The 226,980-nt window shown below is 59.4% G+C and carries 218 protein-coding genes and 2 tRNA genes (2 of these 220 running past the window's edge); 98 read left to right on the forward strand and 122 right to left on the reverse strand.

The features are described 5' to 3' along the window. A protein-coding gene (locus ACQZ6D_RS14070; RefSeq protein ID WP_003511773.1) for a bleomycin resistance protein crosses the window boundary here: on the forward strand, positions 1-106 show its 3' end. 332 nt of this gene lie to the left of the window's left edge; only the last 106 of its 438 coding nucleotides appear in the window; its start codon lies off the left edge, out of view; the stop codon is at positions 104-106. 6 nt (positions 107-112) lie between these two features. After that, positions 113-787, forward strand: coding sequence for an HAD family hydrolase (locus ACQZ6D_RS14075; protein ID WP_003511772.1), 675 nt, complete (start codon positions 113-115; stop codon positions 785-787). 267 nt (positions 788-1,054) lie between these two features. Here the strand turns inward: ACQZ6D_RS14075 and ACQZ6D_RS14080 are convergent, their stop codons facing one another. Beyond that, positions 1,055-1,360, reverse strand: a complete 306-nt coding sequence (locus tag ACQZ6D_RS14080; protein ID WP_174047389.1) for a pyrophosphohydrolase domain-containing protein — start codon at positions 1,358-1,360, stop codon at positions 1,055-1,057. Between the two features lie 150 nt (positions 1,361-1,510). On the opposite strand from ACQZ6D_RS14080, the gene ACQZ6D_RS14085 reads away from it, so the two are divergent. Continuing rightward, positions 1,511-2,290, forward strand: a complete 780-nt coding sequence (locus ACQZ6D_RS14085) for a sulfite exporter TauE/SafE family protein (RefSeq protein WP_174047387.1) — start codon at positions 1,511-1,513, stop codon at positions 2,288-2,290. A gap of 31 nt (positions 2,291-2,321) precedes the next feature. Here ACQZ6D_RS14085 and pdxH read toward each other — a convergent pair whose 3' ends face one another. After that, the gene (gene pdxH / locus ACQZ6D_RS14090) at positions 2,322-2,942 is read right to left on the reverse strand and encodes a pyridoxamine 5'-phosphate oxidase (RefSeq protein WP_003511768.1); all 621 of its coding nucleotides are present in this window, start codon (positions 2,940-2,942) and stop codon (positions 2,322-2,324) included. A gap of 56 nt (positions 2,943-2,998) precedes the next feature. Here pdxH and ACQZ6D_RS14095 point away from each other — a divergent pair, with 56 nt between their 5' ends. The 4 genes from ACQZ6D_RS14095 (at position 2,999) to ACQZ6D_RS14110 (ending at position 6,345) form a co-directional block, all read left to right on the forward strand. Then, positions 2,999-3,448 carry an RT0821/Lpp0805 family surface protein gene (locus ACQZ6D_RS14095; RefSeq protein WP_003511767.1) on the forward strand — a complete coding sequence of 150 codons (450 nt, stop codon included), beginning with the start codon at positions 2,999-3,001 and terminating at the stop codon, positions 3,446-3,448. Between the two features lie 212 nt (positions 3,449-3,660). Next, positions 3,661-4,770: a DnaJ C-terminal domain-containing protein gene (locus ACQZ6D_RS14100; RefSeq protein WP_065661298.1), complete on the forward strand. Its 1,110-nt coding sequence runs from the start codon at positions 3,661-3,663 to the stop codon at positions 4,768-4,770. A 131-nt stretch (positions 4,771-4,901) separates the two neighbouring features. After that, on the forward strand, positions 4,902-5,720 hold the full coding sequence (gene fabI, locus ACQZ6D_RS14105; protein WP_003511762.1) for an enoyl-ACP reductase FabI: 819 nt from the start codon (positions 4,902-4,904) through the stop codon (positions 5,718-5,720). 31 nt (positions 5,721-5,751) lie between these two features. Beyond that, positions 5,752-6,345, forward strand: a complete 594-nt coding sequence (locus tag ACQZ6D_RS14110) for a histidine phosphatase family protein (protein ID WP_121556427.1) — start codon at positions 5,752-5,754, stop codon at positions 6,343-6,345. Between the two features lie 200 nt (positions 6,346-6,545). On the opposite strand, the gene ACQZ6D_RS14115 is transcribed toward ACQZ6D_RS14110, so the two are convergent. After that, positions 6,546-6,806 carry a DUF1344 domain-containing protein gene (locus tag ACQZ6D_RS14115; protein WP_003511760.1) on the reverse strand — a complete coding sequence of 87 codons (261 nt, stop codon included), beginning with the start codon at positions 6,804-6,806 and terminating at the stop codon, positions 6,546-6,548. Positions 6,807-6,846: 40 nt separating this feature from the next. Here ACQZ6D_RS14115 and ACQZ6D_RS14120 point away from each other — a divergent pair, with 40 nt between their 5' ends. The 3 genes from ACQZ6D_RS14120 (at position 6,847) to ribB (ending at position 9,470) form a co-directional block, all read left to right on the forward strand. Beyond that, complete coding sequence (locus ACQZ6D_RS14120; protein WP_448729786.1) at positions 6,847-7,122, forward strand: hypothetical protein; 276 nt, start codon at positions 6,847-6,849, stop codon at positions 7,120-7,122. Positions 7,123-7,259: 137 nt separating this feature from the next. Continuing rightward, the gene (aroC, locus tag ACQZ6D_RS14125; protein WP_113157938.1) at positions 7,260-8,357 is read left to right on the forward strand and encodes a chorismate synthase; all 1,098 of its coding nucleotides are present in this window, start codon (positions 7,260-7,262) and stop codon (positions 8,355-8,357) included. Between the two features lie 12 nt (positions 8,358-8,369). Next, positions 8,370-9,470, forward strand: coding sequence for a 3,4-dihydroxy-2-butanone-4-phosphate synthase (gene ribB, locus ACQZ6D_RS14130; RefSeq protein WP_003511757.1), 1,101 nt, complete (start codon positions 8,370-8,372; stop codon positions 9,468-9,470). A 168-nt stretch (positions 9,471-9,638) separates the two neighbouring features. Here ribB and ACQZ6D_RS14135 read toward each other — a convergent pair whose 3' ends face one another. Next, positions 9,639-10,832: a winged helix-turn-helix domain-containing protein gene (locus tag ACQZ6D_RS14135; protein WP_111783279.1), complete on the reverse strand. Its 1,194-nt coding sequence runs from the start codon at positions 10,830-10,832 to the stop codon at positions 9,639-9,641. Between the two features lie 115 nt (positions 10,833-10,947). On the opposite strand from ACQZ6D_RS14135, the gene ACQZ6D_RS14140 reads away from it, so the two are divergent. The 7 genes from ACQZ6D_RS14140 (at position 10,948) to dxs (ending at position 17,088) form a co-directional block, all read left to right on the forward strand. Next, a complete protein-coding gene (locus ACQZ6D_RS14140; RefSeq protein WP_065661299.1) occupies positions 10,948-11,628 on the forward strand; it encodes an energy-coupling factor ABC transporter ATP-binding protein in 681 nt (226 codons plus the stop codon). Next, entirely contained in the window at positions 11,625-12,230 is a 606-nt protein-coding gene (locus ACQZ6D_RS14145) for a CbiQ family ECF transporter T component (RefSeq protein ID WP_448729787.1), read from the forward strand. Before ACQZ6D_RS14140 ends, ACQZ6D_RS14145 begins: the two co-directional genes overlap by 4 nt. A 31-nt stretch (positions 12,231-12,261) precedes the next feature. After that, positions 12,262-12,825: a biotin transporter BioY gene (locus ACQZ6D_RS14150; RefSeq protein ID WP_035197936.1), complete on the forward strand. Its 564-nt coding sequence runs from the start codon at positions 12,262-12,264 to the stop codon at positions 12,823-12,825. Positions 12,826-12,851: 26 nt separating this feature from the next. Further along, positions 12,852-13,787: a histone deacetylase family protein gene (locus ACQZ6D_RS14155; protein WP_003511750.1), complete on the forward strand. Its 936-nt coding sequence runs from the start codon at positions 12,852-12,854 to the stop codon at positions 13,785-13,787. Positions 13,788-13,789: 2 nt separating this feature from the next. After that, entirely contained in the window at positions 13,790-14,044 is a 255-nt protein-coding gene (locus ACQZ6D_RS14160; RefSeq protein ID WP_003503059.1) for an exodeoxyribonuclease VII small subunit, read from the forward strand. Positions 14,045-14,146: 102 nt separating this feature from the next. After that, complete coding sequence (locus ACQZ6D_RS14165; RefSeq protein WP_003511747.1) at positions 14,147-15,070, forward strand: pirin family protein; 924 nt, start codon at positions 14,147-14,149, stop codon at positions 15,068-15,070. 98 nt (positions 15,071-15,168) lie between these two features. Beyond that, entirely contained in the window at positions 15,169-17,088 is a 1,920-nt protein-coding gene (gene dxs, locus ACQZ6D_RS14170; RefSeq protein WP_065702759.1) for a 1-deoxy-D-xylulose-5-phosphate synthase, read from the forward strand. 41 nt (positions 17,089-17,129) lie between these two features. On the opposite strand, the gene ACQZ6D_RS14175 is transcribed toward dxs, so the two are convergent. After that, on the reverse strand, positions 17,130-17,492 hold the full coding sequence (locus ACQZ6D_RS14175; RefSeq protein ID WP_065702761.1) for a nuclear transport factor 2 family protein: 363 nt from the start codon (positions 17,490-17,492) through the stop codon (positions 17,130-17,132). A gap of 107 nt (positions 17,493-17,599) precedes the next feature. Here ACQZ6D_RS14175 and ACQZ6D_RS14180 point away from each other — a divergent pair, with 107 nt between their 5' ends. Further along, positions 17,600-18,394, forward strand: a complete 795-nt coding sequence (locus ACQZ6D_RS14180; protein WP_065702763.1) for a helix-turn-helix domain-containing protein — start codon at positions 17,600-17,602, stop codon at positions 18,392-18,394. 6 nt (positions 18,395-18,400) lie between these two features. Further along, complete coding sequence (locus tag ACQZ6D_RS14185; RefSeq protein ID WP_013635594.1) at positions 18,401-18,709, forward strand: putative quinol monooxygenase; 309 nt, start codon at positions 18,401-18,403, stop codon at positions 18,707-18,709. A 54-nt stretch (positions 18,710-18,763) separates the two neighbouring features. Here ACQZ6D_RS14185 and ACQZ6D_RS14190 read toward each other — a convergent pair whose 3' ends face one another. Together ACQZ6D_RS14190 and ACQZ6D_RS14195 are read right to left on the reverse strand one after the other, a co-directional pair. Continuing rightward, a complete protein-coding gene (locus tag ACQZ6D_RS14190) occupies positions 18,764-19,147 on the reverse strand; it encodes an ACT domain-containing protein (RefSeq protein ID WP_003511736.1) in 384 nt (127 codons plus the stop codon). 126 nt (positions 19,148-19,273) lie between these two features. Further along, complete coding sequence (locus ACQZ6D_RS14195) at positions 19,274-21,295, reverse strand: methyl-accepting chemotaxis protein (protein WP_065702765.1); 2,022 nt, start codon at positions 21,293-21,295, stop codon at positions 19,274-19,276. Positions 21,296-21,571: 276 nt separating this feature from the next. On the opposite strand from ACQZ6D_RS14195, the gene ACQZ6D_RS14200 reads away from it, so the two are divergent. Together ACQZ6D_RS14200 and ACQZ6D_RS14205 are read left to right on the forward strand one after the other, a co-directional pair. Next, on the forward strand, positions 21,572-22,324 hold the full coding sequence (locus ACQZ6D_RS14200; RefSeq protein WP_065702766.1) for a TlyA family RNA methyltransferase: 753 nt from the start codon (positions 21,572-21,574) through the stop codon (positions 22,322-22,324). After that, on the forward strand, positions 22,321-23,571 hold the full coding sequence (locus ACQZ6D_RS14205; RefSeq protein WP_065702768.1) for a class I SAM-dependent RNA methyltransferase: 1,251 nt from the start codon (positions 22,321-22,323) through the stop codon (positions 23,569-23,571). The genes ACQZ6D_RS14200 and ACQZ6D_RS14205 overlap by 4 nt, the downstream gene beginning before the upstream one ends. Here the strand turns inward: ACQZ6D_RS14205 and ACQZ6D_RS14210 are convergent, their stop codons facing one another. From ACQZ6D_RS14210 to ACQZ6D_RS14220, 3 genes are all read right to left on the reverse strand, one after another. After that, complete coding sequence (locus ACQZ6D_RS14210) at positions 23,572-23,886, reverse strand: hypothetical protein (RefSeq protein ID WP_065702770.1); 315 nt, start codon at positions 23,884-23,886, stop codon at positions 23,572-23,574. It abuts the gene before it with no gap. 90 nt (positions 23,887-23,976) lie between these two features. Further along, a complete protein-coding gene (locus ACQZ6D_RS14215) occupies positions 23,977-24,735 on the reverse strand; it encodes a crotonase/enoyl-CoA hydratase family protein (protein WP_065702772.1) in 759 nt (252 codons plus the stop codon). A 10-nt stretch (positions 24,736-24,745) separates the two neighbouring features. Beyond that, the gene (locus ACQZ6D_RS14220; RefSeq protein ID WP_065702774.1) at positions 24,746-26,530 is read right to left on the reverse strand and encodes an acyl-CoA dehydrogenase; all 1,785 of its coding nucleotides are present in this window, start codon (positions 26,528-26,530) and stop codon (positions 24,746-24,748) included. A gap of 223 nt (positions 26,531-26,753) precedes the next feature. On the opposite strand from ACQZ6D_RS14220, the gene ACQZ6D_RS14225 reads away from it, so the two are divergent. Further along, positions 26,754-27,749 carry a transporter gene (locus tag ACQZ6D_RS14225; RefSeq protein ID WP_065702776.1) on the forward strand — a complete coding sequence of 332 codons (996 nt, stop codon included), beginning with the start codon at positions 26,754-26,756 and terminating at the stop codon, positions 27,747-27,749. A gap of 103 nt (positions 27,750-27,852) precedes the next feature. On the opposite strand, the gene ACQZ6D_RS14230 is transcribed toward ACQZ6D_RS14225, so the two are convergent. The 4 genes from ACQZ6D_RS14230 to ACQZ6D_RS14245 all read right to left on the reverse strand — a co-directional run bounded on the left by ACQZ6D_RS14230 (position 27,853) and on the right by ACQZ6D_RS14245 (position 31,582). Continuing rightward, a complete protein-coding gene (locus tag ACQZ6D_RS14230; protein ID WP_003511720.1) occupies positions 27,853-28,377 on the reverse strand; it encodes a BA14K family protein in 525 nt (174 codons plus the stop codon). Positions 28,378-28,601: 224 nt separating this feature from the next. Then, entirely contained in the window at positions 28,602-29,066 is a 465-nt protein-coding gene (locus ACQZ6D_RS14235; RefSeq protein ID WP_003511718.1) for a BA14K family protein, read from the reverse strand. 181 nt (positions 29,067-29,247) lie between these two features. Continuing rightward, entirely contained in the window at positions 29,248-30,330 is a 1,083-nt protein-coding gene (locus ACQZ6D_RS14240; protein WP_013635587.1) for an FAD-binding oxidoreductase, read from the reverse strand. Between the two features lie 7 nt (positions 30,331-30,337). After that, positions 30,338-31,582, reverse strand: a complete 1,245-nt coding sequence (locus ACQZ6D_RS14245) for an aromatic ring-hydroxylating oxygenase subunit alpha (protein ID WP_013635586.1) — start codon at positions 31,580-31,582, stop codon at positions 30,338-30,340. 332 nt (positions 31,583-31,914) lie between these two features. Between ACQZ6D_RS14245 and ACQZ6D_RS14250 the strand changes: the two genes are divergently transcribed. The 3 genes from ACQZ6D_RS14250 to ACQZ6D_RS14260 all read left to right on the forward strand — a co-directional run bounded on the left by ACQZ6D_RS14250 (position 31,915) and on the right by ACQZ6D_RS14260 (position 35,047). Next, positions 31,915-32,523, forward strand: coding sequence for a DUF6656 family protein (locus ACQZ6D_RS14250; protein WP_013635584.1), 609 nt, complete (start codon positions 31,915-31,917; stop codon positions 32,521-32,523). Positions 32,524-32,587: 64 nt separating this feature from the next. After that, positions 32,588-33,565, forward strand: a complete 978-nt coding sequence (locus ACQZ6D_RS14255) for an L-threonylcarbamoyladenylate synthase (protein WP_065702778.1) — start codon at positions 32,588-32,590, stop codon at positions 33,563-33,565. A gap of 48 nt (positions 33,566-33,613) precedes the next feature. Further along, positions 33,614-35,047, forward strand: coding sequence for an FAD-binding oxidoreductase (locus tag ACQZ6D_RS14260; RefSeq protein ID WP_065702780.1), 1,434 nt, complete (start codon positions 33,614-33,616; stop codon positions 35,045-35,047). A gap of 27 nt (positions 35,048-35,074) precedes the next feature. Here ACQZ6D_RS14260 and ACQZ6D_RS14265 read toward each other — a convergent pair whose 3' ends face one another. Further along, the gene (locus ACQZ6D_RS14265) at positions 35,075-35,593 is read right to left on the reverse strand and encodes a hypothetical protein (RefSeq protein ID WP_003511706.1); all 519 of its coding nucleotides are present in this window, start codon (positions 35,591-35,593) and stop codon (positions 35,075-35,077) included. Positions 35,594-35,881: 288 nt separating this feature from the next. Here ACQZ6D_RS14265 and ACQZ6D_RS14270 point away from each other — a divergent pair, with 288 nt between their 5' ends. The 3 genes from ACQZ6D_RS14270 (at position 35,882) to ACQZ6D_RS14280 (ending at position 38,856) form a co-directional block, all read left to right on the forward strand. Next, positions 35,882-37,039, forward strand: a complete 1,158-nt coding sequence (locus ACQZ6D_RS14270) for a PA0069 family radical SAM protein (protein ID WP_065702782.1) — start codon at positions 35,882-35,884, stop codon at positions 37,037-37,039. A 336-nt stretch (positions 37,040-37,375) separates the two neighbouring features. Continuing rightward, on the forward strand, positions 37,376-38,029 hold the full coding sequence (locus ACQZ6D_RS14275; RefSeq protein WP_019564214.1) for a ribonuclease HII: 654 nt from the start codon (positions 37,376-37,378) through the stop codon (positions 38,027-38,029). A 137-nt stretch (positions 38,030-38,166) separates the two neighbouring features. Then, positions 38,167-38,856 carry a permease gene (locus tag ACQZ6D_RS14280; protein ID WP_065702783.1) on the forward strand — a complete coding sequence of 230 codons (690 nt, stop codon included), beginning with the start codon at positions 38,167-38,169 and terminating at the stop codon, positions 38,854-38,856. A 218-nt stretch (positions 38,857-39,074) separates the two neighbouring features. On the opposite strand, the gene ACQZ6D_RS14285 is transcribed toward ACQZ6D_RS14280, so the two are convergent. The 12 genes from ACQZ6D_RS14285 to ACQZ6D_RS14340 all read right to left on the reverse strand — a co-directional run bounded on the left by ACQZ6D_RS14285 (position 39,075) and on the right by ACQZ6D_RS14340 (position 50,980). Then, complete coding sequence (locus tag ACQZ6D_RS14285) at positions 39,075-39,560, reverse strand: F0F1 ATP synthase subunit B (RefSeq protein WP_003511699.1); 486 nt, start codon at positions 39,558-39,560, stop codon at positions 39,075-39,077. 1 nt (position 39,561) lies between these two features. Further along, positions 39,562-40,203, reverse strand: a complete 642-nt coding sequence (locus ACQZ6D_RS14290; RefSeq protein ID WP_003511698.1) for a F0F1 ATP synthase subunit B — start codon at positions 40,201-40,203, stop codon at positions 39,562-39,564. An 81-nt stretch (positions 40,204-40,284) separates the two neighbouring features. Further along, positions 40,285-40,512, reverse strand: a complete 228-nt coding sequence (locus ACQZ6D_RS14295) for a F0F1 ATP synthase subunit C (RefSeq protein ID WP_003494147.1) — start codon at positions 40,510-40,512, stop codon at positions 40,285-40,287. Positions 40,513-40,585: 73 nt separating this feature from the next. Continuing rightward, positions 40,586-41,335, reverse strand: a complete 750-nt coding sequence (locus tag ACQZ6D_RS14300) for a F0F1 ATP synthase subunit A (protein WP_003511697.1) — start codon at positions 41,333-41,335, stop codon at positions 40,586-40,588. A gap of 60 nt (positions 41,336-41,395) precedes the next feature. Further along, positions 41,396-41,761 (reverse strand): AtpZ/AtpI family protein, encoded by a 366-nt coding sequence (locus ACQZ6D_RS14305; RefSeq protein WP_003511695.1) that lies wholly within the window; start codon positions 41,759-41,761, stop codon positions 41,396-41,398. 270 nt (positions 41,762-42,031) lie between these two features. Further along, the gene (locus ACQZ6D_RS14310) at positions 42,032-43,183 is read right to left on the reverse strand and encodes a cell wall hydrolase (RefSeq protein WP_003511694.1); all 1,152 of its coding nucleotides are present in this window, start codon (positions 43,181-43,183) and stop codon (positions 42,032-42,034) included. Between the two features lie 146 nt (positions 43,184-43,329). Continuing rightward, positions 43,330-45,249, reverse strand: coding sequence for a potassium transporter Kup (locus tag ACQZ6D_RS14315; RefSeq protein WP_013635578.1), 1,920 nt, complete (start codon positions 45,247-45,249; stop codon positions 43,330-43,332). A 15-nt stretch (positions 45,250-45,264) separates the two neighbouring features. Further along, entirely contained in the window at positions 45,265-46,242 is a 978-nt protein-coding gene (corA, locus tag ACQZ6D_RS14320) for a magnesium/cobalt transporter CorA (protein ID WP_003511691.1), read from the reverse strand. A 338-nt stretch (positions 46,243-46,580) separates the two neighbouring features. After that, a complete protein-coding gene (locus ACQZ6D_RS14325; protein WP_065702785.1) occupies positions 46,581-47,732 on the reverse strand; it encodes an Mrp/NBP35 family ATP-binding protein in 1,152 nt (383 codons plus the stop codon). Positions 47,733-47,859: 127 nt separating this feature from the next. After that, a complete protein-coding gene (locus ACQZ6D_RS14330; protein WP_112751887.1) occupies positions 47,860-49,083 on the reverse strand; it encodes a CmpA/NrtA family ABC transporter substrate-binding protein in 1,224 nt (407 codons plus the stop codon). 78 nt (positions 49,084-49,161) lie between these two features. Then, on the reverse strand, positions 49,162-49,902 hold the full coding sequence (locus tag ACQZ6D_RS14335) for a helix-turn-helix transcriptional regulator (protein ID WP_019564223.1): 741 nt from the start codon (positions 49,900-49,902) through the stop codon (positions 49,162-49,164). A 208-nt stretch (positions 49,903-50,110) separates the two neighbouring features. Further along, the gene (locus ACQZ6D_RS14340) at positions 50,111-50,980 is read right to left on the reverse strand and encodes an IclR family transcriptional regulator (protein WP_065661318.1); all 870 of its coding nucleotides are present in this window, start codon (positions 50,978-50,980) and stop codon (positions 50,111-50,113) included. A gap of 84 nt (positions 50,981-51,064) precedes the next feature. Between ACQZ6D_RS14340 and ACQZ6D_RS14345 the strand changes: the two genes are divergently transcribed. The 4 genes from ACQZ6D_RS14345 to ACQZ6D_RS14360 all read left to right on the forward strand — a co-directional run bounded on the left by ACQZ6D_RS14345 (position 51,065) and on the right by ACQZ6D_RS14360 (position 54,348). Then, a complete protein-coding gene (locus tag ACQZ6D_RS14345) occupies positions 51,065-51,835 on the forward strand; it encodes an SDR family NAD(P)-dependent oxidoreductase (RefSeq protein ID WP_111798830.1) in 771 nt (256 codons plus the stop codon). Next, complete coding sequence (locus tag ACQZ6D_RS14350; RefSeq protein ID WP_025592614.1) at positions 51,835-52,749, forward strand: 2-dehydro-3-deoxygalactonokinase; 915 nt, start codon at positions 51,835-51,837, stop codon at positions 52,747-52,749. Before ACQZ6D_RS14345 ends, ACQZ6D_RS14350 begins: the two co-directional genes overlap by 1 nt. A gap of 77 nt (positions 52,750-52,826) precedes the next feature. Next, a complete protein-coding gene (locus tag ACQZ6D_RS14355) occupies positions 52,827-53,456 on the forward strand; it encodes a 2-dehydro-3-deoxy-6-phosphogalactonate aldolase (RefSeq protein WP_065702813.1) in 630 nt (209 codons plus the stop codon). 4 nt (positions 53,457-53,460) lie between these two features. Beyond that, the gene (locus ACQZ6D_RS14360; protein ID WP_065702794.1) at positions 53,461-54,348 is read left to right on the forward strand and encodes an SMP-30/gluconolactonase/LRE family protein; all 888 of its coding nucleotides are present in this window, start codon (positions 53,461-53,463) and stop codon (positions 54,346-54,348) included. 94 nt (positions 54,349-54,442) lie between these two features. On the opposite strand, the gene ACQZ6D_RS14365 is transcribed toward ACQZ6D_RS14360, so the two are convergent. Then, positions 54,443-55,795: a putative bifunctional diguanylate cyclase/phosphodiesterase gene (locus ACQZ6D_RS14365; protein ID WP_003519050.1), complete on the reverse strand. Its 1,353-nt coding sequence runs from the start codon at positions 55,793-55,795 to the stop codon at positions 54,443-54,445. 142 nt (positions 55,796-55,937) lie between these two features. Beyond that, positions 55,938-57,557: a response regulator gene (locus ACQZ6D_RS14370; protein ID WP_049790311.1), complete on the reverse strand. Its 1,620-nt coding sequence runs from the start codon at positions 57,555-57,557 to the stop codon at positions 55,938-55,940. Between the two features lie 407 nt (positions 57,558-57,964). Here ACQZ6D_RS14370 and mutL point away from each other — a divergent pair, with 407 nt between their 5' ends. From mutL to ACQZ6D_RS14385, 3 genes are all read left to right on the forward strand, one after another. Next, the gene (gene mutL / locus ACQZ6D_RS14375; protein WP_065702796.1) at positions 57,965-59,785 is read left to right on the forward strand and encodes a DNA mismatch repair endonuclease MutL; all 1,821 of its coding nucleotides are present in this window, start codon (positions 57,965-57,967) and stop codon (positions 59,783-59,785) included. A 150-nt stretch (positions 59,786-59,935) separates the two neighbouring features. Continuing rightward, entirely contained in the window at positions 59,936-60,157 is a 222-nt protein-coding gene (locus ACQZ6D_RS14380) for a DUF2093 domain-containing protein (RefSeq protein ID WP_003519053.1), read from the forward strand. A 122-nt stretch (positions 60,158-60,279) separates the two neighbouring features. Further along, entirely contained in the window at positions 60,280-60,567 is a 288-nt protein-coding gene (locus ACQZ6D_RS14385; RefSeq protein ID WP_025592606.1) for a DUF3892 domain-containing protein, read from the forward strand. A gap of 75 nt (positions 60,568-60,642) precedes the next feature. Here ACQZ6D_RS14385 and lpxK read toward each other — a convergent pair whose 3' ends face one another. The 6 genes from lpxK to ACQZ6D_RS14415 form a co-directional block, all read right to left on the reverse strand. Beyond that, the gene (gene lpxK / locus ACQZ6D_RS14390) at positions 60,643-61,689 is read right to left on the reverse strand and encodes a tetraacyldisaccharide 4'-kinase (RefSeq protein ID WP_065702798.1); all 1,047 of its coding nucleotides are present in this window, start codon (positions 61,687-61,689) and stop codon (positions 60,643-60,645) included. 165 nt (positions 61,690-61,854) lie between these two features. After that, positions 61,855-62,592 carry an HAD family hydrolase gene (locus tag ACQZ6D_RS14395; protein WP_065702799.1) on the reverse strand — a complete coding sequence of 246 codons (738 nt, stop codon included), beginning with the start codon at positions 62,590-62,592 and terminating at the stop codon, positions 61,855-61,857. Further along, positions 62,586-63,908: a lipid IV(A) 3-deoxy-D-manno-octulosonic acid transferase gene (gene waaA / locus ACQZ6D_RS14400; RefSeq protein ID WP_013635565.1), complete on the reverse strand. Its 1,323-nt coding sequence runs from the start codon at positions 63,906-63,908 to the stop codon at positions 62,586-62,588. Before waaA ends, ACQZ6D_RS14395 begins: the two co-directional genes overlap by 7 nt. Positions 63,909-64,123: 215 nt before the next feature. Beyond that, the gene (locus ACQZ6D_RS14405) at positions 64,124-64,363 is read right to left on the reverse strand and encodes a DUF4170 domain-containing protein (protein WP_019564234.1); all 240 of its coding nucleotides are present in this window, start codon (positions 64,361-64,363) and stop codon (positions 64,124-64,126) included. A gap of 58 nt (positions 64,364-64,421) precedes the next feature. Beyond that, the gene (locus ACQZ6D_RS14410) at positions 64,422-65,228 is read right to left on the reverse strand and encodes a 3'(2'),5'-bisphosphate nucleotidase CysQ (RefSeq protein ID WP_065702801.1); all 807 of its coding nucleotides are present in this window, start codon (positions 65,226-65,228) and stop codon (positions 64,422-64,424) included. 93 nt (positions 65,229-65,321) lie between these two features. Beyond that, a complete protein-coding gene (locus tag ACQZ6D_RS14415) occupies positions 65,322-66,668 on the reverse strand; it encodes a TldD/PmbA family protein (RefSeq protein ID WP_004432174.1) in 1,347 nt (448 codons plus the stop codon). 116 nt (positions 66,669-66,784) lie between these two features. Between ACQZ6D_RS14415 and ACQZ6D_RS14420 the strand changes: the two genes are divergently transcribed. Beyond that, positions 66,785-68,614, forward strand: a complete 1,830-nt coding sequence (locus ACQZ6D_RS14420) for a monovalent cation:proton antiporter-2 (CPA2) family protein (protein ID WP_004432178.1) — start codon at positions 66,785-66,787, stop codon at positions 68,612-68,614. A gap of 42 nt (positions 68,615-68,656) precedes the next feature. Here the strand turns inward: ACQZ6D_RS14420 and ACQZ6D_RS14425 are convergent, their stop codons facing one another. The 3 genes from ACQZ6D_RS14425 to ACQZ6D_RS14435 all read right to left on the reverse strand — a co-directional run bounded on the left by ACQZ6D_RS14425 (position 68,657) and on the right by ACQZ6D_RS14435 (position 72,286). After that, positions 68,657-69,583: a patatin-like phospholipase family protein gene (locus ACQZ6D_RS14425; RefSeq protein WP_065702803.1), complete on the reverse strand. Its 927-nt coding sequence runs from the start codon at positions 69,581-69,583 to the stop codon at positions 68,657-68,659. A 188-nt stretch (positions 69,584-69,771) separates the two neighbouring features. Continuing rightward, on the reverse strand, positions 69,772-70,329 hold the full coding sequence (rsmD, locus tag ACQZ6D_RS14430; RefSeq protein ID WP_004432183.1) for a 16S rRNA (guanine(966)-N(2))-methyltransferase RsmD: 558 nt from the start codon (positions 70,327-70,329) through the stop codon (positions 69,772-69,774). Beyond that, the gene (locus ACQZ6D_RS14435) at positions 70,310-72,286 is read right to left on the reverse strand and encodes a pseudouridine synthase (RefSeq protein WP_174005512.1); all 1,977 of its coding nucleotides are present in this window, start codon (positions 72,284-72,286) and stop codon (positions 70,310-70,312) included. The genes rsmD and ACQZ6D_RS14435 overlap by 20 nt, the downstream gene beginning before the upstream one ends. A 71-nt stretch (positions 72,287-72,357) precedes the next feature. Between ACQZ6D_RS14435 and ACQZ6D_RS14440 the strand changes: the two genes are divergently transcribed. Beyond that, complete coding sequence (locus tag ACQZ6D_RS14440; protein WP_013635558.1) at positions 72,358-72,816, forward strand: nucleoside deaminase; 459 nt, start codon at positions 72,358-72,360, stop codon at positions 72,814-72,816. Between the two features lie 52 nt (positions 72,817-72,868). Here ACQZ6D_RS14440 and ACQZ6D_RS14445 read toward each other — a convergent pair whose 3' ends face one another. The 4 genes from ACQZ6D_RS14445 to ACQZ6D_RS14460 all read right to left on the reverse strand — a co-directional run bounded on the left by ACQZ6D_RS14445 (position 72,869) and on the right by ACQZ6D_RS14460 (position 78,772). Next, positions 72,869-73,522: a hypothetical protein gene (locus tag ACQZ6D_RS14445; RefSeq protein WP_019564237.1), complete on the reverse strand. Its 654-nt coding sequence runs from the start codon at positions 73,520-73,522 to the stop codon at positions 72,869-72,871. A gap of 205 nt (positions 73,523-73,727) precedes the next feature. Further along, on the reverse strand, positions 73,728-76,631 hold the full coding sequence (gene ileS, locus ACQZ6D_RS14450; protein ID WP_065703885.1) for an isoleucine--tRNA ligase: 2,904 nt from the start codon (positions 76,629-76,631) through the stop codon (positions 73,728-73,730). Between the two features lie 268 nt (positions 76,632-76,899). After that, positions 76,900-77,880 (reverse strand): bifunctional riboflavin kinase/FAD synthetase, encoded by a 981-nt coding sequence (locus tag ACQZ6D_RS14455; RefSeq protein ID WP_065703883.1) that lies wholly within the window; start codon positions 77,878-77,880, stop codon positions 76,900-76,902. A gap of 43 nt (positions 77,881-77,923) precedes the next feature. After that, on the reverse strand, positions 77,924-78,772 hold the full coding sequence (locus ACQZ6D_RS14460; protein WP_004432196.1) for a TIGR01459 family HAD-type hydrolase: 849 nt from the start codon (positions 78,770-78,772) through the stop codon (positions 77,924-77,926). Between the two features lie 369 nt (positions 78,773-79,141). On the opposite strand from ACQZ6D_RS14460, the gene groES reads away from it, so the two are divergent. The 4 genes from groES to ACQZ6D_RS14480 all read left to right on the forward strand — a co-directional run bounded on the left by groES (position 79,142) and on the right by ACQZ6D_RS14480 (position 82,909). After that, complete coding sequence (gene groES / locus ACQZ6D_RS14465; RefSeq protein ID WP_003494080.1) at positions 79,142-79,438, forward strand: co-chaperone GroES; 297 nt, start codon at positions 79,142-79,144, stop codon at positions 79,436-79,438. 74 nt (positions 79,439-79,512) lie between these two features. Further along, positions 79,513-81,147, forward strand: a complete 1,635-nt coding sequence (gene groL / locus ACQZ6D_RS14470; protein WP_004432205.1) for a chaperonin GroEL — start codon at positions 79,513-79,515, stop codon at positions 81,145-81,147. A 620-nt stretch (positions 81,148-81,767) separates the two neighbouring features. Beyond that, a complete protein-coding gene (locus tag ACQZ6D_RS14475) occupies positions 81,768-82,202 on the forward strand; it encodes a hypothetical protein (protein WP_025592588.1) in 435 nt (144 codons plus the stop codon). 260 nt (positions 82,203-82,462) lie between these two features. Continuing rightward, complete coding sequence (locus ACQZ6D_RS14480; RefSeq protein ID WP_065703882.1) at positions 82,463-82,909, forward strand: DoxX family protein; 447 nt, start codon at positions 82,463-82,465, stop codon at positions 82,907-82,909. 63 nt (positions 82,910-82,972) lie between these two features. On the opposite strand, the gene hisG is transcribed toward ACQZ6D_RS14480, so the two are convergent. The 4 genes from hisG to hisS are packed head-to-tail and all read right to left on the reverse strand — an operon-like array spanning position 82,973 to position 86,804. Further along, positions 82,973-83,665, reverse strand: coding sequence for an ATP phosphoribosyltransferase (hisG, locus tag ACQZ6D_RS14485; RefSeq protein ID WP_004432208.1), 693 nt, complete (start codon positions 83,663-83,665; stop codon positions 82,973-82,975). Beyond that, on the reverse strand, positions 83,662-84,789 hold the full coding sequence (locus tag ACQZ6D_RS14490; protein ID WP_004432209.1) for an ATP phosphoribosyltransferase regulatory subunit: 1,128 nt from the start codon (positions 84,787-84,789) through the stop codon (positions 83,662-83,664). Before ACQZ6D_RS14490 ends, hisG begins: the two co-directional genes overlap by 4 nt. A gap of 16 nt (positions 84,790-84,805) precedes the next feature. Further along, positions 84,806-85,174 (reverse strand): VOC family protein, encoded by a 369-nt coding sequence (locus ACQZ6D_RS14495; RefSeq protein WP_026330619.1) that lies wholly within the window; start codon positions 85,172-85,174, stop codon positions 84,806-84,808. Positions 85,175-85,178: 4 nt separating this feature from the next. Continuing rightward, positions 85,179-86,804: a histidine--tRNA ligase gene (gene hisS / locus ACQZ6D_RS14500; protein WP_065703880.1), complete on the reverse strand. Its 1,626-nt coding sequence runs from the start codon at positions 86,802-86,804 to the stop codon at positions 85,179-85,181. A 156-nt stretch (positions 86,805-86,960) separates the two neighbouring features. On the opposite strand from hisS, the gene relB reads away from it, so the two are divergent. Genes relB through ACQZ6D_RS14515 form a run of 3 tightly spaced genes read left to right on the forward strand, consistent with a single transcriptional unit; the run spans position 86,961 to position 88,194 of the window. Continuing rightward, positions 86,961-87,188, forward strand: a complete 228-nt coding sequence (gene relB / locus ACQZ6D_RS14505; RefSeq protein ID WP_013635548.1) for a type II toxin-antitoxin system RelB family antitoxin — start codon at positions 86,961-86,963, stop codon at positions 87,186-87,188. Then, complete coding sequence (locus ACQZ6D_RS14510; RefSeq protein WP_065703878.1) at positions 87,172-87,423, forward strand: type II toxin-antitoxin system RelE family toxin; 252 nt, start codon at positions 87,172-87,174, stop codon at positions 87,421-87,423. The genes relB and ACQZ6D_RS14510 overlap by 17 nt, the downstream gene beginning before the upstream one ends. A gap of 6 nt (positions 87,424-87,429) precedes the next feature. Further along, positions 87,430-88,194, forward strand: coding sequence for a hypothetical protein (locus ACQZ6D_RS14515; RefSeq protein ID WP_065703876.1), 765 nt, complete (start codon positions 87,430-87,432; stop codon positions 88,192-88,194). Positions 88,195-88,245: 51 nt separating this feature from the next. Here the strand turns inward: ACQZ6D_RS14515 and ACQZ6D_RS14520 are convergent, their stop codons facing one another. Beyond that, on the reverse strand, positions 88,246-89,163 hold the full coding sequence (locus ACQZ6D_RS14520; RefSeq protein ID WP_004432220.1) for a LysR substrate-binding domain-containing protein: 918 nt from the start codon (positions 89,161-89,163) through the stop codon (positions 88,246-88,248). Positions 89,164-89,245: 82 nt separating this feature from the next. On the opposite strand from ACQZ6D_RS14520, the gene ACQZ6D_RS14525 reads away from it, so the two are divergent. Then, on the forward strand, positions 89,246-90,289 hold the full coding sequence (locus ACQZ6D_RS14525; RefSeq protein WP_065703874.1) for a YeiH family protein: 1,044 nt from the start codon (positions 89,246-89,248) through the stop codon (positions 90,287-90,289). Between the two features lie 15 nt (positions 90,290-90,304). Here the strand turns inward: ACQZ6D_RS14525 and ACQZ6D_RS14530 are convergent, their stop codons facing one another. Then, positions 90,305-90,748: a hypothetical protein gene (locus ACQZ6D_RS14530; RefSeq protein WP_013635544.1), complete on the reverse strand. Its 444-nt coding sequence runs from the start codon at positions 90,746-90,748 to the stop codon at positions 90,305-90,307. Then, positions 90,745-91,374: a DNA-3-methyladenine glycosylase I gene (locus ACQZ6D_RS14535; RefSeq protein WP_004432231.1), complete on the reverse strand. Its 630-nt coding sequence runs from the start codon at positions 91,372-91,374 to the stop codon at positions 90,745-90,747. Before ACQZ6D_RS14535 ends, ACQZ6D_RS14530 begins: the two co-directional genes overlap by 4 nt. 237 nt (positions 91,375-91,611) lie before the next feature. On the opposite strand from ACQZ6D_RS14535, the gene ACQZ6D_RS14540 reads away from it, so the two are divergent. Both ACQZ6D_RS14540 and ACQZ6D_RS14545 read left to right on the forward strand, forming a co-directional pair. After that, entirely contained in the window at positions 91,612-92,385 is a 774-nt protein-coding gene (locus tag ACQZ6D_RS14540; RefSeq protein ID WP_065658316.1) for a L,D-transpeptidase, read from the forward strand. A 263-nt stretch (positions 92,386-92,648) separates the two neighbouring features. Then, positions 92,649-93,308 (forward strand): outer membrane beta-barrel protein, encoded by a 660-nt coding sequence (locus ACQZ6D_RS14545; RefSeq protein ID WP_065703872.1) that lies wholly within the window; start codon positions 92,649-92,651, stop codon positions 93,306-93,308. A gap of 150 nt (positions 93,309-93,458) precedes the next feature. Here ACQZ6D_RS14545 and glcF read toward each other — a convergent pair whose 3' ends face one another. The 3 genes from glcF to ACQZ6D_RS14560 all read right to left on the reverse strand — a co-directional run bounded on the left by glcF (position 93,459) and on the right by ACQZ6D_RS14560 (position 97,506). Next, the gene (glcF, locus tag ACQZ6D_RS14550) at positions 93,459-94,760 is read right to left on the reverse strand and encodes a glycolate oxidase subunit GlcF (protein WP_004432239.1); all 1,302 of its coding nucleotides are present in this window, start codon (positions 94,758-94,760) and stop codon (positions 93,459-93,461) included. Positions 94,761-94,763: 3 nt separating this feature from the next. Beyond that, positions 94,764-95,966 (reverse strand): glycolate oxidase subunit GlcE, encoded by a 1,203-nt coding sequence (gene glcE, locus ACQZ6D_RS14555; protein WP_065703869.1) that lies wholly within the window; start codon positions 95,964-95,966, stop codon positions 94,764-94,766. 91 nt (positions 95,967-96,057) lie between these two features. Further along, entirely contained in the window at positions 96,058-97,506 is a 1,449-nt protein-coding gene (locus ACQZ6D_RS14560) for an FAD-linked oxidase C-terminal domain-containing protein (protein ID WP_236761467.1), read from the reverse strand. A gap of 98 nt (positions 97,507-97,604) precedes the next feature. Between ACQZ6D_RS14560 and ACQZ6D_RS14565 the strand changes: the two genes are divergently transcribed. Beyond that, on the forward strand, positions 97,605-98,504 hold the full coding sequence (locus tag ACQZ6D_RS14565) for a LysR family transcriptional regulator (protein WP_004432244.1): 900 nt from the start codon (positions 97,605-97,607) through the stop codon (positions 98,502-98,504). Between the two features lie 9 nt (positions 98,505-98,513). Here ACQZ6D_RS14565 and ACQZ6D_RS14570 read toward each other — a convergent pair whose 3' ends face one another. Further along, the gene (locus tag ACQZ6D_RS14570; RefSeq protein ID WP_019564253.1) at positions 98,514-99,788 is read right to left on the reverse strand and encodes a DUF3422 family protein; all 1,275 of its coding nucleotides are present in this window, start codon (positions 99,786-99,788) and stop codon (positions 98,514-98,516) included. Between the two features lie 289 nt (positions 99,789-100,077). Here ACQZ6D_RS14570 and ACQZ6D_RS14575 point away from each other — a divergent pair, with 289 nt between their 5' ends. The 7 genes from ACQZ6D_RS14575 to ACQZ6D_RS14605 all read left to right on the forward strand — a co-directional run bounded on the left by ACQZ6D_RS14575 (position 100,078) and on the right by ACQZ6D_RS14605 (position 107,754). Further along, on the forward strand, positions 100,078-100,851 hold the full coding sequence (locus ACQZ6D_RS14575; RefSeq protein ID WP_004432249.1) for a FadR/GntR family transcriptional regulator: 774 nt from the start codon (positions 100,078-100,080) through the stop codon (positions 100,849-100,851). A gap of 102 nt (positions 100,852-100,953) precedes the next feature. Then, positions 100,954-102,300: a glycosyltransferase family 4 protein gene (locus ACQZ6D_RS14580; protein WP_004432251.1), complete on the forward strand. Its 1,347-nt coding sequence runs from the start codon at positions 100,954-100,956 to the stop codon at positions 102,298-102,300. Next, a complete protein-coding gene (locus ACQZ6D_RS14585) occupies positions 102,297-103,067 on the forward strand; it encodes an HAD-IIB family hydrolase (RefSeq protein ID WP_065703866.1) in 771 nt (256 codons plus the stop codon). Before ACQZ6D_RS14580 ends, ACQZ6D_RS14585 begins: the two co-directional genes overlap by 4 nt. Before the next feature lie 274 nt (positions 103,068-103,341). Then, positions 103,342-103,782, forward strand: a complete 441-nt coding sequence (locus ACQZ6D_RS14590) for an NUDIX hydrolase (protein ID WP_013635535.1) — start codon at positions 103,342-103,344, stop codon at positions 103,780-103,782. Between the two features lie 161 nt (positions 103,783-103,943). Then, positions 103,944-105,449 (forward strand): inorganic phosphate transporter, encoded by a 1,506-nt coding sequence (locus tag ACQZ6D_RS14595; RefSeq protein ID WP_035252035.1) that lies wholly within the window; start codon positions 103,944-103,946, stop codon positions 105,447-105,449. A gap of 20 nt (positions 105,450-105,469) precedes the next feature. Further along, positions 105,470-106,207, forward strand: a complete 738-nt coding sequence (locus ACQZ6D_RS14600) for a 16S rRNA (uracil(1498)-N(3))-methyltransferase (RefSeq protein WP_038489928.1) — start codon at positions 105,470-105,472, stop codon at positions 106,205-106,207. A gap of 173 nt (positions 106,208-106,380) precedes the next feature. After that, on the forward strand, positions 106,381-107,754 hold the full coding sequence (locus ACQZ6D_RS14605; RefSeq protein ID WP_013635532.1) for a glutamate--cysteine ligase: 1,374 nt from the start codon (positions 106,381-106,383) through the stop codon (positions 107,752-107,754). Positions 107,755-107,961: 207 nt separating this feature from the next. Here the strand turns inward: ACQZ6D_RS14605 and ACQZ6D_RS14610 are convergent, their stop codons facing one another. Continuing rightward, positions 107,962-108,255 carry a DUF1127 domain-containing protein gene (locus ACQZ6D_RS14610; RefSeq protein WP_003515205.1) on the reverse strand — a complete coding sequence of 98 codons (294 nt, stop codon included), beginning with the start codon at positions 108,253-108,255 and terminating at the stop codon, positions 107,962-107,964. A gap of 204 nt (positions 108,256-108,459) precedes the next feature. Here ACQZ6D_RS14610 and ACQZ6D_RS14615 point away from each other — a divergent pair, with 204 nt between their 5' ends. Next, positions 108,460-109,410 (forward strand): LysR substrate-binding domain-containing protein, encoded by a 951-nt coding sequence (locus ACQZ6D_RS14615; RefSeq protein WP_003515204.1) that lies wholly within the window; start codon positions 108,460-108,462, stop codon positions 109,408-109,410. 80 nt (positions 109,411-109,490) lie between these two features. Here ACQZ6D_RS14615 and ACQZ6D_RS14620 read toward each other — a convergent pair whose 3' ends face one another. Beyond that, a complete protein-coding gene (locus ACQZ6D_RS14620) occupies positions 109,491-111,929 on the reverse strand; it encodes a DUF1217 domain-containing protein (protein ID WP_149909644.1) in 2,439 nt (812 codons plus the stop codon). Positions 111,930-112,295: 366 nt separating this feature from the next. Here ACQZ6D_RS14620 and ACQZ6D_RS14625 point away from each other — a divergent pair, with 366 nt between their 5' ends. Beyond that, positions 112,296-112,862, forward strand: coding sequence for a DUF6101 family protein (locus tag ACQZ6D_RS14625; RefSeq protein ID WP_003515202.1), 567 nt, complete (start codon positions 112,296-112,298; stop codon positions 112,860-112,862). 78 nt (positions 112,863-112,940) lie between these two features. Here the strand turns inward: ACQZ6D_RS14625 and ubiA are convergent, their stop codons facing one another. From ubiA to ACQZ6D_RS14645, 4 genes are all read right to left on the reverse strand, one after another. Next, positions 112,941-113,894, reverse strand: coding sequence for a 4-hydroxybenzoate octaprenyltransferase (gene ubiA / locus ACQZ6D_RS14630; RefSeq protein ID WP_003515201.1), 954 nt, complete (start codon positions 113,892-113,894; stop codon positions 112,941-112,943). A gap of 120 nt (positions 113,895-114,014) precedes the next feature. After that, positions 114,015-114,815: a MipA/OmpV family protein gene (locus ACQZ6D_RS14635; RefSeq protein ID WP_003515199.1), complete on the reverse strand. Its 801-nt coding sequence runs from the start codon at positions 114,813-114,815 to the stop codon at positions 114,015-114,017. A 234-nt stretch (positions 114,816-115,049) separates the two neighbouring features. Beyond that, positions 115,050-116,306 (reverse strand): SAM-dependent methyltransferase, encoded by a 1,257-nt coding sequence (locus ACQZ6D_RS14640; protein WP_019564261.1) that lies wholly within the window; start codon positions 116,304-116,306, stop codon positions 115,050-115,052. Between the two features lie 167 nt (positions 116,307-116,473). Beyond that, complete coding sequence (locus ACQZ6D_RS14645; RefSeq protein ID WP_041694305.1) at positions 116,474-118,798, reverse strand: Tex family protein; 2,325 nt, start codon at positions 118,796-118,798, stop codon at positions 116,474-116,476. 201 nt (positions 118,799-118,999) lie between these two features. On the opposite strand from ACQZ6D_RS14645, the gene purD reads away from it, so the two are divergent. The 3 genes from purD (at position 119,000) to ACQZ6D_RS14660 (ending at position 123,092) form a co-directional block, all read left to right on the forward strand. Then, on the forward strand, positions 119,000-120,271 hold the full coding sequence (gene purD, locus ACQZ6D_RS14650; RefSeq protein WP_065661341.1) for a phosphoribosylamine--glycine ligase: 1,272 nt from the start codon (positions 119,000-119,002) through the stop codon (positions 120,269-120,271). A gap of 157 nt (positions 120,272-120,428) precedes the next feature. Beyond that, on the forward strand, positions 120,429-120,941 hold the full coding sequence (locus tag ACQZ6D_RS14655) for a plant virulence effector HPE1-like domain-containing protein (protein WP_065703927.1): 513 nt from the start codon (positions 120,429-120,431) through the stop codon (positions 120,939-120,941). 327 nt (positions 120,942-121,268) lie between these two features. After that, positions 121,269-123,092 carry a methyl-accepting chemotaxis protein gene (locus ACQZ6D_RS14660; RefSeq protein ID WP_448729788.1) on the forward strand — a complete coding sequence of 608 codons (1,824 nt, stop codon included), beginning with the start codon at positions 121,269-121,271 and terminating at the stop codon, positions 123,090-123,092. Positions 123,093-123,150: 58 nt separating this feature from the next. Here the strand turns inward: ACQZ6D_RS14660 and ACQZ6D_RS14665 are convergent, their stop codons facing one another. The 12 genes from ACQZ6D_RS14665 to ACQZ6D_RS14720 all read right to left on the reverse strand — a co-directional run bounded on the left by ACQZ6D_RS14665 (position 123,151) and on the right by ACQZ6D_RS14720 (position 133,815). Continuing rightward, on the reverse strand, positions 123,151-123,636 hold the full coding sequence (locus ACQZ6D_RS14665) for a 2-thiouracil desulfurase family protein (protein ID WP_065703861.1): 486 nt from the start codon (positions 123,634-123,636) through the stop codon (positions 123,151-123,153). After that, a complete protein-coding gene (locus ACQZ6D_RS14670) occupies positions 123,636-123,950 on the reverse strand; it encodes a helix-turn-helix domain-containing transcriptional regulator (protein ID WP_003515190.1) in 315 nt (104 codons plus the stop codon). The genes ACQZ6D_RS14665 and ACQZ6D_RS14670 overlap by 1 nt, the downstream gene beginning before the upstream one ends. 1 nt (position 123,951) lies before the next feature. Beyond that, entirely contained in the window at positions 123,952-124,296 is a 345-nt protein-coding gene (locus ACQZ6D_RS14675) for a type II toxin-antitoxin system RelE/ParE family toxin (protein ID WP_025592539.1), read from the reverse strand. A 41-nt stretch (positions 124,297-124,337) separates the two neighbouring features. Continuing rightward, positions 124,338-126,491: a glycine--tRNA ligase subunit beta gene (gene glyS, locus ACQZ6D_RS14680; protein ID WP_065703859.1), complete on the reverse strand. Its 2,154-nt coding sequence runs from the start codon at positions 126,489-126,491 to the stop codon at positions 124,338-124,340. 98 nt (positions 126,492-126,589) lie between these two features. Then, positions 126,590-128,527: a DUF2207 domain-containing protein gene (locus tag ACQZ6D_RS14685; protein WP_065703857.1), complete on the reverse strand. Its 1,938-nt coding sequence runs from the start codon at positions 128,525-128,527 to the stop codon at positions 126,590-126,592. Between the two features lie 23 nt (positions 128,528-128,550). Continuing rightward, a complete protein-coding gene (locus ACQZ6D_RS14690; RefSeq protein WP_065703855.1) occupies positions 128,551-129,828 on the reverse strand; it encodes a 3-phosphoshikimate 1-carboxyvinyltransferase in 1,278 nt (425 codons plus the stop codon). Between the two features lie 84 nt (positions 129,829-129,912). Further along, the gene (locus ACQZ6D_RS14695; RefSeq protein WP_025592535.1) at positions 129,913-130,464 is read right to left on the reverse strand and encodes a LemA family protein; all 552 of its coding nucleotides are present in this window, start codon (positions 130,462-130,464) and stop codon (positions 129,913-129,915) included. 78 nt (positions 130,465-130,542) lie between these two features. Further along, complete coding sequence (locus ACQZ6D_RS14700) at positions 130,543-131,505, reverse strand: glycine--tRNA ligase subunit alpha (protein WP_013635520.1); 963 nt, start codon at positions 131,503-131,505, stop codon at positions 130,543-130,545. Between the two features lie 100 nt (positions 131,506-131,605). Continuing rightward, positions 131,606-131,800 carry an NfeD family protein gene (locus ACQZ6D_RS14705; RefSeq protein ID WP_448729789.1) on the reverse strand — a complete coding sequence of 65 codons (195 nt, stop codon included), beginning with the start codon at positions 131,798-131,800 and terminating at the stop codon, positions 131,606-131,608. 20 nt (positions 131,801-131,820) lie between these two features. Next, on the reverse strand, positions 131,821-132,690 hold the full coding sequence (locus ACQZ6D_RS14710; protein WP_173994954.1) for a S49 family peptidase: 870 nt from the start codon (positions 132,688-132,690) through the stop codon (positions 131,821-131,823). A gap of 87 nt (positions 132,691-132,777) precedes the next feature. Further along, positions 132,778-133,578 carry a tRNA1(Val) (adenine(37)-N6)-methyltransferase gene (locus ACQZ6D_RS14715; protein ID WP_019564271.1) on the reverse strand — a complete coding sequence of 267 codons (801 nt, stop codon included), beginning with the start codon at positions 133,576-133,578 and terminating at the stop codon, positions 132,778-132,780. Positions 133,579-133,584: 6 nt separating this feature from the next. Then, positions 133,585-133,815 carry a putative signal transducing protein gene (locus ACQZ6D_RS14720; RefSeq protein WP_003515173.1) on the reverse strand — a complete coding sequence of 77 codons (231 nt, stop codon included), beginning with the start codon at positions 133,813-133,815 and terminating at the stop codon, positions 133,585-133,587. Between the two features lie 111 nt (positions 133,816-133,926). Between ACQZ6D_RS14720 and ACQZ6D_RS14725 the strand changes: the two genes are divergently transcribed. The 4 genes from ACQZ6D_RS14725 (at position 133,927) to moaB (ending at position 138,442) form a co-directional block, all read left to right on the forward strand. Then, positions 133,927-134,943 (forward strand): polyprenyl synthetase family protein, encoded by a 1,017-nt coding sequence (locus tag ACQZ6D_RS14725; protein WP_003515172.1) that lies wholly within the window; start codon positions 133,927-133,929, stop codon positions 134,941-134,943. A gap of 191 nt (positions 134,944-135,134) precedes the next feature. Further along, a complete protein-coding gene (locus ACQZ6D_RS14730; RefSeq protein ID WP_065703924.1) occupies positions 135,135-136,979 on the forward strand; it encodes a tetratricopeptide repeat protein in 1,845 nt (614 codons plus the stop codon). A 6-nt stretch (positions 136,980-136,985) separates the two neighbouring features. Next, entirely contained in the window at positions 136,986-137,870 is an 885-nt protein-coding gene (locus ACQZ6D_RS14735; RefSeq protein ID WP_019564274.1) for a 4-(cytidine 5'-diphospho)-2-C-methyl-D-erythritol kinase, read from the forward strand. Positions 137,871-137,896: 26 nt separating this feature from the next. Continuing rightward, positions 137,897-138,442: a molybdenum cofactor biosynthesis protein B gene (moaB, locus tag ACQZ6D_RS14740; protein WP_003515169.1), complete on the forward strand. Its 546-nt coding sequence runs from the start codon at positions 137,897-137,899 to the stop codon at positions 138,440-138,442. Between the two features lie 44 nt (positions 138,443-138,486). Here the strand turns inward: moaB and ACQZ6D_RS14745 are convergent, their stop codons facing one another. From ACQZ6D_RS14745 to ACQZ6D_RS14765, 5 genes are all read right to left on the reverse strand, one after another. Then, the gene (locus ACQZ6D_RS14745; protein WP_065703851.1) at positions 138,487-139,365 is read right to left on the reverse strand and encodes a dienelactone hydrolase family protein; all 879 of its coding nucleotides are present in this window, start codon (positions 139,363-139,365) and stop codon (positions 138,487-138,489) included. Positions 139,366-139,475: 110 nt separating this feature from the next. Further along, positions 139,476-140,504, reverse strand: a complete 1,029-nt coding sequence (gene adhP / locus ACQZ6D_RS14750; protein ID WP_003515167.1) for an alcohol dehydrogenase AdhP — start codon at positions 140,502-140,504, stop codon at positions 139,476-139,478. Positions 140,505-140,653: 149 nt separating this feature from the next. Next, positions 140,654-141,055, reverse strand: a complete 402-nt coding sequence (locus ACQZ6D_RS14755; RefSeq protein ID WP_003515166.1) for an MAPEG family protein — start codon at positions 141,053-141,055, stop codon at positions 140,654-140,656. 114 nt (positions 141,056-141,169) lie between these two features. Then, positions 141,170-142,675, reverse strand: coding sequence for an IMP dehydrogenase (gene guaB / locus ACQZ6D_RS14760; protein ID WP_003515165.1), 1,506 nt, complete (start codon positions 142,673-142,675; stop codon positions 141,170-141,172). Positions 142,676-142,959: 284 nt separating this feature from the next. After that, positions 142,960-143,961, reverse strand: coding sequence for an MBL fold metallo-hydrolase (locus tag ACQZ6D_RS14765; protein WP_448729790.1), 1,002 nt, complete (start codon positions 143,959-143,961; stop codon positions 142,960-142,962). 193 nt (positions 143,962-144,154) lie between these two features. Here ACQZ6D_RS14765 and ACQZ6D_RS14770 point away from each other — a divergent pair, with 193 nt between their 5' ends. After that, positions 144,155-145,552, forward strand: coding sequence for an MDR family MFS transporter (locus ACQZ6D_RS14770; protein ID WP_003515163.1), 1,398 nt, complete (start codon positions 144,155-144,157; stop codon positions 145,550-145,552). Here the strand turns inward: ACQZ6D_RS14770 and ACQZ6D_RS14775 are convergent, their stop codons facing one another. The 3 genes from ACQZ6D_RS14775 to ACQZ6D_RS14785 form a co-directional block, all read right to left on the reverse strand. Next, positions 145,553-146,293: an RlmE family RNA methyltransferase gene (locus tag ACQZ6D_RS14775; RefSeq protein WP_003515161.1), complete on the reverse strand. Its 741-nt coding sequence runs from the start codon at positions 146,291-146,293 to the stop codon at positions 145,553-145,555. It abuts the gene before it with no gap. Next, entirely contained in the window at positions 146,290-147,921 is a 1,632-nt protein-coding gene (locus ACQZ6D_RS14780) for a Ppx/GppA phosphatase family protein (protein WP_003515160.1), read from the reverse strand. Before ACQZ6D_RS14780 ends, ACQZ6D_RS14775 begins: the two co-directional genes overlap by 4 nt. Before the next feature lie 166 nt (positions 147,922-148,087). Next, positions 148,088-148,164: transfer RNA gene (locus ACQZ6D_RS14785), tRNA-His, on the reverse strand. A 361-nt stretch (positions 148,165-148,525) separates the two neighbouring features. On the opposite strand from ACQZ6D_RS14785, the gene ACQZ6D_RS14790 reads away from it, so the two are divergent. Further along, a complete protein-coding gene (locus tag ACQZ6D_RS14790; RefSeq protein WP_065703847.1) occupies positions 148,526-152,272 on the forward strand; it encodes a PAS domain-containing sensor histidine kinase in 3,747 nt (1,248 codons plus the stop codon). Positions 152,273-152,357: 85 nt separating this feature from the next. Continuing rightward, positions 152,358-154,016 carry an ABC transporter permease gene (locus tag ACQZ6D_RS14795; protein WP_065703845.1) on the forward strand — a complete coding sequence of 553 codons (1,659 nt, stop codon included), beginning with the start codon at positions 152,358-152,360 and terminating at the stop codon, positions 154,014-154,016. A gap of 311 nt (positions 154,017-154,327) precedes the next feature. On the opposite strand, the gene ACQZ6D_RS14800 is transcribed toward ACQZ6D_RS14795, so the two are convergent. The 5 genes from ACQZ6D_RS14800 to ACQZ6D_RS14820 form a co-directional block, all read right to left on the reverse strand. After that, on the reverse strand, positions 154,328-155,140 hold the full coding sequence (locus ACQZ6D_RS14800) for an ABC transporter permease (RefSeq protein WP_003515157.1): 813 nt from the start codon (positions 155,138-155,140) through the stop codon (positions 154,328-154,330). Between the two features lie 4 nt (positions 155,141-155,144). After that, positions 155,145-156,053, reverse strand: a complete 909-nt coding sequence (locus ACQZ6D_RS14805; RefSeq protein ID WP_003515156.1) for an ABC transporter permease subunit — start codon at positions 156,051-156,053, stop codon at positions 155,145-155,147. Positions 156,054-156,064: 11 nt separating this feature from the next. Then, the gene (locus tag ACQZ6D_RS14810; RefSeq protein ID WP_112958865.1) at positions 156,065-157,222 is read right to left on the reverse strand and encodes an ABC transporter ATP-binding protein; all 1,158 of its coding nucleotides are present in this window, start codon (positions 157,220-157,222) and stop codon (positions 156,065-156,067) included. 179 nt (positions 157,223-157,401) lie between these two features. Next, positions 157,402-158,499, reverse strand: a complete 1,098-nt coding sequence (locus tag ACQZ6D_RS14815; RefSeq protein ID WP_003515154.1) for a polyamine ABC transporter substrate-binding protein — start codon at positions 158,497-158,499, stop codon at positions 157,402-157,404. Between the two features lie 151 nt (positions 158,500-158,650). Further along, a complete protein-coding gene (locus ACQZ6D_RS14820) occupies positions 158,651-160,066 on the reverse strand; it encodes a helix-turn-helix domain-containing protein (RefSeq protein ID WP_003515152.1) in 1,416 nt (471 codons plus the stop codon). 254 nt (positions 160,067-160,320) lie between these two features. On the opposite strand from ACQZ6D_RS14820, the gene aceA reads away from it, so the two are divergent. Further along, positions 160,321-161,610, forward strand: coding sequence for an isocitrate lyase (aceA, locus tag ACQZ6D_RS14825; protein ID WP_013635503.1), 1,290 nt, complete (start codon positions 160,321-160,323; stop codon positions 161,608-161,610). 83 nt (positions 161,611-161,693) lie between these two features. Then, the gene (locus tag ACQZ6D_RS14830) at positions 161,694-161,951 is read left to right on the forward strand and encodes an SMc00767 family acetate metabolism repressor (protein WP_003515151.1); all 258 of its coding nucleotides are present in this window, start codon (positions 161,694-161,696) and stop codon (positions 161,949-161,951) included. Between the two features lie 6 nt (positions 161,952-161,957). On the opposite strand, the gene ACQZ6D_RS14835 is transcribed toward ACQZ6D_RS14830, so the two are convergent. Beyond that, complete coding sequence (locus ACQZ6D_RS14835; protein ID WP_112752196.1) at positions 161,958-162,830, reverse strand: LysR family transcriptional regulator; 873 nt, start codon at positions 162,828-162,830, stop codon at positions 161,958-161,960. Between the two features lie 83 nt (positions 162,831-162,913). Between ACQZ6D_RS14835 and ACQZ6D_RS14840 the strand changes: the two genes are divergently transcribed. Further along, positions 162,914-163,261: a hypothetical protein gene (locus ACQZ6D_RS14840; protein ID WP_003515148.1), complete on the forward strand. Its 348-nt coding sequence runs from the start codon at positions 162,914-162,916 to the stop codon at positions 163,259-163,261. Between the two features lie 110 nt (positions 163,262-163,371). Here ACQZ6D_RS14840 and ACQZ6D_RS14845 read toward each other — a convergent pair whose 3' ends face one another. Then, positions 163,372-164,553, reverse strand: coding sequence for an NAD(P)/FAD-dependent oxidoreductase (locus tag ACQZ6D_RS14845; RefSeq protein WP_448729791.1), 1,182 nt, complete (start codon positions 164,551-164,553; stop codon positions 163,372-163,374). Between the two features lie 129 nt (positions 164,554-164,682). Between ACQZ6D_RS14845 and ACQZ6D_RS14850 the strand changes: the two genes are divergently transcribed. From ACQZ6D_RS14850 to ACQZ6D_RS14880, 7 genes are all read left to right on the forward strand, one after another. Continuing rightward, positions 164,683-166,119 (forward strand): glutamine synthetase family protein, encoded by a 1,437-nt coding sequence (locus tag ACQZ6D_RS14850; RefSeq protein ID WP_013635499.1) that lies wholly within the window; start codon positions 164,683-164,685, stop codon positions 166,117-166,119. A 10-nt stretch (positions 166,120-166,129) separates the two neighbouring features. Beyond that, a complete protein-coding gene (locus ACQZ6D_RS14855) occupies positions 166,130-167,416 on the forward strand; it encodes an NAD(P)/FAD-dependent oxidoreductase (protein WP_065703838.1) in 1,287 nt (428 codons plus the stop codon). A 26-nt stretch (positions 167,417-167,442) separates the two neighbouring features. Beyond that, positions 167,443-167,793 (forward strand): hypothetical protein, encoded by a 351-nt coding sequence (locus tag ACQZ6D_RS14860; RefSeq protein ID WP_013635497.1) that lies wholly within the window; start codon positions 167,443-167,445, stop codon positions 167,791-167,793. A 137-nt stretch (positions 167,794-167,930) separates the two neighbouring features. Next, a complete protein-coding gene (gene zwf, locus ACQZ6D_RS14865; RefSeq protein WP_003515142.1) occupies positions 167,931-169,406 on the forward strand; it encodes a glucose-6-phosphate dehydrogenase in 1,476 nt (491 codons plus the stop codon). A 10-nt stretch (positions 169,407-169,416) separates the two neighbouring features. Further along, complete coding sequence (gene pgl, locus ACQZ6D_RS14870) at positions 169,417-170,115, forward strand: 6-phosphogluconolactonase (RefSeq protein ID WP_003515141.1); 699 nt, start codon at positions 169,417-169,419, stop codon at positions 170,113-170,115. Between the two features lie 123 nt (positions 170,116-170,238). Further along, positions 170,239-172,059 (forward strand): phosphogluconate dehydratase, encoded by a 1,821-nt coding sequence (gene edd / locus ACQZ6D_RS14875; protein ID WP_003515140.1) that lies wholly within the window; start codon positions 170,239-170,241, stop codon positions 172,057-172,059. Between the two features lie 193 nt (positions 172,060-172,252). After that, positions 172,253-173,617, forward strand: a complete 1,365-nt coding sequence (locus ACQZ6D_RS14880; RefSeq protein ID WP_448729792.1) for a metallophosphoesterase — start codon at positions 172,253-172,255, stop codon at positions 173,615-173,617. 21 nt (positions 173,618-173,638) lie between these two features. Here the strand turns inward: ACQZ6D_RS14880 and ACQZ6D_RS14885 are convergent, their stop codons facing one another. The 6 genes from ACQZ6D_RS14885 to ACQZ6D_RS14910 form a co-directional block, all read right to left on the reverse strand. Beyond that, positions 173,639-173,995 carry a hypothetical protein gene (locus tag ACQZ6D_RS14885; protein ID WP_034501827.1) on the reverse strand — a complete coding sequence of 119 codons (357 nt, stop codon included), beginning with the start codon at positions 173,993-173,995 and terminating at the stop codon, positions 173,639-173,641. Positions 173,996-174,248: 253 nt separating this feature from the next. After that, positions 174,249-175,337 carry an ABC transporter ATP-binding protein gene (locus ACQZ6D_RS14890; RefSeq protein ID WP_065703834.1) on the reverse strand — a complete coding sequence of 363 codons (1,089 nt, stop codon included), beginning with the start codon at positions 175,335-175,337 and terminating at the stop codon, positions 174,249-174,251. 21 nt (positions 175,338-175,358) lie between these two features. After that, entirely contained in the window at positions 175,359-177,014 is a 1,656-nt protein-coding gene (bglA, locus tag ACQZ6D_RS14895) for a beta-galactosidase BglA (protein WP_065703832.1), read from the reverse strand. Between the two features lie 36 nt (positions 177,015-177,050). Further along, positions 177,051-178,211 (reverse strand): carbohydrate ABC transporter permease, encoded by a 1,161-nt coding sequence (locus tag ACQZ6D_RS14900; protein WP_065703830.1) that lies wholly within the window; start codon positions 178,209-178,211, stop codon positions 177,051-177,053. Between the two features lies 1 nt (position 178,212). Then, a complete protein-coding gene (locus ACQZ6D_RS14905) occupies positions 178,213-179,226 on the reverse strand; it encodes a carbohydrate ABC transporter permease (protein ID WP_003515131.1) in 1,014 nt (337 codons plus the stop codon). 105 nt (positions 179,227-179,331) lie between these two features. Next, positions 179,332-180,693 carry an ABC transporter substrate-binding protein gene (locus ACQZ6D_RS14910; protein WP_019564294.1) on the reverse strand — a complete coding sequence of 454 codons (1,362 nt, stop codon included), beginning with the start codon at positions 180,691-180,693 and terminating at the stop codon, positions 179,332-179,334. A gap of 275 nt (positions 180,694-180,968) precedes the next feature. On the opposite strand from ACQZ6D_RS14910, the gene ACQZ6D_RS14915 reads away from it, so the two are divergent. Beyond that, positions 180,969-181,994, forward strand: a complete 1,026-nt coding sequence (locus tag ACQZ6D_RS14915) for a LacI family DNA-binding transcriptional regulator (protein WP_013635488.1) — start codon at positions 180,969-180,971, stop codon at positions 181,992-181,994. A 9-nt stretch (positions 181,995-182,003) separates the two neighbouring features. Here the strand turns inward: ACQZ6D_RS14915 and folD are convergent, their stop codons facing one another. The 29 genes from folD to motA form a co-directional block, all read right to left on the reverse strand. Continuing rightward, entirely contained in the window at positions 182,004-182,903 is a 900-nt protein-coding gene (folD, locus tag ACQZ6D_RS14920) for a bifunctional methylenetetrahydrofolate dehydrogenase/methenyltetrahydrofolate cyclohydrolase FolD (RefSeq protein ID WP_038489842.1), read from the reverse strand. Positions 182,904-182,980: 77 nt separating this feature from the next. Next, entirely contained in the window at positions 182,981-184,756 is a 1,776-nt protein-coding gene (locus ACQZ6D_RS14925; protein WP_113555499.1) for a GumC domain-containing protein, read from the reverse strand. A gap of 113 nt (positions 184,757-184,869) precedes the next feature. After that, positions 184,870-185,544, reverse strand: coding sequence for a WecB/TagA/CpsF family glycosyltransferase (locus ACQZ6D_RS14930; protein WP_003515124.1), 675 nt, complete (start codon positions 185,542-185,544; stop codon positions 184,870-184,872). A gap of 177 nt (positions 185,545-185,721) precedes the next feature. Further along, positions 185,722-186,258, reverse strand: a complete 537-nt coding sequence (locus ACQZ6D_RS14935; protein ID WP_003515123.1) for a hypothetical protein — start codon at positions 186,256-186,258, stop codon at positions 185,722-185,724. Continuing rightward, a complete protein-coding gene (locus tag ACQZ6D_RS14940; RefSeq protein WP_003515122.1) occupies positions 186,258-186,626 on the reverse strand; it encodes a hypothetical protein in 369 nt (122 codons plus the stop codon). The genes ACQZ6D_RS14935 and ACQZ6D_RS14940 overlap by 1 nt, the downstream gene beginning before the upstream one ends. A 29-nt stretch (positions 186,627-186,655) precedes the next feature. Beyond that, positions 186,656-187,213, reverse strand: coding sequence for a rod-binding protein (locus ACQZ6D_RS14945; protein WP_003515121.1), 558 nt, complete (start codon positions 187,211-187,213; stop codon positions 186,656-186,658). Between the two features lie 115 nt (positions 187,214-187,328). Then, positions 187,329-187,748: a hypothetical protein gene (locus ACQZ6D_RS14950; RefSeq protein WP_448729793.1), complete on the reverse strand. Its 420-nt coding sequence runs from the start codon at positions 187,746-187,748 to the stop codon at positions 187,329-187,331. A gap of 15 nt (positions 187,749-187,763) precedes the next feature. Beyond that, complete coding sequence (fliR, locus tag ACQZ6D_RS14955) at positions 187,764-188,519, reverse strand: flagellar biosynthetic protein FliR (protein ID WP_003515118.1); 756 nt, start codon at positions 188,517-188,519, stop codon at positions 187,764-187,766. Continuing rightward, on the reverse strand, positions 188,516-190,603 hold the full coding sequence (flhA, locus tag ACQZ6D_RS14960) for a flagellar biosynthesis protein FlhA (protein ID WP_003515116.1): 2,088 nt from the start codon (positions 190,601-190,603) through the stop codon (positions 188,516-188,518). Before flhA ends, fliR begins: the two co-directional genes overlap by 4 nt. Before the next feature lie 159 nt (positions 190,604-190,762). After that, positions 190,763-191,029 (reverse strand): flagellar biosynthetic protein FliQ, encoded by a 267-nt coding sequence (locus tag ACQZ6D_RS14965; protein ID WP_003515115.1) that lies wholly within the window; start codon positions 191,027-191,029, stop codon positions 190,763-190,765. A gap of 49 nt (positions 191,030-191,078) precedes the next feature. Further along, positions 191,079-191,549 carry a flagellar hook assembly protein FlgD gene (gene flgD, locus ACQZ6D_RS14970; protein WP_003515114.1) on the reverse strand — a complete coding sequence of 157 codons (471 nt, stop codon included), beginning with the start codon at positions 191,547-191,549 and terminating at the stop codon, positions 191,079-191,081. Continuing rightward, on the reverse strand, positions 191,540-191,989 hold the full coding sequence (gene flbT, locus ACQZ6D_RS14975) for a flagellar biosynthesis repressor FlbT (protein WP_003515113.1): 450 nt from the start codon (positions 191,987-191,989) through the stop codon (positions 191,540-191,542). The genes flgD and flbT overlap by 10 nt, the downstream gene beginning before the upstream one ends. Further along, positions 191,986-192,330 carry a flagellar biosynthesis regulator FlaF gene (flaF, locus tag ACQZ6D_RS14980; protein ID WP_003515112.1) on the reverse strand — a complete coding sequence of 115 codons (345 nt, stop codon included), beginning with the start codon at positions 192,328-192,330 and terminating at the stop codon, positions 191,986-191,988. The genes flbT and flaF overlap by 4 nt, the downstream gene beginning before the upstream one ends. A 34-nt stretch (positions 192,331-192,364) precedes the next feature. After that, positions 192,365-193,468: a flagellar hook-associated family protein gene (locus ACQZ6D_RS14985; RefSeq protein ID WP_448729794.1), complete on the reverse strand. Its 1,104-nt coding sequence runs from the start codon at positions 193,466-193,468 to the stop codon at positions 192,365-192,367. A 3-nt stretch (positions 193,469-193,471) separates the two neighbouring features. After that, the gene (flgK, locus tag ACQZ6D_RS14990) at positions 193,472-194,950 is read right to left on the reverse strand and encodes a flagellar hook-associated protein FlgK (protein WP_003515109.1); all 1,479 of its coding nucleotides are present in this window, start codon (positions 194,948-194,950) and stop codon (positions 193,472-193,474) included. 22 nt (positions 194,951-194,972) lie between these two features. Further along, positions 194,973-196,253: a flagellar hook protein FlgE gene (locus tag ACQZ6D_RS14995; protein ID WP_065703824.1), complete on the reverse strand. Its 1,281-nt coding sequence runs from the start codon at positions 196,251-196,253 to the stop codon at positions 194,973-194,975. A 104-nt stretch (positions 196,254-196,357) separates the two neighbouring features. Continuing rightward, entirely contained in the window at positions 196,358-197,029 is a 672-nt protein-coding gene (gene rem, locus ACQZ6D_RS15000) for a transcriptional activator Rem (RefSeq protein ID WP_003515107.1), read from the reverse strand. A gap of 282 nt (positions 197,030-197,311) precedes the next feature. Then, positions 197,312-197,878: a lytic transglycosylase domain-containing protein gene (locus ACQZ6D_RS15005; RefSeq protein ID WP_019564301.1), complete on the reverse strand. Its 567-nt coding sequence runs from the start codon at positions 197,876-197,878 to the stop codon at positions 197,312-197,314. Further along, positions 197,826-199,181, reverse strand: coding sequence for a flagellar hook-length control protein FliK (fliK, locus tag ACQZ6D_RS15010; protein ID WP_065703822.1), 1,356 nt, complete (start codon positions 199,179-199,181; stop codon positions 197,826-197,828). Before fliK ends, ACQZ6D_RS15005 begins: the two co-directional genes overlap by 53 nt. After that, positions 199,178-200,455: a chemotaxis protein MotC gene (motC, locus tag ACQZ6D_RS15015; RefSeq protein WP_003515101.1), complete on the reverse strand. Its 1,278-nt coding sequence runs from the start codon at positions 200,453-200,455 to the stop codon at positions 199,178-199,180. Before motC ends, fliK begins: the two co-directional genes overlap by 4 nt. Continuing rightward, a complete protein-coding gene (locus ACQZ6D_RS15020) occupies positions 200,452-201,735 on the reverse strand; it encodes a MotB family protein (protein WP_019564303.1) in 1,284 nt (427 codons plus the stop codon). Before ACQZ6D_RS15020 ends, motC begins: the two co-directional genes overlap by 4 nt. Continuing rightward, positions 201,732-202,382, reverse strand: a complete 651-nt coding sequence (locus tag ACQZ6D_RS15025) for a hypothetical protein (protein ID WP_003515099.1) — start codon at positions 202,380-202,382, stop codon at positions 201,732-201,734. The genes ACQZ6D_RS15020 and ACQZ6D_RS15025 overlap by 4 nt, the downstream gene beginning before the upstream one ends. A 251-nt stretch (positions 202,383-202,633) precedes the next feature. Further along, positions 202,634-203,926 carry a flagellin N-terminal helical domain-containing protein gene (locus ACQZ6D_RS15030; protein WP_065703820.1) on the reverse strand — a complete coding sequence of 431 codons (1,293 nt, stop codon included), beginning with the start codon at positions 203,924-203,926 and terminating at the stop codon, positions 202,634-202,636. Between the two features lie 306 nt (positions 203,927-204,232). Continuing rightward, the gene (locus tag ACQZ6D_RS15035) at positions 204,233-204,670 is read right to left on the reverse strand and encodes a hypothetical protein (protein WP_003515097.1); all 438 of its coding nucleotides are present in this window, start codon (positions 204,668-204,670) and stop codon (positions 204,233-204,235) included. A 5-nt stretch (positions 204,671-204,675) separates the two neighbouring features. After that, positions 204,676-205,758, reverse strand: a complete 1,083-nt coding sequence (flhB, locus tag ACQZ6D_RS15040; RefSeq protein ID WP_003515096.1) for a flagellar biosynthesis protein FlhB — start codon at positions 205,756-205,758, stop codon at positions 204,676-204,678. A gap of 125 nt (positions 205,759-205,883) precedes the next feature. Next, a complete protein-coding gene (gene fliG / locus ACQZ6D_RS15045; protein ID WP_003515095.1) occupies positions 205,884-206,927 on the reverse strand; it encodes a flagellar motor switch protein FliG in 1,044 nt (347 codons plus the stop codon). 27 nt (positions 206,928-206,954) lie between these two features. Next, complete coding sequence (fliN, locus tag ACQZ6D_RS15050; protein WP_065703819.1) at positions 206,955-207,494, reverse strand: flagellar motor switch protein FliN; 540 nt, start codon at positions 207,492-207,494, stop codon at positions 206,955-206,957. Between the two features lie 64 nt (positions 207,495-207,558). Beyond that, the gene (locus tag ACQZ6D_RS15055; protein WP_003515092.1) at positions 207,559-208,518 is read right to left on the reverse strand and encodes a FliM/FliN family flagellar motor switch protein; all 960 of its coding nucleotides are present in this window, start codon (positions 208,516-208,518) and stop codon (positions 207,559-207,561) included. Further along, positions 208,515-209,387 (reverse strand): flagellar motor stator protein MotA, encoded by an 873-nt coding sequence (motA, locus tag ACQZ6D_RS15060; RefSeq protein ID WP_003515090.1) that lies wholly within the window; start codon positions 209,385-209,387, stop codon positions 208,515-208,517. Before motA ends, ACQZ6D_RS15055 begins: the two co-directional genes overlap by 4 nt. Positions 209,388-209,571: 184 nt before the next feature. On the opposite strand from motA, the gene ACQZ6D_RS15065 reads away from it, so the two are divergent. The 17 genes from ACQZ6D_RS15065 (at position 209,572) to ACQZ6D_RS15145 (ending at position 224,432) form a co-directional block, all read left to right on the forward strand. Then, positions 209,572-210,351 (forward strand): DUF1217 domain-containing protein, encoded by a 780-nt coding sequence (locus ACQZ6D_RS15065; RefSeq protein ID WP_003515087.1) that lies wholly within the window; start codon positions 209,572-209,574, stop codon positions 210,349-210,351. A 1-nt stretch (position 210,352) separates the two neighbouring features. Further along, a complete protein-coding gene (gene flgF / locus ACQZ6D_RS15070) occupies positions 210,353-211,087 on the forward strand; it encodes a flagellar basal-body rod protein FlgF (RefSeq protein ID WP_003515085.1) in 735 nt (244 codons plus the stop codon). Positions 211,088-211,098: 11 nt separating this feature from the next. Continuing rightward, positions 211,099-212,505 (forward strand): flagellar protein export ATPase FliI, encoded by a 1,407-nt coding sequence (gene fliI, locus ACQZ6D_RS15075; RefSeq protein ID WP_003515084.1) that lies wholly within the window; start codon positions 211,099-211,101, stop codon positions 212,503-212,505. A gap of 3 nt (positions 212,506-212,508) precedes the next feature. Continuing rightward, positions 212,509-213,081: a hypothetical protein gene (locus tag ACQZ6D_RS15080; protein WP_013635475.1), complete on the forward strand. Its 573-nt coding sequence runs from the start codon at positions 212,509-212,511 to the stop codon at positions 213,079-213,081. Positions 213,082-213,319: 238 nt separating this feature from the next. After that, positions 213,320-213,712, forward strand: a complete 393-nt coding sequence (gene flgB, locus ACQZ6D_RS15085) for a flagellar basal body rod protein FlgB (protein WP_003515082.1) — start codon at positions 213,320-213,322, stop codon at positions 213,710-213,712. A 3-nt stretch (positions 213,713-213,715) separates the two neighbouring features. Further along, positions 213,716-214,135 (forward strand): flagellar basal body rod protein FlgC, encoded by a 420-nt coding sequence (gene flgC, locus ACQZ6D_RS15090; RefSeq protein ID WP_003515081.1) that lies wholly within the window; start codon positions 213,716-213,718, stop codon positions 214,133-214,135. Then, a complete protein-coding gene (locus ACQZ6D_RS15095) occupies positions 214,132-214,467 on the forward strand; it encodes a flagellar hook-basal body complex protein FliE (protein ID WP_003515080.1) in 336 nt (111 codons plus the stop codon). The genes flgC and ACQZ6D_RS15095 overlap by 4 nt, the downstream gene beginning before the upstream one ends. 122 nt (positions 214,468-214,589) lie before the next feature. Continuing rightward, on the forward strand, positions 214,590-215,378 hold the full coding sequence (flgG, locus tag ACQZ6D_RS15100) for a flagellar basal-body rod protein FlgG (RefSeq protein WP_003515079.1): 789 nt from the start codon (positions 214,590-214,592) through the stop codon (positions 215,376-215,378). A 20-nt stretch (positions 215,379-215,398) separates the two neighbouring features. Continuing rightward, positions 215,399-215,887 (forward strand): flagellar basal body P-ring formation chaperone FlgA, encoded by a 489-nt coding sequence (gene flgA, locus ACQZ6D_RS15105; protein ID WP_013635474.1) that lies wholly within the window; start codon positions 215,399-215,401, stop codon positions 215,885-215,887. Beyond that, positions 215,884-217,005: a flagellar basal body P-ring protein FlgI gene (locus ACQZ6D_RS15110; RefSeq protein ID WP_003515077.1), complete on the forward strand. Its 1,122-nt coding sequence runs from the start codon at positions 215,884-215,886 to the stop codon at positions 217,003-217,005. The genes flgA and ACQZ6D_RS15110 overlap by 4 nt, the downstream gene beginning before the upstream one ends. After that, positions 217,002-217,538 carry a MotE family protein gene (locus tag ACQZ6D_RS15115; RefSeq protein ID WP_065703817.1) on the forward strand — a complete coding sequence of 179 codons (537 nt, stop codon included), beginning with the start codon at positions 217,002-217,004 and terminating at the stop codon, positions 217,536-217,538. The genes ACQZ6D_RS15110 and ACQZ6D_RS15115 overlap by 4 nt, the downstream gene beginning before the upstream one ends. After that, a complete protein-coding gene (gene flgH, locus ACQZ6D_RS15120; protein ID WP_003515062.1) occupies positions 217,535-218,251 on the forward strand; it encodes a flagellar basal body L-ring protein FlgH in 717 nt (238 codons plus the stop codon). Before ACQZ6D_RS15115 ends, flgH begins: the two co-directional genes overlap by 4 nt. A 28-nt stretch (positions 218,252-218,279) precedes the next feature. Then, positions 218,280-218,780 carry a flagellar basal body-associated FliL family protein gene (locus ACQZ6D_RS15125; RefSeq protein WP_013635471.1) on the forward strand — a complete coding sequence of 167 codons (501 nt, stop codon included), beginning with the start codon at positions 218,280-218,282 and terminating at the stop codon, positions 218,778-218,780. Beyond that, entirely contained in the window at positions 218,777-219,514 is a 738-nt protein-coding gene (fliP, locus tag ACQZ6D_RS15130; RefSeq protein WP_003515060.1) for a flagellar type III secretion system pore protein FliP, read from the forward strand. The genes ACQZ6D_RS15125 and fliP overlap by 4 nt, the downstream gene beginning before the upstream one ends. 372 nt (positions 219,515-219,886) lie before the next feature. Continuing rightward, entirely contained in the window at positions 219,887-220,897 is a 1,011-nt protein-coding gene (locus ACQZ6D_RS15135; protein WP_003515059.1) for a flagellin N-terminal helical domain-containing protein, read from the forward strand. A 591-nt stretch (positions 220,898-221,488) separates the two neighbouring features. Further along, positions 221,489-222,832, forward strand: a complete 1,344-nt coding sequence (locus ACQZ6D_RS15140; RefSeq protein WP_026330633.1) for a flagellin N-terminal helical domain-containing protein — start codon at positions 221,489-221,491, stop codon at positions 222,830-222,832. Between the two features lie 262 nt (positions 222,833-223,094). Then, the gene (locus ACQZ6D_RS15145; RefSeq protein ID WP_448729795.1) at positions 223,095-224,432 is read left to right on the forward strand and encodes a flagellin N-terminal helical domain-containing protein; all 1,338 of its coding nucleotides are present in this window, start codon (positions 223,095-223,097) and stop codon (positions 224,430-224,432) included. 195 nt (positions 224,433-224,627) lie between these two features. Here ACQZ6D_RS15145 and ACQZ6D_RS15150 read toward each other — a convergent pair. Further along, positions 224,628-224,702, reverse strand: a tRNA-Thr gene (locus tag ACQZ6D_RS15150). A gap of 155 nt (positions 224,703-224,857) precedes the next feature. On the opposite strand from ACQZ6D_RS15150, the gene ACQZ6D_RS15155 reads away from it, so the two are divergent. The 3 genes from ACQZ6D_RS15155 to ACQZ6D_RS15165 all read left to right on the forward strand — a co-directional run. After that, on the forward strand, positions 224,858-225,124 hold the full coding sequence (locus ACQZ6D_RS15155) for a hypothetical protein (RefSeq protein ID WP_013635467.1): 267 nt from the start codon (positions 224,858-224,860) through the stop codon (positions 225,122-225,124). 102 nt (positions 225,125-225,226) lie between these two features. Continuing rightward, complete coding sequence (murA, locus tag ACQZ6D_RS15160) at positions 225,227-226,519, forward strand: UDP-N-acetylglucosamine 1-carboxyvinyltransferase (protein ID WP_112752205.1); 1,293 nt, start codon at positions 225,227-225,229, stop codon at positions 226,517-226,519. A 115-nt stretch (positions 226,520-226,634) separates the two neighbouring features. After that, on the forward strand, positions 226,635-226,980 hold the 5' portion of the coding sequence (locus tag ACQZ6D_RS15165) for a DUF2948 family protein (protein ID WP_065703811.1). The gene runs 95 nt beyond the window's last position; 346 of the gene's 441 nt are visible here — the first part of the coding sequence; the start codon lies at positions 226,635-226,637; its stop codon lies off the right edge, out of view.

Here is a 226,980-nt window from a genome sequence, read left to right on the forward strand (position 1 = left end):
CGGCACAGTCGAGGTCGGTAACCGGCAATTCATCGTTGCCGATCCGGACGGTTACCTGCTCCGCCCGTTCGAAAGCCTCGGCGAACGCCCCTTCCGGTTCGGTTGAGCCGCCATGCTGCCTTTTCTCCCGCATGCTGTCGTTTTCGACATGGACGGATTGCTGATCGAAAGCGAGACGCTTTATCGCGATTCCTTTCTGGCCGCGTCAGATGAGGGCGGCCACGGAATGCGGGTCGAGACCTATCAGAAGGTCTGCGGCAGCCCGTGGGATGTCATTACCGGCACCATTTTCGCCGATTATGGCGCGGATTTTCCGATCGACAGCTTCCGTGACGCCTGGCTCCGGCATCTTGCCGTGATGATGGCGGAAGGCGTGGCGCTGAAACCCGGCGTCGTCGAAATCCTCGATCTTCTCGACAGGCTCGATATACGCCGAGCCATCGCCACCTCCTCGCGGCACGATTCCGTCACGCGTCATCTCGGCCCCTATGACCTGCTCAAACGTTTCGATACCATCGTCGCCCGCGGCGACTATTCGGAGCCGAAGCCGTCGCCCATGCCATATCTTACTGCCGCAAAACGTCTCGGCATCGATCCGGGCCGTTGCCTGGCGCTGGAGGATTCCTGGCACGGCGTGCGCTCCGCCTCATCGGCGGGCATGATGACGATCATGGTGCCGGATGTCGCGCCGCCGACCGAGGAAATGCGGGAAAAATGCATTGCCGTTTCAACCGACCTTCATGCGGTTGCCGGCCTCCTGCAACAGGCGCCGTTATCAGAGGCATGAAGGCGCGTCACATGCCCCTAGCCATTGGTCTTTATGGTGTCTCACATATAGGCTGACAGGCCGATCCTGCTCGAATTCATTTGTCGGCACATTCATAAACGGCGCGGCGCTGATATTGCTCGCTCTTTCCGCATTTCAGATTACCCTGCGGCAGGTCATGACACCGGTGGCCGCCATTCTCGCAGCTCTGCTCTCTATCGTTTCGCTCTCATAATTGCGGCAGCGGCAGAGCCGCAGCGCTAGGGTCGCGTCCCTCCCCGCAAACTGTCAAACCGACGGTGTAAAACGCCACTTGCGCTCTATCGATGCTTCGATGTCGAGACCGTTATAATGGGCGAGCAGCAGCAGATGTCCGAGGAGATCGGCGGTTTCGTCGGCCAGATCGAGTTTCATCGCATCTTCGCTTCTGTCTTTGCTGCGCCCACGCCCCGTCAGCCGGTTCCAGGCCTGCGTGACCTCACCAACCTCCTCCTGGAGCTTCAGCATATACCAGTCGGGATCGCGGACGATCCCATTTTCCTCAGCGTATTTCTGTGAGGCAGCTTCAAACTGGCGCATCAAGACAGCAAGCATTTGTTCATCCTTTGTTCGTGAAATACAACTCTGATCACGATTCTCCGGCGGCGTCGATTCGAAAGCGTATCGTGCGATAATCAGCTGAAATTTCCGCGACAGGTGCCTGCATGCGGGATAAAGAGGTATTCGAAATCCATGCAGTCACCCATGCCTCTCCTCGATTTTTTCTCGGCTCTTATCACCGCGCATAGTCCGACGCTGCTCGCCATGTTTGCGGGCGCCGCCTTTCTCGCCGGACTTGCCCGCGGCTTTTCCGGCTTTGGTGCGGCCCTCATCTTCATTCCGCTGGCAAGCGCCATTGTCGGCCCGCGCATCGCCTCGGTGGTTCTTCTTGTGGTGGACGGCGTTTTGACGCTCGGCATGATACCGCCGGCCTGGCGCATGGCCGACCGGCGTGAAGTCTTCACCATGGCAGCCGGTGCGCTTGTCGGTGTCCCGCTTGGAACGCTACTGCTTTCCGGCGGGGATCCGCTCACCCTGCGCTGGATCATTTCCATCGTGGTTGTCGTGCTGCTGTTATTTCTCGTTTCCGGCTGGCGTTACAGCGGCCGGCCGAAAACGCCGCTCACCCTGTTCACCGGACTTGTTGCCGGGCTGTTTTCAGGTTCGGCGCAACTGGGCGGTCCACCCATCGTCGCCTATTGGCTTGGCGGGGCCCTCAAGGGCGCTTTCGTGCGCGCGAATGTCATTCTCTATTTCGCGATTTCGACCGTGATCTCCGCCACCAGCTATTTTTTTGGTGGCCTGTTCACTGCCGACGTCTTTGTTTTTTTCCTGCTGGCCCTGCCGTTTTACGGGGCGGGTCTTTATGCCGGTGCGCGGCTGCACGGGCTTGCCGACGAGGCGGCGTTCAGGCGCATCTGCTACTGCCTGATCGCCATTTCCGCCGTCATCGGCCTGCCGCTATTTGATTCGCTGCTGAAATAGGCAGGCAAGGACGGCCTGCCCCCTGCAGCTTTCAAGGATACATGCGGACCTTGGACCACGGTTCATCCGGCGTCTCGCGGCGGAATTCGACACGGTCGTGCAGGCGGAACTTGCGGTCGTGCCAGAACTCGATGCTGACCGGGCGAATGCGGAAACCGGACCAGTAGGAGGGGCGCGGAATATCGCCGATCGCATATTTCGCGGTGTATTCGGCAACCGCCTTTTCCAGGGCAAACCGGCCTTCCAGCGGCCGCGACTGCTTCGACGCCCAGGCGCCGATGCGGCTTCCGCGCGGACGCGAGGCGTAATAGCTATCCGCTTCCGCGTCGGTAACGATCTCCACCTCGCCGCGCAGACGCACCTGCCGGCGCAGGCTTTTCCAGTGGAAACACATGGCCGCTTTTTTCTGGCCTAGGATCTCGCGCCCCTTCTGGCTTTCGAAATTCGTATAGAAAACGAAGCCGCGATCGTCGACGTCCTTCAGCAGCACCATGCGCACATTCGGCAGGCCGTTTTCATCGACGGTTGCGAGTGCTACCGCGTTCGGATCGTTGATTTCGGAGGCCGTCGCGTCCTTCAGCCATTCGGCAAAAAGCGTGAACGGTTCATTTTCTTCAGTGAAGTCACTGGATGTTAACCCCGTTTCCGACATATTGACTAAAATGCTCCCGAGCTGATTTGGACCCCAGAGATGATCTCTGGCGAAAGATGGTGACCGTCATAGCAAAGTCGAACAGTCGAACAAAGGGCCTCCTTTCATCGATAGCGGAAGTTTCCGCCATCGTGTCAATGCTTGTGGTGCTGAGCGGATGCGTTAGCCTTGACCTGTTCGGCGGCGACAAGGTCGATCGCTCGCTTTCCACCGCCTCTGTTCCCAACCAGCCCAATAATAACCCGCAGACCGACGACGCGACCATCCGCAATGCGGTCACATCGGCGGATCTCACCAAACTCGCGGAACAGCCCCTGCCCTGGGCCAATGCCGCAACCGGCAGCGCCGGTGTCGTCACAACCATTCACGAAGACAAGTCCAGCGGTTTCGTCTGCCGCGATTTCAAGACGACGCGCCACTCTTTCGAAGGTGTGGCGAGTTATGCCGGACAGGCCTGCCTGTCGGAAACCGGCGAATGGTTACTCACCCGCTTCGAACAGAAATAAACTGTTTACCCTGGCGCGCGGAATTAATCCGGCCGCATGGCAGCGCGCATTCCCCGTAAACAACTGCTTAGCAACTTATTGCCACAGTCGACGTTGTTTGAACCGAGGGCATGCATGCGAATGATCGCAGGCATCCCTTTTCGGAGGGGTTTGTTTCAGGATTGCGCCATGAGCGGCTGCACGTGCCTGAGCCAACGTAACTGGTGTTTCGCATGCGCGATCCGTATTCTATCCTCGGCTTAAAACGTGACGCCCGTCACGAAGACATCAAGGCTGCCTGGCGCACGAAGGCAAAAACCGTCCATCCGGACGCCAATCGCGATGACCCTGACGCGTCGGCGCGATTCGCCGAGGTCGGGCAGGCCTACGATCTTCTGAAAGACCCCAAAAAGCGCGATCTTTACGACCAGGCCCGCAAGGCGGCCGAGAAAAAGCAGCGCGGCGAAACAATCATGCAGCAGCGGGAGGCGGCGCGCGAGGCAGCCGAGCGCGCCAGGGCCGCTGAGAAGCTGATGGAGGAACTGGCCCGTGCGGATGCCCGCAACAGGGCGCAAACCGGCCAGAAAGCCGATGCAAAACCCGAAACGGCCGAAGATATCGTCGAGCGGATTTTCGGCGCCGACGCGCAGAACGACCCTAAGGTGCAGCAGGCAGCCGAAGCGGCGAAAGCCGCAGCCACTGGCGTTAAAGGCGATGCGCCCGGTGCTGGCGAAACCGCGCAAACGTCTGCAAGCGAAACCGCAGCCGCTTCGCTCGCTGCCAACCTCTTCAGCGCTCTCGTGCGCCGCTTCCGCCCCCCGCAGACGCCGCCGGAAAAGGCACCTGACATCACGGCGGAAGCCACCGTTACGGTCACCGAACTTCTGGAGCGCAAATGGATCACCGTATCCCTTGCCGACGAACGCGAGGTACGCTTCCAGCTTGAACCCGGCATGACGGACGGTCATGTGGTGCGGCTAAAGGGCCAGGGGCTGAAGCTGCCGAACATTGCGCGCGGCGATCTGGCCGTCACGTTGCTGGCGGCGCGCGACGACGCCTTTTCCCTTCGCGGCTTCGATATTCATACGACCCTGCCAATCTCTCTCAGTGACGCGGTTCTGGGTTGCGAGACGAGTATCCGGACGCCGCTTGGCGAGGAAACCGTCACCATTCCTGCCTGGTCCGGCTCCGACCGCGAGCTGCGGCTTGCCGAAAAGGGGCTTGCGGACGGCAAGGGTGGATATGGCGATCTTGTCATCGAATTGCGCATCATCCTGCTCGAAAAGCCGGACGAGAAGGTAACCGACCTCATGCGCCACATGCGCGAAGGCCTTTATTTGTAAAAGTTTTGCGAATAGGCGGGACAACGCACCCTTTGTTACGTTCCCTAACAGTAGATGATCCTCGGCAATCTTGAACAGGATTGCAGCCTATGCCATAGGCAGGATCAATCGAAAGTATCAGGGAGCATACAATGGCTCAGGCATCCGGCCTTATGGCTGGCAAACGCGGCATCATCTTGGGTGTCGCCAATAATCGTTCAATCGCTTGGGGCATTGCCAAGGCTTGCGCGGACGCGGGCGCGGAAATCGCGCTCACCTGGCAGGGCGACGCGCTGAAGAAGCGTGTTGAACCGCTGGCGCAGGAACTGGGCGCCTTCATGGCCGGCCACTGTGACGTGACCGACCTCGAGACGATCGATGCGGTTTTTGCCGGGCTGGAAAAGCATTGGGGCAAGATCGATTTCGTCGTGCACGCCATCGCCTTTTCCGACAAGGACGAGCTGACCGGCCGTTATCTCGACACCAGCCGCGACAACTTCAACCGCACCATGGACATTTCCGTCTTCTCGCTGGCCGCCGTTGCCAAGCGGGCAGAGCCGATCATGAATGATGGCGGTTCGATCATCACGCTCACCTATTACGGTGCCGAGAAGGTCATGCCGAACTACAACGTCATGGGCGTGGCCAAGGCTGCACTCGAGGCCAGCGTGCGTTATCTCGCGGTAGACCTCGGCAGTCGCGGCATCCGCGTCAACGCGGTTTCCGCTGGCCCGATCAAGACGCTTGCGGCTTCCGGTATCGGCGATTTCCGTTACATTCTGAAATGGAACGAATACAACGCGCCGCTGAAGCGCACCGTTTCCATCGAAGAAGTCGGCAAGTCGGCGCTTTACCTGCTGTCCGACCTTTCGACGGCTGTCACCGGCGAAATCCACCACGTGGATTCCGGTTATCACACCATCGGCATGAAGGCCGTTGACGCGCCGGATATCTCGGTGGTCAAGGACTGAGCCGACCGAACTTTGAAACAGGGGTATCGCCTTGCTCGTCTATGTGATCCGGCACGGACAAACGGACTGGAATGCGATACGCCGGCTTCAGGGCCAGAAAGACATTCCGCTCAATGATTTCGGCCGCGCGCAAGCGGTCGGCAACGGCAAGGTTCTGGCGCAAATTCTCGGCGACTCCGCGCGTGATTTCGATTACGTGGCAAGCCCGCTCGGGCGCACGCGCGAGACCATGGAGCTGATGCGCGGAGCGATGGGGCTCGACCCCTACGCATACCGTACCGATGACCGCCTCGTCGAAGTTTCCTTCGGCGACTGGGAAGGCCAGACCCTGCCGGAACTGAAAAAAGAATTTCCTGACCGGGTGAAGGCGCGCAAGGCCAACAAGTGGGACTTCATTCCCCCAGGTCAGCATGCCGAAAGCTATGAAATCCTGTCCTGGCGTATTGGCGCATGGCTTTCCTCAGTCGAGGTGCCGACGGTATGTGTCTGCCACGGCGGCGTAATCCGCTCGATCTTCCGCCTGGTTTCCGGCATGGACAAGGATGAAGCCTCTACGACGCAGATCCCGCAGGACCGGATTTTGAAGGTCGAGATCGACAGGAACAGTGCTGAGTGGATTTCGTGAGGGTACCGATCCTCCTCCGTCATTCCGGCCTCGAGCCGGAACCCGGCCAGCCCAGATCTTTAGGCTGAAAAAACCAATCCCGCCACGCAGACGCTCGTCGGCTGGATGTTGGATCAAGTCCGGCATAATGGAAATTCTGGAGCTTCCCGACCGGGACTAAAGAGGTCCGCCTCGACAAGAGGCAGAGCCGAAACCGCAGTTTACTGCACGACCTCGAGATCATCGACCACGCGTTTTCCGTCCACTTCCGTGTAGAAAACAACGACCTTCACGCCTGCCTTCAGGCCTTCGAAATTGAACTCTTCCGGCACACGGTAATTCTTGCCGTCGTTCAAGGTAATGGTCAGCGCATTCACGTCGATCTTGCTGATCGTTCCCTCGACATCGACGCTCTGGGCGTAGCTGTTGATAGGCATAAGCAAGTTGGCGGTGGCCAGAAGGGCGGCAATCATCATACGCATCGATCTAGCTTTCGTGAATTTGCGTGAAAACCTTACATGCATGAAGAATTGCCTTTCGAATGTGGCGGAAATTGCCCGCAACCATGACATTTTCGGCCCAATTGATGAACGGATTTTGGATCACGTTCAAGTCGTTAGTGATTTTTACACCGCATTTCCCGGCAATATTGGAAAACCGCGAAACAGCGTGGAAAACACCAGCACCTTTACACTTTTGTCATCTGGAAAACCCTGCGCCGTTTCCGCCGAATCATTCATCCGGCCAGTCGTCAGCCATGGCCACGCCTGTCGTTTTCCGGGCTGCTCGGCGTCGTGAACGGTGCGTCACCGTCTTATCGGACTTGCGATGAAAGAAAGGCTTTTGCCTTGGTCCGATTTTCTACTATGACAAATCCGCTTGTTTTAAACGGCCCCTGTCCGCAGGCGCGCCCTCGTTTTCCGGTCTAGAGAAATATGTCGCATAACAGCTTCGGTCATCTTTTTCGCGTTACCACCTGGGGCGAAAGCCATGGGCCCGCTTTGGGCTGCGTGGTGGACGGCTGCCCGCCCGGTATTCGCTTCACGCTTGCCGAGGTGCAGCACTGGATGGACAAGCGCAAGCCCGGCCAAAGCCGCTTCGTCACCCAGCGCCGTGAAGATGACATCGTCAAAGTCCTGTCCGGCGTGATGCTGGATGAGGACAGCGAGACGATGATAACCACCGGCACGCCGATCTCCATGCTGATCGAAAATACCGACCAGCGTTCCAAGGATTACGGCGAGATTGCCCGCAGCTTCCGCCCCGGCCATGCCGACTTCACCTATGATCTGAAATACGGCATTCGCGATTATCGCGGCGGCGGACGCTCTTCCGCCCGCGAGACGGCGGCGCGTGTTGCCGCAGGCGCAATCGCCCGCAAGGTGGTACCGAGCCTCAACGTGCGCGGTGCGCTGGTGCAGATCGGCAAACACAAGATCAACCGTGACAATTGGGATTGGGACCAGGTCGATCAGAACCCATTCTTCTGCCCCGATCCGGCGATGGTGCCGGTGTGGGAAGAATATCTTGACGGCATCCGCAAGGCGGGATCGTCGATCGGCGCGGTCGTCGAAGTCGTGGCGGAAGGTGTTCCGGCCGGCATCGGCGCGCCGATCTACGCCAAGCTCGATCAGGATATTGCCTCCAGCCTGATGTCGATCAACGCCGTCAAGGGCGTGGAGATTGGCGAGGGATTTGCCTCGGCTGAGCTTTCCGGCGAGGAGAATGCCGACGAGATGCGCATGGGCAATGACGGCAAACCGATTTTCCTGTCGAACCATGCCGGCGGCATTCTGGGCGGCATCGCGACTGGCGAGCCCGTCATCGCCCGCTTCGCCATCAAGCCCACCTCCTCCATTCTGACGGAGCGCCAGTCCATCGACACCGACGGCCGCAATGTGGATGTGCGCACCAAGGGCCGCCACGACCCCTGCGTCGGCATCCGCGCCGTGCCGATCGGCGAGGCGATGGTGGCCTGCACCGTTGCCGACCATTATTTGAGAGATCGTGGCCAGACCGGCCGGTTGAAGTGAGGTAAATCCGAAATGGCCTATGATCAGAAACGTGTCGTCGACGCTATCCGCGCTTTCGAAGCTGGCGAGATCGTTGTCGTGACCGACGACGACGACCGTGAAAACGAAGGCGATCTGATTATTTCGGCGGTTCATTGCACGCCGGAAAAAATGGCGCTGATCGTGCGCCACACATCCGGCATCGTTTGCGCGCCCATGCCGCGTGACGAGGCAAAGAGGCTGAACCTCAACGCCATGGTGGCGGAAAACGACAGCGCCCACACCACCGCCTTCACCGTCAGCGTCGACTTCAAGCATGGCACGACGACCGGTATTTCCGCGGATGACCGCACCTTGACGGTGCGCAATCTCGCCAACCCGAATGTCGGCGCGTCGGATTTCACCCGGCCAGGCCACATTTTCCCGCTGATTTCCCGCGAAGGCGGCGTGCTGATGCGTTCCGGCCATACCGAAGCGGCGGTCGATCTCTGCCGGCTCGCCGGCCTGCCGCCCATCGGCGTCATCAGCGAGCTGGTTAATGACGATGGCACCGTGATGCGTGGGCCGCAGGTCCTGGATTTCGCCGAAAAACACGGCATGAAGCATGTTTCGGTCGCCGATCTGATCGCCTATCGCCAGCGCAAGGAAACGCTGGTGGAGATGGAATCCTCCTTCACCATCCAAACCCCGTTCGGACCGGCCAAGGCGCATACCTATTCCCTGCCATGGGACCGGATGCAGCATATGGCGGTGATTTTCGGCGATATCCGCGATGGCGTCGATATTCCCGTCCGCCTGCACCCTGAAAACGTTGCTGACGACGTGTTCGGCGACCGCCAGCCGGTGCAGCACTATATGCAGAAGATCGCCGAAGAAGGCCGCGGCGTCATCGTCTATCTACGCGAAGGTTCTGTCGGCGTCGGCCAGGTGGACGGACGGCGCAAGGCGCGTGATCCCGACGAAGCGCACGCACAGGCCCGCTCCCGCGAAAATGAGTGGCTGGAAATCGGCCTCGGCGCGCAGATTCTCAAAGATCTCGGCATCAGCTCGATCAAGCTGATGACGACCCGCGAGCGCCACTATGTCGGGCTGGAAGGCTTCGGGATCAAGATTTCGGCAACGGATATCGGGTGATTTAGGGACGTCGCGAGGGCGCTTCGATTTGGCGTCCTCTCCGCCCGTCCGGCATCATCCTCGGTCTTGTGCCGAGGATCTGCAGACGCATCCTATACATTTTCCGTTGCAGATGCTCGGGACAGGCCCGAGCATGACGGAAGAGGCAGTCGCCGGCTCAAGGCGCAATTACACTTCCCGCCACCCCTCCAGATAATTCACACACTCCACCCCCGTAAACTTCGCAAGTCGCGACAATTCCGCGTCTAGTTTCTCGAGCCTTCCCGCTGAGGCGCGCACGTCCGGTTCCAGCCACAGGCGGCGCACATCCAGCGTGCTGCGCTTGCGGTCTGCCTTCATGTCGATACGGCCGATCAGCCGGTCGCCTTCCAGAAGCGGGAAGACGTAATAGCCATATTGCCGTTTCGGCTCGGGTACGAAGACCTCGATACGGTAATAGAAGCCAAACAGCCGCTCCGTGCGGTTGCGGTCGCGCAACAGCGGATCGAAGGGGCTCAGCACACGGACGCGGGACGACGGTTCCGGCAGGTTGGCGACATCGGCGCTGAAATCCGCAAAAGCATAGGACGGACGGGCAGCACCGCCATCGCTCGCGAGAAGCGAGACCTCGCACAGTTCGTCACGGTGGCTCTTGACCCAGTCCCTCGCCTCCTGCGGGGTAACGAGATCAAAAAAGGCGGCGATTTCGCCATGGGTGGCAAAACCCAGCCGGGTGAGCGCCTGCCGGCAGGCCCAGTCGACGAATTGCGTATGCTCCACTTCGCTTTCGTGGTGCTCGCCGGGAATGACCCGCTCCGCCAGATCATAGACCTTCTGGAAATTCACGCGGCCGGATATGGCAAGCTTACCGGTGTGCCACAGATATTCGAGTGCGGTCTTGGAAGGATGCCAGTTCCACCAGCCGCCGGACTGATGCCCCTCCTCCTTCAACTCACGCGCCAGAACAGGACCCGTGGCGGCGATGCGCTCCAGTGTCTCGGCGAAAGCCGCATCGAACCCCTCACCATGCCATTTGCGCCAGCGCTCCTGAATGATCGGCTCGCGGCGGCGGAAGCGGTGCTTCCAATAGGGGTAAAATTCGGTCGGCACGATGGAGGCATCATGCGTCCAGTGCTCGAACAGCGCGCGGTCCTTTTCCAGCAGTGCTGTCAGATGTTCGCGCCTGTAGGTCTGGTTTCGGGAGAATATTATCTGATGATGGGCGCGCTCCACCGTGCCGATACTGTCCACCTGCACGAAACCGATATCGGTAATGAGCTGCAGCAGGCCATCCTTGGAAAGCGCCTTTCCGGGCGGAGAGCAAAGCCCCTGCCGCGCCAGAAAAATCCGCTTTGCCGCTTCGTTTGAAACCTTGATCGTCATGAAGCAGAAGGTATGACGGCTTTTTCAGGATTGCAATGTTCTTTTTTTGTTCTTTGTTTCACTTCTGTTGATGACACGATATAGAACCGGAAAGCGATAGAGGGATGCATCAATCTTGGAAATCCGTTTCGACACCGCAGGCGTCGCCTTCGAGGGCAGGCAGGCTTTACAGCCCGTGTCCCTGACATTGACTGAACGGCGTATCGGCGTCATCGGCCTCAACGGCTCGGGCAAGACCACCTTTGCGCGGCTTATCAATGGTCTGACAAAGCCGACGGGCGGCAAGGTGTCGGTGAACGGTCTCGACACCGTCAAAGATGCGAGAGCGGTATTGCAGGCAGTCGGTTTCATCTTCCAGAATCCGCAGAACCAGATCATCCTGCCGATCATACGCGACGATGTCGCCTTCGGCCTCAAGCGACTCGGTATCGGCAAGACGGAGACAGAAACGCGGGTCAAGGCTGTGCTTGCCCGGCTCGGTATCGCTCATCTGGAAGAACGGCGCGCGCACGAGCTTTCCGGCGGCGAATTGCAGCTGGCGGCGCTGGCCGCCCTGCTGGTCACTGAACCGCAAATCCTCATTCTCGATGAACCGACCAATCAGCTCGACCTCAAAAACCGCGCGATCGTTGAGAAGACAATGGCTGCGCTGTCGCAGGCGCTTGTCGTCATCACCCATGATCTGCCGCTGCTTTCCGGCTTCGATCGCGTACTGGTTTTTCACGAAGGCGAGCTTGTTGCAGACGCCAACCCCGAAGAGGCGGTGGCACGTTATCTGGAGGTTGCGTCGCGATGAAGTCGCTTCATGTCGAAGGCACGGGCTGGCTCTACCGCGTCTCTCCGCGCCTCAAGCTCGTGACGCTGATGGTTTTCAGCATTGCGCTGTTTCTCACCCGCGATCTGCTTTTGCTGGGATGCGCCGTCGTTGTGGCCGCCGCCATTCTGCGCGAGACGCGGCTGCAATTCCGCGAGATCGGCCTGCGGCTACGCCCGGTGATGCTGACCATTCTCGTCGTTGCCGCCTTCAGCTATCTGCTGCTTCCGGTACACGATGCGAGTGTCAATCTTCTGCGGCTGACTGCACTGGCGCTTCTCGCCACCGCCGTCACCATCACCGTCAGCATTTCGCAATTCATGGACGAAATCTCGGTTGCCGCCGCCCCGCTGGAAAGGCTGGGGCTGGTCAAGGCGGCCGATATCGGGCTCGCGGTCGGGCTCGTCGTGCGGTTCGTGCCGGAGATCATCAACCGTTACCATGCCGTGCGCGATGCGCACCGCGCGCGCGGCCTCCCCGTTCGGCTGGCCACGATCATCGTGCCGCTCGTCATTATGACGTTGAAGGATGCGGATGCCATTGCCGACGCCATTGACGCGCGCGGTTTCAGAGGCCAAAGCTGACGGCAAAACAACCACCCGGAGTTCCCGAGCCATGACGACCCGCGACCTTGTGCTGATCTCGCTGTTTTCCGCCATCATCATCGCACTCGGACTTTTGCCGCCGATCACGCTTGGTTTCATTCCGGTGCCCATCACCGCGCAGTCACTTGGCGTCATGCTGGCCGGTGTCGTGCTGGGGGCGAAACGCGGCACGCTCGCGGTTCTTCTGACCATCCTCATCGCCGCCATCGGCCTGCCAGTCCTCTCAGGCGGACGCGGCGGCCTTTCCATCTTCACCACGCCGACCACGGGCTTCCTGATCGGCTGGATTGCTGCCGCTTTCGTCACCGGCACGCTCTCGGAAAAACTCGTCAATCGCGGCCAGTCGGCTCTGACGCAGGGTATCGGTTTCTTCATCGCAAGCCTCGCCGGCGGCGTGGTCGTGCTTTATGCCTTCGGCATCTCCTATCTGGCGCTGGTGGTCGGGCTCGGGTTTGAAAAGGCGTTCATGGGTTCGCTCGCTTTCATTCCCGGCGATGCGTTGAAGGCCGTGCTTGCCGCCCTTGCCGGCCGCGCTGTGATGGTCGGTTATCCGCTTTTGCCGCAGCGCGCTTGATCAGCTTATTTCGGGAGGATTAGAGAATGGCGACCCGTCTTTACGAACATCCGATCTTCCTTGAACACATCACGCCGGAAGGCCATCCCGAGCGGCCGGATCGGCTGCGATCTCTGAACATTGCGCTCGAACATCCGAATTTCGAGCGACTGGTCCGCAAGCAAGCACCGCAGGCCAACGAGGATGCCGTGCTTCTGGCGCATCCGGAGGAGCATCTGCTGTCCGTCATGCGCCAGATTCCCGAGGAAGATGGCGAGATCAACCGCGTCGAGGCCGACACCTATGTCTCGCCGAAAAGCCTGCAAGCGGCGCTGACCGGTATTGGCGCTGCGATGGTGGCGGTAGATGACGTGTTTACGGGTGCCGCCGACAACGTCTTCGTTGCGTCCCGCCCGCCCGGCCACCATGCGGAAACCGCAAAGGCCATGGGGTTCTGTCTCTTCAACAATGCAGCAATCGCCGCCCGTCACGCCCAGAAGGTGCACGGCGCAGAGCGCGTCGCCATCATCGACTGGGACGTGCATCACGGCAACGGTACGCAGGATATCTTCTGGAACGACACGTCAGTGCTGTTCTGTTCCACCCACCAGATGCCGCTTTACCCGTGGAGCGGCGATAAAAACGAAACTGGCGTGAAGAACAATGTCGTCAACGCGCCACTTTCCCCCAATACCGGCAGCGAGTATTTTCGCGAGGCGTTCAAATCCCGAGTCCTGCCGGCGATTGCCGATTTTTCGCCCGATCTCATTATCATCTCCGCCGGTTTCGACGCGCATCACCGCGATCCGCTTGCGCAGATCAATCTGGTGGGCGAGGATTTCGACTGGGCGACGGGGCGGCTGCTGGAAATGGCGGACAAATACGCCTCGAACCGGGTCGTCAGCCTGCTTGAAGGCGGTTATGATCTGGAAGGGCTGGCGGAATCGGCGGCCATGCATATTTTGAGAATGATGAAGGGTTGAAAATGACGGAAAATGCCAACACAGCCGATGTCAGCGGTTATTCCTTCGAAAAGGCCGTCGCCGAGCTGGAAAGCATTGTCGCACGCCTGGAGCGCGGAGACGTGGCGCTGGACGAGTCGATCGCCATCTACGAGCGCGGCGAAGCCCTGAAAAAACATTGCGAGACGCTGTTGAACGCCGCCGAAAAGCGTATCGAGAAGATCCGTCTCGACCGCGCCGGAAAACCGCAGGGCGTGGAGCCGCTGGACGGGGAATAAACACGTCCTGTTGAACGGGGGCGACACAGCGTTCAACATTACGGCGCTCCCACGTCGTATCGTTCGTGGTAAGCTTGCGTGTAACGATACGAGGAGCTTCGGATGTCCTTCTTTCCCGGCAACGATCCTGTCGCGGGTGATGCTTTCGCCTGCGACGCCATCGAAAACCTCATCATTCCGCGCACCAGCGATATTGGCGGCTTCGCCGTGCGGCGGGCGCTGCCGACGCGGCAGCGGCGGCTGGTCGGCCCATTCATCTTTTTCGACCGCATGGGTCCGGCCATCCTGAAGGCGGGCGAGGCGCTGGATGTCAAGCCGCATCCGCATATCGGGCTTTCCACCGTTACCTATCTGTTTGACGGCGAAATCAAGCATCGCGACAGCCTCGGCACCGAACTGGTCATCCGGCCCGGCGACATCAACCTGATGACGGCGGGGCGCGGAATCGTGCATTCGGAGCGCACGCCGGAAAACCTGCGCGGCCATCCGCTTTCCATGTCCGGCCTGCAGACCTGGCTTGCCCTCCCCGATCATATGGAGGAAATCGCTCCGGCTTTTTCCCATACCGCCCGGGAAGACATGCCTCTGATCGATATCAAGGGCGCATCCGGCCGGGTCGTTATCGGTGATTTCGAAGGCCTCACTTCCCCCGTTTCGGCTTTTACCGACACGCTTTACGTTGACCTGACGCTGGAACCGGGTGTGAAATTTCCGTTCTCTGCCGACCATGAGGAACGGGCGATCTACATTCTTTCCGGCTCTCTGGATGTCGCAGGTGACGTTTTTGCCGCCGACCAGTTGCTCGTCTTCCGGCCCGGCGACGACATCACATTGCAGAGCGGCAGCGGCGGCTGTCACATCATGATCTTCGGCGGTGCGGCACTCAACCAGCGCCGTTACATCTGGTGGAACTTCGTTTCGTCATCAAAAGAACGCATAGAGCAGGCCAAACAGGAGTGGAGAACCGGACGCTTCGATATCGTTCCCGGCGACGAAGAAGAGTTTGTCCCTTTGCCGGAGGGTTGAAATTCTATAGAAGTGAACGACATGCAGGGCTCAACTGCCGGCTTTCCATATGAAAGACGCACTGGTGCCCACCGCTGACACGAGAAAAGGCCGAACGATTGACCGGAATGCCACAGACCCCATTGCTTGACCGGGTGAATTTTCCATCCGATCTCAAGGAGATCGACGATCGCGACCTGCCGGAACTGGCAAGGGAGTTGCGCGACGAGATGATCGACGCGGTGTCGAGCACCGGCGGGCATCTGGGTGCCGGTCTGGGCGTGGTGGAGCTGACGATTGCCATCCACAAGGTGTTCAACACGCCTGAAGACCGGCTGATCTTCGATGTCGGCCACCAATGTTATCCGCACAAGATCCTGACCGGCCGTCGCGAGCGCATCCGCACGCTGCGCCAGGAAGGCGGGCTTTCCGGTTTCACGCGTCGGGCCGAGAGCGAATATGACGATTTCGGCGCCGGCCATTCCTCCACCTCCATTTCCGCCGGTCTCGGCATGGCGGTGGCGGCGGGGCTGGATCAGAGCGACCGCAAGGTTATCGCCGTCATCGGTGATGGCTCCATGTCTGCGGGCATGGCGTTTGAGGCGCTCAACAATGCCGGTGCGCTCGACGCGCGGCTGATCGTCATCCTCAACGACAACGACATGTCAATTGCGCCGCCGACGGGCGCGATGAGCGCTTATCTCGCGCGGCTTGCCTCCGGCCGCACCTATATGGGCTTTCGCGATTTCGGCAAGAAACTCACCGCCTATCTCGGCAAGACCATCGACCGCGCCATTACCCGCGCCGTGACCCATGCGCGCGGTTACGTGACCGGTGGCACGCTGTTCGAGGAGCTTGGCTTCTATCACATCGGCCCGATCGACGGTCATTCCTTCGATCACCTGCTGCCGGTGCTGCGCAATGTGCGCGACAACCAGAAAGGCCCTGTTCTCATCCATGTGGTGACGCAGAAGGGCAAGGGTTATGCGCCAGCAGAAGCGGCAGCGGACAAATATCACGGCGTCAACAAGTTCGATGTCATTACCGGCGCACAGGCGAAAGCCAAGCCGAATGCGCCGAGCTATACCAGCGTGTTTGCCGAAGCGCTTATCCAGGAAGCGACCCTCGACGACAAGATCATCGGCGTCACCGCCGCCATGCCTAATGGTACCGGGCTGGACAAGATGGCCGAGCTTTTCCCGGCCCGCACCTTCGATGTCGGCATTGCCGAGCAGCACGCCGTCACCTTCGCGGCGGGGCTTGCGGCGGATGGCTACAAGCCGTTCTGCGCGCTTTATTCCACCTTCCTGCAACGCGGTTACGACCAGCTGGTGCATGATGTGGCGATCCAGAGCTTGCCCGTGCGCTTCCCCATCGACCGCGCCGGTTTCGTCGGCGCAGACGGACCGACCCATGCCGGCTCTTTCGACACCACATTCCTTGCCACCCTGCCCGGCATGGTGGTTATGGCGGCGTCCGACGAGGCCGAGTTGAAACATATGGTTCGCACAGCCGCAGCCTATGATGAAGGCCCGATTTCCTTCCGTTATCCGCGCGGCGAAGGCGTGGGCGTCGAGATGCCCGCACGCGGCCAGATTCTTGAGATCGGCAAGGGCCGCATCATCAAGGAGGGTACCAAGGTCGCACTACTTTCCTTCGGCACACGCCTTGCCGAATGCCTGGCGGCTGCCGAAGACCTCGATGCCGCCGGACTTTCGACCACGGTTGCCGATGCGCGCTTCGCCAAGCCGCTCGACCTCGACCTCATCCGCCAGCTTGCCGCTCATCATGAGGTTCTGGTGACAATCGAGGAAGGCTCTGTCGGCGGTTTCGGTGCACATGTGCTGCATTTCATGGCAAGCGCAGGCTTGCTCGACCATGGCCCGAAGGTCCGGACCCTGACGCTGCCCGACCATTGGGTGGAGCAGGCCAAGCCCGAGACCATGTATGCCAATGCCGGCCTCGACCGCGCCGGCATCGTTTCCACCGTGTTCAATGCGCTCGGCCAGCGTCAGGCCGGCGTCGGTTTCGCCGGCTGACAGCATTACCGGGACTGAAGGCGGGACGACCCGCCTCTGCCTCAGGATGCGGCGCCATCGAGAAAACCGACGACATTTTCAATCTGCCCCTCGGCATTTAGGCTGACGACATCGGTTCCGCCGGCAACATCTTCTCCGTCAGGCGAAATGAGACGCCATGAAAAACGGGTGAAGTTGCCGTGGCCATCCGGGGTGCCTGTGAGCACAAAGCGATATCCCGGAAATTTCTGCCGCGCCGCCTCGATCATCGCGGCAATCCCCTGCTGCCCCTCACCCTGCATCAAAGGATCTGTATAGCACGCCATTTCAGCCCAGCCTTGGCTGACGAGGCGCTGGCGGCGTTCATCGCTCTCCTCGTTCCAGACAGCGAGGTAGGTTTCGGCGATTTTGAGATGTTGCGTCATGATTGCGCTCCTTTTGGTTGACGGCCTGAGCATGCCGGCGGCTGTGACGCAGAACAATTACCTGCGAGGTAATCGCATTGCCGATATCTTCTGCTAGGCTGCGGGGCATGACACATCATCAAGAACATGTCGGCCAGGTGCTTAAGGAATGGCGGGCGCGCCGCAGATTGAGCCAGCTCGATCTGGCGTCCGATGCCGAGATATCGGCGCGCCATCTGAGTTTTGTGGAAAGCGGGCGATCTTCGCCCAGCCGTGAAATGCTGGCGAGGCTGGCAGAGCAGCTTTCCATGCCAGCCCGCGCCGCCAACCGGCTGATGCTGGCGGCAGGCTATGCGCCGATCCATTCCGAACGATCACTGGATGCGCCTGATATGACGGCCGTTCGTAAGGCCGTCGAAACCGTGGTGCAGGGCCACATGCCCTTCCCGGCACTTGCCGTCGACCGCCACTGGAATCTGGTTCTTGCCAATGATGCGATCAAATCGCTTCTCGCCGGCATATCCGAAGACCTGCTTCACCCGCCCCTCAATGTATTGCGGCTGAGCCTGCATCCTGATGGCTTGAGTTCACGCATCGTCAATCTTGCCGAATGGCGGCATCACCTGCTGGATCGCCTACGCCGCCAAGTCGAAGATACCGGAGACGAGACGCTTTCCCGGCTGCATGCGGAACTTTCCGCCTATCCCGCGCCTGCAGCTCCACGGCATTCCGCCGGGGCCGATCCGCTGGCGATACCGCTCGAACTACGCGATCCGTTGTCCGGAGGCGTGCTGCGCTTCATTTCGACCACCACGGTTTTCGGAACCGCCACGGATGTGACGTTGTCCGAGCTGGTGCTGGAATGTTTCTACCCGGCCGACGCCGAGACCCGCGCCGCCCTGATGAACGGTACAAAGGAGTAACTATCCATGCACACCACCTATCTCATCGGCTTCAAGGTCCGTGCCGATCAGCGCGAACGTTTTCTAGGATTGCTGAATGATCTGCTCGACGCCATGCGACACGAGAACACCTTTGTGAACGCAACCCTGCATCGGGACGGCGAAAACGAAAACCACTTCCTGCTGCATGAGACCTGGAGCGACCATCAGGATGTCCTAGACGTTCAGGTTCATCGTCCCTATCGGCAGGCTTGGCACGATGCCTTGCCCGAGCTTCTGGATGCCCCGCGCGATATCTCCGTATGGCACCCCATGCGGGCTGATCATGCCGCGTGAGACTATCATCGTCCCACCAACGCATAGTGCATCAGTGTCGCTGCGAAATGGATATTAGATGAGCGAATGCCCTGCATTTTTCAGCAGAACGAAAGCTTTTTCCAGATCGTTCGATTTCACAAGCAGGTGGTCGCCATCGAAAGTCGAAACCACGAATATACCGATCTCATTGGTCGAGAGCGGCTCGATAACGGACAAGACGATGCCCGTTTCATCGAAGGCAAATGGCCCCTGTAGCTTTAGACAGGACCAACCCGTATCAGATCTGACATGCCCAGGTATACGATCTTCCCGGCAGACGATGGAAAGCTCATCATCGGTCCGGGTGATACTGACGAAGCCACCGCCATCGGCCCAGGCCGGAATGGCTTCAGATGCCTCAAGTCGGGCCACCCCATATGCACCATCCAGAACTTTCAACTTGATCCTAGGTGCCATCTCGAAATCACCTTTGTTGGGAAACTGCGACAGAACGCGTGGTTGAGTGCTCGCGCCGTAAATCTAGCAACAAAAAGGGGGCTTCACAGCCCCCTGATTCACGCTTGATGATCGTGACCGTCAGGCTCAGAACTCCGTCCAGTCCTGATCCTTGGCAGCCGGCGCTTCCGCTTTGCCGCCAAAGGCGCGGGCGAGGCTTTGGCCAAGGGCGCGGGCGGGTGAAGCGACCGGCCTTGCGGTTGTGGAGGCAGGCTTCACTGCGGCTTTTCTGACTGGTGCGGCGGGTGCGGACTGGTAGACAGGCTTCACCGAGGACTGGCGAGGAGCAGAATATCCGCCGGCGCCGGCAACGGCACCGCGAACGCCGCCCACCTTGAACTGGCCGAGCAGGCTATTGAGCGCTTCCGCTTCACGGGCGAGCGAATGGCTGGCGGCGGTCTGCTGCTCAACCATTGCGGCATTCTGCTGCGTGCCCTGATCCATGGTGTTCACGGCCGTGTTGATTTCCTGCAGACCAGTCGCCTGTTCGCGGGCAGCGACGACGATGGCGCTGACATGGGCGTTGATCTCCTCGACTTCTGCCACGATGAGTTCGAGCGCCTTGCCAGTCTCGTCGACGAGGTTGACGCCGTTTTCCACCTGCTGGCTGGAAGCGCCGATCAGCGTCTTGATTTCCTTTGCGGCATTGGCGGAACGCTGGGCGAGTTCACGCACTTCCTGCGCGACGACGGCAAAGCCCTTGCCCGCATCACCCGCACGGGCGGCTTCGACGCCTGCGTTCAGCGCAAGCAGGTTGGTCTGGAAAGCGATATCGTCGATGACGCCGATGATATTGCCGATTTCGCCTGATGATTTTTCGATCTCGCGCATGGCGGCAACCGCCTTGCGGACCACGATGCCGGATTTTTCCGCTCCGCTGCGGGCGCGCTGAACCAGATTGCCAGCGTCCTCAGCACCCCTTGCGCTGTCACGCACCGTGGTGGTGACTTCTTCCAGTGCTGCGGCGGTTTCCTCGATGGAAGCGGCCTGCTGTTCGGTGCGGCGCGACAGGTCGTCGGCAGCAGAGAGCATTTCCGAAGCCCCGGCATTGATTGCAGCGGCATTCTCGCCAACTGCGCGCATGGCCTGCTGCAGCTTTTCGACAGCGCTGTTGAAGTCGATACGGATGGGGTCGATGTAGGAGGCGAACGGCGTTTCGATACGGTAGGCGAGATCGCCTTCCGCCAGAGCCGCAAGACCCTTGCCAAGCTCGTCACGCGCAAGGGCGTTGGCGGCTTCGTCCTGGGCCTTCTCTTCTTCGTTGCGGCGGCGCTCGGTCTCGGTTGCGGAGCGCATGCGCTCGGTTTCGCCGGCAAGGCGGGATTTTTCCAACCCGGCTTCCTTGAAGACGAGAACGGCTTTCGCCATTTTGCCGACTTCATCCTTGCGGTCGAGAGCCGGAACTTCCGTGGTCATATCGCCGTCGGCAAGCCTGCTCATAGCCGCCGTCATACCGACGATCGGCGTGACGATGGAGCGCGACAGGGCCCAGATGAGGGCCACGGCCAGAAGACCGGCAACCGCGCCGCCACCCAGAAGTGCGAGCTTGAGGTTGAGTGCGGCAGCGTCCTGCTGTGCGGCGTAGCTTGCCGACAAGCCGTTCAGCTGGTCCTTGATCTTGGCGGCGGAGGCGCGGAAACCGTCGAGCTGACCCTTGGCCTGATTGCGACCGATCTCGATGATTTCGGAAATCGGTGCTTCGGTCGTCTTGCGGGCGGCAAGCTGCGGTTCCGCCAGTTCCTTGAAGAACACGGTGGCGGATGCCTGCATGTCATCGATGGATTTCAGAATGTCCGGCTGGCCGGCGGCAAGCGCACGGGCTTCACCAAGCTTCTTCAGCATCAGATCGCGCTGGGCGAAAACATCGTTGTAGGTGCTGTCGCTGCGAAACAGCAGAAAGCCGCGCTGGTTGACGGCCTGTTCCAGCATTGCGGCCGTCGCACCGTCAACCGCATGCAGGATGTTGTTGGCCTTGTTGTTCTGGACCGTGACGTGCTCGCTCCCCAGCGTCTGCCAGAAGACCACCGCCGAGGCGAGCAGGCAAACGCCCATCAAGACGCAGAAGGTGACAATGAGCTTAATGTTGATGGGGAAATTTTTTAGCGACATCGCAAACTCTCTCGGCGACCTGATGCCACGGAGCAAGCGTCTGCGCTGCAACGGTCGCAATTTTGGAAATGGGAGGAGATGCCGTCATGGCAGGTTCCGACTGGCCGCACGGGCCTTGCAGACAAAGTGCAATACAAGCCTTTATATTGGATTAATCGCATATGCTGTTAAAGACCACGAAACGACCCTGCGCTGCGGCAAATGGTGCCGTTGCGAAGCCTTGCGCGCGATAAATCGCTTGCATCTGCGGGGTTTGGCGGTCATTGACACGGGACCATGTCCAAAACACCTGAAAATGAACGGCTTGACCAGCTTCTTGTTTCGCTCGGCCACTTTGCCAGCCGCTCGCGTGCGCGCGATGCGATTGCGCGCGGCACCGTGAGCGTCAACGGGAAAACGGCCACAAAGCCCAGCCAAACCGTTGCCGGAAACGTCAAGATCGCCATTACCGATCCGGCGCAGGCCTATGTTTCCCGCGCCGCCCTCAAGCTCACCGCCGCGCTCGAACACTTCGGGCTCGATCCGAAGGGCCATGAATGCCTCGACGTCGGCGCCTCCACCGGCGGCTTCACCGAGGTATTGCTTCATCGCGGCGCAAAACACGTCACCTCCATCGATGTCGGCCACGGGCAAATGCATCCACGGATCGAGAACGATCCGCGCGTGACCAATCTGGAAGGGCTGAATGCGCGCTTCCTGACAACCGACGACATTGATGACCGGTCCGTGGACTTCATCGTCTCCGACGTGTCTTTCATCTCCATAAAGCTCGCCCTTGCCCCGGCACTCGCGCTTGCCGCCTCCGGCGCGCAAGCGGTTCTGCTGGTCAAGCCGCAATTCGAGGCAGGCCGTGATGCCATCAGCAAGGCCGGGCTGTTGAAAGAGCCGGAAACGGCGCCTGCCGTTGCTGCCGAACTGGAACGCTGGCTCGTTGAAGACATGGGCTGGAAGAGCCTCGGCCTCATCCCCTCGCCGATTTCCGGCGGCGATGGCAATATCGAATTTCTTCTCGGAGGCGAAAAGCCATGAGCACGCAGACCGTCAGCATCAAGAGCCTTGGCGCCCAGGGCGACGGCATTGCGCACTGTCCCGACGGCCCGGTCTATGTGCCCTTCGCCCTGCCCGGCGAAACGGTGGCGATCGCCAAGGTCAAGGATACCGGCACCATCATCTCGATTGCGGAAGCCTCCGCGGATCGCCGCGAACCCGTGTGCCGCCACTTCGGCCCCGAGGGCGTTAACGGCACCTGCGGCGGCTGTTCGCTGCAGCACTTTGCCGACCAGCCCTACCACGCCTTCAAGCGGGAGCTGGTGGTTTCGGCGCTGAGATCGAAAGGCCTGACGCCGCCAGTAGACGATCTCGTCATCTGTCGCCCCGGCGAGCGCCGCCGCGCGGTGTTTGCCGCCCGCAAGACGGAAAAGGGCCTGCTGCTCGGCTTCAACCAGGCAAACAGCCATCACATCGTCGCCATCGAGGAATGTCCCGTCACCTCGCCTGGTATCGTCGCGCGGCTGGACGCCGTGCGCGCAATCGGCCTTTCCCTTGCGTCGAATGCCGAACCGTTCCGCATGACCGTTCTTGAAACGCTTTCGGGCCTCGACATTTCCGTCGAAGGCATCAAATCCGTCGGCGACAAACAGCGGCGTACATTGACGGAAACGGTGCTGGCCATGCGTGGCATCGCCCGTGTCGCGCTATCAGGCGAAATCCTGATCGAACCGCAAAAGCCGATCATCGAATTCGGCGGCATTCCGGTTTCCCCACCGGCCGGCGGTTTCACGCAGGCAACCAAACAGGCCGAAGACGCCATGGCGGAACTGGTGCTTGCCCATGTTGGCAAATCCAAACGCATCGCCGATCTCTTCTGCGGTTCCGGCACGTTTGCGCTGCGGCTTGCGCGCGTCGGCCGCGTGCATGCGGTTGAGGCAGAGGACAAGCCGCTGAAAGCGCTCGATTTCGCCGCGCGCAACACGCAGGGCCTGAAACCCGTCAGCATCGAAAAGCGTGATCTTTTCCGCCGGCCGTTGATGACGAGCGAAATGAAGAATTACGATGCCGTGGTGTTCGATCCGCCGCGCGCCGGTGCGGAAGTCCAGTGCAAGGAACTTGCGCGCAGCGCGGTGAAGAAAATCGTCGCCGTCAGCTGCAATCCGCTGACGCTTGCGCGCGACCTCGCCATTCTGGTGGAGGGCGGCTATCGCGTCACGCGCGTCACGCCGGTCGACCAGTTCTTGTGGTCGCCGCATGTGGAAGCGGTGGCGACGCTGGAGAAATAATCACCAGGCGGTGTCGACCGTGCCGTTGCCGACCACGCCCGAGCAACGGCAGGCGCCGCCAACGCGGCCCTGCTCGATGGGGCAGACATAGGGCCGACGACGATTGGCGCTGTCCGGTGGAGTGATGACGCAAACGAAACGCGCGCGGCGCTGGCGATCGCGGGAATTGCCGGAGTAATAATTCGGGCTGTCCTCTTGCGTGGACTGCGCCAGAATGACGTTATTGCTCGAACCCGGCAAAGGCACGGTCGCCGCCGCCTCTGCGACAGTCGCAGCGGAGAGGAGGACGGTCAGGGCGAAAACAAAGTGACGCATGGCGGGTGGCCTTCGAAGGATGACGTTGCGTTATCTAACCCAAGCCATATTACCCGGTTCCTTAACCGCAAGGAATTCCTGCCGGAACGCTTAACGCCGCATGAATGCCTCGAAAGCGGCCCGCGCCTCGGCACTCTGCAATTGCGCGGTGAAATGGCGGGCTTCCTCATCGATGCGGGCCAGCACATCTGCCGGATTGCCGCGCACGAGATCGCGGGCAATCTTCAACGCCTGCTGCGGCTTGGCGGCAAGCCGCGTGGCAAGCGCCAGCGTTTCGCTTTCGACATGTTCCGGCGCCACGACTTTCCAGATCATTCCGGCCTGCAAGGCCTGTTCGGCGGTAAAACCTTCGCCCATGGCCAGCAGGGCAAAGGCGCGCTGATGGCCGATGAGCTTTGGCGCAAGCAGGCTGGACGCGGCTTCCGGCACCAGCGCCAGATCCACAAACGGCGTCTTGAACAGGCTGCGGTTGGAGGCAACGGTCAGATCGCAATGCAGGTTCAGCGTCGTGCCGATGCCGATGGCCAACCCATCGACGCCCGAAACCAGCGGCTTTTCGAAGGTTGCCAGCGCCTTCAGAAGATCGAGCACCGCGAGCTTGCCCTTTGCGCCAGACATGGCGAAGGCAAGAAAATCGGCCATATCATTGCCGGCGGAAAAGCAACCTTCCGTACCCAGAAACGCGACGACACGGATATCCGGGTCTGCATTGGCGGCCTTCAGAGCCTCTGCCATGCGCATATACATTGCATCGGTGATGGCATTTTTCTTTTCCGGCCGGTTGAAGCGAATGGTCAGAACCTCAGGCGCATGACTGACCCGCTCGACTAAAATATGGTCGTCCGACATGGTTTTCTCCTTAACCCAGCACGGCGCGGGCGGCGGCAAGGCTTGCTGCACCGGCAATGACGCGATCCCTCAGCGCTGCCGTTTCCGCCAGCAGGTTTTCCGCCGCAAACCGGCAGAGCGATGCGCGAGGCGCTCCCCTGCCGTCATCCACCTGGGCCAGGGCGCCCTTGGCAAGATAGGCTCCGGTGAGCGCCAGCCCGAAGAGGCGCTGATAGGGCGTGGCACCGGCGAGCGCGGTTTCGGTTTCCCCCGCTTTCAGGCGTTCCAGCAACCAGTCGGTCGCCGTTTCGAGATCGGTGAGACTCGTTTCGAGATAACGGGCAGTCTCGCCGAGATCGGTGCGGTTCGAGGCAGCAGTTCGGGCGACGATTTCGCGCAATTCTGCGATGAAACCGCGCACCTGTGCGCCATTGGAAAGCGGCAGCTTGCGCACCACCAGGTCGATCGCCTGAATGCCGTTGGTGCCTTCGTAGATCGGCGCGATGCGGGCATCGCGCAGGTAACGCGCCGCACCTGTTTCCTCGATGAAGCCCATGCCGCCATGCACCTGAATGCCCATGGAAGCGACATCGACACCGGCATCGGTGGAGAAGGACTTTGCGATTGGCGTTAAAAGAGCTGCGCGCTCCTGCCAGTGGGCGCGTTCAGCCCCGTCCTCGGCGGCATGCGCCATATCGATGGCGTGGGCGCAGTTGAAGGAGATGGCGCGCGCACCTTGTGTCAGCGCTTTCATCGTCAACAGCGTGCGGGCGATATCGGGATGCTCGATGATAGGGCTCATGCCCGAACCCTGCCAGCCGGGCGCCTTGCCCTGCGTGCGTTCCCTGGCGTATTCGATTGCCTTCTGTGTCGCCGCCTCGCAGATTGCCACGCCCTGCATGCCAACGGCAAGGCGGGCGTTGTTCATCATGGTGAACATGCAGGCGAGACCCTTGTTCTCCTCGCCGATCAGCCAGCCCAAGGCACCCTTCTCTTCGCCAAACTTTCCGTCCCCGAAGATCATCGTGCAGGTGGGCGAACCGTGAATGCCGAGCTTGTGCTCCAGCGAATGGCAGAAGACGTCGTTGCGACTGCCCGGCGTGCCATCGTCTTCGGGCAGGAATTTCGGCACGAGGAACAGCGAAATTCCGCGCGTGCCGGCCGGCGCATCCGGCAGGCGGGCAAGAACGAGGTGGATGATATTGTCCGCGGCGTCATGTTCGCCCCAGGTGATGAAAATCTTCTGCCCGAAAATGCGGTAGGTGCCGTCACCATTACGCTCGGCACGGGTTTTCAGCACGCCAAGGTCCGATCCCGCATGCGGTTCGGTGAGGTTCATCGTGCCGGTCCATTCGCCGGAGACGAGTTTGGGAAGATAGATGCGCTTCAGGTCCTTGCTACCGTGGGCAACGAGAGCTTCCACCGCGCCCATGGTGAGCGTCGGCGCAAGCGCGAAAGCCATGGAACCGGAATTCCACATTTCGAGTGCGGCGACATTCAGCATATGCGGCAGGTTCTGGCCGCCGAATTCTTCCGGTGCGGTGAGGCTGTTCCAGCCGGCCTCAGCCCAGCGCCGGTAAAGATCGGCCCAGCCGTCCGGCGTTGAGACCTTGCCGTCGCTCAGCCGCGCGCCCTGTCGGTCGCCTATATCGGCAAGCGGCGCGACCTGCTCGGTGGCGAAACGGCCGGCCTCCTGTAATATGGCATCGACCACATCTTCACCGAGGTCTCTCAGAGCACCCCTGGACAACGCGTCTTGCAGACCCGCCACATGTTTGAGTGTAAAGGCGATATCATCCACCGGCGCGGTATACATGCTGCCTCCTCCCGAAGCTCTTGCCTATCGTGCTGTTGCTTTCGGGCTAAATGATTTTTACGTAAACGTCAATTTGAAAATTCCCGCCTTTTCAGCGGGATTGTTATAAAACTGTCATATGAATTTGCTCAGCATGCGCTGACAGGTGCCGTGCCACCGCTGCCGTTTCCGTCTTGGGGCGACGGACGCCTCCCCTCCCATTCCGCCGGTCAGGACTGCCACGATGGATCTCATAACGCCCGCTATCCCCGGCCTTGTCTGGGCCTATCAATTCCACCCCGGAACGGCGCCATGCAGGCGGCTTGCGCCCGATGCGGGCTTTAGCGAGATGGCGCAATGCGAGGGCTTCTTCTGGCTGCACCTCAATCTCGCGGATCAGCGGGTGGCGGGCTTTCTCGAAACGATCGATGGTCTCGATCCGGCAGCGCTGGCAAGCCTCACCACCCATGAAACCCATCCGTCCATCACGGTGGATGAAAAGTCACTTTATGGAACGCTGGTCGATTTCCAGCGCGAGTTCGATCAGGAAACGCGTGATTTCGGTTGGCTGCATTTCGCGGTCAGCGACCGTTTCATCATTACCACCCGTCTGCAACCGTTGCGCTCAGTGGACCGGCTGAAAGCGGCAGTCGACAAGAATTCCAACCGCTACCTCACGCCGGCCCATGTCTTCGAAGGCCTCGTCGCGGAGTTCCAGCGTTCGCTGATCAGCCTGGTGATGGAAACGACCGAAGAGCTGAATGCCATCGAGGATCTGGTCTATGACAGCGAAAACCGCGACGAGCGGCGGCGGCTTGCGCCGCTCAGGCGCACGGTCGTTCGCCTCCACCGGCATCTGCGCACGGTGCTCACCCTGATGCGGCGGGCGTCTGCCGCCGATGAGGACGAGATGCCTGACGGTTTCGAGGATGTCGCCTCGCGGCTGATGGGCCGCCTCGAGGCCGTCGATCACGATGTCTACGCCCTTCAGGAACGCGCAAGGCTGCTGCACGAGGAAATCGATTCCAAGCTCTCGTCCGAAACCAACCGGCATCTTTATATCCTGTCGCTGATGACGGCATTCCTGCTGCCGCCATCGCTGGTCACTGGCTTCTTCGGCATGAACACGGATGAGTTGCCATTTACGGTCGGCACCGGCGGCACGATGGCGGCCAGCATCTTCATCGTGATTTCGGTTATGCTTGCCTGGTTCGTGCTGAAGCGGGCGCGCATTCTGTGAAAACAAAAAGCCGCCCGTATCCGGGCGGCTCGTAATAACTATCAGGCTGGTCAATCGCTACTCCGTCTTGCCGGATGAAGGCCGGAGTGACGGAGTAGTGCTATCAGCTGTAAGGCGAATAGCAGGGCTGGCGTGGGCCATTGTAGGGCTGGAACGTGTTGCTATAGGCATCGTAGGACCGATACCGGCCATAGCACCAGTTCACATGCGCCTGGCTCATGCCGGCACGACGGACCGGACGATATTCGCGGTAGACCGGACGCGGGCGATATTCCGGAACCGGACGGTAGACTTCGCGCGGCTGCGACAGTGCGCCGCCGATGATCGCGCCCGTCGCAAAGGCTGCGAGCGGGAACCAGTAACCGTCGTGGTGACGATAACCCGGGCGGTAGTCGCGATAACCGCGATGGCCGCCGTACCAGCCGCGGCGTTCGCCGCCCCAGCCGCCACGATTGTCACGATCGCGCCAGTATTGCACATTGACGACATTCTTGCCGGCATCGTTACCCAGGGTCTCGACACTCTTCGGCGCCATCAGCAATGGCATTGCCTCAGCGGGAACAATCGCTCCTGCAACCACGATTGCAGAAAGACCGACAGCCAGGATATTCTTCACATAGCTTCTCATCTGACTTCCTCCATTCACGACGGTCGACAGGCCGTTGCACGTGAATAATTACACCTTTTTCTTTTTATCCAGCCAGTTTGTCGGTGCTGGCTGGAACATCACAGGTTGCAGGCTAGGCGCTTTCGCCTGAACCCAGCATTAACGGCGTTGTCACGCTTCGGTTACCGAAACTCGCCACCCGAAAACAAAAGCCCGGATCCGATCCGGGCTTTCGAAAGGCGTGCTTAACGGCTGTATGGAGATACGCATACACGACGCGGACCGCTGTTCGGCTGGTAGCTGTTATCGTAGGCGCGGTAAGAGCGCCAACGATTCTGGCACCAGGCAACATGGCTGCCGCCATAAGCCGGTCTCGGCTGCGCCATGGCACCGCCAATGATTGCGCCAGTGGCGAATGCCGCCAGCGGGAACCACATTCCGTTGTGATAGCGGTAGCCCGGACGGCGGTCGCGATAGCCGCGATGGCCGTTATAATATCCGTCCCGCGACGGGCGCGGACGATACATGCGGTCGCCGTATCTACGGTCACCTCGGCGGTCCCATTCACGATACTGCACCGGCACTACATTCTCGGTTGAGATTGCCGGTTTCGCCATCGGAACAGGTGCCTGGAACGCCTGCGACGGCGTGAAGCTTGTCAGGAACAGGACAACCGCCGTAGCGACGCTCGTCGTGCGGAAATTCATCATGATCTTTCCTCCGTTTGCTGTAGCGCGTTGAACCGCGCTTTCTAACTACTCGGTCTTGTCGGAGGTAGGGGCAGCCCCATTGAAACACCCGAAAAGAATTCGATGACGTGCAAACGAGTTTTAAGACCTTTGGTTCCGGTTCAAAAATAGATTCCCGCATAAGACGCAGGATTTCGTGCGCTCAGGCTTCCACCTTCACGTCGGTCAACGGCCGCGAGCAGCAGGCGAGAATATAGCCTTCATCGATTTCGTCATCGAGAATGCCGCCATTGTGGTTCATCTCCACCTCGCCGGAGAGCTTCAGCACCCGGCAGGTGCCGCATATCCCCGATTCGCAGGCGGCACCGATGCGCACACCGGCGGCGCGCGCCGTCATCAGAACGGTCTGGCCGGGCTGGCACGGCACCTCCTTGCCGGAAAGCGTAAACCCCACCATCGAGAGTGCTTCGCCATCCGCCACGGTGTGAATACTCTCGCCCACAGCAACCGGGGCGGCTGGCGAAAAGCTTTCCTGGTGGTAACGGCTCATGTCGAAGCCGGAAGCATCCAGCATGGAGCGGATGGCGGCCATGAAAGGCTCCGGTCCACAACAGAACACCGTGCGATCCATGAAATCAGGCGACAGAAGCGCAATCTTGGCCTTGTCGACCATGCCCTTCAAGCCGGACCAGAGATCAGTGCGGCCGCAATTTTCCACGATGAAACCGAGCGACAGTTTCGGCATGAAGCGGGCAAGATATTCCAGCTCGTGACGGAACACGATATCGGATGGCGAGCGCGAGCAATTGATGAAGGCGATGTCACTCTGCGGCGCGCGGTCGCTCATGTCGCGCACCATCGACATCATCGGCGTCACGCCGGAGCCGGCCGAGATGAACAGGTATTTGTCGCCGGGATGCCGTACATAAGAGAAATCGCCGAGCGGGCCGAGCGCCCGGATTTTCATGCCGGGCTTCAGATTGTCGAACATCCAGCGCGTGCCGATGCTGGTGGCCTGCGCCTTGACCGTGACCGACAGCGCATAGGGCCGCGACGGGCTGGAGGACAATGTGTAGGTGCGGTAGAGCGGCTCCTTGCCTACCGGCAATTCCAGCGTCACGAACTGGCCCGGCAGATAACGGAACCAGTTCTGATCCTCCGACCGGAACAGGAATGTCATCACGTCAGGCGTCTCGGGCGTCACCGAAATGCATTCCAGCAGGTGGAGCTTGTCGCTCCACGGCTTCATCTCGTCTATGTGCTTGTAGGTCACAGCCATATTCATCTTCGCGTTACGCTACTGCCGAAAGGCGGGCCTTGTCGCCCGACAGCCGGTCAACCATGAAATCGGCATACCAGTTGACGAACTGCATCACGCCGCCCTCGTCTTCCATGGAATAGGGGCCGGGCTGGTAAGCGGGCGAACGGATGCCGAAGGCGTTTTCCTCGACGATGCGGCGGTCCTGATCGTTGGTTTCGTTCCAGACGTGCGTGAGATCCTCGAGATCGTAATCCACGCCTTCAACCGCATCCTTGTGCACCAGCCATTTGGTAGTGACCATGGTCTCATTGGCGTTGAGCGGCAGCACGCGGAAGGAAATGGTGTGGTCGCCGAGGAAGTGGTTCCAGGTCGTCGGATAATGGAACAGAAGCAGCGCGCCGATATGGCTGATGCTGACATCATCCGAAAGCGGCCGGCGCACGGCGCGTTTTCCCGACATGGTGTAGCTTTCCGCCTCGCCGATCAGCGGCATGCGGGCAACACGGAACTGGCCTTTCGGATCGATCTTGAAGCGGCTCGGCAGGCCGGCAGCCTCGCAGCGTGCCCAGTGGCCACCGATCTCGGGATCGCTTGCACCACCGTCCGTACCCGTAACGCTCGGGTTTTCAGGATAGGTGCGGCAGAGTTCCGGATGGTTGGCGGCGCAATGGTAGCACTCGCGGTTGTTTTCCCAGACGAGCTTCCAGTTACCCTTTTCGATGATCGTGCTTTCATGCGCGACCTTGGCTTCCCAGATGCGATGCGGCGCCATGTAGCTTTCGACCTCGGCGCGCATCGGCGCGAAATCGGCGGGCTGGTCTGCCAAGCAGATGAAGACGTAACCGGCAACGGTTTCGCAGTGGACCGGCTTCAGGCCGAATTCAGCCTTGTCGAAATCATCGCCCATATGGCGGGCAAACAGCAGCTTGCCGTCCAGATCGTAGGTCCACTGGTGATAGGGACAGACGAGGCGTGCGGACTGGCCCTTATGAGAAGAGCAGACGCGGGAACCGCGATGGCGACAGGAATTATGGAGGGCGCGAATCTGTCCGTCGCGACCGCGAATGATGACGACGGAATAGGCGCCGACCTGAACTGTGATGTAGTTGCCGGCCTTCGGCACTTCGCAATCATGGCCGACAAACAGCCAGTCGCGGTACCAGATGGTTTCCATGTCCAGATTGAAATAATCCGGGTCCGTGTAGAAAGACTGTTCCAGGCTGAAGCCTTCGCGGCGGTTCTTCAGCTGACGCAGTACGGTATCACGCAATTCCATGGCCAAATCCTCGATCAAACCGCCCTGCCCCACACCATTTATCGGACTGCGGAAGTGTGATCCCATCTAAACATCAGCGTTCATTTGCGGTAGCGCAGACAGCGACATCGGCTTCCGCATTGGCGACAAATTGCGACATGCGCCAATGGCCGTTGCACGCCATTCCGCTGCGAAATCCGGCAGCTATTCCCCGCCGGAAACCACGTCGCAATATGACGCATGATGTCGCGCAGCTCCCTCTCTACCCGTTAAAAAACGGGGGGTGTGGCGCAACGGAGTTTTAACATGCCCTAAACTATATTGCCTGATCGACAACAACGAGGGCGTTCCAGGTGGAGAAGGCGACACGCATACGTTATTTCGATGCCGGCAAACATTCGGTCACGCCGATACGTTCAAAGACCGCGCATTCGGATTTCCTGCGAACCGGGCGCATCAGCCGCTACGAAGAACGCTGGCTGCCGAGGGAACGCGTCTATTACAGCCATGAAGAAGTGGCGGCGATGACCGGACGCAAGCTCGAGGCTGCTGCCGACGCCACCCATAGCCGTCTCAATGGCTTTCACCAGTCCATCCGTTTTCCCAAGATGGTTTTCCACCATCTGCTGGATGAGCGGCCGCATCTCGGCTATTGCCATGTCACGGCAGCGAAAACCAGTTTCGACGCCGAGCGTCATGTGCTCTGGTCATTCTATTTCGCGAATTTCTTCGCCGAGTTGAGCGGGGCCGAGAACTTCTTCGAAAACATCGATGCGCGCTATTCGCGGATGTATTTCGCAGTCGCCATCAACGCGCTTCCAAACAAGAACGTCGCCATCGATACCTCCTTCCATCGCGGCGGCCTGCTGTTCCAGACCCACGACCCACGCGTTGCGCTCAAAAACGTGCTTATGCTCGGCGCCCGCTCGGACGAGATGCGCAAGATCATCAAGGCAATATAAAAGCCACGATAGCGCTTTCCATAAGGCCCTGAAATACGCTATTGACGCCCTGAAAGGCAGCATCATGGCGCGTCATATCGATATCGAAAACGAGCGGGAAACCGCCTTGCAGGCGGCCGTCGAGGAGCTTTCCCGCGGCCAGCCAATCGCCCTGCCCACGGAAACCGTCTACGGCCTTGCTGCGGACGCAACCGATCCGGCGGCCATTGCCCGCATTTACGAAACGAAAGGCAGGCCGCAGTTTAATCCGCTGATCTGCCATATGGCCGATATCGCCATGGCCGAACGTTATGCGGTTTTCGATCCCGTGTCGCGACGCCTCGCCGAAGCCTTCTGGCCCGGCCCGTTGACGCTGGTTCTGCCGCTGAAACCGGCAAGCGGCATTCACTCACTTGCAACGGCCGGGCTCGATACCGTCGGCATTCGCGTTCCGCAGGGTTTCGCCGGTGATCTGATCCGCCGGTTCGACAAACCTCTTGCTGCGCCCAGTGCCAATAGTTCAGGCAAGATCAGCCCCACCAGTGCCGCCCATGTCGAGGCTGATCTCGGTAACAGGATCAACCTCATTCTTGATGGCGGTGCTGCCTCCGTCGGTGTCGAATCCACCATCGTCAAAGTGGAAGACGACGGGCGGGTGCGGCTGCTTCGTCCCGGCGGCATCGTCACCGAGGAGATCGAGCGCATCACCGGCACCCAGCTCGAACGGCCGGAAAAGGCATCAGCTGCCATCGAGGCACCCGGAATGCTCGCCTCGCATTATGCGCCCGGTGCAGCTGTTCGCCTCGACGCGACGTCCGTTTCTTCCGACGAGGCACTGATCCGGTTCGGCGGCATCGCGGTTGAGGGACAAGAGACGGCCCGTACCGTTCTCGACCTCAGCCCTTCCGGCGACCTTGCCGAGGCGGCCGCCAATCTGTTCGATTATCTCAAAGCGGCCGATGCGAGCGGTGCCGCGACAATCGCGGTCACAACCATTCCCGCCCACGGTCTTGGAGAGGCGATCAATGACCGCCTTTCCCGCGCCGCCGCGCCGCGAGGCTGACGGCACTTCACCATTTCGCCCACCGTTTCAAATGACAGCGAGACGCCAATGACAATCGCAGCCCCCTCCTCCGACATCCTCGACCGCTTCACTGCCATTGTCGGCGAAAAAAACGCGGTGCGCGACGCTGTGGAAATGGCGCCGCGTCTTGTGGAAAATCGCGGGCTTTACCATGGTGCGTCACCGCTGCTGCTCAAGCCCGGCACTGTCGAGGAGGTTGCAGCCATCCTGAAGCTCGCCAGCGAGACCGGCACGCCCATCGTGCCGCAGACCGGCAATACTGGCCTTGTGGGTGGCCAGACGCCGCGTGCTGACGGAACCGACATCATCCTCTCGCTCGAGCGCATGAACCGTATCCGCGACATCGATCCGGTCGCCAACACCATCGTTGCGGATGCCGGTTGCATTCTCGACGACATTCACAAGGCCGCATCGACCGTGGAGCGGATGTTCCCGCTGTCGCTCGGTTCGCAGGGCTCGTGCCGCATCGGCGGTAATCTGGCCACCAATGCCGGCGGCACGGCAGTTCTCGCTTATGGCAATATGCGCCAGCTTTGCCTGGGGCTTGAAGTGGTGCTGCCAACAGGTGAAATCTGGGACGGGCTTCGCCGGCTGAAAAAGGACAATACGGGTTACGATCTGCGCGATCTCTTCATCGGTTCGGAAGGCACGCTCGGCGTTATCACCGGTGCGGTGCTGAAGCTTTTCCCCGTGCCGCTCGGCCATCAGGTGGGTTTTGCCGGTCTTCGATCCACTGAGGACGCGTTGAAGCTGTTCGAAATGGCCTCAAACCTCTGCGGCACGGCGCTGACCGGTTTTGAGCTGATGCCGCGCATCGGCGTGGAATTCACCGCCAAACATATTCCCGGCGTGCGCGATCCGCTACAAACGCCGCATGACTGGTACGCGCTCATCGATATCTCCACCTCCGATTCGGCTGAGACGGCTGAAACAATGATGCAATCGCTGTTGGACCGCGGTTTTTCCGCTGGGCTCGTCGAGGATGCGGTGATCGCTTCATCGGAAGCGCAGCGTCAGGCGCTCTGGCATATGCGCGAAAGCATGTCGGATGCGCAAAAGCCGGAAGGCGGCTCTATCAAACACGACGTTTCCGTTCCGGTGTCGAAGATACCGGAATTCATGGCAACGGCGGAAAAGGCCGTTCTTGCCGCCATTCCCGGCGCCCGCGTCTGCGCCTTCGGCCATCTGGGCGATGGCAACATCCACTACAATATTTCCCAGCCGGTTGGTGCGGACAAAGCTGAATTCATCGGTCGCTGGCGGGATATGAACGAGATCGTGCACGGCATCGTACTGTCGCTCGGCGGCTCGATTTCGGCCGAACATGGCATCGGCCAGTTGAAGCGCGACGAACTGGCCGCGATCAGGCCTGGCATTGAAATGGACCTGATGCGACGCATCAAACACGCCTTTGACCCCGCGGGCATCATGAACCCCGGCAAGGTGATCACCGCCCGCTAGGGACAGCAGCTTCATCATCGTTGCATGTTAGTTGGAAGTTCTCGCCGTCCAGGCGGGAACCAGTTCCGCATTCAGGCGGCGCGGCTTTTGCGCGTGCACGAGCTGTGTCAGGCCCATGCCGGATTTTGCGATCGCCACCGCATGTTTCTTCGGCATCAGGTAGCCGCATTCCAAGGGAGGACGGCGGCGCACTATCCGGCTGAAAAAGGGCCGCTTGTGATACCGGGACGGCGAGAAACGCGCGGGCTCGGCACAGACAGCCACATATTCGAGAATCTCTTCGATCCAGCCGCTCTGCGGACGCGCACCCGGTTCGACCAGCAGGATCCAATGCCCGCGCGCCGAGCGCATGACATCCTCAATATCCCACTGCGCATAAAAACGGCAGCCAGCGGCATCGGCGACGCGCGACGATCCATCGCGCGAACCGTGATCGAGGATCACAACGTCGCTTACCAGCCCTTCCACGGCCCCGGTTACAAGCGCAGACAGCGTATGCGCCAGTTCCGGTTCCTGATCCCGGCATTCCATTATGACTGTCAACATATGCATAGCTCTAACGCATCGCACAATAAATTGCCACTGCGCTGGATGTCAGAAAATCCGCGACCGTTCAGGCTTAACTCTAACCCACCTTCAGGTGGGATTGACACAAACAGGACCCCGGCCGCGGGTCGGCCAGCTATCGATTTTGCATTTTTTGTTCTTGTAATGTTCTCATTTTTGCGGTAGGAATTTAATCATTCGAAGAGGCAATGAAACGCCGGTTCGAGTGGAAACGGTTTAGGGCGTTGGCTTGCCTTGAGAGGCGTGCGGCACCCTGGGAGCATCCAGATGAGAGACCATACGCTTTCGGGGCAGGCTGCTTTCCAGCCGAGCCATACGCCTGACATTGCCAATGCGTTGGCCGATGCGTCGGGCCTGCGCATCGAGATCGACCGTCGTCGCGGGCGTGGTGCCGGACTTAACCCGGGTGGGCGCTTTGAGGCCCTGCAGCGGGAGGTTTTCGACGATGGCTGGCAGACCCTCGAGGAGCTGCCGGAGTTCCGCACCGAAGTGCAGGTGGAAAAGCCGCGCAGCATCATCAGCCGCAACGAATCGCCTGACATCCCTTTCGACCGTTCCATCAATCCCTATCGCGGCTGCGAACATGGCTGCATCTACTGTTTCGCCCGTCCGACGCACAGCTATATGGGGCTCTCTGCGGGGCTGGATTTCGAGGCGAAGCTTTTCGCCAAGCCGGATGCGGCAAAGCTGCTCGAAAGGGAGCTGGCGAAGCCCGGCTACAAGCCGCGCGTCATTGCCATCGGCACCAATACCGACCCCTACCAGCCGATCGAGCGCGAATGGCGGATCATGCGGCAGATACTGGAAGTGCTGGCAAAGGCCGACCATCCCGTCGCCATCGTCACCAAATCGGCCCTGATCAAGCGGGATATCGATATTCTCGCGCCCATGGCCAAGAAAGGTCTCGTCAAGGTTGGTATTTCCGTGACGACGCTGGACCGCAAGCTGGCACGCAGCATGGAACCGCGCGCCGCCACGCCCGAAAAGCGGCTGGAAGCGGTCAAGGCGCTGACGGATGCCGGCATTCCCGTGGCGGTGATGATGGCACCTGTCATTCCCGCACTCAACGATCATGAGATCGAACGCATTCTCGAAGCCGGCAAGGCCGCTGGCGCAACGGAGGCCTCCTATGTGCTGCTGCGCCTGCCGCTGGAGGTCAGCCCCCTCTTCCGCGACTGGCTGCTGCGCAACTATCCGGACCGCTACCGGCATGTCATGTCGCTGGTGCGCTCCATGCGCGACGGCAAGGATTACGATGCGGAATTCGGAAAACGCATGAAGGGTGCTGGTCCCTATGCATGGCAGATCGGCAGGCGTTTCGAAATGGCGACGAAACGGCTTGGCCTCATCCGCCGCGGCATTAACCTGCGCGACGATATCTTCGTGCCGCCGGGAGGTGCCGGCGTGCAATTGTCGCTGCTTTGAAAATATGAGGCCCGCTTGGCCGATCGAAGGCGCATTACGATGCGCGCAACGATACCCAGCGGTGCAGACACATAAGGAGTGGCAGCCCTTTCCTGTTGACGGGGCCATGCTCTTGACGAAATGCCCGGCGGGTTTCCCTGGCCCGTCGGACATCACCCCCGGAACCCGCCGCCTCGCGTGCGATCGTTTTTCCTCCGCCGCCCCGTTGGAGGATCAAAGGTCATGACGACCTAAGGGGCACGGTTGGCCACGCCCCTTGACCCGGCTGGCCGCGCCCGTCATCGCCCGCTTCCGGGGGCTTGCAGGAGATCGGGTGTGTGTGCAAGTTTCTGCCGCATGAAACGCCGCACCACACCCGATTCTCCTGCCCTCTTTGATCTCGCCGATACGGGCCCCGATTTCTCCTTCGAACTTGAAGCGAGGAAGAAGGGGCTTTGGCCCGTGGCCGGCACGGATGAGGCAGGCCGGGGGCCTCTCGCGGGACCAGTGGTTGCGGCAGCTGTCATTCTCGATCCCGACAATATTCCTGGTGGTCTTGACGATTCCAAGAAACTGACCAAGCTGAAACGGGAAAGCCTGTTTCTGCAAATCATGGAAACATCGATCGTTTCCGTCGCCTCCTCCGGCCCCGGCCTTATCGACACCATGAATATCCTGCGCGCCAGCCTCGACGCGATGCGTCGCGCCGTACTCGGCCTCGAAATTTCCCCAGCCCTCGTGCTGGCAGATGGCCGCGACAAGCCGCCGGGCATCACCTGCGAGTCGAAGGCCGTCATCAAGGGCGATTCCCGCTCCCTCTCAATCGCCGCCGCTTCGATCATCGCCAAGGTGACCCGTGACCGGATGATGGAACGGGCCGGTGTAGTGCACAGCTCCTATGGTTTCGAAGGCCATGCGGGTTACGGCACACCAGCCCACCTGCGCGCTATAGAAAGCCATGGGCCCTGCCCGCTGCACCGGATGAGTTTCAGGCCGCTGAAGCAGGACTGATCGAAAACCACGATCCTGAAGCGGAGAATGCGGTCTCGCCCGGGATTTCAGCGCCCTGCCATGAGGTGACGATCTCCGTCTCCACTGGTAGAATTCTATCTCAATGCGTGGACTTGACGGGCTTTGGGAGAAGAGATTTGGATTTCATGAAACTGTTGAAGTCGCTCGAAGAACTTCTCTACGAGCTGGTTTCATGGCTCCTCTTCTATCCGCTGACAATGTGGCGATCGGTCGTCGCACCGCTCAGCATGATGCGCTACGCCGATAGCGAACTCGCGGATCGGCTTGAGGACCAGTATGACGACACACTGAGTCCGCCCCTCTTCCTCCTGATCACTCTGCTATTTTCGCAGGGGCTCTCCGCTTCCCTTCCGACCATTTACGATCCCGCATTGGCCGCCCGGGAGCTTGGTTCGGGTTCGAACCTGCTCATAGCGCGTGGCGTTATATTCGGGATTTATCCGCTGTGTATGGCCGTCACGCTTCTGCGGTGGAAACGGGTGAGGATCACGCGAAACTCCCTGCGTCCGCCGTTCTTCAGCCAATGTTACGTGGCTGCGCCGTTTACATTTGTCCTGGTTCTGGGTTTCGATTTTGCATCCATGCCTCTGGAACATGGCCTTACGTTAGGGCTCGCCATTATCGCGCTCGCCACGATCTGGTATGCGCAGGCTCAGATAAGATGGCTGATGCAGGATCTCGGCTTGGGCATCGCGAAAGCAGGCCTGGCTTTCAGTGGCGCATTTCTGGTTGCCACCGCGGCAGCTTTTGTACTGGCGGTGCTGATAGCGCTCGAGGCCAAGACAATCTATCCCGCGATCACTTAACAAGCCTCGACAAATTGGCAGCCACGAATTGCCGGCCAGCATCCAGTCCACAAAGCCGATGCTTTTTCTCCAAAGGTCGACAGACATCGATAGACACGCTGCAAGCCGGCACCACAGTGTGCAACCGCGAGCTTGCCAACACCGCCCGTGGTTGAGGCATAAAACAAAAAACCCCTCGCGGCGGGTGCCGGAGGGGTTTTGAATAGCCCGAGATGAACTTAGTTCAGCTTCGACTTCACTTCGCCAATGGTGTTGGCGAAAAGTTTGGCCTTTGCGGCAGCGGTGGTCTTTTCGGCAATGAGCTTCTCGGAAGCTGCAATGGCGATGTCCACGGCGGCGGCACGAACGGCGCCGATGGCGTCTTCTTCGGCCTGCTTGATCTTCTGTTCCGACAGGGCCGTGCGGCGGACGACGAATTCTTCCGTCTTCTGCTTGGCTTCGGCGGTCAGGGCGGCCGCTTCGCGTTCGGCAGCGGCAACGATGCCGGCTGCTTCAGCTTCGGCTTCCTTGCGCTTGCGCTGGTATTCGGCCAGCAGGTGCTGTGCCTCTTCGCGCAGACGCTTGGCTTCGGCCAGTTCGTCCTGAATGTTCTGTGCGCGCTCGTCCAGGGACTTGGAGAGCATGCCCGGAACCTTGAGATAGGCGATCAGGACGAAGAAAAGGACAAGACCGACAAGAGCGAAAAATGATGCATCAAACGCCATATCAGGCTCCCTTCACAGTCGAAGCGGCTGCAATGGCGGCCTTGACGTCGGCATCCTTGACCTTGGCGCCAACCAGCTGGTCAACGATTGCGGTCGCGGTTTCCTCGGCAATGGCGCCGACATCCGCGAATGCCTGATCCCTGATACCCGCAATGCGCTTTTCGGCGGCGGCAAGCTTCTCGGCAAGTCCGGCTTCGATAGCGACGCGGTCGGCATCGGCTTTCGCCTTGGCGGCGTCACGTGCCGCGGAGCCTATCGAGCTTGCCTTGGCGCGGGCTGCCGCGAGTTCTTTTTCATAGGTTTCGACGGCTGCGTCGGCTTCGCTTTTCAGCCGTGCCGCTTCATCGAGATCCTGTGCAATGCGCCCATGACGGTTTTCAAGAATGCCGCCGACGCGAGGAACGATGACCTTCTGCATGAGCAGGTAGAAAAGGCCGAACGTGATCGCCAGCCACAGGACCTGCGATGCATAAGTAGACTGGTCGAACGGCGGGAAAACGCCGGAAGCACCGTGTTCGGCGCCGTGCGCTACACCGGTTTCCGTGTGCGTGGCTTCCGGTTGCGGCTGGCCGACAGCCGGAGTTTCCGTATGCGTTTCACCTACGGTCGGTGCTGACTGGGCATAAGCCTCGGTCACGAACATGCTCACCTCCAGGGGGACTGCAAATGCGAAGGATCACGGCACGCAATTTGCGCGAGCCGTGATCCAGACCTGATGCCGTTATTAGACAGCGAACAGGAGAAGGAGAGCTACGAGCAGCGAGAAGATGCCCAGAGCTTCCGTAACGGCGAAGCCGAATACCAGACGGCCGAACTGGCTGTCGGCAGCAGAGGGGTTGCGCAGTGCGCCGGAGAGGTAATCACCGAAGATACGGCCGAGTGCGAGGGACGTACCAGCCATGCCGAGGCATGCGAGACCTGCGCCGATGTACTTTGCTGCTTCCGCTTCCATGTGAGACTCCTTGAGATATTGGTTGTTGCGGCTATCTTTTGGCGCCCGTTGCCGGGGCCAGCGACTTTACTTCTCAGTGACCACCATGCACGGCGTCGTTCAGGTACATGCAAGTCAGTACCGCGAACACATAAGCCTGCAGGAAGGCAACGAGAAATTCGAGAGCGGTCATTGCGACCGTCATGATGAGAGGCAGGACTGCACCGCCGATACCGAGCGCGCCGAGCGCACCCATGGAGGCGACGAAGCCTGCGAAAACCTTGAGCGTGATGTGGCCAGCCAGCATGTTCGCGAAGAGACGAACGGAAAGGCTGATCGGACGCGACAGGAACGAAATCATTTCAATTGACGCGACAAGCGGCAAAAGCGCCTTCGGCACGCCAGAAGGTGCGAAGATGCCGAAGAAATGCAGACCGTGCTTGTAGAAACCGTAAACGACGACCGTGCCGATGACGAGGCAGGCAAGCGCGAAGGTGACGATGATCTGGCTGGTGACCGTGAAGAAATACGGGAACATGCCGAGAAGGTTCGCAGTCAGCACGAACATGAACAGCGAGAATACGAATGGGAAGAACACCATGCCCTTTTTGCCGGCGCCTTCGCGCAGCATGGAGGCGATGAATTCATAGGACATTTCAGCAACGGACTGCATGCGGGTCGGGATCAGACCGCGGCTCGACGTTGCGAAATAAAGGAAACCGGAAGCGGCGGCCACGGTCGCGACCATGAAAAGCGACGCATTGGTGAAGGAAAAATCGACGCCGCCAATTTCGATCGGAATGATCGGCTGCACCAAGAACTGATGGGTCGGATCGTTTGCCACCGGCTGCCCTCTTTACCTGTCGCCGCTCACGGCGGCATCTCAACTGCAAGAAAAAACAGCTTAAACGCCGTCTTTTCCACCCTCGTCTCGCTTGTCGGCTCTCTCAAGCAGCGGCGGCTTTGCCACCGCGCCCGTGGAGCGCAACACATTCAATACGCCTGCGCAGAAACCGAGAAGAAGAAGAACGATCATCCCCCACGGCGTCGTGCCGACAAAATAGTCCAGAAGATAACCCAGCATAGCGCCGACCACGATGGCCGAAATGAACTCCGATGAGAGCTTCACCGCCATCGCAAAGCCTTTCCGGCTTTCCGCGGCATTGGTCTCCGCCCTCACTTCCGCCTCATCCTCCGCCTTCACCTTTGCCAACTCTTCGGCAAGGCGCTTGCGACGCTCGTCCAGACTATCGTCACGGTTGCCAGTCATCTTAAAATCCCACCCATTTTCTCCGTTCCAGCCATGCCAGAACCCTTTGGAGTTGTAAACGGTGACGGATTAAGCCTGTTCCAGCCCGCTCTGAAGTCGCGCGCAACATAGTTTTAGGGGCTTCGCTAGTCAAGGCACTGGCGAAGCTTGTTTTTTGACAAATTAAATATTTAAAAACAAAGGCTTAACGCCAAATCGCCGTTTGTCGACGATGTTTCCCCCGGGAATCGGCATTTTTGACACGCAAATTGCGACAAATTGGCCGTGGTATCAGCTCCAGCCGCCACCATAGGTTCGATAAAAGACGTGCAAGCCAATCCTGCCGACCTTCTTCATGGATTTTCCCCAGGCGGGACGAACATAGACGGCATGATAGTGAGTCGCCGAGCCCACTTCCGTCAGCCAGATTTTGCCGGCGGTGGTTGCCATGGCCACTTCGCGCGCCATTTTCCAGTGACGTTCGGAATTCACCCGGTCCTTTATATTGTCGCAGGCGAAGGAGAACTGGCAGCGGTTGCGCCAGTCCTTGTTCTGATAAACCACACCGCAGATGGTTTTCGGATAAGCGGGGTTGCGTACGCGGTTAAGGATCACCTGTGCCACCGCCGCCTGTCCCTTGACCGATTCACCGCGCGCCTCGAAATAGATGCCGGATGCGAGGCATTGCTGTTCGGCTGCGGAAAACACGGCAGCGGGCAGCGGCGTTGCCGCCCATGCGTGATCGTCCGCGCCGATCAACGGCACGAAGCGGCCGGCCTCCGGCTTTTTCAGAATGGCGTCGAACGGCGATTCACGGGCGAAATCCGGTTCGGCCGGCGCGTAAGCCGTGGCGAGAATATCGGGAGTCCTGTTGGTGACGAGTTCCGCCAGCATCGGAGAGACGCTTTTGTCCGCCTTCTTTTCATCACGGCGGAAATAGAAGGAGGCAAGTTTGACGTCGCTGCCGCGTTTCGGTTTCACAAAAGCCGTGCGGTCCTTGCGCTTCAGCGGCTCTATATCCAGCATGCTGGTGCGTTCCAGCACGGAACCGGCGGTGAAGGCCTTTGGCGGCTGCATGATTTCGGTTGCGACGATGCGACCCTTCTTGGCGGCACGGTTGACGCGCTCGCTGTCGGGTGTCGTCTCGTCACCCTTCTTGTTGGTAACGAAAGCCACCTTGCGGCCATCGGGCAGGGTCATGCCGCTGCCATGCAACGCCGCCTCCCCTTCCGCATCGTTAAAGGTGAGCGAGGCATTATGGACAGAGCCTGCCGGAGACGCGGTCAGCACCATGCGCCATTGCTCGCCGCCATTGTCCAGCCCTGCCAGCAGGGAGGCCAAATCCGCGCGTGCGGCAATGGAAGGAAAGACGAGCCAGGCAGCTAGGCCGAAGACAACGGGTGAGGTCCATGCCTGAAGGGACGCAAAGGACCGACGACGCATTACTCTTTTCGAACGCAAAACCAGCACTCCGAACACCAGGAACCATATTTGTTACAGGTGTTCGAGAATCTCTTATTAACCTTGATGCTTGGTTAACGCCGCGCGCGGGCGCGGCTTCACGTTAATGTGTAACCACCTTCTAATAATCAGACGACGACGTGAGACCCGAGTTCCACCACGCGGTTGGCCGGAAGGCGGAAGTAGTCCGAGGGATCGGCGGCCGTTTCGGCAAGCGCGATGAACAGTCGGTTCTGCCAGCCGGGCATGCCCGATTTCGGATCCGGCACCAGCTTGCGGCGACCGAGATAAAACGAGGTGGACATGATGTCGAACTTGTAACCCGTGCGCCTGAGGTAACCGAGCGCCTGGGTGACGTTCTGCGTTTCCATGAAGCCGAAATGCAGTTCGACCACGGCAAAACGATCGCTCAGCTTCGTCAGTGTGTAACGATTTTCGGGGCGGACGCGCGGCTGGTCTTCCGTGCGGATCGTCAAAATCACGTTCTTGTCGTGCAGGACGTGGTTGTGCTTGAGATTGTGCAGCAATGCAGCGGGTGCGGCATCCGGATCGCCAGTCAGGAAAATCGCTGTGCCGGGCACGCGCACCGGCGCATGGGCGCTTTCCTTTTCCACCGAAGCCACGAAAGCCTTCAGCGGCACATCGCTGCGGCGGGTTTTGGCGAAAAGGATTTTCGAGCCGCGCTGCCAGGTGGTCATGATGATGGTGAAAGCGATTGCCAGCAACACCGGCACATAGCCGCCATCATGTATCTTGAGCAGGTTTGCACCGAGGAAAATCAGTTCCAGCAGCAGAAGCGGCGCCAGCACGCCAATCGCCAGCCAGATGGACCACTGCCAGCGCTTGCGAACGAATTCGAAGAACATCATGCTGGTGACGACCATCGCGCCGGTAACGGAAATGCCGTAGGCGGTGGCCAGTGCATCCGAACTTTTGAAGGTGAGCACCAGTGCGACGACGCCGAACAGCAGGATGGTGTTGACGGCAGGAAGATAGATCTGCCCGGTATTGGTTTCCGAAGTGAAGAGGATTTCCATGCGCGGCAGATAGCCGAGATGGATCGCCTGACGCACGAGCGAGAACGCGCCTGTTATAACCGCCTGGCTGGCGATGATGGTGGCGGCGGTCGCCAGAATGACGGCCGGCAGGATCGCCCATTGCGGGAACATCAGATAAAACGGATTGGACATCGCCGCCGGGTCCTTGAGAACCAGCGCGCCCTGACCGAGATAATTCAGCGTCAGTGCCGGGAAAACCAGACAGAACCATGCCCACTGGATGGGACGGCGGCCGAAATGGCCGAGATCGGCATAAAGCGCTTCAGCACCGGTGATCGTCAGGAAAACCGCGCCCAGCACGACGATGCCATAAAAGCCTTCATTGGCGAGAAACTCGACCGCATGCCAGGGGTTGAAGGCATAGAGAATGCCGAAATCATCGGCGATGTGAATGAGGCCGGCTACACCCATGACCAGGAACCAGACAGCGGTGATCGGTCCGAAGAATTTCGCCACCGTTCCCGTACCGTGCGATTGGATCGCGAATAGACCGATGAGAATGCAGACGGAGATCGGAATAATAAAGTCGTCCATGGCCGGAGTGACGAGCTTCAGACCCTCCACCGCCGAAAGCACTGATAGCGCCGGCGTGATCATGGCATCGCCCAGGAACAGGGCTGCGCCGATGAGGCCGAGCACGATGAGAACGCTGCGGTGAGTGCCCGCCGTCTTCATCAACAGCGCCAGAAGCGAGAGTGTGCCGCCCTCGCCGTCATTGTCGGCGCGCAGCAGAAGCGTGATATATTTGAACGTCACGATGATCGTCAGAGACCAGATCATCAGGGATGTCAGGCCGATGACTTCTTCTCTCGTCACGCCATCATAGGCGATCGGCTTTAGCGCTTCGCGGAAGGCATAGAGCGGGCTGGTGCCGATATCGCCGTAGACGACGCCGATAGAACCAAGGATCGCGGCATAAAGCCCCTTGTTCTGATGCTTGTCATCCGAATCCGGCTTCTCGGTAAAGTCCTTGTCTGCGATTTGAGACATGATGATCCTGGCTCCTTAGAGCCAGCCCTTCCAACGGAAAAAGAGAAACGGGATGATTGCCGACATCAGCATGACGACGAGCGCGAGTGGATAGCCAAACGTCCAGTTCAACTCCGGCATGAGCTGAAAGTTCATTCCGTAAACCGACGCCACCAGAGTGGGCGGCAGGAACACGACCGACGCGATCGAGAAGATCTTGATGATGCCGTTCTGCTCGATGTTGATGATGCCGAGAGAAGCGTCCAGCAGGAATGTCAGATTGCCGGAAACGAAGGAGGCATGTTCGCTCAACGACTGGATATCCCGACCGATCGATTTGCTCTGTTCCCTCGCTTCCTTGTCCTGCTGGACCTGCCCACTTGTGGACAGGAAAGTCTGCAGGCGTGCAAGGGAAGCAAGGCTGTCGCGAACCTTGGAGATCAGCCGGTGATAGGCGGCAATGTTCGTCAGTCGGTCTTCCAGATAACGCGGCGCCTTGCGCTTGCTGCGCGCCTGGCTGCCGAGAAGATCGGCGGCGAGATTGTCGATGCCTGCCACCGAGTTTTCGAGAATTTCCGCCGTGCGATCGACGATGGTTTCCAGCAGTTTCAGCAACAGCGCGGTGCCGCTGCGCATCTCGTGCGGCACGCGGGTGATGGCGGCGGTGAAGAGGTGGAATGATTTCGGCTCGGCATAACGGATCGTCACAAGGCGCTTGCCGGCAAGAATGAAGGCGACATCGGTCAGGCGTGGACCGTCGGAATCTGCCTTCCAAACCAGAGAGGCGGTCATGAAGACGTTGCCATCTTCCATGTAAAGGCGGCTGGAAGGTTCGATATCCTTCAAATCCTCGCGGGTGGGCAGCTCAAGCCCCAGCAGTTTTTCAACATACTGCTCTTCCGTTCTCGTCGGATTGATAAGGTCGATCCAGACGATATCGTCGGGAATCTGTTCACGGCCGTCGTCTGGCGACAGGCTGATCGCCTCGCAGTTGGCGCGATAGGCTTTTATCAATCCGTTTCTCCGGTCCGCATCGCTGGCTTCAGCCGCAATGCTGCTTAACATATCCTGTTCAAGGTCGGCAAACCTTTGGACGACACTTCAGGGAACACCGGAACGAGCGGGATTTTCACATCCCGCCGGACTGACGGACCAAGAACCAAACGGCGCAGGGCTATGCTCCCAAAGCGAGACCCAATCAAGCAATATTTTCTCGCGACAGCATTGCAGGCGATGCATCTCTGGCGTTCAAATGCATCGGCCTTTCCCGAAGCCACCAGTTAACATATTGTTTTTAAAATATATCCAGGCAGGGCGACCGCCCGGCCTTTTTTTCTTCCGCAACCGGTACGTTATTCGAAAACGATTTTCGGGGCGGCTTTTCTTTCGCCCGCACCGATGCGGGCCCAGACTTTTTCCGCAATATCGCGGTAGATGGCGGCCTGCGGACCATCCGGCTCGGCGGCAACCACCGGCGTTCCGGCATCAGACATTTCACGGATGGAAATGGTGAGCGGCACTTCGCCGAGGAACGGCACGCCAATCCGCTCAGCCTCTGCCTTGGCACCGCCATGGCCGAAAATATCATAACGCGCGCCGGTATCCGGTGCGATGAAGTAGCTCATATTCTCGACGACGCCGAGCAGCGGCACTTCCACCTTGCGGAACATGGTGATGCCCTTGCGCGCGTCGATCAGCGCCAGATCCTGCGGCGTGGAGACGATGACGGCGCCGGCGAGCGGCACCTGCTGGGCGATGGTGAGTTGCGCGTCGCCGGTGCCAGGCGGCATGTCGAGAACCAGCACATCGAGTTCACCCCAGGCGACTTCACGCAACATCTGCATCAATGCGGACTGAACCATCGGCCCGCGCCAGATCATCGCCGCTTCCTCATCCACCAGAAATCCCATGGACATGACCTTCAGTCCGTAATTTTCCATGGGAATGATGATGCGGTCTTCCTGCTGCTGCGGGCGTCCTGAAATCTTCAGCAGTCGTGGCAGCGAGGGGCCGTAAATGTCGGCGTCGAGCATGCCAACCTTGAGGCCCAGCGCCTGCAGGCCCAGCGCCAGGTTGACGGCGGTCGTGGACTTGCCGACCCCGCCCTTGCCCGAGGCAACGGCGATGATCGCGCCGACGCCGGGAACGCCGACCTTCGACGAGCCGGGCTGCGCGGGCGGGCGGCCGGTTGCAGCCGCAGGGCGCGCGGGTGCTGGCGCCGGGCGCGCCGGTGCGGGTTGTTGTGTGCCGGGTTTGCGATCCGCCGTCAGCGCGACGACGGCACCGGCGATACCCGGAACGCCCTTGGCGGCCTGTTCAGCCGAAAGCCTCAACGGCTCCATGTCGGCTGCCCTGTCGGCCGGGACGGTAATAGAGAAATAGGCTTTCGCGTCGGCGATGAAGATTTCCGAGACCATGCCAAGCGCCACAATGCTTTTGCCGCTGCCCGGATAGATGACTGCCTCCAAAGCCTTTTCGACCTGGTGCTTGCTGACCTCTGCCATATGTTTACTCCGCTACATCATCCCGCCGGATATGGGCTGCATTCCGCGCCATCCATAGACAAACGCGGCCCGTTCGCCAATGCCAAACCGCAAACAGCGGATCGTCGCGACGGTTTATTCGCAGACTTCAGATTTCGTCGTCCATATCAAGCGTTTCCGGATCGAAAACCCGACCATCGAAAAAACAGTCGGGGCCGAGGACAAGACCCGAGCGTGACGCCCCGACATGGACCGGCTCCCGCAACGTGCCTTCCAGCTTCAGGTTCGCGCCCGGCACCGGCACGAAAAGCGGCTTCATCGCCTTGCGGAAGATATCCGGCCGATAGGCATTGCGCGCGGCCTCCACCACGGCTGCATCGAACCGGCGATCGGGGGGAACCTCGCCCCAGCGCAACATCTGGCTGAAGAACCACAGCGCCTGGCTTTGCCAGGGGAAATTGGCGGCCTTGGCGCTTGTTACGAAAAACTCCTGAAAACGCTGCATGTCCCTTTGCGAAGTGGAAATATAGCCTGTCAGCGCCGGAAGCAGGAATTCGCCGTTCTCGTCAATATAATGGGGGGCGGCAAGAATGCCGGTAAGTTCCTCGATATTGGCGGAGTTGGCGCACCATTCGCCGGCGCGATAAAGCGAACGCAGCAAGCCTTCCAGCACAGTGGCGTTCTCTTCCGCCCAGGGCCGCTTCACGGCCAGTATCTTTTCAGGCGCATTGTGCCAGATCAGCGCTCCCGTGGTGACGATCCGCCCGCCGCCATCCAGCACCACAGCGCTGCCCGCCGGTTCGGCGGTACAGAGCGCATCGACCTTGCCGCTTTCCAAAAGCGCCGGCATAGCCTTCGGCAGGGCTTCAACGATTTCCATGTCGCGGCCGAGCAGCACCCCGCAGCTTCCGAGCAGATAACGCAACGCATAAAACGGCGTGGACACAATATCCTCGATCGCAAAGACCGGCGGTTTTTCACCCGCCGCCCGGCGCGCGGAACAGACACGGGCCATCGCCCGCCCGAACGCGGCCGGGTCCGGCAGCTTCATGCCCTCCCGATAAAGCTCGTCGAAAAATCCGTGCGAAACGGTCGTTGCCGATCCGCCAAGGGAAAGAGTGAAGACGCCGACAATATCGGCCGGCAGGTCATCGAGGCCAACCGCGGAACCGACGGGAACCGCGGCGGGCAAATGGGCGATCTGAACCTCGTCCTCGCCAAGTGCTGCAAGCACGGCGCGCGCGGATTGTTTTCGGATGAGTTCCAGTTCGACGCCTTCGTCGGCAGCAAAGCCTTTTTCGGCAGCGGCTATCAGTACGGCGCAATCGACAGTCGGAGAAAACCCCGCTTTTATCCTATGCCGTTCCGGCAAACGATTTCTCCTTCCCGGTGATTCGAAAGAAGGATCGCCCAGGAACCCATTTATCACAATGATAAATTTGCGGTTTCGCTATTTAATCAGACCGACCCGGAGCGCCTTTGCGACGGCTTGGGTGCGGTTGACAGTATCGAGTTTTTTCGTCGCACGGTTCAGGTAGTGATTGATGGTATGTTCCGAGAGCATCATGATTTCAGCGATCTCGGCGCTGGTCTTGCCGGCGGCCGTCCAGTTCAGACAATCTATCTCGCGCTCGTTCAATGTCTCGGGAACCCGCAGGTCAAGGCGGCGGATTTCAGATAGCCGGGCAAAGATGTGGCTGGAAATGTAAAAAAGTTCCGCCAGCTGGCTGGTGGGCAAACTCGTTTTGTTACCGGAAAAGGACACCGCTCCCCGCATCGTGGTGATGTCGTGAACGGGAAACCACACCGAATTGATCATATCGAACCGCTCAAAAAGTCCGATGACCGGTTTCTTCGGCGCGTTTTCGTCGCCGCTGACCAGAAAATCCAGGGAGACGGAAAAGGGTGTGGTCGATTTCTTCAACTGCGCCATAACCCGGCTTCTCTGCAGCATGCCCTCTTCATCATAACGCTGCAAAAGCTCGGCCGGCCAGCTGGTGATGATGGTGCATTGCGACAATTCGCTCGCCATTTCGGCCGACAGGTCAAGCACCATGAAGGCCTTGAATCCCCAGGCTTCCGTCAGCCGTTTCAAAAACCGGAATATATCAAATTGCGTGTTGAGACCGGCGATCTCGCGAACGCAATCAACACCAATCGACTGAACGGCGGCCGTCTCTGTTTTCTGCATGAAGCGGTTCTTCAAAAAAGAGAAAATACCGCCGCAAAGGCCTGCCTTCGTGCGGAAATTGCGCGGATGTTACTCGCCAAAATGATTCATGCAAACAAAAGTTGAAACTTAATTCCGAATAATCGAAAATAAGATTTCACTTACACGCATCGGCGCGCGATCTGCCGTTTTTGAAGCGGAAACCAACAGCTTCACGCATCCATTTTTCTCAACCATTCGCAACCGGAGATAATCTGCAGGCAAGTTCCGCCGAAATTTGATCGGCCGTTTCGCGCACCAGAGGACCCCATTTCCGCAGTTGCTCCACATCCACGCGATAGGCTGGGCCGGTGACGGAAATCGCCGCGAGAAAATTGCGCCCCGGCGCCCATACCGGCGCGGCAACGCAGTGAATGCCGATCTCATGCTCCTGAAGGTCGAAACCGTAGCCATTGTTGCGAATGGCGGCCACATCCTGCGCCAGCATTTGCGGGGTTACGATCGTATTTTGCGTGAAGCGGTGGAAGTCCAGCTCTGCGGCAAGTGCAGCGAGATCGTCAAGGGAAAGCATTGACAGCGCGGCCTTGCCCACCCCTGTGCAATAGGCGGGGGATGTCTTGCCCACCTGCGAATGCATGCGCAAAGTATGCTTGCCCTCCATCTTGTCCAGATAGGTGACTTGCCCGCCGTTCAGAACGGCAAGATGCACGGATTCCTGCGTCGCCTCCTGCAATGCCGCCAGATGCGGCGCGGCAATGCTGCGCAGATCATTGCTGCTCCAGGCCTTGGCAGCCAATTGCAGCAGCCTCAGACCCACGACATAGGTCTGGTCGGCGACATGATCGACCAGACCTTCGGCCACAAGATGGGCGAGCTGGCGGTGCACCGTGCCGCGCGGCTGGCCGCAAGCCTCGACAACGTCGGTGAAGCGCATCGGTTTTTCGGCAAGGGCGATAAGCTCCAGAAGCGAGACGGCCTTACCAAGCGTGCCGGTTACGCTTTCCTTTTTTCGCTCCAAGGCAGGAACCACCTCATGCTCGCTGTCATTTGGGTTTTTGTGATCGGGCATGGCAACATCCACCGTCATCTGTCTTGACATAAGCCTGCGGCCAAGAGAATAATTCCACTTAGTAAAATCTAGTTCCAAATAATGGAACAATCAAGCCCCTCACTGGACGAGACGATGCCGATGATGCAAGCCCATTTCCCTGACCTCAAGGACGCGGGCGTGCTCGTCACCGGCGGCGGCTCCGGCATCGGGGCATCGCTGGTGGAGGCCTTTGCGGCGCAGGGCGCAAGGGTCGCGTTCATCGACATCGCCGAAGAGCCGAGTGTGGCGCTCGTTGCGCGGCTTGCTCATGCCGCACGCCATCCGGTCCATTTCTTCAAGACCGACCTGCGCGATATTGCGGCGACCCGGCAGAGCGTGGAGGCGGCAGCAGCTGCAACCGGCGGCATCAAGGTGCTCGTCAACAATGCCGCATGGGACGACCGCCACGACATCGATACCGTCACAGAAGCCTATTGGGATGCCAATCAGGCCGTCAATCTCAAGCAGATGTTCTTCACGGTTCAGGCCGCCTTGCCACATCTACGGCAGGCGCGAGACGCAGCCATCATCAATTTCTCCTCGATTTCGTTTTTGCTGAACATGGGCGAGCTTCCTTCTTATGCGGCAGCCAAGGCCGGCATCATCGGCCTGACGAAAAGCCTGGCCGGACGGTTGGGGCCGGAAAATATCCGCGTCAACACGTTGCTGCCGGGCATGATCGTGACGGAACGGCAGAAAGAATTGTGGCTGACGGACGACGACGTCACCTCGACCACGGCACGGCAATGTCTCAAGCGCACGCTTGTCGCCGCCGATCTGGTGGGTCCGTGCCTGTTTCTCGCATCATCGGCATCGAGCGCGATCACCGCGCAATCCATAATCGTAGACGGAGGCCTGTTATAATGTCTGAACCCGCTTTTATCGCCGTCGACTGGGGCACGACCAGTTTCCGGCTCTGGCTGCTCAGCCGGTCCGGCGCGGTGCTGGCTGAGCGCAGAAGTGCTGAAGGCATGACGACAGCCATGCGGACCGGCTTTACAGAGGTGCTGCAATCGCATCTCGATGCCATCGGCGCACCGGAAAAACTGCCTGTTCTTATCTGCGGCATGGCGGGTGCGCGGCAGGGCTGGGTGGAGGCCGGTTATATCGACGTGCCTGCATCGCTTTCAGCGGTTCTCGATGGTGCGGTGCGCGTGCCGGGTCAGGAGCGGGATGTCCGCATTCTGCCGGGGTTGGCGCAGCGGGACAAAAACGCACCTGATGTGATGCGTGGCGAAGAAACGCAATTGCTCGGTGCACTCAGCTCCGCCGGTGACGGCAGGAAGCTGGTCTGCATGCCCGGCACCCATTCCAAATGGGTAACGGTGGATGGCAGCGACGTGACGGGCTTTGCCACCTTCATGACCGGTGAGTTGTTCGAGGTCATCTCGAAACAGACCATCCTTTCCCATGCGGTGGCGGAAGCCGAAGCCTTTACCGGCGAGCACGAGGTATTCAGGGCGGCGGTGCGCGACGTCTATGCCAATCCGCAGCTCGCCACCAACCGTCTGTTCACCCTGCGCTCTGGACAATTGTTGCACGGCCTCACCGCGACAGATGCCAAGGCCAAGCTTTCCGGCATCATGATCGGACTGGAAATCGCCGGTGCGCATTCCTCCGTACGGCGGGACACGCCGGTGGTGCTGATCGGCTCCGGCGCGCTCGGTGCGCTTTACGAGGGTGCATTCGCAGCCCTTGAGATTCAATATACTGTCATCGACGCAGACGAGGCCGTTCGGCGCGGGTTGTTAGCCGCCGCAAATGCCATCTGGTCATAGATTATTCAGTGGAGCGGAATTCCAGGCGAAAACCGCTCACGCTTTTCGCCATCCCGCTCAAGGACGAAAGACCCACCATGCGTATCCCCTTCCCCGCCATGAAATATCCGCTGATCGCCATCCTGCGCGGCCTTAAACCCGAGGAAACCGAAGGCGTCGTCGGCGCGCTGATCGAGACCGGCTTCCGCGCCATCGAAATCCCGCTCAATTCGCCCGATCCGTTCCGCTCGATCGAGATCGCCGCGAAGATGGCGCCCGCCGATTGCCTGATCGGCGCCGGCACCGTGCTCAGCACGGAAGACGTGGATGCGCTGGACGCCGCCGGTGGCAAGCTGATGGTCAGCCCCAACGCCGATGCCGACGTCATCACCGCCGCGCGCGTCAAGGGCATGGTGACGATGCCGGGCGTTCTGACTCCGACCGAGGCTTTGGTTGCCGCAAAAGCCGGAGCAACCGGGCTGAAGTTCTTTCCCGCCAGCATCATCGGCCCGTCCGGCATCAAAGCGATCCGGACGATCCTGCCGAAGGATCTGGTCATTGCCGCCGTTGGTGGCGTCTCGGACAAGAATTTCGCCGACTATACCAACGCCGGCATCCTCGCTTTCGGGCTTGGCACCAGTCTCTACAAGCCCGGCATGACGGCTGCGGAGGTGCGCGAGCGCGCCATCGTCACAGTTTCGGCCTATGATGCAGCAATTGGAGGATAAAAGCATGGCGACCGTTTTTCCCTTTGCCGGACGTGTTCTTGACGAAACGCCGATGACGCTTGGCGAAGGCCCGACTTTCGACCCGGTGACCGGCACGGCCTGGTGGTTCAATATCATCGGGCGCGAACTGCATGAATTGCATCTCGCTTCCGGCCGCAAAACGGTGCACGCCCTGCCCTTCATGGGCAGCGCACTGGCGAAAATCAGCGACCACAAGCAATTGATCGCCTCCGATGACGGCCTTTTCCTTCGCGATACGGCAACCGGCGTGTTGACGCTGCATGCGGAGCTTGAAAAGGACATGCCCGACAACCGCTCGAATGACGGGCGTATGCATCCCTCGGGCGCGCTGTGGATCGGCACCATGGGCCGCAAGGCGCAAATCGGCGCGGGCAGCATCTACCACGTTGCCAGGGGAACCGTGACCAAGCTGTTTGCCGATGTCAGCATTCCAAATTCGATCTGCTTTTCGCCCGATGGCGCGACCGGATATTACGTCGACACCAAGGTCAACGAGCTGATGAGGGTGCCGCTCAATGCCGAGACGGGACTTCCCACCGGCAAGGCAGAGGTGTTCATTGACACCGCCGGCATCGACGGTGGCGTCGACGGATCGGTCTGCGATGCGGAAGGGCATATCTGGAACGCCCGCTGGGGGATGGGTGCGGTCGATCGTTACGATGCCGACGGCAACCACATCGAACGCTATCTGGTGCCAGCGGGACAGACGACCTGCCCGGCCTTCATCGGCCCCGATGCGTCGCGCCTTCTCGTCACATCCGCCCGCGAAAATCTTGACGACGACGCCATTGCCGCCAATCCGCAGCACGGAAAGACATTCGAGCTCGGGATTGAGGTGAAGGGCAGGTTCGAGCCGCTCTACCGGTTGTGAAGCGCGGCGCGTGCCGCCTTCTCATTCCTGTGCTCGTCACAGGGATGAGGTTGGGGAGGTCCCTACAGCCTTATGTGCAAGGCCACTCCATTTCTCAGGGAATATCCGACAGGATCTCGCGATAGTTCTCGTGAAGGTAACGCTGCGTGGCGGCGGCATCGGCGGGGCGGCCGTAAAAATAGCCCTGCCCCATAGCGCAGCCGAGCGCGCGCAGTTTTTCCTCTTCCGCCTGCTCCTCGATACCCTCCGCGACGACCTCGAGATCAAGCCCTTCGCACATGGCGACGATGGCCTTGATGATATGTTCCGAAGGACGGTCGCTGCTGATGCGGGAGACAAAGGCGCGGTCGATCTTGACCTTGTCGAAGGTGAAGTCGCGCAGGCGGCCAAGGCTCGACTGGCCCGTGCCGAAATCGTCAAGAGAGATACGAACACCCGCACCCTGCAATTCGCTGATGATGCGCTGCGCGGTATCGGCGGAAGTCATGACAGCGGTTTCGGTTATTTCAAGCTCCAGCCGGTGCGGATCAAGGCCGACACGCGACAGGATGGACAGAATATTATCCGCTGTGCCTGGGTCCATCAATTGCGCGGACGACAGGTTGAAGGACAGGAAAAGCTCTCGCGGCCAGAACAGCGCCGCTTCCGCCGCCTTCCTCAGCAGCGCTTCCGACAGCGCGTCGATGAAACCGCGTTCTTCGGCCAGCGGCACGAAAACGGCGGGCGACACGAAACCGAGATCGGGGTCGTTCCAGCGGGCGAGTGCCTCGAAACCGATGACCTTCGCTTCTTCCAGCCTGACGATGGGCTGGAAATGCACGTCGATCGCATCGGTGATGATGGCGTTCCGCAACGCCTGTTCCAGCTGGGTGGCGCGCTTCATTTCCTGCGCAATCTCGCGCGAATAGACCGTTATCTGTCCACGGCCACGGCGCTTGGAGCGGTAAAGCGCGGTCTCGGCGCTTTTCAGCAAATCCTCGAAATCATCGCCGGCGAAGGGATAGATGGCAAAACCGAAGGATGAGGAAAGCCGGACGTTGCGGTCGCCGAGGTCGTAAGGCGCAGAAAGCACGTCCTTGATCATGTTGCCGATGCGCTCTGCGCCGGTGCGTTCGAATACCAGCGGCAGCACGAAGGCGAACTCGTCGCCATCATGGCGCGTCACGGCGGCGCCATCGGGAATGCAAGCCTTCAGCCGATGCGCGACCTGGCACAAAATCTCGTCGCCCGCCTGCACGCCGAAAAGATCGTTGATGGGTTTGAAGCCGTCAATATTCGCAATGCCGACGGTGAAGGGCGCGGGATCGCTGGAACGCTCGCTGGCGAGCATGCGGATCTTGTCCCGCAAACGGTAACGATTGCCAAGCCCCGTCAGCGGATCGCTGTAAGCCATCGCCTGCAGCTCGTTCTGGCTGACGTGCAACGCCTGCGGCTCTGCCCGTTTCATTCCTGCATCTCGTGAATCCCGTGTCGACCGCGATCACAATGCAGGGCAAGTATTAAAAAAGCCATAGAACCGCGCACCGAAAATGCGGCGGCGTCTCCGCAATGCCAGCGGCTCGAACACAAAAAGCTGAAATGGAGGAGCTTCAGGCTTGCAGCCGCAGGGCATCCTTGCCGAAAAGGCGCAGAAAAACGGCATCGACCATATCGGGACTGACGGGTTTCAGCAGCATGTCTTCCATGCCCGCCGCCAGGCATTTGTCGAGATCGCCCTCGAAAGCGTGGGTGATGACGCCGACGATGGGAATGCGCTCGTCGCCGGCCAGTGCACGCATACGGCGGGCGACCTCGAAACCGTCGATATCGCCAAGCGTGGTGTCGAGCAGGACGACGGACGGTGCCTGCTCCTCAAAAAGACGCAACGCCTCCTCACCCGACGTGGCAAGCCGCCAGGAAAGCCCCAATCCCTCGAGGATTTGTGAGAAGACGATCTGGTTGACCCTGTTGTCCTCGACGAGAAGTATCTCGCAGACGCCGCCGGTCTTGAGGATTTTGGGCAGGTCTTCGGTCATGATCTCCCAGTCCTCGTCGGAGGATTTTTGCTTCGGAGACGATTTGAGGCCGACGGCGAGATAATGCAGCAGCGAAGCATCGATCTCCTCTTCCTCGATGGTGACGACCGGCAGGTCATGCGCAGCCGCGATATCGAGGCATGTGACACTCATCTGGGCGTCGACGACGACGACATCGATGCCGACGCCTGCGGAAGCGGCGATATCGATGAAACTTCGCTGTTCTTCCTCGCTCCTCACCACGGCATGATCCATGCCGCTCGCGGCCAGCCGGTGGCAGGCGGCTTCGGCAAAGCGCCCGTTTCCGGAAACCACCAGCACTGCCTTGCTTTTCAGCAGACCGCCTGCGGAATCGCGATCTTCATCCTTGCCATAGGTGGAGGCGACGAAATCGACATGTTCGAGCGAGGGGATGACGGGCATGCCGTTCGCGTCGATGGTGGCGAGCGCGGTCACGTCCTCCATCGTCGTGACCAGAAAATGCCGGCCAGGCCGACCCACCCGCTGCTTGCGGGTAATCGTCAGCACCTCTTCACCATTCGCGCGCCTCACCCTTTCGGGAAGGATGCTCGGCGTGCCGCTGTCCAGCACCATGCGATCGGCAGCGTCGATCCGGCCTGCGACCTGGCGCGAATGCAGATCGAAAACCGTGCGGCCGAGAATGCTCTCTGCACTGGTCTCGACCATGGTGCAGGCGGCTTTATTTACGGCGACATAGGCGAGGTTCCGGTCCTTGACGAGGACCGGAAACGGCAGATTGTCGAGAATGTCTTCGATCAGCTGCACGCGTTCGAGGTCGATGCGCCACTGTTCTTCTCTTTTCTTCTGTTCGGAAATATCGGCAACGACGCTGATGCCCAGCCCGGAAGGCAGGCGGTTCATGACGAAGCGCAGGAAGCGCTCCCCCTTCAACCGCTCGGTTTTTTCAGACCTTTCCTTCCAGTGCAGCGCCAGCCGCTCGCCAATCCATTCCTCGCGTCCCAGCTGCCGGGCATTGGCGGACAGGCTTTCCGCTTCCAGAAGATAACAATCGTAAAGCGCGCTCAGATAGTCGCGCAGCCGCGCGCCCGGCCCGATAACGGCCTCTTGCAGTGGAAAAAAACTCAAAAGCTTCCGGCTTGCGAAAACGATGTGATCGTTCCGGTCGTAAACGACGATCGCCGCGCCAAGCGCGTCGCAAAGGGCATCAAGCATCACTGTATGAACGCCCGCGCCGGAGGACGCCAAATCACTCAACTGCAAACTCCCACCTGTTTTCAGGGTCAGGCTTATGTTTCTATTGGAATCGTCCGAGGCAAATGCCGGGATGAAACGGTAAATTCCGCAAAAGAGACATCAGGGTTCGCTACTTGAAGCAGTCTTGAGGGGAAGATGACGTTCACCCATATACGACGTCACACCACCCGGCGACGGGGGGCCTCGTTCCTGCAGTCATTTCAAGCCGCCTCACCATATGCAAGGCCGATTAAAGGCGGATTAACGCTTAACCTGACGTTGAACGGAAATGATCAAACGCCGGGCAGGCCGCAAAACATGTGCAAACTTTCACGACTTGAGTTTTTTGCTTTCGAAGCCGTGACGAATCCGCGAAAATGACGATCATGGCCATCAAGCAGCTTTCAGAAACCCTCATCAACCAGATCGCCGCCGGCGAGGTCATAGAAAGACCCTCCAGCGCCACGAAGGAGCTGGTGGAAAACGCCATCGACGCGGGCGCAACGCGCATCGAAATCGCCACGGCGGGCGGTGGCAAGGGACTGGTGCGCATCACCGATAACGGCTCCGGCATGTCGCCTGCCGATCTGGAGCTTGCGGTCCGACGCCATTGCACCTCGAAAATATCCACCACGCTTGACGATATCCGCACGCTTGGCTTTCGCGGCGAGGCCCTGCCCTCCATCGGCTCGGTTGCCAAGCTTTCCATCACCAGCCGGCAACACGGCGCAGAACAGGGTTCGGTGATCTCCGTCACCGGCGGCAAAGTCTCCGAGGTCCGGCCCGCCGCTGCCAATGCCGGCACCATCGTCGAGGTGCGCGACCTGTTTTTCGCGACGCCCGCACGGCTGAAATTCCTGAAAACGGAGCGAGCGGAGGCAGCCGCCATTACCGAAGTCGTCAAGCGGATGGCAATTGCCTTTCCGCATATCCGCTTCGTGCTGTCAGGCACCGACCGCTCCACACTTGAAATCCCCTCCACCGGCGACGATCATCTTGCCCGCATGGCGCAGATTCTCGGTGCCGAGTTCAAGGACAACGCCATCGAAATCGATGCCGGGCGCGAGGATGTAACGCTCTCCGGTTTTGCCGGCGTGCCGACCTTCAACCGCGGCAACTCGGCGCATCAATATGTCTTCGTCAACGGTCGCCCGGTGCAGGACAAATTGCTGTTGTCCGCCATTCGCGGTGCCTATGCCGAAACCGTACCGCACGGGCGATATCCGGTCGCAGTGCTGTCCCTGACGCTCGATCCCGCCTTTGTCGACGTGAACGTGCATCCGGCGAAATCAGATGTGCGCTTTCGCGATCCCGGCCTCGTTCGCGGACTGATCGTCGGTGCGATCCGCCAGGCGCTGACCCGCGACGGTGACAGGGCGGCGACGACTGGTGCCAGCCAGATGATGAACGCCTTTCGCCCCGGCTACAGCCCGTCCAATCTCCGACCGTCTGCCGCTGCGACATGGTCCGCCGCGGCCTCGCCTTCCCGACCGCTTGCCATTTCCGGGAACATGCAATTTGCCGAGGCCGTGCAATCGCGCTTTTCCGACATCACCATGCCGACCGCGCGGGCAGAACCCCGCGAGGTTTACGAGGCCTCGGCAAGCCCGTCGCTCGAACCGTCACAATATCCGCTCGGCGCTGCGCGGGCGCAGTTGCACCAGAATTACATCGTCGCGCAGACGGAAGACGGCCTCGTCATCGTCGATCAGCATGCGGCGCATGAACGGCTGGTGTTTGAGGAAATGCGCAATGCGCTGCATTCCAGACGCCCGCCTTCACAGGTGCTGCTCATTCCTGAGATCATCGACCTTCCCGAAGAGGATTGCGACCGGCTGATGGACCATGCGGCTGGTTTCGATGCACTGGGACTGGTCATCGAGCGTTTCGGGCCGGGGGCGGTCGCGGTTCGCGAAACGCCGGCGATGCTTGGCGAGGTCAACGTGCAGGGGCTGGTGCGGCAGCTTGCCGACGAGATCGCTGAATGGGACGCTGCCTCCACGCTTGCCAACAAGCTGGAATATGTCGCCGCCACCATGGCTTGCCACGGCTCGGTGCGTTCAGGGCGGCGCATGCGGCCGGAGGAGATGAACGCGCTTTTAAGGCAGATGGAAAACACGCCGGGTTCAGGACAGTGCAATCACGGTCGTCCGACCTATATTGAGCTAAAACTTTCCGATATAGAACGTCTCTTCGGCCGAAGCTGAGCCTTAACCCCGGGGGCAGCAGGCAGGGCTGGCCTTGGGCGTAGCTCAGCGATATAAATTCAAGGGACTGGAGCATCCGGATTGTTCAGGAGAACGCTACGCCGTTTCGGGCTGGATGCACTGACAGGACATAGCAGGAGACGAAAACGGATGAACAGATTTGAGGGAGGCGGAAACCGCATCGCCGTCATCGAATATCTCGACGGTGACTTCCGGATCGTGCAGACCGGCTCGCATGTCATATGCGCCATCACCGGCAAGACCATTCCGGTCGATGAGCTGCGCTACTGGAGCGTCGCCCGGCAGGAAGCCTATGTGGATGCCAGCGCCTCACTGGAGGCAGAGCGCAAGGCTGGTAATTTGCCAGCATAGTGTAGACGCGACGATGTAGTGAATATGCTTCGCGAGCACTGGTATTATAGAAAACACTAATTCACGCGAAAATTGAGGTATGCGATAGTTCTCTTGTTCAACGAGCAAAGGAACGATTCGTTATGATCACTGCCAGAATTAGATGCATCAATAAAACTGACAGAAGCAGCGCTTGGGAACGCATAAGAAGCGTCGGCGGCGTCAACCCGGACGGTAAGAACTGGAAACTTACGCTCAACGACGCAATCGTAGGCATCGAGAACAAAACTTACGCGTTCTATGTAGAACGTCCTGCAGGGGATAGGGTCAACGTAGTCGTGGCCAAAAGTGCTTATGGAAACAAGTATCTAAAAACTACATCAGACGGTGATCAACCAAATAACCTCCTAAGCTTGCCTGAATGCCCTTAAGACGAGTATGGCATAGCGCACTGAAATATAAATCTTTATTTTGGTGCGCCTACCACAAAATACTTGGTATATTTGTTAGAATGACGTCCGCGCATTTTCCCGCAGCAAACGGGCGCGGCAGTTCCGCACCGCCGTCTCGATGATCGTTGTGGCCGCATTGGGATCGTCGAACACCATGTCGACCTCGATCACCAGGCTGTTCCACAGCAATTCTTCCGCACGGCCATGGTGCCCGTTAAGACGCACGGCGTCCTTGGCCGTTGTCACCAGCTGCAAGTTTTCCTTATCCGCGTCCTGCAGAAGATCGGCGATCTCGTCATCGCTGAAATGGTGATGGTCAGGAAAGGAGCGCTGCAGCACGATTTCGCCACCAAGCCCCTCGACAGTTCGGAAAAACTTGGCGGGATCGGCGATACCAGCATAGGCCAGCACGCGCCTTCCCCTGAAATCCTGCGGTTCCTGCGGCTTTATCGCCGCGACGAAAACCGGTTTGGCGGCCTTTGCCGCGGTTCTGACCAGCGGATCGGCCGCATGGCCGTTACCGACCTTCAAGAGTCCGGTCATATGCCGCATCTGTTCGGCAAGCGGCGCCCGGACCGGGCCGCCCGGCACAAGATGGCCGTTGCCGATGCCACGCACCGTATCGATAACGACCAACGCATAATCCAATGTCAGGCGTGCGCTCTGGAAGCCATCATCCATGATGATGAGATCCACGCCCTCCTTCACCAGCCGATGTGCACCTTCCACCCGCTTGCGGGAGATGACCGTCACCGCCTCGCGGGCAAGCAGCAGAGGTTCATCGCCGACATCAGCGGAGCGGTGCTGCGCGGGATCTACGAGGGTCGTGACATCAAGTGTGCCGCCATAACCACGGCTCAGGAAGCCGGGTTTCAGGCCCTTTGCGGTGGCGGCTCGGGCGATTGCCATTGCGGTCGGCGTCTTTCCTGCACCACCTACGGTGAAGTTGCCGATGCAGATGACCGGAACGGGAACGCTCGCCCGTTTTGCCGTGCGCATCCGCCGGCCGGCAATATTGCCGTAGAGAAGGGAAAACGGTGATAACAGCCAGGCTTGCCAGCCTGCTTTCTGCCACCAGAAAGGCGGCGCTTCAGAAACCATATATGCCTGCTCCCGGCCGCATCACCCACGGCATTGCGCTTTAAATTCGATAAGTCACATGGGTATTTGCCAGAAAAAACCCTGAATTGCAAAACCCGGCTATACATGCGCAGCTTGTCTCTTCCCATCTTGTGCGACAAGTGGCGCGCACTGCGGGGACATGACCTAAACAACGCGTTCCGGAAGCAGGGTTTCCAGCGCGGTAATATCATCGAAACAATAATGGGCGTCGGCGCCAAGGCTTTCGCGCGAGCCGGTTCCGGTGAGAACGGCAATGCGCAATCCTGCGCCGGCATTTCTTGCCATGTGCAGATCGTGATTATTGTCGCCGACCACTGCCACGCGCGCAGGCGCAAGACCAATCGCGTCGCAGAAACCGAGAACCATGCCGGGTTGCGGCTTGGTGCCGTAACCGCTGTCATAACCCGCGACGAAATCGACATCGCTTTCGAAACCGAAACGGATCGCCGTCTGGCGGATGGAGTTTTCGTTGTCGCTGGAGGCGATGCCAAGCTTGTAGCCGCGTGCCTTGAGCCTTGCGAAAAATGCCTTGAGATCGGTGACCGGCACGGATTTATCCGCTGCTTCAGTGAATAGCCGGTCGAGCCGCGCAGTCAACTCCACGACATCGCAAGGCGAACCGGCGGCGACGAGACCGGCAGCTATCTCCGCCGTATTGCCGGCAGCCAAAAGACTGTCGGGCACCACATGCCCGGTAACCGGATCCATGCCGCAGGCGGCGAGAAGCTGGTCCGCAAGAACGGGATCGCCCTTGGCGGCAATCGCCGCAAGTTCGCGGTTCACCGGCCCCCAGCTTGCGTCATAACCCAACAGCGTACCGTCCTTGTCGAAAAGGACTGCGGCAATCGATCGGGTCGCATCAATCTCCATATCCGCTACCATGAACCGATGGCACTCCGCGGCTGCAGCTTGGCGGTGACTGTGAGCGGGTTGATGTAGGGCTCCAGCGCCTTGACGGTGGCGGAAAGCGCGCCGCGCATGTCCTGAATGACCCGGTTGCCGGCATCGATCATCTTGTAGCGTTCATTGTCGTTGACCAGGAGGTAATGCACCGCCTTGGCCAGCATCTCGACATCGCGGACGATGCGCCCGCCGCCGGCGCGGATCAGCTTCTGATAGGCCTCGCGGAAATTCTGTACATGCGCGCCTGACAGTACGGCGCAGCCCAGCATTGCCGGCTCCAGCGGGTTCTGCCCACCCTCGGCCGTCAGCGAACGGCCGACGAAAGCAAGTTCGGTGAGCCTCAGGTAAAGCCCCATTTCGCCAATGGAATCCCCGAGGAAGATATCGGTTTCCGGCGTGATCACATCGTTGCGGCTTCTGCGCGCCACGGTCAACCCCATGCCCTTCAGCATGGCTTCCACGTCGTCGCCGCGCTCGGGGTGGCGCGGCACGATGATGGTCAATTGACCGTTGCGCGACTTGATCGCCGCATGCACGGTGGCTGCTGCCTTCTCTTCACCGTCGAAGGTGGAGATCGCCGCCCATGTCTTGCGGGGGCCGATCTGCCTGCGATAGTGCTCGAGCAGAGCTTCGTCGCAAGGCGGCGGATCCGTATCTCCCTTGAGATTGCCGGATATCACCACCGGCCAGGAGCCGAGATCACGGAAGCGTTCGGCATCGACATCGGATTGCGCAACCACCAGCGCCAGCTTGGAGAACAGCGATTCCGCAATGTCGTGCCGGTTGTTCCAGCGGTCGAAGGAACGGTCTGAGAGCCGCGCATTGACCCGGATCTGCGGAATGTGCCGGCGCTCCAGCTCCATCATCGTCACCGGCCAGATTTCCGATTCAGCGGTGATGGCGGCATCCGGTGCCCAGTAGGCGAGGAAACGGTTGACCGCGATCTTGATGTCGAGCGGCACATATTGGTGGATCACATCATCGCCAAGCCGGGTACGGGTCAGCTCGGCCGAGGTGACGGTGCCTGTGGTCAAAAGCACGAAGATATCGCGCTTGCGTATTTCGCGGATCAGCGGAATGAGGGCGAGCGTTTCGCCGACACTTGCGGCATGGAACCAGACGAGCGGGCCACGGGGGCGCTCCGCGCTGGCGTAACCGAAACGTTCCAGACGGCGGCGCTTGTCTTCCTTGCCCTTTGCGGCCCGATAGGAAAGATAAGGCCGTGCAAACGGATAAGCGGCGATACCGGCAATCCTGTAACCGGAAAGAGCGAAACGTGCGATACGGCTGCTCATGACATTCTGCCCTTGATCATTCCGCGCAATGCCCTGCCCCTGTTCTTTGTTGTTATCGCCGCCTACTTCTTCTCAAATTGCGTCATTTTTTATCATCGGAAACAAAAGCGCGATCACGTTTTCTCGCAACCGAATTTCCTGCCTGCCATTCCGGGCAGGAATCACGGGAAAACTCGCCTTCACCCAATAGTATTACAACGCAAGGGCAAAAGGACTCAATTTTTATCGTCGGGATTGAGAAGACGGTGCATATGCACGATAAAATAACGCATATGGGCGTTATCAACAGTCATCTGCGCCTTGGATCTCCACGCGGTCAGCGCGGAAGCGTAGTCAGGATAGATGCCGACGATATCGAGCGCATTCAAATCCCGGAACTGAACATCCTGAAGATTTTCCAGTTCGCCGCCGAACACAAGGTGCAGCAGCTGTTTCTGTTTGCCAGATTCCGTCATGTCTTGTCTCTTTCTTAAGCTCTGAGAGCCCCTCATCTGCGGGATTTCCGGGCAAACGTCAACCATCGGACAGATGTGAAAACGCTTTCAAAAGCGCGGGAAGCGCATATTCTGCTGCAGCGCACAATGCGGGGTGGTTTACCTCGCGGCGATTGTACATCAGGGGTTTTCCGTCAAGTCCGACCAGACTGCCGCCTGCCCTTTCGAGGATCAGGTCTGCGGCGGCCAGATCCCACTCGTGCGAGTTCGCCTTGACCAGCGTTCCATCGATGCGGCCATCCGCCACCATCGCCAGCCGGTAGGCGAGCGAGGGCACATGCGGAATGCGCTTGACGGTGCTGCGCACCACTTCCGGCAGATGCGTAATCACGTCTTCCGGTGCGGCCAGATGGAAGACGCCGGTGTTTTCGCGGGCGGCTGAAATCGGCTTGCCGTTCTTCAGCGCTTCGCCGCCTTCAAGCGCGGTGAATTCCTCTGCGAGTGCAGGCGCAACAAGGGCGGCAACGACGGGTCGGCCCTCATGCACCACCGCGACGCTGACGCACCAGGTATCCCGCCCACCGATGAAGGCGCGCGTTCCGTCGATGGGATCGATGACGAAGACGGTGGAGCGGGCCAGCCTTGTCGTATCGTCATCCGTCTCTTCCGACAGCCAGCCATATTCCGGCCGGGCGGTACGCAGGATGGTTTCGAGAATTTCGTTTGCCGCGTAATCGGCCGCGCTGACCGGTGAAAGCCCGCCATTCTTCCACCAGACCTCGGGGTCCTTGCGGAAGAAACCGAGGGCCGTCTCGCCCGCCTTGCGTGCGGCTTCGAGGACCAGCCTCAGATCGGAAGCCCAGCGGGCCTCAGCCATATCGTTCATTTTGCCGTCTTTTCCGCGCGCCTCATACGGCGCGCCTGTTTTTCCCTTCGCACTTGCACACAAAGTGCTGGCGAAAACAACCCGCAGGTCGCCTCACTTGCCCGCGATCGTCATGCCTTCGATAGCAAGCGTCGGTGCTGCGACACCGTATTTACGGTCGATATCGTTAGCCGGCGTGACACGCATGAACATGTCCTTCAGGTTCGAAGCGATGGTGACCTCGGAAACCGCGAAGGATTTTTCACCATTCTCGATCCAGAAGCCGCTCGCACCGCAGCTATATTCACCGGTGAGCATATTGGCGCCATGGCCAATCAATTCGGTGACGTAAAAGCCGGTTCCGACGTCCCTCAGCAGATCTTCCGGCGAAATATCGCCTGGCTCCAGCGCAAGATTGGTTGAGGACGGCGATACCGAAGTGCCACCGCGCACGCCGCGACCGTTGGTTTCAAGGCCGAGTTCACGCGCTGCCGAGGTAGAGAGGAACCAATGCTTCAGCACCCCGTCCTCGATCATCGTCATCTTCTCGCCCCGGACACCCTCGCCATCGAAAGGACGCGACGAGGGGCCACGAACGATCTGCGGATCGTCCGTCAGATAAAGGCCCTTTTTCAGAACCTGCTGCCCCATCCTGTCGCGCAGGAAGCTGGTCTTGCGGGCAACGGAAGCGCCATTGATCGCGCCGGCAATGGCGCCGACGAAACCGCGCGCGATGCGGGGATCAAAAACCACGGTAATATTGCTGCCGGTATCGACCTGACGCGGGCCGACCCGCCGCACGACTTTTTCGCCGGCGCGGCGGCCGATCTCTTCGGCTGCATCCAGATCGGCGTAATAGAGGCGGCTGTCGAAATCGTAGTCGCGCTCCATCTTCGTGCCCTCGCCGGCGATGACACTGACGGAACGGCTGAAACGGCTGCCCATGTAGCTGCCGGAAAAACCGTGCGAGGTGGCAAGGACGAGGCCGCCCATGCCGCTCGATGCGCCAGCACCGGAGGAATTGCTGACGCCCTTGACGGCAAGCGCCGCCTCTTCCGAGGCGAGGGCTGCCTCACGCAATTGATCTGTAGAGACCTCGGTCGCATCGAAAAGCTCGAGATCGTCGTAGGAGGTTGCGAGCCGTTCCTTGTCTGCCAGGCAGGCGAAGGGGTCTTCCGGCGAAACCTTCGCCATGGCCACCGCCCGTTCCGCCAGGGTCTTCAGGTCGAAGCCGGGATTGGCCGAAACGCTCGCCACCCGCCGCCCGACGAAAACGCGAAGCGAAAAATCATCGCTTTCGGAGGATTCGGTACTTTCCACCTTGCCAAGCCGGACGCCGACCGATTGCGACCGAGAGCGGACGACGACGGCATCCGCCTCATCCGCGCCTGCAGCACGGGCAAGATCGACAAGCTCGCTGGCGCGATCGAGAAGTTTGGAAGAATCTATTTCTGAGGACATGAGTTGGCCTTTCATTCCTGTTCCATTTATTGTGCCATCAACCCCGCATCAAGGGCGAAACGCCGCTTTCTCCATCGACAAGGCTTTGTCGCCACCATATTCGAAAGTCAGCCAGCATGACCGAGCACGACGCTCTCTTTTCCGAACCCTTGCTGCTTCTGGCCGGCGCTGTCATCGCGGCGTCGATTTTCCGCAAACTCGGCCTTGGCACCGTGCTCGGTTATCTGGTGGCGGGCATCGTCATCGGGCCGTTCCTGCATCTGGTGACAGACGCGAAAGATATCTTCAACGTCTCGGAACTGGGCGTGGTTTTCCTGCTCTTCATCATCGGCCTCGAACTCAAGCCATCGCGCATATGGCAGATGCGGCGCGATATTTTAGGGCTGGGGCTGGCGCAGGTGCTGGTGACGGGCAGCGTGCTGGCATTGATTGCCTGGTGGGCCGGACTGATCGACGCGCGCGGCAGCCTCGTTGCGGGTTTCGGCCTTGCACTCTCCTCCACCGCCTTTGCGTTACAGATTCTTGAAGACGATGGCGACATGAATACGCGGCATGGCAACCGCTCCTTCTCGATCCTGCTGTTTCAGGATCTCGCTATCGTACCGCTTCTCGCCCTTGTGACCATTCTTTCCAACCGCCCGGACGTACCAACGGATTCGATGGCCTACGATCTCGTCGCCTCCGTTGTCGCGGTGGCGGGCATGGTGTTGGCCGGGCGTTATCTGCTGACGCCGATGTTCCAGATCATCGCCCGCACGGGTGCGCGGGAGGTGATGATCGCCGCCGCCCTCTTCGTCGTCATCGGTGCGGCCGCCATCATGGAGGCGGTTGGGCTTTCGATGGGCATGGGTGCGCTGCTGGCCGGGCTGATGCTGTCGGAATCTTCTTATCGGCACGAGCTGGAAGCCGATATCGAGCCGTTTCGCGGGCTGTTTCTGGCGCTGTTCTTCATGGCTGTCGGCATGTCGCTGCACATCAACATCGTCTACGAGCACATTCTTCTCATCCTGATCGCCGTGCCGGCGATGATGGCTGTGAAGGCGGCCGTAATCTATGGGCTATGCCGCATCGCCGGTTCATCCCGTTATGCATCGAGCCGTATCGCGCTGCTGCTGGCGCAGGGCGGCGAATTCGGTTTCGTGCTGTTTTCCACTGCCGCCGCCTCCCGCCTGTTTCCGCAGGCGACGGCTTCCATCCTTGTCGCCATCGTGACGCTTTCCATGGCGCTGACGCCGCTGCTGGCAGTGGTTTCTCGCCGGCTGACGGCGGAGGATGCCGATGAGGACACGCTGGACGAGGATTTTGACGGGGCTGGCGCCGATGTGCTGATGATCGGCTTTTCGCGCTTCGGCCAGATCGCCTCGCAAATCCTGCTTGCCGGTGGGCGCGACGTGACTGTCATCGACAGTTCGGCCGATCGTGTACGTCAGGCTTCCCGCTTCGGTTTCCGCATCTTTTTTGGCGATGGTACACGCAAGGACGTGTTGATCGCGGCTGGCATAGAGCGCGCCGATCTCGTGGCGGTCTGCACCCATAAAAAGGAAGTCACCGACCGCATCATCGACATGATCCAGTCGGAATTTCCAAGCGTGCGCATCTATGCCCGCTCCTATGACCGCATTCATTCCCTCGATCTCAGGAAAAAGGGCGTGGAATACGAAATCCGCGAGACGCTGGAATCCGGCCTGCTGTTTGGCCGCCGCATTCTGGAAGGGCTGGACATGGACGGCGAAAGGGCGCTTGCCATTTCCGACGACATACGCGAGCGCGACGAGGAGAGATTGCAGCTACAGGCCGTGGAAGGGCTCGCCGCCGGCAGGCAGATGCTGCACAACAAGCCGGTGCGCGAAGTGAAGCCCGAGCCACTGATGAAGCCGAAGAACAAGGTGGAAAAGCGCGAGGAAGAAGAGGACGAAGACGAGGGTGAAATAGCAGTCACCCACTAAGCGGCACGCGCTCGCCCATAGCGAATACTCAAGGAGTACCGCTCAAGCCTCCACGCCCTGCCCGCGATGGAACAGTTCCACCTGCATTTCGATCTGCCGTTTCAGATCATCCTTGATCCCGGCGGAAGCGTTCAGAACTTCTTCCGATTTGAGGAAATCCAGCACGCCGAAACGGTGCACCGGTGGGCGCAGGAAAATATGCGGCGGGCGCAATCTGAGTTTCAGGGCAATGGCCGCCTGCATCATCAGCTGACTGGCGCCGAACAGGCTGTCCAGCCGGTTCGGCATGGTGGTGCCATCACCTTCAGGGCCTCCAACCACATCGATGCCGACGATGATATCGGCCTGATCCATCAGATGCTCATAGGGCACAGGATTGAAGATGCCGCCATCGATCATGATGCGGCCGTTGACGCGCACCGGCATGAATAGAGCCGGAATAGCCGCAGAAGCCGCCAGCGCCTGAATGATCTCGCCGGTTTCCACCACCACTTCGGTCTGCGCATAATAATCCGTGGTCACCACTTTCAGGGGAATGGCAAGTTCGGAAAAATCCTTCGGCAGGGCCTGCGGCATCAAGGCGTGCAGAATGAGTTCGAGATTGAACTGGCCAAGACGAAAGCCATCGACCGCATGGCGCATGGATGCGGGGCCAAGGCTCCAGAGACGGTTGGCGACCGAACCCTTCCGCCCCATGAGTTCAAGCGTATATTCGCGGATTTCCTTGCCGCTCATGCCGGCCGCCATGCCTGCTGCGATGATGGAGCCGATGGAGGAGCCGGAAAGCGCGACCGGGCGAATGCCTAGTTCGTCGAATGCCTCGATGACGTTGATGTGGCAGATGCCGCGTGCGCCACCGCCGCCGAGCGCCAGGCCGAATGTCGGCTCATGACCGATCTCGCGGCTGGCATCGATTGCCTCTTGCCCGGCGTGAACCATTGTGACGCTGTCGTTTACACCCTGCTCCATGCCAAATACCCAAGACCCTTTCCACGGCAAAGCCTCTGCCTATTCGGCAAACAAGACAAGACCGTGACGTGACGGGAAGTGCTGCCGTCAGAGCGTTTTCGCTTTTCTTCAAATCGCGAAAACACTCTAACTCTTTGTTTTGCGGCATTTCCGCACGGAAACCGGGGCCGTTTTTTGCTGGAAATGCTCTAGGGCTCGTAGCGGTAGAAGTGCATTTTCGAGTCACCGAAGATGCGGCTTTCGAGCGGTTTGAACACCGGCTCGACATTGACCACAACATCGCCGCGCTCTTCCAGAATGGCGAGCGCACCGGGTGCCAGCCAGCCGCCAGCATGGGCAGCAGCAAATGCCTTCTCCCCGTGGCCCTGGCCATAGGGCGGATCGGCGAACAGTAGATCGAAGGGCTCGATATTGTTGACGCCGCCAAGCTTGGTCGCGTCACGCCGCAGGATGCGGGCACGCCCATGCAGCCCCAGCGCATCGATATTTTCCCACAACAGCCCCCTGCCCTCAACGCCGTTTTCGACGAAGAGCGCCACACGACAGCCACGCGAAAGCGCCTCCAGCCCGACCGCGCCCGTTCCGGCAAAAACGTCCAGAACGCGCGTACCGTCAAGACTTTCCGGATAGGCGTGGCTTAGAATATTGAAGAGGCTTTCCCGTGTCCTGTCGATTGTCGGACGAATGGAATTTGTTTTCGGCGCGGCCAGATTTCGGCCGCGGAACTCACCGCCTACGATCCGCATTACGTGTCATTCCCCTGCCACCAGAAGGTTTGCCACCCGGGCCTTTGCCGCCCGGTTTGCCGCCGCCGGGGCCGCTACCGCCACCGGGGCCTTTGCCCTTGCCTGAAAAACCCGAACGTTCGCCACGTTCACCCGGTTTTCCAAAAGAAGGCTTGCCCGATGAGGGCCTGCCGCCGGGTTTTCCACCCGGTTTTGCGCCTCTTGGCTTGTCACCGAAAGGCCGGTCGCCGCGTGGGCGATCACCGTCTTCGCGGGGCTTGTCGCGGAACGGACGCTCACCGAAAGGTTTCTCACCACGTGCTGTGCGATCTCCGAAGCTCTTCTCGCCGCGTGGGCGGTCGCTGCGCGGGCGATCACCCTCCTCACGTGGCTTGTCACGGAACGGACGGTCGCCAAACGGTTTTCCACCGCGTGCGGGGCGATCTCCGAAGCTCTTCTCGCCGCGAGGACCGTCGCCACGCGGGCGATCTCCCGCTTCACGTGGCTTGTCACGGAACGGGCGGTCACCGAAGGATTTCCCGCCGCGATCTCCAAAGCTCTTTCCACCGCGCGGGCCGTCGCCACGTCCACGACCGCCTTCCTCTTCGCGCGGGGAATCCGAACGGATCCACTCGCCCTCGGAATCGGCATGCCTGACGACGTTGCGGCGCGCTTCCGCCTGGGCGGATGGCTTCTTGAACAGGCTTTCCGCTTCCGCGCGGGCAGAAGACTTCCGCTCCTTGCCATCACGGGTGGGCTTTGCGCCGGGCGCCATCCAGACATTGGCCGTGCGACTGGTGCCGGCGGGCGGGCGGGCGGGGCGGCGTTCTTCGCCATCCTCTTCGCCACGGGTTTTCGCGCCGAATTTCCCGGCAGGTTTGCCACCGAACTTGCCGGCTGGCTTGTCACCGCGCTTGGTGTCGAGACGGCCGAGCGCCTTTTCGCGGCGATCTTCCGGTTTGCCGGCAGCCCTGTCGAAACGCGGCTTGCCTTCCGGCGCATCGCTCTTTGCCCATTCGGACCGGGGCGCGCGCTTGGGCGTATTTTCTTCTTCATCGTCGGCGACAGGCGCATCGTAGATCGGCGCGTCGAAATTGGCGCCGGATTGTTCGATGAGGCGCGGACCAAGCTGGTCACGCAGCATGCGGCCACGCACTTCAAGCACCTTGCCTTCAGGCAGATCGCCAAGCTGGAACGGGCCGTAGGAGATACGGATCAGGCGGTTGACCTCAAGGCCGAGCGCGCCGAGCACGTTCTTGATCTCGCGGTTCTTGCCTTCGCGCAGACCCATGGTGATCCAGACGTTGTGACCCTGGGTGCGGTCGAGCGTCGCGTCGATAGCGCCATAAAGCACGCCGTCGACGGCAATGCCTTCCTTCAGCTTGTCGAGCGCTGCCTGATCGACCTCGCCATGGGCGCGCACGCGGTAGCGGCGCAGCCAGCCGGTCGTCGGCAGTTCCAGCACGCGGGAGAGACCGCCATCATTGGTCAACAGCAGCAGGCCTTCGGTATTGATGTCGAGGCGGCCGATAGAGAGCACACGCGGCAATTCACCCGGCAGATTGTCGAAAACGGTCGGGCGGCCTTCCGGGTCGGAATTGGTCGTCACCAGGCCAGCGGGCTTGTGGTAAAGCCACAGGCGCGTGCGCTCAGCCCCGCGGATGGGCATGCCATCCACTTCGATCTTGTCGGAAAGAGTCGCGTTCATCACCGGGGTGTCCAGCTTGACGCCGTTCAGCGACACGCGGCCTTCCATGATCATGCGCTCGATATCGCGGCGCGAGGCAACGCCGGCGCGCGCCATGATCTTGGAAATGCGCTCTGGCTTGGTGCCCATAACGGCTTCCTGCACCGGAGCCGCCTTGGCTTCTACCGGTTTCTTTTCACGCTCTGCGGCGGGCTTGCCGGGGCCTTTCGGCTTCTTGTCGCGGCTAAAAGTCTTGCCACCGTCACGCTTCGGCTTGTCTTTAAAAGTCATTTGCTGTTTGCCTGTTGTTTGGGCTGTCCTATCAGGTCCAAGCACAAGGGTTAAGAGGAAATTGAAACGCAATGGCCGAAAGGACGCATTTCATGGAACTGGCGCTGGCGGAAGCCCGTGCCGCCGGTGAGCGGCAGGAGGTTCCGATCGGCGCAGTCCTGGTTATGGACGGTCGCGTCATCGCCCGTTCCGGCAATCGCACCCGTGAATTGAACGATGTGACGGCACATGCCGAAATCGCCGTAATCCGCATGGCCTGCGAGGCGCTGGAACAAGAACGCCTGCCCGGTGCCGATCTCTATGTAACGCTGGAACCCTGCACCATGTGCGCGGCGGCGATCTCGTTTGCCCGCATCCGTCGTCTCTATTACGGTGCGGAAGACCCGAAGGGCGGCGCGGTGCATAGTGGCGTGCGCTTCTTCAGCCAGCCGACATGCCACCACGCGCCTGATGTGTATTCGGGGCTGGCGGAAAGCGAAAGTGCTGAAATTCTGCGGAAATTCTTTCGCGAGAAACGTCTCGACGAATAAGCAGCCGGCGGGAGATGCAATCTTTCCCGCAGGCCATAAGCCCTTCATTTTATCAGAAGGGGTTCCACCAGGGTTTGCCGGTGTTTGCCATCGCCGCTTCTTTCTTACGGCGCTTTTCCTTCTTCTGCTCCGGCTCACCGAGGTCAGTCAGCTGATCCTGCGGAACGCTACGATATTCCTGCGGCGGATCAGTCAGGAACTTGCGCTGGGCGTTGACGACAGAGCCACCCTGGGCATCTGCCTTGGCCTTGCGGAAGGCTTCCCATTTCTGGCTTTCGGTCATCTGGCCGGCCGTGCCGTTGCCGGCAAGCAGCGGTGAGCGGTAATGCGGATTGTTCTTATTGGCATCCGCCTCGTCGCGCAGGCGTTCACGGGTCTCTTCCGGCGATTCGACCCATTGCGGGTTGTTTTCGCGGCTGGCCATGTTCTGCTGCGGCGTCGTCAATTGCTCGGCGCGGGACTGGGCGGGGACAACCAGACCCGGACGCGGGCTGTATTTCAGGTTGCGTTTTTCCTGATCGTTGCCGGTGATCGAAGTCGCGTTGCCGAGGTCGTCTACAAGCTGTTCTGCCGCAGTCTTGCCCGTACCATAGGTCGGGCTCGTGCAGGCGCTGAGCAGCACGCCTATCGCCGTGATACCTGCAACCGTGCGGAACATGCTCAAACCCTGCGCGTTATCCTGCCCAAAAGCCTTCATCGTCTTCATAAAAACCCTTCCAGCCGTCCGTCCCATTGCGCCAGACATCGTCTTTCGGCAGGCGGTAGCCCGCATTGCCGTGCAAATCCGGCCATTTTCAGGCAGGTGTACCGGATGAAGAGCTAAAGCGCAATTCATCCGGCCATTTTCCTCGCGCATCGGCCCGAAACTCGAAATCGATTTTTCGACAGGAACGATGCGCAGCAGCTTTAAATCATCCCAGCGCGGCAAGCTCGCGCAGTGCCGCCGCATCACGGGCCGAAACCTCCGGATAGTCCGGATCGGAACCGACATCGGTGGTGATACGCCAGGAGCGTGCGCATTTTGCGCCTTCCGCCAGCTTCTGCTCGACCACGACCTTTGCGACCTCCGGCAAGCGGAAGCCATCGGCAGGGCCTTCATCGCCGACCACCGAAATGGCCGAGGTGATGCAGATTTCGGCAAAATCCTGCCCGGAGAGAGCCGCCAGAAGATCGGCGTCGGCAATGTGCACGATGGGCGCTGCCTCAAGCGAGGAGCCGATACGCTTTTCACGACGTTCCACTTCGAGCGCACCGGTGACGACCGTGCGGACCTTGCGGATTTTCTCCCACTTCGCTTCCAGCGCGTCGTTGTTCCACTCCGCCGGAATTTCCGGGAACTGGGCGAGATGCACCGATTCCACATCCGGATAGCGCGAAAGCCATGCTTCTTCAGTGGTGAAGGGCAGCATGGGCGCAAGCCATGTGACGAGGCAATCGAACAGCTTGGCGATGACCGACAGCGATGCACGGCGCTTCAGCGACGACGGCGCGTCACAATAAAGCGTGTCCTTGCGGATGTCGAAGTAGAAAGCCGACAGCTCCACATTTGCGAAATCGATCAGGGCGCGGGCGATCTTCTTGAAGTCGAAGGCGTCGTACCCGTCGCGCACGACCTTATCCAGCTCGGACAGGCGGTGCAGCACCAGCTTTTCCAGTTCCGGCAGATCGGCATAGGCGATCTCCTCGCCCTTGTCGTGGGCAAGCGTGCCGAGCATCCAGCGCACGGTGTTGCGCAGCTTGCGATACGCGTCGATATTGGTCTGGATGATGGCCTTGCCCAGACGCTGGTCTTCCCAGTAATCGGTCGTCATGACCCACAGGCGCAGGATATCCGCGCCGGACTCTTTCATCACGTCCTGTGGTGCAACAACGTTGCCGAGAGACTTGGACTGCTTGCGGCCCTGCTCGTCCATGGTGAAGCCATGGGTGACGACGGCGTTATAAGGCGCGCGGCCACGCGTCGCGCAGCTTTCCAGCAGCGACGAATGGAACCAGCCGCGATGCTGGTCCGAGCCTTCGAGATAGACATCCGCCGGCCACTTCATGTCCGGGCGGTCTTCCAGCGTGAAGGTATGGGTGCAGCCGCTATCGAACCACACATCGAGGATGTCCATGACCTGCTGCCATCTGGCGTGGTCATGGTCATTGCCGAGGAAACGTTCCTTGGCGCCTTCGGCGAACCAGGCATCCGCACCTTCAGCCTCGAAGGCCTCGAGGATGCGGGCGTTGACAGCCTCGTCGACCAGAACCTCACCCTGCTCGTCGGCGAAGACCGCGATCGGCACGCCCCAGCTGCGCTGGCGCGACAGAACCCAGTCGGGCCGACCTTCGATCATGGCGCGCAGGCGGTTCTGGCCGGATGCCGGAACGAAACGGGTCTGGTCGATGGCATCAAGCGAACGCGAGCGCAGCGTCGTCCCGTCGCCCAGTTCCTTGTCCATATAGACAAACCACTGCGGCGTGTTGCGGAAGATCACCGGCTTCTTGGAGCGCCAGCTATGCGGATAGCTGTGCTTCAGACGGCCGCGCGCGAACAGGTTGTTGGCCGCGATCAGCGCCTTGATGACGCGCTCGTTGGCATCGCCCTTCTTGCCGTTATCATCCATGACGCGGGCCGCACCGCCTTCGGCAGACGGGCCGAAACCGGGTGCGTCCTCGGTATAGAAACCGTCATCGCCAACGGGGAACGGGATGGCCGGCGAAACGCCGCGCGCTTCCAGCTCACGCTGATGCGCGGTCCAGACGTCAAAGTCCTCGCGGCCATGGCTCGGCGCGGTGTGCACGAAGCCCGTGCCTGCATCGTCGGTGACATGGTCGCCATCGAGAAGCGGAACCGGGAAATCGTAGCCAAGCGACGCCAAAGGATGGGCGCAGGTGATGGCGGCCAGTTCTTCAGCTTTCACATCGCGCACGAACTTGAAGGTCACCTTCGCCTTGGCAGCAGCCTCATCGGCAAGCTTTCTGGCGAAGATCAGCTTTTCACCCGGCTGCGGACCGAAATCGTTCTGCGCGCTTTCGACTTCGAACAGGCCATATTCGACCCTCGAGGAGAAGGCGATGGCGCGGTTGCCGGGGATGGTCCACGGCGTGGTTGTCCAGATGACGACAGAGACGCCGGAAAGAGCTGGCGCAGCGTCCTTCACCGGGAACTTCACCCAGATCATGTCGCTTTCAACGTCGTGATACTCGACCTCGGCTTCCGCCAGCGCCGTGCGCTCGACAACCGACCACATGATCGGCTTGGAACCGCGATAGAGCTGGCCGCTCTTGGCGATCTTCAGCAGTTCGCCGGCGATGCGGGCTTCCGCGTGGAAGTTCATGGTTGTGTAGGGGTTTTCGAAGTCACCCTCGATGCCGAGGCGCTTGAACTCTTCCGACTGAACCTTGATCCAGCCAGCAGCGAACTCGCGGCACTCCTTGCGGAATTCGTTGACCGGAACCTCGTCCTTGTTCTTGCCCTTGGCGCGGTAGGCTTCCTCGATCTTCCATTCGATCGGCAGGCCGTGGCAATCCCAGCCAGGCACGTAATTGGCGTCGAAACCGCGCATCTGGAACGAGCGGGTGATGACGTCTTTCAGGATCTTGTTCAGCGCATGGCCGATGTGGATGTTGCCGTTGGCATAGGGCGGGCCATCATGCAGCACGAATTTCTCGCGACCGGCGGCGGATGCGCGGAGCTTTTTATACAGGCCCATTTCCTGCCAGCGCTTCACCGTTTCCGGTTCTTTCTGCGGCAGGCCGGCACGCATCGGGAAATCCGTCTGCGGCAAATAGAGGGTCGAGGAATAGTCGAATTTTTCTGCGGTGTCGCTCATAATTGTACCGTTGTTGCGCGCCGTGTCGGTCGCGCCGTCTCAATTTCAAAGAGGGCAAATACGGAAAGCGCCATGTCAAATGCCATGACGAGCGCCAAAATCCCGGACCTTCCGGCTCTTCAGAGCGGGCGGAAGGCCGGGCCAATAATTCGGCCTATCTGAACTTTAAACAGCAACCGGTATTGGGACATGGCCGGTTGTTTATGCGGTTTTCCGGCAAAAAGGAAGTGAAAAGCGACGACAATCCGGGACAGGATTATCTGCCCGCTCAAAATGCTATCTTCGCATCCAATTCACTGAGCGGCCGCACGCCTGACAGCATCGCCCGCGCCTCTTCCTCATCCCGCCTGATCTGCGCGACCAGCGGGTCCAAGCCGTCAAATTTCAGCTCGTTACGCAGGTGCCCGAAGAAGGATACCGAACACACCTCACCGTAGAGATCACCGGAAAAATCGAAGACGTAGGTTTCCAGAAGTGCCGCACCGTTATCGGTGACCGTCGGGCGGTAACCGAAGCTTGCAACGCCATCGTAAATCGCCCCGTCGGGGCGGCGGAACCGCACGGCATAGATGCCGGCTTTCAGCTCCGTTTCGGGTGAAAGCGCCATGTTGGCCGTTGGGTAACCCAGAGTTCGCCCCAGCTTCTGGCCGCCGATGACTTCACTTTCCACCGTGAAACGATACCCGAGTTGTCCGGCGGCACCTGCCACATCTCCTTCGCACAGAAGCGAGCGGATACGGCTCGAGGAGACGACATCCGCGCCCTCGTCGCGAAAGGCATCCACGAGCGTCACGTCGAAGCCGTTGCGCTTGCCGGCCGCCATCAGAAATGCCGGGCCACCTTCGCGGCCCTTGCCGAAATGAAAATCAAAGCCGGTGACGACTGCGCTGGCGCCCAGCCAGTCGACCAGAATGGAATTGACGAACTCTTCCGCCGAGCGCTGCGAAAACTCGCGGTCGAAGGGGTATTCGATGACCGAGCGGAAACCGATGGCCTCGAGAATACGTGCCTTCAACGGCGCAGGCGTCAGGCGGAAGACCGGCGTTTCGGGGCGGAAGACGGAACGGGGATGCGGTTCGAAGGTCAGCACCAGTGCCGGTACGCCACGCGCCTCGGCCAGTTCCAGCGCACGGTCCAGAACGGCACGGTGGCCGCGATGCACACCATCGAAATTGCCGATCGCGATGACGCCGCCGCGCAAGCCTTCAGGCAGCGGCTCCTTTTTTTCATTGCGATGAAAGACGGTCATTGCAGTCGATCCATTGTTTACGCCGGCTTACGCCAGACGTTTCCTAGGCAAGGCGGGGCATCCACCAGCCGGGAGCCGCGCCCTGCCCCTTCAGATAGGCGTTCAGAAGCGCCTCGTCCGTCTGGCCATTCAGCGTATATTCGGCGGCGTGAATGCCGCCGCTGATATAAAGAAGGTTGAGGCCGCTCGCAATTGCGCCCTTCACATCCGTCGGCATGCCATCGCCGATGGCGAGCACGCGATCCTTCGGGAAATCGCCGCGCACTTCTTTCGCCGCCGCGAGGCAGGCTTCATAGATCGGCGCGTGCGGTTTGCCGGCAATACGGACTTCGCCGCCAAGCTGTTCGTAATATGCGGCCATGGCGCCGGCGCAGGGAATGATGCGCTCGCCGCGCTCTACCACCAGATCGGGGTTGGCGCAGATCATCGGCGCCTTGCGGGCGATGAAGCCTTTCAACATTTCCGTATAGTCTTCCGGCGTTTCCGTCTCGTCATCGAAGAAACCGGTGCAGACGACGGATTCCGCTTCCGCCTCGCCGACCCGTTCGACATCGAGACCTTCCAGCAGCGGCATGTCACGCTCGGGGCCGAGCAGAAAGACTTTTCTTGGGCCTTCCGCGATCAGGCCCCGGGTGACGTCTCCCGATGTGATGATGCGGTCATAGGCCTCATCCGGCACGCCGAGAACGCGAAGCTGGGCGATGACACCGGGGGCCGGACGCGGCGAATTGGTGATGAGCACCACGGTCTTGCCGGCCTTGCGCGCGTCGTGCAGCGCAACCGCCGCATCCGGGAAAGCGCTAACGCCATTATGCAGCACGCCCCAGACATCCGAAAGAACAACGTCGAACCCATCAGTGATTTCGCCGAGGGTGAGAATGCGATGGGCCATGATATGCTTTCCGGGTGCGAAAAAAGGGTGTGCGTCACATGGCAAAGCAGGACGCCGATGGCAAGGAAAAAAGCGGTGCCAGACCTGCCTCCGGCCCACCGGCCACCATCCGAACATAAAACCCCTCTACGCCAAAAACGAAGGTTGCCTGAAAAAGAGCGATCTGTCCTCGCCCGTCAGAGCGTGGAAATTTTCTGTCATGGAACGCTGGTAACCATAGGCCGTGAAATTTTTCCGGCAGTGCGTTCTTGACTCCGGGGGGACGCCTCCTTATCTCGGCTTTGCTGGCACTCCAACAAGAGGAGTGCTAACACCCATCACGTGAACCTGCAAAAGGTTCCTGAAGTCATTTGATCGAGGGATTAGGCAATGACAAGCACCAATTTCCGCCCGCTTCATGATCGCGTCGTCGTTCGTCGCGTTGAGTCCGAAGCAAAGACCAAGGGCGGCATCATCATTCCCGATACCGCCAAGGAAAAGCCGCAGGAAGGCGAAATCGTCGCCGTCGGTTCCGGCGCTCGCGATGAGGCCGGCAAGGTCGTCGCTCTCGACGTCAAGGTTGGCGATCGCGTCCTGTTCGGCAAGTGGTCGGGCACCGAAGTCAAGCTCGACGGCGAAGACCTTCTGATCATGAAGGAAGCCGACATCATGGGTATCATCGGCTGATTTCGCCGCACCCATCGTTTCCTTAAATTTCAAGCCGGACCCCGTCCGGCCATTCGAAACCAGGAGTTTTGAAAATGGCAGCCAAAGAAGTCAAATTCGGCCGCACAGCGCGCGAAAAGATGCTCAAGGGCGTCGACATTCTCGCTGATGCAGTGAAGGTCACCCTCGGCCCGAAGGGTCGTAACGTCGTTATCGACAAGTCCTTCGGCGCACCGCGCATCACCAAGGACGGCGTTTCTGTCGCCAAGGAAATCGAACTCGAAGACAAGTTCGAGAACATGGGCGCACAGCTCGTTCGCGAAGTTGCCTCCAAGACCAACGACATCGCCGGTGACGGCACCACCACCGCAACGGTTCTGGCCCAGGCCATCGTTCGCGAAGGTGCAAAGGCAGTTGCTGCCGGCATGAACCCGATGGACCTCAAGCGCGGTATCGATCTGGCCGTTGCAGAAGTCGTCAAGGACCTTCAGGCCAAGGCCAAGAAGATCAACACTTCGGAAGAAGTTGCACAGGTCGGCACGATCTCTGCAAACGGCGAGCGTCAGATCGGTCTCGACATTGCTGAAGCAATGCAGCGCGTCGGCAACGAAGGCGTCATCACCGTTGAAGAAGCCAAGACCGCTGAAACCGAACTCGAAGTCGTCGAAGGCATGCAGTTCGACCGCGGCTACCTGTCGCCTTACTTCGTGACCAACCCGGAAAAGATGGTTGCGGACCTCGAAGACGCATACATCCTTCTGCACGAAAAGAAGCTCTCGAACCTCCAGGCCATGCTGCCTGTTCTCGAAGCTGTCGTTCAGACCGGCAAGCCGCTCGTCATCATCGCTGAAGACGTAGAAGGCGAAGCCCTTGCAACGCTCGTCGTCAACAAGCTGCGTGGCGGCCTCAAGATCGCTGCCGTCAAGGCTCCTGGCTTCGGCGACCGCCGCAAGGCCATGCTGGAAGACATCGCCATCCTGACCGGTGGTACCGTCATTTCCGAAGATCTCGGCATCAAGCTCGAAAGCGTTACCCTCGACATGCTCGGCAAGTCGAAGAAGGTTTCGATCTCCAAGGAAAACACCACGATCGTTGACGGTGCTGGCCAGAAGTCCGACATCGAAGGCCGTGTTGCCCAGATCAAGGCGCAGATCGAAGAAACCACTTCCGACTACGACCGCGAAAAGCTGCAGGAACGTCTTGCCAAGCTCGCTGGCGGCGTTGCCGTGATCCGCGTTGGCGGTTCGACGGAAGTTGAAGTGAAGGAAAAGAAGGACCGCATCGACGACGCTCTCAACGCGACGCGCGCTGCTGTTCAGGAAGGCATCGTACCGGGCGGCGGCGTTGCCCTGCTGCGTTCTTCCACGAAGATCACCGTCAAGGGTGAGAACGACGACCAGGAAGCCGGCATCAACATCGTCCGCAAGGCTCTGCAGTCTCTGGTTCGCCAGATTGCAGAAAACGCAGGTGACGAAGCTTCCATCGTTGTTGGCAAGATCCTCGACCGGAACGAAGACAACTACGGCTACAACGCACAGACCGGCGAATATGGCGACCTGATCCAGCTCGGCATCGTCGACCCGGTCAAGGTTGTTCGCACGGCTCTGCAGAACGCAGCTTCGGTTGCTTCGCTGCTGATCACCACCGAAGCCATGATCGCCGAACTTCCTAAGAAGGAATCGGCAATGCCCCAGATGCCTGGCGGCGGCATGGGCGGCATGGACTTCTAATCAGTCCTGTCACTGGAATACGAAAGGGCGGTCTTCGGATCGCCCTTTTTTCGTTGCCGCCCATGCCTTTTGGTGATCTAGCGTCGCAAGCGCGCCAGACGGGCGGCATTGACTTCTAATCAGTCCTGTCACTGGAATACGAAAGGGCGGTCTTCGGATCGCCCTTTTTTCGTTGGCGCCCATGCCCCTTGTGAGAGCTGGCGCGATATCTTCACTTGCCGGGATCGGGCTTAAAAAATATTGTCTCTTTTTGAAACAGCGATAACTTTAGTCAGCTTGTTTTTGGCAGCGCGTGCAATAATCGGGTGCCGATAGAGGCGAATCACAATTGCCGATGGGGCGGATTTTCGCCCTCTCCAGTTTATAAGCACGACATCTAGTTGTCTTTTTTTCATATATTTCGCGATTACGATGAAGGAATACATATTATTTTTGATTTTCTCTCTGACAGGTTGTTGTGGGTAGAAGAAAATAAACTATAAGTCAGCGCCGTTGAGGGTGCAGCGGCGGGATGCAAGCATTGAAGGGGTTCGATGCTTGGCAGGCACGCTCGAATGCGGATGGCGATGAAAAATCAACTTGGCAGCGACGCTTGAGATTGCAGCGCTGGTACGATGTTCATGCGGGGGCGCGATTTGTTCGAAATATCAAGACGCAACGATGCTCTGCCTGCGGCCGCGACAACCATGCCGGATACTCAGACCCTGTCGCATTTCTTTATTTCGGAGGAATGGAGCGGCGATCTTTCGAGCGGCGTCATCAAGCTTGGCGAACATGCATCTTTCATGCATGGGCTGCCGCAGGGTGAGTGCGGCCTGCTCAGCCTGATCCGCTGTTATGATCGGGGTCACCACGACCGCGTGCTCGAAATTTTCGAACAGGCTTCCGCCGCACCCTCACGCTTCTGCTTTTCCACCGGCCTGTTTACCCTGCCGGCAATGCGGCAGCCGCTTATTTGCATGGGCGAATCCTCGGGTTTCGAGATCGGCCAGCAAGGGCGCATTTCGGGGCTCTTCCTGTTTCCGCGTTTCGAGGATATGCGCTTCGCCGCCTAGAGCGTTTCCGGTAAAACTACGCAGCGGCTTTATGTCAGGAAAATTTGTTAAAACAATTAGATAGATCGAGTCGAATGGTCCCGTTCAAACGGGATGCGCGCTCTATGTCATTGAACGACATTGTTGGTCGTTCACAAAATGAAGACAATTTGTCTTCTATTGTTCATCTTTATAGATGCATGATTTTCGGTCATTGATATCTCCAGACATCACCTTGCAGTTTAACCGGCGACACGCCGATCACTTACCGGAGATACTCCATGTCCAGCAGCCAGAACGCTCTCGTTCTCATCGCCCGCATTCTGCTTTCCTTCATCTTCATCTATTCCGGCTTCGGCAAACTCACTGATCCGGCTGGCACTGCCGGCATGATCTCGGGCGCCGGCATGCCTGGCGCAACCGCGCTTGCCTATCTTGCCGGCCTGTTCGAACTCGTTGCCGGTCTTGCCATTCTCGCCGGTTTCCAGACGAAGATCGCCGCATGGGCGCTTGCAGCGTTCTGCGTGTTCACCGGCCTCGTATTCCACAGCGGCACCGTTGCCGTTCCCGGCTGGCCTGAGCCTGCTCTCGGCTGGATCAACACGCTGAACGGCATCATGCTGATGAAGAACATCACCCTTGCCGGCGCCTATATCCTGCTCGCAACCTTCGGTGCAGGCGCCTACTCCGTCGACGCAAAGCGCGGCTTCGTTGCCGCCCGCGCCTGAGCCCATAGGCTGACCAAGAAAAAAGCCGCCGGAGCGATCCGGCGGCTTTTTTCTTTTATGCTTTCAGACAGCCGCTTTTATTCGCGCCGCGATCTCCTGAACCGCCGGATCACCTTCGTGCTCCGGCTTGCGGGCGCGCACGAAACAGGCTTCCGAGCGGACGATGATGCCGTCGGAGAGGATTTTCAGGTGGTTAGCTTTCAGCGTCGAGCCGGTGGAGGTGATATCGACGATGATATCCGCCTGCCCTGCCGCCGGCGCACCTTCGGTGGCGCCAAGGCTTTCGACAATACGGTAAAGCTGAATGCCGTGCTGGCGCGAAAAGAACTGCTGCGTCAGCCGCCAGTATTTGGTTGCGATTGCCAAACGGCGACCATGACGGGCACGGAATTCCGAGGCCACATCGCCGAGATCGGCCATGCTGTCCACATCCAGCCAGATTTCCGGCACGGCGACAACGACATCGGCATGGCCGAAACCGAGGCGGGCGCAGAATTCCACCTGCGCATCGGCGTTGGTCAGCCCCTCTCGCACCAGGTCTTCACCCGTCACGCCGAAATCCACGCTGCCAGCACCAATTTCGCGGGCGATCTCGGAGGCTGAGAGATAGGCAATCTCGATATCGTCGCGCCCTTCGATGCGGCCGCGATAGGACCGGTCGTTACCGACAGCGGCGACCTTCAGCCCGGCGCGTTCGAGAACGGCGGAGGCGTCTTCCTTCATCCGGCCCTTGGAGGGCAAGGCAATGGTGATCATGGCTTATCGCTCCCGCGCACCGTTTCGATGCGATCCAGCCAGAGGGAAAAGCCCACGGCCGGTATTTTTTCCTGCGCGCCAAGCAGCGTCAGCAGCCGGTCAAAACGGCCACCACCGGCCAAAACGCTATCGCTACCTTCTTCCATCACCTCGAAAACGAGGCCAGTATAATAATCGAGCGGACGGCCGAAGGCCGCGCCGTAGCTGACTGTTTCGAGATCGACCCCGGCATTCGCAAGGGCCGCGACACGCTTATCGAAAGCGGAAAGCGCACCGTCCAGTTTCAGCTTAGCCTTTGCGGCAAAATCGGCCAGAACTTGCGAGGCCTGCGGCAAGGGCGCCTGCAAGGCCAGGAACTGCTTGAGCAGTTCGAAACTCTCATCCGGCAGACGCGTGGCGGCAAGCGCCAGCTTTTCCCGCAGACGGCGGGCGATTTCCTGCGGCGAGCGGCTGGCATTGGTGGAATAGCCGGTTTCCTGCATTACCGTGTCGAGATAATCGACCAGCACCGCCTCTTCGCCCGTTGCCAGAAGTCCAGCGACCCGCGCGTCAAGGCCGGTCATGGGCTTGGGGTGCACGAGGCTTTCCAGCAGCGCGTCGAGCTGCGCCATATCGCCGAAAGCCTGCACCAGCCGTTTCTGCCAACCGAGCGGCAGGCCGAGCGCTGCAACGACCGCCTCGAACACCTGCTGGTCGCCCAGCGTGACGGCGAGCGAACGGCCAGGCAGAAGGCGTTTCAGGATGGCGGTTGCATCAATCACGGCGCGGGCATCGGCGGCGGCGATATCGGTATCGCCAAGATCCTCGATGCCGGCCTGATAAAACTCGTTCGCACCCTCCCGGCGCTGGCGGAAGACCTCACCCAGATAGGAGTAACGCTTCGGCGTACCCGTCGCTGTCTCGATATGGCGCAGGCAGACGGGAATAGTGAATTCGGGGCGCAGGCACAGGCTTTCGCCTGTCTCGCTCTCCGTCATGAAAATACGCCGGCGCAAATCCTCGCCCGCCATATCCAGAAACGGTTCGGCAGGCTGGATGACAGGCGTGTTCACACGACTTGTGCGGCGCGCGGCGAATTCTTCCAGTAGCTCTCCGGAAAATTCCGGCATGTCGATCAGGGGCATGGAACGGTACTTTTCGTCACGGTTCGAGCGGCTGCATCATTTCGATGCGGTTTCCGAAGGGATCAAGGACATAAAACCGGTGATATCCTTCGAGCGGCTCATCCTCAACCACATGGTAGCCTGCAGTTTCAAGTGTTTTTCGCAAGATACTGAGATCGTCTACCAGAAAGGCAGGATGGGCTTTCCTGGCAGGTCTGAAATCCTGATCGATGCCGAGGTGGAGTTTTATCGGTCCAGATGAGAACCAACATCCGCCGCGCGCCGCCAGATTGGCGGGTTTTGCCTGCTCCGCAAAGCCGAGCAGGTCGCCATAAAATGCGCGCGCCTCGTCTTCCCGGCCGACGGGCATCGCCAGTTGAAGGTGATCGAGCGCGAGGATCGCCATCGCCTCAGTGCCCTTCAGCGGCGCGGCGAACGTCCTCTGCATGATGCTCCAGAATCTCGCGAACCTTCGCCACCAGTTCGGCTTCTGGCGCGGTGATCTGTGCCACCCGCGCTTCGCGCCAGCTGGCATTGTCCTCGATTTCACCTGACAGGCGCTTGCCTTCGATCAGGTCCTTGATCTGCACGACGCCTTCGGCGCGCTCGTCACCGCCCTGGATGATGGCGATGGGGGAGCCGAGACGGTCGGCATATTTCAGCTGATTGCCGAATTTCTTCCAGTTGCCCTGGTACATTTCGGCGCGGATGCCCTCGGCACGCAGCGCCTGTGTGAAGCGCTGGTAACGTCCCATGCTGTCCACATCGCCATCCATGACGGTGATGAGAACCGGGGCGAGCGGCTTGACCTGACCGAGTTTGCCGAGGTTCTTCAAGGCCGTCATCAGTCGCGACACGCCGATGGAGAAACCCGTGGCCGGAACCGGCTGCCCCATGAAGCGCGAGACGAGACCGTCATAACGCCCGCCGCCGCCAACCGAGCCAAAGCGCACGATCTCACCTTTTTCATTCGGAATGGCTTTAGTAAGTTCTGCCTCGAATACAGGACCTGTATAATATTCCAAGCCACGCACTACGGAAGGAGTGATGCGAATTTGTTGAGTGCCATAACCTGCCGCACGAACGAGAGAACTGATCTTACGTAGTTCATCAAGACCTTCTCTAAACAAATCAGCGTCTGGGAAATGTTGCTCAAATACATCGAGAAAACTTGGATTCGCTATAACCAAAGGCAGTGAGCTTTGTCCTCCTGTCAGCAATGCGTCAGAGGGCAAAACATCGGACGGTTGCATAGCAGCAAAATAGTCCGCGGACTGGTCGCCGTTGTGGGTAAAAAGCAACATGATTTTTTCACGCGCATAGTCATCAAGACCCGCACCCTTGGTGAAATCGCCGGATTCATCCTTGCGGCCGGGGCCGAGCAGTAGTCTCACGCCTTCCGGGCCGAACTTGTCGAGCTTGTCGATGGCGCGCAGAACGTTCAGGCGACGACCGGCATTTTCCTCGCCGCCAAGGCCGATGGCCTCCATGACGCCGTCCAGCACCTTGCGGTTGTTGACGCGGATGACATAGTCACCGCGCGCAATGCCAAGCGCTTCCAGCGTATCGGCCATCATCATGCACATTTCGGCATCGGCCTGCACACCGGCAGCACCGACCGTATCGGCATCGAACTGCATGAACTGGCGGAAGCGGCCGGGGCCGGGCTTTTCATTGCGAAACACATAACCGGCGCGATAGGTACGGTAGGGCAGCTGGATTTCGTTAAAATTTTCCGCGACATGGCGGGCAAGCGGTGCAGTGAGATCGTAACGCAGGCTCATCCACTGGTCGTCGTCATCCTGCAGCGAAAATACGCCCTCGTTCGGACGGTCGCTATCAGGCAGGAATTTGCCGAGCGCATCGGTATATTCAAACAGCGGTGTTTCCACCGGATCGAAGCCGTAAAGCTCGTAGACCTTGCGGATCTTGTCGATCATTTCATTGGTGGCATGGATATCGGCAGCAGAACGGTCCACGAAGCCACGCGGCAGGCGGGCTTTCAGTTTCTGAGGCTTTTTTGCTTTTTCGCTCATGATGCCGATCCGATATTTTCCTGAAATTATGCCGGTGTATTAGATGATGAAGCCCGGTGCGGCAAGCCGCAAAGCCTCTGGTTCTACTGGCCGCACGGGGCAAACAATGCTATATGGGATGCATGTATCCCATTTTAGTCGAAAAGGGCGCAAGCAATGAGCAAACAGACTGCCATCCGCCTGCCGGACGAGACCTATGAACGGCTGAAAGCGCTTTCCGAGCGCACGGGCCGTACGTCCGCATACTATATCCGCGAGGCGATTGAGAAACATATTGAGGATATGGAAGATCTCTATCTAGCCGAAGAGGCGACGCGGCGCATCCAGCGCGGTGAATCAAAGGTGGTAAGCGCCGAGGAGTTCTGGCGTGATCTGGACAATTGAATACGATGTTCTTGTCCAGAAAGAGATGCGGAAAATCGATCCGCAGACGCGTCAGCGTATCCGAGTAGCGGCGCTCGACAATCCCCGCCAGACAGGTGCCGCCCTGCAAGGCTCAGAACTCGGCAGCTTCTGGCGTTACCGGGTAGGCGATTACCGTATCATCTGCGATATACAGGACCACAAGCTTGTCGTGCTGGTGGTGGAAATTGGCCATCGCCGCGAAATTTACCGTTAGGCATCAATGATCCTCGAAGCCCTGCAATATGCCGCCACGCGTGCGGCCACGCCGAAACCATTCCGGCCGCATATCCGCTATTCCGTCAATCTATGGGCGCGCGCCAATCGCTGCGCAACAGCATGGGCGGAGCATGAAAACAACAGCCAGCAATTTGTGCTGCAATCGGTGAGAAAACTCAAACAGAGACGGACGGCGGTGGTGCTCGGGTCGGGTCTGCTGCGCGACGTGCCATACGATGCGCTGGTGGCGATGTTCGATACCGTGGTTCTGGTCGATCTGGTGCATCTTGCCAGCGTGCAGGCGAAGCTACGCTTCAATTCCAAAAAGAATGTGCGCATCGTCAACCGCGATCTTTCCGGTTTTGACGATATCGTTGCAGGTAAAGAACCGGAACCGCTCGAGTTCCTGCGGCGGGTGCCCTATCTGGATTTCGTCGTCTCGGCCAACCTCCTGTCACAGATCGGCACCGGCGCGCGGCATCGGCTGGAGCGGGAGAAGATTGCCGGCGCGCCTGATGACCTTTTGCCGAGGCTCATGCAGACGCATCTGGATGCGCTGGCCGCCCTTCCCTGCAAGGTGTGCCTGGTAACGGACACATCCTTTGACGTTATCGGCAAAGACGGCAGCCTGCACCAGCACGAGGACTTGCTGCATGGCGTTGATCTGTCCGCGCCGGCCGCCGCATGGGAATGGCCACTCGCTCCGTTGGGAGAGGAAAGCAGGGACTATCGAATCGTTCATCACGTCGTTGCGCATGAGCTGACGTGATAGGCTCTGCCCGCGCACCGCGATCCCGATAATGCCGCGCGGCCTTTCGACCTACAAACCGGCAAGACCGGCCTTGTAGTCCTCCGAGGCGGCACGGCTGAGGCGTTCCAGTTCCATGGCGGCACGGCTGGTGTGACGTTCCTTGTGGCGCAACAGAGCAAAATTGCGGGCGGGCAGATCGATGCCGGCGCGGACCAACAATCCCTGGCGTAAGAAGAGGGAGGCGACGGAGGCGGAAACCGCCGTCGCCGCGCCGCCGGAGCGTGCCGCCATCACCACGGCCTCGTTGGAGGGCAGTTCCAGCATCACGGAAAGATCTGCCGGGTCGACACCCATCTGCCGCACCGCCGCCTCGAAGGCGGAGCGGGTGCCGGAACCCTGTTCGCGCAACACCCAGGACGTTCCGTATAGAATATCGAGGGCGGTGAGATAACGGCCGTCGGCGAAGGGGTGGGCGGAGCCGGTGACGACCAGAAGCTTGTCGGATACCACGGGCTGCACCATCAGCGCCGGCTCGTCGATCTTGCCCTCGATGAAGCCGACCTCAGCCAGCCCATCGAGCACGGCCTGCGTTACCGTTTTCGTATTGCCGATATCGAGTTTCAGCGTAACACCCGGATAAAGCTTCTTGAATTGCATGAGGATCGGCGGCAGCCAGTAGCTGGCAATGGTCTGGCTGGCGCAGACAGTGATTTCGCCGCGCGTCAGACCGCCCATTTCGGAGAGAATCAGTTCGGCGCTGCGCACACGCGCCAGCGTCGCCCTGGCCTCACCCAGAAACACCCGTCCGCTTTCGGTCAATTCGATATTGCGGCCGACGCGATGGAACAGCTCGACATTGTAAAATGCCTCGAGGTTCTTGATAGCGGAACTGACGGCCGAGGCGGTCAGACCGATCGCCTGTGCGGCCCTTGTCAGGTGCTCGCGTTCGGCGACGGCGATGAAAATGCGGAGTTGTTCGAAGGTCATGGCTTTTTCATTCGATTTTATCGAATAATATATGCCATATTATTTGATAGAATAAAACAGGCCATTCCGGCATTGTCTGGCCATGGCACAGCATCGCACCCTCACTCATCCCTTCCAGTCTTCTTTTCGCTCGCTGAACCCGCTTCTGCCGGGCATTCTGCTTTGCGCGGCGGTCAGTTGCGCTGCCATTCTGGCGGAACGCTTTCAGGTGCGGCTTGCCGGACACGCATGGCTCGGCGATCTGGTGCTGGCTATTCTGATCGGTACGCTTTTGCGTTCGCTCGTGTCGCTGCCAGCGGTTGCTTCGGCCGGCATCAAGTTCAGTGCCAAGACCCTGCTCGAGATTGCGGTGGCGCTTCTTGGCGCATCCTTGAGCCTTGCCATTCTAAAAGGCGCCGGCGGTTTGCTGATCGGCGGCATCGCTGTCATCGTCGCCCTGTCGCTGATCTTCAGCTATGCCGCCGGGCGGATGCTGGGGCTGCCACCCAAACTCGCAACCCTTATCGCCTGCGGCAATTCCATCTGCGGCAATTCGGCCATTGCGGCGGCAGCGCCCGCCATTGGCGCCAAGCCAGAAGATGTCGCCGCATCGATTGCTTTTACAGCCGTTCTCGGTGTCGCCGCCGTTCTGCTGATGCCGTTTCTGCCGCAGCTTCTCGGTCTTGATGCCACCCAATATGGCATCTTCGCGGGCCTGACGGTCTATGCCGTACCGCAGGTGCTAGCTGCCACCGCCCCGCTCGGCGCCGTTGCGGTGCAGACCGGGACAATCGTCAAGCTCATACGCGTCCTGATGCTGGGGCCGGTCATTGCTGCCCTCTCCGTCATCCACGGCCAGTCCGGCAAGGGCCGGCTGAAGTTGCAGCAGATGGTTCCGTGGTTCATCATCTGCTTCGTGCTGATGATCATGGCCCGTTCCTTCGGCCTTATTCCCGAGGTTCTGCTCGGCCCCCTCGCCTCGCTCTCCAACATCCTCACCATCATGTCGATGGCGGCGCTTGGGCTGTCGGTCGACATTCGCAGCCTTCGCCATGCCGGGGGCAAGGTCATCGTCGCCGCCAGCCTCTCGCTCGTGCTGCTTGGAATCTTGAGCTTCGGCCTGATCGCGCTGACGCAAACGGCCTGAAGGTGCGGCGGGCCGTTATTTCTGAGTGCTGACCGTCAGGATATAATGCGCGCCGAGCCCGCGACGCGGTGATCCCAGGATAAGCGTCGGGCGGATCAGCCATTCGGTATCCGCCTTCGGCGTCAACGTGGCGATTTTACCTTCGGAGTCGCTGAAAAAGATCGCGTCCTGATCCGGCGTCGAAAAATCAAAGATCGCCATCAGGACAAATTCGCTGGAAGAGGTAAGCTCGACCTTCATCGTCTGCCCGGCCTTGACCTTCAGGCGGTAGACATCGCCACGGCCGCGCCGTGTCCAGCCATCTAGTTTCAACGGCCCGGTGGGCGGCAGGGCAACCTCCTTGAGCCTTTCGCCGTCGTCCAGCCAGATGCCGTCGACGTTGCGGCTTTCCGCAAGGGATGGATGCGGTACGGCCGCCACGGCCATGGCAAAAGCCAGAAGAAGGGACTTTGCTTTCATGGACGTACAAACTCCCGCCGCATGGCCTCGATCGGCTCACGGCAATGACAGCCTTCGATATGATCGTTGACCATACCCATGGCCTGCATGAATGCATAGACGGTCGTCGGGCCGACGAAGGTCCAGCCGCGCTTTTTCAAATCCCTGGAAAGACGAATGGACGCGTCGCTGGTGGGGTTGGCCCTTAACGTCGCATAGTCCAGCCTTTGCGGCCTTTCTGCGGCGGAAGGCTCGAACCCCCAGAAATAATGGGCAAGCGAACCGAATTCGTCCCGGAGCGCTATGGCGCGACGGGCATTGTTGATGGTCGACACGATCTTGCCTCGATGGCGGATGATGCCCTTGTCCGCAACACAGCGCTCAATGTCGGCTTCACCGAACTGCGCCACTTTTTCGAATTCGAAATTGGCAAAGGCAAGACGGAAAGCCTCGCGCTTGCGCAACACCGTCAGCCAAGAGAGCCCGGACTGGAAGCCCTCGAGACATATCTTCTCGAACAGGCGGCGATCGTCGGTGACGGGATAACCCCATTCTCCGTCATGGTAGCGGCTGTAATCCTCAAGTCCCTGCTGCCAGAAACACCGCACGCGGCCATCCGCGCCCGTTTCAAGTCCCGCCTCGTTCATCCCGCAACCACCCTTTTTCGCTCCCGCCCGTGACCGGCGTGATGCGCGCACTTACCACTCATTCACCACGTTTCAAAACGGGTCGCTAACCTTAAATCCAGCTTTTTCTAATCAAGCGCTTTTTAATGAACAGCCATTTACGATTCGCTGGCGTCAAGGTGCGAACGTAGCCGGCAAGGCGGGCGAATGATCCCGCAATTGCTATTGTTGCGACATACCGCAGAGAGAGTCCACCCGATGACGATGAAGTCCGTTTTTCTGGCGCTGAGCCTCGTTTCCACCTTCGCCGCCCCGGCCGCCGCAGCCGGTGAGCGTTACCGGGAGCGCCCGCCTGTCGTCGTCAGTCCAGACCTTTCCGCCCCCTGGGTAACGCAGCTTGGTGGCGGCAATGTGCGGCCCGTGGTTTACCCGCGCGCGCCAGCAGCCCGCCAGCCTTTCTTCCAACAGCGCCAGGCCACCATGCCACAGCGCCCAAGCTCCGGCGTCACCTCGCAGCGCCCGGCCCGGGTACAGAACGCCGCCGTTCGCCCGAATGCGCCGGTGCGCACGCAGATCGCCCCGCAATTCCTGCCCCAGATCGTGAGCTACCAGACCACCCAGAAGCCCGGCACCATCGTCATCGATACGCCGAACCGCTTCCTCTATCTCGTCATGGCGGATGGCAAGGCCCGCCGTTATGGCGTCGGCGTCGGCAAGCCCGGTTTCGAATGGGCCGGAACGCACAAGGTGACGCGCAAGGCGGAATGGCCGAGCTGGACGCCACCGAAAGAAATGATCAGCCGCGAAGCGACGAAGGGACACTACCTTCCGGCTTTCATGGAAGGCGGCCCTGCCAATCCGATGGGCGCGCGCGCCATGTATCTCGGCTCCACGCTTTACCGCATCCACGGTACCAACCAGCCCTGGACGATCGGCAGCAACAATTCCTCAGGCTGCATCCGCATGCGCAACGAGGATGTCACCGATCTTTACGAGCGTGTGAACGTCGGAACAACAGTCATTGTGATATGACGGCAACGGTGCCGCTAATACGCGGACTTGCAGCCGACACCACGGCAGATCGCGCTTGAATTGATGCCCCGCAGCGGTACAATCGCTACTAGATTGATTGAAGGAGACTTGGCGGGGGACGCCAGGCGCCGGACCTCTCTCAGGGGGATGATGGAACGGCCTTGAAACGGGTGGTCAACTGACCGCCCGTTTTTCGTTTCTGTCATTTAAATGTTACTAAAAAGCGGTTTGGTGTGTCCTCAACACCAAACTGGATTCTCCCCATGCTGCGCCGCGTTTCCATTCTTTGCGCCCTGCTGCTCAGCGGCGTTTCCTTCTCTTCCGCAATCGCGGGGGAATTTGAATTTTCCGGTTACGGCGGCTGGCAAAGCGCCCCGCACAGCGATGTCACGGTTTCGGACGGAACGGACTTCCGGGCGGGGTGGGAAGGCAAGTCATTTTCGAGCCCTGCCTATTGGGGGGTGCGCGGCACCTACTGGTTCGAGGAAGGCCAGCTCAACAATCTCGGCATCTCGCTCGATTACACCCATGACAAGGTCTATGCCGACGACCAGACGCTGGCGCGTTCCGGCTGGTCGCATTTCGAGTTCACCGACGGCCTGAACCTTTTGACGCTGAACGCGCTCTATCGTTTCCCGCTGGAGACCTGGCGCCTGACGCCTTACGTGGGCGCGGGCGTTGGCATCAACGTGCCGCATGTGGAGGTTACCCGGGCTTCCGGCAAAACCTTCGAATACCAGTTCGGTGGCGCAACCCTGCAGGCGCAGGCCGGCCTTAGCTACCGCATAACCGACAACTGGTCGACTTTCGTGGAATATAAAGGCACCTACTCCTTTATCGACGTGGATATCGACAATGGCGGCAAGCTGAAAACCGATATCATGACCAATGCGGTGAACTTCGGCGTGGCCTACAAGTTCTAAAGCTGGGATGGAAATAGAGGGCGCTTTCCGACAGGGTGCCAAGCTACCCTCAAACCCCACTCCTGTGCTTGTCACAGGATGAGCAGAGCGAACGACGCACCGGCCCGAACCTTGTGTCGGGTCCCATGGCCCTTACAAGCGAACGGCGCTCTAAGCCAAAAGCCTCGCGGGTTTCGGTCCGCCATAAGCCCAGTCCAGCAGCTCGACCGTGTGCAGGATCGGCATTTCCGTGCCAGTCGCGATCTGCGTGATGCAGCCGATATTGCCGGTGGCAATGACATCCGCGCGTGTGGCCTCGATGTTCCTCACCTTGCGCGCCTTCAGCTTTCCTGAGATCTCCGGCTGCATGATGTTGTAGGTTCCGGCCGACCCGCAGCAGAGGTGCCCTTCCGCCGGATCGCGGACGGTAAAACCAGCCGCTTTCAGCAATTGCTTCGGCGCCATGGTGATCTTCTGGCCATGCTGCATGGAGCAGGCCGAATGATAGGCAACCGTCAGGCCCTGGCTTTCCTTTTGTGGCAGGTCGAGCGTGGCAAGATATTCGGTGATGTCCTTCGCGAGTGCCGATACCCGTGCGGCTTTGTCCGCATAGGCCGGATCAAGCCGCAGCATATGGCCGTAGTCCTTGATGGTCGTGCCGCAGCCGGATGCGGTGATGATGACGGCATCGAGGCCGCCATTTTCCATTTCACGCATCCATACATCGACATTGCGGCGGGCGGCGGCGAGCGCCTCAGCCTCGCGCCCCATATGATGCACCAGCGATCCGCAGCAGCCTTCCCCCTTAGGCACGACAACCTCCACGCCAAGCCGCGCCAGAAGACGCAGCGTCGCCTCGTTGATACCAGGGTCAAGCACCGGCTGGGCGCAGCCGGTAAGAATGGCGACACGTCCACGCTTTTCACCTTCGGCTGACCGTTCACCCGGACGGGCAGAAGCTGAAACGGCGGGCACGGAAGCCGGGGCGAGAGCGAGCATGGATTGCAGCGGTTTCAGCGCGGGAAACTTCGCGAGCACACCGGCGAAGGGTCGCGTGATCCGTGCCAGATGCAAGGCCAGCCGGAAGCGACCGGGATAAGGCAGAACCGCAGCCAGAAGATTGCGGGTCAGGCGGTCCATGAAGGGACGTTTATAGGTTTGTTCGATATGGGCGCGGGCGTGATCGACCAGATGCATGTAGTCGACGCCGGACGGACAGGTGGTGGTGCAGGCAAGGCAGGACAGGCAGCGGTCGATATGGGTGACGACTTCGCGGTCCGCCGGGCGGCTATTTTCCAGCATGTCCTTGATGAGGTAGATGCGGCCGCGCGGACTGTCCAGCTCATTGCCAAGCGTGACATAGGTGGGACAGGTGGCGGTGCAGAAGCCGCAATGCACACATTTGCGCAGGATTTTTTCGGATTCCGCCACATGCGGATCAGCCAGTTGCTCGGGCGTGAAGGATGTTTGCATGGTTCAGACGGCCCTTCCCATCTTGCCAGGATTGAAGATGCCCGCCGGATCGAGCTTTTCCCTGATGCGCGCAGACAATATGGCCTCCGCCGTCGGGCGCGGTTCGAATGCCGGCACGGTGGCGCGCACCGCGTCGCTCGCCCGCATCAAGGTGGCGTGCCCGCCGCCGAGCGCGCGGATGGCACCGCGCAGCAATTCCGCTTCGGGGTCCGCCTCCATCTGCATCCAGATGAGACCACCCTGCCAGTCGTAAAAGGCATCGATACCCGCTTCCATGCGCAAGGCAGCAACCAGCCTGTGGCCTTCGCTCGGCGCGACCGAGACTTTCCAGAGCGGTTTGGCATCTTGCCCGGCATAGGGCGCGACATTCCGCACCTGCCGCCATAAAACAGCACTCTCCTCGCCTTCCAGCAGCGCCCATGGGCCAACCCGATCCATGACGGAAAGGAGTTTCGCCGCGCGCGCCTCGACGGAAGCCCCGAGCCCTTCCAACCGCAGGATTGTCGCCGGACCTTCCGGCAGCGCGCCTGCGATGAAATGGGAGCGAACGCTTTCCGGCAGATGGGCCGCACCGGAAACCTCGACGCTCATCGCCATCGCCGCCGCCATGATCCGCGTCGCGGCCTCGTCGTCCAGACCGCAGACAACCACGGTTTTTTCCGCTGGCGGTTTCGGCAACACGCGGAAGGTTACTTCCGTGAGAAAACCGAGCGTGCCGTGTGAACCCGCCAGAAGCTTCGAGAGATCTAGCCCGGTGACATTCTTCATCACCCGGCCACCCGCCTTGATGACTTCCGCCTTTCCATTGACGAAACGGATGCCGAGCAGGCTGTCACGCGCCGCACCAGCCACATAACGGCGCGGGCCGGAAACATTGGCAGCAAAGACGCCGCCGATGGTCGGCTCGCCTGTGGTTCCCATGATCGGGCGGTGGTCCATCGGCTCGAAGGCCATCATCTGCCGGTTTTCGGCAAGGGCGGCCTCGACGGTGGCGAGAGGTGTGCCTGCTTTGACCGTCATGACCATTTCGGCGGGGTTGTAGGCGATGATGCCAGACATTGCGCGGGAGGAAAGCGTTTCATCTGCCTCGACCGCATTGCCGAAACCGGAGCGGGTGTTGCCGCCGATGATTTTCAGCGGGGTTTTTCGGGTTGTGTGGTCGCGGATGATGTCGGCGACCTGGGTTTCTGCATAAGGGGTCAGCATGGGGTGCGCTCCGAGCAAGAGATACCCTCCTCTGCCCTGCCGGGCACGGAGGGGTGAGCCGCACCCACCAAGGCTACAAAGCTAAAGTGCATCATCCCCTCCCCTCCAGCGGAAACACCTTGGAAGGGTTCATCAACCAACCCTCGTCAAAAGCAGCGCGAACCGCCATCTGCTGGGCAAGATCAGCCTCGGCATATTGGTGCCGCATCAGGTCGCGTTTTTCGATGCCGACACCGTGTTCGCCGGTGAGGCAACCGCCCGCATCGACGCAGAGCTTCAGGATTTCATTGCCCGCCTCTTCGGCCCTGGCGGCGTCTTCCGGATCGTTGGCGTTGAACAGGATCAGCGGATGCATGTTGCCATCGCCCGCATGAAAGACATTGGCGACGCGAAGGCCGAGGCGGTCGGTGATTTCGCTTGTTTTTTTCAGCACATAGGAAAGCTGGGAAAGCGGCACCGTGCCATCCATGCAGATATAGTCCGCGATGCGGCCCGTTGCGCCGAAAGCGGATTTCCGGCCCTTCCAGATCGCCGCGGCCTCCATGGCCGACTGGCATTCCCTGACCGTCTTCACGCCGTGTTTTTTCGCAATGGCGACAATATCGGCCAGCATGGCGTCCATTTCCGCCTCCGAGCCTTCGACCTCGACGATCAGCAGCGCGCCGACATCCAGCGGATATCCGGCCTTGGCGAAGGCCTCGCAAATCTCGATTGCCGGCTTGTCCATGAATTCGATGGCGACAGGAATGATGCCCGCGCCGATGATATCGGCCACGCAGGAGCCAGCTTCTTCGGAAGTTTCGAAACCAAACAGCACCGGGCGCGCGCCCTCCGGCTTGGCAATCAGCCGCACCGTCGCCTCGGTGACGATGCCGAGCTGGCCTTCCGAACCACAAACGAGGGCGAGAAGATCGTAACCGGCAGCGTCAAGATGCTTGCCGCCCAGCTCCAGCACCGTGCCATCGACAAGCACCATTTTTACGCCGAGCAGATTATTGGTGGTGACACCGTATTTCAGGCAGTGCGCACCGCCGGAATTCATGCCGACATTGCCGCCGATGGTGCAGGCAAGCTGCGAGCTTGGGTCCGGCGCATAAAAGAAGCCTTCCGCACCGGCCGCATCGGAAATGGAGAGATTGGTGACGCCCGCCTGTACCCTTGCCGTGCGATTGTAAAAATCGAGTTCGAGGATCGCGGACATCTTCGAAAGGCCGATCACCACCGCATCTTCCTGCGGAATGGCGCCGCCGGAAAGCGAGGTACCCGCGCCGCGCGGCACGACAGGAATGCCGTAACGGTGACAATATTTCAGTACCGCTGCGACCTCTTCGGTGGTCTTCGGCAAGGCGACGGCCAGCGGCAGGCGGCGGTAGGAGACGAAAGCGTCGGTCTCGAAAGGCACGAGCTCACGCGGCTCGTGCACGAGACAGTCCTCGGCCAGGATATCCTTCAGATCGGATATGATGCGGTCACGGCCCGATAAAACCGCCGCACGCGGCTCCAGAAACTTGATCGGCTGCGTCACCGCCCCCTCCTCCATGCACGTCTTGCCAAGTGGTATTGTTTCTTTACCACTTTGAAGGAGCGCAATCAAATGCTAAGGATTTTTTCCGTTCTGGAAATAATCGGGAGGCAACTGTGACAAATCTGGGCGACCTGGAGGTCTTCGCAACCGTTGCCGCCTCCGGCAGCATGTCGCTTGCCGCCAAGGAGCTTGGTTATTCGCCCGCTGTTATTTCCAAGCGCATCAAGCGGCTGGAAGAAAAGCTCGGCGCACGGCTGTTCCAGCGCACGACAAGGCAGATCTCACTGACCGAAGCGGGCCAGGGCTTTTACGAACGGGTACTTGCGGTGCTGGAAGGGCTGGAGGATGCCGAGGATTTCGTGTCTGGGCGCGCCAACACCGTCAACGGCACGCTGAAAATCTCAGCTCCCACCTCCTTCGGTCGCATGCATATTGCGCCGCATCTGAAGACGTTCATGGAGCGCCACCCGGACCTGTCGGTCAATCTGGTGCTCAGCGACGAATTCATCGATATCATCGAAGGCGGTTACGATCTGGCGATCCGCATCGCCGATCTCAATTCCTCCAGCCTCGTCGCCCGCCGGCTGGCGCCGGTCCGCCGCGTGCTATGCGCCTCGGCGGAATATGTCACTGCCCACGGCATGCCGGCGACGATCGAGGACCTTAAGAAGCACCGCTGCCTGCCGGCCCACAACAACGATATCTGGCGACTGGAAGGACCGGGCGGGGCGCTCAGCATCCGCCCGGAAGGCATGCTGGTCACCAATTCCAGCGAAGTGATCCGCGAGGCGGTGATATCGGGGCTTGGAATTGCGTTGCGCTCCACCTGGGATATCGGCCACGAATTGCGCGCCGGCCGGCTGGTGCAGGTTCTACCCAGCTATGAGGGATCGCGAAACGTCACGCTGTCGGCGGTCTATCCAAGCCGCCAGTTCCTGCCCGCGAAGGTGCGGCTGTTCATCGACTATCTCGCCGGACTTTACGGCCCCTCACCCTATTGGGAGCATGATTGACGCCGGTATTCAGTGCCCGCCCTCGACATGGGAGCGGCGAATGCGGCGCACCACCCACCAGACGCCGAGCACGGCAAAGGGAACGGAAAGACCGGTGACCACGGCGGGATCAACCGGCAGCACGTCGTGGCTGATCGCCTTGGTGAGATAACCGATCAATCCGACGACGTAATAGGAGATGGCGGCGACCGACAGGCCTTCCACCGTTTGCTGCAGGCGAAGCTGCATGGCGGCGCGCTTGTTCATGGTGTTCAGGAGCACCGTGTTCTGCCGTTCCAGTTCCACGTCGATCCAGCTTCTGACGAGTGCCGTAGCGCGATAGAGCTTGCGCGACAGGTTGGCCTGCCGCTCCTCGACCGACTGGCAGGTGCGCATGGCGGGCGCCAGACGCCTTTCCAGAAAGCTGCCCATGGTCTCGTGCCCCTGAACCGGCGTTTCCGCAAGCGCGCGAATACGTTCACGCACGATGCCGTCATAGGCGCGGCTGGCGCCAAAACGATAGAGGCTGAGCGCGGCATTGGCTTCCAGTTCCGCCGCAAGCCGGGTCATCTCCGCCAGCAGCGCATCGGCCTCGTCGCGCGCGCCGTTTTTCATGCGCTGGGTGATTCCCGTCAGGCCATCTTCGATGCGACGGATTTCCGGCGACAGCGTCTGCGCCATCGGCAGTCCGAGCATGGCGAGCGTGCGATAGGTCTCGATATCCAGCAGCCGCTGCACCAGCGCACCGCGGCTGTAATCGCTCAAGCCACGGTCGATCACCAATATCTGCGTTAACCCGTCGCGATCCTGACGAAAATCGGTGAGGATCGCCGCCTGCCCGTCGCGCACGTCGCTGTAACAGAGGCTCGTCGGCTCGAACATGGTCTCCGCGTTGGGGGCCGTTGCGCCATCTGGACGGATTTCCAGCCGTATGCCTGATATCAGGGAGCCGGGTGGTGAAAAACCGTCGCCGAACGGGTCGCCGACAATATCGCCGCCGAATTTTTCCGGCGCGGGGCCATCCCAGAACCATGTCGAGAATTCGGTATGCCGCTCCCAGCGCAGCGTACCCTGCCCCCAGGGCATGGCATGGTGGCGGGCATCCCGTTCCGGCGGCGCGACACCCCGGCTACGCGACATTTCCGCAATGACCGAGTGATGCACGGCAGAACCGCCATCCATCATGAAGGCAAGCTGGACGATGATGCGCGACGGCGCGAGAAGCACGGTCGGCCGCGCATGAACCTCGCCGAGAGCCAGCGATCTTTCCGGCGCGCTTGCGAAAGCAAATCTACCCTTGGCCATTGCGATATCGTCCCCGCCTGTTTCGCCGGTTATCTAGAACATCCATCGCGATGACGACACCGCAATCGAAGCACATGTAATTGTTTTGATGCACCTGACGGAGAAAACCGCCATCACCACCCTGTGCGGGTGCTTTAACAAAAGCCAGTTTAAAAAGGCAGGTGCCGTGTTGCCGCAGGCATGGCGCAGAGCTTAGGGCGGAACTGGACAGAATATTTGACCAGTGCGATGCTTCGCTGATAATTTGCCTCATCGAATACGGGGCGGGACTTCGCCGGAGAATGTTGCGATGGACGAAACACTGTTCGCCCGAATAGAGCACAGCCGCACATCGCAGGAGGTGATCTTACGTTTCGAGGAGCTCATCCTCGACGGCATATTGCGGGATGGCGACCGGCTGCCCGGCGAGCGTGAACTGGCGCAGAAGCTCGATGTCTCGCGGCCAATCCTGCGGGAAGCGCTGAAGGAACTCGAAACGCGCGGCCTTCTCACCAGCCGGCACGGCGGTGGGACTTATGTGGCCGATATTGTCGGGCCGGTCTTTTCCGATCCCTTGAGCGCGCTGATCACACGCCACAGCCGCGCAACGCGGGATTTTCTGGAATATCGCCGATATATCGAAGGCATGACCGCCGAACTTGCGGCACAGCGGGCGACGGAGCCGGACAGGCGCAACCTTGCGGCTATCGTCGAAAAAATGCGGGAGGCCCATGAGGCTGGCCGCTTCGAAGAAGAACTTGCAAGCGATGTGGAATTTCACAACGCCATCGGCGAGGCGGCACATAATATCGTGCTGATGCACACATTGCGGTCCTGCTACCGGCTCCTGAGCGACGACATCTTCTATAACCGCCATCTCATATTCAGTGTGGCAGGTGCGCATGACGAGGTGCTGAGACAGCATATCGCCATCCACGAGGCCATTGCGGGCGGTAATGCGGCAGGGGCAAGGGCTGCGGCGGAAACCCATATCGATTTCATCGTGGACACCACATCAAAGGCGCATCAGGCAAGGGAATGGGACCGGATTTCACGCCTGCGACAACAGCAGCGCAACGCCTGAAAACAGCTTTAGACGAAATGCGGCATCGCTTTTCTTCAGATTTTATGGAACCTTTTGTCCTCTTTGGTCTTTTTCTGGGGTTAATTGGAAAAATTTACCAAGATGGGACCCATGACGACCACGAGCGAAACTGAACGCTATCCAAGGATAGCTCTCATATCGACGCATGGCTATGTCGCCGCGCACCCGCCACTCGGCGCAGCGGACACCGGGGGACAAGTGGTTTATGTGCTTGAGCTTGCACGCAAACTCGGCCAGCTCGGTTACACCGTTGATCTCTATACCCGCCGCTTCGAAGACCAGCCGGAATTCGACGAGGTTGACGAGCGCGTGCGTGTGGTGCGCATTCCCTGCGGCGGGCGCGATTTCATTCCCAAGGAATATCTGCACCGCCACCTGATGGAATGGTGCGAAAACGCGTTGCGCTTCATCAAGAAAAACAACCTCAACTACTCTTTCATCAACAGCCATTACTGGGATGCGGGTGTTGCCGGGCAGCGGCTTTCCGAGGCGCTGAAAGTCCCGCATTTGCACACGCCGCACTCGCTCGGCCTCTGGAAAAAACGCCAGATGGAAACCGATTACCCGGAAAAGGCCGATACCTTCGAACTTGAGTTCAATTTCAAGGAACGTATCCAGCACGAACTCATCATCTATCGCAGTTGCGACATGGTGATTGCGACGACGCCGGTGCAGCTCGACGTCCTGATCGAAGATTACGGTCTGAAGCGCAAGCACATCCACATGATCCCGCCGGGTTATGACGACAACCGATTCTTCCCCGTCTCGGATGCAACGCGGCAAATGATCCGGCAGCGTTTCGGTTTCGAGGGCAAGGTGGTGCTGGCGCTTGGACGCCTTGCCACCAACAAGGGTTACGACCTTTTGATCGACGGCTTCTCGGTTCTCGCGGCGCGCGAACCGGAAGCCCGCCTTCATCTGGCCGTCGGCGGCGAGAATATGGACGAGCAGGAGACCACCATTCTCAATCAGCTGAAAGAGCGGGTCAAATCGCTCGGGCTGGAGGACAAGGTGGCGTTTTCCGGCTATGTCGAGGACGAGGATTTGCCTGATATCTACCGGGCAGCCGATCTTTTCGTTCTGTCGAGCCGTTACGAGCCATTCGGCATGACCGCAATCGAGGCGATGGCGAGCGGAACTCCGACCGTGGTAACCATCCACGGCGGGCTGTTCCGCGCCGTCAGCTACGGCCGCCACGCGCTGTTTGCCGATCCTTTCGATAAGGAAGACCTCGGCATCACCATGATGAAGCCGTTCAAGCACGAGCGGCTGTATGGGCGGCTTTCCCGCATGGGGGCCCACAAGGCGCGTAGCCTTTTCACCTGGACGGGAATCGCGCAGCAATTGCTGGCGCTGGTGGAAGGCAGGCCGCTGATGCCGGTTCTGGAAGAATCCGATTGGGCAGAGCCATGGAACGACGGCGATTGAAACCGCTTCGCCTGTTTTCCACCGATCTCGACGGAACCGTCGTCGGCGATAACGCCGCTACGCGCCGGTTCCGCGATTTCTGGCATTCGCTGCCGGACGATCTTCGCCCGGTTCTGGTCTTCAATAGCGGCAGGCTGGTCGATGACCAGCTCGCCCTCTTGGAAGACGTTCCCTTGCCGAGGCCCGACTACATTATCGGCGGGGTCGGCACCATGCTGCACGCAAGAGAGCGGGGCGAGCTTGAAAGCGCCTATACGCATTCGCTCGGTACGGGTTTCGACCGGCAAAAGATCGCCGATGTCATGGCCGGCTTGCCGGGTGTGACCATGCAGGCGGAACGCTATCAGCATGGACTCAAATCCAGCTGGTTCCTGCATGGTGCGGATGAGAAGACGCTCAGTGATATCGAAGACACGCTCGTTGCGGCGGATATCGATGCGCGGATCGTCTATTCCAGCAACCGCGACCTCGACATATTACCCAAGGCCGCGGACAAGGGTGCGGCATTGGCGTGGTTATGTGGACAACTGCACATTGGTCTCGACGAATCAGTGGTTGCGGGCGATACTGGCAATGATCGGGCGATGTTCGAGTTGAATGGTATTCGCGGTGTGATCGTTGGCAATGCCTTGCCGGAGCTTCTTTCGCTGGCGAACCATGACAGCCGTTTTTTCCTCTCGCGCGCGACCGAAGCTGACGGTGTGATCGAAGGTCTCCAGAATTGGGGATTGCACGCTGGCCAACGCAGTTCCGGCAATAATTCATAGCGGTTTTGCGTTCTGAATAGCGTAAAACAGAAAAAATGCAGTATTTCCGCGATCGGTCGCTGACGGTTACGTACCGGGCAAAGCCTTCGTTCGCACCCCTGCCACATCCCCTGCTGCCTACGATCTTCAACGGCATGAAGACAATCGTGGGTTATGCGTGAGAGGGGATTGGCGGGACATAAAGGATATCTATATTAGCAGTTACGACTAACAGGCGAAGAAGGATCCACACGGATTGAAGATTTTGAATCGATTGGCGACAGATGTAGGCTTGATGTTGCGCAGACCGCCGCGACAGCAATATGCAGCGCTGTGCTATCGATCGTCCAAAAAACATCATGAGCCGGAAGTCCTTTTGCTGACAAGCAGGGATACGGGGCGCTGGGTCATTCCCAAAGGCTGGCCCATGGCCAACAAGAAGGCGCATGCCGTTGCCGAACAGGAAGCCTACGAGGAAGCCGGTGTCAAAGGCAGGGTGGATAAGGCCCCGTTCGGCTTTTATGAGTATGAGAAAAAGCTGAACAGCGGCATCAATGTGCTGTGCAAGGTTCAGGTACATCTGCTCGAAGTGGCGGAGCTGCAAGACAGCTTTCCCGAGAAGGATTCCAGACGGCTTGAATGGGTTACTCCCGAAGAGGCCGCCAAACGGGTTAACGAGCCGGAACTGAAAGCGCTCATGCTTACTTTCGACAAGCGGATGGCGCTTTCGAAATAGCGTCCTCGCCCGAATAGTGGCAATCTGCAGTTTGTTTTTCCAACATGGCTTTTACTGTCTTTCATTTTGGAAAGATGTGCGAGATGTAACAGTCTTTCTGTAAATTGCCTTCAGCCCGCGACATTGCCGGACGAATGGGAATGCTGGCGAACGAGGTCTGAATGGCAATGAAGCCGCCACCGAACATGAAGCCGACGCTCGACAAGGATCTCGAGAAGATCACCCGTGTCGAAGAGGCGACGCTGCACGTCACGCAGCAGCTTGCCGGCCTTGGTGCGGGGGTGATGTTTGTTGTTCTGGCGGCGATATTTGCCGGCGCCTTCGTCACGGGCACGGCGGGCGCCGTCATCATCATCGCAGCCGTTGCCATCGGCGCCTATATGGCAATTAACATCGGCGCGAACGATGTGACAAACAATGTCGGCCCGGCGGTCGGCGCCAAGGCGATGCCGCTTGCAGCGGCACTCATCATCGCCGCCATCTGCGAGATCGCGGGTGCCTTGATCACCGGCGGCAACGTCGTCGAGACCATTTCCAGCGGCATCATCAACATCCAGACCATTCCCGACCGCACCGTGTTTTCCTGGGCTATGTTGTCGGCCCTTCTCGCCGCCGGCCTTCTCGTCAATATCTCGACCTGGACGAAAGCGCCGATTTCCACCACCCACACGGTGGTTGGCGGCGTTGCGGGGGCTGGAATGGCGGCCTATGGCATCCGGGCAGTCGACTGGCTGTCGCTTGGCAGCATCGCCTTTGCCTGGGTTCTAGCGCCCTTTATAAGCGCGGCCATCGCCATCGCCCTCCTTGCCTTCATCAAGGAATTTATCATCTACCGGGAGGACAAGATCGACGCCGCGAAGCGTTGGGTTCCTGTTCTGATCGGCATCATGACCGGGGTCTTCACCGCTTATCTCATCTGGGTGGGGCTGAGGCAGATCGTGCATGTCTCGCTTGGCCATGCAAGCGGCATCGGGCTTTTGACCGGCCTCGTCGCCTGGCGGCTGTGCGTGCCGATCATCCGCAAACAATCCGTGGGATTGGAAAACCGCAACCAGTCGCTTCGAACCCTGTTCCAGTGGCCGCTCGTTCTTGCGGCTGGCCTCATGTCCTTTGCGCATGGGGCAAATGACGTTTCGAACGCCATCGGCCCGGTGGTGGCAATCGTGCGGGCACTGCACGACGAGGCAGTGGAGACGTCCGCCCGCGCGCCGCTCTGGGTGATGCTGGTCGGCGCATTCGGGCTTTCCTGCGGTATTCTTCTCTATGGCCCGCGCCTCATCCGCCTTGTCGGTGAACAGATCACCAAGCTCAACCCGATGCGCGCTTTCTGCGTTTCCGTGGCTACGGCTCTGACGGTTCTCGTCGCCTCACGCTTCGGCCTGCCGGTCAGCACCACCCATACGGCGATCGGCGCCGTGTTCGGCGTCGGCTTCTTCCGCGAATGGTACACGCAGGCGTCTCGACGGCGGCAGGAACTCGTCCAGGCCGGCACCAGTCAAATCCGCCGGGCCGATCGATATCTGGACAATCCTTCGGAGATACGCCGCCGTTATCTCGTCCGGCGATCCCACTTCATGACCATCATCGCCGCCTGGCTGGTAACCGTTCCCGCAAGTGCTACGCTTGCAGCACTGTTATATTGGCTTATGTCCTTCCTCTTTCTCTGACGCTGAAACAGAAAAGTCCCATGCGCGCAAATTTCCGGATGCAACGCCTGTTCGTCGAAACCCCGCTTGTTGCGGGCGCGGCGCAGGAAGCAACGACCGAACAGTTCAATTATCTCGCCAATGTGCTGCGCATGACCGATGGCGCGGAAATCCTGCTGTTCAACGGTCGCGACGGGGAATGGAAGGCGAGGCTCTCCTTTCCGAGCCGCAAGAAGATCACCCTCATCCCTCTGGAACAGACACGGCCCCAGCCGCCGGCATCAGATCTGCACTACCTGTTTGCGCCGCTGAAAGTCGGACGCATGGATTATCTGGTGCAGAAGGCGGTCGAAATGGGGGCCGGTCTTTTGCAGCCGGTGATGACCCAGCATGTGCAGGGCAAGATCCACAATACCGAAAAGCTGCGCGCCAATGCCATCGAGGCCGCCGAGCAATGCGGCATCCTGTCGTTGCCTGACGTGGCCGAGCCGGTGAAACTGAAAGACATGCTCGAGACCTGGCCCCAGGATCGACGGATCATCTATTGCGACGAGGGCGACGCGGGGCAAAATCCGCTGCCTGTCCTGCAATCCATCAAGGAACGCAAAATCGCTCTTCTGGTCGGCCCGGAAGGCGGGTTTTCCGAAGAGGAAAGAGAGTTGCTGCGCAGCCTTGCCTTCGTCACCCCCATTCCGCTCGGGCCGCGTATCCTCAGGGCCGATACGGCTGCGGTCGCAGCCCTTGCGGTCATTCAGGCATCGATCGGCGACTGGAATTGACCTATCTGGCACATGTCTTTATCGCAAAACCGCTGCACAGTTTTACGCGACATGCGCTGAACCATTGCGCTTCATGCATCTTTAAAAGAAATTCATTTGCCTCCGGATACGATCCGGCTCTATCTGCCACACATATGCCTCGCCGCAACAGAGACGTCATAACAAGGTAAGCCATGGCACGCGATACGACCGACCAGACACCCCTCTCCTCCGTCACGGAGCTTACAGATTATCTGGCCGGCGGTTGCAGAGCTGAAGCCGACTTCCGCATTGGCACCGAGCACGAGAAATTCGCCTTTTTCCGCGAGGGCAACCGGCCGGTTCCCTATTTCGGCGAGGCCAGCATTTCCGCTCTGCTGAAGGGCATGCAGGAAAAGCTCGGCTGGGAGCCGATCATGGATGGTGAAAACATCATCGGACTTGGCGAACAGCACGGCATGGGCGCCATATCGATCGAGCCGGGCGGCCAGTTCGAACTGTCAGGTGCCCCGCTCGAGAACCTGCATCAGACCTGCAAGGAATCCAACCAGCATCTGGCGACCCTGCGCGAAGTGGCGGAGCCGATGGGTATCCGTTTTCTCGGCATTGGCGGCAGCCCGCTGTGGAGCTATGACGAAACACCGCGCATGCCGAAATCGCGCTACGCGATCATGACGCGCTACATGCCGAAGGTCGGGACCAAGGGTCTCGACATGATGTACCGTACCTGCACCATTCAGGTTAACCTCGACTTCTCTTCCGAAGCGGATATGCGCCAGAAGATGCGCGTTTCCATGAAGCTCCAGTCGCTGGCAACCGCACTGTTTGCTTCCTCGCCCTTTACCGAAGGCAAGCCGAACGGCCTGCTTTCCTGGCGCGGCGATATCTGGCGCGATACCGACAATCGCCGCTCCGGCGTACTGCCCTTCACCTTCAATGACGATTTCGGCTTCAAGGATTATGTCGAATGGGCGCTGGATGTGCCGATGTATTTCATCGTGCGCGACGGCAAGTATCACGATTGCACCCATGTCACCTTCCGCCAGTTCATGAACGGGGCTCTGAAGGGTGAAATCGCCGAATGGGAACCGACCATGGGTGACTGGACGAACCATCTCTCCACGCTGTTCCCCGATGTGCGCCTGAAGCGCTTTCTGGAAATGCGTGGTGCCGATGGCGGCCCATGGAGACGCATCTGTGCCCTGCCCGCTTTCTGGGTCGGCCTTCTCTATAATCAGGAAGCGCTTGACGCAGCCGATGCGCTGACAGCCGACTGGAGTTTTGATGAGGTCATCGCCCTTCGCAATACCGTGCCGGCCAAGGGGCTGGCGGCGGAGATCGCCGGCAAGCCGCTTCTCGGTTTCGCCCGCGAGGTGCTCGACATTTCCCGCACCGGCCTCAAGAACCGCAACCGGCTGAACGGCGAAGGCCAAGACGAAACCGTGTTCCTGTCATCGCTGGACGAGGTGCTTGCCAAGAAGACCACGCTCGCCGAAGATCTGCTTGCGCTCTATAATGGCCGCTGGGGTGGATCGGTGCTGCCAGTATTCGATGAATATCAGTATTAAAGCATTTCGCTGAAACAGCGCAGCGGCTTTACGTCCGGACAGTGCGCAAGACAGGCAAGGCGTTGCCATAAAAAAACCCGGTGCGGCCGAGGGGCCTGACACCGGGCAAAGGCAGGGTTATTGGCAAATCACCCTGCGGGGAAAACCTTATCGGTTCGCGAGCAATCCCGGCGTCTGGAGGTACGCCGGAATTGCACGAACACAAGCCTAGAGCGTCTTGAACCGCGTGACTGAGCGCGTGCGTGCGGCGCGGGTCAGATGGGCGGTCGGATCTTCGAGCAAGCCGGTATTGAGCGCGTTGGTCACATCCGAGCGCGCCAGCCCGATATCGGCGAGCAGGCGATCGTCAAGCTCCGTGAGACCATTTGCGACGATACGATTGTAGATGCGCTGCACAAACGTTTTCACGGTGGAAGCAACACCGAAAGCGATGCGACGCAGGGTGTCGCTCTGCTGGCCGGTTGCGAATTCCAGTTCCATTTTCCGTTCTGCCGTGCGCATAACAATGATCCTTCCGTAACGGCACGATGCGGCACCGCTCCCGACGCACCGTGCGCGGGAAGCTGCCTTGGGTTGGGGGCCTGACAATGTGCCCGCCCCGGGGTTGAGATTGATTTGCTGGGTGTCAAAATGTCGCAAGACTATTGATCAGTCCAACGAATGTTTCTAATGTGAGGCATCAATCATTCTGATGGATGAGTATCAATGTCCGCACCTCTTGACATAGACCAGCTGCACACCTTCATCGCCATTGTCGATACCGGCAGCTTTACCAAGGCCGCTGAGCGCGTTTTCAAGACGCAATCCGCCGTATCCATGCAGATGCGGCGACTTGAGGAGCGGATCGGCAAACAGCTCTTTGCAAAGGACGGGCGCGGCAACCGCCTGACGGCCGAGGGCGAGAAACTGATGAATTATGCCCGCCGCATCATTCGCCTTAACAACGAGGCGATTGCGGCCTTCGATGACAACAGGCTCGAGGGCACGTTGCGCATCGGCACCCCGGACGACTATGCCGACCGCTACATGCCAGAGATCATCGGGCGTTTCGCCAAGACGCATCCGAATGTCGAGCTTTACATCGTCTGCGAACCTTCGGTGAGCCTTGCCGAAAAAATGGCGCGCGGCGAGCTGGATATAGCACTCGTCACCCACAATCCCCGCGCCCGCTCCTCAGATGTCGTGCGCACCGAGCCGCTCTGCTGGGTCACCTCCGCGAACCATCCGCTGAAGGATGATGCGCCAGTGCCGCTGGCTGTCGGCCGACGCGACTGTCACTGGCGCCAACTTGCCTGCTCGGCGCTCGATGCCGACGGGCGGGATTATCAGGTGCTGTTCACCAGCTGGTCTTCCACCGTGGTTGCCGCCGCCGTGCTGGCAGGCATGGCGGTTTCCGTGCTGCCGGAATCGGCGCTGCGTACCGGCATGAAGGTTTTGACCGCCTCGGACGGTTTCCCACCGCTGCCGCCGGTCCAGATCGGCCTGATGAAACGGCCCGGCCTGTCGCCCTCGCTGGTGAACGCCATTACAGACCACATCACCGCCTGCCTCGACAACATCTCTCCGATGAACGTCGCCGATGAGCTGGATAACGATGTGAAGACCTACCCGAAGATGCCGCGCCTGCGCGCCGGGCACATGCTGCCGGGCTGGTGAATGGGTCCGCAAATGCGGGCGTGTGAGACGCCTTAACCGGGTAAGCTCGGCCTTTCCATCGTCCGACTTCGCGTTGCAGCCTACCGTGCACGCAGCGATGCGACAGCCAGCAGCGTGTCGCCGCTGATGCCCACCGAGCCGCTGCCGTTGAACAGCATCATGATCGGGTTGGTGGTGTTCTGCTTGTCGTCGTACATGATGGTAAAACGGGCGATCAGCTTCTTGACCTTATCGGGGTCCTGAAAGTCCTCGATGTCGAAATATTTCTTCATCATCGCCACCTGCGTATCGACCCCGGCATTGCCGAGTTCATCGGGAATGCCAAAGGTGGTCGTGATGAAGTTCTGGATCGCGGTGTCGGCGAGAATGGAGTAATAGGACGTTGTTCCCGCCGCCATTCGCTTGAAATAGAGCGCCAGACGCACGCCCGCATTTTCTTCACCTGCCTGCGTCTCCAGCGTCTGCGTCAGATAATTGTCCAGCGTCTCGTAGAGGCCGCGACGAGTCTGGATGGAGCTTCGATCCTCGCGCAGGATATTACCGTCCGTGTCGAAATTGAACGCGGTGACGAGACGGCGAAAAGCCGGGTCCATCTCCTTGTTGAGATAGCTGTCCTTGTCATCCAGATTGGACGTGAACATTTTTTGCAGCTGGTCCTTGGTGACCTTCGTCGGGTCGATGCCAAGCGATTCCATCGCGAATTTCGTCAGGCGATCATTCCCCAGAAAATCCTTGAGCGTCTTGACCTTCTGTAGCTCCGAACGGAAAAATTCCGCCTCCTTCTTGGCGGCTTCCTTTTCCTGGTCTGTTCCGAAGGCTGATTTCTTCTTGATGTAGTCGACCGACATGCTCTGAATTTCAAGTTCGGACTGCGCAAGAACCGGAGAGCCTGGCGATCCGTCAGACTTGAAGTTGAAGAGTTCCGCGAGTTTGACGTAACGGTCGTCTTTCAGCGCATAAACGTAGCTCTTCTTGTCCAGCAGGTCGCTGGTCAAGGCTCTACGAACGTCCGCAATATTCACCTTCGTCGGATCGAGGCCGACCGCCTTGAGCGCATAGGTGTAGACCGCGCTGCTTTCCAGGAAGTCCGCAACGGATTTGACGTTGGCAATATCGCTCTTGAACAGCTTCAAAGCGTTTTCGTCAGCGGCTTCGTCCTTGTCGTTATAATGGTTCATGTACCCGTTGGTCGTGGTAACGGTCTGGGTCGTCGTCTGTGGTGCCGTACCGTCCGGCAGCGTTCCATCCGCCTTGAAATTGAACGCTTCACGCAATGCGATGTAACGTTTGTCGCCATTGCCGAACTTGGCGATATAGTTGTTGGGATCGCTGAGATCGCTGGTCAAAATGTTCTCGATCGTCGCATTGACTATGGTCAAGTCATTCAGGTCGAATGCGACCTTGATGTAATTCACCAGACGCGGGTCTGCCATTAACTCATCGACGGTCTTGATCGAACCGATCTTCGATTCGAAATAATCCCTGTTCAAGGTGGCAACGGTCGGGGTCACACGCGGGGCACTGCCGACATAGGCCTGGGTCAGGATCTTGACGTTGTCGGCGGTCTGCGCCTGGCCGGCCGCAACGGTACCGTCATTGGCAAATTCGAAAGCCTGGGCCATCTGCGCCATCGTATTATATTGCGAGACGGTATTCGAGAGCTGGGTCTGCTCCGCCGTGATGGAGGCAAGGGTCGCCGCCCACTGGTCCTTCGGCGGCAGCACGGCTTCAAGCTGGGTGAGCTGATCCTGCCGGGTGGTTTTCTCTGTTTCAAGGGCGGTTCGCTGTTCGGCGGTCAGCGTGGTATCAGCCAGCGCGGTATCGATGGCCGTTATCCGATCCGTCACATCCCCATGCAACTCGATATTGCCCTTGGTCGTAAGCTTTTCCACGGCAGCGGAATAGGCCGCGCCGAACTTCTGGTTCAGATAGCTGTTCGGGTCATCGATATCGCTCGTCATCAATCCCTTGATGTGGGAATAGCTGTAGGTCTTCTCATCAATGCTGAAGACCTCGAAGATGTAGGCGCGGGTTCTATCGTTCTGAAGCAGCTGGTCCACGTTCGTGACCGTTCCGATGATCGCCTTATAATAACGGGTTTCTTCGGACAGGCTGTCATCGAGGTTGGTGATCGAGGTGTCGTAAAGCCCGATCATCTTGTCGAGCTGCGCCTCCGTCTGCACCGTGGTCGTGGACTGCGTGAAGTTGAAGGATGCGGCAAATTCGCGATAACGTTCATCGGTCAGCTTGTTGGCAAAGCTGTTCTGGTCGTTCAGGTCGCTTTCCAGCACCTTCTTCATGAAGGCCTTGGCATAGGTCATCTCGCCGAGACCGAAGGCATCCATGGCATAGGAATAGAGCTGGTAGTTATTGAGGAACTCGTCGACGCTTTTTACATTGCCGATGTTTTCCTTGTAATATTTCGTCTGCCGCTCGACGATCCCCTGCTGCGACACGCGTGAAATGCTTGCCTTCATATCGCGGTTGATGAGGTCGTAGCTCAGAAATGTCGATACCATGCGAATGCCCCATGGAGCACCGCGCATCACGCTGGATACGGCCGGCTCCGGTTTTGAATTCGCCCACCACACCTCCATCCGGACGCACGGCAGGCCTTGGCGCGACTGTGCATGACGCGCCTTGCCCGGAGCTTGAAAGAGCACAGTTTCGGGACTGAGAAAAATCGCATTGTCTCAATCGGCTTTACCTCAGCGAAACCATGCCACGGTGGGTTTTGCTAACCATTTGGGAATGCAAAGTTTTCTTAACCGCGATTTTTAAGCAGTCTCGAACATGCGGCGGATATTCTCCTGACATCAGAGGACGAAAAGTCCCGATGAGAAGACCGGAAACCGGCTCTCAGGTAAAACAAGGGTAGAATAAACATGACCAAGACCGTTCTGAAGCCCGACTGGGCCGTCGCCACACTCAGACTCGACCCGGCACGTTTTCCGCAACAGGTCACCTATGGCAGGGGCAATGGCGCAACCGATGTTGCCGTCACGCTCGATGAACGGGGCGCCGTTCTGCGAAAGGTCCTGTCCTCTTCCGGCCTGCCTTTGTCCTTCGCCCTGCCAGCCCGCGCTTTCAAGGGCGTTGCCGCCCGCGCCATCGACCATGGTGATGGACAGGTGACGGTGACGCTGGAGCTTCACCACGACGATCCGGAACTTTGCGTTCCGCTTCTCGTCGCCCATGATCTTTGCGATATCGCCGCCGACTGGCGCAGCTGGTCCGAAGCCTACCGCATTCCGATGCTGATGGTGGAGGCCGATGGCGTCGCCCGTCCGCTGGAAGAACATCTCGGCAAGGTGCGCACCAAGAACAGCCGCCCCCGTCGCCGGCACTCCTATTTCGCGGATCGTCGCCCGCGCTTTCTCGTTCGCCGCTCCACCGGTTCTCTCGGCATGAGCATGAAGATCGAGGGCAAGGAAATCATCGCCCGCAGCTGATAATCTTCAGACAAAACAATAAAAAGCCCGGCGCGGATATCGCGGCCGGGCTTTTTTGCATCTTGCCTTTCAACAACCTCACGCCAACAGAAGCGGCAGAATGAGGCCGGCGAAAATCAGCACGCCGACGCGGTTGTTGGATTTAAACAGCACAAGGCATTGGGCCACGTCGTCGATATCGAGCACCCAGACCTGCCGGAAAAGCATGATGGCGGCGGCGGCAAGGCCGCTATAGGCGATCAGGTTAACGCCCGCTCCCCAGAAGGACAGGGCGATCATGACAAGGGCTGTGCCATAAAGAAAAACCAGCCAGCGATGTGTGTTGTCTCCAAACAGCAGCGCAGTTGAACCGATGCCCACAGCCGTGTCGTCTTCCTTGTCCTGATGAGCGTAGATTGTATCATAACCGATCGTCCAGGCGATGGAGCCGACATAAAGCAGGACAGCAGGCCAGGCGATGGACCCGAACTGCCCGGCCCAGCCCATCAGCGCACCCCAGGAAAAGGCAAGGCCGAGAAAAAATTGCGGCCAGTTGGTGAAGCGCTTGGCGAAGGGATAGATTGCCACGAAGACCAGCGAGAATATGCCGGTGGCAATCGCAAATCCGTTGAACTGCAACAGCACCACGAGTCCGGCGAGCGCCTGCAACACGATGAAGACCTTCGCCTGCGCCCTGCTCACGCGACCAGATGGCAGCGGCCGCGAGCGCGTGCGCGCCACGGCCATGTCGATCTTGTGGTCCGCAAGATCGTTATAGGTGCAGCCCGCGCCGCGCATCGCCACCGATCCGATGAAAAACAGCGCCAGATGCCAGATCAGCGTGCCCCAGGAAAAACCGCCGCTTGCTACCGCGGCATTGGCCGCGAGTGCTGCGGACCAGAAACACGGCCACATCAGCAATTGCCAGCCGATGGGGCGGTCCCATCTTGCCAGCTGCGCATAGGGCCAGAGGGGTCTCGGCAAAATCCGATAGACCCAATTGTTGGATGGTGCGTCGGAGACGCGGTCTGACAAATCGCTGTGGTGAACCATGGGGATGGTTCTACAGCATCGGCGGGCGAATCGGAATCGATTTCAGCACTTGGCCGTAGCCACAAAAAAGCCCCGCAACGCTTTCGCGGCGGGGCTTGGGGTGGGCATATTCGCCTCGCCTCAGGGCAGCGTGAAGCCGAATTTGTAGCTTGCCTGGACGCCGACGACGAACTGATTCTTGGAGCCGCGCTCACGCACCAGCGAGCTGTCGGCGGCATCGCCCGTCAGGCGGCGATATTCGGCGAAGGAACCAACTTCAGCGGCTTCCGTGACCTTCCAGGTGATGGCGGCGCCGACGCCGGCGGAATGCAGGCCGCCGCCGGGGCTGTAGGGCGATGGCGCGCCGGCCGCTGTTTGCGCGGCGCTTACGCCGTAATAGCGTTCATTGTATTTGCTGCTGACCCATGTGGCGCGCGGGCCGGCGGAAATCTGGATACCGGGGGCGATATCGGTGAAGACGTCGGCCGAGAGGTCGGCGACCACGCCGCTATGGCTGCGGATGCCCTGACGGGCTTCGCCGCGAATACGCAGCCAGTCGGTGGGATAAGCCTCGGCGAAACCGCCAAGCTCGCCGCCGCGCTTGATGCGGGTCATGCCTTTCAGATCGGCCGAATCCTTCTGATCACGCGGAGACACCAGCTTTCCCGCAAGACCCATGCTGATCGGGCCATTGTCCAGCAGCGAGATCGAGGCGCTGTCGTTGCGCGACGTGAAACGCGCGCCCTGACCCTGACGGCCGAGAGAAATGATGGGCGAAAAGCCGAATTCGTTCTTGTTGTCGCCCTGATATTTCGGCGCAGAAAAACCCGAACCGCCGAGCTTCAAATACCAGTCGCCGGAAAACCAGCCATCGGCATGGGCGTTACCGACGGCAAAAAGCGATAAAACACAAGCGGCGACGGCCGCTGATGGCTTGAACATGAAAATAACCCCAGGAAACGCAATACAAACAGGTAAGCGTAGAATTAGAGGGATTCCGTTTCCATTCCATTAACCAGCGCGAGAAGGCGGCGATTAGCTCTTCCGTCATTCCGGCCCTGAGCCGGAATTCAGACGTCGCGCGTCTGCGCGGTAGGAAGCCTTCTTTCAGCCCAAGGACTTGGGCTGGCTGGATGCCAGATCAGGTCCGGCTTGACGATGGCGAATGGACAAGCCTTAGAACATAACCTTCGCAAGCGGCGGCCGCGTCTTTTCGAACTCCAGCAGCTTTTCCTCGTTGCGGGCAATGTAATCGCGATTATGCGGAACGGCGTCGCGATCCTTGGCGAGCTGGATCTGGAAAATATGGAAATTTTCGTGGGTAAAGGCCATTTCGGACCCCGCCAGATAAAATTCCCACATGCGGAAGAAACGTTCGTCATAAAGTGCTACGGCCTCTGCCTTGCGCGCCACGAAACGTTCGCGCCAGTGCCGCAGCGTATGCGCATAATGCATGGGCAGGATTTCGATATCCTTCACCAGCAGCCCCGACTTCTGGATGGCCGGCAGCACCTCGGCAAGCGAGGGGATGTAACCACCGGGGAAAATATATTTTTCGATGAAGGGATTGGTCGCCAGTGCCGGACTGGGCTGGCCGATGGAATGCAGCACCATTACGCCCTTGTCGTCCAGAACCTCCGCCACCTTGTCGAAATAATCGCGGTAATGGGTCGGCCCGACATGTTCGAACATGCCGACCGAGACGATACGGTCGAATTTCTTCGAGGCAGGCAGGTAACGGTAGTCCTGCAATTCGAAACGAACATTGCCGGCAAGCCCACGTTTTGCTGCACGGTCACGGGAAACGCGCAGTTGCTCCTCGCTGAGCGTGATGCCGGTCACATCGGCACCTGCACTTTCGGCAATATACATCGCCATGCCGCCCCAGCCGGATCCGATCTCCAGTACGCTCTGGCCCGGCTCCGTCATCAGCTTGGCGGCGATGTGCCGCTTCTTGGCGACCTGCGCCTCATAAAGGCTGATGCCCGGCGGATTGAAATAGGCGCAGGAATATTGCCAGTCCTCATCAAGGAAGATGTCGAACAGCTTGGCGCTCAGATCATAGTGATGGGCGACGTTGCTCTTGTTGTGGTTTACCGGCAGATGCATCCTGATGCGGGCGGCGATGATGCGGGCCATACCACGCCACACCATGCCGAAGGACAGCGCCTCGCTTAGCGTGTTGCTTTTAACCAGCGCCAGAAAGTCGTAGATGTCGCCCTCGACGACCTGCATACGGCCTTCCATATAAATTTCGGCGAGTTTCAGCGCAGGATCGGCAGCGATCTCCTGCATGGCAGCTTCGTCGGTGAAATTCAGAACCACCCTTGTTCCGGTACCGTTACCAAATGTACGGCTACCACCCGGGCTATTGACGACAAGATTACCGTTCTTGATTATCTTTTCGAGAAGAACATGCAGAGACGACGCCATGGCACCCCCAATTGCTAAGTCTCACTTATCAATTTTTCTGACCGTATTCCTTTCAGCACAAGTTTCAAGATAGTCTTATTTCAAAAAAATTGAACGATTTCATCAAGCAAAAAGCCCCACCGGTGTTTCTGGCAGGGCTTTTCCATAGAAATCATTTCAACCGGAGGTCAGCGTCGCTTCATCGCTTCGGCCAGAGCCGCAGCAAGAGCACCACCGGATTGCGACCCTTCGTTGTGTCCCTGCGGTTTGGAATTCGCGTGGCGCATGGCGCCCGCATTGCCCTTTTCGCGCATTGGCTGGGGTGCCGCCTCGCCGCCGTCCTTGCGCATGGTGAGGGCAATACGCTTGCGCTTCACATCCACTTCCACGACACGGACCTTGACGACATCACCCGCTTTCACGACCTCATGCGGGTCTTTCACGAAACGGTCGGCCAGCTGCGAGACATGCACGAGCCCGTCCTGATGCACACCGATATCCACGAAAGCGCCGAAGGCGGCGACATTGGTGACGGTACCTTCCAGCAACATGCCCGGTTTCAGATCGGTGATCTCGTCCACGCCGTCAGCAAAGGTCGCCGTCTTGAAGCTTGGGCGCGGGTCTCGGCCGGGCTTTTCCAGTTCGGCGATGATGTCCTTGACGGTGGGCAGGCCGAATTGCTCGTCGATGAAGCGCTTCGGATCCAGCCCCTTCAGCGTGGCGCTGTCACCCATCAGCGTGCGCAGGTCGCGACCGCAGGCGGCAACGATCTTTTTCGCAACGCCATAGGCTTCGGGGTGCACGGAGGACGAATCCAGCGGTTCCTTGCCGTTGGGAATACGCAGAAAGCCGGCGCATTGCTCGAAGGTGCGCTGGCCAAGGCGCGGCACCTTCAACAGCTCCTTGCGGCTGGCAAAGGGGCCGGTCTGGTCGCGGTGTGCGACGATGGCATCGGCAATCGAAGCACCGAGGCCGGAAACCCGCGCCAGAAGCGGCGAGGAGGCGGTATTGAGATCGACACCGACGGCATTCACCGCATCTTCCACGACCGCGTCGAGTGAACGGCTGAGACGGCCCTGATCGACATCGTGCTGATACTGCCCGACGCCTATGGATTTCGGCTCGATCTTCACCAGTTCGGCCAGCGGGTCCTGAAGGCGGCGGGCGATGGACACCGCGCCACGCAGGGACACGTCGAGATTGGGGAATTCCGCCGCCGCCCGTTCCGACGCGGAATAGACAGATGCGCCCGCCTCCGAAACGATGACCTTGGTGGGCTTTGCGCCGGAAGCCGAAGCCGGCATCTGTGTCAGCAGATCGGCGACCAGCTTTTCCGTCTCCCGGCTGCCCGTGCCGTTGCCGATGGCGATCAGCTCGACATTGTGCTTGCGGATGAGCATGGCGAGTTCCGCCTGCGCGCCGCGCACGTCGTTCCTCGGCTGGAAGGGATAGACCGTCGTGGTGTCGAGCAGCTTGCCGGTGCCATCCACCACGGCCACCTTGACGCCGGTGCGGATGCCCGGATCGAGCCCCATGGTGGCGCGTGAGCCCGCCGGTGCGGCCAGCAGCAAATCCTTGAGATTGCGGGCGAAAACATTGATCGCCTCTTCTTCCGCACGTTCGCGCAATTCGCGCATGAGATCGAGCGAAAGCGACATGGAGAGCTTCACCCGCCAGGTCCAGCCTGCCACTTCCATCAACCATTGATCGGCGGGGCCGGCATTGCGGATATCGAAGGCGGCCGCGACGGTACGCTGCGCGGGTTTGACCGGAGAGGGATCATCCGCATCGACATCGATGGTCAGCGTCAGAATCTCCTCGTTCCAGCCGCGCAGCATGGCCAGCGCGCGGTGTCCCGGCACCGTCGCCCAGCGCTCGAAATGATCGAAATAATCGGAGAATTTTTCGCCTGCCGCCTGCTTGCCATCGACCACCTTGGCGCGGAAAATGGCGTTCTGGCGCATATAGTCGCGCAGGCGTCCAAGAAGATCGGCGTTTTCCGTCATGGTTTCCGCCACGATGTCGCGCGCGCCTTCAAGCGCTGCCTTCACATCCGCCACCTCGCCCTGCACATAGGCTTCGCCAAGCTTTGCCGGATCGGCTGCGCGGTTTGCCCAGATCGCTTCGGCCAGCGGACCGAGACCGCGCTCGCGGGCGATTTCGGCGCGGGTGCGGCGCTTCGGCTTGTAGGGCAGATAAAGGTCTTCCAGCTCCGCCTTGGTGCCCGCCTGCATGATCTTGACCATCAGGGCGTCCGTCATCTTGCCCTGACTGTTGATGGTATCAACAATGGAGGCGCGGCGCGCATTGAGTTCACGCAGATAGACGAGGCGTTCGGCAAGCGTTCGAAGCTGGGTATCATCCAGCCCTCCCGTCGCTTCCTTGCGGTAACGGGCGATGAAGGGCACGGTCGCTCCCTCGTCCAGCAACGCCACTGCCGCCTTCACCTGATCGGCGCGGGCGTTGATTTCGGAGGCGATGAGCGTGGCGAGGCGGGCATTATCTGCGGTCATGGGGTTCTCTGATGTCACATCTGGAGCGGCGAACATAATGTCTGATTGTGGCGTGACAACAAGAGGCGGCAACGATTCCACAGGAAAGGCTGAGTTCGAGGGAAAGACGGGCATTTGAGGCGCTTTCTCCTTGACCTTTCGCCCCCCTGCCCTTAACGCCCCTCAAACAAGGTTACAGGCGAATTTGCAGGGGTGTTGACCATGAAAGTTCTGTTGATCGGTTCCGGCGGACGCGAACATGCGCTGGCGTGGAAAATCGCCCAGTCTCCCCTGCTCGATGAACTTTATGCCGCTCCCGGCAATCCCGGCATCGCCGACCATGCGACACTCGTTTCGCTTGACGTGGAAGACCACGCCGCCGTTATCGCCTTTGCCAGGGAAAAGGCGATTGACTTCGTCGTCGTCGGACCGGAAGCGCCGCTGGTTGCCGGTCTGGCAGATGATCTGCGTGCGGCTGGTATTGCCACCTTCGGGCCTTCGAAAGCAGCCGCTCAGCTTGAGGGTTCCAAGGGGTTCACGAAGGATCTATGCGCCCGTTACGATATTCCAACCGGGGCTTATCAGCGTTTCAAGACCGCCGAACCCGCAAAGCAATATGTCCGTGAACAGGGCGCACCCATCGTCATCAAGGCCGACGGGCTTGCCGCCGGCAAGGGCGTAACGGTTGCCATGAGCGAGGCGGAAGCGCTTGCCGCCATCGACGACTGTTTCGACGGCGCTTTTGGCGCTGCCGGCGCCGAGGTTGTGGTGGAAGCTTTCCTCGACGGTGAGGAAGCCAGTTTCTTCTGCCTTTCCGATGGCAAAACCGCGCTGGCGTTGGCAACAGCCCAGGACCACAAGCGCGTGGGTGATGGCGACACCGGCCCCAACACCGGCGGCATGGGCGCCTATTCCCCCGCCCCGGTGATGACACCAGCCATGGTGGAGCGCACCATGAAAGAAATCATCGAACCGACGATTTCTGGCATGGCGAAAGACGGCAATCCCTTCTCCGGCGTATTTTTCGCCGGTCTGATGATCACCGCCAAAGGCCCCGAGCTGATCGAATACAATGTGCGTTTCGGCGATCCGGAATGTCAGGTGCTGATGATGCGCCTCAAGAGCGACCTGCTGCCGATCCTCTACGCCACTGCTACCGGCACGCTGGACAAGGTAAAAGCGGAATGGCGCGACGATGCGGCGCTGACGGTTGTTCTAGCTTCCAAGGGTTACCCCGGTGCCTACGACAAGAACACGCCCATCGCCCATATTCCCGATGCCAGCGAAGAGGCAAAGGTGTTCCATGCCGGGACGGCGCTGAAGGACGGCAGACTGGTGGCGACGGGCGGACGCGTGCTGAACGTCACCGCCTTTGGCAAGAACGTGACGGAAGCGCAGGCCCGCGCCTATGCGCTGGCGGCCAAGGTGGAATGGGAAAACGGCTTCTGCCGTCGCGATATCGGCTGGCAGGCCGTGGCGCGCGAAAAAGTCTGACCATTCAAGGCATACAGCGGCCGGGGCGCAGATTTCGCTCAATTTTTACCAAGTTTGCTGACCTGATGGAAACGAAAGACCGATAATATCTGCCGAACATTGAAAGGCGCATTCTGTCTCGATCGTGAGGCTGCGCCGTCATTTCGGGGGTTTTTCGATGCGTCGTCTTCTTTTGACAGCGGTTGTCGCGCTGACCGGCGGGTCTGCGATGGCGTCTTCCATCGAATATGTAAACGGCACCCACACCAGCAATGGCAGCTTCGTTCGCCTCGACTGCGCCCGCTGCCAGCCCGTGAAGGACAACCCTGCCCCCGAGGGCTTTGCCATCCCCTCCATCGAGCCGGGCACGCAGCACACGGAAATGCGTGAAATCGAGGGTAAGCGCACGCTGGTGCGCACCGAGGCCTGGCTTGGCGGCGCGCCCGTCACCTTCGTCAGCACCAATCCCGCTTGGATGCCGCAGGAAACCCCTGGCACCGCAATTGCCACGTATGATGAGGGTGAAGCTGGCACTCCCCCCGAGGAAACGGCAGCCACGCCAGCAGGCATAGACATGACCGCGACCACGGCAGCGACGAAGACAATTTCGGCGGCCAATGCCACGGCACCGTCAAGCGCATCAGTAATAGCGACACCCGATTTCCAGGATTTCAAATTGCGCGGCAATTGACCGACAGTGTCGGCGGCGTCTTTGATGACAAAAGTCAAATAATCGCGTCATCGCTGCATTTTTCGAAGTGCACGGCAACCATCCGGTGAATAATAAATTATGCATCCATTATTCTGCCAAGCACGCTCATAAAGCTTTTGCTAATTAAATATTTATTCAAATTTTTTGCCGCTAAGTGACCTCATAGTGCGATGCAGCACGACATGAGGACTTGGAGCGGACTTTCGCTTTCAGGCTGATCACAGCGCATCAGGCGCCTTCCCATTTTCGAAACTTCGGCAGCGCGCGGCTTTTTCCGGCTCGCGACGCAAAAGCTTGTGAGCGCCCATGAAGAATCTTTCCATTTCCCGTCAGCTGATCGTGCTCGTGGTGGCCCTTATGGCCGCCTTCGCAGCAGCAACGTTTTACCAGCTGAAATCTGCCACCGACGCGATCTATGAAGAACGCTACGGCATGCTGCGGACACAGGTGCAATCCGCCATTTCCATCCTGCAATCCTTCCACGACAAGGAAAAGGCCGGGGCGCTTTCACGCGAAGACGCCATGAGGCAGGCCTTCGCCACCGTCAGCGCCATGCGATTCACTCCGGATGGCTATCTGTTCGGTTACGACTACGACGTGACGATGAAATTCCATCCCGACGCGAAGCGTGTCGGCGAGAACTACAAGGGCAAGCCGGACAGCAAGGGCTTCCAGTATCGTGACGAGCTCGTACGGCTTGGCCGCAACGGCGGCGGCCAGACGGATTTCTACGGTCCGAAGCCCGGCATGGAAGGCAATGACTACGCCAAAAGCTCCTACGCCCTTGCTTTTGAGCCCTGGCAGGTGGTGGTCGTGACCGGCGTTTACATCGATGATCTGAATGCCCAGGTTCGTGGCGAGGTGATGAGGGCGCTGTCCATCGGTGCCGCCATCTTCGTGCTGGCACTTGCCGCCGCCTTCTACGTTATCCGGGGGATCTCGAAGCCGCTCGGCGACATTCACAGGGCGCTGGGTGAAGTCGCCAATGAGAACGTCTCGCTCACCATACCCCATACCGGGCTGACCAACGAGGTGGGCATGATGGCGAAGGCCACGGCCTCGCTTCAGGACAAGGTGCGGGAGCGCCACGCCATGCAGCGCCGGGAGGAAGAACAGCAGCAGCAGCTCAACGCCGAGCGCCAGAACAACCTCGACATGCAGCGCGACGAGGCCGCATTGCAGGCGCGTGTCGTCACCACCATTGGCGAGGCGCTGGAAAAACTCGCCGGCGGTGATCTGACCGTGCGTTGCGCCGATCTCGGCAACCGTTACGCCGCGCTGCGCGACAATTTCAACGAGGCATTGACCCATCTCGACGCCGCCATGGCCAAGGTGAATTCCAAGAGCATCGATATCGGCGGCTCGAAGGAAGAAATCCGCAAGGCCTCCAACGAGCTTTCGCAGCGCACCGAACGACAGGCGGCAAATCTAGAGGAAACCTCTGCCGCGCTCGACGAGTTGACGGTTGCGGTACGCCAGACGGCTGAAGGTGCAGCCGACGCCGCCAAGCGCGTCACGACAGTCAGTTCCGAAGCGATGCGCAGCGACCGGGTGGTGGAAGAAGCGATTGCGGCGATGAGCGGCATCGAACAATCTTCCGATCAGATTTCGAACATCATCGGCGTGATCGACGATATCGCTTTCCAGACCAATCTTCTGGCACTGAATGCGGGCGTGGAAGCGGCGCGTGCCGGGGACGCGGGCAAGGGCTTTGCCGTGGTGGCACAGGAAGTGCGCGAACTGGCGCAGAAATCTGCCGCCGCCGCCAAGGAGATCAAGGACCAGATCGCCCGCTCTTCCAACCAGGTGGAAAACGGCGTGCGTCTTGTCGGCGAAGCCGGTGACGCGCTGAAACGCATCTCGGACCAGATCAAATCCGCCAACGAGATCGTCGGCAAGATCGCCCATTCGGCGGCCGAACAGGACACGACGCTGCGCTCTATCTCCACATCGCTCAACCAGCTCGACGTCGCCACCCAGCACAATGCGGCGATGGCGGAAGAGACTACGGCTTCGGCGGAAGCGCTGGCCGTCGATACCGAAGAGCTGCTGAACCTCATCCGCGGCTTCCGCGTCTCCTCCGGCAACCAATTCCACGGCATGGCAGAGCAGATGCGCATGGCGGGGTGATAGACGCTGAGGTGATGGATAAACGAAAACGCCGGAGGAAACTCCGGCGTTTTTTGTTTCAACGTGTCAGAGTATCCAGCCGGTCGATATCGGCAGGCGAAAAGACCGTAATTCCCGCTCTTTCAAGCAGTGCCGCCGTCACGCCATTGCCCGCATGTTTGATGCCGGAGAACGAGCCGTCATAGATCGCGACCGATCCGCAGGACGGGCTGCCGTCGATCAACAGCGCGTGCGTGCAGCCATTGGCTTTAGCAAGGGCCAACGCCTTTTCCGCACCGGCAATAAATTCCGCCGTGACATCGCCGCCGGTTACTTCCAGCACCCGGGCGCGGCCTTCCAGCACATCGAGACCGGAAGCGCTATTCTCAATTTCCGCCGGCGGGCGCGGCACGGACATGCCGCCCGCCATTTCCGGACAGATCGCCACCAGCCTGCCTTCATCCCGCCAGCGGTCTATCGCCGGGTGTACGAGAGGTTTGCCCTTGCCGTCATATCTGACCGGGTGGCCGAGAAGGCAGGCGCTGATTAGGATTTTGGTGATCATCAGGCCGCTGCGACAGCGAGATGTATACCCGAGTTCTTCTGAAGCGCTTGAATGACACTAAACAGATTATCGGCCCGGGGATTTCCCTTCGGGCCGAACATGCGCATCAGGCTTTTCGCAGGCACATCCACGTGTTTGGATAAAGTCTCGAAACCGATCGTGGCGTTGATGAAATCTCGCAATACCGACTTGCCGGTTTCGACATCTCCCTCCAGCAACAGTTCCACAGCATCCGACAAGAGAGCCGCCCGGAAGGCTGGGTCTTTTTCCGCCCTCGCCTTGACTGTCTGTTTGAATTCCCGCGTTAGCGCCATGTCACTCACCCGTCCCGGCACCCTTTCGGGCGCCCTTTCTGGATTTATAATCCTGCCAGAAGGCCTTGGCCGCTTCGATGTCGTTCTGCTGCCGGGCCTTGGTTCCGCCAATCAGCAGGATCACCAGCTCATCGCCGTCACGACCGAAATAGACACGATATCCGGGACCATAATCGATCCGGTATTCGAGAACACCGGAGCCAACGGATTTTACGTTGGAGAGATTGCCCTGCCCCATCCGGGTCACGGCAATCGTTACCTTCGACGCGGCAAGCGCCTCGATCTTTACGAACCATCGCCCAAATGGGCTCGATCCGTTCGGGTCCAGATATTCAACGACCTTCATGGGCCAATGGTAACATAAACATTACCATTGGCAAGCCTGTCTCAGCCGGTAATCTTCGAGAAATCCGCAACCGTTCCGGTGGCTTCACGAATGGCCTTCAACAGCGCCAGACGGTTTGCGCGGATGGCCGCGTCCTCATCGTTGACGAGAACATCCTCGAAAAACTTGTCGACGGGCGCGCGAAGCGTCGAGAGCGCCTGCATGGCGGAGCGGAAATCTTCCGTCTCGACGGCCTTTGCGGCATCGGCGGAAGCGGTCTTGATCGCCGCGTAAAGCGCCTTTTCGGCGTCGAGCTTCAGCAGTTCTTCTGAAACGCTGTTCGCAACCACGGTGCCCTTCTTTTCCTCTGCGGCCAGAAGCTGGGTGGCGCGCTTTGCACCGGCCAGCAGGTTCCGGCCATCTTCGCCGGTGATGAAGGCGGTCAGCGCCTCGACACGGCGGGCGATCATCAGCAGGTCGTCGGATTCCGGCGTCAGGACGGCGTCGATCAGATCGTAACGGGCGCCGAGGTCGCGCAGATAGACTTTCAGGCGGTCGTGGAAGAAGGAGAGGAGGTCAGTATCCTTCGCGACGCTCAAGAGCGACAGGCGCACGTTCTTTTCAAGCAGAATGCGAACCACGCCCAGCGCCGCACGGCGAAGCGCGAAGGGGTCCTTCGAACCGGTAGGCTTTTCATCGATGGCCCAGAAGCCGACGAGCGTGTCGAGTTTGTCGGCGAGAGCAACCGTGATCGCCACCTTGTCGGCGGGCAGGCGGTCGGAGGGACCCTGCGGCTTGTAGTGATCCTCGATCGCCGCGGCGACACTTTCGTTTTCGCCCTGCAAGGTTGCGTATTTTCGGCCCATCAGGCCCTGAAGCTCGGGGAATTCGCCGACAGCTTCGGTGCGCAGGTCGGCTTTCGCCAGCACCACGGCGCGGTCCACCAGAGCAGCATCGGCACCGACGACGGGGGCCAGAGCCTTGGCCAGTTCGCGAATGCGGGCCACACGCTGCCCTTGAGTGCCGAGCTTGGCATGGAAGGTAACGTTCAGCGCATCGAGCTTGGCCATGCGCTGGTCGAGCGGCTTCTTGAGATCGAGGCCAAATTTCGCAGCCGAATCCTTGAGCGTCTCCAGATCGGGCAGATCGCCCTGGTCACGGTTCCAGAAATGGCGGGCATCCGACAGGCGGGCGCGGACGACCTTGCCGTTGCCATGGATGATTTCCTTGCCGCCGTCGCTTGCCTCGATGTTCGAGATCAGGATGAAGCGGTTGGAAAGACCCTCTTCCGCACCCTGATTGCGGGTGACGAAACACTTCTGGTTGGTCTTGATGGTCAGCCGGATGATTTCCGCCGGGATTTGCAGGTAATCCTCCTCGAAAGTGCCCATCAGCACCTGCGGCCATTCAACAAGGCCGGAGACTTCTTCCAGCAGGCCTTCGTCTTCCACCAGCTCAAGGCCGTTGGCAAATGCCAGATCCTTGGCATCGTGCAGGATGATATCCTTGCGGCGGTCGGCATCGAGAATGACCTTCGCCTTTTCAAGGCTGGAGACATAATCCTCGAAACGGCGCACGGTGATCGGACCCGGCGCATGGAAACGGTGGCCATAGGTGACGTTGCCAGCGACGATGCCGTCGATGACAAAGGGAATGACCTGGGTTTCGTCATGTTCGGGGCCGAACAGGCAGACGATGGATTGCAGCGGGCGCACCCAGCGCAGGCTCTCCGAGCCCTTGCCTTCGATGCCGGCATAGCTGGAACCCTTCGGCATGGAGGCCGGGCCGGAGCGCATGGATTTCGGCCAGGGGAAGGAGCGGATGATGCCGGGCATCACCTCGGCGATAATCTCTTCCGCCGGGCGGCCGGGCTTGTTGATGATGGCGATGTAGAAATCGCCTTTCTTCGGATCGGAAACGACCTGAGCCTCGGAGACATCATTAAGGCCAGCGCCGCGCAGAAAGCCCTCAATCGCCTTTTCGTTGGCATCGGTGCGCGGACCCTTCTTTTCCTCACGCACATCGGCGGAGCGGGCGTTGAGGCCCCGAATATCCAGCGTCAGGCGGCGCGGCGTCCAATATTCGCGCGCACCCTCATAGGTCAGCCCTCTCTCCACCAAGGCGTCAGTGACGAGTTTCTTCAGATCGCCCGCCGCCTTACGCTGCATGCGTGCGGGGATTTCCTCGGAGCGAAGTTCAAGCAGAAGATCGGGCATGGGATAAGGACTTTAATCTGTTGCAAAAGAGTGTCGCGGACTTAGCAAGACCAGCGGCAAAAGTCATCAGCTATCGGTTAAATTACCGCCGGCGGACGTTACCAGCCGCCACCACCACCGCCGCCGCCGCCCGAACCGGAAGAACCACCGCCACCGCCACCTGAAAAGCTGGAGGAAGATGAGCTGACAGGCTGGGGAATGGTGGAAGCGATTGTATTCGCCATGGAAGTGGAGAACCCACCAATCCGGTCTCCGAAGCTGCCGTAATTGCTGCCCAAATACCAGCCGGGCGCATAACTTGCCGTGGCGGCACCAGCGGCGGCTGTCGCGAGCCAGGTCTCGAAGGTGCGGCTCCAGGGTTTTTCCACGCCGAGCGCGACCGCATAGGGCAGCAATGTCTCAAAATGCTGCGGCGACATGGCGGGGGCGTCCGCCATATTCATCCGGTCCTTTTCCGCCAGCGTCAGATAGGTTCTGAGGCCCTCGATGCCGTCCATCAGCTTGCGGCCGAGCGGCGTCGGCGCACCCATCAGGAACAGGAACAGCGCGTTGGTAAGCACGATGCCGCCGATGGCGGCCAGCGCCAGCGACTTGGTGTCATGCGTCACATCCAGCAGGATCTGCGTGGCAATGCCGCCAATGACCGAGAAAGCCACAAAACCGGCAAAGGCCAGCATAACGATGCCGCCGATGCGCTTGCTCAACGACGCGCCACGCGAGAACTGTCGGCCGATGCCGATCGACAGGATGCTGAAGAAAAAGGCGAAAAAGCCGAAGACCAGCACGGCGGCAATGGCGCTTTCATCGAGATCACCGAACACCAGCGTCGCGACGATTATGGCGACGCTGAAGAAGATGCCGAAAACGATGTAACCGGCATTGCTGCGGTAATATTTGCCGCGGTGCTCTTTTTCTATCGCCGCGCGAAACTGCTTGCCGACCTTTTCGACTTCCGTTCCATGCGCCTTGTCGATGGTGAGCGTCTCGCCCGGACCACCGATGGAGGACAACAGCGTCTTCTGCCCGCTCGGCAACTCCGCCCCAGCCTGCTTTTGCGTGCGGCGGATGACTATGGAGTTCTTCAGATCCTCCAGAACGACATAACCCTTGACCGCCAGATCAAGCGCCGAGGCGGACAGCGCTGTCCAGCCTGCGCCGGAAAAACCCCTGTTATCAACGTAATTGACCAGAGCCGGCGAAAGCCCCTCCGGTGCATCCCAGCGCGGCACGACTACACCCCTGGCCGGATCACGGCCGACCGCGAACCATGCTCGCAGATAATAGAGCAGCACTGCGAAAAGCCCGCCGCCCGAAAGCAGGATGGCAAGATTGTCACGTAGCCACCAACCTGCCTCCTGGGAGGAGTCGGGGGCGGCAATGGCGCCCTTCGGTAACTTCACGGCAACTGTCATGCCCTCGCCCACTGAAAACGGGCGGGTAGAGGCAAAAAACACCTCGTTGCCTTCGCTCAAAATGCGCGCATCCTTGCCTTTGGCACCGAGTGGACCGGTGAAAACGGCAGTATCGGTGGCCTTCACGCCCTGTGGCAAAGTGATGGTGGCGGAAATCTCACCCATCGGAAACTGCCAGCCATTGCCGGTGACGTTCCAGGTGAGTTCGTCATAATCGCTGAAATAACGGATCTGCCGGGCGGTGGTGTAGGTGATCTGGAAGATATGCTCGCCGGTCGGAAGAAAACGGTCGGCGCTGCCGGTATAAATGCGGATGCCGCCATCGATATTCTCGGTGCGCCAGTTCTCCGGCGCGCCGTCTCGCTCCACGGAAACGACGTTAAAATCCACCTTGGTGCGTCGGTTATTCGCATCCAGCGCATAAAGCGGGAAATCGCGGAAGATGCCGCGCTTGATGTTCTGACCTTCAGCACGGGCGGTGATGGTTTCCGTCACCGTCAGTTCGCCACTCTTCGCAACCTCGACGACGGAATGATAGGAGCGGATGAATTCTTCCGCAAAGGCCGGGCAGGTCGCGCCCAGGAAGACAAGCAGCGCGAGAAGTCTTGCGGCGATGGTCTTCACGGGGCGGTCTCCTCCAGCCGGTTTCAGTGCTGCGGCTCGGCAGCACTTTCCTTTTCAGTATAGTCTACGCCGAGCGAGGCGAGCGCCTTCCAGTAGCCCGGATAGGTCTTGCCAACGCAGGCAGGGTTCTGGATGGCGATGCCGCCGATCTTCAGCGCCGCCAGCGCAAAGCTCATGGCGATGCGGTGATCGGCAAAAGTATCGATGGAGGCATCGACCGTCTGGCCCGCCAGCGCCGGGTCGGCATGCACGATCAGGTCGTCGCCTTCCTCATGCGCCAGACCGTTGCGGATTTCGTTGAGGCCGAGCGAGACGGCACGGATACGGTCGCATTCCTTCACACGCAGATTGGCAATGCCGACGAAACGTACCGGCGTTTCGTTGAACGCGGCGAGAACGGCGATGGTCGGAATGGCGTCCTGCATCTGCGAACCGTCGATTTCAGCGGGCAGATGCGGAAACTGCGCCATGACCTCGTAGGCCTTGGCATCCGGCTGGGTGAACTTGTCGGCGGGCGTGCCGATGTCGATCGCACCGGCGGTCAGAAGTTCCGCGCCCCAGAGATACGTGGCGGCGGATGCATCCGGTTCGATGTGGAAATCGGTCGCGGTGTAGCCGGTCGGATGCACGCGCCAGATGGCGTTGCTGACCCGCTCAATCTTCGCGCCGAAAGCTTCCATGGCTGATGTTGTGAGATCGATATAACCCTTCGCGCCGATTTCCTCGCCCTTGAGGATGATATCGACAGGCTTGTCGCCGCAGGCGGCCGCCATCAGAAGTGCCGACACATACTGGCTGGAGAGGTTGGCATCGATGGTGACGCTGCCCTTCGGGAAACCCATGCCCTTGCCCCGCACGGTAACTGGCGGGCAGCCGGTCGGCGCATCCGCTTCGACGCCGAGGACGCGCAGCGCTTCCACCAGCGGCATGATCGGGCGTTTGCGCATGTGCTCGTCGCCATCGATGATGACGGCGCCATCCACCAGTGCTGCAGCCGCAGTCAGGAACCGCGTGGCTGTGCCGGCATTGCCGAGAAAAAGCGGCTTTTCCGGCTGTTGAAGCACGCCTGTACCCTCCACCACGAAGGTCGTGGCGTCAGGTTCTGTCACCTTAACGCCCATGGCGCGCAGGGCTTCGGCCATATAGAGCGTATCATCGCTCTTCAACGCGCCGGTTAGGCGGCTTTTTCCCTTGGCGAGGCCAGCCAGCAGAAGCGCGCGGTTGGTGATGGATTTGGAGCCGGGCGGCTCTACCTTGCCGGAAAGCGGGTGGCCGGGCGGGGTGATGGTCAGTTCGATCATGATCGTCGTCTTGTCAAAGAATGCGGCAGAGAGCCGGGATACAGGAATGTCGGCGGGAGGATTTGGCCCCGGGGAACGGTCGCCTTAGAATTTCACGGTCGGCACGGCGCGGTCTGCCGGGTTGTCGATCTCGAAATAGGGTGCCTTGGCAAAACCGAACTGGCCGGCGATCAGATTGGATGGGAAGCTTTCCACCCTGACGTTCAGATCGCGCGCGGCGCCATTGTAATAACGGCGCGACATCTGCAGTTCGCCCTCGATGGTTTCCAGCGAGCGCTGCAATTCCAGAAAGTTCGTGTTGGCTTTCAGATCAGGATAGGCTTCAGCGAGCGCAAAGAGCTTGCCGAGCGCCTGCGACAGCATGCCTTCCGCCTGGGCGCGGCCCTCCACATCGCCAGCGGGCACGGCCTGGGCCCGGTTGCGCATGGCAATCACCTCTTCGAAGGTGCTTTTTTCATGCGCCGCGTAGCCCTTCACGGTCTCGATGAGATTGGGAATGAGATCGGCGCGGCGTTTCAACTGCACGTCGATGCCCGACCACGCCTCTTCCTTCATCTGCCTCGCCTTGACGAGCCCGTTATAGATGAAGACGACATAGAGCGCGATTGCCGCGATGATTGCCAGCGTGATGAACATTCCCGACCCCTCCTCAAGAGGCGCGAGCGCCGCAACGGCACCCGCACGTTAGACTGTTGCCCCGCCTTACATAAAGGTTCAGGCGGCCCTGTTCCAGTTCAACCCGCCCGCATCCGTGAGCAGGAAGGCTTCGCCGCAGGCTTTTGCCAGCGTGCGCACGCGCAGGATATAACTCTGGCGTTCCGTCACCGAGATCACGCCGCGCGCATCCAGCAGGTTAAAGACATGGCTTGCCTTGATGCACTGGTCATAGGCCGGGAACACGCATTTATGCAGGCGCTGATTGTCATCATCACCCGGCGCACCGGCGGCGAGAAGCGCCAGGCATTCCTTTTCCGCGTCGATGAAATGACGATGCAGCATGCCGGTGTCGGCAAATTCGAAATTATGGCGGGAGTATTCCTGCTCGGCCTGCAGGAAGACGTCACCATAGGAGATCTTCTCTTCACCCTCGCGGCCGTTGAAGTTGAGGTCGTAGACATTGTCGACGCCCTGAACATACATGGCCAGACGCTCCAGACCGTAGGTCAATTCGCCAGCGACCGGCGAGCATTCGATGCCGCAGACCTGCTGAAAGTAGGTGAATTGCGACACTTCCATACCGTCGCACCAGCACTCCCAGCCGAGACCCCAGGCGCCGAGCGTCGGGCTTTCCCAGTCGTCTTCGACGAAGCGCACATCATGCAGGAGCGGATCGAGACCGATGGCCTTCAGCGAACCGAGATAGAGTTCCTGAAGGTTGGAAGGGTTGGGCTTCAGAATGACCTGATACTGATAATAATGCTGCAAACGGTTGGGGTTTTCACCGTAGCGACCATCAGAAGGCCGGCGCGAGGGTTGCACATAGGCAGCCTTCCAAGGCTTCGGGCCCAGCGCGCGCAGCGTCGTTGCCGGATGAAACGTACCAGCGCCCACTTCCATATCATAGGGCTGCAATACCGCGCAGCCCTTGTCGGCCCAGTAATTGTGCAGCGTCAGGATCAGCGCCTGAAAGGAACGCTTGGGGTTCATATGGTCTGGAATATCGGTCATTGCAGTCATCGCGGCGTTGTGAGGATAAGTAAGCACTGACTTACTTCGGATGCGGACTGGTGCCACGGCATGGCGAAGGGGTCAAGGATTTATGCGTGGAGACACCGGCTTACGTCTCATCCTCACGCTTCACGCGGTATTCGCCGGTTTCGGGATCCTTGATCAGCGTGCCGATGGCGCCGGTTTCGCGTTCCTTTTCGCGCTGCTTCGATTTTGCCGAAAGCTTTTCCGCATCGCGAACGAAGCGGCGGTAGAGGATGACGGATCCCACCCCTAGAAGAACAATTGTAATAAGCTGCGCCATAAGGCCCTATTCCTGCGACATCATAGACCGAAACGCGACCACAATGCCTTTTCTTCGGCAACTTCCGCAAGTCCCGAGACGGCGCCTGCCGCAAGCCTTTCGGCATTGAGGCCGAGTGCCGCATTCACGCCCGGCACTTTTTTGCCGAACAGCGAGCGCCCGCCGGTGACGAGATGAAGCTTGACCTTCGTCCCGTAACGGCGACGAAGAACTTCCCTCATGTCGCCCAAGCCGTCGATCAGGCCGAGATCCAGGCCACGCATACCGGTCCAGAACAGGCCGGAGAAGACCGTCTCATCGCCCTTCAGTTTTGCACCGCGGCGCATCTTGACCATATCGATGAAAACATTGTGGATTTCGACCTGAAGCGACTTCAGATATTCGATGTCGCCCTCTTTTTCCGGCTGGAAGGGATCGAGGATGACCTTGTTCTCGCCGGCGGTATAGACGCGGCGCTCCACTCCGATCTTCTTCAACATTTCCGGGAAACCGAAACCACCGGAAACGACGCCGATCGATCCGACGATGGAGGTGGGGTCGGCGATGATCTCGTCGCCGGCAAGCGCGATCATGTAGCCACCGGAGGCCGCCACATCCTCAACGAAGATCAGGACCTTCTTGTCCTTTTCCTCGGCAAGCTGGCGGATGCGATTATAGATCATTCGCGCCTGCACCGGCGAGCCACCGGGAGAATTCACGGAAATGGCGACAGCTGGCGCGTCCTTGATGGCAAAGGCCTTTTCCAGCAGCGGTGCATAGGAAGCAAGATTGAGAGCGGGGCGGAACTGGTTGCCGCCAGCCATGATGGCGCCATGCATGCGCACAACCGGGATGACGAGTTCTTTTTTGCGAAAGCGTTTCGGCACCAGATACTTCAGAAAACCCACAATTCACTCCTCGCAGCATTTGCCTGTTCGTCACGGATGTATGTATTGCCCTGCGAAACACAATGGTTTGCGGCCGGAGGAACGGCGAATTTATAGGCCAGGCCCGATTGCCTTTACATTACGGCGATAGGCGGTGCGGCCATTATTCAGGTCATCCACGATGGGCGTGAAGGCATGGCTGCCGGTCTCGTGCATGACGAGCGGCGCCCTGAACGACAGCCGCGCCCGTGACCCCTTGATCGCCGTTACGAGCATGCGCACCGCGTCCTCGCCGGGGCGTGGGTGGATGAGTGTGATCTCGATGCCGCCGAAACGGCTGCCACACGCGGCAATGATCTCCGCCACCGATTGCGGCCGTGCAATAAGGGAAAGCTGCCCGCCTGGAACCGTGATCGCACCTGCGGTCCTGATCCAGTCCTCGAACAGGCCCTCCGTCATGGCGTGGGCCTCAGCCTTCAGCGCATCGGGCGTGCGGCGGTCGCCTGCATCATTATAGGGCGGGTTCATGATGACGTGGTGAAAATGCCCGTCCGGCAGTCCGGCCTCGACGCGCGCCTTGCCACGCAGTGTCACGTCGGCCTCACGCACGCTGACACGAGCGGAAAAAGCGGCATTTTCAGGCAATGCCAGGCTGCGGCGGGCAAACTCCACCATTTCCGGCGAACGTTCGAACAGGGTCACTTCGGCCTTTTCAAGCCGCGTGGCGACCGCGAAACCTGCCGCGCCCGCGCCCGCGCCGAGATCGGCTATGCGGCATGCGCGCTCGTCCGCTACCATCGAGGCAAGAAGCATGGCGTCCATGCCGGCGCGGTGTCCCCTGCCCTTGGGCTGGAGAATGTGAAAACGGCCCCGGTGAAACGCATCCAAAGTTTCCGAAATCTCGCCGCCCACGTTCGTTTACGCCTCTTCGTTGCGCAATTCGTCGCCCAGACCGGCATCCACGAGAATGCGGCGGGCCTCACCGGCGCGGTCTTCCTCCACCAGGAACCGGCGGGGCAAAAGACCGAGCGAACCTTCCAGAATGCTCATTGCCTGATCGGCGACAAGGCAATGGATGCCGGCGTCTTTCATCAGGCTTTCGGCGAAGGATAACAGCACGGCATCGTTGGTACGGATCAGTTCACGCATGGATAAGCCCCAAATTCCCATTTTTTTGAATGGCTAGCGGCAATTCGCCCCTTGCCGCGACAGGCGCCAGTTTTTATTGTCGAACTCAAATTCGAACAGGAGTCCTGTCCCTTGGGCGTCGTCATACCGCTTGAAGAAAGCAAAAACAAACTCGCATCCGTCAAGCCGCTTGTCGACCTGACCCGTGCCGACATGGAACGGGTGAACCAGCTTATCCTTTCCAGAGCCGGTTCCGATGTCCAGATGATACCTGAGGTGGCCAACCATCTGATCTCGTCCGGAGGCAAACGCCTGCGGCCGATGCTGACGCTGGCCTCTGCCTCGATGTTCGGTTACGAGGGCGACCACCATATCAAGCTCGCCACCAGCGTGGAATTCATGCACACGGCGACGCTGCTGCATGACGACGTGGTGGATGAAAGCGATCTGCGCCGTGGCAAGTCCACCGCCCGCACCATCTGGGGCAACCAGGCAAGCGTTCTCGTCGGCGACTTCCTGCTCGGCCAGGCCTTCCGCATGATGGTGGACGTCGGCTCGCTGGATGCGCTCGACGTGCTGTCCACCGCCGCTTCGGTCATCGCCGAGGGCGAAGTGCTGCAGCTTTCGGTCGCCAAGAACATGGAAACGACCGAGGATGATTATCTGCAGGTGATTCGCGCCAAGACGGCCGCCCTTTTTGCAGCGGCCGCGGAAGTTGGCCCCATCGTCGCCAAAACCGACAAGGCAAGCCGCAGCGCGCTGAAATCCTACGGCATGAATCTCGGCCTCGCCTTCCAGCTCGTTGACGACGTGCTGGATTACGGCGGCAAATCCGCCGATCTCGGCAAGAATACGGGTGACGATTTCCGTGAGGGCAAGATAACCCTGCCGGTCATCCTGTCCTATCGCCGCGGCACGCAGGATGAGCGCGCCTTCTGGCGCAACGCCATCGAAAACGGCGAAAGCAGCGACGAAAACCTCGAAAAGGCGCTCGGTCTCATCACCAAATACAACGGTCTTGGCGATACGATCGGCCGGGCCACGCATTACGGCACCATTGCCCGCGATGCGCTTGCACCGCTGCCGGAAAGCCCGTGGAAAAACGCGCTTCTGGAAGTCATCGACTTCTGCATCGAGCGTCTCAACTGACGCTGGAGGCCTCAGGCAAACGGCGGATGGACAAGACCGTCCGCCGCTGTTTCGGACTGGGTGTCCCGCAAGGGTAGATTGTGGCGCGGGCCATAATTTCTTGCGGGGTTGCTTCAAAAAAGCCATTCTATCGTGACCAAACAATGGAAACTGATTTTTCCGTGCTTCTGCACAAAGGCAAAGGTTCCCTCATGCGGCGTAAACCAGCACTTCGTCTTCTCTGCAGCGCGGCTCTTGCCGCCGCTCTCGCACTTGGCGCGGGTGCAAGCCCCGGCTTTGCGGAGACGAAAACGGACGCCAAGGCCGTTACTTTCGATCCTGCCAAGGTAAATACCTTCTCCGGCGCATTCCTTGCCGCGCGCAATGCCGATGTCGATCAGGATTACCCCACCGCGATTTCGCTCTACAAGAAGGCGCTGGAATTCGATCCGGCCAATTCGGAAATCCGCCAGCGCCTGATGATCGCCGAACTGTTGAGCGGCAATTTCGAGGCTGGCGCCAAGATTGCCGATTCGATGAAGGACGATACCTCCGTCGAACGCGTGACGACCATCGTGCGCGGCCTCGACGCCATCAAGGACAAGGAATTCGTCAAAGCCGAGAAAATCCTGAAATATACCGGCCCGAACGATCTCGACCGCATGGTCAACACGCTTCTGACGGCATGGGCGCGCGCCGGTTCAGGCAAGCCCAAGGAAGCGCTGGCCCTCGTCAACAACATGAAGGGTCCGGGCTGGATTTCGATTTTCCAGAAATACAATGCCGCGGCGATCGCCCTTGTCTCCGGCAACACAGATGCTGCCCGCAAGAGCCTCAATGAGGCCGTGACGGATCGTGAAGGCGGGGCAACCGCTTCCGACACCTATATGCGCGCGGTGATGGCGCTTGCACGGCTGGAGGCTTCAGCCGGCAACAAGCAGAAGGCGCTGGACGCAATTGCGGTCGGCGACACTTTTGCGCCGAACTATGCGCCGCTCAAAGCGCTTCGCCAATCCATCGAGAAGGGCGAGAAGCCGCCGCAGCAGATCACCAATGCCGTTGAAGGCGCGGCTTCCGTGATGTTTTCCATCGCGGGCGCGCTGAACCGCGAAGGTGCCGAAGAGATCGTCACGCTTTACCTTCAGACGTCGCGTGCGCTCGATCCGCAAAGCGCCGATACGCTGATCCTTCTCGGCGGACTTGCCGAGGCGATGAAACAGCCCGACCGCGCCATCGCCTTCTACCGCGACGTGCCGAAGGATTCGCCGATGCACCGCATCTCCGAGCTGCAGCTCGGGCTGACGCTGGCGCAGACGGGCAAGGTGGAGGAAGCGCGCAACCACCTGCAATCCCTGCTGCAATCCGATCCGAAGGATATCCGTTCTTACCTCGCCTATGGCAGCGTGCTTTCCGACGCCAAGGACTACAAGGCCATGGCCGAAAACTACGACAAGGCTGTCGAGGTGATCGGTGCCGTGCCGCAGAAGTCGGACTGGACCGTGTTCTTCCAGCGCGCCATCGCCCATGAGCGCCTGAAGGAATGGGACAAGGCCGAGCCGGACTTCAAGCGTGCGCTCGAACTCAACCCGGAACAGCCGCAGGTGCTGAACTATCTCGGCTATTCCTGGGTGGACAAAGGTATCAACCTCGACGAAGCGATGAAGATGATCAGCCGCGCGGTCGAGCTTCGGCCGAATGACGGCTATATCGTCGACTCGCTTGGCTGGGCGCATTTCCGGCTGGGCGCGTTTGACCAGGCCGTCACCGAACTGGAGCGGGCAATCGAGCTCAAGGCCGGCGATCAGACCATCAACGATCATCTGGGCGATGCCTACTGGCGTGTCGGTCGCAAGATCGAGGCCGTGTATCAGTGGAACCGCGCGCTGATTGGCGACAATGACGATCTGGACAAGGCCAAGGTGAAGGAAAAGATTGCCAACGGCCTGCCGCCGCTGGAAAAGGACGCCGAAAACACCGCCAAGAAGGAGGCCGCGCCGCAGCCGCCGGCTCCGCCAGCACCGGCCCCTGTTGCCCCTGCCCCGGACAAGAAATCCTGACGCGACATGCGCGCGGATGACATTACCGGGGCTGTCGAAACAACCGAGGCGGCCCCGGCCAAGATCAATCTGGCACTGCATGTAACCGGTCAGCGGGCAGATGGTTATCATCTGCTCGAGACGCTGGTGACCTTCACCGAAGCAGGCGACGCGATCCATGTTCGCGATGCCGATGCCGACACTTTCTCCATCTCCGGCCCGTTTGGCGATCTGCTGCGGGCAGGCGATGGCGGCAACAATCTCGTCGTCCGTGCCAGAGACCTTTTGCGTGATGCGCTTGTGGCGGCAGGTCAATCGGCACGCCCGGTTGCCATCCATCTCGAAAAGAACCTGCCAGTCGCCTCCGGCATTGGCGGCGGCTCAGCGGATGCGGCAGCGACACTGCGGGCGCTGTTGCGGCACTGGAATGCCAGGATTGTTCCTGAAAATCTCGCACCCATCGCGCTTGCGCTTGGCGCTGACGTGCCGATGTGCCTTGAAAGCCGCCCACTCATCGCACGAGGTATCGGCGAGGATATCGAGCCGGTCTCCGATCTGCCGGAATTCTTTCTGGTGCTGGCCAACCCTCTGAAAGCGGTCTCGACGCCGGAGATTTTTCGGCGATTGCTCGACAAGGCCAACCCGCCCCTGCCGGAGCGCAAAGAAGGCGGCTGGATGGATTTTCTGGCGCAAAGCCGAAACGATCTGGAAGTCCCCGCCAAGGCGCTCCTGCCGGAGATCGGCGCAATCGCCGGCATGCTGTCGCAGGAAGGTGCTTCCCTTGTGCGCATGTCCGGTTCGGGTGCCACCTGTTTTGGATTATTTCATTCCTTCGAGGCCGCCCGAAAAGCGGAAACATCGCTTCGAAACAAGCGCCCCGGCTGGTATTTTCAGGCGACGCGGACCATCTGAAGACAACACAATTCGAGGATAAGGCCATGGCAGGCGAAAGACCCTTCATTCCCCTCGGCATCGCGGTTCTGACCGTTTCGGACAGCCGCACGCTTGAGAATGACAAGTCCGGCGACACGCTAGTCGCACGCATAGAGGAAGCCGGACACAAGGTCGCCGCCCGCACCATCGTGGCAGACGACAAGGCTGCTATTTTCAACACCGTGCGCGACTGGACGCTCAACGGGAGCGTGGATGTGGTCATCACCACCGGCGGCACCGGCTTTACAGGCCGCGACGTGACACCCGAGGCGCTGGAACCCCTGTTCGAAAAGCGCATGGACGGCTTTTCTGCCATCTTCCATCGCATTTCCTATGAAAAGATCGGCACCGCCACCATCCAGTCACGGGCGACCGGCGGCGTGGCAAACGCCACCTTCATCTTCGTGCTGCCCGGCTCTCCCGGCGCCTGCAAGGATGCCTGGGACGGTATTCTCAAAGCCCAGCTCGATTACCGCCACCTGCCCTGCAATTTCGTTGAGATCATGCCCCGGCTTGATGAGCATTTGAAACGCGGGGCTGGCGGCGTCTAGAGCGGGATTTCAGGGGTTGTCCGTCACAGCGGACCGAAACCCCACTACGCCAGATATTTTTTGAAGAACTCCGTCGTCCGGCCCCAGGCGAGATCGGCCGCGGCCTTGTCGTATCGCGCCGAGGACGTATCGTTGTTGAAGGCGTGGTTGACGCCGTCATAAACGAAGATTTCGAAGGTTTTGCCGTTTTGCTCCAGTGCCTTTTTATAGGCGTCGATACCGGCATTGATGCGCTCGTCCAGACCGGCATACTGTAACAGCAGGGGCGCCTTGATAGCAGGCACATCGGCCGCCGGCGGCTGCTGGCCGTAATAGGCGACGCCGGCATTCAGGCCTGCCGATTTGGTGGCGAACCGGTTGACCAGCCCGCCGCCCCAGCAGAAACCGACCGCACCAACCTTGCCGTTCGCACCCTGCCTTGCGGCGAGCCACACCCGACCGGCTTCGGCATTGGCGACTGTTGCCTCCATATCGAGGCCACTGAACATCTCCCGTGCCTTATCTTCATCCGAAGGCGTGCCGCCCTGCGGCGACAGGAAATCAACCGCAAGCGCCCTGAACCCCGCAAGCGCCACGCGTCTTGCCACATCGCGGATATGGTCGTTCAGGCCCCGGTTTTCATGGATGACGATGACCGAGCCAATGGGCCCGGAAACCGATTTCGGCGTGACGAGATAGCCTTTCATCTCGCCCCCGGGGGCGGGATAGGTCACCTCTTCCGCAACGATACCCGCATCATCAGGCGCAACGATTGCCGCACGGGCGCTGTTGGCCGAAAGAAGCGGCGCGATTGCGGCAGCAGCTGCGCCGGACCCGGCAAGCAGGCTGAGCTTTTCCATGAATTTGCGGCGATCGAGGCTGAGATGGGTATATTCATCGTAAGCGTCGATCATGGCCTGTGTAATCTTCGGCTTGTCGTCCATCGCTCTCTTCTCCCTGAACGCGCAGATGCACAGGGAGGATAGCGCAGATCGCCGCCCGGTGAACAAGCGGCGGCACACTTTTGCGTGAGCGCCACCGCTGGTCATCTGTCTCAGGCGGCAAGGTCCACGACGATACGGCCGTCGATCTTGCCCTCTTCCATTCGACGGAAGATGTCGTTGATGTTTTCGAGTTTGTCCCAGGAGAAGTGGGCGGCTACCTTTCCTTCACCAGCGAAGGAAAGCGCCTCCTCCAGATCCTGCCTTGTGCCGACGATGGAGCCACGCACCGTGATGCGCTTCAGCACCGTTTCGAAAACCGGAATGGAGATGAAGCCCGGCGGCAGGCCAACAAGTGCCATCGTGCCCTTGGAGCGCAGGAAACCGTAGGCCTGCTCCATGGCTTTGGGCGAAACCGCCGTCACGAGCGCGCCGTGGACGCCGCCGGTCGCCTTCTGCACCTGTTCCACCGCATCCGGCGCCCGACCGTTGACGGTGAAATCCGCGCCCAGCTTTTTCGCAAGCTCCAGCTTGTCGTCATAAATATCGGCGGCAACGACATGCATGCCCATGGCCTTGGCATATTGCACGGCCATATGACCAAGCCCGCCAATGCCCGAAATGACCACCCATTCGCCGGGCCTCACTTCGGTTTCCTTGAGACCCTTGTAGACGGTGACACCGGCGCAGAGCACGGGTGCAGCGGGGCCGAATTCCAGATTGTCGGGAAGTCGGCCAACGAATTTCGGATCCGCAAGCCCGTATTCCGCAAAGCTGCCATTGACGGAATAACCCGAGTTCTTCTGACTTGGGCAAAGAGTTTCCCAGCCGGTACGGCACGGAATGCAGCATCCGCAGGCGGTATAAAGCCACGGCGTGCCGGCGCGGTCGCCTTCCTTGATGCCGGTCACGCCAGCGCCGATCTTGGCGACGTAGCCGACGCCTTCATGGCCGGGGATGAATGGTGGATTGGGTTTGACCGGCCAATCGCCCGTTGCGGCGTGCAGGTCCGTGTGGCAAATGCCGGTCGCCTTGTAATTGATGAGAATTTCACCCGGGCCAGGATCCGGTATCGCCACTTCCTCGATGGTCAGCGGTTTGCCAAATGCGCGGACAACCGCGGCCTTCATTGTTTTAGCCATGACATACTCCCTAATCTCTGCTCGCCTGAAATTCTCGACGGCGAGGCAGAGACTACCGGGGATGGGGCGTCACGGAATTGACCCATCGCAAATCGCAGCATTTTAGAGGCGCGATTGTCTCACTTATGAAGCAACCTTACGGTGCCATCTCACTCCAGCGCCAACCAGATGGCGAGCCAGCCCCAGAGGCAGACGAGAAGCGCGAAACCAATCGCGAACAATGGCGCACGATAACGCAGACGGTTGCTGGTGACGTGAACGAAGGAGTGCGCATAACGGGAAATCACGAACAGCCAGGCCAGAACGACGGTAACGATATTGTCCGCGTCGGTAATATAAAGCAGCAGGCAGACGGGGTGGAAGAGAACCGGAAGCTCGAACTGGTTGGCAATGTTTCGGTTGACCAGATAGCTTTCGCGCCCTTCCTGTCCCGTATCGCGATATCTAAGCGCGGTGTCGCGGTCCGTCAGCGTGTATTTTTTGCGGCGGTAAAGCAGTAGGGCGTAAAGAACGAACACGAGAAATGCATGGGCTATCATCGGCCAGAACATTGCGGTCGTTGGTGACATGCTTTCTCCTCCAATCACAACAACGCTCCCCGATCCGGCATGAATCGGGGAGCGCCAAATACTGAGACTATGTTGTTGCGGATTCGGCTCGAAAGATCAAACCGCGCCGGGGTAGTTCGGGCTTTCGCGGGTGATCGTCACGTCATGGGCGTGGCTTTCGCGCAAGCCCGCGCTGGAAATGCGCACGAAGGTGGCGCGCTCCTGGAATTCCTTGATCGTGCCGCCGCCGACATAACCCATGGCAGCCTTCAGGCCACCGGCCAGCTGGTGCAGGACGCCGGAGACCGGACCCTTATAGGGAACCTGACCTTCGATACCTTCCGGAACGAGCTTCAGCGTGTCGCGCACTTCCGCCTGGAAATAACGGTCGGCGGAGCCGCGCGCCATGGCGCCAACGGAACCCATGCCGCGATAGGCCTTGAAGGAACGGCCCTGATAGAGGAACACTTCGCCCGGGCTTTCATCCGTGCCGGCCAAAAGCGAGCCGATCATGACGGCGGAGGCGCCGGCGGCAATAGCCTTCGCCAGATCGCCCGAGAACTTGATGCCGCCATCGGCGATGACAGGAATATCTGCAGCATTGGCCACTTCGACCGAGGCCATGATCGCAGCAAGCTGCGGAACGCCAACGCCGGCGACGATACGGGTGGTGCAGATGGAACCGGGGCCGATACCGACTTTGACGCCATCGGCGCCGGCATCGATCAGTGCCTTGGTGCCGTCAGCGGTCGCAACATTGCCGGCGATGATGCGAACGGAGTTCGACATCTTCTTGACCACCGAAACGGCATCGAGCACGCGCTGCGAATGGCCATGCGCGGTATCAACGACCAGAAGGTCAACACCGGCATCGATGAGGCGTTCTGCGCGCTCGATGGCATCGGCACCGACGCTGATGGCGGCAGCGGCGCGAAGACGGCCCTGCGCATCCTTGGTGGCGTTGGGGTTGAGCTGCGACTTCTCCATATCCTTGACGGTGATGAGGCCGACGCAATTGCCCTTTCCATCCACCACCAGCAGCTTTTCAATGCGGTGCTTGTGCAACAGACGGCGCGCTTCCTGCTGATCGACGCTGCTTTCCTTGACCGTAACAAGGTTTTCGCGGGTCATCAGTTCATAGATCTTCTGCTGCGGATCGGATGCGAAACGCACGTCGCGGTTTGTCAGAATGCCGACGAGACGGCCATTCTTGTGGCCGCCGGCACCGCCGTTTTCAACCACCGGAATGCCGGAAATGCCGTGCGCCTTCATCAAAGCCTGTGCTTCTGCCAGCGTGGCATCCGGGCCGATGGTGACCGGGTTGACGACCATGCCGCTCTCGAACTTCTTTACCTGCCGGACTTCTTCGGCCTGTTCGATGGGGGTAAGGTTGCGGTGGATGACGCCGATGCCGCCGGCCTGCGCCATGGCGATGGCAAGACGGCCTTCCGTGACCGTGTCCATGGCGGAAGATAGGATCGGCAGGTTGAGATCGATATCACGGGCAATGCGGGTGGCGATATTTGTCTGTCCCGGCATAACCTCGGAATGTCCGGGCTGCAGCAACACATCGTCAAATGTGAGAGCGTCCAAACCAGTGGGTGTTTGAATGATGCGTGCCATGACCAAATTCCTTCATAATGAAAATGCGTGGCCGTCCCGGAACGAAAAGTTCACCCCGGCGCCCTGCAAGGATTGCTTGGAAGTTGGCGAGGGCTGGTAACACGTTCATGACAGGAAGGAAATAGAAAAAACCCGGAATGACCTTCCGGGCTTATTCTGTTGCTGCATTGCAGCAGGCGTTAAACAGCGTCCTGTGGATCCCTGTTCCGCACGACGCGCTTTAACTGCTTGTTTTTACGCATGTCGTTATCGCAAAACCGCTTAACGCTTTTGCGCGATATGCATCAGATGTCGAACTGGTAGGACTTCGGCACGAAACGGTACCCCGTATCCAGCTTTTCCGCGTAACCGACAGCCGGGAAAGGCATGTGATAGCCGAGGAACGGCAACCGGTCCGTGGCGATCATGTCGTAGACCTTCTTGCGGGTTGCAGCGGCCGCCGCCTTGTCCATGTCGAACTTCACTTCCCAATCCGGCTTTTGCAGCGACAGGACGAAATGGTTGGCCGTATCAGCCGTCAGGATCAGCTGCTTGCCTTCGGATTCGACACGGAAGATCATGTGGCCCGGCGAATGGCCAAACGCCGCAATGCCGGTGATGCCGGAAACCACGTCAGCGCCGTCGCCGATGAAGGTCGCCTTTTCCGCCAGCGGTTTGACGTTGGCGATGACGCCCTTCTGGCCGCCTTCGGCAGGCGTGCCAACCCGCTTCTCGTCCGTCCAGAAATCATATTCCGCCTGGCCGAAAACATAACGCGCCTTGGAGAAGGCTGGCGCGCCCTTTTCCATCAATCCGCCAATGTGGTCTCCGTGCATATGGGTCAGCACCACCACGGTCACGTCGTCAGGAGAGTAACCGGCAGCCGCCATGCCTTCGATAAGACGGCCATTACCAGCGCCACGGCCGGACTCGCCGAAACCCGTGTCGAACAGCACAAGGTCCGTGCCAGTATTTACGAGAACCGGCGAGAAGGAATTGACGAATTGCTCCTTCGGCAGAAAATTGTCTTCCAGCAGCTTGCCGAGGGTTTCCGCCGACTGATCGGTGCCGAAGGTCTCGCCCGGATTGGGCGCGGCGCGCGCGCCATCCTTCACGACAAGCACTTCGAAATTACCAAGCTTGAAGCGATTGGTTTCAGGCGGCATGGCGTGTTTGATCTCCATGGAAGTTTGCGGCTGGTTCGTCTGCGCCGTTGCGGTGCGCGCCATCAATAGCGGCGCGCCGAGAACGCTTGCTCCCGCCACACCGATAAGGCCGCGTCTGCTCATGCTCAAGGATTGAGTCATCATTTTTCTCCCGATTCTCGCCAATGTCACTTTGCCCAACGGACAATAGAGCGAGAAAGTTGCAAGAAAACCGGCCTCACGCAGGTTTGATCGGAACTTCAGAAATTGATAATTAACGTGTTGGCAAGTCGGCCCATCAGGCGTAGGAGGAACTGCGATACCATTGTCGCAGCGGAGAGCCGCAGGCAGCCTCATGAACCGCATCATTCCCCTGATCCTGGCAGTCGCTCTCTTCATGGAGCAGATGGACTCCACCGTAATCGCAACGTCGCTTCCGGCCATTGCGGCCGATCTTCATGTGGGTCCGATCACGCTCAAGCTCGCACTGACGGCCTATATGGTGTCGCTGGCGATTTTCATTCCCATCAGCGGCTGGATGGCCGACAAATACGGCGCCAAGAAAATCTTCCGTTTCGCCATCGGCGTCTTCGTCGTCGGTTCGATCTGCTGCGCGGTCTCGTCATCGGTATTCGAATTCGTCGTTTCGCGCTTCCTGCAAGGCATGGGCGGGGCGATGATGACGCCCGTTGGCCGCCTCGTCCTCCTGCGGACGACGCAACGCAGCGAGCTGGTTTCCGCCATGGCGCTTTTGACGATACCGGCGCTTGTCGGGCCTCTGACCGGCCCGCCGATCGGCGGCTTCATCACCACCTATTTTTCATGGCACTGGATTTTCCTCATCAACGTGCCCATCGGCGTTATCGGCATCTGGCTGTCGACGATCTTCCTGCCGGAAATCGAGACCACCAATCCGCCACCGATGGACGGCAAGGGTTTCGTATTATCCGGTCTTGCAGCATCGGGCGTGGTTTTCGGCGTGTCGGTCGTCAGCCTTCCTGCACTGCCGCCCGCCATCGGCATCGCTTCGACGGTCATCGGTTTCATCTGCGGCTTTCTTTATGTGCGCCACGCGGCAAACCATCCTGCTCCCATTCTGGATTTCCGCATTTTCCGCAACCCGACATTCCGGGCGGCCACCGTTGGCGGCACCGCCTTCCGCATTTCCACAGGCGCCATTCCCTTCCTGATGCCGTTGATGTTGCAGATCGGTTTCGGGCTCAACCCGTTTCAATCAGGCATGATCACCTTTGCCGGGGCAATCGGCGCGATCACCACGAAATTCATGGCCAAGCGGGTCTTTGCCGCAACGGGGTTCAGATCAACGCTGATCGGAGCCGGCATCGTCGGCGCCTTCACGACGCTCGCCAACAGCTTCTTCACGCCGGAAACGCCCTACCCGCTGATCATGATCTGCCTGGTCACGGCGGGCTTTGCCCGTTCCTTCTTCTTTACCGGATCCAACGCGCTCAGCTATTCCGATATAGACGACAGCCAGGCAAGTCAGGCGACTTCGATGGCATCCGTGCTGCAACAGATCAGCCTTGCGCTCGGCGTGGCTTTCGCAGCCGCCATCCTGGAAGTCAGCAGCATGTTATCCGGCTCGCATCTGCAGCTTGCCGATTTCCACGTTGCCTTCACCATCGTGGCGCTGGTCTCGCTGTTTGCAATCGTGCCGATCATCCGCATGGACGCGCAAGCGGGCGCGGCCGTTTCCGGCCACCGCGGCAAGGTCTCGCAACCGGCAGAGTGATTAGTCTTCGTCCGCCTCATCCACGTGCATAACGGACTGCGTTTCGGCTGTCCGGCCCTTGAAATGCTTGGCGAGCAGGAACATTTCGACCGATTCCGAGCGCGAGGACGCCGGCTTGATATGCAGGACCTGCTTGAAGTTCTTCTTCAGCATGTCGAGCAATGCCTTTTCCGTGCCGCCCTGGAAGGTCTTGGCGAGGAAATGGCCGCCTTCCGCCAGCACCTGAACCGCGAAATCGGCCGCGACTTCGCACAGATGCATGGTGCGGATGTGGTCCGTCTTCTGGTGGCCCGTGGTTGGTGCAGCCATGTCGGACAGTACCAGATCCGGCGTGCCGCCAACGGCCTCCATCAACTGGTCCGGTGCGGTCGGATCGAGGAAGTCGAGCTGCAGGATCTTCACGCCGGGGATGGGATCGATTTCGAGAAAATCGATAGCGGCGACGCGGATATCATCCTCGGTGGAATCCGTCACCTTAGAAGCGATCTGCGACCAGCTTCCGGGTGCCGCACCAAGGTCGATGATGCGGGTGGCACCCTTCAGGATCTGGTGCTTGTCGTTGATTTCCAGAAGCTTGAAGGCGGCGCGGGCGCGATAGCCTTCCAGCTTGGCGCGCTGCACATAGGGGTCGTTGATATGACGTTCCAGCCAGCGGCGCGATGAGGCCTTGAGCTTGGTCTTCTTGACCTTCTGACCGATCTTTCGGCCGGTGCGATTGGTGCTTGTGGGCGCCTTGCTCATGTCAAACCTTCCGTTCTGTCCTGCCGTGCCATCTGCATGCGCCTTATCCGGTTACGCCGCCATGCGCCGTCATCCGCCATCATATCCGTCAACAGGCCTTCGCGCAGCCCGCGATCGGCCACACGCATGCGCCGCGCCGGCCAGCGACGGCGAATGGCCTCGAGGATGGCGCAGCCGGCCAGAACCAGATCGGCCCTGTCAGGACCGATGCAGGCATTGGCGGCGCGGCCGGCAAAATCCCATGCCAGAAGCTTGTCCTGCATCGCCGTCACCTCGGTATCTGAAAGCCAGAGGCCATCCACCTTGCGGCGATCGTAGCGCGGCAGGTCGAGGTGAACGCCCGCAAGCGTCGTCACCGTACCCGAGGTTCCGATCAGGTGAAAATCCTCGTGATGCGCAAGCGGCGCCAGAGGCGGGCACTGGAAGGCATCCAGCAGCCCTTCGACTTCCCGCACCATGGCGGCAAACACATCCGGCGTCACATCGCGGCCGCCATGGCGTTCCGAGAGGGTAACAACGCCGACCGGCAACGATGTCCAGTGGGTGATGTGGTTGGCGAGCCGGTTGGAACGGTTTTCGCCGACCTTGATGACCGCGATTTCCGACGATCCGCCGCCTATATCGAACAGCACCACCGAACGGGCTTCACGCCCGACCAGGGAGGCGCAACCCGAAACGGCGAGACGCGCTTCCGTCTCGCGGCTGATGATCTCAAGCTTGAGCCCGGTTTCCCGGGTAACCCGCTCCAGAAACTCCTCGCCATTGGTTGCTGCCCGGCAAGCTTCGGTGGCGATGAGGCGCATACGCCTGATCGGGCGTCCAGCAAGTTTCGAGGAGCAGACCTTGAGAGCCTCCACCGCGCGATCCATGGCATCGTCTGAAAGACGGCCGGTCGATACCAGCCCCTCGCCCAGCCGGACGATGCGCGAAAAGGCATCGACGACCCGGAACTGGCCGGGCCGTGTCGGCTGCGCGATCAGCAGTCGGCAATTATTGGTTCCGAGATCGAGCGCCGCATACATGTCCGTTGCGAATTCGGAGCCATGCTCTTGATGGCGGGCGCCGTGACGGGCGGACATTTCGGATTGTTGCCGGTGCGGTTCCTGAGCCGTCCCATTGGCGCGACCGTTCTGCTTGCCAACATGTCGGGGCGCATGGGAGGGAACCAGCGGGCGACCCTGCGGATCGCGGCTGCGCGGATCACGGTGAGCCCGCTTGCGGTTACGCGACTTGCGACCACCGGCAGGCGGCACGGAGGATGGATTGGTGGCATCCGTTGCGACGACAGCCTCTGGCTGTTCACTGGCAGCAGGCGGCGTCTGATGGGAGGTGCCTTTGCCACGGGAACGCCGACGCCGCTTTCTTTTGCGCGGTTCGGCATCCGGCTCGAGAGCCGATACATAGGGGGAACCGGCCGGAACATCCGCGGCAACATCATGCGACAGCACAGCAACGTCACGGGGTTTACCGTCACGCCTGTTTTTCTTGCCACGACGGGATCGCTTCGCTTTCCCTTTGTTTGCCACCGACGCCCCTTGTTCCGACGGCTTTGGGCCGTTTCCGGGGTCGATCACTGTCTTGTCCATTTCGCCGCGCACAAGCGTAGACGCTATGCTGCTGGCTTTCATAAGGTTTCGTTGGGCGGACAATACCAGCGCAAGAGATTTTAGCCAAATGGTTTTTGGAAGGGAGGAAACCGCACAGTCGACGCGCAGCAAAGACATGCGTTTGCGATAACCCAAATCGGGTTTGAAATCGCTGCAATGATTTTCAGGAATTTTAGGAAATTGGAGATGGTACGGTTGGGGGGTCTCGAACCTCCGACCTCAGGTGCCACAAACCTGCGCTCTAACCAACTGAGCTACAACCGCACATCAAACGCCGAACCGGCGCCACGGGGGGTGACATAAAAGGTGTTTTTGCTATTTGCAAGTCCTTCAGCGAATTTTGCGAAAAAAGGCTTGGAAAGGCAAGCGGTTTTCATGGCGCCAGAGCTGGCAACAGTCGATAGCCGGGTATACCGCTTGCAATCTGGAACGGGGCCAGAACGGGTCTTGCCGGGCCTGTTCATGTTAACTCTATTTGGCGATTCATTCAGGCGGCGGTGGACCGCGCCGCCCTGTGAAGTTATTTAAAATTCTGTTAACGTGGTGCCTCAGCGGGTTTACGTTTCAGCTTCATGAGGAAGCCGAAAGCCTCGCAAGGTCCGGTAGTGCCAGAATAGGTTTCGACATGCCCGCCGTCCAGTATCCCTTTATCGATATCGCAGTGCATGAACGGGTGCGCGAAGGTTTCGGGCGCGGCGAGGCGATGGCTTTGTTCTCGCTCGATCTTCAGAGTGCGCTCTGGGCCAATGGGCGCGGTGCAGCGCTGTTCGGCACGCCGATGGTCTATGATTTTCTGGAACAGGGACCCAAACGGCAGGACGTGACCTTCCGGCAGCTGGCCGCGACGGCGGCGCGTCTTTCGAAGACGGGCGACAGCCTGCCGTTTACCATTCGTATCAATGCGGGCTTCCGCAGCCTTGCCGTTACCGCCAAGGTGGAAATCATCGAGGCCGAACCGGGCCAGCCTGCTATTCTGTTTTCCGCCCTCACCGATCAGGCCGCACCCGACACGGCGGAATGCGCAAGGCGCATGATTGAAGGCTTTGACGATCCCGATATCCATATCGCTGTCATCAATGGCGATAACGAGGTCGTTGCCGCTTCGGCCAAGTTTGCGTCGCTCGGCATCACGCCGCATACGGCAAGGACGCTGGTTAGGATGGCCGCAGGTCAGGCTGGCCACCTCGTCAAACGGCCCGTGCCGACCGGCAAGGGTTACATGCCCGCCGCCGCCGGCCAGATCACGATATCGCCAGAACTCAATCTGTTGTTCGTGGTCGAAACCGCGCTCGGGACACTCGATCCCGTTAACGGATTTGCCGAAGACAAGCCGCAGGAAACCCCGGCCGCCGCCCAACCGGCTTTGCCGGTTGCCGAGACCGCGCCTGTTGCCGCAACGGCTGCCTCGTTCGATTCCGTGCTCGACGCCGTCGCCGGGATAGAAGATGTGGAGGACGTGCCGGAACTGCCTTCCGACGTCGAAGACGAAGTGACGGTGGAACAGGATGAGGAAACCGTCCTGCCATTGCTTGCAGCAGAAGAAGAAACGGATGCTCCGGCGGATGTCCCGCTGGAGGATGCCGATACGGCTGCGAATGCGGCGACGACGGACGATATTGCCGATATCTTCGAACTGGATACGGATGAGGCAGAGGTTCCGGCAGCTGGCCAGGATTCCAGCGAAGACCATACCGAACAGGCCCCGGACGTGGAGCGCGCAGAGGCGGAAGATGAGGTAGCTGAAACAATGGCGGCGCAGGACGCTGCACCCGTTGAAGAGGATCTCCCGGCGGCCGTGGAACCGACCGACGAACCCCAGCCTTTTGTCTTCGACGCCGGTGCGCGTGCATCCCGTTTCGTCTGGAAAATCGATGCCGAGGGCCGCTTCAGCTCGATCTCGCACGAATTTGCGGAGGCTGTGGGCGCGAAGGCGGCAGCTGTCGAAGGCATGAGTTTTGCCGATGTGGCGGCACTGTTCAATCTCGATCCGGAAGGCAAGATTCGCGAGCTTCTCGGCCGCCGTGATACCTGGTCTGGCAAGACGATCTATTGGCCGGTTGAAGGCACGTCCCTGATGGTGCCGATCGATCTCGCCGCCCTTCCCACCTATACGCGCTCGCGCGAATTTGACGGTTTCCGTGGTTTCGGCATCGTGCGGCTGGCCGATGCCGCAGAGGATCCGCACGCCACCGGCCTCACCTTCCTGCACGGCGAAGACATCCTTCAAACCGAGGTTTTGCCGCAGCCGGCTGCCGAGGATGAAGACGAGGAATTGCTGGCTTTTCTCGATGAGCTCGATGAGGAAACCCCGGCCGCTGAAGATGCGCCAGCCGAGATTTCGGACGAAGAGCGGCCCCACGATTACAGCCCGCCGGAATTCGAAGTGCCGGCCTTGGCAATCGTACCGACCCCGGAACCAGAGCCGGAGCCAACCTACTCCGACAAGGTCGTCCATCTGGAAGAGCGCCGCTGGCGCTCCCGCGAGGGCCTGACCGCAGGCGAGCAGGCCGCCTTCCGCGAAATCGGCCGGACGCTGGCACCCGTAGATGCCGTTTCAGACGAGGGCCCGAAGGCGGAAGAAGACGCTCCTTCTACCGATCCGGCTGCACAGCACGTCCAAGACGATATCGACGCGGTAACACAGGTGGACCTGCTGCCCGTGCTGGAAGAAGACGTTAATGCCGCAGAACCGGCTGAGGAAGACGATCTCTTCGCGGACTATGTTCGCGGCGAACGCCCTGCGGCCACGAACAAGCCTGCCGATGAAATCCAGATCGAAGAAAAGACAGTCGCCTTCACCGAGGTGGTACCGGCGGCCGATATCGCCGCTGCGATGGTTAGCCCACCGCTGCGACCCGCCGATGCGCTGAGCGCCGAAACGCTGGACCAGATGCCCGTGGCACTGCTGGTGCATGCCGGTGACAGGCTGATCCATGCCAATCCGGATTTCCTGCGGCTGACGGGCTACGGCTCTCTTGATGAATTGGACGAGGTCGGTGGACTGGAAGCCCTGCTGCAACGGCAGGAGCTTGAGGATATGCCTGATAACGAAGGCGGCATGGTCGTCGTCAGCGCCGAAAATGACATCATTCCGGTCAAGGCACGGCTGCAATCCATCCGCTGGGAAGACACCAAGGCGCTGATGCTGTCGCTGGTTCCGCTGGAAGAAAAGCAGGCACCGGTTACGGCAGCCAACGAGAATACGTCAGCGGCGGAAACCGCGAGTGCCGACACAGGCAGCGTTTCCGTATTGCAAGGCGAAGTCGAAGAACTGCATTCCATTCTGGAAACGGCAACGGATGGCGTGGTGCTTTTGGGAGACGACGGCGAAATCCGTTCGCTCAATCGCTCCGCCAGTGCGCTATTCAACTACGACAATGGCGAAATCGCAGGAAAGCCCTTCGTCACCCTGTTTGCGCATGAGAGCCAGCGCGCGGTGCTGGACTATCTTTCCGGCCTTGCCAATAACGGTGTCGCCAGCGTGCTGAACGATGGCCGCGAGGTGATCGGCCGCGAGGCATCCGGCGGTTTTCTGCCGCTGTTCATGACGATCGGGCGGCTCAAATCCTCGCACGGCTATTGCGTGGTCATCCGTGACATCACCCAGTGGAAGCGCACGGAAGAAGAGTTACGCAACGCCAAGCGCGCGGCGGAAACCGCCAATGCGCACAAGACCGATTTTCTTGCGCGTGTCAGCCACGAAATCCGCACGCCTCTCAACGCCATCATCGGCTTCGCGGACATGATGGCGACCGAGCGTTTCGGGCCGATCGGTCATCCGCGTTATGTGGAATATTCCAATGATATCGGACGTTCGGGCCGGCATGTGCTCGATATCGTCAACGACCTCCTCGACATCTCCAAGATCGAAGCCGGTCAGATGGATGTCGATTTCATCGCGGTTCCGCTGAACGAGACGGTGGCCGAGGCGGTCTCGCTGGTGCAGCCGCAGGCCAACAATCAGCGTGTCATCATCCGCACGGCGCTTTCGCAATCCGTTCCACAGATCGTTGCCGACCTGCGCTCGATCAAGCAGATCGTGCTCAACATCCTGTCGAACGCCATCCGCTTCACGCCATCAGGCGGCCAGATCGTGGTTTCCACCGCCTATGAGGCCAATGGCAGCGTCGCGCTGCGTATCCGCGACACCGGCATCGGCATGACCCGAGCTGAGCTGGAACAGGCCATGAAGCCGTTCCGGCAGGTGGCGTCATCGGGCAAGCGCGTGCGCGGCGATGGCACCGGGCTCGGCCTTCCCTTGACCAAGGCGATGGTGGACGCCAACCGTGCGAACTTCTCCATCACCTCGACACCGAACGAGGGAACGCTGGTGGAAATTACCTTTCCATCGCAGCGGGTTCTTGCCAACTAAGGCCATGCGGGCGTAGCAATGCGGGAACCGCCGGCTAAACGGACAGCCGGTTGAGGCTTTCGCAGGACAGCAGGCTGGCATTTCCATGACGGTTTCCATTCCGGCAACAAGACGCGTTTCATTGTTGCCCATCACGGCGGTCATCGTCGCAGCCATCGCCGCCATGCCTGTTCTGGCGGTCTTCTGGCTGGCGCTGACCGGCAGCACGGAAGGATGGCAACACCTTCTAGCCAATGTTCTGCCGCGCGCCGGGTTTCGAACCTTCCTGCTGCTGGCGATGACGGCCGCAACGACGGCATTCTTCGGCATTGTCTGCGCCTGGCTCGTCACCACATTCGAATTCCCTTTGCGGCGGGTATTGTCGGCGGCACTTGTCCTGCCGCTCGCCATTCCCTCGTATCTGGCAGCCTATGCTTTCGGCGAGTTCCTGGATTTCACCGGCCCGGTACAAAGCGCCCTTCGCGCCGTCTTCGGCTATCACAGCATCCGCGACTACTGGTTTCCGGACGTACGCTCGCTTGGCGGCGCCGTGGTGGTTCTGAGTTCGGTGCTTTACCCTTATGTCTATCTCTCGGCCCGCGCCGCCTTTTCCATGCAGGGACGGTTTGCGGCCGAAGCTGCGCGCACGCTTGGTGCGAAACCGCTTGGCGTATTCTTTTCCGTGCAATTGCCAATGGCGCGGCCGGCGATCGCCATCGGTCTTTCGCTGGTTCTGATGGAAACGCTGAACGATATTGGCGCTGTCGAATATCTCGGTGTCCAGACGCTGACTTTCACGATTTACGAGACCTGGCTCAATCGCGGCAATCTTGCCAATGCCACACAGATCGCCGCCGTCATTCTGCTCATCGTTGGTGCGTTGATCTTCATCGAACGCAATGCCCGCGAAAAACAACGCTTTGCCGCTCCAAAAGCCACGACCATGGCGCAACGCCACCGGTTGAAAAGCCTTCGCGGCTGGCGGCGCTGGTCTGCAAGCCTCTTCTGCGTCGCTCCTGTGGCGAGTGGTTTCCTCATTCCCGTCATCGTTCTTGGCGGTTACGCCGCAAAAAGGCTGGATGCGCTGTTTGCGCCGAAGCTGCTGAAAGCGCTCGGTCACAGTCTCGAGGTCTCGCTTTCCGCCGCCTTCGTCACCCTGATTGCGGCTTTCGTATTTTCCTATGCCATCCGCACCGAGCGCTCGCGCACGTCAAAGGTGGCCGCGCGACTTGGCTCCATGGGATATGGCGTGCCGGGAACGGTGCTCGCCATCGGCGTGCTCATTCCCCTGGCCGGTCTCGACAATCACGTCGACGGGTTTGTCCGCTCCCATTTCGGATTTTCGAGCGGCCTGCTGCTGTCAGGCACTGCCTTTGCCATCATCTACGCCCATTCGGTGCGCTTCATGACCATGGCGGAGGGAACGCTTGATGCCGGGTTCCAGAAGCTCTCGCCGCATATCGACATGGCCTCGCGAACGCTTGGGCGCAACCGGTTGCAGACACTGTTCAAGGTGCTGTTGCCGAATATGCGGCCTGCGGCGCTGACAGCCTTTCTTCTGGTACTGATCGAATCCATGAAGGAGCTGCCGGCGACGATCCTGCTGCGGCCCTTCGGCTTCAACACGCTCGCCACGCTGGTCTATGAAGACGCGTCCCGCTCAAGGGTGCAGGATGCCGCCGTGCCGGCGATCATCATCATCATTGCCGGGCTTATCCCCGTGCTTCTCGTGTCGAAATCGATGGATCATCCGGAAAACCGCTGAAGGCAACCCGCATGGCGGCAAAAAGAAAGGCGGCCTCTCGGCCGCCTGTATTAGTTGTGCTTTTTTAACGAGAGAAAGGGGGACAACCTCGCCATATGGAAATTATCAATCCCGGCTATCTAAAGTTTGACAGCCCTGCGTTGGGATTTACTTTCCGCCAACTCCTATTAACAAGCGGTTAAAACCAAAATCGATCAATTACCGACGATAATTCCTATTTTGAGACCGTAAAAGTCAAAAACTAAATTACAGGTTTCTAATTTTATCGACGCCTCAACAGTAACGCGTAGAAATCGGAGAGGAATATTCGATCAGTTGCGCGCGGCTGCGTGTTCGTCCTTCATCCGCTGGAGTTCCGTGCGTTTGGAGGCGATGGAAGCGACAATCACGCCGATTGTGACAAGCCCGATAAGGATCGTGCAGATGGCGTTGATCTCAGGTGTGACGCCAAGACGAACCTGCGAATAAATCTTGATCGGCAGCGTCGTCGCACCTGGACCAGTGGCGAAACTTGCGATCACGAGATCATCGAGCGACAGCGTAAACGCCAACATCCAGCCGGCGATGACGGCCGGGAAGATCAGCGGCAGGGTAATTTTGAAGAAGGTCTTGACCGGCGGGCAACCGAGATCGAGCGCTGCTTCCTCGAGGCTGCGATCAAAGGTCAACAGACGCGACTGCACGACGATTGCCACATAACACATGGTGAAGGTGGTGTGGGCGATGACCACCGTCCAGAAGCCGCGATCCACCCCAACGGCCACGAACAGCAAAAGCAGCGACAGACCGGTAATAACCTCCGGCATGACGAGCGGCGCATAGATCATGCCCGAAAACAGCACGCGTCCCGGAAAGCGCGCAAAGCGCGTCAGAGACAGCGCCGCCAGCGTTCCGAGGATGGTGCCGATGGTGGCGCTCAAAATACCGACACGAAGCGTCACCCAGGCTGCATCCATCAGCCCCTGGTTCGACCACATGGACTTGTACCATTGCAGCGAAAATCCGCCCCAGACGGTGACCAGCTTCGAGGCATTGAAGGAATAAACGATCAGGATGATGATCGGGATATAGAGAAAGGCAAAACCGAGGGTCAGGACGGTGATGTCGAATTTTCCGCGTTTCATGGCCTCACCCGACTTTCTTCTGCTGGTTCTGGAAGATGGCGATGGGCACCACCAGCAACAGTAGAAGCAGCACCGCAACGGCGGATGCCAGGGGCCAGTCGCGGTTGCCGAAGAATTCCGTCCAGAGCGTCTTGCCGATCATCAGCGTCTGCGCACCGCCAAGCAGATCGGGAATGACGAATTCGCCGGTTATCGGGATGAAACAGATCATCGACCCGGCCACCACGCCCGGAAGCGACAGCGGGAAGGTAATCTTCCAGAAGGCTTTCCAGGGCGGGCAACCCAGATCGGCCGCCGCTTCCAGAAGCGTATTGTCGAATTTTTCCAGCGCCGAATAAAGCGGCAGCACCATGAACGGCAGATAGGAATAGACGATTCCGATGAAGATCGCCGTCTCGGTGCGGAAGATATTGACCTGCTGGTCCGGCCCCAGAAAACCGAGCCATTGGAACAGCACCGTCAGCAGACCTTCGGGCTTCAGAATACCGATCCAGGCGTAAACGCGGATCAGGAACGAGGTCCAGAACGGCAGGATGACCAGCATCACCAGCGTTGGGCGGATGGATGACGGCGAACGCGCCATGGCAAGAGCCATGGGATAACCGATCAGCAACAGCAGGAAGGTGGAGATGAATGCGATGCGCAGCGACGAGAGATAGGCGTCGATGTAAAGCGGGTCTTCCGTCAGAAACAGGTAGTTTTCGAAATCCAGCTGCGAGAAGAATGCGCCAAGCTTCGAAAACCCTTCGAAGACTGGCGTATAGGGCGGCATGGATATCGCCGTATCCGAAAGCGATATTTTGAAGATGATGAAAAAGGGCGCTGCAAAAAACAGCATCAGCCAGAAATAGGGAACCGCGACGACCAGCCATCGCCAGGGACTTTGCCGGTTTTCAGGAGTGGTGATCGCCATAAAAGCCTCTCTCAGCGCGTTAGCACAAGACCGGAATCCTGTTTCCAGTTCAACCACACCATATCGCCGAAGGTGATCGGGCGATCCACGAGACGCGAGACATTCGCCTGCGCTGCACGGATGACACGGCCATCGGCAAGCTTGACGATGAACACCGAGAAGTCACCGAGATAGCCGATATCCCAGACTTCGCCATAAGCGGAATTGACGGCGCTGTCGGTGGGTTGATCGAGCGAGATGCGGACCTTTTCCGGGCGGATGGCGAAAGCCACCCGGCTTCCGGTGACAGCGGCGCATTCCTGCTCCACTGCAACTGTCAGCCCGTCGCAATCGAGTGTCACCAGTCCCGGCTTGCCGATATCGGACGCGTTAGTGACGACATTGGCGTCGAAAATATTGATGTCGCCGATGAAATCCGCCACGTAACGGCTGTTCGGCGCCTCGTAGATTTCGGCAGGCGTTGCCACCTGCACCACAATGCCCTTGTCCATGACCGCGATCCGGTCCGACACCGTCATTGCCTCTTCCTGGTCATGGGTGACGATCAGGAAGGTGAGGCCGAGATTGGTCTGGATGTCCATCAGCTCGAATTGGGTTTCCTCGCGCAGCTTCTTGTCGAGCGCACCGAGCGGTTCATCCAGCAAAAGCACCTTCGGCCGCTTGGCAAGCGAGCGGGCAAGCGCCACGCGCTGCCGCTGGCCGCCCGAAAGCTGGCTCGGCTTGCGCTTGGCAAACTCGCTGAGCTTGACGAGCCGCAGCATTTCCTCGACCCGCGAGGATACTTCTGCCTTGGGCAGACCGTCCTGCTCCAGACCAAAGGCAATGTTCTTCTCCACCGACATATGCGGGAAAAGGGCGTAGGACTGAAACATCATATTGGTCGGGCGCTTGTAGGGCGGCACGCCGGAAATATCCTTGCCCTGGAGGAGAATACGCCCATTGGTCGGTTCCTCGAAACCGGCCAGCATGCGCATCAGCGTTGTCTTGCCGCAGCCGGAAGGACCGAGCAGCGAAAAGAACTCCCGTTCGTAAATATCGAGCGTCAGATTATCGACGGCGACGAAATCGCCAAACCGCTTGGTGACGTTTTCAAAACGGATGAAGGGAACCGCATCGGGATTGTCCCAAGGGCTAAATTTGCGTTTGACCGGCCCCAGAGTTTTCGCCATTCACCCTACCCTCAAATCCCGTTGATTTTGTAGATTTGAGCATCGGATTTCCCGAAAACCGCGTCACACTTTTCGGTCCGATGCCATGAGGCGGGCAGCGCCGGCAGGTTGCGTGACCTGCCGGCAAGGTATCAGAGAAACAGGCCCGCCGGCCGTTTCTCAACCAGCGCGCGGAGCTATCAGCTACCGGTCTTTATCTGCGTCCAGACACGGTTCAAGACACGCTGTTCCTTCGGTCCGTAGGGTGAGATGGTGAAGAGCTTCTTCATCGTCTCGGCATTGGGGTAGACCGCCGGGTTCTTGGCAACCGACGGATCCATCAGCGCCTGCGAGGCAAGGTTGCCGTTCGCATACTGAACATAGTTAGACGCCTTGGCGATGACTTCCGGCCGCATCAGGTAGTTTATGAAAGTGTGAGCTTCCTCGACATTCTTGGCATCCGCCGGGATGGCAAGGTTGTCGAACCACATATAGGTGCCTTCCTTCGGGATGACGTAGTTCACCTCGACGCCGTTCTTGGCTTCTTCGGCACGCTTTTTCGCCTGAAGAATGTCACCCGACCAGCCGATCGTGATGCAGCTGTCGCCATTTGCCAGCTCGTCGATATAGGCGGAGGAGTTGAAGGTCTTCACGAAGGGACGGATCTTCGAATAGACGGCACCGCCCGCTTCCAGATCGGCCGTTTCCTTGCTGTCCGGGTTCTTGCCGAGGTAATTCATCGCGATGGCGAAGGTCTCGTCCGATGCATCGAGAATATTGATGCCACAGGATTTCAGCTTTTCGGCATTTTCCGGCTTGAAGAGAATATCCCAGCTGTCGACCGGAACATCACCGAGAGCCGCCTTCACCTTGGCGACGTTATAGCCGATGCCTGTTGTGCCCCACATGTAGTTCACGGCATACTCGTTGCCGGGGTCGTATTTCGCCAGACGCTCGGAGACATCCGGCCACATGTTCTTCAGATTCGGCAACTTGGACTTGTCGAGTTTCTGGAAAACACCGGCATTGATCTGGCGGGCAAGGAAGGGGCCTGTCGGCACCACCACGTCGTAGCCGGAGCTGCCGGCCAGAAGCTTCGTTTCCACGAGTTCGTTGCTGTCGAATACATCGTAAACGACCTTGATGCCGGTTTCCTTGGTGAAATCGGTAAGGATCGATTCGTCGATATAATCCGACCAGTTAAAGACGTGAACGACCTTCTCCTGGGCCATTGCTGAGCCTGCAGCAACGAGCGCCGTCGTGAGAGCCAAAGTGAAACGGAGCGAACGGTTTTTCATGATTTCTCCTGTTAACGCATCCTCGTGACGGAAGCGTGATCCCCTTTTTTAGTGAGACTAGAAAGGAAAACAAAAGGGAGCAAGCGGGAAATGTGCAGCACAGCATTTTCAACCGAATGTGTTCCACCGGGAAAAAAGTGATGCGAAACCTCTACTGGAAGTCGAAAACACTAAGACCGGTCACCATTTCGTCCAGACCGAGCGGCCTCGTCAGCGGGGCCTCCGCCCGCGACAGACAGCCCTGCCTTTCACACAGCCGGCACGAGGGACCAATGGCAATGGTCGGCCCACCTGCGCCGGCAGCTCCATAAACCGTCTCCCCGGCCTGGGCGAGATCGCAGCCCAGAAGCACGGCCGTTCGCCGCACCCTTTCGCCGAAACCGGCCTGCGGGCCTTCAAGCGTGCGCGACACAGTCAGGAAGGCGTCACCGTCAGGCATCTCCACCGGCTCCACCAGCACCTGCCCCGGCTGGGCAAAAGCTGCGTGGATATTAAGACGCGGACAGAGGCCGCCAAACCGTGCCCTCGGGAAACCACCGGCGCCCGCAAGACGGAAACGGTTGCCGGCATTGTCAGTCTCCATCAGAAAGAACGGGATTGCCGCAGCCGTCGGCCTTTGCAGGCTGACGAGCCTGTTGGCGGCCTGCTCGAACGACACATTGAAGCGTGATCGCAGGACATCGAGATCGTATTTCGCGCGCTGGGCGGCACTCAAAAACGCACCATAGGGCATCATCAGGGCGTGGGCGGCATAACGCGCCAGCTCGAAGCGGGCGATGCGCCGTGCCTCCTCCCCCTTCAGGCCAAGCGTCTCCAGCTCAGCGCCAATCTCCTCTCGAAGCGCCAGAAGACAGGTTTCCATCGCCATTTCCCTGAGCTGATCCGGCTGCGACAGGCGCTCGGACAAAAACAGCCGCATGGAATGGCGGTCATAACGCCGCCGCAGATTGGGCATGGCATGGACCGGCAGAGTTCTGACCACGATACCGTGGTTTTTCTGAAGCCATGCGCGAAGGCCCGCGGCGAGATCTTCGCCCGCCGACAATTGCTTGTGGAGTTCTTCTGCCGCCGCATCGATGGAATGGACATAGGCCGGCCGGTTTTCAAAGACGTGCCGCACCTCGTCGATCGGCAGTCGGGTGGAGGAAAGCGCCGTCTCATGTCCTTCGCGCGCCAGAAGATCCGAGAGGTCGGAAAGGCGCTGCGCCTGTTCCCGATAGGCCCTATACAGCTTGACGACGCCACTTGCCGCATTGGGCGCGGCATCTGCCACCTCGATCAGCTCCTGCGGCGACGGCACCTCGCCCACCAAGAGCGGATCGGCGAAGACCTCGCGCAATTGCCCGGCGGAACCGGCACTCTCGCCTTGCAGGTCGTCCAGATCCACCTTGTAGACTGAAGCGAGCTTCAAGAGCAGCTGCACGGTCAGCGGCCGCTGATTGCGCTCGATGAGATTGAGGTAGGAAGGCGAGATCGCCAGCGCCTCGGCCATGGCCGTCTGCGTCAGCGCCAGACCGTTGCGAATACGACGTACGCGCGGGCCAGCAAAAATCTTGTTTTCCGACACAGCCTCAACCTCACATCGAAAGACTCATACAAGTCTGTTACAAAATCGCCGGGCATAATGCTTTTACAAAGTTTACAATTTTACAGCTCCACCCTGTAATGCATACTACAGCATAACCTCTTTCAAGTCACTGTTTTTATGTTTGTTCTGGCGCTCAAACTCATGAAAATGTAAATGTAGTCACATCGAACGGCACTTCACACAGCTGAAGACAGCACGTTTCTGAAACTGCATTTGTCATGGGAGAGAGAAGTATGACGGATTTTTACAAACTTGTTCCGGGCGCACCGCAGGGACGCTTCGACGGCATTGAGCGCACTTATACCGCCGCCGACGTGGAGCGGTTACGCGGCTCCGTTGAAATCCGCCATTCGCTGGCCGAGATGGGTGCCAATCGGCTGTGGAAGCTGATCAACGAAGAGAATTTCATCAATGCGCTCGGCGCGCTTTCCGGCAACCAGGCCATGCAGATGGTTCGCGCCGGGCTGAAGGCGATCTATCTTTCCGGCTGGCAGGTTGCGGCAGATGCCAACACGGCCTCCGCCATGTATCCGGACCAATCGCTCTACCCCGCCAATGCGGCGCCAGAGCTTGCAAAGCGCATCAACCGCACCTTGCAACGGGCAGACCAGATCGAGACGGCAGAGGGCAAGGGCCTTTCGGTCGACACGTGGTTCGCGCCTATCGTTGCCGATGCGGAAGCAGGTTTCGGGGGACCGCTCAACGCCTTCGAGATCATGAAGGCATTCATCGAGGCCGGTGCAGCCGGTGTACACTATGAAGACCAGCTGGCATCTGAAAAGAAGTGCGGCCATCTCGGCGGCAAGGTTCTGATCCCCACGGCGGCGCATATTCGCAACCTGACGGCGGCACGACTTGCAGCCGACGTCATGGGCGTGCCGACGCTGGTCATCGCCCGCACCGATGCGGAGGCAGCCAAGCTTTTGACCTCTGATATTGACGAGCGCGACCAGCCCTTCGTCGACTACGATGCCGGCCGCACCGTCGAGGGCTTCTATCAGGTGAAGAACGGTCTTGAACCCTGCATCGCCCGTGCGGTGGCCTATGCGCCCTATTGCGATCTGATCTGGTGCGAGACCTCCAAGCCAGATCTCGAGCAGGCGCGCAGGTTTGCCGAGGGCGTGCACAAGGTGCATCCCGGCAAGAAGCTCGCTTACAATTGCTCGCCGTCGTTCAACTGGAAAAAGCACCTCGACGACGCGACCATTGCCAAGTTCCAGCGCGAACTCGGGGCAATGGGCTACAAGTTCCAGTTCATCACGCTGGCCGGCTTCCACCAGCTGAATTACGGCATGTTCGAACTGGCGCGCGGCTACAAGGAGCGGCAGATGGCGGCCTATTCCGAGCTTCAGGAAGCGGAATTCGCGGCCGAGGTAAACGGCTACACCGCCACCAAGCACCAGCGCGAAGTCGGCACCGGCTACTTCGACGCCGTGTCGCTGGCAATCTCGGGCGGCACGTCTTCGACCACCGCCATGAAGGAATCCACCGAGCATGACCAGTTCCGCCCGGCGGCGGAATAAACTGGAAAACTGCCCTTCCCTTGAACGGGAAGGGCTTGCAAATCGCATCAAGAACCCCAACCAATAAAGAGAGGAGAAATGCCATGAATGCCCATAACCCCATCAAGACCCACGTCAAGGAACGCGCCGAGGAGCAGTCCTCCGCCATGACGCAGGATCAACAGGTCGCCATCCGCATGCTGGCCAACGATCTGCACCGCCTCAATCAGGCCGTCATGAAGGCAGTTGAGGCCGGTGTTTCTGTTGAACTCGTCCGCTCAGCCCGCCATCACGGCGGGGGCGGCAACTGGGGCGATCTTCTGATCCCGGTCATCGTTGCGCAGGGAAGTGCTGCTGCGTGACACCGCTCATGCCGGACGGCTTTTTCGTCCGGCGTACAAATCGGAATGTCGCTTGATGAGACGCGTCATCCGGTCCGCCACCGTCCGTATATCGCGACGGTGGCGATCGTCGTTGTTCATGACGATCCACTGGTTGTGACGAAGCGCTTCGATTTCGTCACCCTCACGCATCAGCCGCGCATCGGCATCGCCCACGAAACACGGCAGCACGGCAACCCCTGCTCCGGCCAGTGCCAGATCGAGCAGTGCCGTCGGCCTGCTAACCGTCACCACGATCTCATTACCACGGTTTTCATGCGGCCAGCGCAGGTAGGCGGAAATGGCGTTTTCTTCCGCCACCGCCAACCACCGGTCTGAAACGGAGCTGGCGGCGTTGCGCAACCTGTAGGGCGCATAGGCCACCTCCCCCGTCTTGATGGCAGCGAGGTTGCGTTCCTCGGGCTCGAAAGCGCGAATGCCGATGTCGTTTTCACGGTGCGCCAAAGACGCCCTTTGTTCGGCGATGAAAAGATCGATGCGGAAATCGTCGCGATCCGTGCAGATGGCGGAGAAATTTACTGCAAGCAGCCAGGCATTCCAGGTGCCGACGGCAATGCGCACGACGGAAGAGGCCGACGACGCCTTTTGCCATCCCTCGATATCCTTTGCCGCGTTTTCCATCGCCTGAAGGCGGTCAAACAGCGCGCGGCCATCCGGTGTCAGCGCGTATCCCGTCTGGCTGCGCTGGAACAGCGCCTTGCCGATACGTTCCTCCAGTTCGACCATGCGTCGCCCGATAGTCGCAGGGCTCAAACCCGTCAGCGCCGCAGCACCCGTCAGGCCGCCGCTGCGTGACACATCGAGGAAAAGTTGGTATGAATCCCAAGTGACGTTTTTCATTTATGAAAAACGTAGCGCATTTTCTTGCGCAGATAAATCAAAAAACGGCGTGCATCATGGCCCTCCGCAACATGGAGAGTGACATGCACGTATTTTATTCAGCATTGGCCATCATCGAAAACCAGACTCCGCGCACGCGGCGGGAAGCCATCCGGCAGGAAGAGAAATTCTATGCCGATATGGCCGAGGCATCCTGGCCGTGGCGGCTGTTTATCGCGGTTGCTGCAAGGGCGAAAGCGAAGAGCCTGACCTTAATAAAAAAGGGCGATCAGGGCAGCCACGGCACCGGCTGCGATTGCAGTCAGGCGAAAGGCCAACTGCCTGCTCTCGCTTTCGGCGCGGGCGATGGCAATGGCGCGAGGGCGGCGATGTGCGGATCTGTTCATGCGCGGGCTCCTGACGAAAAACTCAACCGACCCATGCCCTGTTAAGAGCCTCCAGCATGACATCATGTACAGCGGAACCACAACGCGATCCGGCTTTGCTGGCATTCTGTCAGGATGACTCCGTGCCCATTAACAAGGTGTTAATACGAGCGGTTTCAGGCGAATTCACCTGCTGCCTGACCGGAGGCCCAGGCCCACTGGAAATTATAACCGCCCAGCCAGCCGGTCACGTCAACACATTCGCCGATGAAATAGAGGCCGGCCACGGTTTTCGCTGCCATGCTGCGGGAATCGAGGCCGGTCGTATCCACGCCGCCAAGCGTGACTTCCGCCGTGCGATACCCCTCGGAACCGGCGGGTTTGATCTGCCAGTCCTGCACCTCATTCGCCAGGGTCGCCAGAGCCTTGTCTGACATATCGGCAAGGTTGCCGGTCAGCCCCGATTTTTCGACGACATGCTGCGCCAGCCGTTTCGGCAGGATTTCCGCAAGAGCTGTATGGGCCGACTGGCGGCCGTTCTTCTGTTTCGCTTCCTTTAGCAAGGCGACGATATCGCGCGCAGGCTCCAGTTTCAGGCGGATCGTATCGCCCTCCCGCCAATAGGAGGAGATTTGCAGGATTGAGGGGCCGCTCAGGCCCCGATGGGTAAACAGCAGTGCCTCGTTGAAAGCCGTTTTGCCATGGGAAATTTCGGCTGGCACGGCAACACCGGCAAGGGGGCTCAGCCTTTCCAGTGCCGCAGGATCAAGCGTCAGCGGCACGAGGCCAGGGCGCGTCTCGATGAGCGACAAGCCGAACTGCTCGGCGATCTGGTAGGCAAAACCCGTCGCACCCATTTTCGGGATCGACTTGCCGCCCGTTGCGACCACAAGGCTTTCCGCCTCGATGACGCCGCCCAAGGTCGTCACGCGAAACCGGCCGCCATCATGGGCGACATCAGAAACAGCGGTTTCCAGCCTCAATTTCACCTTTGCAGCCTGCATTTCGCCAAGCAGCATGCGGATGATGTCCTTGGCGCTATCGTCGCAGAACAGCTGCCCAAGCGTCTTTTCATGCCAGGCGATACGATGTTTTTCGACCAGAGCGATGAAATCGCGCGGCGTGTAACGGGCAAGTGCGGATTTGGCGAAATGCGGGTTGGCGGAGAGATAGTTCTTCGGCCCGGCATGGATGTTGGTGAAATTGCAGCGGCCGCCGCCGGAGATGCGGATTTTCTCGCCCGGCGCCTTGGCATGGTCGAGGATGATGACGGAGCGGCCGCGCTGGCCGGCGCGGATGGCGCACATCATGCCGGCAGCCCCCGCCCCCAAAATCAGCACGTCACATTTGTCTGCCATAGTTGTTTTCCGTTTGCTTCTCCCTTTCCTCTTTTCGAAGTGTCGCCCGTTGTCAATGGCGCTTTCCCCCTCGCCAATTGCCAAACTCCGGTTATGATGGCGCCAGTCGAAACACAGACCCGGTGATACATGCCCCCGAAGAAAACCATGCTCCGCCCGAAGAAACAGGCAACCATGGCAAAGAAACCTCCCCTCGACCTTTCCTCTACCCGTGGCGTTTCCTCCTGGCGCGAAGCCTCGCAATGGTTGAGGGCGCGCGGTATTGAGGATATTGAATGCATAACACCCGATCTTGCCGGGGTTGCGCGTGGCAAGATGATGCCGACGGCGAAATTTACGGGCGACACCTCGCTTGCCCTGCCCTCCGCCCTCTATCGCCACACGATCTCGGGCGAATATCCGGATGAGACGGCAAACTTCCGCTATGAGCCGCGCGACAGCGACCTGAAGCTTGTGCCTGATCTTTCCACGCTGTCCGTGGTGCCGTGGGAAAGCGACCCGACCGCGCAGGTGATCTGCGATGTCGTGGATGCCGAGGGTAATTTCGTTCCCTATACGCCGCGCAACGTGCTGAAAAACGTGCTTTCGCTTTACACGGAAAAAGGCTGGAAGCCGGTCGTCGCGCCGGAAATCGAATTCTACCTGGTCGCCATGAATGACGACCCTGACTATCCGCTGCATCCGCCTAAGGGCCGCTCCGGACGCTCCATCGTCGGTGGGCAGAGCTATTCCATCGCCGGCATAAACGAGTTCGACGAACTGATCGACGATATCTATCACTTCTCCGAAAAACAGGGCCTCGAGATTGATACCCTGATCCACGAGGAAGGCCCGGCACAGCTGGAAATCAACCTGCGCCATGGCGATCCGATCGAACTTGCCGACCAGGTGTTCCTGTTCAAGCGCACGATCCGTGAAGCAGCATTGAAGCATGGCATCTACGCCACCTTCATGGCCAAGCCCATGCAGGGCCAGCCGGGTTCGGCCATGCATATCCACCAGTCGGTGGTGGAGATCGACAGCGGCCGCAATATCTTCTCCAACAAGGACGGCGGCCCGTCCAAGGAGTTCTTCGCCTTCGTCGGCGGCATGCAGCGTTATGTTCCGAACGCGCTGGTGATGCTTGCTCCTTACGTGAATTCCTATCGCCGCCTGACACCTGACATGGCTTGCCCGGTCAACAATGCCTGGGGTTACGACAATCGCACGACGGCTTTCCGCGTGCCGATTTCCAGCCCGCAGGCAAGGCGTGTCGAAAACCGCCTGCCGAGTTCGGATGCCAATCCCTATCTCGCGCTCGCCGCTTCGCTTGCCTGCGGCTGGCTCGGCATCGTCAACAATATCGAGCCGACCGAACCGACCGCCGATACGGCCAATGAAGGCTCCATCGACCTGCCGCGCGGGCTGCTGGAAGCCGTGGCGCTGCTGGAAGGCGAAGAACAGTTCGAGCGGGTGTTCGGCCATGAATTCGTCGGCCTTTATGCGGGCCTGAAGCGCGGGGAATTCGAGACATTCATGCAGGTCATCAGCCCATGGGAGCGGGAATTCCTGCTTCTCAACGTGTGAGGTCTGAAGCATGACGTGGCAAAGCCCGATAGCGCCGGGGATTTCCTGGTATCAGGCAAGCGCCCAGGAGCGGCCGCAATATCCGGCGCTCGACGGGTCGAAAGCAGTGGACGTCGCGGTCGTCGGCGGTGGCTATACCGGGCTTCAGGCCGCCTTTAATCTTGCCGCCAACGGTGTCTCCGTCGCCTTGATCGAGGCGCATCGTTTCGGCGACGGCGCGTCCGGCCGCAACGGCGGGCAATTTGGCACCGGGCAGCGCTCGTTTCCCGACGAGATGGAAGACGAGATCGGCTTCGAGCAGTCCAAGGTACTGTTCGATATCGCCGAGGATGCCAAGCACTACGTCCTCAACTTCGCCCGCGATCAAGGCATCGACATGGAGTATCTGCCGGGGCAGCTCTATGTAGCGCACAAGGCTGCTTACGAAGACGATTACCGCAAAAGCGTCGATGCGATGAACAATCGCTACGGCTATCCGCATATTTCCTACATGGAGCGGGCGGACGCACGCAGACGTGTCGGCTCCAGCCATTATTTCGGCGGCACACGCGATACCGGCACCGGCCATATCCATCCGCTGAAGCTGCTGGTCGGGCTTGCGAAAGCCGCAAAAGAGGCGGGCGCCGGCATCCATGAAATGACGCCCGCCAAATCCATACGCCAGGCGGGCGGCAAGACCATCATCGAAACGCCCTCCGGCACGCTGACCGCAACGCGGGTGCTGATTGCGACCAATGCCTATATCGGCAATCTGGAACCGGTGACGGCGGCCCATATCATGCCCATCCGCTCCTTCATCGGCGCGACCGCACCGCTTGACGCTTATCCCGACATTATTCCCGGCAAGGAAGCCGTGGCCGATTCCCGTTTCGTGGTGCGCTATTTCCGCAAGACGGTCGACAACCGGCTGCTGTTCGGCGGGCGCGAGGCCTATACGGCCGATACGCCGCGCGACATTTCCAGCCATATTCGCCGGCAAATCGCGGAAATCTATCCCGAACTCGGAAATGTCGAGATCACCCATTCCTGGGGCGGCTCCGTCGGCATCACCCTGCCAAGGCGGGTGTTCGTGCGGGAAGTCATGCCAGGGGTCACCTCCATCGGCGGTTATTCCGGACACGGGGTGATGCTGTCGAACTATTGCGGCAAGCTCTATGCCGATCTCGTTCTCGGCAGACAGGATATGCTGGCGCCATTCGCGCGGTTGAAGGTTCCGTCCTTCCCCGGCGGTGCATCGCTGCGGGCACCGCTGCTTTTTCTGGCGCTCTCATGGTACGCGTTGCGAGACAGGTTTTAGGAAATCCGCCCACCTCTGGAGATCTGATGGAAAGACCTAGCGACAGGCTTGTAACGATTGCGACCGGTTACGGGATGGCGGAAACCGCCGTGACGTGTTCGTTTCTGCGCGCCTATGGCATCCACACCACCGTGCCCTCGGCCCATATCGTTTCCGTGAACTGGCATTTGACGGTCGCTTTCGGAGGCATGGAAATCCGGGTGCCGGAGTGGCAGCGGCATGAGGCAAGACTGCTGCTGGACAGTATAGATGCCTCGCACAAGGTCGATGAGCCATCACCGCGATCATGGATGGGGAAAATCGCAGCAATCGTCGTTTTTTTCTTTTTTTCCGTTCCGCCGCCGGCCAAAGGTTTGTTCAAGAACCCTGCTTTCTAGCCAGCATCACTCAATGACAATCGGTACGGGTTTTCGACCGGTGAAACCAAAATTCATAATTTCACATAACTGAGACTGGCATTTTTAAATCGATTAGATTATGGATGCCCCAACCCTTGAAGATCGAGAGTATCGATATGAGCAGTCAGATCATTCCTGTTGAAGCTTTTGATTGTGTCGTTTTCGGCGGCACAGGCGATTTGGCAGAGCGCAAGCTTTTGCCGGCCCTTTATCACCGTCAGGTCGAAGGCCAGTTTACGGAGCCGACCCGCATCATCGGCGCGTCGCGTTCGGTCATGAGCCATGAGGAATATCGCAAATTCGCGCAAGACGCGCTGAAGGAGCATCTGAAGGCGGGCGAATATGATGATGCGCAGGTTGCGCTGTTCCTCAACCGGCTTTTCTACGTTCCCGTCGACGCAAAATCCGGCAACGGATGGGACGTGTTGAAGAAGCTGCTCGATGAGGGCAAGGAGCGCATACGCGCCTTCTATCTCGCTGTTGCGCCCGGCATTTTCGGCGATATCGCCGACAAGATCCGCGAACACAAGCTTATCACCCGCTCGACCCGCATCGTCGTTGAAAAGCCGATCGGCCGCGACCTTGCCTCGGCGCAGGAACTCAACGACACCATCGGCCATGTCTTCAAGGAAGAACAGATCTTCCGCATCGACCACTATCTCGGCAAGGAGACGGTGCAGAACCTGATGGCACTGCGTTTTGCCAACGCGCTTTACGAGCCGCTTTGGAATTCCGCCCATATCGACCACGTGCAGATCACGGTCGCAGAAGCTGTCGGCCTTGAGGGTCGCGCCGGATATTACGATACGGCCGGTGCGTTGCGCGACATGGTGCAGAACCACATTTTGCAATTGCTTTGCCTCGTTGCCATGGAGCCGCCCGCTTCCATGAACGCGGAAGCCGTGCGTGACGAAAAGCTCAAGGTCCTGCGCTCGCTGAAGCCGATCAACACCAGCAATGTCGAAAAGCTGACGGTTCGCGGCCAGTACCGCGCCGGCGCTTCCGCAGGCGGCCCGGTAAAAGGTTATCTGGAGGAGCTGGAGGGCGGCGTTTCCAACACGGAAACCTTCGTCGCCATCAAGGCCGAAATCGCCAACTGGCGCTGGGCGGGCGTTCCTTTCTACATTCGCACGGGAAAACGCCTTGCGACCCGCGTTTCGGAAATCGTCGTCACGTTCAAGCAGATCCCGCATTCGATCTTCGACGATGCGGCCGGCAAGATCGAAGCCAACAAGCTGGTCATTCGCCTTCAACCGGACGAAGGCGTCAAGCAGTCGCTGCTCATCAAGGATCCCGGCCCGGGCGGCATGCGTCTGCGTCAGGTCTCGCTGGACATGAGCTTTGCCGAAGCCTTCAATGTGCGCAGCCCCGATGCCTATGAGCGGCTTTTGATGGATACCATACGCTCCAACCAGACACTGTTCATGCGCCGCGACGAAGTGGAAGCGGCATGGGACTGGGTCGATCCGATCCTCAAGAGCTGGGAAGAGCTGGGACAGGGCGTACAGGGTTATACTGCCGGAACCTGGGGTCCGAGCGGCTCGATCGCACTGATCGAGCGCGACGGCCGCACCTGGCACGACGCTGACTGAGGGCGCGGGTATGAGCGAAACAATCCATGTCTTCGACACAGCCGCTGAACTGGCGAAAACCCTGGCGGCGGATGTCGCCGCGCGTCTCGACGCGGCAACGAAAGAATACGGAACGGCAAGCATTGCCGTTTCGGGCGGTTCAACGCCCAAGCTGTTCTTCCAGGCGCTTTCCCATCATGATCTCGACTGGAGCAACATCAGCGTGACGCTGGTGGACGAACGGTTCGTGCCGCCGGAGAGCGAGCGCTCGAACCACCGGCTGGTCAGCGAGAACCTGTTGCAGGACAAGGCGAAGGCGGCCTATTTCGTGCCGCTGTTCCAGCCCGCGGCCTCGCCTGAGGATGCAGCGACGCTTGCGACCGTCAAGACCGAGGCGATCTGCGATCCTTTTGATGTCGTCGTGCTGGGCATGGGAACGGATGGGCATACGGCATCGTTCTTTCCCGGTGGCGACAATCTCTACGAAGCGCTCGACCTTGACGAACCGCGCGGCGTTTTGACCATGGCGGCGGAAACCGCGGGGGAAGAACGGTTGACGTTCAACTTCTCCAGCCTTCACGATGCAGGTTTTCTGGTGCTCCACATCGAAGGTGCAGCAAAAAAGGCGACGCTTGAAAAAGCACAGTCGGGCGAGGATGAGGACGAAATGCCGATCCGCGCCGTGCTGAACCGGGCAGAAACCGCCGTGGATATTTACTGGGCGCCATAACTGGATGCGGTTGCCGCGCAAGCGGCCCCGCGACAGCGCCCGACGACACAAGACGAAAACACGATAACCGGTCCTTCATCTCCCGGAACACCGGTTCTCGACCAACGAACAGGATGAACGCTCATGTCCGCCGATTCCCGCATTCAGGCCATTACCGCCCGCATCGTCGAACGCTCCAAGCCTTACCGCGAGACCTATCTCGAGCGGCTGCGGCTGCAGGTTTCTAAGGGGGTTCATCGCTCCACTCTCTCCTGCGGTAACCTCGCGCATGGATTTGCTGTCTGTTCCCCCGCCGACAAGGACCTCCTTGCCGGCGACCGGGTTGGTAATCTCGGCATCATCACCGCCTATAACGACATGCTGTCGGCGCACCAGCCCTACGAGACCTTTCCGGCAATCATCCGCGAGGCCGCAGCGCAAGCCGGCGGCGTGGCGCAGGTCGCGGGTGCCGTGCCTGCCATGTGCGACGGCGTAACCCAGGGGCAGCCGGGCATGGAGCTCTCGCTATTCTCCCGTGATGCCATCGCCATGGCTGCCGGCATCGGCCTGTCGCATAACATGTTCGACGCCGCCGTCTATCTCGGTGTCTGCGACAAGATCGTTCCCGGCCTCGTCATCGCAGCGCTTTCCTTCGGTCACCTGCCCTCCATCTTCATCCCCGCCGGGCCTATGACCACCGGCCTGCCGAACGACGAGAAATCCCGCATTCGCCAGCTTTATGCAGAGGGCAAGGTTGGGCGCGCCGAGCTGCTGGAGGCGGAGTCCAAATCCTATCACGGTCCCGGCACCTGCACTTTCTACGGCACGGCAAATTCCAACCAGATGCTGATGGAGATCATGGGTTTCCACATGCCCGGCTCTTCCTTCATCAATCCCGGCACGCCGCTGCGCGACGCGCTGACACGCGAGGCCGCCAAGCGGGCGCTCGCCATCACCGCGCAGGGCAACGAGTTCACGCCCGCCGGCGAAATGATCGATGAGCGCTCAATCGTCAACGGCGTCGTTGGCCTGCACGCGACGGGCGGCTCGACCAACCACACCATGCATCTGATCGCCATGGCGCGCGCAGCCGGCATCATCCTCACCTGGCAGGATATTTCCGATCTGTCGGATACCGTGCCGCTGCTTGCCCGCGTTTATCCCAACGGTCTTGCGGATGTGAACCATTTCCACGCCGCAGGCGGCATGGGCTTCCTCATCAAGCAGCTTTTGAAACAGGGCTTCGTGCATGACGATGTCCGCACCGTCTTCGGACAGGGGCTCGAAGCCTACACCGTGGATGCAAAGCTTGACGAAAACGGCGCAGTGACCCGCGAGCCCTCACCCGAGCAGAGCCACGACCCCAAGGTGCTCGCCAGCATTGAAACGCCGTTCCAGCCGACCGGCGGTCTGAAAATGCTGACCGGCAATCTCGGCAAATCGGTCATCAAGATCTCCGCCGTCAAGCCCGAACGCCATATCATCGAAGCGCCCGCGATCGTCTTTAACGACCAGCAGGAGCTTCAGGATGCCTTCAAGGACGGCAAGCTCAACCGCGATTTCATCGCTGTCGTCCGTTTCCAGGGTCCGAAGGCCAACGGCATGCCGGAACTGCACCGCCTGACACCGCCACTTGGCGTGCTGCAGGATCGCGGCTTCAAGGTGGCGCTGGTAACGGACGGACGCATGTCCGGCGCTTCCGGCAAGGTGCCGGCCGCCATCCATGTCACGCCGGAAGCTTCCGAATGCGGCCCGATCTCGCTCATCCGCGATGGCGACATCATCCGTCTCGACGCCATTTCCGGAACGCTTGAAGTGCTTGTTCCAGCCGCAGAGCTGGCAAAGCGCGAACCGGCGCGCGCCGACCTTTCCGCCAACGAATGGGGCATGGGCCGCGAACTTTTCGCCCCGTTCCGCCGTAATGTCGGCCCTGCAGACCAGGGCGCCAGCGTTCTGTTCCATTGATCGTCCGGAGGCGAAGGCCGGATTCGGCCTCGCCTCCGCACCCGCTTGGCATGACCCGCATAACCCGCGCTGAAACCGCTTTATTTCCCGTCTCTTAAAAGCCAAACTTGTCATGCGGCTGTTATGATCGCCCTATAGGGGCTTCTCAGCCAGCCGCGGGACGATCACGCATTTCAAGATGATGGGGCCAGACATGACGATTTTCTCAAGCAAACGCCGTGACGTGCTGAAGCTTATGGCTGGCACCGCCCTACTGCCGTTGATGGTGGTGGCAACGCCGGCGGAGGCGCAGGATGTGGCCCTGCGTGCAATCGTGATTTCCGACCTGCATTCGGCCTATGAGCGCATCGGGCAGCTCCTAGCAGCCATAGAAATGCGCATCGCGGCTGACAAGGCACCCCACATTATTCTTCTGAACGGCGACCTGTTCGAAACCGGCAATGCGGTGGCGACACGGTCGTCCGGCGAAATCGAGTGGACGTTCCTCTCGGCGCTCGCCAGGCTCGCGCCCACCGTCATCAATATCGGCAACCATGAACCGGATATCGATAACGACCTCGCCAATTTCGTCAGTCGTGCCCGCGCGCTCGGCATCACCGTGCTGTCCAACATCATCGACAAGCGCAGCGGCGCACCCTATGCACCGGCCAGTGCGGAGGTAAGTGTGGGCGGACGGCCGGTCGTCGTCGCGGGCCTTGCCACCAACGCGATCAATACCTATCCGAAGGCGACGCGTGAGATGCTGGATATTCCGCAGCCTGTGGAATGGGCCAAGGCGAATCTGCCGGCAATCGTCAAGCCGGAGGCGATCAACATCGTTCTCAGCCACGCCGGTGCTGTTGCCGACCGCGATATCCTGCCATTGCTGCCCGATGGCACCCTGCTGGTCGGCGGCCACGATCACCTGAACTTCGTGCATGAACAGGGTGCGACGCGCTATGTCCACACGGGCTCATGGTGCACATCCATGGCCATTGCGACGATCGAAGCTTCTGGCAAGGCGCCGACGATCGAGACCGTCGCCATTGACAGCGACGCCCCCTCCTCCCCGGCGCTCAAAGGCCTGATCGAACAGACACTCGACAAACATCTGACGGCAGAAGAGAAGGCGGTTGTCGGCAAAACGGAAAAGGCGATGACAGTTGACGAGGCCGGACGCCGTGTGGCGCAACTGATCGCCACAAAAACCGGCGCGGATGTCGGCTTCATAGGCCACACCTCCTTCGGCGCTGGTTTGCCAAAGGGTGATATCCGCCGCTACGATTTCAACGCCTCTCTGCGTTTCGACGGCAAGCTGATGGTAACGGAAGTGGATGGCGAAGCGCTTGCGCAAATCCTCAAGCGCTGCAACCAGGACGGCGACATTCCGCTTGCTGACCGCACCGGCGATTATCTCTACGCCATGCCGGAAAAACCGGTCGCGAGAGAGCGATACAAACTGGTCTGCAACGACTGGTCCGCCACCAACCAGAAATCCTATTTCGGCCGCAGCGATCTTGCCTTTGCGGAAGTGCCGGATGTGAAGCTGAAGCAGACGGTTCTGGGTGGGCTTTCCTGAAGCCGGAGATTCTCCAGCCCCTTAGAAAGACCGGATATCGAGCTTCCGGTCCTTGTGCGCCGGATGCGTGCTGAACACGAAAATGCGGTCGAGTTCCTTTTGCGTCAACATGCGCAGAAAACGGACGTGGATGGTGTTGTTGGCGTTGACGCGCAACATAACGCAACCGATCTTGGTGATGCGGGCGTCGGGAATATCCAGATAGAACTGGTTCGGAAGATTGTATTTCGTCAGCAGCGCCAGCACGGCCTCGGTCTGGGAAATGCGAATGACGTCGCAACGGCGAGCGGCCATATGCATGACGGCCTTCTCGGTATATTCGATGCGCGCCGCATTCATGGTGTCTTCCATGCGAAACCGGCCTTCGCGGTCGTACATGAAGGATTCTTCCTTGGTCAGGTAACTGTTCTTGATAACACCCGCACTGCTCTGCACGCCCTGACCTCCATGCTCTTTCAACGTCTCCAAGATTAAAACGTAGTCTTTAACAATTCATATCAGCGTCACCTTAAACAGACCGAAGACGGAACATTTTTGGCATTTTTCCACAGCGGCAAAATATCATGAAAAAACCCCGGAACGGGACGTTCCGGGGCATGTTTCCTGAAGCTCACGGCCATTGTTTCCGCAACTATCTGCGGTAGTTCTTGCCCTCGGCATCAAAGAGATGGAGCTTTGCCTGCGGTGCCGCAAAACGCAGGGTCTGACCCTTGGCGACGGATACGATGCCCGGCACCTTGACGATGATCGGCTCCTGCCCCTTGGGCGCTTCGAGATAAAGCAGGGTCACTTCACCGAGAGCCTCGACGATCGCGACTTTTCCCTCGAAAAGATAATCGTCGCCGGTGACGATGCTCAAATCCTCCGGCCGGACACCGAAGCTCGCGGCCTTGCCCTGCTCGGTTGCAGGCGTGGGAACGACGATGTTCAGCGTCTTGCCTCCGGCAAGTTCGATCGAAGTCTGCTCTCCGGTTACGGCAATTTTTGCCGCAATGATGTTCATGGCGGGCGAGCCGATGAACCGCGCCACGAAGAGGTTGGCGGGGTTTTCGTAAAGTTCCAGCGGCGGGCCGACCTGTTCCACACGACCCGCATTCAAAACGACGATACGGTCGGCCAACGTCATCGCCTCCACCTGATCGTGGGTGACGTAGATCATCGTCGTGTCTGCCATCTGCTCATTGAGCTTGGCGATCTCGATGCGGGTTGCGACGCGCAGCGCGGCATCGAGGTTCGACAGGGGTTCGTCGAACAGGAACACCTTGGGATTGCGGCAAATGGCACGGCCGATGGCGACGCGCTGGCGCTGGCCACCAGAAAGAGCCTTGGGCAAACGCTCCAGATATTGCGTCAGCTGCAGGATTTCGGCAGCGGCGCGGACGCGGCGGTCGATCTCCTGCTTGTTTTCCTTGGCGATCTTCATGCCGAAGGCCATGTTGTCGTAAACAGTCATATGCGGATAAAGCGCATAGGACTGGAACACCATGGCAATGCCGCGACGCGAGGGCGGGATTTCATTGACCAGCTGGCCGTCGATGAACATTTCGCCGCCGGTGATTTCCTCCAGACCCGCAATCATGCGCAGCAACGTCGATTTCCCGCAGCCGGACGGCCCGACGAAAACGATGAATTCGCCCTGTTCGATCTCCAGATCGATGCCGTGCAGGACTTTTACCTGCCCGTATGATTTGCGGATATCCTTGAGAACGAGACTTGTCATGGGTTGTTCCTCCCTGCTCTATCAGGCGTAACGGGCGAAGAAAGCGCCCCATGCCGGAAGTTCTACGCTTCTGCCGTCCACACCGCTTGCAAAGCCGTGGCCTTCGAGAACCTCCCAGTTCCCTTCCGGCAGCGTCGCCTTTGCTGACGTCGCGGACAGATTGAAGAGGCACAGAACGGTTTCGTTGCCGAGCGTGCGGGTGTAGCTCAGCACATCGCCCTCCACTGGCTGGAATTCGATGCCGCCCTTGGCAAAAGCGGGATGCTTTTTGCGGAAGGAAAGGAAGCGGCGGTAATGCTCCAGCACGGATGCCTCATTGCCCTGCTGGGCGCTGACGGCGCGCTGCTTGTGTTCGGCCGGAATGGGCAGCCAGGTTTTGTCCGAGGTCGAGAAGCCGGCCTGCGCATGGCCCGCATCCCACACCATCGGTGTGCGGCAACCGTCGCGGCCCTTGAATTCCGGCCAGAACTGAATGCCGTAGGGGTCCTGCAAATCCTCAAAAGCAATATCGGCTTCCGTAAGGCCCAGCTCTTCACCCTCATAGATGCAGACGGAGCCGCGCTGCGTCATCAACAACGCCGAGAGCACCTTGGCGAAAGCATCCTTATCCTCGACATGCTCGCCCCAGCGGCTGACATGGCGAACGACATCGTGGTTGGAGAAAGCCCAGCAGGCCCAGCCTTCCGGCGCCGCCCTGGCAAAATCCGCCTGCACATCGGCAACACGCTGCGGCGTGAGCGCATCCGGCGCCAGGAATTCGAAGGCGTAACACATCTGCATCTTGTCGTCGCCGGAGGTGTATTCACCGACGATTTCGAGTCCGCGCTGGCTGTCGCCCACTTCACCAACGGCGGCGATATCCGGAAACTCGTCCAGCACGGCGCGGAAGCGTTTCAGGAAGGCGATGTTTTCGGGGCGGTTCTTGTCGTAGAGATGTTCCTGGAAATTGTAGGGATTGACCGCAGGTGCCGTAGAGGCGTTGCGGCGCTCCGGCGCCAGCGCCGGGTTGTCGCGCAATTCCAGATCATGGAAATAGAAGTTGATGGTATCGAGGCGGAAACCATCGACGCCGCGCTTCAGCCAGAAGCGGGTGATATTGAGCAGTTCTTCCTGCACTTCCGGATTATGCAGGTTGAGATCCGGCTGCGAGGTCAGGAAGTTGTGCATATAATATTGCATGCGGGTGGGGTCCCACTGCCAGCCGGAGCCGCCGAAGATCGACAGCCAGTTGTTGGGCGGCGTGCCATCCGGCTTGCTGTCCGACCAGACATACCAGTCCGATTTCGGATTGTTGCGGCTGGCGCGGCTTTCCACGAACCACGGATGCTGGTCAGACGTGTGCGACATGACGAGGTCGATCATGACGCGGATGCCCAGACGATGCGCTTCTGCAATCAACCCGTCGAAATCGGCAAGCGTGCCGAACATCGGATCAACATCGACATAATTCGAGACGTCGTAACCGAAATCCTTCATTGGCGAGGTGAAGAAGGGCGAAATCCAGATTGCGTCGGCACCGAGACCGGCAATATGCGCCAACCGGTCGGTGATGCCCTTGAGATCGCCGATGCCGTCGCCATTGGAGTCCTGATAGGAGCGCGGGTAGATCTGATAGATCACGGCGCCGCGCCACCAATCCTTGTTGGGCGTCAAAGCGGAAGTCACCGGAGCGGTCATAGTCTCATCCTGTCTGGTATGGGCGTTCATGGATAATCAGCCTCCCTTGACGGAGCCTGAGAGCAGGCCACGCACGAGATAACGTTGAAGGGCAAAGAAGACGCCAAGCGGCACGACAATGGTAACGAAGGCCGAGGCGGTGAGGATTTCCCAGTTGCCGCCGCGCGAACCGAGCAGCGCGTTTAGCGCTCCGGTCAGCACCAGCTCATCCTTCTGCGTGCCGAGGAAGACCATGGCGACGAGCAGGTCGTTCCAGGTCCACAGGAACTGGAAGATGGCGAAGGAGGCGAGCGCCGGGAAGGACAGCGGCAGGATGATCTTGACGAAGATTTCGAAATCGCTCGCGCCGTCGACACGCGCACTTTCGATGATCTCTTTCGGCAGGCCGGAAATGTAGTTGCGCAACAGGTAGATGGCGAGCGGCAGACCGAAGGCGGTGTGCGCCAGCCAGATGCCGGCATAGGTCTTGGACGGAACGCCGAAGATATTGCCGATTTCGTTGTAGAGTTTCAGGAGCGGTATCAGCGACATCTGCAACGGTACGACGATCAGGCCCACCACCATCGCAATCAGAAAATTGCGGCCGGAAAAGCTCATCCATGACAGCGCATAGGCGGCAAAGGCGGCGATGAGGATCGGAATGACGGTTGCCGGCACGGCGACTGTCAGCGAGTTGACGAAGGACTGGCCGATGCCTTCCGAGGTCAGGACGGTTCGATAATTGTCGAGTGTGAAGACCGGCGGTGTCGCGACGGAAATATAGACGCGCTTGCCGCGAGAGCCCTCGAAGCTTGAGGCCTTGCTGTATTCGTAGGTGCCATCGGTGTTGACGAGCAGCGTTTCCCCGTCGCCGATATCTGCCGCTTCACCGGCTTTGAAGGCCGTCGGCTCCTGCACGCGAACGCCGAAGGCTGCAACCTTGCCCCCCTGTCCGGTTTCAAAAACATTACCTGATATGACGTAGCGGTTCCCGTCCTGCTTCTGCACGGCAGCGTCGGCAAGGCGAACCGCCGCGGTCTGCTCGGAACTGGAAAAGGCCGTCCACCAGCCCGACACGGTGATCTGGTCCTTGTCGCGCAGGGAACTTACGAGAATACCGAGTGTGGGCAGAAGCCAGAGAAGCACGACGACCAGCACGCTGGCATGGACGATGAGGCGCGGCAGGCCGACGCGGCGCAGACGTTTTACGATATCCATCTCAGCGGCCCTCCATCTCACGGTTCGCCTGGCGGATGTTCCAGACCATGATCGGGGTGACGGCCGCCATGATGACGAGCGCTATGACCGCACTTCGGCCACTGTCACCACCGCCGCGGAACATCCAGTCGAACATGAGGTTGGCGAGAACCATGGTGTTCCACTGACCGTTGGTCATGGTCAGCACGATGTCGAAAACCTTGAGAACGAGAATGGTGATCGTCGTCCAGACGACGGCGATGGTGCCCCAGATTTGCGGGACCATGATCTTCCAGAAGATCTGCCAGCCATTGGCGCCATCAATGACGGCCGCTTCGATTGTCTCTTCCGGAATGCCGCGCAGCGCTGCCGACAGGATGACCATGGCAAAGCCGGTCTGAATCCAGATGAGGATGACCATCAGGAAAAAGTTGTTCCAGAAGGGCATGGAAATCCACACCTCCGGGCTGCCGCCGAAAAACTCGACGACGGCGTTGAGGAGACCGATCTGCACCTGACCTTCGGCGCGATACTCGTAAATGAATTTCCAGATGACGGAGGCACCGACGAAGGAGATAGCCATCGGCATGAAGACGATGGATTTGGCGATGTTGCCCCACCAGATGCGGTCGGTCATGACGGCAATAACGAGGCCGAAGAAGGTGCAGGCGGCCGGCACCACGGCCAGCCAGAGGATGTTGTTGAAGATCGATTGCCTGAAGCCGGCATCGAAAAATGCCCAGCGATAATTGGCAAGACCTACGAATTCGGCGCCGGTCCGGTCATAGAACGAGAGGATGAGCGTCGCGATGACGGGATAGACCAGATAGACGAGAAGAAGGAGAAGAGCGGGGCCGATGAACAGCCAGGGCCTGACCGACGCGCGGCGGTTGAGGTTGCGGGATGCCTGCAACACGTCTCCCGAGCGGACGGGAAAGATTACCTGCAACAGTTTGTCGGATAGCCAATAATAGGCAGCGCAGGCAAAAACGCCGGCCACCATGACGCCGATGGCAGAAACGAGTTGTTGAGCCATGTTCCCTCCCTTGATCCTCTCCGCGCCGCGCTGATTTTATGCGATCGACGGCCGTTCGTTGGCAAAGGCCCGGCGGCATCACCGCCGGGCCAAGCTCTGTTGAGGTTACTTCAGGCCGTCCCAGGCCTTCTGGATATCGGCAGCGACCTGATCGGCCGACTTGCCGCCGACGAAATCGATCATGCCGGTCCAGAATGCACCCGCGCCGATCTTGCCCGGCATCAGGTCGGAACCGTCAAAGCCGAAGGTGGTTGCGGAGGTGAGGATTTCACCCTGGCGCTTCATCTGCTCATTGGCATAGGTATCGACATTCACACCCTTATACGGCGTCAGGAAGCTGGACTGTGCCATCCAGACTTCGTGGGCAATCGGGGTTTTCAGGAAGTCGACGAAAGCCTTGGCGGCGGGCGCTTCCTTGGTGATGGTGACGAGCGTGCCGGCGCCCAGAACCGGCTTGCCGAGTTCAGGTTTTGCGGCATAGGTCGGCATATAGAAGAAATCCACATCCGTTCCGACCTTGGTACCATCAGGGAAGAAGGACGGCACGAAGGAGGCTTGATGGTGGAGGTAGCACTTCGGCGGAATGTCGAAGAGACCCTTCGGGCTGTCGCGGAAGTCGGTGGAGGCCACAGCCGCAACGCCGCCGCTGACATATTTTTCGTTCTTGGCGAATTTGCCGAATTCATTGATTGCCGCAACTACGGCCGGATCGGTGAACTTCACCTCGTTCGTCGTCCATTTCTGATAGACGTCGAGCGGCTGCGTGCGCAGCATCAGGTCTTCCACCCAGTCCGTTGCCGGCCAGCCGGTCGCACCGCCGGAACCGAGGCCGATGCACCAGGGTGTGCCGCCATCGGCAACGATCTGGTCCGTCAGCTTGAACAGGTCTTCCATGCTCTCGGGCACTTTATAGCCCGCTTCCTCGAAGTTCTCAGGTACGTACCAGACGAGCGACTTCACGTCGGCCTTGAAGGGAAATGCAAAGTAAGCCTTGTTGCCGTCCTTGCCCTTGTAGCTGCCGAGATCAACCCAGGACTGGCCAGCGCCGTAATTGTCCTTGACCCAGTTTGCGGTCTCATCGCCGAGCGGAACCAGAAAACCCTTGGCGGCGAGATCAGCCAGAAGACCGGGCTGCGGCAGGATGGCGATGTTGGGCGGAGAACCCGCCTGCGTGTCGATGACGATCTGCTGTTCGTAGTTTTCCGAGGAGGAATAGCGGACGTTCACGCCGGTCGCGTCGGAGAAATAGGCCAGCACCGTCTGGAACAGCGCCTCGTCCTCACCGCGCCAGGGCCCGAAAATCGTCAGCGTCTGACCTTTCAGATCGGCATGGGCCGCCTTGAAGTCTTCGTAGCTTTTCCAGTTGAACTTGGCATCCTGACCGGGCGCGAATTTCAGATCGGCGGCAAAGGCCGAACCCGACAGCAGCACTATAGAAGCCGCCGTCGCCAAAAAGGTCTTCTGCATGTGATTTACCTCCCATCACATAAAAGGCTCAAAGCATCTCCCATAAATCAAAGCGCTTTGGCTGCCTATTCATCTCATTGTCATTGAGAAGGAGTCAAGAGGCTCTTTCGCTGGACATGCCGCATTGTCGTATGAATAGTCATACTTACTTAGAAAGGCGGCTATCGTTTTCGATTGAGAAAACCGGCAGGGACTGGTAAAAAACTAAAGCGCTTTGGGAGTTAGAGGAGAGGCTTTTGCCATTTCCGATGCGCGCGCATGGAGGAAAAACAAACATGAACCTGAAACAGTTGTCGCAACTGCTGGGGATTTCTCAGACAACCGTCAGCAGAGCGCTCAACGGATATCCCGAGGTGAGCGCAGAGACGCGCCGCCGCGTCATGGAAGCCGCCGAAAAGACCGGATATCGCCCGAATGCCGCGGCGCAACGGTTGGCGACCGGCAAGGTCGGCTCCATCGGACTGGTCATGCCGGTTGGCGAGCACCACCGCTCGGATGTGCATTTCGGCGAATTCCTGAGCGGTCTAGGCGAAGAAGCGGCTCGCAGCGGATTTCACCTCGTCATCACGCCCACTGAGCCGGAAAAGGAACGGGAAGCCCTGCGGGGGCTGGCGGCGAGCGGCAGCGTCGATGGCATCTACCTCGCCTATATGAAGAAGAACGACGCCCGCATCGCCATGATGCAATCGCTTTCCCTGCCCTTCCTCGTCCATGGCCGCTCCATCGGCGTGGAAGAGGATTATCCCTTTCTCGACGTGGACAATGAGGCCGCATTTCGCGATGCGACCCAGCTGCTGCTTCAGCTTGGCCACAAGCGGATCGGGCTTCTGAACGGGCCGGAGGGCTACGACTTCACCTTCCGCCGCTGTCTCGGGGTGGAAAAGGCGCTGACGGCAAATGGGCTGACATTGCGCCCCGAACACACAAGACACAGCAGCATGACCGACGAGGAGGGTTATCTCGGCATGGAAGCGCTGTTGTCACAGCCGGAAAGACCAACCGCCATTGTATGCGCCAGTACCGCATTGGCACTCGGCGTGATCCGCTCGCTCAACCAGCGCGGCTTGAAACCGGGCAAGGATATTTCGCTGATTGCCCATGACGATGTGTTGCCGCTGTTGAAGCCCGACAATTTCTCGGTGCCTCTCACCACCACCCGCTCATCCCTGCGGGCGGCGGGGGTGCGTGTCGGGCAGCGCCTGATCAACCGGATCAAGCTTAACCAGACCGAACCTCATCAGGAGCTCTGGAAGGCGGAACTTGTCGTCCGCGCCTCCACAGGACCGGCTCCGAAAGAGTAACTACCGATTTCAGAACTTCGGTGCGGTCTTTCCAAGCGCGCGATAGGCGGCGATGACGGTGTTGGCCATCAACATGGCAATCGTCATCGGGCCTACGCCGCCCGGAACGGGGGTGATGGCAGCAGCGACTGCGCTTGCCTCATCATAGGCGACGTCACCGACCAACTTCGATTTGCCTTCACCCTTTTCCGGAGCGGGAATGCGGTTGATGCCGACATCGATGACGGTGGCGCCGGGCTTTACCCAATCGCCCTTCACCATTGCCGCGCGACCCACCGCCGCCACGAGAATATCGGCCGTCTTGCAGACGGTGGCGAGATCCTTGGTGCGCGAATGCGCCATCGTCACCGTGGCATTGGCATTCAGGAGAAGCTGGCCCATCGGCTTGCCGAAGAGGTTGGAGCGGCCGATGACCACGGCGTTCAGGCCGGAAAGATCTTCGCCGTGAATGCTGCGCACCAGAAGCATGGCGCCGGCTGGCGTGCAGGAGATGAGGCCGGTTGCGAGATCGCCGGTCGCCAGCTTGCCGGCGTTCAGCACGCTCAGGCCATCCACATCCTTCTCGGGCAGGATCGACTGGATGATCTCATCGGAATTGAAGTGTTTCGGCAAAGGAAGCTGTACCAGAATGCCGTGGATGGAGGCATCGGCGTTCAGTTCGCCGACCAACTTCAGAAGCTGATCTTGAGTTGTTTCTTCCGGCAGCGTGTGCTGAACGGAATTGAAGCCGCATTGCTTGGCTGTCTTGCTTTTGGAATTCACGTAAGCGTGGCTGGCCGGATCGTTGCCGACGATGACAACCGCGAGACCGGGCTTCACACCCTGTTCCGCCTCAAGCGTTTCTGCCGATTTGCGGACCGCCTCCGTTACCGAAGCCGCCTTTGCCTTTCCGTCAATCACAACTGCCATGCGTCCTGCTCCTGCTGGATTACGTTGGCCCCGTATGGTGCCGACTTTGCAGGAATGCAAGCAAAAATGCAGCTTCGTCAGGCAGTTTTGCGGTAGTCGTCGCGATGCTCGGCGTAATCGGCGAGGCGCTCCCTCAAGAGCGCCAACTCGCGTCTCAATTCCGCCAATTCCTCGGCTTCGGCCTGCTCGTGATCGAAATGCCCGGCAAGGGCTTCACTGAGCAAGGGCGGCAGCTCCGGTGTCGTCTGGGGGGTATTCCTGACGGTGCGGTTGCCCATCAGAACCTGCCGCACACGCTCGTCCAGCGGAATGTCATCGGTATCGAATCCGCTATCGTTCGCCGCCCCGGCGTAATAGTCCGCGAACTCAGCCTCCGGCTCGAATTCGCTATCCGCGGCCAGTTCTTCAAGATCATCGAACACATCCGGCTCGATCGGCTCGAACTCGGGAAACTGCCCCGATTGCTCAGGCGCTTTTTCGGAGGGCAGAACGTGCGCATCATCAAGGACGAGTGCCTCCTCCTCGTCATGGCGACGGTAGCTCAGGAGATACAGGCTGCCCAACAGGCCGAGCAACGCGCCACCGCCTGCCAGCATAGCGGCTTGTGTGAGGTCGCGCGACAATTCGCCCGGTCCTGCCTTCCTGGTGAGGCGGGTCTCAACGGCGGTTGTGGTGGATGAGGACATGTCCCGACGCTCGCTCGCCTCAAGGTAGGCATTTCGCGCCGTTTCCAGTTCACCCTGCAATCTGGAGAATTCACCGGGCGTGACACCAAGGCTGCTCAGGCGGTCGAGATGTTTCGTTCGTTCGGCGTTCGCGGTTGCAACTTCCTGTGCGACGCGCTTCTCATCGGCGCGCAAGCCATCGACCAGCTGACGCAATGCGGGAGCGACAAGCGCCTGCACGGCGTCTACGGCATTCTGGGCGGCGATGCGGCGGGGATGTTTCGGGCCGTAATCGACCGAGACGCCTGAAAGCGCCATGCTGGCACTTGCATGTCTTTGCCTGATGTCCTCAAGCACAGAGAAAGCAGCGCCTGACGGCAGGGGCTTTGACAATACGTCATTCGGCTTGAGGCCGGTGGCCACCGCCAGATCCGTCTGAAGCGACTGCTGCTGCTGGGTCGTCCCCGCAAGGCTGTCATTGAGGTCGCGCAATTGCTGCTCGAGTTGCTGCACTTCCGCCAGGACGGCCTCGCCGTGGCGCATCTGGAAACCGTTCAAGGCGGCTTCCGCCTCGTCCAACCGGGTGCGCGCCCGCTCCGTCTCGCGCATGGCGGGCGTCATGGTGCCGGCCTTGCCATCCGCCATGACACGCATCGAAAGATAATCCGTAAGCCGCATCGCGGTTTCCGGCGTCGCTGCCTTCGAGGTTACGATCAGCGTGTTTTCATCTGGCGTCAGTTCCAGACGTATCGCCTCGCCCACAGCACCGTTCAATGCTTCACGCGGGGAAAGCGAACGGGTATCCGCCCCGGTCAAAAGGTCGAAAAGCAGGCCAAGTTCGCCCTGATTGCGAACGCCGACCATGTCGGCGGGCTTCAATTTGAGGTCGCCCGTTATACGGTCCAGACCGGACGGAGAAAGCAGGGTGCGGCGGGCCATGGCAAGAAAGCGTGCCGCATCGGGTGCATCGTAGCCGGCCTGGGTAACCTCGACATGCGCCTGCGAAACATATCCGCGAAAACCGGAATCGATGAGCAGCAGCGGAAGTGCAGCCCCCACAACGGTGGCGGCGGCTACGCAACCGGCTGTCAGAAGCCGCAGACAATGTTTGCGAAATTGCGACGCAGGCACGGCAACACCATCCTCATCAGGGCGCGTCGCCATCATATCGGGACTGTGATCAACCATCTGAAGCCGTCTGCCACGCTCGGCGCCGCCCGCAACAGGCGGCTTTCAAAACCTTACGGGAGGTTAAAGGATCATGGCAAACAAATGGTTAACGCGGGCCTTGCCGACCCGCCTCAGCCCTTGCCGAGCGCGATGTGCCAGGGCTCAGCGCAAAGGCTGTAAAGCCAGCTCATATGCAGCTTGCGAAAGATCTCGGGCATGCCAGCCACTTCGGACGCCAGCACCTTGAACAGGGGACCGACCGCGATGGCGAGACGCGCATCATCGCGATTGATGCTGCGATGCAGCCATTTCTCCTGGTTTTCCGCAAGCATGCCCGCCAGCACGACATCCACCTTCACGCCCAAAGTATCCCGGTTCAGCATCACGAAATCATGCCACGGCGCATGTGCGCGCAGCTTGGCGAGGACCTCTCCGACTTGTGCTGCGTCATCCCCCGCAACGCCGATACGTTTCGGCACCGCCATATAGGTCAGAAGTGCCATGACGAAGGCAACGCCATCGATGGTCTCGGGCAGAGGCTTGCCGTGTTCGGCGCGTGCGGCGGCATTCATACCCCTGCCCTGCGGCAGAAGCAGACAGCTTTCCAGAATCTGCCTGTAAGCAATGTCCTTGAGGGACAGTCTGGCATTCTGGATGGTAAGAAATGAGAGCATCGTGTGGCCATCACAAGCCGAAGCCTGGCCGCTGACCATTTCCAGCGCCCCGTTCCAGTCCAGATCACAGACGCGCAGTCCGTGAATATTCCGTTGCGATCCCGTCCGCGCAAAATCTGCCGCGAAATTCATGCCAGCCCCCGAATGCCAAATTCACCGCCGCCAATCCGGCGCATGGTTTGCGGGACGGCAGCTCATGGGTCTGTTTATACAGGTGCTGGTTGAATTTACCCTGAAGGCAACCGATCGAATATTCCGGAAAATAGAAAGGGGCGATTAACCAGACCGGTGGCCTGCACCGCGCCGCCGTTAGTGGCTTGGGGCCGCTTCTTTTCCGGTGTCGACTTTCTCGCCTTCGACAAGCTTGACCGAACGGGGCGAGCCGTTGCCCTTTTGCTCGCGAATATCGGCCTTCGACAGATAATCGAGCTGCTCGATCAGGACGTCCCCGACCACCTCGTCGCCGAGTTTCTTGTTCAGCCCCTCTCGGATGCGCTGCTTGAAGACATCAGGGTCAAAGGTGGAGATATTGGCGATGTTGACCATGGAAGAACCCGCCAGAAGCGTGAAGAGTTCGTCGGTCATCAATTGCGTTGCGGGCAGTTCGATCTTCGCCATCTTGTCCTTGTCGACACGCAAGGAAATGCGGCTGAGGAAATAACCGTTCACACCACCGTCATTGATGACGGGGATGGTGATGCTTTCGCCTTTGACCAGTTGCAGACTTGCCTTTTTCGCCCCCGCCTCATCTCCCGACGAGGGGGCCGTCGCCATCTGGACGGAGAAATACACCGCGCCGAGCGTGACGGCGCAAACCCAGACGCCGGTGAGAAGAAGCTTCAACATCAGGAGGCTGCGCCGTACATGAACTGTTCCTGGGAATAGGTGCCGTCCGTATCGGCTTCCTGGATCGCGGTCTTGAGAAGATCCGCAACAGCGCGAACCGCATTCAGATGCGCCTCGACGCGGCTGGCATTGGTCGCGAGCTTGGACTTGATGCCCTGCACCTGATCGAGATGTCCGGCGGCGATTTCCTCATGGGGCGTATCGCGGAACAACATCGTCAACTCATAGAGGCAACGGCTTTTATGGGCATTGGAGACTTTGAAATCGAACTGGGGGTCCTTACCGATATTGTCATTCTCATTGTCGATGATCATTTCAAGACGGCCGAGAACGGATTTGATGCGGTGGTCGTTCGACATAAGGTCCATGCTTGTCTCCTCGTTATGATTTATCATGCTCAAGCCTCGTCCGTTTTATCATTGGAAACGCCGAGGACCTGCCTTTCGAACTCCGCCACCATCCGAATTGCAGCATTATGGTCTTTGTCATTCATGGATACGTCGGTAATGCCTTTGCTCTCGGCTTTCCGCAACGCATCCTTGTAGGCCTGTTCTGCAATGCCAACGCCGCCATTTCTGGAGATCGTGTCGGCAAACTGTTCCGCCATCATGCTTTTCCAGATCTCGCCGGCGTTGCCCTTGCCGTAGACCTCCTCGCTGTCTTTCGGCAGCATGTTGGCAACGAAGGTCTGAAGCACGGAAGCCTCATACTTGCGATATGTTTCCGGAACTTCGGTACGGGCAGAGCGGATGTTGGTATTGCCGAGACCTGCCTTCGAGGTGGCGCTGTCAAGCATATCAATGGCAGCGCCAAAGCCCTTGCCCGAATCGGCAAGGCTCGTCGCAGCGAAAGCCGCCTTGTTCGCCTTCAATTTTTCCTGGGCGACCTGCACTTCCTGAGGGTCCGCAGCGCGAACCACATCCATCACCAGATCGCTTATAACCGATATCGCCACGTCCAGAACTCCCGAGCTGACGAACGGGCGGCATTAAAACCGGGGCGTTCGCTCAATCAAGAAACACCGCTGAATACGTCTCTCTGGACGCCCAACGATGCAACAACGGGACAGACTATGGATCGCCAACCTTGCTGGAGGCTGGTGTCCAGGATGCGTTCGTGATTTCTAACAGATCATAGATTGCATTGTCGTCGGCCTCCCGATCCTCGAGATCGCGCGCGAGATGCATCCTGTCCTCCAGCCGGTCGGCCTTGGTCTTTTCCTTGAGCACCTTGTTTTCCTGCAATTGCTGCACGCCGGAGAGCTGACGGTCCTTGACGACAAGGCGGCCGTAACGATCCGAATAGTGCCTGGAGAACGTCTGGTGGACCGGCTCCATGGAACTCATCGCTTCAAGCACGTTCTCCATGGATTGCGCCACTTCGGCACGCACGCGGGTGGTGTCGGCCAGTTCCACCTCGGCCATTTTCTCCATGTGGCGCTGGACCGTTACCAGGCGCTTGAGTTTGGCCGAACGCTTGTCCGAAGCCATGGCGTTTTCTCCAGATCAGAAGCCGATGAAGACCGGGCCGAAACCATCCACGAATTGCCGGATGAGGGCCGCGATCGACAGGTAAAGCATGAAAATACCGCCCGCGAGAACGAAAGGCGTCGATATGAAGTAGACCGGTATCTGCGGCGCCAGCTTGTTGATGAGGCCGACCGCAACGTTGAACATCAGACCGTAAATTACAAAGGGGCTGGCAAGCCGCAGCATGATGGAAAAGGAGGCGCGCAGCGTATCTGTCAGGGTTATCAGCATCTTCTGGCCGCTGATGAGCGCGCCGACCGGTGTCGTGGCGTAGGAATCGACCAGCGCCCGCAGGACGATATGGTGGAAATCCAGGATGAACAGCACCATGAGCCCACCGAAGGTGATGAAGTTCGATATCTGGTTTTCCTGCACGTCTTCAACGGCATCCGCTCCGCCGGGAGCGCTAAGCCCGATGGATGCGCCGATGAGCGCGCCCGTGAACTGGAAGCCGAGCGTGTAAAACCGCGCGATCAGCCCGTACATTGCGCCAATGACGATCTCGGTGAAGATGAGGCCGACAACGGCGCCCTGGCTTGCGCCGGAGACTTTCGGATAGATCGTATCCCACAGTACCGGCAGAAGCGCCATGGACACCGCAACGCACAGGAGAATGCGTATCTGCGGCGAGATGCGCGAACTGGAAAAGCCCGGCATGGTCATGAAGCAGGCGCCGATACGGCAAATTGCAAGGAACAATGCGATAATTGTCCCTTGCGGGTCGGTTATCATGAAATGGCGCCCAGAATCTTGATCTCCAGCCCCTTGGCCAGTTCCACATGCGAGAGAACCGGCAGGGTCGCAAAGAGTCGTTCGATGATCATGCGCACATAGGACCGTGTTTCCGGCGACGTGACAAGGACAAAGGGTAGTCCGCGATCCATGAATTCACGGATAACTTTCGATGCCTGCTCGGAAAATTCCTCGAGATGGCGGGGATCGATATCGAATTCGACGATTTCGCCCTTTTGATCGCGCTTGAGCGCCTGATGGAAGACCATGTCCCATTTGTTGCCGAGGCGAAGCACACGCAATACGCCATTGTCGGCAAGATCGCCGCAGAGCTGCTGCGACATGCGCACCCGTACATGTTCGACGATCTGCTCGGTCTTGCGCACATGCGGGGCAAGTTCGGCGACCGCTTCCAGAATGAGATGCAGGTTGCGGATCGACACACGCTCGGCGAGCAGCAGTTTCAGCACGGCCTGCAGGCCGGAATAGGACATGTGCGACGAGCAGATTTCGTCGGCAAGCTTCTTGTATTCCGGGTCCAGCCTGTCGATGAGGATCTTGACGTCCTTGTAGGACAGCAATTGCGGCAGATTGTTGCGAATGACTTCGCTCAGATGCGTCAGCACCACAGAGACATTGTCGATCGGGTGGAAACCTTCGCGCTTCAAATCCTCGGTGAATGTCTCGAGAATGGAAACGGCCGGCATGCCGAAGGCGGGTTCGCGGATTTCGTCGCCCGGAATGCTCGGCTTGCGCCCTGCCCCCGTCACGACAAGAACATCGCCAACGCGCAGATTGCTCGACGCGATCGTCGTGCCATGGACACGGATCTGGTAGGCCTTTTCCGGGATCATGATGTCGTCGGAGACCTTGATCTCCGGCACCACGAAGCCGTATTGGGTCGCGAATTTCTTGCGCATCTTGCCGACACGGAAAGCCAGTTCCTGATGCGCACCGAGGAGGCGGGTCGAAACCTGCTTGCCGAGGGCAAGTTCAATTTCGGACGTCTTGAGGACCTGCTTGACGGAGTCCTTTTCCGCTTCGTTGGTCTGGAGAACCTTGTCCTCCTCTTCCTGACGGCGCTGCGCGCTTTCCGCTTCGACCTGGCGCGGAATATACCAGCTGCCGAAGGCCATGATGCCGCCCAAAAGCGTGAAGGGCAGGAAGGGCAATCCAGGCATGACGGCAAGAAGCCCCATCAGCATGGCTGCGACCATCAAGGCACGCGGATATCCGCTCAGCTGATTGATGACGGCCTGATCCGTCGATCCCGAGGTGCCGCCGCGCGACACCAGAAGGCCAGCCGCCAGCGACACGATAAGGGCCGGGATCTGCGAAACGATACCGTCGCCGACCGAAAGCTTCACGAAAACATCGGCAGCCTCGCCGATCGGCATGCCGTGGCGGAAGTAACCGATGATGATGCCGCCGAAAATATTGATCGCGGTGATGATCAGGCCGGCGATCGCATCGCCGCGTACGAATTTGGAAGCACCGTCCATCGAACCGAAGAACGAGCTTTCCTCTTCCAGCTCGCGGCGGCGGCGTTGCGCTTCCTTTTCATCGATGATGCCGGCGGACAAATCGGCATCGATCGACATCTGCTTGCCGGGAATGGCATCCAGCGTGAAGCGCGCGCCGACTTCGGCGATACGGGTGGCACCCTTGGTGATAACGATGAAGTTGACGGTGATCAGGATCAGAAAGACGATCAGACCGATCACGAAGTCGCCGGACATGACGAGGCTGGAGAAGCCCGCAATCACGCCGCCCGCCGCCGTCGGCCCCTCGTTGCCGTGCGAAAGGATGACACGCGTCGTCGCGATGTTCAGCGACAGGCGAATCATGGTCGCGATCAGCAGCACGGTTGGAAAAGACGAGAAATCCAGCGGACGCTGGATCCAGAGCGCCACCATGAGGATGAGGACCGAAAGTGCTATGGAAAAGGCCAGACCGACATCCACCAGAACGACCGGAATGGGCAGGAACAGCACGCAGAGGATCGACACGATGCCCAATGCGAAACCGACATCCCGCATGCTCGGGCTTACCTTGGGCAAGGAAATGACTGGTGGTTGCGCCATAAAATCGTCCTGTCTCTTCATGAGAAGGGCGACGGAAAAGCCGCCGCACGGTTCCGCGGCACCGGTTTTCTAAAATCGCTGACGCAATTCAGCCCGATGCTTCAGCCTATCCCTAGTCGCTGAAGCTTGCGCGAGGATGGCATCCAGGCGGTACGGGCGTCAGAAGCCCGACTGAACCCGCGAAAAGACGAGATTGGAAAAAAGGGCGATCTGCGCGCCCACAAACGGGGCGGCAACGCCGAGAACGATCATGATCGTTACGATTTTAGGGACAAAGGTCAGCGTCATTTCCTGAACCTGGGTCAGGGCCTGGATGAAGGCGATGGCGACACCAACGATCATGGCCGCGAGAACGGCGGGACCGGCCGCGACGAGAACCGTCCAGACTGCCGCCTGCATGATATCAAGCGCATCGGCCTCGTTCATCGTCGCATCCTTTATTCCGGAAAGGCGGCATCATGCCGCCTCTTCAATGTCAGGAACCTGCAGGCACGTCCGAATCGGTGCCGCTATCAGGTGTAGTCGCGATCGGACCGTTCGAGAAGGTCACACCGGCCTGCAGCAGCACTTTGTCACCAGCTTCTGTGATGGCGACGACGCCGTCCGAATAGACTTCGACTTCCTTTACCACGCCGGTGACCTTGTCGTCGGCGCTCTTGACCGTTTTGCCAACCAGGTCGGAAGCGCGCGTCAGGGCTTCGGCCTGCAGCATGCTCTTCAGATGGGTGTTGGTCTTGATCGTCTGCTCAACCTGCGAGAAGCTCGCAAGCTGCGACATCTGCTGGCCGGCATCCATCGGGCTGGTCGGATCCTGGTTTTTCATCTGGGCGATGAGAAGCTTCAGGAAGCTGTCGTAGTTAAGCGAGGCCGCGCTTTTGTCGTTGCTGCTCGCCCCGGCATTTGCCCAGGGGTTAGAGGCTGCCGACGTGACTGCATCTACCGCCATGGTGCGATCTCCTTGCGAATCTGCTCGATCGTTGCGGGGGTCATTTCCTGATTGTTGAGGATCTTTTCCTCGGTCGGGTACAGGCCACGAATGGCCTTCAGCGCTTCGAAAGCCTTACCCGAGGCAACCAGACCGTCGATACGCTTGAGTTCGGCCAGAATCTCCTCATGCTGGAAGCAATTCAGCAGCATGCTCACGGATTTACGGAACAGGTTCGTCGACTGTTCGCGTCCTTCCGGGTTGATGAGGATCATCTGGGCGATGAAATAAAGCTGCCTGAGCGGCGTCGTCGCCTGCTCCGGCTGCAGGACGTGGTTTTCAAGCAGGAACGTGACGTCGTTCAGGAATTCGAGGGCCACCTTGCGATCCACACGCAAAACCGCGCCGTTGATGAAAATCTTTTCGCCCGATTTCAGCGAGATTCGAAGTGTACTTTTCATTTCAGTCCATCCCTGATGATGGTTGTCACGTCAATTATACCCTGGAAATTCGTCGACTGACGTTTCCGGATCAGTTCGCACTCTTTCAAAATCCAGATCGCGATCGAAATCAGATTTGCCCTGAGTTCCATGGCCAGCTGGTTTTCGGGCTGCTTGAGGTCCTCAATGAAGCGGATCCAGACCCGTCGAGTGTAAAAAAGCGCTTCGATCGTGTGGCGCTGGGAAGAGGAATCCTTTGCCTCCACCAGTAGATCGATCGATTTTGTCAACGCCTGCCGCTCGCGATCCTTCGCGTCTGCGACACCATCCTCCATGATTTCGGCGTAGGAAAACTGGTACATTCATGTATCCTTTATCTGCCGCCACCCCTGTTCATCAGAGGTAGTTTACCAGACTCATTTTTTGCAGACGCGACGTAAGGCTGTAGGCAATTTCAATCTGCTGCTGGAGCAGATCCAGGCGTGTCTTCACCTCGTAGGTATCGATCCCCTCGATATCCAGCAGATGAGTCTCGATGATCTTTTTCTGGGCGGCGAGCGAGTCGTTCGCTTTCGAAACACGGCTTTCGGAAAGGCCGAGCTGGCTCTGCTGCTGGTTCAAACCACTAATGACCGTACCTATATTGGTCACCAACCTGGTCGCCACCAATTCGCGAACATCGCTTGGGACCTTGTCATCAAGGAACGTCATCGCCGTCATTGCTGTCATCGCGAAATAACGCATGCCCTGCGAGTTGCTGTTGGTCGATGTCTCGACCACCTCGTTCTGGCTGATGCGGCTCGTCATGTTCGTGTCGCTCGCCTTCGACCCATAGGTCGTCCAAAAATCGTAATTCTGGCCGGCCGTCAGATCGCTGTGCGGTGGGTTCGTAACCGGCGTAGTACCGTTGAACACGCCTTCGATACGGGTCATGAACGCCGCGGCCTGATCCTTGGACAGGTCGGCAATGTTACCGACCCCAGGTGTCTGTGCCGCCATGAACGCGTTCAGCTCAACCTCATAGGCTGCCTTCAGCGTCGATCCTTCGGCAAAGTAGTCATCGATAGGCTTCACATCCGTATTGATGCCGGAAAACAGAAATTCGCCACTGACTGCCGTATTGGCAAAACCGGTGAAGGTGTTGAACGCATTCGAAATGGTTTTGGCGACCGTTGCCAGCGTTGGTGCTGCGCTGCTGGTATTCGGAACAAGAACCTTCTGAATTTCCTGGGCGGCCTTTGCCATGCCATCAAGTGCCGCCTGAGAGGACTTGAGGCGCTGCGTGGCGATGGAATTGACGCTGACGAGCGAAGAGAGACGATCGACATCGCGATTAAGGTCAAGACTGCGGGCCGTGTTGGCACCCAGCGTCACGCCCAGGTCCGCATGTTTACCCGTTGTCAGCTCGGTATTGAGGTTCGTCATCTCAAGCTGGGCCTTGAGGATGGTGCTGCGCATGCTGTTCTGCATCGCCAGCGATGAAATGAAGGACGTTTTCATCTATTACCTCACCATATCCATCAGCGACTTGAGCATGTCGTCGATGGTGGTCACCAGCTTCGTGGCGGCCTTGTAGGATTGCTCGATATCCATGAGCAGCGAAAGCTCCTCATCCAGGCTGACGGCAGTATTGTTCGAATAGGAGGTGGCGGAGCGCTCATAGAGCGCGCTTTTCGCTTCGTTTGCCGAAGTTGCGCCGGATCGTTCCTGTTCGAGCCACCCCACCGAGTTGGTGCCGTATTTCAGGATGCTTGTATTCGTATCGATACGTGTCGACGCGGCAAAATTCATGGGCGCGTCAAAAGCAGTGACATAGCTGTCGATCAGTGCGGAAAACCCGGTTCCGCCTGAAGTTGTGCTGTTGATTACATAAGCGGTACCGTTGATACCGCCGTCGCGCAACAATTCCGGGTTTCCACCTTTGGAAATAATTAACGCAGGGTTGACGGTAATGCTCGCAGCGAGCCCGGGAGAGACAACACCGCTTGCCGGAATGGTTGTGGCCGCAGGGGAGCCGTAGGTGAAGAGGCCTGGCATCTTCGGCAGCGTGCTGGTGGGGCTGGCCGGCTTTTCCGCAAACATGGTGATGAGGCCGCGCGCAATTTCGTCGAGCTGGCTCTGCATGGTTGGCGCCAGGTCGTCACGAACCTGCATCAGACCCTGAAGCGAACCTTCCGCTGTCGTGTTGCTGCCGCTGCTCGCCTTGATCGCGACGCCATCAACGTAGATCGCGTTCCCCGTGACCGTCGCGTCGTAGCCCGGCTGCGCCTTGAAAGTAACCTTGCGCGGCACGACTTCGAACAGGGTCGCGCCATCCGCCGTGTAGAGCGCCACGTCGTTGTTTTCACGATTGACGACATTGATCCCGATGATGGACGAAATGTCCTTCAGCAGCGTCTCGCGCTGGTCGAGAGCATCACTTGGATTGCCGCCGATCGCGGTCTGCGCCTTGACCTCGTTGTTGGCTTCCTCGAATTTCGCGAGCAGGCCGTTCAGCTTGTCGACCTGAAGGGACATTTCCTTGTCGGCACGCAGGCGCATCGCCTGCAACTCGGACGAAGCCTTGTTCAGGGAATTGGCGACGTCCACGGCTGATGTAACCGCAGTCGCAGCAAGCGCGGAATCGCTCGGCTTTGAGGCGTAACCGTCAAGGCTCTTCAGCAGTTCCTTCATATAGGTGGCAGGCGAACTCTCGTAATCGTTGCCGCCGAAAAGGCTTTTCATCTCCTCGAGCCCGGTCAGAACGGTTTTCTGGCCGGAAGCGAGGGATGCACTGGAGATCGTCTGCCTCAGGAGGCTCTCATTCTGGGCACGGCCGTTGGCGACAATACTTGCACCTGACATGGTCGTGCCGAGAATGGCGGTTCGCTTGACGTAGTTCGCATTACCCACATTGGCAATGTTTTTCGAAGTAACGTCCGTCTGCTTACCTGTATTGTTGAAGATCGACTGCGCAGTATTCATTGCTGACGTGAGCGACATTCATTTGTCCTCGTGAGAATTACTATCTCTTCAGATTGATCAGGACATCCATCAAATCCGACCCGGTCTGGAAGACTTTCGAATTCGCTGTATAGATACGCTGGGATTCAATCATATCGGTGAGTTCGCTGGCGATATCGACGTTCGAGCCCTCAAGCGCACCCTTCTGGATGTAACCGAAGCTGCCCGTCTGCGGGAAACCGATGGTGACGACGCCCGACTCGTTGCTCGGCAGATAAACGTTGCCGTTCTGAGGGGAGAGGTTGTCGACGCTCGGCACCGTGGCAACCGCCAGCTGGTAGATGTTGCGGCGGCCACCATCCTGATAGACTGCAGTCACTACGCCGTCCTTGCCGATTTCCACGTCCTTGATCTGGCTCGGGCCGTTACCGTTCAGGATCGCGGTGCCGGGCGTGAACTTCGTCGAGAACTGCGACATGTCGGACAGGTCGATACTTATTGCCTGCGGGACGCCGCTGACCGTGTCGTTGATGGTGATCGACTTTGGAGAGGTAGGTGTGAGCTTATTGGTCGCCGGGTCGAATGCCAGCGTGACTGATTCCTTGACAAGGTTCGCTGCTGGGGTCGCCGTGTAAGGGAAGCCGCCATTGGTCGACTGGTCCTGACGATAGACTGCCACTTCCCAGGTATTGGCGCCGGTCTTGGTGTAATAGAAATCGTAGAGAACCTTCGCGCCACCGCTGTCGTACGCCGTCAACGATGTCTTGTTACCGATCGTCGATGTTGCAAGGTTGTCGCTCGGACGCGAGCCCGCCGCAACAGCGGCTTCATCGCGATTGAGGTTGGCCGGGAAGCTGCCCTGCGTGGAGGGCGATGCTGTCAGGCCGAAATTATTGACGTTGACGGCCTCAAGGCCGGTAAAGCCGTTGACGACGGCAGCTGGCGCATTTGCCCCGTAGGGGTAACCCATCAGCTGGAAGCCCGCTGCGTTTTCCAGGTAGCCTTCCGCATTCTTCACGAACGAGCCGGCACGTGTGAGATAAGGCGTGCCGCCACCATCCTGAACCACGAAGAAACCGTTGCCCTGAATGGCAAGATCGGTGCTCGACGTGGTGTAGGACAGGTTGCCCTGCTCTGAAATGCTGTAGCGAACGTTGGACTGCACGCCGCCGGAGGCATAGCTGCCCGACGAGGAGGGCAGAACGAGCGAGGAGAACGACGTCGATGCGCGCTTGTAGCCGGTGGTGCTTGCGTTGGCGATGTTGTCGCCAACGGTTCCCAGCTTGTTAGCCTGTGCATTCATGCCGGACACACCGGTTCGCATAGTGCCGAAAATACTCATTCAAAAACCCTCGTGGTCATCTTCAGGGAGAAGGTAAAGCGTTTGGCTTGCGTGAAGCTGTCTGAAATACCGCGTTTGAAAAAGACCACGCGGATGAATGAATATTATTGCCAATCAATGCTGTAACCGAGGAAACGCTTGGAATCGACCGGATCGTAGCCGAGCTTCTTGCGAAGCTTCTTGCGCAGCTTGCTGATATGGCTTTCCACGACGTTCTCTTCGACGTCATCATCGAAGATGCCGTAGATGGCATTGAAAATCTGCGCCTTAGAAACGCGGCGTCCGCGATTGGCAATCAAATATTCAAGGATGCGGCGCTCGCGCCGCGGCAAGGCAAAGACCTCGCCACCAACTTCGGGATCACGACCGTCGGAGAAAACCCGGATCGGTCCCGCATCGGTGAAATTCGAGATAACCTGCAGGCGGCGACGGATCGCCGCCGCACGCGCAAGGATTTCACGGGGGTGAACCGGCTTGCGCACGACGTCATCGACGCCGCTGTCGAACAGCGCCAGAGTCGATTCCAGCGAGGGCTGGTCGCTGACCGCGATCACCGGTGCCGTCGTGCGATCCCTGATCGCCTTCGGCAAGGAGAAGCTCCGGTCGCCCTGACCGATCAGGAATGCCTCTACGGCCGCCAGATCGCTGTCCGCTGCCGTCGAGACCCACTCCCCGAATTCGACCGGATCGAAACCGGTCGAGGGGATGCCCTCACGCCCAAATAGAGAAGTATAGCCGTCTTTAACGAGCTCGCGCTCATCAACCACTACGATCATTCGTCCGCCTCCGAATCAGTGTGGTGTTTTCCAATGCGGCATTGGTACGAATCGGGGGATTCAGCGACAACTGTAGGAAATCATCGATAGTTATTAATAATTGATTAACCATTTTGTGCCGATTTGATCTATATATAGTGGTTGTTAACCATATACGGTACAAAATTTTTGTGTAAAAATTTCAAAAATCCGAAAAAATCGCTTGCGGCGCCTTTTTTAGGGCTTTCTCTCGCCACATTTCAAATTGCGAGTCCTTGATCGCATCAAAACAATCGATGGTTGTTATCCGTCGCAGAAATTTTTCGCGTTGGCGGTCCATTTTCCGTAGCCCGTCGCCACCAGATTGGCGATCACCCGGCAGACATATTTCTTTTGAGCCGGGTCGTTGTTGGGCCCGGCATGATAGCGGGCGACCGCCATGGTCCAGGTTTCGTGCCTGTTGTGGAGATTGCGCAGGAACATGGCGGCATATTCGACATTGCGGCGCGGATCGAACATTTCACGCGCGGATGTGAAGTTTTCGCCATGGAAATAGTGGTTTATCTGCATGCATCCCAGGTCGATCAGCTTGGCGCCGTTGCGCTTTGCCGTCTCGAAAGTGGTCAATGCCTCCTCGGTGGAGGAGGCAAATACCGGTTTTCCCTCAATATTCATGGCGTTGGGGTCAAGCCGACCCTTGCGACCGGTCTCGGTCAGGCCGACAGAATAGAGAATTCCCTCCGGCACGCCGTATTTGCGGGCGGCGGACTGAATTTCCCTTTCACAGACACCTGACGTTGCCGAAGCGGAGGCGTTTTCAGAGGTAAACGCCGTTGTCAGCAGAAGTGCGGGCAGAGCCAAGAGCGCCATCCATGCCTTCATTATGCACCCCCAAATTATCACCATTGCCCTGCCGTCCGCCGCGTGTGCCGGACTCGTCACGGTTGCGCCCTGCGGCGGCCTGTTGGCCTTGCTGCTGCGCCTGCTGATTTTGCTGATTGTTGGCTTGTGTGCCCGTTTGGTCACTCTTGTCAGAAGAAGCAATGCTGATGGTGATGTTATCGACCGTCAGACCCTGCGCCTTGAGGCCATCGAGGATGCTCTTGCTGTCCTGCTGAAGCTTTTTGTAGGCGGCCACGTTCTCCACCGTCATGTGAACGGCAAGCTCATCGCCGGCAAGACGCAACGACATCGTCACCGATCCCAGCTCGATCGGCGTCATGTGCAGCTTCAGCGTATGGACGACTTTGCCGGTACTGCTCTGGGCCGCCTCATTGGACAGCGACGAGCCGGGCTGCATGGCGCTAACCCATTCAGAATCATTGGCGATGAGGCCAGTCAGAGCCGAGGCGTTGGATGAAGGTGCCAGACCAATGAACCGCCGCGAATCGAGAACCGTAATCGTCTCGGTCGCCTTGCCGCTGCTTTCCCGGGCATCGAACTCGACGCGGCCATCCCGCTGAACCGTACTCATATCGAGAGCGCGGGCTGTGCCGGAACGAGGAGATGCGAAGCGGAATGCCGAGGCGTCGCCTTCAGTGCCCGATCCGGATCCGGCTTCGTTTCCGGCAAGCTCGGTCCGTGCGTGCATGTCCTTCGCCAGAGGCTCAGCCTTACCCCTGACAGTTTCAACCTTTTCGGATTTGACATCGGCCTTACCGGCAATCGCCTGCGCAATTTCCTCAAGGGGCGTCTTGGCTGTCACGATATCGCCGACATTGGCCGTGAGCGTCTGCAGCTCTGCCAGCTTCGGATCGATTGCATCCGCCGCCGTCTGGCTCTCCTTGTCGGCGTCCTTGACCTTCTTGCCAGGTTTGCCGTTTTCAGGCGATGTGTGCGCCGTCTTAATCGCATTCTGAAGCTCCGCCAGCGCCTCGTGACCATGGCCTTCTCCGGAATGGTCCTTGACGATCACGTTCAGGAAGCTCGGAGGCCGCTTGACCGGCACATCCGTCTTTTCAGCATCGTCATCCGGTTGCACATTCTGCTCCTCAGCCGATCCCGCTTCCTGCTGATGACGCGAATGCGTTGCCTGCGGCGGGCGCTCTTCCCTGACCGTCGCGAGGGTGTCGCCGAAACTTCCGCCTTTGGCGTCGTCCCTCACACTGGCGCTGCCAGCGCGCGGATCGTTATATGGCGCATTCACTATCGCGTTGATGGTTGCGTCGATCATGGTGCCCCCTCGCCTTTCTTCAAAAGGCTGTCGATTTCATCGAGCTTACTGCGGCCGCTCGTCACGAGTTGCCGGACGTTCTCGCCCTCATCCTCAGCCTTGTGGTTTTCAACTCTCCATATGCCCTTGGTCTCGGCACTGGCCGCCTCATTCGCGGGCGCGCCCGACCCGGCCCCCTGCCCTGCCGTGACACCGGGATCGGCGCCAGGCTGCGGGGAAGGCGGACGAACCACCTGGTCGGCGATTGCCCTTGCCGCGTCCCGCAGGGCCCTGTCGCGATCCGAAAGCTGGGCCTCGGGAATTTGCCCGATTGTTTCAATCGCGCTCACCACATCGGGCGTGCCGATATTGGAAAGGCTTTCATAGAGATTTGCCTGAACTTGCGGCTGGTCCGGCATATCCGGCGACAGCGCTTTCGCCTTCAACGCCGCCATGCGCGCCAGCGAATCCTTGCCGCTGATCGCCGCGAGACGGGACAGGCGCAGATAAGCTTCCTTCTGCCTCTCCGCGTCCATCATGGCGAATGTTTCCTCTATCGTGTCGTGCCCGATGGAATCGACACGTTTGACCACAAGTGAGACCAGAAGGTCCGCGAACTGGCTGGCATAGGGCGAATGCAGGAACCGCCGCGCGTAACGCTGTGCATATTCGACGCCACGCCCGGCATCGCCGTCTTCAACGGCGATAGCAAGCGAGCGGCGGAGTGCAGCCTCCTCCACGATGGTACCGGGCGCTTCGAGCCGGGCTATGTCATAGAAACCGAGGGCAGCCACCGGATCGCGGGGGATCGTCACATTGCCGCCGATCAGTGCAAGATAGGCGCCAATTCTCGTGCCGCGATACTCGGGCACCATGGCCGCGATGCTCTGGGCGACCAGCGTTCCCTTGCCGGACAGATATTTGCGCAGAATATCGGCGACGCGGCTGTCGAAATTGCCGTCCACGTCCCGCGCGACGAGCAATTCGAGCGTGGCCGGATTGCCGCCGCTCATCGCGTAGACAAGCGCCGCATCAACATTGCGCGGATCCTTGAAGATCGCCGAAGGTGCGCTCTTAAGCCGCTCGTCGATCGTCTGGAGCAGAAACCGCTGCATTTCGGTTGCCGAATGGTCTCCCATGGTGACGGAATCCTGCACGAACTGCAGGGAGCGCAACATGGCATAGGGCATGAGGTTGTCTTGCGATTGCGCAAAAACCTTCGCCGGTTCGGCACCGAGACCACACAGTGTCGCCGCAAGAAAAACCCAACGTTTCGAGGATTTCGTCACACTCACCCCCGATCGGCCTCAAGCAGGATTTCGATACGGCGGTTCGCATTCGCCAGCGGGTCTGCCGGCACCTGCAATCTGCGATCCGCAAAACCCGAAACCTGTTTCACCCGCTCTTCCGACAGGCCGCCGCGAACCAGCATGTAATAGGCGCTATGCGCGCGGTCCATGGAAAGCCGCCAATTGTCATTGGCCTCACCCTTGAACTGGCGTCCATCGGTATGGCCGCGGATCACCACGCTGCCGCCACGCTCCTGAAGCAACTTGCCGATCTTCTCCATGGCCAGGACCATTTCGCCGCGGGGCACAGCCGATCCAACATTGAACATCGGCGTTTCCGTCTGGTCGGAAATGGTCAACAGCAATCCGCCTTCGGCGGGCGTCACCACCAGACCTTCGGCGAGCTTGCCGCTGATGCCGGATATCTGCTTCTCGATCTCTTGGCGCAGCTCTTTGGCCTCTTCCTTCTGCGCAGCAGTACCTTGCTGCTGCTCCGGCTGAGGCTGCGTAAGTGCTGCCTGCTCTGCGGCACCCGGCCGCTGCTGCGGCACCACGGCGGCGACTTCCATGGCCTTGCCGTGATCTGCACCATCGGCTGGCTGCTGAGACGATTTAGCCGCAACCGCTTCATTATCCTTGGCAGCGTCCTGCTGCTTGTTCTCGGCAGATTGCTGCTGTTCGACCGGATTTTGCTGCTGGTCCGCACGTGTGATCTTCACCTGCTGGGTCCAGAAATCGGGATCGAAGGGATCGCGGTAAGCCTCACCGCCGCTCGCACCCGTCGCCGGGCCGGAATCGGCAGCACCACCTTCGCCCTTGGCGCTGACATTGGCCTGCTGCCCGACCTGCTGGGCAATTTCCGCCAGAACGGAATAGGGATTCTCGAAAAAGTCCGCTTCGGAGAAGTTCGACTGCTCCCCGGTCTGCGAGGTCAGGTCTTCACCTGTCGCGGCGGCTGAACCCTGGGTGACCTTTTCCGCCTTTATGTTGGACTGGTCTTTCTTCTCGACGCCCTCTTCCTTGTCCACGGGTTTTTCCAGCCCCTTGGACGAGGGTTTCTCATCGGACAGCTTTATCGGATTGAAATAGCTGGCGACCGAGGCCTTGGTTTCCTCGTTTGCGGCGTTGACCAGCCACATGACGAGGAAGAACGCCATCATGGCCGTCATGAAGTCGGCATAAGCGATCTTCCACGCGCCGCCATGGGCGCCATCGTGCCCGCCCTTGTGGCGTTTGACGATGATGATCTCGTTCTTGCCGTGGTGGTGATTTTCGCCTTCACTCATTTCATCACCTTGCGAAGACTGGACGCCCAGGCGGACATGCGCGTGACGAACACGCTTTCACCCAACTCAACGGAGAGGTCGATATCTGCCGTCTCGATAAATTTCATCGTCTCTTCTTCAAAGCCCGGCTGCGTCTTCAGCTGCTCAAACAAATCTTTCGGGCCTTTCACGACAAGGGTCACGGCCTCGCCATCCGGCATGGAAGCGCGAACGACATCCGCAAGCGCCGAAACCGCCTTCAGCGACAGCTCTTCGGTCAGAACCGGGGCAAGGATATTGGCGGTCTGTTCGCTGAGATTGGTCGCGATCGCATCGATGCCTTCACGCAGCCTTAGCGACAGGAAAACGGCAATTTCTTCCAGATAGACGGAACGTAAGCCTTCGAGTTCTGCGGCATGAGCAGCAAGAAGCTCCTCGCGCTCGGCCTGCATTTTCTCCGTGATCTCGCGGGTCGCATCCTCGTGACCACGGGCATAGGCGGCCTGTTTTTCGCTTTCGACGTCGAGCGGCTCGAATTCATCGAAACCGGATGCAATATCGCCAAAACCGGAAATGCCGTCGACATCCGCCAACGGTTCGCCGAACGTCAGTCCCGCGGGCTGCACGTCACCGAAATCCTTGAGATATCTTGCAATGGACGCGCTCATGCCCGCCCCCGGCAAAACAGGCCAAAGGGGCGAGACATGTTTCGTTGCCTGCGATCAAAGCCGTTTGGCGGCACCACCGTCATCCTTGCTACCCTGCCCGTCTCTTCAATTGTTTCCGGCCGGATCACGCCATGCGATCCACCCGATATTGCCCCGACGTTAGGTGTTCAAACTTGTGCGAGGATGAAGGCGGGCGCCGTTTTCAGAAACCTTGCAACCAACTCCCCCGAACCCGCCGGACCGACGCCGGTTTACTTGAAGAGCTGAAGGATGTTTTGCGCGTTGGCATTGGCGATCGAGAGCGCCTGGATGCCGAGCTGCTGCTGTGTCTGCAGAGCCTTCAGCCTGGTCGATTCCTCGTTCATATCCGCATCCACGAGACGGCCGATACCCTTGTCGATCACGTCCATCAGGCTCGAGACAAAGTTTTCCTGCATGTTGATGCGGCTCTGTAGTGAGCCGAGGCTGGAGGCCGTGCTGGTCATGGCTTCGAGCTGCTTGTCGACAAAACTCATCATCACATCGATGGCGTCGGAAGCGGTGTAGTTCGTGGTGCCACCGGAAAAACCGCTCATGGCTGCCGCCACGACATCGAGATTGTCGAGATCGAGCGTGGAGACGGAAAGACCGAGGGATCTGGCAACGGAGGTCGGCGCACCGGTCGTGTCATAAAACCAATCGTTGCTGCCTGTGTCCCGATAGGCCGCCGCGACGGTGGTGGTGCCGCTCGAAGGGTTGGTCGCCGTCACCTTGACCCAGGTATTCTCGGACAAACGAAGATAATTCACCGTTCCGTTGCTGTAGACGCTCGGGTCGGTATTCGTATCCGGCGTCGCCGCATTCAGCGTGCCGATTTCCGCGTCCGTCAATTTCTTGACGACGTAACCCGCATTGGTGGTCACGCCGGCTGTCGTCGATGTTTGGGTGATCTGTTGTTCCGTCTTCGCGACAAAAACGGCGCTCTTGTCGAGAATACCGAGTTTTCCGCCGCTGAGGTCGAAAAGCACGGCACTGCCGTCCAGCACATAGTCAACCGTGGTGACGCCGACATTGCCCGAACCGGTGCGTGTGAAGGACGCGACGACCTTTTTGGTGATGGGTTCTACAACCGGCGGCGTGCCACCATTGCTGATGCTGGCCTGCAGCCAGTTCTCGCCGGAGAAGGAGGCAGATTCCGACGTGCTCTTCAGCTGTTCCTGAAGCTGCTTGATTTCGTCCTGGATCTTGCCGCGGTCAGCCCCGACGCCATAGGCGGCGACAAGCTTTTCCTTGATTTTCTTGACGACCTCGATCGAGTTCGCAAGGGCGTCATAGGCCGTATCGACCTTGGCGGCGCCCAGTCCCAATGCATCCTGCACGGCCGAGAGCGCTGCATTGTCGGAGCGCATGGTTGTGGAGATAGACCAGTAGGCGGCATTGTCCGCCGCCGTTTCGACACGGTAGCCGGACGACACACGCGCCTGCGTCGTCTCGAGATTCTTGTCGATCATGCGCAAGGTTTGCAGCGCGGCCATCGCCGCCGCATTGGTCAAAATGCTGGTCATTGGGTCCACCCAATTGGTACTGTCAGGAAAAATCCGGCGCTGCGCCGAAAACGAGCAGAGGCATCATGCGCATCAGCGATGGTAAAAAGAGCCACCGCGACCTGCCGTTCGTTAACAAATCGTTAATTCGATAGGTACCAAACAACAACGCTGATTTGCAAGGCGTTCCTTGCCTTCACAGGCCGGTTTTGCATAAACCGACACGCTTCAGGCAAGGTCGGGTGAAAAAACGCCCGAATGAAGCCATCGCGCCCGCGAATTCGGAAGGCGCAATGAATAATATATGAGAATGTCCGCTAGACTGGTTCAGGCAGCTTCGCCTTGGCGGGCCGACACGAATCGGGCAGCCGTCAGGCTCTGACGGAGAAATTCGGTGTTCTCGTCCGGATTTTCCGAAGGGTTCTGAAACGAAACATGATTGATCTCGACCGCAGCATGCTCGTTGGCCAGAATCAATTGCGCATAAACCGTCGCGCCGTGCGGTTTCAGTTCGAGATCGAGGACGATCTCCGGCGCCCCTTCCCATTCGAGCCTGTATTCGCCACCGGCACCGAAATTGATCGTGCCCGGATGATAATAAAGCTCCGCGGCCGACGAGACGAGGTCGGCAATGCTGCCGTAGCACTCGAATCTGAGCAATGAAATCAGGTCGGCCGGATCGAGCAGGCGCAGTTCGGTGGCGATCGGGTTGATCGCCTCTGCGACGATCATTTCCCGCTTTTCAGAATAGGCGGATTTTTTCATTGGTTTTATTGAACCCGTATTTTCGATGACTTCATGGCGTAAACCCGATGAACGAGCTCAGCTACAGCCTTGTAAAAAGCTGGTGGAATCACACTATCGATCGAGACTTGCGCAAACATGGAGCGTGCGAGCGGCGGATCTTCAAAAACGGGGATATTATTTTTCTCCGCAATCTCGCGGATTTTCAATGCGATAAGGTCCTGACCCTTGGCAACGACGACAGGCGCGTCGCCTTCTTCGCGAACGTAACGCAACGCCACTGCAAAGTGTGTCGGGTTGGCAATCACCAGTGTCGCGCGCGGCACATTGTCGATCATGCGGCGGCGGGCGCGGTCACGGGCGACCGAACGCTGACGGGCTTTGACCACTGGGTCGCCCTGCGATTGCTTGTACTCTTCCTTCACCTCATGCTTCGTCATTTTCAGCTGGCTGAACCAGTGGTGGCGCGTCCACAAAAGGTCGACGGCGGCAAGCAGCGCGGTCGAAAAGAGAATCACGACCATCATCTTTTTGGTGAGCTCGACAACCCTGACGAAAATGACCTGCGGGTCGGAGAACATCAGGTCGATGAGACTGTAGAAATCGCCGCGAAGAGACAGGAACATGATGATCGAAACGATCAAGATCTTGAACAGCGATTTGCCGAATTCCACAAATCCCTGCTTGCTGTAGATGCGGCCGAACCCCTTTGCGGGCGAGATGCGCGACCATTGCGGACGCACCCTCTCAAGCACGGGCGACGGCAGGTTCTGGAAAAACGAGGAGGCAAGGCCGAAGACGATGAACATGATCATGGCCGGCATGAGCAGATAGGCCATGGACGTGCCGAGGAAATAAAGCAGCGACAGGGCATCCGGCCTGGTGCTGAGGTTCCATTGTTCGGGCTGGCCGAACAGGTCCTTCAGCGTTACGCCGAGGCGACCGGCGCCGTCGGGCAAAAAGAAAACCAGATAGCAGTAAAAGGCGAGTGACGAAGCAAAGATCGGGACCTCGCGAGAAAAGGGAAGATTGCCCTTTTCCGCCGCATCACGGAGTTTTTTCTCCGTTGGGTCTTCTGTTTTACTGTCCTTGTCCTGATCGTCTGCCAAGGCACGTTCCCGGGATAAAAAAAGCCCGCCGATCGCGGCAGGCCGTCATTCCGAAACTAGCGCCCGAGACCGGCCATCGCAATGGCCGGCATTACCTGTGAGGCGGGTTATCAACCGGCTTCCGCTCAGGCTGCTGCGGATTGTTCCTCTGTGGAGGCTTCCTTCAGCTGAATCTGACCGGAATTGGCCAGCCGGATCGCTTCCTGCGCCACGGCGCGGCGTGCAATCGCCACTTCGCGGGTGTTGATAGAAGCCTGCGGCACGGCGAGGTCCGATTCGATCATGCGGCGCTGGCGCGGGCTGATGCTGGACAGCACACACTCCTTGATTTCCATGGTTGCGCCACGCAGCGCCATGGTGAGAACGTCCGCCGAGACATCGTTGAGCAGCAGGACGCGGCTGCGCTGCGGCATGAACATGAGATCGTCGAAGAGGAAGATCTTCGGCTTGACCTTGTTGGCAGCTTCCTTGCTGAGCGTTTCGAGCGAGCTGAGCAGCGTATCGACCTGCGGCTTTTCCATTTCGTTCATCAGGTCGGCAACCTTCGTGGAGCCGCCCGCATTGCGCTCTGCTTCGATCTCGTTGATGAGGTTGACCACACGCTTCTCGATGATCTGGGCAGCCGTGGGGCTGACTTCCTTCATGTTCACCGTGCGGTTCATGATATCGGCGCGCTGCTCTTCGGGAATGGTCAGAAGGACCTTGGCACCGAAGGACGAGGGCAGCATGGAGAGGATATAGGCGATGGTCTGGGGATGCTCGCGCAGCAGGAACTTGCCGACGAATTCCGGCTCCGCTTCCTGCAGGCGATCCCAGATCGACGCTTCATAGGCCTGGAAGGCTGCACGACGGCCGAGAAGGCTGTCCACCTCCTCCGGTGTCAGGCCCTCTTCGAGAATGCTTTCGATCGCCTTGGCATTGTCCATCAGACCCGTTCCTTCCGTGAACAGGTCTTCGAACTCCGCCACGATCTGGGCGAGTTCGTCAGGGGGAATGACACGCAGCGTCTGGGCCGAGGAAATGATCATCTGCAATTCGTGCTGCGTGAAAAATTTCAGCAGCTTGCCGGCGACGCCCTTGCCCATGGCAAGAAGCACCGCGGCCGCCTTGTCGGCCTGAGACAACGGCTTCCCTGCCAGCGGGTTACCGAAATCCTCGAAGTCCATCATGGTCTTTCCTCTCCGTCCCCACAGGGATCAGGCTTTTCTCGTACTCATTACTTCAATCAATTTTACGCCGAAGCGCGTATCGTCGTCTTCAAGTACCGTTATTTCACCGCGCGCAATACGGCGGCCATTCACCATGATCTCGACCGGTTCACCGATCTTGCGGTCAAGCGCGATCGTTGCACCCTCTTCAAGGCTCATCAGACCCGAGACGAGCATGCGGCTGGTGCCGAGAACGATCTGGACATCGATCGGGATATCCATGATCAGGTCCATATTGTCGGACAGGCCACTGCCGAGCGGCGCCTTGATGCCCGCGACCTGTGGGGTGGCCGCGAAATCGTTCATAGCAAAATCGCCCGCTCCGCCACCGAAGGCGGAAAGGTCGCTGTCGGTGGAAGCGTCGTCAACGCTCCCGAAATCCCCGAAGTCGCCAAAGTCGGACAGCGAACCTTCCGCATCCGTCTTGAGGACGCCACGCAGATCGCCGATAGCCTGGTCGAGCTCACCGCCGTCTTCAAGCGACGGCAGCGCCATATCATCGGTAACAGGTGTTTTCTTCGTAGCCATGCGCTGATTATTCCCTTTGAAACTTGCGTCAGCCTGCCCAGAACCCAAAAAAGGTGGACAGGTTTTAACCCATCAGATGTCGCAAGATCTCGTCGTCCGTGCTGACATTGTTCTTTACCCGAACCATGTAGCGGTCGCCGGACTTGCCGAATTCACAATTATAGAGCTTGGAGCCGTTGGCGCTGACCTCGACGCCGATGTCGTCCTGCTTCAGATCCTGAAACGGAATGACGTCGCCGGCCACCAGCCTGGAGATCGTCCGCAGGGTCAAGGTTTCGAGCTTGATGCGCGCCTCGAGCGTTACCTGCGATCTCTTCACCTGCTCAGAGATCAAATCCACCCATTCCGCCTGCTTCTTCAGCGCCTGGGCTGAAGCCTTGGGAGCGGCGATGGAGGTCTTGAGCAGGGGCCGCTGCGGCACGATCAGCGCGAATTCCGAAGAAACCTTGCCGATGGCGATCTTCATGCGGACTGTCACACCGTAGAGGCCAGCGATCATCTCCTCGAAGGCGCTTTTTCCATTGGCCGTAAAGGGCGGGTCGATCGTCGCCTCGAAACCGCCCGGCGCGTTGACGCCCGACCGCAGGACACCCCCGATGCGCCCGAGAACCATGGCCGCCAGGTCGAGTTCGATGTGGGACAGGCTGCGCTCGTCCGGCTCGCCGATGGTGTCGGCGGCGGCGCCCAGCATGCGCTCCATGAGCGCGATGACGAAGCCGTTGCCGACCGCCATCATGAAATTGGGGCACCAGTTGCGCAGAGAACAATCCGCAACCGAGAAATTGCCGCCGATATTGGCGATGAGATCGGTCATCAGCCCCGATTCGGAGCCGATATATTCGACGTCTATCGCAATGCCGGTCTCGCTGTGAAAGATATCAGGCAGGAATTCGCTGTAGAGATGGCCGATATCGGAGCCGACCTTCGCGATTGTCTTGCGGTCGGAAAGCCCGCCGGTAAGTTTCGCGAGCAGCGACGTGTCGATGACGGGTGCTCTTTGCTGTGCAGCTTTAGCCATGGTCATGCCGCCTTGTTTTCGCCGCCGGGGTTCATCATCTCCTGTTCGACGGCGTCGATGGACGGCCGCTCGTAGTTGGAGATGGTCTTGCGCCCGTATTCAAGCGCGACCTGCGGCACCGAGCCGTTCATGTAGGCGATCAGCGTCTGCTTGACGATGATGTAGAGGCGGTGCTGCTTGGTGCGGACGATCTTGACCTGCGAAGCGAGCGGGTTGCAGATCGAATAGGACAGGATGATGCCGAGCATGGTGCCCACCAGTGCGGCGCCGATGAGGCCGCCCAGCACTTCCGGTGATTCGTTGATCTTGCCCATGGCCTTGATGACGCCGAGAACCGCCGCGACGATACCGATGGCGGGGAAGGAATCGCCCATGGTGGTGATCGCGTGGTAAGGTTTCAGCTTGTCGTGCAGGATGGTCTCGATTTCCTCGTCCATCAGTGCTTCGATTTCGTGGCTGCGCGCGTTGCCGATGATGATGAGGCGGACGTAGTCACAGATAAACGACGTCAGCTCCTTGTTCTTCAGCACCGAGGGTGCGCTCTGGAAGATCGAGGATTCTTCCGGATTGTCGATATGCGCCTCGATCTCGTTGCGCGATTTCGTGCGCAGGTCGCGCATCAGCGAATAAAGTACGCCGAGTACGTCGAGATAGTTGCGCTCCTTCGGGACCGAGTGCTTGAAGGCCTCGCCGAGCGCCTTGCCCGAATCCTTCACGACCTTCATCGGGTTCGCCATGATGAAGCCGCCGAGGCCGGCACCGCCGATAATCAACAATTCGAACGGCTGAACCAGCACGTCCAGATGGCCGCCCATCGCCATGTAGCCGCCGATGATGCAGCCGAAGGTGATTATAAGTCCAATTACAATATTCATTGATCGACCACGCCCGAACAGTGTTCCATGCCGCCATCTCTAGAAAATGTGGCTTGCGTGAACCTGTCCGCGGGGCCTCTTTCCCTCGTCGCCGCAGCCAGTTTCGCACAAGCAACATCCGGCATTATCCCGACAAAGGCGGACGTGCGCCTTGGTATCGGGATCAAACGAGAGCGGCGGTTCAGTGACTTCCACCTACACCAGCTACAGACTGATCAGTCAGGACATCGGCAAATCGCTTGAGCGTGTGTCGAAGCAACCCGACGTGGCGCGCGAAACCGAATATTACCGGTCGAAGATCGGCAGCGTGAAATCCGTCGACGACTTCATGGCCGATACCCGTCTTTACAATTATGCGCTGAAAGCCAACGGCCTCGAGGACATGGCGTATGCGAAAGCCTTCATCCGCAAGGTGCTGACCGAAGGCACGGCCGACAAGAACGCCTTCGCCAACAAGCTTTCCGACAGCCGCTATTCGGACCTTGCGAAATCGCTCGACTTTGCAAGTCTCGGTGCAGCTGCAACTGCGACCGAAGCGGCCCAGTCCGGCATCATCAGCAAATACACCCGCCAGACGCTGGAGCAGGAGGCGGGCGGCGACAATAACGGTGTCCGGCTTGCTCTTTACTTCGAGCGCAAGGCACCAACGATCAAATCGGGTCTCGATTTTCTAGCCGACGACGCGCTCGCGCAGGTGTTCCGCACCGCCTACAACCTGCCTGACGAAATTGCGGCAGGAAGCGTCGAAAAACAGGCCGCGCTCATCGAAAAATCCATCAATATCAAGGATCTGCAAAATCCTGAAAAGGTCGGCAAGCTGCTCGAGCGTTTCACCATCATGTGGGAGATGCAAAATCCCTCGACGACCTATGATCCTCTGGCCGTTTTCGGCTCCTCCAGCGGCTACGGCATTTCCCCGGACCTGCTGATCTCCATCAACTCCCTGAAACTCGGAGGCAAATGATATGCAATCCGGACTATACGTCGCCCTTTCCTCGCAGATCGCGCTGGAGCGTCGTCTCACCACCATTTCCGACAATATGGCGAATGCGAACACGGTGGGTTTCCGCGGTTCCGAAGTGAAATTCGACGAAATGGTCGCCAAGAACCACAATGACATGAATGCCAAGGTGGCGTTCGTGTCGCAGGGTAACGACTATCTCTCCACCCGTCAGGGCGCCTTCGAACAGACTGGCAATAGTTTCGATTTCGCCATCAAGGGCGATGCCTGGTTCGCGATGGACACACCCGACGGCCAGATCCTGAGCCGCGACGGGCGTTTCACCATGCGCCCGGACGGCGCGCTCATCTCCTCAAGCGGTTATCCGGTTCTCGACGCCGGCGGCGGTCCCATCCAGCTCAATGCGAATGGTGGCCCGATCACCGTCAGTCTCGATGGTGCGATCAGGCAGAACGACAACATCGTCGCCACGCTCGGCATCTTCCAGGCGGATTTCTCGAAAGGCTTCCTGCGTCATCCCAATAGCGGCGTGAAGCCCGTGGCCCCGCCGACGCCGGTCGTCAACAATCACGAGGTCGGCGTCGTTCAGGGTTATCTCGAGCAGTCGAACGTCAACGGCATTTCCCAGATGACGCAGCTCATCCAAGTCAACCGGGCCTTCGAGAGCATTTCGTCGCTGATGCGTGATACCGAATCCACTTTCGGCGATGCCATCAAGACGCTTGGCGGCGCACGTTAAGGAACTGAGCGATGACAATGCCGGAATCCACGCTCACGGTCGAGGCGATTTCACCCAAGCTCGCCCAGCTCGCCAGCCTTGCCGGACACTATGCCGATCCGGAGTTTTCGGTGGCGCCGGGCGGCCATGTCCGCACCATCGCCGCCGGACACTACACGGTTTCCGGCCTGTCGCGGCATGTGAGGCTGGGCGAGTTCGTCGCCCATCGCAGCGCGACCGGTATCCATCTCGGCGAAGTCGTGCGCGTGGAACCCGATATCTGCTACGTCTGCCCCATCGAACCGGGCGAGCCGATTGGCATTCACGACACCGTCATCCGCAAGGGTGCCTTCCGCGTTGCGCCTGACGACAGCTGGTGCGGCCGCACCATCAATGCGCTTGGCGAACCCATCGATGGCAAGGGTCCGCTTGCATCAGGCACGGAGCGCCGTCCGATTTCCAGCAATGCACCGCCGTCGATGACGCGCAAGCGGGTGGAGACGCCTTTCAAGACGGGTGTCCGGGCAATCGATATTTTCTCGCCTCTCTGCCTTGGCCAGCGTCTCGGCATTTTTGCGGGCTCAGGCGTGGGAAAATCCACGCTGCTATCGATGCTTGCCAAGGCCGATGCCTTCGACAAGGTCGTCATCGGACTTGTCGGCGAGCGCGGTCGCGAAGTGCGCGAGTTCATCGAAGATACGATGGGCGAGAATATGGGCAAGTCCGTTGCCGTTGTCGCGACCAGCGACGAAAGCCCGATGCTGCGCAAGATGGCGCCGCTTTCGGCCGTCACCATTGCCGAATATTTCCGTGACAGGGGCGACAACGTCCTTCTTATCATCGACAGCGTGACCCGTTTTGCCCATGCGATCCGCGAAGTGGCGGTCGCTTCGGGTGAACCGCCGGTGGCACGCGGCTATCCGGCCTCGGTCTTCACCGAATTGCCGCGCCTTCTGGAGCGGGCGGGACCCGGCGCCGAAGGCAGCGGTACCATCACCGCCATCGTCTCCATTCTGGTGGACGGCGACAACCACAACGATCCGATTGCCGATTCGACCCGCGGTATTCTCGACGGCCACATCGTGCTGGATCGCAGCCTTGCAGAAGAAGGCCGCTATCCTCCGATCAATCCTCTGGCCTCGATCTCGCGTCTCGCCAAGAAGGCATGGACACCGGATCAGGAAAAGCTGGTGTCGCGTCTGAAAGCGCTGGTGCACCGCTTTGAGGAAACGCGGGACCTGCGCCTCATCGGCGGTTATCGACCCGGCACCGATCCCGATCTCGACATGGCGGTGAAACAGGTTCCGATCATCTATGAAACGCTGAAACAGCTTCCGAATGAACCGGCGGCGCAGGACGCCTACGCCGATCTGGCGACCGCGTTGCGCGGTGGAGTGCAAAATAATCAGCCACAGGTAAACCCGAGAATGAGAGGCTGACCCGTGAAAAAGAAACAGATCGACAAGATCGACGATAGCGACCTCGAGAACGTACAGCCGCAGCCTCCCTTCTTCACGCCCGACCGTATTCTGGCGTGGACGGGAATAGGACTTGCCGCCGCCGCCGCATTTTTCCCCTGGTACGTGTTCTTCAACGAGGACAAGTTTGGAATGAGAGTGGCAGACGGCGACCGCACGCGCGACTTGCCCCATACCGGTCCGCGCGAAGTCTTCAGCGTTTCGCCCCTGGCCATGACCAATCGCAACAAGGAAGACGCGCCAGCGCCCGGCGAATTGCCGGACATGCTGACGACGGCGACGGTCAGCGAAAAGGGTAAGGAAAAGCAGAACAATCTCGCCGCAGGGCTTGAAGACCAGCCCTTCCCCGGCCAGACGTCCTTCCGCCTGCTGCATGTCTCCAACGGCCGCGCCCTCATCGAGGACGGATCGGGCATGTATATGGTGCGGGTGGGCTCCACATTGCCCGACAACGCGCGCCTGACCAAAATCGAGCAGCGCGACGGCGAGTGGATGATAGAGACTTCTTCCGGCAAAACCTATCATCCCGAGAAGTAGTCAGACCGGCACTCTGCTGAAGTCTGCTGCCGTCGCCGGATCCAATCCGGCAGGACGGAGACGTCTTCGCAATTCACTATTCGATCCCATGGCGTGCCGCATTTAACGGCGCGCCATTTTTGTTTTCGCAATCGCCTTCGGGATCAGATTCTCCAGTGCTTCCGCACCTACGCGCCTCACCGCAAGTCTGACGCAAGATTAGCACCGTAGGTTCGGGCCATACGAGATGGAGAAGTCTATGCAACCGATTCAACTGTTCGATCTGGCCTCCCGCCAAGCGGAATGGCTGAGCGTGCGGCAGGAAGTCGTGGCGACCAACATCGCCAACGCCAACACACCCAAGTTTCACGCCAAGGATGTCAGTCCTTTCGAAGCGGTCATGCAGGCCACCAGCCAGCAGGTCGGCATGGCGAAGACCCATCCCGCCCATTTCGGTGCTAGCGAGCTCAGCGAAAATATCGCGGTGCGCGACAACCCGATCAATAACGAGATCGGCATGCAGGAGTCCGGCAATTCGGTCGCGCTTGCCGAGGAAATGACCAAGACCGGCGAGATCAAGCGGCAATACGACCTGAACGCCAGTCTCGTCAAATCCTTCCATCGCATGATGCTGATGACGGTAAAGAGGTAAACCATGGATCCCTTGAGTGCGGCGAGCAAGATCGCGGGCAGCGGCCTGGAAGTGCAGTCCACCCGACTACGTATCGTTTCGGAAAACATTGCCAACGCAAGATCGACCGGCGACACGCCTGGCGCCGACCCCTATCGCCGCAAGACCGTGACATTCGGCTCCGAGCTTGACCGCGTAAGCGGCGTGCAGCGCGTGACGGTAAAGAAGCTTGGCGTCGACCGCGGCGATTTCGTCCATGAATACGACCCCGGCAATCCGGCCGCCGACACCAGCGGCATGGTCAAGATGCCGAACGTCAACGTCCTGATCGAAATGGCGGATATGCGCGAAGCCAACCGCAGCTACGACGCCAACCTTCAGGTCATCCGCCAGACACGCGACCTCGTCGCCTCCACCATCGACCTTCTGAAAGCATCGCAATGATCGACGGCATCAAACAACTCGGTTCCCTCTCGCTCACGCGTGGCACGAGCAACGTCTCTTCGCTGACCGACAGCATTTTCGGCAGCCAGCAGACGACGCCCGCCCAGCAGACGGGCGCAAGCTTCGCAAGCGTTCTCGGCAATATGTCGACGGATGCGATGAACAACCTGAAGAAGGCGGAAGTGGCCTCCTTCGAAGGTATTCAGGGCAAGGCAAACACACGCGAAGTGGTCGATGCCGTGCTTTCGGCCGAGCAGTCGCTGCAAACGGCCATCGCGTTCCGCGACAAGATCGTGTCGGCCTATCTCGACATTACCAAGATGCAGATCTAGAGCGCGTCCGGTTTGAAGCCAATCGTTGGCCGCGCTCTAGGCCTTTGTTTTTAAGCACTTTCCGGACGCAGAACCGCTCCGCGCCTTTACTGGAAATGCTCTAGCCCCGCAGGAAAAATGACATGAGAGCTCTTGCCATCGCTGCCACCGGTATGGACGCCCAGCAGACCAATCTGGAAGTCATTGCCAACAACATCGCCAACATCAACACCACCGGCTACAAGCGCGCGCGTGCAGAGTTTACCGATCTTCTGTACCAGACCGAACGCATGCAGGGTGTGCCGAACCGTGCCAACCAGGCGATCGTGCCTGAGGGAGCGAATATCGGCCTCGGCGTGCAGACTTCCGCGGTGCGCAACATCCACACCCAGGGCAACCTGATCGAAACCGGCAACAAGCTCGACGTGGCAATCATCGGCCAGGGCTGGTTTCAGATCGAGGCGGCCGACGGTTCGACGCTCTACAGCCGCGCCGGCGCCTTCAACAAGAATGCTGACGGCAACCTCGTGACGGTTGATGGCTACAATGTCATCCCGAACATCAATATCCCGACCGACGCGCAGGACATCACCATCACCCGCACGGGTCAGGTGACCGCCCGCATCGGTAACGCTGCGGATTTCACTGAACTCGGCCAGTTGACCATCGCCAACTTTGCCAACGAGGCGGGTCTGAAGCCGCTCGGCGACAACCTCTTTTCCCAGACGCCGGCCTCCGGCGCCGCCGTTATCGGCGTGCCTGACGATCCGAGCTACGGCTACATCAAGCAATCCTACCTCGAAGGCTCGAACGTCGATGCCGTCAAGGAAATCACCGACCTCATCACGGCGCAGCGCGCCTACGAGATGAATTCCAAGGTCATCACCACCGCTGACGAAATGGCTTCGATTGTCAGCAAGAACCTGAAGTAAGAACGGAAAGGCAGGCGGACATGAGGTTTGGCCGGAAACATAGCAGCTGCAGAACGGCACTCGTCCGTATGTGCCTTGCGTCTGCCTTTTCACTGGGTGCCATGGCACCCGCTTTTGCACAGGCACCGACGGCGCTGGTTCCTACTCGCACGATCTATCCGGGCGAGACGATCACGCCCGAACAAGTGAAGCCGGTGGAAGTGACCAACCCCAACATTTCCGCTGGTTACGCGAGCGATATCAGCGAAGTGGAAGGCATGATCTCCAAGCAGACATTGCTTCCCGGCCGCACAATCCCCATTGCAGCGCTTCGTGAACCGTCACTTGTGGTGCGCGGCACGAGCGTCAAACTCGTTTTCCACATCGGCAACATGACGCTGATGGCATCCGGAACGCCCATGAGCGACGGCTCGCTCGGCGAGGTCGTAAGGGTACGCAACATCGATTCCGGCGTGATGGTCAGCGGTACCGTCATGAAGGACGGAACCATTCAGGTTATGGCGAAATGAAAGTGCTTCGTATCCTCTGTGCGGCTCTGGTCATTTCGGCCCTGCCCTTCATCTCGACGCCGCCAGCCCAGGCAGACACGTCCCGTATCAAGGATATCGCATCCCTGCAGGCCGGACGCGACAACCAGCTGATCGGATATGGTCTCGTCGTGGGCCTACAGGGCACCGGCGACAGCCTGCGCTCTTCACCCTTCACCGAACAGTCCATGCGCGCCATGCTGCAGAACCTCGGCATCACCACGCAGGGCGGCCAGTCCAATGCCAAGAACATCGCCGCCGTGATGGTAACGGCCAACCTGCCGCCATTCGCCAGCCCCGGCAGCCGTGTAGACGTGACGGTCAGCTCGCTCGGCGACGCCTCCTCGCTTCGCGGCGGCAACCTCATCATGACATCGCTTTCCGGTGCAGACGGGCAGATCTATGCGGTCGCGCAGGGAGCACTGATCGTCAACGGCTTTTCGGCACAGGGCGATGCAGCGACATTGACGCAGGGCGTAACGACCTCGGCGCGTGTGCCGAACGGCGCGATCATCGAGCGGGAACTGCCGTCGAAATTCAAGGATTCGGTCAATCTGGTCCTTCAGCTGCGCAATCCCGATTTTTCGACCGCGGTGCGCGTCGCCGATGTCGTTAACGCCTTTGCCCGCGCCCGTTACGGTGATGGCATCGCCGAACCGCGCGATTCGCAGGAAATCTCGGTGCAGAAGCCTCGCACCGCCGACCTGACGCGGTTGATGGCGGAAATCGAAAACCTGACGGTCCAGACGGATACGCCGGCGAAAGTCGTGATCAACGAGCGCACGGGCACGATCGTCATAGGCGCGGATGTGCGTATTTCCCGCGTGGCGGTGAGCTATGGAACGCTGACCGTGCAGGTGACGGAATCGCCGCAGGTCATCCAGCCCGCGCCCTTCTCGCGCGGCGAGACGGCGGTGCAACCGCAGACGGATATCATGGCACTGCAGGAAGGCAGCAAGGTCGCCATCGTCGAAGGCCCTGACCTTCGCACGCTGGTTGCCGGTCTCAACAGCATCGGGCTCAAGGCGGACGGCATCATCGCCATTCTGCAAGGCATCAAATCCGCCGGCGCCCTTCAGGCGGAGCTCGTGCTGCAATGATGGAACTTCAGAAGAAAACTGCTTTCAGGAACGGCTTTACCCGGTTCGCGGCCGTTGCCTCGCTGCTTTTCCTGTTGCCCGCCGCCGGCGCCGAAAGCCAGCAGAACGTGGTGTCCGAACTCAGCACGCAGGATGAAATCCAGAAATTCTGCACCAATATTGCCGATGCGGCCCGCGACCAGCGCTATCTCATGCAGAAGCAGGAGCTGGAAAAGCTTCAGGCTGACGTCAACGAGCGCATTTCCGCGTTGCAGGACCGCAAGGCGGAATATGAGGACTGGCTGGCACGCCGCAATCATTTCCTCGAGCAGGCGAAAAGCAATCTGGTCAATATCTACAAGACGATGAAGGCGGATGCCGCAGCACCGCAGCTCGAGAAGATGCATGTGGAAATCGCGGCTGCCATCATCATGCAGCTTCCGCCGCGCCAATCGGGCCTCATCCTCAGTGAAATGGATGCTCAGAAAGCCGCAATCGTCGCCGGCATCATGTCGCAGGCAATCGACAAAAACACTTCGAAGGATCCTTCATGACCCCGCGTCTTCCGGCCCTCCTCCTGCCGCTTGCCCTGCTTGCCGGCTGCCAGAACAACCAGACCCTGAAGGAAATCGGCAACGCTCCCGCGATGAGCCCGATCGGCAGCGGCCTGCAATTCAGCCAGACGCCGCAGATGGGCATGTATCCGAAGCAGCCAAAGCACATGGCGAGCGGCTATTCGTTGTGGAGCGACAGCCAGGGTGCGCTGTTCAAGGATCTACGTGCGCTTAACATCGGCGACATCCTGACCGTCAACATCCAGATCAACGACAAGGCCGATTTCGACAACGAAACCGAGCGCAACCGCACCAATTCCAGCGGCCTGAACTGGAAGGCAAAGGCGGAAATCTTAGGTTGGACGCCGGAGGCAGATTCCAACATCAAATACGGCTCCGACACCGACACCCAGGCCAAGGGCAAGACCAAGCGTTCCGAAAAGCTGACGCTGATGGTGGCGGCCGTGGTGACCGGCATTCTCGAAAACGGCAACCTCATCATCAGCGGTTCGCAGGAGGTGCGCGTGAATCACGAAATCCGCATCCTCAACGTGGGCGGTATCGTCAGGCCGCAGGATGTCGATGCGCAGAACATGATCTCCTACGAGCGCATCGCCGAGGCGCGCATCTCCTACGGTGGCCGCGGCCGCCTGACGGAAGTGCAGCAACCCCCGGTCGGTCAGCAGGTCGTCGACCTGTTCTCGCCGCTCTGACGCCGACATGCGAAAGCGGGACTGACCCATGGAAAACGAACAGACTGAGGGCAAGAAAAAATCCTCGCCGATGGTCATGACCATCGCTGGCGTTGCAATCCTCACCCTGCTGGGTGCGGGCGGCGGCTGGTTCGTGGGCGGCATGGTCGCCCCGAAGATCGCCGGCGCCGAGGCGCATGCCCCGGCTGCCGCCGGCGAACATGGCGAGAAGAAGGGCGAGGGCATCGATAAAATCCCGGCAGAGGCGAACGGTATCGTCCAGCTCGATCCCATCACCACCAACCTTGCATACCCCTCCACGAACTGGGTGCGGCTTGAAGTGGCGCTGATGTTCAAGGGTCCGGTAGAGGTCAATCTCGCGGAGGATATCCATCAGGATATCATGGCCTACGTCCGCACCGTTTCCCTTCAGCAGCTGGAAGGCCCGCGCGGCTTTCAATATCTTAAGGATGACATTCAGGAACGAGTTGACCTGCGCTCTCAAGGGCGCGTATCCAAGGTCATGTTCCGGACCTTTGTCATCGAATGATTCGATTTCTTGTTACCATCGCTGTTCTTTTGGCTTTGCCGGGCCTTGCCAACGCCCAGCAATTTCCGACCGATCTGTTCAATACACAGATAGACGGATCCGTCGCCGCATGGATCATTCGCACCTTCGGCCTTTTGACTGTCTTGTCAGTCGCGCCGGGCATCCTGATCATGGTCACGAGCTTTCCGCGCTTCGTGATCGCCTTTTCGATCCTGCGCTCCGGCATGGGGCTTGCCTCGACCCCGTCGAACATGATCCTCTTGTCGATGGCGATGTTCATGACCTTCTACGTCATGTCGCCGACCTTCGATAAAGCCTGGACAGACGGCGTGCAGCCGTTGCTGCAGAACCAGATCAACGAACAGCAGGCGATTGGGCGCATCGCCGAACCCTTCCGTACCTTCATGAACGCCAATACGCGCGACAAGGATCTGAAGCTGTTCGTCGATATCGCCCGCGAGCGCGGACAGGTCGTGATGACCGACAATGTGGTCGACTACCGCGTGCTCGTTCCGGCCTTCATGCTTTCGGAAATCCGGCGCGGTTTCGAGATCGGTTTCCTGATCATCCTGCCGTTTCTGGTCATCGATCTCATCGTCGCCACCATCACCATGGCCATGGGCATGATGATGCTGCCACCCACCTCGATTTCCCTGCCGTTCAAGATCCTTTTTTTCGTGCTGATCGACGGCTGGAACCTGCTGGTCGGCAGCCTTGTGAGATCGTTCAACTGACGGCAATTGTGCCGAAATAATCTTCGTTAATCCTGTTTGTTAACCCCGCAGCCCCACGGCTGCGGGGTTTTCGCATTTTAACCCTTTGGTTACCGTTTTTGCTAGGGGTCAGATAACTATAATTTTAAATTAAAAACTTACCAATTAAATATACGTCGCAGTAACCATAAGTATTTTCTAGTATTTCTTAGTGCTCAAATTAACAATTGGGCAATTCTTTGCTGCCAAATTCTCCCTACACACAGCGGGTTTGGTTTCCAAAGGCAAGTAATTCGGAACCGAGTGGCATGAAGCCGAAACGTTGTGACCGGTAATACAAAGTCCGGAATGTCCCCAACTCCAGTATCTCGTAAAAACAAGGGACAAAATATTATGGCAAGCATTCTCACCAACGCCTCCTCTATGGCTGCTCTCCAGACGCTGCGTTCGATCGGCAACAACATGGAGACCACGCAGGGTCGTATCTCGACCGGCCTGAAGGTAGGCTCCGCCTCCGACAACGCCGCTTACTGGTCCATCGCGACCACGATGCGTTCGGACGCTTCGGCGCTCTCCACCGTTTCTGACGCACTCGGCATCGGCGCAGCCAAGGTCGACACCGCGTACTCCGGCATGGAAGCGACGATTAAGGTCGTTCAGGAAATCAAGGACAAGCTGATCCTTGCCCAGGACCCGACTGCCGACAAGAAGAAGATCCAGAAGGAAATCGGCCAGCTCCAGAAGCAGCTGACGTCGATCGCCGACTCCGCGACCTTCAACGGTGAAAACTGGCTGAAGACGAAAGCATCCAACGACGGCGCAGCATTCGCTGCCGGTACTGACGATGCGGCTATTGCCAACCTGAAGAAGCAGGTTGTTGCTTCCTTCACCCGTGACTCCGCTGGCGCCGTTAAGGTTCAGCGCGTCGATCTGCAGCTCAGCGGCTCGAACGTTCTGTTCGATACCGGCGCTGTAACAGACGGCAAGGGTACGGGCATCCTCGACAAGGCAGCTGTCGCAGACGGCGTTAAGCAGTCGGTTTCGAACCTCGATATTTCCGACCTGAGCATCTACAAGGGCGCTGGTGCCACCATGCTCGGCACTGCCGCTGCAACGGACAACGACATCCTCGACAAGCTCATCACCCACGTTGACAAGCAGCTTGAAACCCTCAACAGCGCTGCTGCCGATCTGGGCGCGGTCTCCAACCGCATCTCGATGCAGGGTGACTTCGTTTCCAAGCTGACGGCAACGATGGAAAAGGGTATCGGCCGTCTGGTTGACGCCGACATGAACGAAGAGTCGACCCGCCTCAAGGCTCTGCAGACGCAGCAGCAGCTGGCAATCCAGGCTCTGTCGATCGCCAACAGCGACTCGCAGAACATCCTGTCGCTCTTCCGTTAATCGGACCGAAAATTACAAAAGTCGAGCCGCGCCCGAAAGGGCGCGGTTTTCCATTTGTGGAGTGCTCCGCAAACGGGAAGATTTCGTTTACCATCCTTGCTTTGAAAGCATTTACCACGATTTGAGCGAAGCGCCGGGAGCGCCCTGAAATTAGGGAATTGGAAAGCACCGGCTGTCAGATTTTGGGCATGGACAAGCGGATAGCCGCTGGCCTGAATGACACTACACGCAGGATCGCAAGCGGAGGCTGACCGTCTTGCAATTGCGTGATACAGGCAAACGTGACGGAGGCTGACCCAAGCGTATTGCCCTTTTACCAAAGCCGCATCCGGAAACGGGTGCGGCTTTATTATTTTTTAAACATTTCAGGCTACGCGCGCATGCGCGCGAAGATTGCATAATAAAATCTCAGCGTGTGTATTTTTTTGCGACCCTTAGCTCTTCATTAACCATATGGAGGTTAGCTAGAGCCATCGAAACGGCGAGCTAACCATTAAAAATCAGCAGGTTAGCAGGCATGATGCTGTGCGCTGTTCCCGGTGAGACCGGAATGTCCCTTCTTTAATCAGCCATTCAAGGGGCAAATTTACTATGACGAGCATTCTCACTAACGTAGCAGCTATGTCTGCACTCCAGACCCTGCGCTCCATCGGCCAGAACATGGAAACGACGCAGGACCGCGTGTCTTCCGGCCAGCGCGTCGGCGAAGCTTCCGATAACGCCGCTTACTGGTCGATCGCGACCACCATGCGTTCCGACAACGGCGCTCTTTCCGCTGTTCAGGACGCCCTCGGCCTCGGCGCCGCAAAGGTCGACACTGCCTATTCGGGTATGGAATCTTCCATCGACGTCGTCAAGGAAATCAAGAACAAGCTGGTTGCCGCCCGCGAACCCGGTGTCGACAAGTCCAAGATCCAGGAAGAAATCACCCAGCTGCAGGATCAGCTGAAGTCGATCTCCAGCTCCTCGTCTTTCTCCGGTGAAAACTGGCTGCAGGCAACCGTCAGCAACGGTGCTGGCGAACTGAAGAACGTCACCAAGCAGATCGTTGGCTCCTTCATCCGCGACGCTGCCGGCAACGTGTCCGTAAAGACCGTCAACGTTGACCTGAGCCGCAACACGGTGCTGTTCGACACGTCTTCGGGCGCTGCAAAGGACAAGCAGGGCGTCCTCGACTCCTACGCCTATTTTTCTTCCACGGGCAGCTACAAGCTGTTCGAAATCACCAATGACTCGGACGGCGTAGGCGCTGCCCAGCCGGTGACCAAGGTTGCAGCAGCCAAGGTTTACACTGAAGCCCAGCTGAAGGGCCTGAAGGAAGCAACTGCCGGCACCCCCGTCACCTTCACCACCGCTGCTGCAACGGGTATCGTCACGATCGCTAACGCCGATGCGACAGCCCCCGACGTCAACGGCACCTACTTCAATCTTGGCAACGACCAGTATGTGAAAATCAACACGACTGCGCCGACCTCGCCGGCAACCAAGACCAACATTGCCGTTGGCCTCGACGGCACCACTAAGATCTACCTGGAAGAAGGCGCAACCGCCCAGCTCGCAACGCAGCTCACCTACTCCCTGACCTCTCTGGACATCACCAAGGACCTGACCGGCACGTTCAAGAACAGCGACGGCTCGGCAGTCTCGGAAAACCAGTACCTCGACGCCATGGTTTCCTTCGTTGACAAGCAGCTCCAGAGCATGACGTCCGCCGCTGCCGACCTCGGCTCGGTCAAGATGCGCATCGAACTGCAGGAAAACTTCGTCAACAAGCTGACCGACTCGCTCGACAAGGGCATCGGCCGTCTCGTCGACGCTGAAATGAACGAAGAATCCACGAAGCTGAAGGCTCTTCAGACCCAGCAGCAGCTGGCTGTTCAGGCCCTGTCGATCGCCAACAACGACTCGCAGAGCATCCTGTCGCTCTTCCGTTAATCGGAAAAGACATCGCCAAAAAATCGAGCCGCATCCGAAAGGGTGCGGCTTTTTCCGTCATGGTTAAGAGAAATTATTATTTCCTAATTTTTATTAACGACAGTTTAGGCTTTGTTAACCATTCGGGCCCTAAAACCTAGCCATCGAAACGATTGGTTAACCAAGACGAAAAAGAGGTTAACAGGCATCAAGCCGCGCGATCGTTACCGGCGGCAATCCGGAATGTCCCTTTTCATTTAAGCCAATCAAGGGGCAAATAATTATGACCAGCATTTTGACGAACGTCGCGGCAATGGCCGCCCTTCAGACCCTCCGCGCAATCGGCAGCGACATGGAAGAAACGCAGTCGCGCGTCTCCTCCGGCCTGCGCGTCAAAACCGCGTCCGACAACGCCGCCTACTGGTCTATCGCGACCACCATGCGTTCGGATAACGGTGCTCTTTCCGCTGTTCAGGACGCCCTCGGCCTCGGCGCCGCAAAGGTCGATACAGCCTATTCCGCCATGGAAACCACTGTCGATGTCGTCAAGGAAATCAGCAAGAAGCTGGTTGCCGCCCGCGAGGCCGGCGTCGACAAGGCAAAGATTCAGGAAGAAATCCGTCAGCTCCAGGACCAGCTGAAAAGCATCGGCGAATCCGCCTCCTTCTCCGGCGAAAACTGGCTTAAGGGCAAGATCAGCGACGCATCCGGCAACCTCACCCCCATAACGAAGCAGATCGTCGGCTCCTTCATCCGTGACGGCGCGGGCAATGTTGCAGTCAAGACGATCAACGTTCAGGTCGACAACAAGACTGCCCTTTTCGATACCTCGACCGGTGCGGCGAAAAACGGTATCCTCGATAGCGCCGCCTATTATTCCGATACAGGCTCCCTGCGCAATTTCGAGATTACCACGACCACACCCGCAGGTGTTGCCACAAACACGCCCTCTACCGCAAAGGTGTTCACGCAATCCCAGCTTCTGGGTTTCCCCTCGGGGACGACGACCACAGTTTCTGCTCCAGACGCAGTAACCGGCCTCGTAACCGTTGCTGCGGCGACAACCGCACGAAACAACGGCACCTACTTCAAGATCGGCGAAAACGCAGCGGGTGAAGCCCTCTACGTAAAAGCCAACAATACCGCGCCGATGCCTGCAGGCACCATTGTAACGGCAATCGGAACCGGCGGTTCGTCCAATAACAATATTTACCTCGAAACCGCCGCCGCCGATTCCCATATGGCACAGAAGCTCGGCTACTCGCTGATCGATCTCGACATCACCAAGGATCTCAGCGGTTTGCTGGACGCCAAGGGCCAGCCGTTGACGGACAATGACGGCCTCGACAACATGATCCAGTTCGTCAACACCAAGCTGGAATCGCTGATCAGCGCGAGCGCCGATCTCGGCTCCATCAAGATGCGCCTCGATCTTCAGGAAGATTTCGTCAACAAGCTCACAGACTCCATCGACAAGGGCGTCGGCCGCCTCGTCGACGCAGACATGAACGAAGAATCCACCAAGCTGAAGGCTCTGCAGACCCAGCAGCAGCTGGCAATCCAGTCGCTCTCCATCGCCAATACCAGCTCCGAGAATATCCTGTCGCTATTCCGCCAGTAAGCGGCGCCCGTTGGCTACGGGCGGTTTCGTCCCGCTCTGGCAGCAACAGAATATTCGGAAATGGAAACCGCGCTTCGCAAGAGGCGCGGTTTTCACATTTACCGAGACCAGTGCAGAATGCGCGAAAAAGCAAGCCGACATCGTGGACAAGACCCACCGGCACGTTGCGTAAATTTCTGATTTTATTGGGGAAAATGGTGCTGCTAGAGAGATTTGAACTCTCGGCCTCTCCCTTACCAAGGGAGTGCTCTACCCCTGAGCTATAGCAGCATCCGGTGCCGAAGCGTTTGCTTCAGCATCAAGCGTGGCGGCCTATTGCCATAGGTTTTTGACGAGCGCAAGTCGCAAAACGATATTCTTCAACAAGCGGGGCAAAAAAGCGTTCCCCCTGTTGAAAAACGTATTTTTCGGATATTGCTGAATTTATGAATGAACATCATGACAAACAGGCAAAGGCGGCGGTTTCCGTGAACGCTTCAGAAGACCCCGTTGCCCTTGCGGCAAGCGGAAACGCGCAGGCAGGTCCCGGCGAGAAGGCGCGGCAACGCGAGGCGGAGCGCAAGGCGCGGGCAGCGAAGAAGCTGCGTGAAAACCTGCAGAAGCGCAAACAGCAGGTTCGCGCGCGCCGCGCCGGCGATGCGGATGAGACGATTGGCCTGCCTGCCGCAAAAACGGACGAATCATCCTCATAGAGAATTCACCAGCATCATTTGAAACGCCGCGGAAACTCGTCTAAGGACGCGCATTTCCGCAAGGCATGATTAAGAAAGGCGGGCACAGGCCCGTAGGGACGCATGGATCGCATCAGAATTACGGGTGGTAACAGGCTCAACGGCATCATCCCCATCTCCGGCGCGAAAAACGCCGCCTTGCCGTTGATGATCGCTTCGCTTCTGACCAGCGATACGCTAACGCTCGAAAACGTGCCGCATCTGGCGGACGTCGAGCAGCTCATCCGTATTCTCGGCAATCATGGCGTCGATATTTCGGTCAATGGCCGTCGTGAAAGCCAGGGCGAAGCCTATTCCCGCACGGTCCACTTCACCTGCCGCACCATTGTCGACACCACCGCACCTTACGAGCTGGTTTCCAAGATGCGCGCCAGCTTCTGGGTCATCGGCCCGCTTCTGGCCCGTGAAGGCCGTGCGCGCGTTTCACTGCCCGGCGGCTGTGCCATCGGCACACGTCCGGTGGACCTGTTCATCGAGGGTCTGCAGGCGCTTGGCGCAACGATGGAGATCGATGGCGGCTATATCAACGCCAGCGCTCCAAAGGGCGGCCTTATCGGCGCTGTTTATACCTTCCCGAAAGTCTCCGTCGGCGCGACGCATGTGATGCTGATGGCAGCGAGCCTTGCAAGAGGCACCACCGTCATTCACAACGCCGCCCGCGAACCGGAAGTCGTCGATCTAGCGCACTGCCTGATTGCGATGGGCGCGAAGATCGAGGGCGCTGGCACCTCCACCATCACCATCGAGGGCGTCACCTCGCTTTCCGGCGCACGCCACCGGGTGCTGCCTGACCGTATCGAGACCGGCACCTATGCCATGGCCGTTGCCATGGCTGGCGGTGATGTGGTGCTGGAAGGCACGCGTGCATCGCTGCTCGACAATGCGCTGGACACGCTCCGGCTTGCCGGAGTGTCGATCAGCGACACGGAGACCGGTCTGCGCGTCGTGCGCAACGGCAACGGCATTCAGCCGGTCGATATCGTCACCGAACCCTTCCCCGGCTTCCCGACCGACCTCCAGGCGCAGTTCATGGCGCTGATGACCCGGTCGCAGGGTGTATCCCACATTACCGAAACCATCTTCGAAAACCGCTTCATGCATGTGCAGGAACTGGCCCGTCTCGGCGCGAAGATTTCGCTCTCCGGGCAGATGGCCCGTATCGAAGGCGTTACCCGCCTGAAGGGTGCGCCTGTCATGGCAACCGATCTGCGCGCCTCGGTGTCGTTGGTCATTGCGGGCCTGGTGGCGGAAGGCGAGACCATGGTTTCGCGCGTCTACCACCTCGATCGTGGTTTCGAACGGCTTGAAGAAAAGCTCACCCGCTGCGGTGCGCTGGTCGAACGCGTCAGCGATTGATCCTTTCATCGCCGCTCATTCGTTTTCTCCCCGTTGCAGAGCGGGCCGCGACTGCCTATTTCCTGTACAAGGAATAGACATTGCGGGCGCGGCCCCGCGGAAAAGGAAGAAAACGATGAGCGGCCTGAAATTGCTCGCGCTGGATACTGAAGATCTCTCCGTCATTTCGACGCACATGCAGGACAGCGTCTTCAAACTGAAGGACGTTGCATTCGAGGCAAAGCAGGGCCAATTTACACTTTCCGCCAATCGTTTCGTCTGGGAAAGCGCGAATAAGAAGAACCTGCCGCCGGAGCGATGCCGCAGCGTGGTTTTCCTGAAGCGGGTCTCCGCCGTCCGCTCGCACGGCATCAATCGCAATGATAAGGAACAGGTGCTTTCGCTCCTTGCAATCCGCTTCGTGCAGAACGGCGAAGGTCCTGATGGCGCCGTCGAACTGACGCTTTCGGGCGGCGGGGCTA

This window comes from Agrobacterium sp. 22-3639C2, assembly GCF_053522105.1.

Bases quoted from the DNA above. Each gene is read 5' to 3' on its own strand.
- ACQZ6D_RS14075 (WP_003511772.1), top strand. From the start codon at position 113: ATGCTGCCTTTTCTCCCGCATGCTGTCGTTTTCGACATGGACGGATTG.
- ACQZ6D_RS14080 (WP_174047389.1), bottom strand. From the start codon at position 1,360: ATGCTTGCTGTCTTGATGCGCCAGTTTGAAGCTGCCTCACAGAAATAC.
- ACQZ6D_RS14085 (WP_174047387.1), top strand. From the start codon at position 1,511: ATGCCTCTCCTCGATTTTTTCTCGGCTCTTATCACCGCGCATAGTCCG.
- pdxH (WP_003511768.1), bottom strand. From the start codon at position 2,942: ATGTCGGAAACGGGGTTAACATCCAGTGACTTCACTGAAGAAAATGAA.
- ACQZ6D_RS14095 (WP_003511767.1), top strand. From the start codon at position 2,999: ATGGTGACCGTCATAGCAAAGTCGAACAGTCGAACAAAGGGCCTCCTT.
- ACQZ6D_RS14100 (WP_065661298.1), top strand. From the start codon at position 3,661: ATGCGCGATCCGTATTCTATCCTCGGCTTAAAACGTGACGCCCGTCAC.
- fabI (WP_003511762.1), top strand. From the start codon at position 4,902: ATGGCTCAGGCATCCGGCCTTATGGCTGGCAAACGCGGCATCATCTTG.
- ACQZ6D_RS14115 (WP_003511760.1), bottom strand. From the start codon at position 6,806: ATGCGTATGATGATTGCCGCCCTTCTGGCCACCGCCAACTTGCTTATG.
- ACQZ6D_RS14120 (WP_448729786.1), top strand. From the start codon at position 6,847: ATGAAGAATTGCCTTTCGAATGTGGCGGAAATTGCCCGCAACCATGAC.
- aroC (WP_113157938.1), top strand. From the start codon at position 7,260: ATGTCGCATAACAGCTTCGGTCATCTTTTTCGCGTTACCACCTGGGGC.
- ribB (WP_003511757.1), top strand. From the start codon at position 8,370: ATGGCCTATGATCAGAAACGTGTCGTCGACGCTATCCGCGCTTTCGAA.
- ACQZ6D_RS14135 (WP_111783279.1), bottom strand. From the start codon at position 10,832: ATGACGATCAAGGTTTCAAACGAAGCGGCAAAGCGGATTTTTCTGGCG.
- ACQZ6D_RS14145 (WP_448729787.1), top strand. From the start codon at position 11,625: ATGAAGTCGCTTCATGTCGAAGGCACGGGCTGGCTCTACCGCGTCTCT.
- ACQZ6D_RS14150 (WP_035197936.1), top strand. From the start codon at position 12,262: ATGACGACCCGCGACCTTGTGCTGATCTCGCTGTTTTCCGCCATCATC.
- ACQZ6D_RS14155 (WP_003511750.1), top strand. From the start codon at position 12,852: ATGGCGACCCGTCTTTACGAACATCCGATCTTCCTTGAACACATCACG.
- ACQZ6D_RS14160 (WP_003503059.1), top strand. From the start codon at position 13,790: ATGACGGAAAATGCCAACACAGCCGATGTCAGCGGTTATTCCTTCGAA.
- ACQZ6D_RS14165 (WP_003511747.1), top strand. From the start codon at position 14,147: ATGTCCTTCTTTCCCGGCAACGATCCTGTCGCGGGTGATGCTTTCGCC.
- ACQZ6D_RS14175 (WP_065702761.1), bottom strand. From the start codon at position 17,492: ATGACGCAACATCTCAAAATCGCCGAAACCTACCTCGCTGTCTGGAAC.
- ACQZ6D_RS14180 (WP_065702763.1), top strand. From the start codon at position 17,600: ATGACACATCATCAAGAACATGTCGGCCAGGTGCTTAAGGAATGGCGG.
- ACQZ6D_RS14185 (WP_013635594.1), top strand. From the start codon at position 18,401: ATGCACACCACCTATCTCATCGGCTTCAAGGTCCGTGCCGATCAGCGC.
- ACQZ6D_RS14190 (WP_003511736.1), bottom strand. From the start codon at position 19,147: ATGGCACCTAGGATCAAGTTGAAAGTTCTGGATGGTGCATATGGGGTG.
- ACQZ6D_RS14195 (WP_065702765.1), bottom strand. From the start codon at position 21,295: ATGTCGCTAAAAAATTTCCCCATCAACATTAAGCTCATTGTCACCTTC.
- ACQZ6D_RS14200 (WP_065702766.1), top strand. From the start codon at position 21,572: ATGTCCAAAACACCTGAAAATGAACGGCTTGACCAGCTTCTTGTTTCG.
- ACQZ6D_RS14205 (WP_065702768.1), top strand. From the start codon at position 22,321: ATGAGCACGCAGACCGTCAGCATCAAGAGCCTTGGCGCCCAGGGCGAC.
- ACQZ6D_RS14210 (WP_065702770.1), bottom strand. From the start codon at position 23,886: ATGCGTCACTTTGTTTTCGCCCTGACCGTCCTCCTCTCCGCTGCGACT.
- ACQZ6D_RS14215 (WP_065702772.1), bottom strand. From the start codon at position 24,735: ATGTCGGACGACCATATTTTAGTCGAGCGGGTCAGTCATGCGCCTGAG.
- ACQZ6D_RS14220 (WP_065702774.1), bottom strand. From the start codon at position 26,530: ATGTATACCGCGCCGGTGGATGATATCGCCTTTACACTCAAACATGTG.
- ACQZ6D_RS14225 (WP_065702776.1), top strand. From the start codon at position 26,754: ATGGATCTCATAACGCCCGCTATCCCCGGCCTTGTCTGGGCCTATCAA.
- ACQZ6D_RS14230 (WP_003511720.1), bottom strand. From the start codon at position 28,377: ATGAGAAGCTATGTGAAGAATATCCTGGCTGTCGGTCTTTCTGCAATC.
- ACQZ6D_RS14235 (WP_003511718.1), bottom strand. From the start codon at position 29,066: ATGATGAATTTCCGCACGACGAGCGTCGCTACGGCGGTTGTCCTGTTC.
- ACQZ6D_RS14240 (WP_013635587.1), bottom strand. From the start codon at position 30,330: ATGAATATGGCTGTGACCTACAAGCACATAGACGAGATGAAGCCGTGG.
- ACQZ6D_RS14245 (WP_013635586.1), bottom strand. From the start codon at position 31,582: ATGGAATTGCGTGATACCGTACTGCGTCAGCTGAAGAACCGCCGCGAA.
- ACQZ6D_RS14255 (WP_065702778.1), top strand. From the start codon at position 32,588: ATGGCGCGTCATATCGATATCGAAAACGAGCGGGAAACCGCCTTGCAG.
- ACQZ6D_RS14260 (WP_065702780.1), top strand. From the start codon at position 33,614: ATGACAATCGCAGCCCCCTCCTCCGACATCCTCGACCGCTTCACTGCC.
- ACQZ6D_RS14265 (WP_003511706.1), bottom strand. From the start codon at position 35,593: ATGTTGACAGTCATAATGGAATGCCGGGATCAGGAACCGGAACTGGCG.
- ACQZ6D_RS14270 (WP_065702782.1), top strand. From the start codon at position 35,882: ATGAGAGACCATACGCTTTCGGGGCAGGCTGCTTTCCAGCCGAGCCAT.
- ACQZ6D_RS14275 (WP_019564214.1), top strand. From the start codon at position 37,376: ATGAAACGCCGCACCACACCCGATTCTCCTGCCCTCTTTGATCTCGCC.
- ACQZ6D_RS14285 (WP_003511699.1), bottom strand. From the start codon at position 39,560: ATGGCGTTTGATGCATCATTTTTCGCTCTTGTCGGTCTTGTCCTTTTC.
- ACQZ6D_RS14290 (WP_003511698.1), bottom strand. From the start codon at position 40,203: ATGTTCGTGACCGAGGCTTATGCCCAGTCAGCACCGACCGTAGGTGAA.
- ACQZ6D_RS14295 (WP_003494147.1), bottom strand. From the start codon at position 40,512: ATGGAAGCGGAAGCAGCAAAGTACATCGGCGCAGGTCTCGCATGCCTC.
- ACQZ6D_RS14305 (WP_003511695.1), bottom strand. From the start codon at position 41,761: ATGACTGGCAACCGTGACGATAGTCTGGACGAGCGTCGCAAGCGCCTT.
- ACQZ6D_RS14310 (WP_003511694.1), bottom strand. From the start codon at position 43,183: ATGCGTCGTCGGTCCTTTGCGTCCCTTCAGGCATGGACCTCACCCGTT.
- ACQZ6D_RS14315 (WP_013635578.1), bottom strand. From the start codon at position 45,249: ATGTCTCAAATCGCAGACAAGGACTTTACCGAGAAGCCGGATTCGGAT.
- ACQZ6D_RS14325 (WP_065702785.1), bottom strand. From the start codon at position 47,732: ATGGCAGAGGTCAGCAAGCACCAGGTCGAAAAGGCTTTGGAGGCAGTC.
- ACQZ6D_RS14335 (WP_019564223.1), bottom strand. From the start codon at position 49,902: ATGCAGAAAACAGAGACGGCCGCCGTTCAGTCGATTGGTGTTGATTGC.
- ACQZ6D_RS14340 (WP_065661318.1), bottom strand. From the start codon at position 50,980: ATGTCAAGACAGATGACGGTGGATGTTGCCATGCCCGATCACAAAAAC.
- ACQZ6D_RS14345 (WP_111798830.1), top strand. From the start codon at position 51,065: ATGCCGATGATGCAAGCCCATTTCCCTGACCTCAAGGACGCGGGCGTG.
- ACQZ6D_RS14350 (WP_025592614.1), top strand. From the start codon at position 51,835: ATGTCTGAACCCGCTTTTATCGCCGTCGACTGGGGCACGACCAGTTTC.
- ACQZ6D_RS14355 (WP_065702813.1), top strand. From the start codon at position 52,827: ATGCGTATCCCCTTCCCCGCCATGAAATATCCGCTGATCGCCATCCTG.
- ACQZ6D_RS14360 (WP_065702794.1), top strand. From the start codon at position 53,461: ATGGCGACCGTTTTTCCCTTTGCCGGACGTGTTCTTGACGAAACGCCG.
- ACQZ6D_RS14365 (WP_003519050.1), bottom strand. From the start codon at position 55,795: ATGAAACGGGCAGAGCCGCAGGCGTTGCACGTCAGCCAGAACGAGCTG.
- ACQZ6D_RS14370 (WP_049790311.1), bottom strand. From the start codon at position 57,557: ATGCTTGATGCCCTTTGCGACGCGCTTGGCGCGGCGATCGTCGTTTAC.
- mutL (WP_065702796.1), top strand. From the start codon at position 57,965: ATGGCCATCAAGCAGCTTTCAGAAACCCTCATCAACCAGATCGCCGCC.
- ACQZ6D_RS14380 (WP_003519053.1), top strand. From the start codon at position 59,936: ATGAACAGATTTGAGGGAGGCGGAAACCGCATCGCCGTCATCGAATAT.
- ACQZ6D_RS14385 (WP_025592606.1), top strand. From the start codon at position 60,280: ATGATCACTGCCAGAATTAGATGCATCAATAAAACTGACAGAAGCAGC.
- lpxK (WP_065702798.1), bottom strand. From the start codon at position 61,689: ATGGTTTCTGAAGCGCCGCCTTTCTGGTGGCAGAAAGCAGGCTGGCAA.
- ACQZ6D_RS14395 (WP_065702799.1), bottom strand. From the start codon at position 62,592: ATGGTAGCGGATATGGAGATTGATGCGACCCGATCGATTGCCGCAGTC.
- waaA (WP_013635565.1), bottom strand. From the start codon at position 63,908: ATGAGCAGCCGTATCGCACGTTTCGCTCTTTCCGGTTACAGGATTGCC.
- ACQZ6D_RS14405 (WP_019564234.1), bottom strand. From the start codon at position 64,363: ATGACGGAATCTGGCAAACAGAAACAGCTGCTGCACCTTGTGTTCGGC.
- ACQZ6D_RS14410 (WP_065702801.1), bottom strand. From the start codon at position 65,228: ATGAACGATATGGCTGAGGCCCGCTGGGCTTCCGATCTGAGGCTGGTC.
- ACQZ6D_RS14415 (WP_004432174.1), bottom strand. From the start codon at position 66,668: ATGTCCTCAGAAATAGATTCTTCCAAACTTCTCGATCGCGCCAGCGAG.
- ACQZ6D_RS14420 (WP_004432178.1), top strand. From the start codon at position 66,785: ATGACCGAGCACGACGCTCTCTTTTCCGAACCCTTGCTGCTTCTGGCC.
- ACQZ6D_RS14425 (WP_065702803.1), bottom strand. From the start codon at position 69,583: ATGGAGCAGGGTGTAAACGACAGCGTCACAATGGTTCACGCCGGGCAA.
- rsmD (WP_004432183.1), bottom strand. From the start codon at position 70,329: ATGCGGATCGTAGGCGGTGAGTTCCGCGGCCGAAATCTGGCCGCGCCG.
- ACQZ6D_RS14435 (WP_174005512.1), bottom strand. From the start codon at position 72,286: ATGACTTTTAAAGACAAGCCGAAGCGTGACGGTGGCAAGACTTTTAGC.
- ACQZ6D_RS14440 (WP_013635558.1), top strand. From the start codon at position 72,358: ATGGCCGAAAGGACGCATTTCATGGAACTGGCGCTGGCGGAAGCCCGT.
- ACQZ6D_RS14445 (WP_019564237.1), bottom strand. From the start codon at position 73,522: ATGAAGACGATGAAGGCTTTTGGGCAGGATAACGCGCAGGGTTTGAGC.
- ileS (WP_065703885.1), bottom strand. From the start codon at position 76,631: ATGAGCGACACCGCAGAAAAATTCGACTATTCCTCGACCCTCTATTTG.
- ACQZ6D_RS14455 (WP_065703883.1), bottom strand. From the start codon at position 77,880: ATGACCGTCTTTCATCGCAATGAAAAAAAGGAGCCGCTGCCTGAAGGC.
- ACQZ6D_RS14460 (WP_004432196.1), bottom strand. From the start codon at position 78,772: ATGGCCCATCGCATTCTCACCCTCGGCGAAATCACTGATGGGTTCGAC.
- groES (WP_003494080.1), top strand. From the start codon at position 79,142: ATGACAAGCACCAATTTCCGCCCGCTTCATGATCGCGTCGTCGTTCGT.
- groL (WP_004432205.1), top strand. From the start codon at position 79,513: ATGGCAGCCAAAGAAGTCAAATTCGGCCGCACAGCGCGCGAAAAGATG.
- ACQZ6D_RS14475 (WP_025592588.1), top strand. From the start codon at position 81,768: ATGCGGGGGCGCGATTTGTTCGAAATATCAAGACGCAACGATGCTCTG.
- ACQZ6D_RS14480 (WP_065703882.1), top strand. From the start codon at position 82,463: ATGTCCAGCAGCCAGAACGCTCTCGTTCTCATCGCCCGCATTCTGCTT.
- hisG (WP_004432208.1), bottom strand. From the start codon at position 83,665: ATGATCACCATTGCCTTGCCCTCCAAGGGCCGGATGAAGGAAGACGCC.
- ACQZ6D_RS14490 (WP_004432209.1), bottom strand. From the start codon at position 84,789: ATGCCCCTGATCGACATGCCGGAATTTTCCGGAGAGCTACTGGAAGAA.
- ACQZ6D_RS14495 (WP_026330619.1), bottom strand. From the start codon at position 85,174: ATGGCGATCCTCGCGCTCGATCACCTTCAACTGGCGATGCCCGTCGGC.
- hisS (WP_065703880.1), bottom strand. From the start codon at position 86,804: ATGAGCGAAAAAGCAAAAAAGCCTCAGAAACTGAAAGCCCGCCTGCCG.
- relB (WP_013635548.1), top strand. From the start codon at position 86,961: ATGAGCAAACAGACTGCCATCCGCCTGCCGGACGAGACCTATGAACGG.
- ACQZ6D_RS14515 (WP_065703876.1), top strand. From the start codon at position 87,430: ATGATCCTCGAAGCCCTGCAATATGCCGCCACGCGTGCGGCCACGCCG.
- ACQZ6D_RS14520 (WP_004432220.1), bottom strand. From the start codon at position 89,163: ATGACCTTCGAACAACTCCGCATTTTCATCGCCGTCGCCGAACGCGAG.
- ACQZ6D_RS14525 (WP_065703874.1), top strand. From the start codon at position 89,246: ATGGCACAGCATCGCACCCTCACTCATCCCTTCCAGTCTTCTTTTCGC.
- ACQZ6D_RS14530 (WP_013635544.1), bottom strand. From the start codon at position 90,748: ATGAAAGCAAAGTCCCTTCTTCTGGCTTTTGCCATGGCCGTGGCGGCC.
- ACQZ6D_RS14535 (WP_004432231.1), bottom strand. From the start codon at position 91,374: ATGAACGAGGCGGGACTTGAAACGGGCGCGGATGGCCGCGTGCGGTGT.
- ACQZ6D_RS14540 (WP_065658316.1), top strand. From the start codon at position 91,612: ATGACGATGAAGTCCGTTTTTCTGGCGCTGAGCCTCGTTTCCACCTTC.
- ACQZ6D_RS14545 (WP_065703872.1), top strand. From the start codon at position 92,649: ATGCTGCGCCGCGTTTCCATTCTTTGCGCCCTGCTGCTCAGCGGCGTT.
- glcF (WP_004432239.1), bottom strand. From the start codon at position 94,760: ATGCAAACATCCTTCACGCCCGAGCAACTGGCTGATCCGCATGTGGCG.
- glcE (WP_065703869.1), bottom strand. From the start codon at position 95,966: ATGCTGACCCCTTATGCAGAAACCCAGGTCGCCGACATCATCCGCGAC.
- ACQZ6D_RS14560 (WP_236761467.1), bottom strand. From the start codon at position 97,506: ATGGAGGAGGGGGCGGTGACGCAGCCGATCAAGTTTCTGGAGCCGCGT.
- ACQZ6D_RS14570 (WP_019564253.1), bottom strand. From the start codon at position 99,788: ATGGCCAAGGGTAGATTTGCTTTCGCAAGCGCGCCGGAAAGATCGCTG.
- ACQZ6D_RS14575 (WP_004432249.1), top strand. From the start codon at position 100,078: ATGGACGAAACACTGTTCGCCCGAATAGAGCACAGCCGCACATCGCAG.
- ACQZ6D_RS14580 (WP_004432251.1), top strand. From the start codon at position 100,954: ATGGGACCCATGACGACCACGAGCGAAACTGAACGCTATCCAAGGATA.
- ACQZ6D_RS14590 (WP_013635535.1), top strand. From the start codon at position 103,342: ATGTTGCGCAGACCGCCGCGACAGCAATATGCAGCGCTGTGCTATCGA.
- ACQZ6D_RS14595 (WP_035252035.1), top strand. From the start codon at position 103,944: ATGGCAATGAAGCCGCCACCGAACATGAAGCCGACGCTCGACAAGGAT.
- ACQZ6D_RS14600 (WP_038489928.1), top strand. From the start codon at position 105,470: ATGCGCGCAAATTTCCGGATGCAACGCCTGTTCGTCGAAACCCCGCTT.
- ACQZ6D_RS14605 (WP_013635532.1), top strand. From the start codon at position 106,381: ATGGCACGCGATACGACCGACCAGACACCCCTCTCCTCCGTCACGGAG.
- ACQZ6D_RS14610 (WP_003515205.1), bottom strand. From the start codon at position 108,255: ATGCGCACGGCAGAACGGAAAATGGAACTGGAATTCGCAACCGGCCAG.
- ACQZ6D_RS14615 (WP_003515204.1), top strand. From the start codon at position 108,460: ATGTCCGCACCTCTTGACATAGACCAGCTGCACACCTTCATCGCCATT.
- ACQZ6D_RS14620 (WP_149909644.1), bottom strand. From the start codon at position 111,929: ATGGTATCGACATTTCTGAGCTACGACCTCATCAACCGCGATATGAAG.
- ACQZ6D_RS14625 (WP_003515202.1), top strand. From the start codon at position 112,296: ATGACCAAGACCGTTCTGAAGCCCGACTGGGCCGTCGCCACACTCAGA.
- ubiA (WP_003515201.1), bottom strand. From the start codon at position 113,894: ATGGTTCACCACAGCGATTTGTCAGACCGCGTCTCCGACGCACCATCC.
- ACQZ6D_RS14635 (WP_003515199.1), bottom strand. From the start codon at position 114,815: ATGTTCAAGCCATCAGCGGCCGTCGCCGCTTGTGTTTTATCGCTTTTT.
- ACQZ6D_RS14640 (WP_019564261.1), bottom strand. From the start codon at position 116,306: ATGGCGTCGTCTCTGCATGTTCTTCTCGAAAAGATAATCAAGAACGGT.
- ACQZ6D_RS14645 (WP_041694305.1), bottom strand. From the start codon at position 118,798: ATGACCGCAGATAATGCCCGCCTCGCCACGCTCATCGCCTCCGAAATC.
- purD (WP_065661341.1), top strand. From the start codon at position 119,000: ATGAAAGTTCTGTTGATCGGTTCCGGCGGACGCGAACATGCGCTGGCG.
- ACQZ6D_RS14655 (WP_065703927.1), top strand. From the start codon at position 120,429: ATGCGTCGTCTTCTTTTGACAGCGGTTGTCGCGCTGACCGGCGGGTCT.
- ACQZ6D_RS14660 (WP_448729788.1), top strand. From the start codon at position 121,269: ATGAAGAATCTTTCCATTTCCCGTCAGCTGATCGTGCTCGTGGTGGCC.
- ACQZ6D_RS14665 (WP_065703861.1), bottom strand. From the start codon at position 123,636: ATGATCACCAAAATCCTAATCAGCGCCTGCCTTCTCGGCCACCCGGTC.
- ACQZ6D_RS14670 (WP_003515190.1), bottom strand. From the start codon at position 123,950: ATGGCGCTAACGCGGGAATTCAAACAGACAGTCAAGGCGAGGGCGGAA.
- ACQZ6D_RS14675 (WP_025592539.1), bottom strand. From the start codon at position 124,296: ATGAAGGTCGTTGAATATCTGGACCCGAACGGATCGAGCCCATTTGGG.
- glyS (WP_065703859.1), bottom strand. From the start codon at position 126,491: ATGCCCGATCTTCTGCTTGAACTTCGCTCCGAGGAAATCCCCGCACGC.
- ACQZ6D_RS14690 (WP_065703855.1), bottom strand. From the start codon at position 129,828: ATGATCGAACTGACCATCACCCCGCCCGGCCACCCGCTTTCCGGCAAG.
- ACQZ6D_RS14695 (WP_025592535.1), bottom strand. From the start codon at position 130,464: ATGTTCATCACGCTGGCAATCATCGCGGCAATCGCGCTCTATGTCGTC.
- ACQZ6D_RS14700 (WP_013635520.1), bottom strand. From the start codon at position 131,505: ATGACTGCAATGACCGATATTCCAGACCATATGAACCCCAAGCGTTCC.
- ACQZ6D_RS14705 (WP_448729789.1), bottom strand. From the start codon at position 131,800: ATGGCGCAGCTTATTACAATTGTTCTTCTAGGGGTGGGATCCGTCATC.
- ACQZ6D_RS14720 (WP_003515173.1), bottom strand. From the start codon at position 133,815: ATGCGTGAACTGATCCGTACCAACGATGCCGTGCTGTTATCCTTCGCC.
- ACQZ6D_RS14730 (WP_065703924.1), top strand. From the start codon at position 135,135: ATGCGGCGTAAACCAGCACTTCGTCTTCTCTGCAGCGCGGCTCTTGCC.
- ACQZ6D_RS14735 (WP_019564274.1), top strand. From the start codon at position 136,986: ATGCGCGCGGATGACATTACCGGGGCTGTCGAAACAACCGAGGCGGCC.
- moaB (WP_003515169.1), top strand. From the start codon at position 137,897: ATGGCAGGCGAAAGACCCTTCATTCCCCTCGGCATCGCGGTTCTGACC.
- ACQZ6D_RS14745 (WP_065703851.1), bottom strand. From the start codon at position 139,365: ATGGACGACAAGCCGAAGATTACACAGGCCATGATCGACGCTTACGAT.
- adhP (WP_003515167.1), bottom strand. From the start codon at position 140,504: ATGGCTAAAACAATGAAGGCCGCGGTTGTCCGCGCATTTGGCAAACCG.
- ACQZ6D_RS14755 (WP_003515166.1), bottom strand. From the start codon at position 141,055: ATGTTCTGGCCGATGATAGCCCATGCATTTCTCGTGTTCGTTCTTTAC.
- guaB (WP_003515165.1), bottom strand. From the start codon at position 142,675: ATGGCACGCATCATTCAAACACCCACTGGTTTGGACGCTCTCACATTT.
- ACQZ6D_RS14765 (WP_448729790.1), bottom strand. From the start codon at position 143,961: ATGACTCAATCCTTGAGCATGAGCAGACGCGGCCTTATCGGTGTGGCG.
- ACQZ6D_RS14770 (WP_003515163.1), top strand. From the start codon at position 144,155: ATGAACCGCATCATTCCCCTGATCCTGGCAGTCGCTCTCTTCATGGAG.
- ACQZ6D_RS14775 (WP_003515161.1), bottom strand. From the start codon at position 146,293: ATGAGCAAGGCGCCCACAAGCACCAATCGCACCGGCCGAAAGATCGGT.
- ACQZ6D_RS14780 (WP_003515160.1), bottom strand. From the start codon at position 147,921: ATGAAAGCCAGCAGCATAGCGTCTACGCTTGTGCGCGGCGAAATGGAC.
- ACQZ6D_RS14790 (WP_065703847.1), top strand. From the start codon at position 148,526: ATGCCCGCCGTCCAGTATCCCTTTATCGATATCGCAGTGCATGAACGG.
- ACQZ6D_RS14795 (WP_065703845.1), top strand. From the start codon at position 152,358: ATGACGGTTTCCATTCCGGCAACAAGACGCGTTTCATTGTTGCCCATC.
- ACQZ6D_RS14800 (WP_003515157.1), bottom strand. From the start codon at position 155,140: ATGAAACGCGGAAAATTCGACATCACCGTCCTGACCCTCGGTTTTGCC.
- ACQZ6D_RS14805 (WP_003515156.1), bottom strand. From the start codon at position 156,053: ATGGCGATCACCACTCCTGAAAACCGGCAAAGTCCCTGGCGATGGCTG.
- ACQZ6D_RS14810 (WP_112958865.1), bottom strand. From the start codon at position 157,222: ATGGCGAAAACTCTGGGGCCGGTCAAACGCAAATTTAGCCCTTGGGAC.
- ACQZ6D_RS14815 (WP_003515154.1), bottom strand. From the start codon at position 158,499: ATGAAAAACCGTTCGCTCCGTTTCACTTTGGCTCTCACGACGGCGCTC.
- aceA (WP_013635503.1), top strand. From the start codon at position 160,321: ATGACGGATTTTTACAAACTTGTTCCGGGCGCACCGCAGGGACGCTTC.
- ACQZ6D_RS14830 (WP_003515151.1), top strand. From the start codon at position 161,694: ATGAATGCCCATAACCCCATCAAGACCCACGTCAAGGAACGCGCCGAG.
- ACQZ6D_RS14835 (WP_112752196.1), bottom strand. From the start codon at position 162,830: ATGAAAAACGTCACTTGGGATTCATACCAACTTTTCCTCGATGTGTCA.
- ACQZ6D_RS14840 (WP_003515148.1), top strand. From the start codon at position 162,914: ATGCACGTATTTTATTCAGCATTGGCCATCATCGAAAACCAGACTCCG.
- ACQZ6D_RS14845 (WP_448729791.1), bottom strand. From the start codon at position 164,553: ATGGCAGACAAATGTGACGTGCTGATTTTGGGGGCGGGGGCTGCCGGC.
- ACQZ6D_RS14850 (WP_013635499.1), top strand. From the start codon at position 164,683: ATGCCCCCGAAGAAAACCATGCTCCGCCCGAAGAAACAGGCAACCATG.
- ACQZ6D_RS14855 (WP_065703838.1), top strand. From the start codon at position 166,130: ATGACGTGGCAAAGCCCGATAGCGCCGGGGATTTCCTGGTATCAGGCA.
- ACQZ6D_RS14860 (WP_013635497.1), top strand. From the start codon at position 167,443: ATGGAAAGACCTAGCGACAGGCTTGTAACGATTGCGACCGGTTACGGG.
- zwf (WP_003515142.1), top strand. From the start codon at position 167,931: ATGAGCAGTCAGATCATTCCTGTTGAAGCTTTTGATTGTGTCGTTTTC.
- pgl (WP_003515141.1), top strand. From the start codon at position 169,417: ATGAGCGAAACAATCCATGTCTTCGACACAGCCGCTGAACTGGCGAAA.
- edd (WP_003515140.1), top strand. From the start codon at position 170,239: ATGTCCGCCGATTCCCGCATTCAGGCCATTACCGCCCGCATCGTCGAA.
- ACQZ6D_RS14880 (WP_448729792.1), top strand. From the start codon at position 172,253: ATGACGATTTTCTCAAGCAAACGCCGTGACGTGCTGAAGCTTATGGCT.
- ACQZ6D_RS14885 (WP_034501827.1), bottom strand. From the start codon at position 173,995: ATGTACGACCGCGAAGGCCGGTTTCGCATGGAAGACACCATGAATGCG.
- ACQZ6D_RS14890 (WP_065703834.1), bottom strand. From the start codon at position 175,337: ATGACAAGTCTCGTTCTCAAGGATATCCGCAAATCATACGGGCAGGTA.
- bglA (WP_065703832.1), bottom strand. From the start codon at position 177,014: ATGACCGCTCCGGTGACTTCCGCTTTGACGCCCAACAAGGATTGGTGG.
- ACQZ6D_RS14900 (WP_065703830.1), bottom strand. From the start codon at position 178,211: ATGGATATCGTAAAACGTCTGCGCCGCGTCGGCCTGCCGCGCCTCATC.
- ACQZ6D_RS14905 (WP_003515131.1), bottom strand. From the start codon at position 179,226: ATGGCTCAACAACTCGTTTCTGCCATCGGCGTCATGGTGGCCGGCGTT.
- ACQZ6D_RS14910 (WP_019564294.1), bottom strand. From the start codon at position 180,693: ATGCAGAAGACCTTTTTGGCGACGGCGGCTTCTATAGTGCTGCTGTCG.
- ACQZ6D_RS14915 (WP_013635488.1), top strand. From the start codon at position 180,969: ATGAACCTGAAACAGTTGTCGCAACTGCTGGGGATTTCTCAGACAACC.
- folD (WP_038489842.1), bottom strand. From the start codon at position 182,903: ATGGCAGTTGTGATTGACGGAAAGGCAAAGGCGGCTTCGGTAACGGAG.
- ACQZ6D_RS14925 (WP_113555499.1), bottom strand. From the start codon at position 184,756: ATGGTTGATCACAGTCCCGATATGATGGCGACGCGCCCTGATGAGGAT.
- ACQZ6D_RS14930 (WP_003515124.1), bottom strand. From the start codon at position 185,544: ATGAATTTCGCGGCAGATTTTGCGCGGACGGGATCGCAACGGAATATT.
- ACQZ6D_RS14935 (WP_003515123.1), bottom strand. From the start codon at position 186,258: ATGTTGAAGCTTCTTCTCACCGGCGTCTGGGTTTGCGCCGTCACGCTC.
- ACQZ6D_RS14940 (WP_003515122.1), bottom strand. From the start codon at position 186,626: ATGGACCTTATGTCGAACGACCACCGCATCAAATCCGTTCTCGGCCGT.
- ACQZ6D_RS14950 (WP_448729793.1), bottom strand. From the start codon at position 187,748: ATGGCTTCGGACAAGCGTTCGGCCAAACTCAAGCGCCTGGTAACGGTC.
- fliR (WP_003515118.1), bottom strand. From the start codon at position 188,519: ATGATAACCGACCCGCAAGGGACAATTATCGCATTGTTCCTTGCAATT.
- flhA (WP_003515116.1), bottom strand. From the start codon at position 190,603: ATGGCGCAACCACCAGTCATTTCCTTGCCCAAGGTAAGCCCGAGCATG.
- ACQZ6D_RS14965 (WP_003515115.1), bottom strand. From the start codon at position 191,029: ATGAACGAGGCCGATGCGCTTGATATCATGCAGGCGGCAGTCTGGACG.
- flgD (WP_003515114.1), bottom strand. From the start codon at position 191,549: ATGGCGGTAGATGCAGTCACGTCGGCAGCCTCTAACCCCTGGGCAAAT.
- flbT (WP_003515113.1), bottom strand. From the start codon at position 191,989: ATGAAAAGTACACTTCGAATCTCGCTGAAATCGGGCGAAAAGATTTTC.
- flaF (WP_003515112.1), bottom strand. From the start codon at position 192,330: ATGTACCAGTTTTCCTACGCCGAAATCATGGAGGATGGTGTCGCAGAC.
- ACQZ6D_RS14985 (WP_448729794.1), bottom strand. From the start codon at position 193,468: ATGAAAACGTCCTTCATTTCATCGCTGGCGATGCAGAACAGCATGCGC.
- flgK (WP_003515109.1), bottom strand. From the start codon at position 194,950: ATGTCGCTCACGTCAGCAATGAATACTGCGCAGTCGATCTTCAACAAT.
- ACQZ6D_RS14995 (WP_065703824.1), bottom strand. From the start codon at position 196,253: ATGAGTATTTTCGGCACTATGCGAACCGGTGTGTCCGGCATGAATGCA.
- rem (WP_003515107.1), bottom strand. From the start codon at position 197,029: ATGATCGTAGTGGTTGATGAGCGCGAGCTCGTTAAAGACGGCTATACT.
- ACQZ6D_RS15005 (WP_019564301.1), bottom strand. From the start codon at position 197,878: ATGGCGCTCTTGGCTCTGCCCGCACTTCTGCTGACAACGGCGTTTACC.
- fliK (WP_065703822.1), bottom strand. From the start codon at position 199,181: ATGATCGACGCAACCATCAACGCGATAGTGAATGCGCCATATAACGAT.
- ACQZ6D_RS15020 (WP_019564303.1), bottom strand. From the start codon at position 201,735: ATGAGTGAAGGCGAAAATCACCACCACGGCAAGAACGAGATCATCATC.
- ACQZ6D_RS15025 (WP_003515099.1), bottom strand. From the start codon at position 202,382: ATGAGCGCGTCCATTGCAAGATATCTCAAGGATTTCGGTGACGTGCAG.
- ACQZ6D_RS15030 (WP_065703820.1), bottom strand. From the start codon at position 203,926: ATGACCAGCATTTTGACCAATGCGGCGGCGATGGCCGCGCTGCAAACC.
- ACQZ6D_RS15035 (WP_003515097.1), bottom strand. From the start codon at position 204,670: ATGAAAAAATCCGCCTATTCTGAAAAGCGGGAAATGATCGTCGCAGAG.
- fliG (WP_003515095.1), bottom strand. From the start codon at position 206,927: ATGATGGACTTCGAGGATTTCGGTAACCCGCTGGCAGGGAAGCCGTTG.
- fliN (WP_065703819.1), bottom strand. From the start codon at position 207,494: ATGGCTACGAAGAAAACACCTGTTACCGATGATATGGCGCTGCCGTCG.
- ACQZ6D_RS15055 (WP_003515092.1), bottom strand. From the start codon at position 208,518: ATGACCATGGCTAAAGCTGCACAGCAAAGAGCACCCGTCATCGACACG.
- motA (WP_003515090.1), bottom strand. From the start codon at position 209,387: ATGAATATTGTAATTGGACTTATAATCACCTTCGGCTGCATCATCGGC.
- flgF (WP_003515085.1), top strand. From the start codon at position 210,353: ATGCAATCCGGACTATACGTCGCCCTTTCCTCGCAGATCGCGCTGGAG.
- fliI (WP_003515084.1), top strand. From the start codon at position 211,099: ATGACAATGCCGGAATCCACGCTCACGGTCGAGGCGATTTCACCCAAG.
- flgB (WP_003515082.1), top strand. From the start codon at position 213,320: ATGCAACCGATTCAACTGTTCGATCTGGCCTCCCGCCAAGCGGAATGG.
- flgC (WP_003515081.1), top strand. From the start codon at position 213,716: ATGGATCCCTTGAGTGCGGCGAGCAAGATCGCGGGCAGCGGCCTGGAA.
- ACQZ6D_RS15095 (WP_003515080.1), top strand. From the start codon at position 214,132: ATGATCGACGGCATCAAACAACTCGGTTCCCTCTCGCTCACGCGTGGC.
- flgG (WP_003515079.1), top strand. From the start codon at position 214,590: ATGAGAGCTCTTGCCATCGCTGCCACCGGTATGGACGCCCAGCAGACC.
- flgA (WP_013635474.1), top strand. From the start codon at position 215,399: ATGAGGTTTGGCCGGAAACATAGCAGCTGCAGAACGGCACTCGTCCGT.
- ACQZ6D_RS15110 (WP_003515077.1), top strand. From the start codon at position 215,884: ATGAAAGTGCTTCGTATCCTCTGTGCGGCTCTGGTCATTTCGGCCCTG.
- ACQZ6D_RS15115 (WP_065703817.1), top strand. From the start codon at position 217,002: ATGATGGAACTTCAGAAGAAAACTGCTTTCAGGAACGGCTTTACCCGG.
- flgH (WP_003515062.1), top strand. From the start codon at position 217,535: ATGACCCCGCGTCTTCCGGCCCTCCTCCTGCCGCTTGCCCTGCTTGCC.
- ACQZ6D_RS15125 (WP_013635471.1), top strand. From the start codon at position 218,280: ATGGAAAACGAACAGACTGAGGGCAAGAAAAAATCCTCGCCGATGGTC.
- fliP (WP_003515060.1), top strand. From the start codon at position 218,777: ATGATTCGATTTCTTGTTACCATCGCTGTTCTTTTGGCTTTGCCGGGC.
- ACQZ6D_RS15135 (WP_003515059.1), top strand. From the start codon at position 219,887: ATGGCAAGCATTCTCACCAACGCCTCCTCTATGGCTGCTCTCCAGACG.
- ACQZ6D_RS15140 (WP_026330633.1), top strand. From the start codon at position 221,489: ATGACGAGCATTCTCACTAACGTAGCAGCTATGTCTGCACTCCAGACC.
- ACQZ6D_RS15145 (WP_448729795.1), top strand. From the start codon at position 223,095: ATGACCAGCATTTTGACGAACGTCGCGGCAATGGCCGCCCTTCAGACC.
- ACQZ6D_RS15155 (WP_013635467.1), top strand. From the start codon at position 224,858: ATGAATGAACATCATGACAAACAGGCAAAGGCGGCGGTTTCCGTGAAC.
- murA (WP_112752205.1), top strand. From the start codon at position 225,227: ATGGATCGCATCAGAATTACGGGTGGTAACAGGCTCAACGGCATCATC.